Genomic DNA, 222,781 nt, shown 5'->3' with positions numbered 1-222,781 from the left:
GTGCGTCGCCGCAATCCGGCGGGCGGGTCGAACAGGCTCGACGGCACCTCATCGAATGTGACCTCGGTAACCCGCAGGCCGCGTTCGGTACGCTGGTTGCCGGTGCGTCCGCGGTAACCCAGCAGCAGGCCCGTGCGGGTATCGATCCACAACGTGCCGGAGGTGGTGCCATCAGGGCCCTGCGCATTGTCATAGCGCCAGCCGGCAGCGAGGCGACCCAGGATGAACTCGCCGGGTGCGGGAGAGCAGCGCCCTCCGATCGTGTGGCATGGGGCGGCAGGATCGTACCAGTAGGGACCACTGGCGTCGGCGACCGGCAGCGTGTAGTTGCCGCGCTCGCTCACCAGCCATGCCCGGCCGCGCTGGCCCTGGGTGGTCAGCCATGCATCGGGCGCATTGTCGCCGCGGAAATCAATACGGATGGCAGGCCCGCGCAAACGGATCTCGACCTCGACCTCACCACCAGGCGAGCTTGGACCGAGTGGGCCCAGGCCATAAGCGCGTGCCAGCAATCGCGCCTGTGGAGGTTCGTTGTCAGCAGCGTCCGTGGATTGTGCGGCGACGGCCCAGGTTGCTGCCATCAACAGGCTGGCCAGCAGCACCTGCATGTCAGCGCGCCAGGTTGTTGCTGTCATGCACAGGGCTCTGCATGCGGACGATCGCGTAGGACTCGATCGGCATGCGGCGATGGCCGGTGATCGGGTCCTCGATCAGCATCGAGGCCGGGCGGAAGCTGTCGCCTTCGCTGACCAGGTCTGAAAGACCGGCAATCACCCGGTCGGCAAAGGGAACGATCAGGGGCATCGGATAGGTGACCTTGATCTTGAGGATGTTGGCGTCCTGCACGCTGACGCGGCTGCTGCCGACACGTGCATCGCGGAAGGCAAGATTGTCGTTCGGCAGCGCATAGCGCCCATCGAACTGGCGCTCGCGGAACTCGTTGTACGCCGCGCGGCTGGGTGAAATGACCTCGATCTTCGGTGACAGCAACGGGTTCTTCCACAGCAGGGCGACCTTGGCGCGGGCGGCGACGGCACCGGCGGCATCCGGCGAGGTCGCGTACAGGGGAGCCATTGCCATTTCCAGTGCGCTGCGCATCTCGGAATGATTGACGCCACTGACCGCGCCGGCACGCGCGGCCTGCAGCGTGGCGAAATCCAGCAGCGACTTGGCGCGATAGATCAGGACGAACTGGAAGATGACCAGGATGAGGAAGACGAAGGCCGGAACCACGATGCAGAATTCAATCAGCGATTGCCCCCGCTGCTGGCGGATGGATGTGCGGATGTGCTTCATTGCAACGCCCTCGTGGATGGCGGTGCCGCAGGCGGAGAAGGGCACCATTGGAACGTCTCGCCCAGCACCGGAGCAATATGCCTGAGGCTGTCCACCGGCATTTCCAGCGTCGAGTAGGCGCCGCGGCACCAGGCGCCGCGCCATGGGCGCACGGCCTCGCGCCAGCCAACGGCGCGCTGATCGCGGTCCAGGAACAACAGGTCGAGTGGATACCCCATGGCCAGGGTGTGCACGCTCGAGCAGGGGGTTATCAGCAGGCCTTGCCCAGGCTGGAGTGGCGCGCGCAACAGCAGGCCGCGCAGCCGCTGGTGCCAGCGATCGGCATGCCAGACGCAGCTGAGCAACTGCTGGTGGTTGCGGATCAGGGCGCCGGTTCTCATGTGCGGGGACTCACAGGATGCCCTGCTGCTTCATCTGCAGGAAGATGAAGTAGGCCAGGACGACGAAGATCAGCGGGAAGAAGAACAGCACCAGCGGCAGCATCATTTTCACCGGCGCTTCCAGGGCCAGCTTCTCGGCGCGAAGGAAGCGCTCTTCGCGGCGCTGCATGGCCTGCGAGCGCAGTGTGTCACTCAGGCTGGCACCCACCCGGTCCGCCTGGATCAAAGCGCTGGTGAAGCTGGTCACCTGGGAAATGTCGGCGCGATCGGACATGCGCCGCAGCGCTTCGGCACGCGGAAGGCCGGCGCGCAGATCACGCAACATGCGCGAGAACTCCTGTGACAGCGGACCGGGTGGACCCTTGTCGACGGACTGTTCGATCGCACCGGTGATGTTCAGGCCCGCTTCGACGGCCATGGTGATGAAGTCGAGGAAGATAGGCAGGTCGCGGATCACATGCTTGGAGCGCGCTTTCCGCCGTTCGCCCAGCCACAGCGTGGGATACATCCACCCGAAGGGTGCGCCGAATGCCAGGGCCATCAGCACGGAGCCGACTCCGAACCGGCCCAGCAGGATGATGGTGAGCAACAGGAAGGTACTGGCCACGGCGGCGGAGACGATCCGTGCGCCATACAGTTCTTCCGGTGACAGCACGAAGTCCTGGCCGGCCGACTGCAGGCTGCGATGCGCGCGCTCCAGCTGTGCCGAGGACAGGCGCGGCCCGGCCAGGCGCGTAGCGACCGTAATCAGCGGCCACAGGATGCGCAGCAGCAGCGGCAGCGGATCCTGGTAGTTGCGCTGGTCCACCTCGACCGACTGCACCAGTCCGCGCAGCGCGAATGCAAGCAGCCCAACAGCGGCAGCGGCAAGCAGTGCGACCAGGATGAGCAGGGCGTTCATATATCGATCGTCATGATTTTGCGGCACATGCGGTAGCCGAGGTATTCCAGTACCCCGATCAGGGCCATGACGCACCAGCCGATGAAGGTGTGGAACATGGGGTTCATCGTTTCTGGATAGAACAGCACGAGGAAGCCGACAAGGCCGGCTGGCAGCATCGCCATGACGATGCCCTGCAGGCGCCCCTGCGCGGTAAGTGCCTTGACCTTGCCTTCCATGATGAGCTTGCGCCGCAGCGTTTCGGCGAGCGTGGAGAGGCTCTCGGCGAGATTGCCACCAACCTCGCGCGAAATGCTGACGGCGGCCACGAACAGCTTCACGTCGGCAATGGGCACGCGGGCGGCGAAGTTGTCCAGCGCCTCCTCCGTGCGCACGCCCATGTGCTGCTCGCGCAGTACCAGTGCCAGCTCCTGGGCCAGCGGAGGCAGGCCGTCATGGGCCAGTGCTTCCAGCGCAGGATTGAAGCCGACGCCGGCCTTGAGGCTGCCGGCCAGCATCAGCAGCCCGTCGGGCAACTGCTGCTGGATCTGGTCGAGGCGGCGCTGCTTCAGCCACAGGTAGATCTTGCGTGGCGCTATGGCCAGCAGGATCAGGGCCAGGATCGGCAGCAGCAGGTTGCCGCCGGTGACGATCCACAGCAGCACGGGAATCGCCAGCAGCATCAGGACATTGGTCCTGAACAGCACGCGCGGGTCGACGAACAGGAACATGTCGGCCAGATTGACCCGCGCCTGGTCCATGAAGTTGGCGCGGTAGCGGTCCATGAAGCCGGAGCTGGCACGCGCCAGCAACAGCACCGAGCCCGTCACGCAGGCAAAACACAGCAGGGCGATCAGCAGGATGTCACTCATTCCGCCGTCCCCCGGTACGGAAAATGTCCAGGTCAACGGCGACGCCGCGCTCGGCAAGCTCTTCATAGAACTCCGGCACTGCACCGGTCGCGACGAACTCGCCCACCACCTTGCCATCGCGTCCGGCAGTGGAGCGTGCCTTGAACAGGAACACATCCTGCAGCTGGATGGTTCCGCTTTCCATGCCCGTCAACTCAGTGATGTGGCTGACCTTGCGCGAACCGCAGGGGAAGCGCTTCTGGTGCACGATCAGGTCCACTGCCGACGAGATCTGTTCGCGCACCACCGTCATCGGCAGCTCCATGCCGGACATCATGACCATCACTTCCAGGCGCGACAGCGCCTCGCGCGGATTGTTGGCATGGGCGGTGGTCAGCGATCCTTCGTGGCCGGTGTTCATGGCCTGCAGCATGTCCAGTGCTTCGCCGCCGCGGCACTCGCCGACCACGATGCGGTCCGGGCGCATGCGCAGCGCGTTGCGCACCAGGTCGCGGATGGAAATGTGGCCCTTGCCTTCCATGTTGGGAGGACGCGCTTCCAGGGCAACCAGGTTGGGCTGGACGAGCTTCAGTTCGGCCGCGTCCTCGATGGTGACGATGCGATCGGTATCGGGAATGAAGTTGGAAAGGATGTTGAGCAGGGTGGTCTTGCCGGAGCCGGTGCCGCCGGTGACGACGATGTTGCGCCGTTCGCGCACCGCAACGATCAGGAATTTCAGCATCGGCTGGCTGAGCGAACCGAAGGTGAGCAGGTCCTTTCCTTCCAGCTTGCGCTTGGCGAACTTTCGGATGCTGATGCTCGGACCGCGCAGCGCCACCGGCGGAATGATGGCGTTGACGCGGGAGCCATCCTTCAGCCGCGCGTCGACCATCGGCGAGCTTTCGTCGATGCGGCGACCGAGGGGCGTCACGATGCGCTCGATGGCTGACAGCACCGCGCGGTCACTGGTGAAGACAATGGGGGACCGTTCGATCCGGCCCGCACGTTCAATGAAGATCTGGTCGTGCGCGTTGACCATGATTTCCGTCACCGTCGCATCGTCGATCAGGTCTTCCAGCGGGCCCAGGCCGATGGCCTCATCGAGCACCTCCTTGGCCAGCCTGCGTGGGTTGATCGTCTTGGGCAGCTCGGAGAACTCCCGTTGCATCACCTCATCGATCAGCTTGATCGTGGCGTTGCGCAGCGACTCATCGTCCATGCTGCGCACGTCAAGCCGGCGCAGGTCCATCTGCTTGACCAGCGAGGCATGCAGCTTTGCACGATAGACCGCCATGTCCGGCGGCAGCTGCTCCGGCCGCGCCAGCTGGCGTTCGCTGGATGGCTGCGCCGGTGCGGGTGCCGGTGCGGGCGTGGCGTCCACCGGTACATCGTTGGCCGCGCCCGCATTGAAACTTCCAGCATCGGCGAGGGGTTCGGCCGGCGGGTCGTCGTCCACCACCTGCAGCAGGTAGTCGCCGATCTGCACGCGGTCACGGCTGGTGAGCGGGCCACGGCTGCCTTTGACCTGTTCGCCATTCACCAGTACCGGCGAGCGGCCTCCCAGGCTCTCGATGAAGATGCCCTGGTCCTCGCGCTTCAGCGCCGCATGGCGTTGGGCGATGCTCCAGCCCTGCAGCACCACCAGGTTGCCGTCGCCACGGCCGATCCCGCATTCACGGTGCAGGCAGCGGACACGTCGCTGGTCGCGGTTGGGTGTGTCGATGAGGATGTTGAACATGCGACGGCTCCGGTCACTGCACGAAATCTTTGTTCCGGCGCGGCATGGCCTGCTGGCCGCGCTCCTGGATCTGTCGCGCACGCTCCAGGCCATCGAGGTTTTCCTGCGAGCCCGGCGTCACCACGCGCGGAGTAACGAACATCACCAGCTCGGTACGGTTGCCACGGAAGCCATCGGAGCGGAACAGCTTTCCGAGGATCGGGATATCGCCCAGCAGCGGCAGGCGCTTGGCATCCTGCTGCGCGCTGGAGTCGATCAGCCCGGAGATGACGATGGTTTCCCCTGCGTGGACGTTGATTTCCGACTCGGTGCGGCGGGTGGTGAAGCCAGGCACGCCCTGCACGGTCACCGTCGGATCGACGCGGCTGACCTCAGCCAGGATGCGGGTGGAGATGTCCTGGTTGAAGTTGACCAGGGGCTCGATGTCGAGCTTGATGCCGTATTCCTTGTAGTCGACGGTGACCTGGCCGAAGCCCTGCGGAACCGGGATCGGCACTTCGCCGCCGGCCAGGAACTTGGCCTGCCCGCCGCTGCGGGCGCTGAGTTGGGGCGAGGCCAGCAGGAACGCCTTGCCCTTGTTCATCATCAGGTTGATCGCCGAGCCGATCTGCGTGGCGATGCCAAAGAAGGCCTGGGTTCCCTGCAGCTTGTTCGGCAGCAGCACGCCGTTGGCCGGGCTCTGCTCGGGGTTGATGCGGTAGTAGTTGTTGTTGGTGAAATCCTTGACGATGCCCGCCACCGGGCCACGGATGACGTTGTCCCACTGGATGCCGAGTTCTTCCAGCGCATTGGTGTCGAATTCCATGATCTTCACGTCCATCTGCACCATCGGGCGCATGCCCACCGGGTCGGCAGTAGTGAAATTCAACACCGTCGGGTAGATCTTCTGGATCGCATCAATGCGGCTGCCGATGCCCGGGTTGATGTCCTGGCCGGTAATGACCACACGGTCGGCGACCGCATGCACATTGATCTTTTCCACGTCGGCCAGCAGGGTACGGATGGTCTCGGCCAGGCTGACGGCATCGTTCTCGGAGATGTCCACCTGCACCTGCAGCTGCTTGCCGTTCTGCAGCCACAGGTGAACCGTGGTGGAGCCGGGCTTCATGCCCATCATGATCAGGTCGCGCGGGCCGACGTTGGTGACCTCGAGCATCTCGCCACTACCGACGGCCACGCGCTTGAGCCCGCTGGGCAGCGTGTAGACGGCGGCCTGGCCGGCATAGATCCGGGCGCGGGTGGGCAGCGGCACCGCAGGCATGGCCGATGCGCTGGTGCGATAGGCGGGATCGGGAACCGGCGCCGGGAAGGCGCTCTGCCCACCGGGTACCGGTGCATGGTTGGTGTTGGGCTGCGGTTGCGCCTGGACAGCAGGGCGCGGTGCGGCCATGACCGGTACCGGGGTCAGCTGGGTGCCGGTGGTCTGTGCCACGGCCAGCAGTGGCGAGGTGACAACAGCGATGGCCGCAGTGGCGGCGATGAGGCTGCGGATTCCATTATTGCTGCGCATTCGTCGACCCTTTGCCCCCAATGATGAATTGCACGCCAGCACGACCCTGCGTGCCGTTGCCGAGCAGTTCCCTCTGCGTCATGCCACTGAGGCCGAACGCACCACGATCCTCCACCTGGCGAAGCATCACCCGCATCGAACCCGCCTTGGCGGCGACCGTGAGTCGCTGCGCCTGTGCCGGTGTCAGTTCCAGAGTGATGTTCGAATAGCCCTGCTGGTCTTCCGAGGCCGGCGTTTCGCCGACGCGGTTGCCGGTTGCCAGAACGTTGATGTCCTCAAGCAGCGGCAGCACCCGGGCACCGGTCTGTTCCTGCTCGACGGTGAGCAGGATGTCGACGTGATCTCCGGGAGCAATCATGCCGGAGATCGAGTTCGTCTCGTCCACCTGGAGGGTGTAGCCCACGTTGCCCTTGGCGATCACGCGCGAGAACTGGTCGTACAGCGGTACCAGTGCACTGGCACCCAGCGGTGCACCTTCGCGGATCGGCGCGCGCAGCATGCGGCCGCTGTACTCGGACACATTGTCCGGCGTGATCGCATCGGCAGGCGGCAGGTCGGCGGGGACTTCGCGCACTGCAAGGTCGGCAACGGTGACAATGCTGCCCGGCTCCATGTCGGTCTTGGGCACGGCTACCGGCACCATTTCCACCGGCGGAGCGGCACGCTCGTTCACTGCCTTCTGCACGTAGCGCACGGCGACCAGGGCCGCGAACAGGCCGAGCGCGAGGGCGATGATGATGAAGACGACGTTGCGGTTGGCTTTCAGCGGGAGCGCCTTCATACGACTCCCATCGACAGCATGTAGGTGAACCCCTGGTACGCCTTGCGCAGTGAATCGATCAGCTCGAGCACGATGTTCGGCTCGGCGACCAGGACCAGGACACCGACGGAAGCGACCACGGCGTACTCGATCAGTGCGGCCCCGCGCTGGCGGCGTAGGGACGGGGGAATGCGTTTTCTCATGGCGGTGGTCTCAGTGCTGCGACTGGTTGACGACAATCGAGGTTCCCTGCTCGTGCCGGTTGAAGGTCATGGTCATTTCCTGGCTGCCCTTGCTGTAGCGGACAACGCACTGCAGCGCGATCATCGAACACCCCGCAGGGCCGGAACTTCGGCTCCAGCCGTCCGCAGGGAGGCGGCTGGCATAGAAGGCATCGGTCTGGAACGGAGACAGCGTGCTTTCCATGGACAGGCTGCGCCCGGGCGTGTCCAGGTAGGTGATGTCATTGATCACCTGCGTCCCGGACGGTTTCGGGAAATCGGCGCCGGCCGCGGCATCGGGCTTGCGCTTGAGCAGGCGTGTAATGCCGATCTGTGACTGGCTGCCACTGCCCTTGGCCGATACCTCGATGGTCACGTAGTACTCGCCGTGTGCGTGGCCGATCACGGTCTTGCCGCCGACCTCGTTGATCACGGTCTGCCCGGGCCATTCGCGGTTGTAGTAGCTGACGATGGACGACACCGGCAATGCGGACGTGAAGCGCGAGATGCGCATGGGCAGGCCGTTGTAGAGCATGTCCTTGGCCACCCACTCGCTCTGCGCGCCCTCGGGCTCGGGAATGTCCGGCCAGGACGCGGCCAGCGCAGGCCAGGCGAACAGCAGCGCGGCCAGTGCCGCCAGCAGGTCAACGCGACGGCGCATAGGCAGGCAACTTGTCGACAGGCACCACGTCGGGCGCGATGTAACCGGGATCAAGCCTGCTCAGCGTCCCGATCATCGGGATGCCGGAGAGGCCGTCAAACGCCTTGGCGATGCCCGCCATGTGCTGGGATGGCACCAGTGGCTTGACCTGCGCGATCACCGAGCGTGACGAGTTGACCTTGAGCCCGGAACCGGCTGCATTCCAAGGGTCGGCCAGCACCACATGGGTGGCCTGCAGCTTCAGGCCCAGCGAATCGAAGGGTTCCAGATAGGCGGCAGCACTGCCGTTGGCACTTTTCAGATCCTGCACATCCAACCGCAGCTGGGCCTGGGTCAGGCCGTTGCGGTTGGGCGGGAACGAACCGAACATCGAGGTCACGTCGCCGATCTTCTTCATCATGCCGCCTGCCGACGTGCTGGTGTAGGAGACCAGGGCGAGGTCACCGCGCCGCACCAGCGGCTGGTTGGAGAAGGTATTCATCAGGACGTCGCCGACGGCGGCATCGCGTGCGCCGGTCTGCGCCTGGCTGACGATGGGATCGTTGGCACGCCCGAAATAGCGGTCGACGGCAAGATCGCGCTGGCGGCCGCTGGCCGGCAGCTTGTAGTCCGGCGATACGGTGGCTTCCCAGGCGATCGCGCGCGCGGCCTGCTGGGTGGCCTGGCGGGCGTGGATGTACTTGGCCAGGATCGGGATCAGCAGGAAGATCGGCACCAGCACGGCGCAGAGCACGGCGACTTCGGTGAGACTCTGGCCGCGCTGGCGACGCGCGCCGCGGAATGGGCGTTCCCTGTCCATGGCTACCTCAGCAGGTCATCGTTGGGAGGACGGTTCGCGCGGTACCTCGAGGTCGCCGCGTTCAAAGGGTTGGCCCACCGTCATGCGCTGCGTGGTCAGGCGGGTGCCATTGCCGTCGAGGGGTTCCTGCTCCAGGACAATGGCGTAGCGGCTCGGCCGGTAGTCGTTCAGTGCACCGGGGGTAAAGCCCCAGCTGGCACCAGCCGACCACACGCACTGGCTGAACCGTCCGTTCTCGTCCTTCCACACGTTGCACGGCTGGCCAGCGACCCTGCGGTTGCCCGCGCGCTGGAAGCCCGGCGAGGCGCTGCCTTCGTCGGCTTCGGCGGCAAAGCGGGTGAGCCCGTCGCTGTCGGCGGGGGACTGGCTACGCTCTCCCGTTGCCAGATCGACCTGCTCCACGCCGGAGGCGCTCTGGGTCTCCTGCAGGCCGGTAGCCTCCAGCCGGAACTGGCAGCTGGTCGCAGGGCCATCGTTGAGCAGGCGCCACTCGCGGGTACGGAACACTTCCTCTTTGCTGGAAAGCCAGGCTTCGTAACGAACGGTTCCCAGGCGGGCGACATCGGCGTCATCCAGTGCGCGGGTCGGCAATCCTGCCGCCTGGCAGTCGCTCAGTGCCTGCTGGTAGCTGGTGCGCGCCGCGTTGCGTCCATCCACCAGGGTTTCGGCAATCTGGTCAAGATGGATGCCCGGCATGTTCCTGGCAGCGGCGGGCTCGCCGTTGTCCGCCGCGCTGCCACAGCCGCTGATCAGCAGTGTGGCGATCGACAGGTGCAAGCGATTGAAAACAGCAAACGTCATGGCATCAAGGCTCCGGCTGCCGCCAGGGCAGCCTTGGTGGTGGCATCGGTCTTGACCAGTCGTGCCTGCCAGTAAGGGCTGAACAGGTTTCCGGTTTCACGCTTGCGGTCATCGCGGCTGAACATGCGCAGCTGCACCGGGCGGTCGAAGAACACCTGCGCGGAGGAAAGTGCGGCGATCTTGTTGTTGGCCATCCTGTCCGGCAGTTCCATCTGCGAGCCGGCCGGGGCGCCGATGCCGGCGCCGGACGTGGTGCGCGCGCTGGTGCCGGCGGTCTCGGCATAGATGGTGAAGACCGGGCCGACCTTGTCGCGGTCACGATCATTCTCGGCGTAGGGCTGCAGTGCCTGCCCGGCCTTGACGTCGTGATAGTCGCGCAGGCCGTTGTAGCCGGTGAAGAAGGCCTTGCGATGCTGGCCATTGGCGAAGCGCACGTTGGCATCCTGGCTGCGGTCGACAATCCACGCCGCGCCACGATTGCGGCGCACCGCTTCGCCATACGGGCGGTAGCGGCGGCGGTCCCAGTCCGAGTACCAGCCGTTGCCGTTGCCGAAGCCGTTGAGGAAGCGCTGGTTGCGATAGCTTTCCACGGCCTGCGCACCGCCCCAGCCGACCGGAATATCGATATCGGAAAGCGGCCATGGCAGCGGAAGCTCGACGGCCATGGTATCCAGCGCTGCCCATCGGTTGTAGTCGACCATGTCGGTGCCGCCGGACTGCACCAGGAAGCCGAGGAAATCATCGCTGCGGCTCTTGCTGAAGCCATCACGCGACTGCATCACCACATTGCGGAAGCGGTCGGCGCCCTGGCGCTGCGTGGCCGAGCCACCGTTGGCGGTACGGGGAATGCTGTAGCGCTGCAGCAGCCGGTTCTCGGCCGTGGCCAGTTGCGTGCCGAGCACCGCGGTTCCGATGGTGCCCAGTTGTGCCTGCGGTGAGTTCCGCTGCAGCACATCCTTGGCGATGGTGTAGCTGTCCAGCCGCGATACGCCCTCGATGACGAGCTGCACCGAGGCGGCGAACATCATGTTGAGCTTGTCGATGGCGATGATGGCCGCCTGCGCGACAGGCTGGAACGTCTGGCGGGTGACCTTGAGAATGCGTTCGGCGACCTTGAAGGCGGTTGCCAATGCCTTGAACACCACGCCGATGTAGGGAATGGCGGAGAGCACATCCAGCGTGGTGCGGATGACGATGGAGGTGGTGTGCATCTGGTTCAGCCACGAATAGAGGCTGATCGTCTGTGCCACGGCCACTTCGTTGGCAACGCGGGCACGGTTCATGTAGGCCGCGTAGTTCAGTGCGCGTGCCTGCTGGATCGCAACGCTGTAGGCGGCGGCGTCAGCCGCATTGACCAACTCCACCTTCTTGTTCACCACCTGCCCTGTGTTGAACAGCAGGACAATCCCGATGCATAGAACCAGAATGAGTGCCAGCCCGAGAACCATTGCTTGGCCGGCGACCGTTCGGTGGCTGGAAACGCCCCGGGCCGCACGGCTTCGTGCCAAAGCCAATGCGCTGCGCATAACGAATTCCTGGGCCGGAGGCCATGGCTGCCCGTCGCGCGCCGCGTGCGGTGCGCGCAGGGAGATTATGCTGGGAGGGCCCTGGCGGCTTCATGCCGCCAGGGCTGGGGTATTACTTGTTCTTGTACGCGTCCATGCCCTTGGTCTTGTCAGCTTCCTGCTGGGCGCTGTTGGCCTGGTTCTTGGCGCGGTTGATCGACTGCGTCGCGCTCTGGCCGGAAAGTTCCTTCGACATGCCTGCCACCTGGCTGCGAACCGTGCCTCCGAAGAAGGTGACGGCTCCGATCGCGGCGATGGCGATCAGCGCGGTGATGATGATGTACTCGGTCATGCCCTGACCGGCCTGCTTACGGGAAAAACGGATGTGACGACGGCTGCGTTCCATGTATTTCCTCCTTGATGGCAGGAATCCTCCCGGGTGTGCGGGATATTCGGCGTGTCCGCTGGGGGATCCTGATTAATGGCAGGGCGAGGTAAAGACAGGAAGCTCACACCCTGGTTCGTCGAAAATTTGTCGCTTGTTCGAGAACGGGGCCAAGCCTATCGACAGAAAATTGACGATACAAGTCAGGTTTTTCCGATATGCAATGAAATATTTGAAAATGTGATGCACATTGCAGATTAACAATTGTCTGCACATAATCACGTCAAATTTGAGCTAGATGCACCGCTTTTCGTTAAGGAAATTAACACTTAACTGACATATTTGTGTCACGCAGGCGGCTTGTGGTGCCGGAATATTGGCGCGCTACAGAGGGCGCGTGCACGGCCTGCTTCTTGTTCGAACGGGATGAGAGATCCGCGTGTTTTTATCTCGTTGCATCCGCGGCAAAACAAATGACCGTGCGGCGCGGAAAAGAAAAAAGCACATGCAGGGCATGTGCTTTTTCCGGAGTGCTTCAACGCAGTAACGTCGTGGTGATATCAGCGCTTGACCAGTTCCACGCGACGATTGGCGCGGCGCCCTTCTTCGGTTGCGTTGTCGGCGACCGGCTGGCTCTGCCCATAGCCTTTCGCGCTCAGGCGTTCGGCTGCGATTCCACCGCCGACAAGACGCGTGCGCACCGACTCCGCACGCGCCTGCGAGAGCGTCTGGTTGTGCGATTGGCTGCCGCTGTTGTCGGTGTGTCCTTCAACGGAAAGGCGAAGCTGTGGGTCGGCCTTCAACAGCTGGGTGACCTGTGCGATCTGCGGTTCCGAATCGGGCAGGATCTCGGCCGCGTCGGTTGCGAAGTTCACCTGGATGGATACCTTGCCACTGCTGTCCAGTGCCTGTTTCAGCGTGTCCGCTTCAATGACCTTGGCCGTGATCTGCACCGGTTTTGTCTCTGCGACGAGCAGGCCGCCGGAGTTTCCACCCGAGCCCAGGTGAATCCAGATATCGCGATCTTCGCGATGGATGACATAGGTTTCTGCGGGTTCGTTGTAGATGTCGCCGATGCCGCCGACATAGGTGGTCGCCGCCTTGCTGTTGCCGATGTCACGCGATGCATCGGCCGGTATGGTGCCGGAGAAAATGCGCTTGCCCCCCAGGGCTTCGACCAGGCTCTGTACATTGCGGCTGAGCTCCAGCTGCGAATAAGGGTGATCGCTGCTGCTCTGCAGGACCGAAGAATGAACCTTGCCTTCAATCCATTCCACGCGATCGCCGGTCCAGAACGGTACGCGATCGAATTCGCTGTCTACGACGTCCTGGCTGGTGTAGCCCTGCGGCAGTCCGAGATAAGGGAAGCTGCCGATCGTTGCCTGCGATACGGGCAGCTCGGCAACATTGAACGCTGCGGCCTTCTGGCTTCCATCCGTGGCCGCAGCCGCCTGCGGTGATGGTTCGGCTGCGGTGCTGGAAGGTGCGGCCGAGGAAGCGCCACCCTCTGCAGGCGCTTCGCCAGCGCGCTTGCAGGCACCCAGTGCCAGTACCAGGCTGGCGGCCAACAGGCTCGCGCGCACTGCGGACATCGTCGATCCGTGCTTCTGCGTCATGAACGCACCTGCTTCATCAGTTCGTTGCAGACTTCGCTGGTGGGCTTGTACTGGCCCTTCTTCCAGGCATCGGTGATCTTCTTCTGTGTCTGCGCTTCGGCCGTGTCATAGGCCTGGTCGAAGCCTGCTTCGGCGCCGAACACGGTTTTTGCCTGTGCCTTGTGGCTTGCGCGCAGCTTGGCGGCCTGTTCCGGGGTTGCGCCGCACGCCAGGGCATTGCCTGCATGCGTGCCTCCCAGTGCGCCGAACTGCGCCGCACCGCCGCCCTGTGCGACTGCGGTGCCGCTGCCGATCAGCAAGGCGGAGGTGATCACTAGCTTCGTCATGAAATACCGCATGTTGATGTTCCTCATCCGGCCCGATAGCGGGCATCAATCCCCTGTGGCCCGAGCATAGCAACAGGCAGTGAGTGCCAGCGTGTCGTTGCATCGCCACGGCACGGCCAGTGGTCAGGGCGTGGACAGGAAGCGCGGGGTGCCACGACGTGGGGCAGATCCTGTCGTTGGACGGCCATCGAACGTGGAAGCGGGACGGTCGACCAGGCATCCCCGCACGACGGAAACCCATTGATGGATCTGGAGCAACAAGCCCCTCTGTTGAGGGGCTGCCCCGACAGGGGCGGGGAGAGGCCGGCAAGGGGAGGGGCCCGAACGTTGCGCAGCAACGTCTGGGGTGAAGCGCGCGCAGCGCACTTCGCATCTCCCGCCAGCGGCTTCTGCGAGGTACAACCGACCAGGCATCCCCGCACGGCGGAAACCCATTGATGGATCTGGAGCAACAAGCCCCTCTGTTGAGGGGTGCCCCGACAGGGGCGGGGAGAGGCCGGCAAGGGGAGGGGCCCGAACGTTGCGCAGCAACGTTTGGGGCGAAGCGCGCGCAGCGCACTTCGCATCTCCCGCCAGTGGCTTCTGCGAGGTACAGCCGACCAGGCATCCCCGCACGGCGGAAACCCATTGATGGATCTGGAGCAACAAGCCCCTCTGTTGAGGGGCTGCCCCGACAGGGGCGGGGAGAGGCCGGCAAGGGGAGGGGCCCGAACGTTGCGCAGCAACGTTTGGGGCGAAGCGCGCGCAGCGCACTTCGCATCCCCCGCCAGATAACTGAAAAAGGCTGCCCGAAGGCAGCCTTTTTCAGTTATCTGGCGGAGAGAGGGGGATTGTCGGGTGCATCCATGCACCCGATCCCGGTGCGCGCTGCGCCCCGGGACCCGCCTTCGGCGGTCCGGTTCTGCTCCTGCAGAACCGTCGAACCCCGGCAGGGCTTCTCTCGCCCGATGCTCTCCGCCAGCCAAATAAAAAAGCCGCCCAGAGGGCGGCTTCTTCATTTGTCTGGCGGAGAGAGGGGGATTCGAACCCCCGAAGCGCGGTTTAGACGCTTACACACTTTCCAGGCGTGCTCCTTCAACCACTCGGACACCTCTCCGGATCCCTGCCATCGGCAAACGCCTCAGCAGGGGCGCAGATTCTAGCGGGCGGCGCGGCCGGACACAAGCACCCCGATCGACGGCGTATCCATGGCCATGGGTGGCGAGGGGGCTGGACAGGCATGGCACAATGGAACATCCGATGGAAAACGGTGGCCTGATGTCCTATCTCGTCCTTGCCCGCAAGTGGCGTCCGAAGCGTTTCGCCGAGCTGGTGGGCCAGGAACACGTGGTCCGTGCGCTCAGCAACGCGCTGGACAGCGGCCGGGTCCACCACGCGTTCCTGTTCACCGGCACCCGCGGCGTGGGCAAGACCACCATCGCGCGCATCTTCGCCAAGTCGCTGAACTGCGAGCAGGGTACCAGCGCCGACCCGTGCGGCCAGTGCGCGGCCTGCCTGGACATCGACGCCGGCCGCTACATCGACCTGCTGGAAATCGACGCCGCGTCCAACACCGGTGTGGATGACGTGCGCGAGGTGATCGAGAACGCGCAGTACATGCCCTCGCGCGGCAAGTACAAGGTCTACCTGATCGACGAAGTGCACATGCTGTCCAAGGCGGCGTTCAACGCGCTGCTGAAGACGCTGGAAGAACCGCCGGAGCACGTGAAGTTCCTGCTGGCCACCACCGATCCGCAGAAGCTGCCGGTCACCGTGCTCAGCCGCTGCCTGCAGTTCAACCTCAAGCGCCTGGATGAAGACCAGATCCAGGGCCAGATGACCCGCATCCTGGCGGCGGAAGCGATCGAGGCCGATGGCAGCGCCATCGTGCAGCTGGCCAAGGCCGCTGACGGCAGCCTGCGCGATGGCCTGTCACTGCTGGACCAGGCGATCGCCTATGCCGGCGGCGCGCTGCGTGAGGACGTGGTGCGCACCATGCTGGGTACCGTGGACCGCACCCAAGTGGCGGCGATGCTCGATGCGCTGGCCGACGGCGATGGCCCGCGCCTGCTGCAGGTGGTAGCCGCGCTGGCAGAGTTCTCGCCGGACTGGAGTGGTGTGCTGGAAGCGCTGGCCGAAGGGCTGCACCGCATCCAGGTGCAGCAGCTGGTGCCGGGCGCTGCCGCGGCGGAAGGCCTGGATGTCGCCGCATTCGCCGAGCGCCTGCGCCCGGAAGTGGTGCAGCTCTGGTACCAGATGGCCTTGAATGGCCGCCGCGACCTGCCGCTGGCACCCAGCCCGCGCGCGGGCTTTGAAATGGCCGTGCTGCGCATGCTGGCGTTCCGTCCGGCCGCAGCGGTACCGCCGGTGCCGAAGGCCGTCGACGGTGCGTTGGGCGGCACGCCGGGTGGCAACGCTGCCGGTGGTGGCGCCGGTACCGGTAGCCGCGATGCGACGCCGGCCGCTGCTGCCGCTTCGGGCAGCCCGGCGGTAGCGGCGCAGGCCGCCGCGCCGGTGCAGGCCGCGCCGCGCGAACCTGAACCCGAGCCCGAACCGGCCCCGCAACCGGAACCAGATCCGGCGCCGGAGCCCGAGCCGGTGCCGGTGGAAGAGCCCGTGTCGCCGCCGCCGGTGAAGGCTGAGCCACAGGCGCCGGCGCCTGCCGTCACTGCAGAGGCAGGCGACGACCTGCCGCCGTGGGCCACTGACGAAGCCGAGGCGCGTGACGAGGCATTGGCGGCCGAGATGTCCGGCCCGGACGCCGCCATGGCTGCGCCCTGGCACGAACCGCCGGCTCCCGTCGCGGCTCCCAGCGAGCCTGCGCCGCCCGAGCGCCCGTTCCGCGCCGAAGGCATTGCCATTGCGCCGGCCGAACATGCCAAGCCGGCCCCGGCGCATGCCGCCGCGCCGCAGGAAGGTGTCAGCGAGCTGGCCACGGCCGAAGACTGGCTGGACCTGGTCGCCAACAGCGGCCTGAGCGGCCCCTCGCGACAGCTGGCCGCCAACGCCGCCTTCATCAGCTGCCAGCATGGGACCTTGAAACTGGGCCTTTCGCCCGGATTTGAATACCTGCGCTCGGAGCGCGCGCTGGCTGCCCTGGGCGAAATGCTGCAGAAGGCCCTCGGCCAGGCGCCGAAGATCGTGGTCGAGACCGTGGAAACCGAACACGTTCCGGCCGAGACCCTGCATCAGCGGGCCGACCGCCAGCGTGGCGAGCGGCAGCAGGTGGCAGAGGCCGTTTTCATGGACGACCCGGAAGTGCAGGTGCTGATCCAGCAGCACGGTGCCCGGGTTGTTTCCGATTCCATCCGTTCTTTTGACGAGTAAGACACCATGCGCGGAAACATCGCCCAACTGATGCAGCAGGCCCAGAAGATGCAGGAAAACCTGCAGAAGGCCCAGGAAGAAATCGCCAAGATCGAAGTGACCGGCAGTGCCGGCGGCGGCATGGTCAGCGTGACCCTGACCGGTGCCAAGGAATGCCGCAAGGTGCGCATCGACCCGTCGCTGACCAGCGACCCGGAGATGCTGGAAGACCTGATCGCCGCCGCCTTCAACGACGCTTCGAACAAGATCGACGCCGAGTCGAAGTCGAAGATGGGTTCGGCCACCGCCGGCATGCAGCTGCCGCCGGGCATGAAGCTGCCGTTCTGATTGCCAGCGTGGCACCCGTGCAAGCGGGTGCCACAGAATCTGTAGCTGTCGAGCCTGCTCGACGCCATGAAAGCATGCCGCCGTGTCCGCACCCCTGCTTGAACAATTGATCGACGCACTGCGGGTGCTGCCTGGCGTGGGCCAGAAGACCGCACAGCGCATGGCGTACCACCTGCTCGAGCGCGAGCGCGAAGGTGGCCAGCGACTGGCCGAAGCCCTGGCGCTGGCGGTGGAGCGCATCGGCCACTGCGCGCAGTGCCGCGACTTCAGCGAAACCGAGCTGTGCCCGACCTGTGCCAACAGCAGCCGCGAGCGCAGCCAGCTGTGCGTGGTCGAATCGCCGGCCGACCGCCTGGCCATCGAAAACGCCACCGGCTTCCGCGGTGTCTACTTCGTGCTGCAGGGCCGGCTGTCGCCGCTCGATGGCATCGGCCCGCGCGAGCTGGGCCTGGAGCAGCTGGAGCAGCGTCTGGCCGAAGGTGAGGTGCAGGAGCTGATCATCGCCACCAGTGCCACCGTCGAAGGCGAAGCCACCGCGCACTACCTGGCGCAGCTGGCGCGCGCGCGCAAGGTGCAGCCCAGCCGCCTGGCGCAGGGCCTGCCGCTCGGCGGCGAACTCGAATACGTTGACCGCGGCACGCTGTCGCACGCGTTCGGCACGCGCAGCGAATTCCGCGACTGAGCGCTGTCCGGGCAGCGCCCGGCGTGTCCGGCCTACAATGCGGAAGACATCCCGCCGAGGCCGACCATGAGCAACGAAACCCTCTTCAGCAAGATCATCCGTCGCGAGATCCCGGCCACCATCGTCTACGAGGACGACGAGGTGCTGGGCTTCAAGGACATCGCACCGCAGGCGCCGGTGCACGTACTGTTCATTCCGAAGAACGAGATCATCCCGACCCTGGACGACCTGCAGCCGTCGCAGGCGCACCTGATCGGGAAGCTTGCCCTGGCTGCCGCCGAATATGCGCGCCGCGAAGGGTTCGCGCAGGACGGCTACCGCATCGTGATGAACTGCCGCGAGGATGCCGGGCAGACCGTGTTCCACATCCACATGCATCTGCTGGCCGGTGCGCCGCTGGGGCATTTCGGTACGCCGGGGCGCTGAGCGCCCGGCATCCACCATTGCCCGCAGTGGATCCATGCGATGCGTGGATGAAAAAAAGGCCGCCCGAAGGCGGCCTTTTTCGATCACGCATGGCCGGTGGCGATCACCACCAGCCCCAACGGCCGTAACCACCCCAGTACGGGCCATACGGGCCCGGGCCCCACGGGCCATAGGGGTAGGGCACCACATCGACCTGGCGCTGTTCCGGCCACAGGTAGATCACATCGGCCGACAGCTTCGGCAGGCGATAGTCGTACTCCCCGATGCGGGTGTTCTGGTAGCCGTCGATCTTGCCGATGAAGGTCACGTCGCGGCCGGCTTCAAACACGGCCGGGTCGTAGAAGCCGGCGCGGCAGGCAATGAAGCGGCCGTCGCTGGCGTCGGACGAGGTGGTGTTCGGGCGGCCACTGGCGTTGAGGGGGCGCGAGATCATCTGGAAGCAGGTCTCGCCCTGGCCGGGCTTGGTCTCGATGATGCGACCACCCCATCGGACCGGCGTGCCGACCTGCTGGGTGGCGACCGAGTCGCGCGGGGAGACCAGGCTGAACTGTCCCTGCAGCGGCTTGGGGGCCGTGGCGCAGGCCGACAGGGCCAGCGTGGCCACAGCGGTGAGGAGGAACTTGGTGTTCATGGGAAGGCTCCGGAAGTCGGGCGATGCCTGCGCAGGTCCCGCAATAATGAAGCGAGGTCGGTGCAAGTTCCAGCGTAACGCGCGTCGGCGAAACGCTGGCTGAGTGCCAGCAGGGCGGGGTCGGGGCGCACGGCGTGTACCCGTCGTGACCAGTCGCATGCCGTCTCGTGGGGGGCGCGGGCCAGGCCAAGGCGCGCATAGCGCCGCCCCAGCCGGTGCCAGGCGCGCAGCAGCGGGTCGCGCTCGCGCTCGCCGCGGGCCAGCAGCCAGGCCATCCATGCCAATGCCAGCAGTGCGGCGACCACGAAGCCGGCCACCAGCTGCGCCGGCCCGAGATCATCCAGCCCGAACGGCCTGAGCAGCTGCTGCTGACGGCGTGCGTCGAAGGAAAGCACCAGGTCGTTCCAGCCACGGCGCAGCCAGTCACCCATCTGCCCCAGCTGCAGCCAGCGCTGCTGCAGCGGGGTGTCCGTGCCGGCCTGCAAGCGGTCGTCCAGCGTGTCCAGGATGCGTTCCGGTGCCACGGCCGCAGTCGGGTCCACCCGGACCCAGCCGCGCTGGGGCAGCCAGACTTCGGCCCAGGCGTGGGCGTCCATGCGCCGCACTACCCAGTAGTCCCCGATGCGGTTGCGGGTGCCACCTGCGAAGCCGGTCACCACCCGGGCCGGAATGCCGGCGTTGCGCATCAGCACCACGAAGGCCGAGCTGAAGTGCTGGCAGAAGCCGGCCTTGTAGTTGAACAGGAAATCGTCGACCGGATCGCGCCCGGCCACCGGGGTATCGAGCGTGTAGGAGAAGTCGCGGGTGATCCACTGCAGCGCTCGGCGGACGATGGCTTCGTCATCGTTGCCGGCCTCCTGCCGCCATTGCCGTGCCAGCTGGGCGGTGCGCGGATTGAAGCCGGGGGGAAGCTGCAGCGCGGCACGGCGCAGGTAGGGCGACAGATCGGTGTCGAACCGTTGCGGAGGCGCCGAATGCAACCGCCAGCGGCTGAGCGCGGACAGCGTGCGGTCGCTGCGCAGGCTCATGTCCGCATCGAAACTGCTGCCTTCCGGTGCGCGGCTGGGCAGGTCCAGGGCCACCAGCAGGCGACGGTCGGTGGGTTCGTAGTCGATCTGGTAGTCCCATCCCTGTGCGGTGGCTTCGACCACGGGGGCGGGGCGCCGGGCCGTCGCGCGATCGCGGCTCCAGCGGTGGCCATCGAAGGAAGTCAGCACCGGGCCGCGCCAATAGCGCTGCGTGGGCTCGGGCACGGCGCCGAAGAACTGCACGCGCAGCGCCGGGGTGTCGTCGGCCATCAGGTCCAGCCATTGGTCCGGCGCCATGCTGTCAGCCAGGCCGGGCGTACCCACCGCTCGTTCGGGTACGCCCCACAACGGCGTGGACAAGCGCGGGAACAGCCAGAAGCAGGCCAGTGCCAGCGGCAGGCCGATGCCAAGCAGGCGGCCGACGCCGCGCAGTTGACCGTGCAGTGGCAGGCGTGGGCTGCGGCCCTCGTCCTGGGCCAGGCGTTGCAGGGCCAGCAGTGCGGCAACCGCGGCCAGCGCAGCCAGTCCCGTGGTCAGCGGGCCCTGGTCGAGCAGGAAGGCCGCGAACGGCGAGAACAGCGCGAAACCGAGCAGGCTGCGCGCATCACGCAGGTTGCGCAGTTCGCTGGATTTGATGGCCAGCATCGCCGCCAGCAGCGCACAGCCGGTATCACGCCCCGGCCGCACCATGCCCATCTGCCAGACGATGGTGGCGAGCATGGCCAGCACCAGCAGCAGGCGCACCGGCATCGGCAGCACCCGCCGCCAGGAAAGCGCAGCGGTCAGCACGGCGGTGATCGCGATCACGACGGCCAGCACCGGCGGCAGCTGCAGCAGCAGTGGCAGCAGCGCCAGCGCTGCGCTGGCCAGGGTCCAGCTGCGGGCGTTGCGATCGAGCAGGACGGCAGGCTCAGTCATGGGGCATCAGCGCCAGTGCGCGCAGGCACAGGTGGTGGTGGCTGGCGCCCTGGCCGGGCCCGAACGGGGGATGGGCTGGAAGCAGCAGCGTGTAGCGCCGGCCTTCGCGCTCGGCCATGTCGACCCAGCGTGCCAACCGCGCGATGCGTGCTTCATGGCCCAGCGGCGCCAGCGTGCGCCAGTCCAGCACCACTTCGATGCCGATCGGCTTCTCGTATTCGCGTACCAGCAGGCTGTCGCGGCGCGCCGAGTGTTTCCAGGCAATGCTGCGCGGGGCGTCGCCGGCACGATAGGGTCGCAGCTGGTGCAGCTCTTCGCCACTGGCATGGGCGCGGGTGTGCAGTGGATCGCTGCCACTTTCCGGAAGGGGTGGTGCCAGTACCTCGGCCAGTGGATAGACCAGCAGCGGCTGCTCCGGCCACACCCACGACCATGCCCGCACCAGCCCCAGCGGCTGCGTGCTGGACAGGCGGATGCGCGGCAGTTCCAGCCAGCCGCGGCGCTCGCTGGGGACATCCAGCTCCACTTCGCCGCGACCGTGTGCAGGCAGTGCGACCCACGCCTCGCTTGCGCCCAGCTGCAGGTGCAGCCCGTGGCGCGCGCGCGGGTCGCGCAACGACAGGTCCACGCGCAGGCGCAGGGGGTGCCCGGCCGGAACCGGCTCGGCGGAGATTGCATCGATCTGTATGCCGGACAGCTGCAGGTGCGCGGCAATGGCGCTGGCGATCGCTGCTGCGGCCAGCAACAGGGCCAGCAGCAGGGCCGGGTTGTTGTTGTAGTTCAATGCGCCCAGCAGCATCGCCGACAGCAGGGTGGCGACGAACAGGCCGAAGCGCGTCGGTAGTACATAGATGCGATGGCGATCCAGTCGCTGCGGCAGGGCTTCGGGCCTGCGTGGGCGTGCCAGCAGCTGCATGCGTGCCCAGCGTGTGGCCACCTTCAGTCCACCGCGACGGTCTGCAGGATCGCCCGCGCCAGTGCCGGCCCGGAGCTGGATTCGGCCTCCGCCACCAGGCGATGGCCGGCCACTGCCACGAACAGGGTCTGCACGTCTTCGGGCACCACATGCCCGCGGCCGAGCAGCAGTGCATGCGCCCTGGCGGCACGCAGCAGGGCCAGCCCGGCGCGCGGTGACAGGCCCACGCGTACGCCGGCATGCTGGCGGCTGCGGGTCAACAGTGCCTGCACGTAGTCGATCAGCGCGTCGCTGGCGTGTACCTGGCCAACGGCTTCACGCAGCGCACGCACCTGGGTGTCATCCAGCTTCGGCACCGCGCGGGCGATCAGGTCGCGGCGATCGCTGCCACGCAGCAGCTCGCGCTCGGCCTGCGCGCTCGGGTAGCCCATCGCCAGCCGCAGCAGGAAACGATCGAGCTGCGAATCCGGCAACGGGAAGGTGCCGGACAGGTCGACCGGGTTCTGCGTGGCGATCACGAAGAATGGATCGGGCAGTGGATGCGTCTGTCCATCCAGGGTGACCTGCTGCTCGGCCATTGCCTCCAGCAACGCACTCTGCGTGCGCGGCGGTGCGCGGTTGATCTCATCGGCCAGCAGCACGTGGGTGAACACCGGGCCGGGGTGGAACTGGAACTGGCGGCTGCCGGCCTCGTACACCGATACGCCCAGTACGTCCGCCGGCAACAGGTCGGAAGTGAACTGCACGCGCTGGAAGCTGAGGCCGAGGCTGCTGGCCAATGCATGCGCCAGCGTGGTCTTGCCCAGCCCAGGCAGATCTTCGATGAGCAGGTGGCCGCCGGAAAGCAGGGCGACAAAGGCCAGCCTGACTTCCGGCACCTTGCCCAGTACCAGTGCGTTCACCTGATCCTGTGCCTCCCGCAGGGCCTGGCGCAGTTGATCGGTTAGCATGCTGGGATTGGGGGACGAGGCTGGCATGATCGTCTCAGGTCTGGAATCCACTCGATTATCCATAGAGCAATGCAAGGCGAACAGCGCGCGCGGGCAATATTTCTCTGGTTATGGACGCTGATCACAGCGGCCAAGCTGGTGGTGGCTGCACGCCTGCCGCTGTTCGTCGATGAGGCGTTCTATTGGCAGGAAGGCCAGCACCTGGCTGCTGCCTATTCCGACCTGCCGGGGTTGACAGCATGGCTTGCACGCCTGGGCGTGGAAATCGGTGGCCATCACGTGCTCGCATTGCGCCTGCCGTTCCTGGCCATCGGTGCGTTGCTGCCGTTGCTGGTGGTGCGCATCGCCACGCGCTGGTTTGGCAACGTCGCAGGGTGGCAGGCGGGCAGCCTGACCCTGCTGATGCCGCTGTCGGCCACGCTGGGCCTGCTGGCCGTGCCGGATGTGCCGATGGCGCTTGCGGCGGTGATCTGCCTGCACGCCGGTGCGCGCCTGCTGCACAACGTGGATGCGTCGTCGGCGATGAAGCTGGCGCTGGGCCTGCTGATCGGTGCGCTCAGCCACTACCGTTTCATTGGCGTCATCGGTGTCGGCTTCATTGCGCTGCTGGCGCTGCCGCAGGGCCGCCGCATGCTGGCCGACCCGCGCGTATGGGTGGCGCTGGCGGTGGGTGTACTGGCCTGGCTGCCGTTGCTGGCGTGGAATGCGGACAACCATGATGCCGGCCTGAAGTTCCAGGTGGTCGAGCGCCACCCGTGGACGTTCGAGTGGGAAGGGCTGTGGTTCCTGGTGATCCAGCCGATGCTGGTGACGCCGATCCTGTGCATCGCGATGTGGAAGGTCGCCCTGGCGGGTACCCGCAGCGGTGGTGGTGTGCGGGTGCAATGGCGCTATTTCGGCCTGGTGGGCGGGGTGTCGACGCTGGGCATCTTCCTGCTGGGCTTCTTCACCGATGTCGAGCGGATCAGTTTCCATTGGCCGTTGCCGGGCTACCTGGCGCTGCTGGTGGCCGTGCCGGTGGTCCTCAACGGCTGGCCACGCTGGCTGCGCCGCACCGGCTGGTGGCTGGCAGCTGCAGGCACCGTACTGGCTTTCGGCTACTACCTGATGGCGTCCACGCCGGCGCTGCGCGAGCAGATGGCCGGCAGCAAGTACTACCCGCGCAACTTTGCCGGCTGGCAGCCGCTGGCCGTGGCGGTGCGCGACGAACTGCGGCAGATGCCGCCGGGCACGCGTGTGCTGGCGGGCAACTTCAAGGTCGGTGCCGAACTGGGCTTCCAGCTGGGCAACGGTGATATCGAGGTGCTGCCGCACCCGCTCAACGACAAGCATGGGCGGACCGCACAGCTGGCACAGTGGGGCCTGCTGCACGAAGGCCCGCGCAGTGCGCCGATGCTGCTGGTGCTGTCACCCAGCGACCAGCGCTACCGCGATCTGCTGGCGCGCTATCACGCGATCTGCGAGCAGGTGGGGCCGTTGCCGGCGCCGCGCGTGGTCAGCAGCGATCATGGTTTCCAGCGCTTCCTGCTGTTCCGGCTGCCGGTGCAGCGCGCGCAGGGGCCCTGCGTGACGCCGGCAATGGCCTGGCTGGATGCACCGTCCAACGGTGAGAAGGTCTCCGGAACGCTCGCCATCAAGGGCTGGGCATTCAAGGATGGGGTGGGGTTGGCGCGCATCGAAGTGCTGGTCGATGGCCATTCGATTGGCGATGCGCGCTACGGGCGCATGTTCGACATCCGCCACACCTGGCCGGACAGCACCGATCCGCAACATCCGGCGGTGGGCTTCGACGCATCGCTGGATACCACCACGCTGGCGCCGGGGCGGCATTGGCTTGGCCTGCGCCTGCACGGCCGCGACGGCAGCGTGGAGGCGTGGCAGGAGCAGCCGTTCGAAGTTCGTTGAGGTCCCCTGGTCCTGTAGAGCCGAGCCGATGCTCGGCTGCTTCTGCTACAGATGGCGGGCAGCCTAAAAAAAAGACGGCCGAGCAAGGGCTCGGCTCTACCGTTCACGGCACCGCGAATCCAGCCCTGCGCAGCAGGCCGCACACCGCGATCAGTGGCAGGCCGACCAGCGCGGTCGGGTCGCGGTTGTCGATTGCCTCGAACAGGCTGATGCCCAGGCCCTCGCACTTGAAGCTGCCGGCGCAGTCCAGCGGCTGCTCGGCGGCGACGTAGCGGATGATTTCCTGCGGGTCCAGCACGCGGAAGCGTACTTCGGTCAGATCCAGGGTGGCGAGGGATTCTCCATCCCGCCTGAGACTGATTGCCGTGTGAAAGCGCACCGTCTGTCCGGACATTGCCGCCAGCTGCGCACAGGCCGCCTCCGCCGTGCCCGGCTTGCCCAGCGGCTGGCCGTTCAGGTCGGCCACCTGGTCCGAGCCGATCACCCAGGCGCCCGGATGGCGGGCGGCCACGTCGGCGGCCTTGACGGCGGCCAGGCGCGTGGCCAGGGCCAGCGGGGTCTCGGCGCCCAGAGGGGTTTCATCCACGTCCGGGCGTGCGCAGTCGAAGGGCAGGCCCAGCCGTTCCAGCAGTTCGCGACGGTAGCGGGAGGTGGAGGCCAGGACCAGTGACATGTGACAATACCGGGGCAGGGCGCGGCAGTCTGGCCCCTCCACGGCGCCAGCGGCAAGTGCTGCAGGGCGGGCATTTGACAGCGGGCGGTGCGATCCTTAGTATTCAGCGGCTTATGTCCGCGAACGTGCCCGAAACGCTGGATGCCTGGCGGATGGTTGTAGCGCGAAGGCGCTTCGACGGTCAGGTCTCCCTGGCTGAATTGACCCGCCTGCAGGGGTTGGTCGCAGATACCGACGGCGAGTGTGTCTACTCGCTTGAATTCGGTCGCGACGACGTCTTGCGGGTATCCTATGTGGAACTGACCATCGACACCGCGCTGCCGCTGACCTGTCAGCGCAGCATGCAGCGATTCCTGTTGCCGGTGAAGGTGACCCAGAGGCTTGGCCTGATCCGCGACGAGGACGAGGAATCGTCCCTGCCGGAGGAGTACGAGGCGTTGCTGGTGCCGGAAGACGGCCAGCTGCGTCCGCTGGATCTGGTCGAGGACGAATTGGTGCTGGCGGTGCCCGTGGTGCCGCTGTCGCCCGACGGTGAAGCAGTCGACAAGGACTGGGCACCGAGCGAAGAAGAAACGAAGAAGGCCAACCCGTTTGCGGCGTTGGCAGCACTGAAGAAACAATAGCAGCCGGATTGTCGTCGGCGGCTGCGGCGAAAGCGAAAGTGTGCTGGGCGCTGGCGTCCTGCGCGACGATACGACGAAGCAAATCGAACCGAGTTTGGAGCAATCCCATGGCTGTGCAGAAATCCCGTGTCACCCCGTCCCGCCGCGGCATGCGTCGTGCCCACGACGCCCTGAGCGCCAAGCAGCTGTCGACCGACCCGACCACCGGCGAAGTGCACCTGCGTCACCACATCACTGCCGACGGTTTCTACCGCGGCAAGAAGGTCATCCAGACCAAGACCTCGGCTGTCGAAGAAGATTGATGTGCCGGGAAGGCCGCTGCCTCCGGGCAGCGGCCTTTGCCTTCTTTCCCGGGCGTGCCGGTGATCGGCGGCCCGCGCAACAGGAAACATGATGAGCAAGCGGATCTATTCGAGGATCGCGGGCACCGGTAGCTATTTGCCGGAAAAAGTCCTGACCAACGCCGACCTGGAAAAAATGGTCGAAACCTCGGATGAGTGGATCCAGTCGCGCACCGGTATTCGTGAACGGCACATCGCGGCCGAAGGCGAAACCACCAGCGACCTTGGCTACAACGCCGCCCTGCGCGCGCTTGAAGCCGCAGGCATCGATGCCTCGCAGCTCGACATGATCGTGGTCGGCACGACCACCCCTGATCTCATTTTCCCGTCCACCGCGTGCCTGATCCAGGCCAAGCTCGGTGTGGCCGGGTGCCCCGCCTTCGACGTCAACGCAGCCTGTTCCGGCTTCGTGTTCGCGCTGGGCGTGGCCGACAAGTTCATCCGCTCCGGCGACTGCAAGCACGTGCTGGTGATCGGCACCGAAACGCTGACCCGCATGGTCGACTGGAACGATCGCACCACCTGCGTGCTGTTCGGCGATGGCGCCGGCGCCGTCGTGCTCAAGGCCGACGAAGACACTGGCATCCTCAGCACCCACCTGCATGCCGATGGCAGCAAGAAGGAACTGCTGTGGAACCCGGTCGGCGTTTCGACCGGCTTCAAGGACGGCGCCAACGGTGGCGGCACCATCAACATGAAGGGCAACGACGTGTTCAAGTACGCCGTCAAGGCGCTGGACTCGGTCGTGGACGAGACCCTGGCCGCCAACGGCCTGGACAAGTCCGACCTGGACTGGCTGATCCCGCACCAGGCCAACCTGCGCATCATCGAAGCCACCGCCAAGCGGCTGGAGATGTCGATGGACCAGGTCGTGGTGACCGTCGACAAGCACGGCAACACCTCCTCCGGCTCGGTGCCGCTGGCGCTGGATGCCGCGGTGCGTTCGGGCAAGGTCGAGCGTGGCCAGTTGCTGCTGCTGGAGGCCTTCGGCGGCGGCTTCACCTGGGGTTCGGCCCTGCTGCGCTATTGATAGTGCAAGTTACGACAATGTGAAGTCTTGTCGTTACGGCCCCTTCGGGGCCGTAACGCGTTTAAGGAGGACCTGTCATGGTTGAGCCCATCGTCATCGAAGGGCAACGTGCCTGGCTGAAGCAGTACGGCAAGGGAAGCCGGGCAATGGCCCTGGGCCTGCTCAATTTTGTTGCGCGCCGTTTCCATCTGGATGCGCTGCGCCCGCCGCCGCACCGCGGTGGCGACGCCGCACGCGAAACCGAGGCCCGCCGCCTCGCGGAACTGCAGGCGCAGGGTGTGAACGTGCCGGACGTACTGGGCACCGGCCATGCCGCGCTGGTGATCGGCGACAACGGCAGCTCGTTCAATACCTGCCTGCGCGAAGCCGACGAAGCCGGTCGCGATCGGCTGGTGATGGCGGCGATGCTGGCCATTGCTGAAGCTCATGCCCGCGGCGCCTATTTCGGCCAGCCGTTGCCGCGCAACCTCACATGGGATGGCGAGAAGGTCGGCTTCATCGATTTCGAGGAAGATCCGCTGGAAGTGATGGATCTGTCCGAAGCGCAGGCCCGCGACTGGCTGATGTTCGGTTACGGCGTGGCCAAGTACTACGCCGACCGCCCCGGGCACCTGCAGGCGATGATGGCCGAGGCGATGGGTGACGTTCAGGCGCCGGTGCGCGAGCACGTGCATGCGGTCAGCGGCCGCCTGCGCAGCCTGGCCCGGGTCTGCATGAAGCTGGGCCGTTCGGCGCGCGCGCTGGCCCATTCCATCTTCATCGCCCACGGCGCCAGCACCGCCGGCGTGTTGATGCTGGTGGGCCTGTGCGTGGATTTCCTCGCCGACGGCGACCTGGACGTCCTGCAGCTGTTCTGCTGAGGCTGATAGGGGTCAGATCCCTTTTCCGCAGGAAAAGGGATCTGACCCCGTTGCGCTTGCCCGGCCGCGCTCCATACGCCTGCATACGCGCACGTACAGACGACACAGCGGATTCGCCCTTATCATGGCCCGCTTCGATTGCAACAAGCGGATGACCGCGTGACCGTATCCACCCTCGCTTTTGTCTTCCCCGGCCAGGGCTCGCAGTCTGTGGGCATGGTGGCCGAGCTGGCCGAACTGCACCCACAGGTGCGTGAAGCCTTCACCGAGGCATCCGATGGTGCCGGCGTCGACCTGTGGGCGCTGTCCCAGGGCGGCCCGGAGGAAATGCTCAACCGTACCGAATACACCCAGCCGGCCCTGCTGGCCGCGAGCATCGGCGTGTGGCGCGCCTGGAACGCCGTGGGCGGTCCGCGCCCGTCGGTATTGGCCGGCCACAGCCTGGGCGAGTACACCGCCCTGGTTGCCGCAGGCGCACTGAGCCTGCATGACGGTGCGCACCTGGTGCGCCTGCGCGGCCAGCTGATGCAGGAAGCCGCACCGGCCGGTGTCGGCGCCATGGCCGCCGTGCTCGGCGCCGAAGACCAGCTGGTGCTGGACGTCTGCGCCGAAGCGGCAGGCAGCCAGGTGGTGGTGCCGGCCAACTTCAATTCGCCGGGCCAGATCGTGATCGGTGGCGACGCCGACGCGGTCGACCGTGCGCTGGCGCTGCTGGCCGAGAAGGGCGTGCGCAAGGCGGTCAAGCTGGCCGTCAGCGTGCCCTCGCACACCCCGCTCATGCGCGAAGCCGCCAACCGCCTGGCCGAAGTGATGGCCGGCCTGTCCTGGCACGCGCCGCAGCTGCCAGTGGTGCAGAACGTCGACGCCCAGGTGCACAGCGGCATCGACGCGATCCGCACCGCGCTGGTCCAGCAGCTGTACCAGCCGGTACAGTGGACCGGGTGCGTGCAGGCGCTGGCTGCCCGTGGCGTCACCCGGATCGCCGAGTGCGGCCCGGGCAAGGTGCTGACCGGCCTGGTCAAGCGCATCGACAAGGCCATCGACGGCCGTTCGCTGGCCACGCCGGGCGACTTCGAAGCCGCCCGCGAGGCATGGTCGGCCTGATCCCCCCTGTTCCTGCCGACCGTACCGGTGGCCGCGGCAAGCGGCACGGGTGCGGCGGTCGCCCCAGCCTGAGGAAAACATCATGAGCAAGCCCCTGCAGGGTGAAATCGCACTGGTCACCGGCGCCAGCCGTGGCATCGGTGCCGCCATCGCCGATCTGCTGGCCGCCCAGGGCGCCACCGTCATCGGTACCGCCACCACTGAATCCGGCGCTGCCGCGATCGGCGAACGCCTGGCCGCCCACGGTGGTCACGGCCGCGCGCTGAACGTCACCGATGCCGCCGCGCTGGACAGCGTGCTCGATGGCATCGCCAAGGAATTCGGCCCGATCTCGATCCTGGTCAACAATGCCGGCATCACCCGCGACAACCTGCTCATGCGCATGAAGGACGAGGACTGGGCGTCGATCATCGACACCAACCTGACCAGCGTGTTCCGCACCAGCAAGGCGGTGATGCGCGGCATGATGAAGGCGCGCAAGGGCCGCATCATCAACATCGCATCGGTGGTGGGCGTGACCGGCAATGCCGGCCAGGCCAACTACGCCGCGGCCAAGGCGGGCATCATCGGCTTCAGCAAGTCGCTGGCCAAGGAAATCGGTTCGCGCGGCGTCACCGTCAATGTTGTCGCACCTGGCTTCATCGACACCGACATGACCAAGGCGTTGCCGGAAGAAGCGCGCACCGCGCTGATCAACGACATCGCCCTCGAACGCCTGGGGTCGCCGGAAGACATCGCCCATGCGGTGGCCTTCCTGGCCAGCCCGGCTGCCGGTTACATCACCGGCGAAACCCTCCATGTGAACGGCGGCATGTACATGCCGTAAGCAAGGGGCGCAGGGATTGCGCCGCAAGTGGTTGATCTGCGGAGGTTTTTGCTGCAATGCATGGCCGCGCCGGTTTCCACTACACTATCCCACGGCCATCGCCTTTGATGGCGACCACTTTTGAACCACAACTCCATCTGGAGCGAGATCCCATGAGCACCATCGAAGAACGCGTCAAGAAAATCGTCGTCGAACAGCTTGGCGTCAAGGAAGAAGAAGTCACCAACAGCGCATCGTTCGTCGATGACCTGGGCGCTGACTCGCTGGACACCGTCGAGCTGGTGATGGCCCTGGAAGAAGAATTCGAGTGCGAGATCCCGGACGAAGAAGCCGAGAAGATCAGCACCGTGCAGGCCGCCATCGACTACATCAAGGCCCACGTCAAGGCCTGATGTCAGACGGCAGTGCGCGCGCGGGCCCACGCTCGCCGCGCACCGCACCCCATGGGGCCGCAGTTGCGGCCCCGTGTGTTTGAGCATCACACCGAAGCAAACCGAGTTGCCCGTTGAAATCAGCCGGGTCAGGAGAATCAGCAATGAAGCGTCGCGTCGTCGTAACCGGCCTGGGTATCGTCTCGCCGTTGGGCAATGATCTGGCCAGCAGCTGGGAAGGCATCACCCACGGTCGTTCGGGCATCGGTCCGCTGACCAACGTTGCGGATGCCTATCTGGATCGGTTCACCACCAAGATTGCAGGTGAGGTCAAGGGATTCGACATCACCGCCGACAATGAATTGTTCGGCAAGTTCCGGGTCAGCGGCAAGGATGCCAAGAAGATGGACCCGTTCATCCATTACGGCCTCGGTGCCTCGTTCATGGCCCTGCACGACTCGGGCCTGGAGATCACCGACGCCAATGCCGATCGCATCGGCGCCATCGTCGGCGCCGGCATCGGCGGCCTGCTCGGTATCGAAGAGCAGACCATCGAGTTCCACGAGGGCAAGAAGATCTCGCCCTTCTACGTGCCCAAGACCATCATCAACATGCTGCCGGGCCAGCTGAGCATCATCACCGGCCTGAAGGGCCCGTCGTTCTCGGCGGTGTCGGCCTGCGCGACCTCGAACCATTCGATCGGTACCGCGATGCGCATGATCCAGTACGGCGACGCCGACGTGATGGTGGTTGGCGGTGCCGAGCGTGGCTCGTCGCCGACCGCGCTGGGCGGCTTCTGCGCGATGAAGGCCATGAGCACCCGCAACGATGCCCCGGAACAGGCCTCGCGCCCGTGGGACAAGGACCGTGACGGCTTCGTGCTGGGCGACGGCGCCGGCATCCTGATCCTGGAAGAGTACGAGCACGCCAAGGCGCGTGGCGCGAAGATCTACTGTGAACTGGCCGGCTTCGGCGCCAGCTCCGACGCGTACCACATGACCGCACCGAGCGAGAACGGCGAAGGCGCCGCGCGCTGCATGGCCATGGCCATGAAGGACGCGGGCGTGACCCCGGAACAGGTGGGCTACCTCAACGCGCACGGCACCTCCACGCCGCTGGGCGACCTGGGCGAGACCATGGCGATGAAGACCGCCTTCGGCGACCACGCCTACAAGATGATGGTCAGCTCCACCAAGTCGATGACCGGCCACCTGCTGGGTGCTGCCGGCGGCGTGGAAGCGATCTTCTCGGTGATGGCACTGCAGGACAACGTCATCCCGCCGACCATCAACCTGCAGCAGCCGGGCGAAGGCTGCGACCTGGACTACGTGCCCAACGAAGCACGCCAGGCCAAGGTCGACGTGGTGATGTCCAATGGCTTCGGCTTCGGCGGCACCAACGGCACGCTGGTCTTCAAGCGCGTCTGACCGAGTTGTAGCGTCGGGCCATGCTCGACGCCGCGTTCTACGGAGCCGCCGCAAGGCGGCTTCCGTGCATCTGAACCCCAGAACTGGCTGCCATGACCCACGCACCGCTGATCCACCCGCTGCCGCACCCGATCGATCTGCTGGCCCTGCAGCAGCATGACCCGGCGCGCTTTCCGCTGCTGATGGAATCCACTGCCTCGGGCACCGCGCAGGGCCGCTGGAGCCTGCTGCTGGCCGCGCAGGGCGATGGCCTGCGACTGGATGCGGATGGCCAGGTGCGCGACCAGCACGACGCGGTGCACGCCGGCAGCTTCCTGCAGGTGCTGGACCGTGCCTGGCAGCGCGAACGCCTGCCGCATGACGGCAGCCACAGCCTGCCGTTCCGCGGCGGCTGGGCGTTGATGCTCGATTACGAAGTGGCCAGCCAGATCGAACCGGTGCTGCCGGCGCGTGCGCGCGAGGACGGCCGCCCGACCGCGCTGGCGCTGCGCTGCCCGGCCGCGGTGCTGCATGACCATCACAACGGCGCCAGCTTCGTCATCGCCGAGGCCGGCGAGCAGGCGTTGCTGGATGCGCTGGTGGCACTGGCCTCGGCCGCGCTGCCCGAGGCCGGGCAGGGCTGGCAGCCGCCGCAGGCGGTGGGCGAGGATGCGCCGCAGCGCTTCACCGACGGCGTGCGCCGGGTGATCGAGTACCTGCGTGCCGGCGACGTGTTCCAGGTGAACCTGTCGCGGCGCTGGAGCGCGCAGTTCGCTGCGCCGGTCAGCCCGCAGGCGCTGTACGCGCAGCTGCGCCGTGCCAATCCGGCACCGTTCGCCGGCCTGTTCAGCGCCCACGGCCGCCATGTGGTCAGTTCCTCGCCGGAGCGGCTGGTGTCGGTGCATGCCGGCCACGCGCAGACCCGTCCGATTGCCGGTACGCGTCCGCGCTTCGAGGGGGACGATGATGCCGCACGCATCCAGGAGCTGGTCGGCCACCCCAAGGAGCGCGCCGAGCACGTGATGCTGATCGACCTGGAGCGCAACGACCTGGGCCGCATCTGCATGCCCGGTACCGTGGTGGTCGACGAGCTGATGACCGTGGAGAGCTACGCGCATGTGCACCACATCGTCAGCAACGTCAGCGGCCACCTGCGCCCCGATGTGACCCCGGGCGAGGTGATCGCCGCGACCTTCCCGGGCGGCACCATCACCGGCTGCCCCAAGGTGCGCTGCATGCAGATCATCAGCGAGCTGGAGCAGGTGCCGCGTGGTGCCTACACCGGCGCGTTCGGCTGGCTGAACCGCGATGGCGACCTGGACCTGAACATCCTGATCCGCACCGCCGAAGTGGATGGCCACCAGGTCAGCTTCCGCACCGGCGCCGGCATCGTGGCCGATTCGGACCCGGACAAGGAACTGGACGAGACCCGCGCCAAGGCCCGCGGCCTGCTGCGCGCACTGGGCCAGCAGGGCTGATCCGGTCGGGGTCGGATCCCTTGCGCACCGCGCGAGGGCTCTGACCCCCGCAGTCATGCCGCCGGGCGTTCATCCACGCATGGCGTGGATCTACTGATCGACCGTTGGCCGGCACGCAGGCGCCACCCCGGTCATGACCCCAATCCACCGGCACGGTATCCTGCACGACGGAATCGAGTTCAGAGGTAGTCCATGGCGGGAGCCAAGCGCGGGTGTCTGTTCGTGGTAACGCTGGTGGTGGTGCTGGCCGCCGTCGTGGCGGGCGCGGGCGCGTGGTTCTTCTACCAGCAGACCCGGTTCGCCGATGCCCCGATCACCCCGACCGCCGAGAGCGTGGTCATCGCCAGCGGCGATGGCATGAACAGCGTGCTGCGCAAGCTGCGCGACGCCGGCGTGGACGAGGGCCAGGACACCCAGTGGCAGCTGTTGGCGCGCCAGCTCGATGCGGCCGGCAAGCTGAAGGTGGGCGAGTACGCGCTCGGTGGCGAGCTGACCCCGCGCGAGCTGCTGCTGCGCATGCGCGCCGGCAAGGTGCTGCAGCACCGCGTCACCATTGTCGAGGGCTGGAACATCCGCCAGCTGCGTGCCGCACTCAAGCGCGCCGAGCCGCTGCTGCACACCACCGACAACCTGGATGACGCCGCGTTGATGCAGCGCCTTGGCTTCGGTGGCCAGCACCCGGAAGGCCGCTTCCTGCCGGAGACCTACGTTTACCAGCGCGGCGACAGTGATCTGGACGTGCTCAAGCGCGCCCACGCCGCAATGGAAAAGGCGCTGGACGAAGCCTGGGAAAGCCGCGCGCCGGACCTGCCGATCAACACGCCCTACGAACTGCTGACGCTGGCGTCGATCATCGAGAAGGAAACCGCGCTGGCCAGCGAGCGCCCGCAGATCGCCGGCGTGTTCATGCGCCGCCTGAAGATCGGCATGCGCCTGCAGACCGACCCGACCGTGATCTACGGCATCGGTGCCGCGTATGACGGCAACATCCGCCGCCGCGACCTGACCACCGATACGCCGTACAACACCTATACCCGTGCGGGCCTGACCCCGACCCCGATCGCCATGCCCAGTCGCGACGCGCTGATGGCCGCGGCGCAGCCGGCCGCCGGTGATGCGCTGTACTTCGTCGCCGTGGGCGACGGCAGCGGCGCGCACGTGTTCTCGCCCAGCCTGGACCAGCACAACGCCGCCGTAGCCCGCTACCTGCAGCAGCTGCGCCAGCAACGTACCCAGGAGACCCCGGCGCAATGAGTCCCGCGCTGCTTCGCCACCCGCGTTTCGTCAGCCTGGAAGGCGGCGAGGGCGCAGGCAAGACCACCGCCATCAATGCCATCCGTGACTGCCTGCGCCGCCACGGCCACGAGGTGGTGCTGACCCGCGAGCCGGGCGGTACGCCACTGGCCGAGCGCATCCGCGGCCTGCTGCTGAAGCCCGATGCCGAGATCGCTGCCGAACCGCTCAGCGCCGAAGCCGAGCTGCTGCTGGTGTTCGCCGCACGCGCCCAGCATGTGCGTCAGGTGATCCGGCCGGCGCTGCAGCGCGGTGCCTACGTGCTGAGCGACCGCTTCACCGATTCCAGCTACGCCTACCAGGGCGGTGGCCGCGGGCTTGACCCGCAGTGGATTGCCGACCTGGAGCGCCGCGCGGTCGGCCTGCTGCCAGGGCTGACCCTTCTGCTGGATGTGGACGTGGCCGTCGGCCGCGCGCGCGCCAACGGTCGCGACCTGTGGCCGGACCGCATCGAGAGCGAGCAGGACGATTTCTTCCAGCGCGTGCGCGCCGTGTTCCGCAGCCGCGCACAGCAGGACCCGCAGCGCTTCGCGCTGATCGACGCCGGCCAGGTGCAGGAACGCGTGGCCGCCGATGTGGTCGCACATGTCGAGCGTTGGCTGCAGGAAGGGGAGGGCGCATGAGCACGTTTTCGCCGTGGCAGCAGCGTGCGTTCGACCAGACCGTGGCCGCGCTCGATGCGGGTCGCCTCGGTCATGGCCTGCTGATCTGCGGCCCGGCCGGGCTGGGTAAGCGCGAGGTAGCGCTGGCGCTGGCCGACCACGTGCTGGCGCAGGGTGATGCAACGCACGCCACGCGTACGCGCCAGCTGATCGCCGCCAGCACCCATCCGGACCTGCAGCTGGTCAGCTTCATTCCGAACAAGAGCGGCGACAAGCTGCGTACCGAGATCGTCATCGAGCAGGTGCGCGAGATCACCGACAAGCTGGCGCTGACCCCGCAGTACGGCGTGGCGCAGGTGGTGATCGTCGATCCGGCCGATGCGATCAACCGCTCGGCGGCCAATGCGCTGCTGAAGACCCTGGAAGAGCCGCAGCCCGGCCGCTACCTTTGGCTGATCAGCAGCGACCCGGCACGCCTGCCGCAGACCATCCGCAGCCGTTGCCAGCGACTGGAATTCAAGCTGCCGCCGCAGCACGAAGCACTGGCCTGGCTGCAGCAGCTGGGCCACAGTGAAGCATCGGCGCGCGAAGCGCTGGAGGCCGCCCGCGGCCATCCCGGCCAGGCCGACAACTGGCTGCGCGAAGACGGCCTGAGCCTGCGCCGCGAAGTCGGTCGAGATCTGGAACAGCTGGCCGCCGGCAAGACCGGCGCGGTGGAGCTGGCGCAGAAGTGGTGTGGTGATGACAACGCGGCGCTGCGCCTGCGCTTCGCTGCCGACCTGGCGCTGGCCCAGGCCAGCACCGATGCCTTGACCACGCCGGAGCGATTGCACAAGCTTGCAGCCTGGTTCGATGCGGCCAACCGCACCCGCGACCTGCTGCGCACCACGGTGCGTGCAGACCTTGCGGTGGTCGAGTTGCTGCTGGCCTGGAACAAGGTGAACGAGCGGCCTGCCGCAAGGGGAAATCGATGAGTGCCAGCAACGCCCGCCAGGGCATCCTGTCCCTGGCTGTGAAGGACAAAGCCGCGCTGTACAGCGCGTACATGCCGTTCGTGAAGAATGGCGGCATCTTCGTGCCCACGCCCAAGCGCTATTTCCTGGGCGACGAGGTGTTCCTGCTGCTGACGCTGCCCGATTCCAGCGAGCGCCTGCCGGTGGCCGGCAAGGTGATCTGGGTGACCCCGGCCGGCGCGCAGGGCAACCGCACCGCCGGCATCGGCGTGCAGCTGGCCGACGGTGCCGAAGGCGAGGGCGTGCGCCACAAGATCGAGACCCTGCTGGCCGGGCTGACCGGTTCGGACAAACCGACCCATACGATGTGATTCCGGTAGCGTCGGGTCATGCCCGGCTGCGTGCCCCGAAATGCCCGTGAACACGACTGTGAAAAACTGTTGACGGCCTCTGAAAAGCCCCTATAATGAGCGGCTCAGCAACACACCGGGCGGTTAGCTCAGCGGTAGAGCATTGCCTTCACACGGCAAGGGTCACAGGTTCGATCCCTGTACCGCCCACCATGTTGCAGAACGAAAAAAGCCTCCAGCAATGGGGGCTTTTTTGTTGCCTGCGATCCAGCAGGATCAGCCGGAAGCGCACACCCTTTCAGCCGTGCCGCTCCAGCAGCTCGCGCGCGATCATCGCCGTAGCATCCAGCAGGTCGTGGCCGCTGCCGGCCTGCACCACCACCGCCAGCAGAGTCCGGCCCACCTCGGCATTGCCGCTGGTCAGCTCCATCTCTGCTTCAAAGCACAGATCGGCCAACCATTCGTTGGCCTGTTGCAGCCCGCGCTTGCGGACGCGGCGGAACTCCGCGAGCAGCTTCGCCTGGCCGGCCTCCTGCTCGCCATCGGCCAGCAGGCCGATGGCACCGCCGTGCGCCGCGCGCCAGATGGCCGGTAGCGGGCGACCGTTCGCGTCCACCACGTCCGCCGAGAACTGCGCGCAGTACATTTCGTAGCGCTTGCCCGCTGTGCTGCGGGGCACGATGCCGGCTTCGGCGAGCAGGCGTTCGGCTTCATCCAGTGTGCTGAACTTCAAGCGCAGCAGTGCAGGGCGGCTCAGCTGTTGCGCCAGCGCGTGTTGGTTGGCCGCGAACCAGACGTTCCAGCCCACGGTTGCGCGGCCTTCCAGTGCGGCCTTGAAGTACTCCAGGTGTTCGGCGTCCATTGCGGTCTCCTGCGCTCCCTGCGCGATTGTAGCGGCAGCACATCCGGGCCGGTCAGGCATCGCCGCTGAAGAGGCAATGATGCGCCTCGCGCACCAGCTGTCGTGCGGCCACGATCAGTCCGTCGATATGGAAGGCGCCCAACTGTTCGTCCGGGCCGCCTTCGTTGCGCGCATGATCGGCGGCCTGCAGCAGATCGAGCAATGCGCCGAGCCCGGATAGCGAGCGGCGCAACGAAGCGTGATTGCTGGCGCCGAGGGTGAGGCTGATGCATGGCTGTCCGTCATCGCCGTCAGCATGGTTGATCGCATTGAGACGGGCGAAGAAAGTGGGCAGCTGCGCGGGCAAATTCTGTGCGTTCAGGGCGCACTCGATCTCGCGTGCGAGGTCTTCCGGCACATCGGTTGCGACGTCGCCGATCAGGGTGTGCAGGCGGGGATGGACGGCGGTGCGGTTGGTCATGGCGAAACCCTCACTGGCGTAGGGCCACCTTCAGGAGTGAAGGTGGCGGACGGTGCGGGTTGGCGTACCAAGGCAAACAAGCTTCAGGGGAGAAGAATGCCTGGCGGATCTGGCGATCCCCACGCACCGGCCGCCATTGAAGGCAGTCGGTGCATTCTCTCTGCTGCGATTGTTCCTGCAGCCCCTAAATCTTGTTTGATTATTCGAGACGCCAATCCCGGCCAAGGCGTCTTGCCTCGGCGCGGCGATCTTCAAGCCGGGCAATCACATCGGTCTGTAAGGAAAATTCTCAACTGTCCCTAGGCAGGCCAGATGTTTCCCAATGTGTGCAGTCCAGCACCCGCGAGTAGTGCGGCCCATCACTGATGGCGCACATCGCCGCACCTGCCGACCGTGCACGAGACGACTCCACAGCGGAGCCACCACGGCAATCGCGTCACCCCGCGCGGCGGAGGCGGGACCATGCCACGCATGGAGCCAGAGGGTTCCATCCCTGTGCTGTCCCACCGCCTTGGGCAGGCGTAGTCTCAGCCCATTGCCGTGCCCATCCACCCCGGAGTACCACCATGCCGCTCGCCCGCATCGATCTTCGCAAAGGTAAATCCGCCGACTACCTGCAACGCGTCGGCGAAACCATCTACCAGGCCATGCGCGCGGTGGGCGTGCCGGAAAACGACCGTTTCCAGATCTTCCAGGAACACGCGCCCGGCACGCTGATCTACGACCCCGGCTACCTGGGCGTGGACCGTACCGATGACTTCATCTGCATCCAGATCACCTGGAACGAAGGGCGCACGCTGGAGCAGAAGAAGGCGTTGTACCTGGGCATCGCCGACGGCCTGCATGCGGCGGTGGGCATCCGCCGCGAAGACGTGTTCATCAATCTGGTGGAAGTGAAGAAGGAGAACTGGTCGTTCGGGAACGGTCAGGCGCAGTACGTGAGTTGATGCGGGTGCGCTGCGCTGTTTCTTTAGGGCGTGCCAAGGCGCTGTGCTACTTGGCGAGCGGACGGGATTCGTGAATCAGCATCCTGGCGCTTGCGCCACGAAGCGGTGCGATGTCTTCAACCGTGCTGATCTGGACGCGGTAGCGACGTCGCGCCTGCAACGGCAGCAGCGCGACATGGAGTCGATAGGCCCCGTCGCTGCCTCGTTGGGTCTGAGCGTAGTTCAGTCCCGCATCGCGGTGCCAGTCTGGCAGTGGCTGGCCAGATTGCGACTGTGCGATCTGGTAGGCGTCGGGGCTTGCCAGCGACTGCCACGTGCCGCCGGACCATTGCTGAAGTCCGACGCGTAAAGGAATGTGCAGGTCGCGCGGAGAAGCAGCATCTGGCGATGGGGAGAGGTGCTGCAGATCCAGCTCCACCGCATATGTAAGGTAGCTGGCAAAATTGCGCGCCGTGGTTTCGAACTCGAACTGCACCTGCTGGCCGGGCGTGTCCACGGCGATGGGCTGTGAGAGTTCCAGCGGCTCTGGCGGTGGGGGCGGCCCCTTGTCGGCGCAGGCGGCAAGCAGCGCGGTCAGGCCGAGCAGGCTGATGCGCAGCCGGTGTGTGATTCGGGTGGTCATGCCGATCCCTCTGGCTCCTTGCCGTGGCCATCTGAACCCTAAACTTGGCGAGGCGGGGCCTGCAAGCGTAGGGACCGCGGTGCGGTGCATTCACATGTCGCCGCTGGAGGCGAGCCCCTGCGTCACCGTGTCGCAGGGGCCAAACCCTGAACGGGGTCCAAGGTTGGCTATGGCCCCGTAGAATGGCGGCGTGCGCCATTCTGTTCTCCACCGCCGGTTCCAGGCCCTGGCATGGCTTGCCATGCTGCTGGTGCTGCTCGCCCCGCTGGTGAGCCGCTGGCTGGCGCATGGTCACGTGGCTGCCGCTGCGCCGGTGGCGGCCATGGACCACGCAATGCACGCAGAGCACGCGCTGCACGCGATGGAAGGGCACCACGACCATCACGCAATGGCCATGCCGCACGGCGGGGCCACGAAGAAGCCGCCCGCCGATCCACATGCCGATCATGAGATGGGTGTGGACTGCGATTACTGCCTGATCGCTGCACGGCTGATCACCCTGCTGGTGGCGGCCGTGCTGCTGTTGGCGCCGATGGCACCGGTGTGCCGCGCACTGCGCGGCGCGGTGCGGGCGTTGCCGCAACGGATCAGCGGCACATTGGGCGCGCGTGGGCCGCCGGCACTGATGGCCGCCTGAGCCGCACGCGCGCTGCATTGAACGTTCTTCCATGAGGTTGCCGGCCACGGCCGGTGCCCGCACGCGCGTGTCTGTCCCTTTCTGATTGCTGCCCTGCCATTGCGGGGTGGCCTTGCATGCCGTGAAAAAATGAAAACGAACCCCAACTCCGCGCGCCTGCGCCGGGCGACGCTGCCTGTCCTGTGCGCGTTGCTCCTGCACACCGCCCCCGTACTTGCCGCTGACGCGGCCCCACCGACCACGCTGGATACCGTGCGGGTGGTCGATACCCGCAGCGGTGAACTGTCGTCCACCGCCAGCGCGGGCTCTGCGTTGGGCCTGAGCGTGCTGCAGACACCGGCCAGCCTGACGGTGATTTCGCGCGAGCAGCTGGAGCAACGCGGCGACAGCAACCTCAACGATGCGATCAGCCGGGCGGGTGCGATCAGTGCCATGCCGCACCCGGGCAATGGCCTGAGTGCGCTGTCCAGCCGCGGCTTCACCGACGGTGCCTCGGTGATGCGGCTGTACGATGGGCTGCGCCAGTACGGCGGCGTGGGCATCACGTTCCCGTTCGATACCTGGTCGATCGAGCGCATCGAAGTGCTGCGCGGCCCGGCCTCGGTCATCCATGGCGACGGTGCGATCGGCGGTGTCATCAACATCGTGCCGAAGAAGCCCACGCGTGGGGCGATCGAGAACGAGATCAGCGTGACCGTGGGCAGCGAGGACACCGCGCGGCTGGGCTTCGGCAGTGGTGGCGCCCCGACGCCCGAGCTGGCCTACCGGCTGGATGTGAGCGGCAACTACAGCGGTGGCTGGGTTGATCGTGGACGCAACAGCGACGCGACATTCTCCGGTGCGTTGCTGTGGCAGCCACGTGCGGACCTGCAGCTGATGCTCACCCATGCGCAGGGCTACCAGAAACCCATGCGCTACTTCGGCACGCCGCTGGTCGAGGGCCGCCAGCTGGAGGCGCTGCGCCACCGCAACTACAACGTGGACGACAGCGAGATCCGCTTCCGCGACCGCTGGACCCAGCTCGACGCGCTGTGGACACCGAACGCGAACGTGGAATGGCGAACCCGCGTCTACCAGATCGACAGCCAGCGTGATTGGCGCAATGCCGAGGCCTATGTCTACAACCGCGCTACCGGCTTGATCGATCGCTCGGGCAATACCGAGATCACCCACAACCAGGACCAGACCGGACTGACCTCGACGCTGCGTGTGCAGGGAACGGCGGGTGGCCTGCAGAACAACTTCGCGGTGGGCCTGGACGCCAACCGTGCGCACTTCAAGCACACCAACAACACCTATGCCGGCAGCTCGGGCCCGGTCGATCCGTTCGATCCGGTGCCGGGGCAGTTCGCCAGCGACGCGCCGAACCTGCCGCGCTATCGCAACCGTGCCGAGCAGTACGCGCTGTTCGTGGAAGACCGGCTGGCACTGAGCGAGCGCTGGTCGGTGCTGGGTGGCCTGCGCCATGACCGCGCGCGCATCGATCGCACCGATCTGATCAGCGGCCAGAACGCGTTCTCGAAGACCTACAGCAGCACAGGCTGGCGTGCGGGTACGGTACTCGCGCTGCGGCCGACGCTGAGCCTGTATGCGCAGTATTCGCAGGCGGCGGACCCGGTCAGTGGCCTGCTGATGATCAGCCCGGCCAACGGCGCCTTTGACCTGGCCAAGGGCCGGCAGATCGAGGTTGGCCTGAAGCAGGCCTTCGACGGTGGCGAGTGGACGCTGGCGGCGTATCGCATCCGCAAGACCGGGCTGCTCAGCCGCGATCCGCTGGTGCCGGATCGCCGCGTGCAGGTGGGCGCGCAGACCTCGCGCGGTATTGAAGCGTCCTTGAACTGGAACTTCGCGCCGCGCTGGTCGCTCGATGCCAACGCGACGGTGCTGAAGGCCGAGTTCGAGGACTTCCTGGAAACCACGGGTTCGCCGGCGGTGTTGGTGTCGCGCGACGGCAACGTGCCGCCGAACGTGGCCGAGCGCCTGGCCAGTATGTGGTTGAGCTGGCAGTTCGCACCGGATTGGAGTGCGGCGGGGGGCGTGCGTTATGTCGGCAAGCGCTACGCCGACAACGCCAATACGCTGGAACTGCCCGGCTACAGCACCACCGACCTTGCACTGACCTGGCAGGCGGCACCGCGCACTCAGCTGTCCGCGCGGTTGTTCAACGTGTTCGACAGGGCGTACTACGCCACCGCGTACTACACCAGCACGCAGTGGCTGCTGGGGGCGGACCGGCGCGTCGAATTCACCGTCGACCATCGCTTCTGAGGGCGCGGGCAATGACGTTGCGTTCCACCGCCAAGCGCTGGACCTACCTGGTGCATCGCTGGCTGGGCATCGGCGGATGCCTGCTGATGCTGCTGTGGTTCGTCAGCGGCATGGTGATGCTGTTCATTGGTTACCCGAAGCTGACACCCGGCGAGCGGCTGGCGGCGTTGCCGGTGCTGGGTGAGGCCCGCGACCTGCAGGGGCTGTCGGTACTGCCTGCCGCCGTGCAGGCCGAGCCGGAGGCTGTGGCGTTGACCACGCTGCGTGGAGCGCCTGCCTATGTGGTGCGAAGTGGCAGCAACGTGGGCGCCTGGTCTGCCGTGACCGGCCAGGCCCTGCTGCCGGTGTCGGCACAGCGCGCCGAAGCATCCGCCGCGCAGTTCGCGGGCGGCCAGGCCTTCGTGGGTGCGATGCGCGTGAATGAGGATCGTTGGACGCATTCGCGTGCACTGGACGCGCATCGGCCGCTGTATCGGGTGGAGGTGGGCGGTGCGCAGCCGGGCGACCTGTATGTGTCCTCGCATACCGGTGAGGTGGTGCTGGACGCCCCGCATGTGCAGCAGCGCTGGAACTATGTGGGCGCCTGGCTGCACTGGCTGTACTTCCTGCGCATGCAGTCGGTCGACCCGGTGTGGACGTGGGTGGTGATCGTGCTGTCCGCACTGTGTACGGTGGCGGCGATCAGCGGCATCGTGGTGGGCGTATGGCGCTGGCGTTTCCGTGGGCACTATCGTTCCGGTGCGAAGACGCCGTACGTGGAGTCGTGGATGCGCTGGCACCATCTGATCGGATTGTGTGCTGCGGCCTTCGTGTTCACCTGGATTTTCAGCGGCCTGATGTCGATGAACCCAATGGGTGTCTTCAGCAGTACGGGTGAAGCGATCGATGTTGAGCACTACCGTGGCGGCGCGGTGGCGGTGGATGGTGCGCTGGGTGATCCTGCGAAGCTTCTGGCGATGGCCGAAGCTGCGCGCTTCCAGCCGGTGGAGATCCAGTGGCGACGGATCGGTGGTGAGCTGTTCGCGGTGTTGCTGGACGGGCAGGGTGATACGCGCATCGTGTCCGGCGGCAATGGGCACCTGCATGTCGCACGGTGGCTGCCGACCGCGTGGTTGCAGCAGAGGGCACGTGCGCTGTCCGCTACACCCATCCAGGGTTTCGTGGTGCAGCATGCAGCGGATGCGTACTTCTACCCGCGTGCGCCCGAGGCCATGAATGGTGCAGCGGTACGTCGCTTCCCGGTGGCAGTGGTGGATTTCGGTGATGCCGAGGCGACACGCGTCCATCTCGATCTGGCGACCGGCGATCCGTTGCTGACGATGGGGCATCGTGAGCGGGTGGGGCGCTGGCTGTTCTACTTCCTGCATAGCTGGGACCTGCCGGCGATGCTGCGCCAGGAAGGTGCCCGGTTGGCGGTGTTGCTGCTGCTGAGCGCTGCCGGCACCGCGTTGTGTGCCACGGCGACGGTGATCGGCTATCGGCGATTGCGGATGAAGCTGCGGCGCAGGCGGCGCTGATGCCCTGGGCTACACCCGCAGCCAACGCGTGGACATCGCCACCAGCAACAAGGCCGTGGCCACGCCGATGAATGCAGCGATCAGGCCGAAGTGGTTGGCGGCAAAACCGATCAGTGCCGGGCCAGCAAGGATGCCGGCAAAGCCCAGCGTGGAAACGGCGGTGATGGCCAGCGCGCCGGGCATGCGGGTCTGGTGGCCAGCCAGCGAGAACAGCGCCGGTGCGATGTTGGCGCAGCCGAGGCCGACCAGCACATAGCCGATCAGCGACGCCTGCCACGGCGTGACCAGGGTCAGCACCAGCACGCCCGCGGCGGCAAGCAACGCGCCGAACACGATCGCGCGCTGGCGGCCCACGCGTGCCACCAGTGCATCACCGAACAGGCGTGCGACGGTCATGGTCAGGGTGAAGGTCACATAGCCAATGCCGGCGAGGCCGGCATCGACGCGGCGCACGTCGCTGAGAAACACCGCGCTCCAGTCGAGCATCGCACCTTCGCCGAGGAACGCGACGAACGCCAGCACGCCGATGAACAGCACGATGCCGTGTGGCAGGGCCAGCATCGGTGTGTCGTGCGGCATGCGTTCGCTGTGCCAGTACGACGCCGACAGCAGCATCACCAGCAGCATGGCGCCAACGCCGATCAGCACGGACGCCGAGGGAGGCAGGTGAGCAGACAGCAGCACGGTCATGGTGGCCGCGCCGAGGAAGCCGCCGATGCTGAAGAACGCATGGAAGCCGGACATCATCACGCGCCGTGCTTCGCGCTCGACGATGACGGCCTGTACGTTCATCGTGCAGTCCATTGCCCCCACGGCGGCGCCGAACACGAACAGGACCAGCCCGAGTGTCCAGGCCGAACCGGCCAGCGCCAGGCCGGGCACGGTCAGGCAGATCAGCAGGCTGCTGGCCACCATCACCCGCCGGCAACCGAGGCGCGCGGCCAGCACGCCGGACAACGGCATCGCCAGCAGCGAACCGGCACCGAGGCAGAGCAGCACCAGCCCCAGCGTGGCGTCGTTGATCCCGGTGCGTGCCTTTGCGAACGGCACCAGGGTGGCCCACAGCGCGGTGGCGAAGCCGGGAATGAAGAACGCAGCGCGGGTCGCGTGCTGTTCGGCACGCGCGCGGTTGGCAACGGACATGAGCGGTACGGTCAGGGGGGAGTGGGGTGTACCGCGATGCCTGCGGCGCGGAAGCGTGCCGCCAATGCGGGCGGTGCGGTGGTGGTCAGCACCAGGTCGTCGATCTCGTCGAGGCTGGCAATCTGCCAGTTGCCGCGTGCACCCAGCTTTTCAGTCGTGGCGGCGACGATGACACGGCTGCTGCAGGCCACCATCGCGCGCTTCAGCGTGGCTTCTTCCGCATCCATTGCCCACACGCCGGTGTCGCCGTCCACCGCGCAGGGGCCGGGCAGGTACACATCGGCGCGCAGGCGCTGCACCTGGGCCAGTGCTTCGGCGCCGACCGCGCCGCCACCGCTGGCCAGGCGCCCGCCGATCAGCTGCACCGAGGTGCCTTCAAGCAGGCTGGCGGCCGTGGCGATCTGTGGCGCGTTGGTGATCACCGTCAAGCCGAGGGCGGCCGGCAACTGCTGGGCGATCGCCAGGTTGGTTGAACCGGCGTCGAGCAGTACGACCTGGCCGGGTTGCAGCAACGCGCAGACGCGGGCGGCCAGCTCGGCCTTGTCGCCGCGGTCGCGGGTCAGCCGCTCGCGCAGCGGGCGTTCCTTGGGCGGTGGCAGCACGGCGCCACCGTAGACGCGCTGGCACAGGCCCTGCGCGGCCAGCTCGCGCAGGTCGCGGCGGATCGAATCTTCGGACACGGCATAGCGGCGCGCCAGCTCGGCGGCAACCACGCGGCCCTGCTGGCGCAGTTCCTCCAGAATCTGCCGGGTGCGCTGGGCGGGGAGGGGGCTGGGATCGGAGCTCATGCTGCAAGTCTGCACGTTCGTGCATTAACGTGCAACAACGTGTATGCTGCGTTTGGGCGGGGCACAGGGCGGCTGGACTGCCGGTGAATCCGCCCGCGCCCACGTCTATGGATCGCCCTCGCGGCCCGGCATGATGGCGGGGCACCTGGCATGGAATCCCTGATGTCCCCCACCGTTCACCGCAAGCTGCGCATCGGCGCGGACCAGTACACCGGCCAGAAAGTGGTCGACCAGCAGTTCCATGAGTGCGATTTTTCCGGTGCCGACCTGACCGCCACCGAGTTCATCAACTGCAGCTTCTACGATGCCGACAGCCGCAGCGGCTGCCGCTTCAATGGCGCCACATTGAAGGAGGCCAGCTTCCGCAGCTGCGACATCAGCATGTGCCACTTCAACTTCATCAAGGCGCTGGGCCTGGAGATCAGCGAGTGCCGCGCGCAGGGTGCGGATTTCAGCAACGCCAGCTTCATGAACCAGATCACCACGCGCAGCTGGTTCTGCAGCGCCTTCATCAAGAAGTCGAACCTGCGCTATGCCAATTTCTCGCGGGTCACGCTGGAGAAATGCGAACTGTGGGAGAACCGCTGGGACGGTGCAAACGTCAGCGGCGCCAGCTTTGCCGGCTCGGACCTGTCCGGTGGCCAGTTCGAGGGAATCGACTGGAACAGCGCCAACTTCACCGACTGCGACCTGACCAATTCCGATCTGGGCGAGCTGGACCTGCGCAGCACCAACCTGCGTGGCGCCACGCTGGATGTCCAGCAGGTGGCGCTGTTGATGCAGCGCATCGGCATCACGGTGGTGCCGTAGGCATCAGCCGGCGTACGCCACCCAGCCCTTGAAGCTGAAGCCCGCATAGAACAGCTCCACATCGTCGAAGCCGGCCTCCTGCAGCAGCGTCACTTCCTGTTCGGGGGCCAGCAGCGGCAGCCGCTCGGCAATGGCGTCGATCGCGCGCTGTGCATCGGCGTGGGCAACGCCGGAGGCTTCGGCGAACGCGGCGTAGCGCTGCAACCAGCGCAGCTTGCCGGCCGGATCCTGCGGCACGCTGTGGTGGGCCACCACCAGCGGCGCACCGGGCTGCAGGCGCCTGTGCAGCTCCCGCAGCGTGTGCAGGCGCTGCGCGCCGTCGAGGAAGTGCAGGGTCAGCAGGCAGCTGGCACCATCGAAGCGCACGTCGGGGGCATCGTCGATGTAGCCTTCCAGCAACTGCACGCGCGACATCAGCGGGCCCAGTGTCTGTTCGGCCAGGGCCAGCATCGGTGCAGCCGGGTCCACGCCCAGCAGCTGCCAGCCCGGCTGCGCCTCGGCAAATGCCTTCAGCTCCAGCCCGCCACCGGCGCCCAGCACCAGCACGCGGCCCTGCGCAGGAACGTGTTCGGCCAGCAACAGGCGACTCATCTGCTGCAACGCGAGGAAGCCCGGCACCTGGCGCAGCGGGCCCTCGGCATAGCGGGCAACGGCCTGCGGATCGGAGAACGAAGACATGCGTGCATTCCTGCAACAGGGACATACCACTGTACCGTGGCATGCAAGTGCCTTTGCCGCGGGTCGCTCCTGCCTGCGCTGACCGGCTTGCATCCAGCTCAGCGCAACGCCCGCGCCAGCACCTGCCAGATCCTCGGGTCCTGGCACTGCGAGACGTTGAAGCGCAGATAGTCGGCCGCGCGCTGCGACTGGCTGAACGCGTTGCCCGGCGCCAGCACGATGCCCTCGCGCAGGCATTGCCGCGCCAGTGCGGCGGCGTCGCGGCCGTCGGGCAGCTGGCACCACAGGAACAGGCCGGCTTCCGGCTGCAGCCATGGCGTGATGCCCAGCGCCTGCAGTTTCCGCAGTGTGTGCCGGCGTGCATCGGCCAGGCGCGAACGTATCGACTGCATGTGGCGGCGGTAACCGCTATCGGTCAGCGCGATGTGCATCAACTGCGCGGCCAGATGGCCGCCGCCAAAGCTGGTCGCCAGCTTCAGGTCGGTCAGTGCTTCTATCCAGTCGTGGCGCGCAGCGATGTAGCCGCAGCGCGACGCTGCCGACAGCGTCTTGGAGAAACTGCCGACGTGGATCACCCGTGACAGTCCATCGAGCGCGGCCAGCCGCGGTGCCGGCTGCAGTTCGAAGTCGGCGAAGATGTCGTCCTCGACGATGATCAACTCGCTGCGTTCGGCCAGGCCCAGCAGGCGGTGCGCGGTGTTGGCCGAAAGCACCGCGCCGGTCGGGTTGTGCAGGCCGGAATTGGTGATGTACAGCCGCGGCGAATGCGCCTGCAGGGCTTGCGCGAACGCCTCCAGGTCCGGGCCGCTGTGCGTGTACGGCACGCCGATGGCCTGCACCTGGTGCGCCTTGAGCAGCGCGTGGTAATTGAAGTAGCTCGGGTCATCGACCAGCACGCAGTCGCCGGGCTTGAGCAGGAAACGGCAGAGCAGATCGACCGCGTGCGTACCGGATTCGGTCAGCAGGATCTGCTCCATCGGTGCATCGATGCCAAGCGTGGCGCTGCGCCTTTGCAGCAGCTGGCGCAACGCGGGCAGCCCGAGCGGACCGGCGTAGTCCACCAGTTGCATGGCATCGGCACGCGACAGCCGGCGCAGGCCGCGGCGCACGCCATCGTGATACAGCCAGTCACTGGGCATCCAGCCGCACCCTGGCTTGAGATCGCCCGCGGGCGTTTCCAGCGATTGCCGTGACACCCACAGCGGATCCACCGCGCGATCCAGCCGCGGCTCCATTTCGGCCAGCGCCAGCGGTGCGGCCGGGCCACTGACGTAGAAGCCCGAGCCTGCGCGCGCACTGATCAGGCCTTCGGCCGCCAGGCGCTCGTAGGCCTCGACCACGGTGGAGACTGAAACCCCCATGGTCGCCGCCTGCGCACGTACCGAAGGCAGGCGGGAGCCGGGGCCATCCACCCGTGCACTGATGCGGGTGCGGACGGTCTGGATGACCGATTCGATGCGGGTGAGCGGGCGCGGCATGGTGGAACCGTAGTGGAAGTGTGGGCAGTACAGTTACTTGCGGCTGTACTGGATTGTAGCTGGGGTCGTTCCGCGCCGGATGCTTCCATACAGGTGCAGCCGGGCATCGTCCGGCACCTTCAGGAGTACAGGCGTGGAACGGTCGGCGAGTGGTTGGATCAATGGCTTCATCGGTGTGGTGATCTTCGCCGGCTCATTGCCGGCCACCCGCCTGGCGGTGCTGCAGCTGGATGCCGGGTTCGTCACCGCCGCACGCGCCACCATCGCCGCGGTGCTCGGTCTGGGGCTGCTGCTTCTGCTGCGCCAGCCATGGCCGCGGCGCGGCGACCTGCCGGGGCTGGTGGTGGTCAGCCTCGGCGTTGTGGTCGGCTTCCCGCTGCTGACCGCGCTCGCGCTGCGTCACGCGTCGTCGGCGCACACCATCGTGTTCCTTGGCCTGCTGCCGTTGAGTACAGCGGTGTTCGGCGTGCTGCGCGGTGGCGATCGGCCGCGCCCGGCGTTCTGGCTGTTCTCGTTGCTGGGCAGTGCCTGCGTGGTCGGCTATGCCGCGCGCAACGGAATCGAAGCCTCGTTGCAGGCCGACCTGCTGATGCTGGCGGCGATCGTGGTGTGCGGGCTGGGCTACGCGGAGGGTGGTCGGCTCGCCCGTCATCTGGGCGGCTGGCAGGTGATCAGCTGGGCACTGCTGCTGGCGTTGCCGGTGATGCTGCCGCTGACGGTGCTGATGCGCCCGGCCTCGTTCACCGCGGTCGGTGCCTCGGCGTGGTGGGCACTGGGCTACGTGGCAGTGTTCAGCATGCTGATCGGCTTCCTGTTCTGGTACCGCGGGCTGGCCCAGGGCGGCATCGCTGCCGTCGGTCAGCTGCAGCTGCTGCAGCCGTTCTTCGGCCTGGCCCTGGCCGCGCTGCTGCTGCACGAGTCGGTCAGCCTCAGCATGGTGCTGGTGACTCTGGTCGCGGTGATCTGCGTCGCCGGCGCGCGCCGCTTCAGCCGCTAGGAAAAAGGGGACGGAGGGGATTAAGTCGTTTCAGGCACAGCAGGACCAATTACGACTTAATCCCCTCCGTCCCCTTTTCCGGGGTGCTGCGGAAAAGGTGCGCAACGGCGTAGTCGATGAACACCCGCAAGCGTGCACTGGGATGGCGCCCGCCGGGCCACAGCAGCGAGAACTGCCCCTGGTGCGTGGGCAGTGTGGGCAGCACCTGTTGCAGGCGGCCATCGGCCAGCGCGTCAGCTGCGAGGAAGTCAGGCATCCAGGCCAGGCCCATGCATCCGATCGCAGCGGCCAGCACGGCTTCCATGTTGTTGCAGGTCATCGCCGTGGGAAGGCGCGCCCCGGCGTCGCCTTCGATGCCCGGCAGCTGCCACGGATGCAGCTTTCCCGTGGTGGGGTAACGGAAGCGCAGCGCGGTATGCATGCGCAGGTCGCCCACATCGCCGGGCGTTCCATGCATCTGCAGATAGCCCGGCGCCGCACAGAGGATGAAACGAAAACCCCCCAGTCGCCGTGCGGTCAGGCTGGAATCAGCCAGTTCGCCACTGCGTATCACCGCATCCAGGCCTTCGCTGACCACATCGACGATGCGGTCGTTGAAGTCCAGTTCCAGCTGCACCTGCGGATAGCGTTGCTGGAAGCCGGGCAGCACCGGCAGCAGGAAGCGGTAGCCGATGGTGGGCAGGCCGATGCGCAGCAGCCCGCTGGGGGCGTGCTGTCGCTGCGCCAGGTCCGCCTGTGCTTCGGAAAGCTCGTCCAGTGCACGCCGGCAGCGCTGCAGCAGCAGTTCGCCTTCGTCGGTGAGATGCACGCGGCGGGTGGTGCGCTGGAACAGGCGCGTGCCGAGTTTCTGTTCAAGCCGGGCGATGCGCTTGCCGACGGCCGAGGCTGACAGGCCGAGTACGCGGGCGGCACCGACAATGCTGCCTGACTCCGCGGTGCGGACGAAGGCGAGCAGGGCGGAGATGGAGTCCATGCTTGGATGATTGCGGAACATCTGGCCGCAATCAACATCCACCGAGCCTGTTTTTCTGGAATAGCGGCCTGTCCATCATCAATGCCCCTGATGGATGGAGGCCCGCATGGCCCCGGATTCGATGCTCCCTGTACCTGTCCGCGCGCAGCAGCGCTGGGCGCTGCTTGCGGTCTGCCTGGCCGCGCTGGCGTTGCCGTTGTCCTTCTCTGCCGGTGCAGTCGCGGTGCCGGCGCTGGCCCGTTCCGCGGCGGCATCGCCCACCGCGCTGGCCTGGGTGACCAACGCCTTCATGCTCACCTTCGGCAGTCTGTTGCTCGCTGCGGGCGGCTTGGCCGATCGATATGGCCGTCGGCGGCTGTTCCTGCTGGGCACGGCGGGCTTCACCACCGCCACCGCCGCCGTCTGCCTTGCTCGCACGCTGCTATGGCTGGATCTGGCGCGCGGGTTGCAGGGCGTTGCCGCGGCGGCGGCGCTGGCATCCGGCACGGCGCTGCTGGCACAGGCCTGGCAGGGGCCGGCGCGTGCCCGTGTCTTCGCCCTGCTGGGCACCACGTTCGGCATGGGGCTGGCGTTGGGGCCCCTGCTCGCGGGCCTGCTGCTGCAGACATTGGGATGGCGCAGCGTGTTCGCCGCGGGCGGTGTGCTCACGTTGGTGGCCTTCGGCCTGGGGGCACGCGCGTTGCCTGAAAGTCATGGCGAGCGCCGACCACTGGATATCGGCGGCATGCTGATTTTCAGCCTGACGCTGGCGGCGTTGACCCTGGCGCTGCTGTGGCTGGGCGAGTTCGGCCTGCATGCCGCGCGCGTGCGGCTGGCGCTGCTGGTGACGCTGCTGTTGGGCGGGGTGTTCGTCTTCATCGAACGGCGGCACCCCTCACCGTTGCTGGACCTCTCACTGTTCTCGCAACCGGCGTTCCTCGGTGTCCAGCTGCTGCCGGTGGCGACCTGCTTCGGCTACGTGGTGCTGCTGGTCGTGTTACCTGTGCAACTGCTGGGCGTGCATGGCCAGAGCGCGACGCTGGTGGGACTGCAGATGCTGGCGCTGTCCGCGCCGATGCTGGTCCTGCCGATGCTGGCCGCGCGTTGGGCGGAGCGCGTGGGAAGTGCGCGGCTGTGCACGCTGGGTCTGCTGGTGTGTGCCGCCGGCCTGTACCTGTTGTCGCGGCAGGCGTCGCACCCGTCGCCCTTGCAGTGGGTGCCGCTGCTGATGCTGGTCGGCGCAGGCACGGCTTTGCCGTGGGGGCTGATGGATGGACTGTCGGTGAGCGTGGTACCGGTGCAACGTGCCGGCATGGCCGCAGGCATATTCGGAACCGTGCGGGTGGCCGGCGAAGGCATCGCGTTGGCCGCAGTCACTGCCTTGCTTGCGCTGCTGATCGGCCGTCAGCTGCAGGGCGCGTCGCCGGCATCGCTGGTGCGTGCCGGTGCCTATCTGGCCACGGGGGCGCGGGAACAGGCGCAGGCACTGCTACCGACGATGAGCCGCATGCAGCTGCAGCACGCCAGTAGTGATGCGCTGGCGACACTGCTGCGCGTACTGGCGCTGCTGACCGCCGCCTGTGCCGCCGTGTTGCGCCTGTTGCTGCGGAAAAGGACAGGTGCCTTGGTCGGGAACATGGTGTAGCTGGCTCATCGCCGCCTCCGCCGTCATCCCGTTGTCGTGTCCCGCTCACGCCGCCTATGCCCACCCGGGCCTAGTGTTGATCGTCCCCGTCCCCCACGGAGACCCGCCATGTGGCTGCTCGACCATCTCTGGCCCAGCCGTCGACCCCTTCCTCCCCCGGTCGAGGACGCGCCACAGGCACCGTCACGCCGGCCCTGGCTGAAACGCCCGGCGCGGGCCGGGCGCAGCGGCATGGCGCCCTGGCAGAAGGTGGCCACGCCACCGCGGCGCACGCGCCACTAGCCGGTGCGGTCTGATGGGTGGTTGACCCCATCGCTGACCGGGATCACCCCCAGCGCGAACGGGTCGATGCCCTCCAGGCAGGCCACGTTGTAGCCGTACTGGTCGGGGTTGGAGCGGCGCCGGTGATGGGTGTAGATGCCGCACACCCCGCAGAAGTAGTGCTCGGCCACATGGGTGTTGAACTGGTATTTCTGCAGGTGATGCTGCCCGCGCACCACCTGCAGGCCCTGGCGGGGGACGCTGGCGGCGATGGCACCCCGGCGCCGGCACATCGAGCAGTCGCAGCGGCGCGGGTCGACGACGCCGTCCGGGAGGTCCAGCAACAGCTCGACCGTGCCGCAGTGGCAGGTGGCGCGGTGCTGGGGTTGGACCGGAACGCCGGCCACGGAAGTGATGCCCATCGTTGCTCCTGTGAGGTGAACCTGGCCGCATGGACCGCCGCAGACGGTGCGCCGCGGTCCCTGAACGGGCCGTAGATGCCACGGTGAACCCGCTTGTGGCTAACTATGCGGCTTCGGGACCGCGACAGGATGCCAGTGAGAGCCGCAGGACGTTGGATGACAGGAAGTGCCATGGCGCTGGCAGCGTTGTGGGTGACCGGGCTGCTGGCCTATCAGATGCCGGGGCCGGGCTGGCTGGCCAATGGCATTGCGGTGCTGTGGCTGCTGGTTGCGCTGTGGGCGTCGTGGCAGGTCGCGCGTGGCCGTGGCCATCGTCGCCTGGGCATGGCGTTCGGCGCGTCGCTGGCGCTAGCCGGCCTGTGGTGGCTGCTGCTCACCCCGCGCCAGGACCGCGTCTGGGCCGATGACGTGGCCCAGCGCCTGCACGTGGTGTCCTTCGACGGGCGCCACGTGGTGCTCGACAACGTGCGTGATTTCACCTGGCGCAGCGAGACCGACTACGACGCGCACTGGGTGCGCCGCGCGTACGACCTGGACCAACTCCGCTCGGCCGATCTGGTGCTGTCGTACTGGATGGGCCCGGCGATCGCCCACACCCTGATCTCGTTCGGTTTCGAGGATGGGCGCCACGTGGTGTTCTCGCTGGAGATCCGCAAGGAACGCGGCGAATCGTTCTCGGCGCTGGGCGGCTTCTTCCGCAAATTCGAGATGACCCTGGTGGCCGCGGAGGAGACCGACATCATCCGCACCCGCACCAACGCGCGTGGCGAGGATGTCTACCTGTACCGCCTGCACGGCATGGACCAGGCGCAGCTGAAGCAACTGTTCGCCGCGTACATCGCGCAGGCGCGCGAACTGGATGCGAAGCCGGGCTTCTACAACACGCTCACCAGCAACTGCACCACCATCGTCTTCGATCTGGCCCGCCACATCGCGCCGCGCCTGCCGCTGGACTACCGCCTGCTGCTGTCCGGCTACCTGGCCGAATACGCACAGGAGGTCGGCGCGCTCACGCCGGGCGTGCCTTATGCCGAACTGCATGACAAGGGCCGCATCACCCAGCGTGCGCTGGACCTGGGCAGCGGCGACCACTTCTCCACCGTGATCCGCCAGGGCGTGCCCGGCACCGAGCAGGACCCGCAGTAATGACCCGACTCTTCCTGATCCGCTGGCAGCGCGCGCTGCCGGTGTTGTTCGCCGCCTTCCTGCTGCTGGGCAGCAGCGGCTGCGCGATGGTGACTGTCAAGCAGGTGAAGTCCAGCGATTCGCTGGTGAACAAGCGCGCCGATGTGCTCAACACCGGCAAGCTCAGCCCGGCCGCGCGCGAGACGCTCAGCGCGGCGGGCCTGGATGAGTCGCAGTGCGAGAAGGACTTCCTGGTCTGCCGCAGCACGTTGTTGATGACCGATGACCTCAACGTCGAGCAGCGGCTGTCGGCGCTGTCCGAACTGTGGGTGAAGGCCGCACTGGCGCTGACGCCGAAGAAGACCGCCGCCGGCGATCCGCCGATGAGCGATGCGGCGCTGGATGCCTGGCTGGAAGCCGCGCGCTATGCCTATGCCTACCTGTTCTACAGCGGCCGCTCGCCGTCCGACCGCGCCTTCGAGGACCGGCAGACGCAGGTGCGCGACTACTACAACTACGCCGCCGAGAAGGCGGCGGTGGTGCTGTTCGTGCGCGCGCGTGCAGCGGCACTGGCCGGCGAGGACTATACGAAGCCGATCTCGGTCGGCAGCTGGTCGCTGGCCTCCAACTATCAGCAGTTGAACCTGAAGAGCATTCCGGCGCAGCTGGTGCCGGCCGGCACGGTCAGCTTCGTCGGCCTGCGCAGCACCTATCGCCGCGATGGCTTCGGTGCCGAGCTGGTGATGGTGATGGACCCGCCCAAGCTGGTCGCGCCGGTGATCGCGGGCGATGGGCCGAAGGCGGAAACAGCGGCGGATGATGCTGACGACGAGCGCCGTGGCCGCCGCCATCGGCATGACGATTCGGTGCCGGAATTCAGCGAGATGTCCTCGATCAACGTCACCGCGCTGCTGCGTTTCGAAGGCAGCAGCCTGGAAGACGTGATGCGCACGCGCCGGGTTGAACTGGACGCCTATTCGCCGGAGGCCACTGAACGCATCACCCTGCACGGCGAACAGGTGCCGCTGGCCGGCAATTTCACCGCTGCCTACGGCCTGTGGCTGGCGCAGAGTGGCTTCGCCCGGCAGTCACTGCGCACCCTGTTCGGCATGAGTGAGGGCATCGGCGAACCGCACATCTACCTGATGCAGCCGTGGGACCCGAACCGCCGCATCATCTTCATGCTGCACGGCCTGGCCAGCAGCCCGGAAGCCTGGGTGAACCTGGCCAACGAGATCATGGGCGACCCCGAGCTGCGCCAGCAGTTCCAGGTGTGGCAGGTCTACTACCCGACCAATGCACCGATCGCGCTGAACCGCTACGAGATCGCCAACGCGTTCAATGACACGCTCAAGCACTTCGACCCCAACGGCAGCACACGCGCATCGAAGGACATGGTCTATATCGGCCACAGCATGGGCGGCGTGCTCGCGCGGCTGTTGGTGAGCGACTCGGGTGATGTGCTGTGGGATGACCTGCTGGCCAACTATGACCTGAAGGGCGAGCGGCTGAAGCGGGTGCAGGCCAAGCTGGGGCCACTGCTGCATTTCAAGGCGCAGCCGAACGTGGAACGCGCGATCTTCATCGCCGCGCCGCACCAGGGCACGGATATCGCAGGCAACAAGGTCGGGCGGCTGATCGGGCGCCTGGTACGCCTGCCGCTGACCATTCTCGGCAAGTTCGAGGACGTGTTCATGGCACTGGCACAGGCCGAGCAGCAGGTCGACGGCACCGCCAAGCCGAAGATTCCCAACAGCATCGACAACCTCAAGGCCAGCGATCCGTTCGTGAAGGCCGCCGCACAGCTGCCGATCGAAGCGGGCCTGAAGTACCACTCGATCATCGCCCAGCGCAAGCCGGAGCTGCCGGTGGAGAAGTCCGATGACGGGCTGGTGCCGTACTGGAGCGCGCATCTGCCGGGCGCGCTGTCGGAGAAGGTGATCATTTCCGGCCACAGCGTGCAGGAGACCCCGCAGGCCGTACTGGAAGTGCGCCGCATCCTGCATCGGGATATCGATGATGTGGGAGCCGGTACACGGTAATGCCGGCCTCTGGCCGTCGCCATCATGGGATTCCCGCGTGCGCGGAGGTTGCCGGCCAGCGGCCGGCACTACCGGAATCCGGCGGCGCTACACCCGCCGCGCGATCACTGCGGCCAGCACCGCCAGACCGAAGGTGATGGCCAGGCACAGCAGGTAGCCGGTGTGCGGCGCGCTTTCCACGAACATGGCGAACAACGCGCCGGACACCGCCAGCGCGGTGGTCACCGACAACGCCTCGCTCAGCTGCAGCGCCGAGGTATTGGCACCCTGCTCATGCGGTGCTGACAGCGACAGGGTCAGCACCGACAGGCTGGCGTAGATCATGCCCATGCCGAAGCCGGTCACGGCCCAGCCGACCAGCGCGACCGGCAGCGGCATCGGGTTGAACAGCACCGACAGCGTTGCGGCGATGCCGAACGTCATCATCACCGTGCCAACGCGCAGCAGCTGCTGGCGTGACCAGCCACGCTGCTGGTGGCCCTGCAGCCATGAACCGGCGAACCAGCCCAGCGCACCGAGGCTGAGCACGGCGCCTGCCCAGCTGGGCGAGAGCCCGCGTTCGCGCTGCAGCAGCAGGGGCAGATAGGCCTCGCAGGCGAAGAACGCCGCTGCAGCAATGCCGCGCAACGCGATCACGCTGGGCAGGCCGCGGCGCAGGATCAGGGTTCCGGCCGGCAGCAGCCGATGCACGCAGAACAGCAGCGCCAGCATCGCCACGCCGATGCAGAGCAGGGCGGCCATGCCCTGTTGCTGGCCGCCGACGTAGAGCAGTAGTGCGGCCAGTGAGGCGCCAGAGGCCCAGCGCACCACGTTGCTGCGTTCGCCATCGTTGCAGACCGCAACGGGAAGTTGCATGCGCGCCAGTGCCGGGCGCAGCAGCAGTGCGGCCGGTATCGCCAGCAGTGGCACTGCCAGGAATACCCAGCGCCAGCCCAGGTGCTGCACCATCAGGCCACTCAACGCCGGGCCGACCATCGAGGGCACCACCCAGCCTGCGGAGAACGCCGCGAACACCTTCGGTCGCAGGTGCTCGGGGTAGCTGCGGCCGACCATCACGTAGAGCGAGACCGAAATCGCGCCCGCGCCCAGGCCCTGCATCAGGCGCCCGGCCACCAGCATGCCCATGCGCGTCGCAAAGCCGGCCAGCAGCAGGCCCAGCACGAAGCAGCCCAGGCCGTACCAGAGTGGCCGCGCGGGGCCGTGGCGATCGGCCCAGCGCCCGGCCAGGGTCATGCCGATCACACTGGTGGCCAGGGTGCCGCCAAAGGCCAGCGCGTACAGGCGCAGGCCATCGAGTGCTTCGGCCACGGTGGGCATCGCGGCCGCGACGGCCAGTGCTTCGAAGGCGTGCAGCGCGACCAGCGCAACCATGCCGATGGTCGTGGCGCGGTAGCGCGCGGACAGGATCGAGCTGTCAGCCGGCAGGTGGGTGTCGGCGGGAGAGAGGGTCGGGGTCATACGGGTCAGGTGCAGGCCGCGCTTGTCAACGGGCGGCGAAGGTAGCAGCATGCCACCTCAACTGTAGTTGAGGTCAAGCAATGGCATCCCAGGAACTCAGCGTTGGCGAGGTCTCCCAGCGCAGTGGCGTGGCCGTTTCCGCACTGCATTTCTACGAGCGCAAGGGGCTGATCAGCAGCCTGCGCACCTCGGGCAACCAACGGCGTTACAGCCGGGACGTGCTGCGCCGGTTGGCGGTGATCCGCGTGGCGCAGCGGGTGGGCATGCCGCTGGAAGCAGTCGGCCGTGCCTTCGAAAGCCTGCCTGACGGCCGCGCACCGACCAAAGCGGATTGGGCCAGGCTGTCCGCGCGCTGGCGCACCGAGCTGGAAGAGCGCATCCACATGCTGCAGCTGCTGCGCGACGAACTGACCGGCTGCATCGGTTGTGGCTGCCTGTCGCTGCAGCATTGCCGCCTGGCCAATCCCGGCGACGTCCTCGGCGAACGCGGCGACGGCCCGATGCGCTGGGAGTGAGCGACAAAAAGGGGACGGAGGGGATTATGTCGTTTGTGCACTTGCGACTTAATCCCCTCCGTCCCCTTTTTCTTACCAGACCGTGATCGTCTCGCCGCTCTGGATGCCTTCCACCGCGCGCTGGAAGGCCAGTGCCGCGCGCTGTGCGCTTACCGCCTCGAAGCCCGGGAAGTAGGGGCCGTAGGCGGCCATCGATTCGATCAGTACGTTCGGGCTGACCACGTTGATGCGCAGGCCGCGCGGCAGCAGCTCCAGTGCGGCTGCGCGCACGAAGCCTTCCAGTGCGGCATTCACCGAGGTGGCGTTGACGCCGTCGCGGATCGGTTGTGCGCTGACGATGCCGCTGGTCAGGGTGATCGAGCCGCCGCTGTTGAGATGATGCTGCGCGGCCAGTGCCAGCCTCACCTGGCCCAGCAGTTTGTCCTGCAGGCCGAGGTTGAACTGCGCCGGCGTCATCTGCTGCAGCGGGCCGAAGTGCAGCTTGCCGGCGGTGGAAATCACCGCATCGACCGGGCCGGTACGTGCGAACAGTTCGGCGACGCTGGCGTCATCGGTCAGGTCCACGCGCAGTTCGCCGCTGCTGCGGCCGGCGGCGAGAATCTGATGCTGTTGGCCGAGCTGGCGGGCGACTGCCTGGCCGAGGGTGCCGCTGGCACCAACGAGGAGGATCTTCATGGCCGTTCCTTGCGTAAGGGAGTGAGCGCAGTCTGCGCCCTCACAATGGTGTTAGGTAAGCGGCGTATGATTCGCAGATTCCTAACTAGGGATTAGTAATGGATACCCTTCGATGCATGCAGGCCTTCGTTGCCGTGGCCGAGCGTGGCAGCTTCGCCGGCGCCGCCGAACAGCTGCAGGTCTCGGCGGTGATGGTGGGCAAGTACATCCAGCAGCTGGAGGCGCATCTGGGCACCGCGCTGCTGCAACGGAACACCCGCCGCCAGCGCCTGACCGAAGCCGGCAGCGCCTATCTGGCCGGCTGCCGGCAAGTGCTGGAGCAGGTGCAGCAGGCCGAGGCCGATGTGGCCGGTCTGCAGGTACAGCCGCGTGGCCTGCTGCGGGTCAGTGCGCCGACCACCTGGGGCAGCTGCGTGCTGGCGCCGCAGCTGGCCGGCCTGCTGCGCGCGCAGCCGCAGTTGAACATCGAACTGGATCTGAGCAACCGCCGTGTGGACCTGATCGAGGACGGCTTCGACGTGGCGATCCGGGTCGGGCCGTTGCCATCGCAGGAGGTGGTGGCGCGGCCGCTGCCGCCGTATGCGATGAGCCTGTGCGCGGCGCCGTCTTACCTGCGCAGGCGCGGCACGCCACGCACGCCGGCGGACCTGCAGGGGCATGATTGCCTGAGCCATCTTGCCTGGCGTGGTGGCCATGGCTGGCAGTTGGCCAACGGTGAACAGGTGGATTGGGAGGCGCGGCTGACCTGCAACGACGGGTTCGCGCTGCGCGAAGCCGCCGTGGCCGGGGCCGGGTTGGTGTTGCAGCCCACCGCGCTGTTGGCGGGGGAGATCGCAGCAGGGCGCCTGAAGCCGCTGCTGCGCGACTACCTGCCCGAACCGCGACCGATGCATCTGATCTACCTGCCGGATCGACGGCCGCGCCCGCGGCTGCAGTGCTTCGTGGATTTCGTCATGGCCACATTTGGGCAATGAGCATCCACGCCATGCGTGGATGATGGTAGGTGCCGACCGTTGGTCGGCACACATCGGGATCAATCATTCGCCGCAGACAATTCCTGCCCGCGCACCTGCGCAGCACGCAGCGCGTTGTCCACCAGCACTTCGAAACCACCGGCCTGGAAGCTCTCGATCGCGGCCTGGGTGGTGCCGTTCGGCGAGGTCACACGGCGGCGAAGCTCGGCCGGGCTTTCGCCGGCTTCATCCAGCATGCGCGAGGCGCCCAGCAGGGTCTGCACCACCAGCGTGCGCGCGGCGTCGGCCGGCAGGCCCTGGGCAATGCCCGCCGCTTCCATCGCTTCGGCCAGCAGGAACACGTAGGCCGGCCCGCTGCCGGACACGGCAGTGACCGAATCCATCAGCGCCTCGCGCTCGATCCACACGGTACGGCCGGCACTGGCCAATACCTGTTCGGCCTGCGAGCGCTGCTGTGCATCCACCGACGGCGTGGCATACAGGCCGGTCACGCCGGCGCCGAGCAGGGCCGGCGTGTTGGGCATTGCACGCACCACCGGCAGGTTGCCGCCCAGCCAGCGTTCCAGCTGCGCGCTGGTGATGCCGGCGGCGATCGACACCACCAGTGGCCGGCTTGCCTGGGCCAGTGCCTGCAGCGACTGGCAGACCTCGCGCAGCACCTGTGGCTTCACCGCCAGCAGCCAGGTGCGGCCCTGTGCGGCGGCATCGGCGGCATTGTCGTGCACCTGCACGCCGAAATCGGTGGCCAGCGACTCGCGCAGTGCTGCAACCGGTTCGGCCACGTGGATGTGTGCGGCGGGCACGCCCTGGCGGATCAGGCCAGCGATCAGGCTGCGCGCCATGTTGCCGCCGCCGATGAAGGTGATGGAATCAGCTGTCATGAAACTCTCCTTGCAAGATCAGGCCGGGCGAGGACGCGCGCCGAACAGGGCGGTGCCGATGCGCACCAAAGTGGCGCCCTCGGTGATGGCGTCGGCGTAGTCGCTGCTCATGCCCATCGACAGCGTGTCGACCTGCGCGTGCTGGGCGGCCAGCGACTGGAAAAGTGTGCGCATGCGCACGAACGCATCCCGACGGCGTTCCGCCTCGGGCCATGGCGCGGGAATCGCCATCAGGCCACGCAGGCGCAGGGTGGGCTCGGCGGCAATCGAAGCGGCCAGCACCTCGACATCCTCCGGCGCACAGCCGTGCTTGCTGGATTCATCGTCGATGTTGACCTGGATCAGCACATTCAGCGGACCACGCGCTGCCGGGCGATGGCGCGCCAGCGCCGTCACCAGCTTGGGCCGGTCCACGCTCTGCACCCAATCGAAGTGGGTGGCCACGGCCTCGGCCTTGTTCGACTGCAGGTGGCCGATCAGGTGCCACTCCAGCGCCAGGTGCTGCAGCGCCTGCATCTTGGCCAGCGCTTCCTGCACATAGTTCTCGCCGAAGGCCTGCTGGCCCTGCGCGGCCAGCGCGGCCACGGCCTCGGCCGGTTGGGTCTTGGAAACGGCCAGCAGGCGCGGATCGGGCAGGCCGGCCGCCTCGGCGGCGGCATGCAGGTTGCTCAGGATCTGGGGCAGGGGAGTGGCCACGTAACGCGTTCCGTTGAATCAGGAGGCTATACTGCCGCCCGGGGAAAGATCCTTCCAGTCGAAGCCGTTATTGGGGAGTAGCCGCTCATGGATATCGCCGAACTGCTGGCGTTTTCCGTAAAGAACAAAGCGTCCGACCTGCACCTGTCCGCAGGCCTGCCGCCGATGATCCGCGTGGACGGCGACGTTCGCCGGATCAACATCCCGGCCCTGGACCACAAGCAGGTCCATGCGCTGGTGTACGACATCATGTCCGACAAGCAGCGCCGCGATTACGAGGAATTCCTCGAAGTGGACTTCTCCTTCGAGATCCCGTCGCTGGCGCGCTTCCGTGTGAACGCGTTCAACCAGAACCGTGGCGCCGGTGCGGTGTTCCGTACCATTCCGTCCGAGGTGCTCACCCTCGAGGACCTGGCCTGCCCGCCGCTGTTCCGCGAGGTGATCCAGCAGCCGCAGGGCCTGATCCTGGTGACCGGTCCCACCGGTTCGGGCAAGTCGACCACGCTGGCGGCGATGATCGACTACATCAACAAGAACGAATACGGCCACATCCTCACCGTCGAGGATCCGATCGAATTCGTGCACACCTCGCAGAAGTGCCTGATCAACCAGCGCGAAGTGCACCGCGATACGCATGGCTTCAACGAAGCGCTGCGCTCGGCACTGCGTGAGGACCCGGACATCATCCTGGTGGGCGAACTTCGCGACCTGGAAACCATCCGCCTGGCACTGACCGCCGCGGAAACCGGCCACCTGGTGTTCGGAACCCTGCACACCAGCTCGGCGGCCAAGACCATCGACCGCATCATCGACGTGTTCCCGGCCGGCGAAAAGCCGATGGTGCGTTCGATGCTGTCCGAGTCGCTGCGTGCGGTGATCTCGCAGGCGCTGCTGAAGAAGGTTGGCGGCGGTCGTACCGCAGCGTGGGAAATCATGGTCGGCACCCCGGCCATCCGCAACCTGATCCGCGAAGACAAGGTGGCGCAGATGTACTCGGCCATCCAGACCGGCCAGCAGTACGGCATGATGACCCTGGACCAGCACCTGCAGGACCTGGTCAAGCGCAGCCTGATCACCCGCAACCAGGCCCGCGAGTACGCCAAGGACAAGCGCCTGTTCGAGTAAGGCGGGACAACCACGGGCGGCGTGCACCAGTGCGGCGCCGTCTCCGTGCCGTTTCCTCCACCGACCGTTTCCTGGTACATGCCCTCTTGGGAGCCCGCCGTGAACAGCACCGCGACCACCATCGATTTCACTTCGTTCCTCAAGCTGATGGCGCACCAGCGCGCCTCGGACCTGTTCATCACGGCCGGCATGCCGCCGGCGATGAAGGTCAACGGCAAGATCTCGCCGATCACCCAGACCCCGCTCACGCCGCAGCAGAGCCGCGACCTGGTCCTCAACGTGATGACCCCGGCGCAGCGCGAGGAATTCGAGAAGACGCACGAATGCAACTTCGCCATCGGCCTGTCCGGCGTCGGCCGCTTCCGCGTCAGCTGCTTCTACCAGCGCAACCAGGTCGGCATGGTGCTGCGTCGCATCGAGACGCGCATTCCGACCGTGGAAGAACTGAGCCTGCCGCCGATCATCAAGACGCTGGCGATGACCAAGCGCGGCATCATCCTGTTCGTCGGCGCCACCGGTACCGGTAAATCGACCTCGCTGGCAGCGATGATCGGTTACCGCAACCAGAACTCGACCGGCCACATCATCACCATCGAAGACCCGATCGAGTTCGTGCACAAGCACGAGGGCTGCATCATCACCCAGCGCGAAGTCGGCATCGATACCGACAGCTGGGAAGCCGCGCTGAAGAACACCCTGCGCCAGGCGCCGGACGTGATCATGATCGGCGAGGTGCGTACCCGCGAAGGCATGGATCACGCCATCGCGTTCGCCGAAACCGGCCACCTGGTGCTGTGCACCCTGCATGCGAACAACGCCAACCAGGCGATGGACCGCATCGTCAACTTCTTCCCGGAAGACCGCCGCAACCAGCTGCTGATGGACCTGTCGCTGAATCTCAAGGGCGTGGTCGCGCAACAGCTGGTGCCATCGCCCGATGGCCGCTCGCGCAAGGTGGCGATGGAGATCCTGCTGGGCACGCCGCTGGTGCAGGACTACATCCGCGACGGCGAGATCCACAAGCTGAAGGAAGTGATGAAGGACTCGGTCCAGCTTGGCATGAAGACCTTCGACCAGAGCCTGTTCGAGCTGTACCAGGCCGGCGAGATCAGCTACGAGGACGCGCTGCGCTACGCCGATTCGCAGAACGAGGTGCGCCTGCGCATCAAGCTCAGCCAGGGCGGCGACGCACGTACCCTGTCGCAGGGGCTGGACGGCGTGGAGATCTCGGAGATCCGTTGACCTGGCCGGTATCGGTCGTGGCTGGATTGATGAATTCCGGTCATGACCGACTGCGGCCGGGCTGGCTCAATCCAGCGCCACGACAGGCGTATCGTCATCACTCCCCCTCTGGAGCACGACGATGCAGACACGCGAACTGGGCCGCAGTGGCCTGAAGGTTTCCGCCCTCGGCCTGGGCTGCATGGGCCTGACCCATGCCTACGGTCAGCCGGTGGAGCAGGGCCAGGGCATCGCCCTGCTGCAGGCCGCCGTCGAGCGCGGCGTGACCTTCTTCGACACCGCCGAGGTGTATGGTCCGTACACCAACGAAGACCTGCTCGGCCGGGCGCTGGCGCCCTACCGCGACAGGCTGGTGATTGCCACCAAGTTCGGATTCAAGGGCGCGCGCACCGATGACGGCCTGGACAGCCGCCCCGAGAATATCCGTGCCGTTGCCGAAGCCAGCCTCAAGCGCCTGCGCACCGACCATATCGACCTGTTCTACCAGCACCGCGTCGACCCGAACGTGCCGATCGAGGATGTGGCTGGCACCGTGCGCGACCTGATCGCCGAAGGCAAGGTCGGCCACTTCGGGCTGTCCGAGGCGAGCGCTGCCACCGTGCGCCGCGCGCATGCGGTGCAGCCGGTTGCCGCCGTGCAGAGTGAGTACTCGCTGTGGTGGCGCGAACCGGAGCGCGAGTTGTTGCCGACGCTGCAGGAGCTGGGCATCGGCTTCGTGCCATTCAGCCCGCTTGGCCGCGGCTTCCTCACCGGCACGATCAACGCCGACACCACCTTCGATGCCAACGATTTCCGCAACAGCGTTCCGCGTTTCGAAGTGGAGGCGCGCCGCGCCAACCAGGCGCTGGTGGATCGCATCAGTACGATTGCCGCAGCACGGGGCGCGACGCCGGCGCAGGTGGCGCTGGCCTGGCTGCTGGCACAGGCGCCGTGGATCGTGCCGATCCCAGGCACCACCAAGATCCATCGCCTGGAAGAAAACCTCGGCGCGGCCGACCTGCAGCTGGCACCGGAGGAGCTGCAACGCATCGCACAGGCGCTGGACGAAGTGTCGATCGTCGGCGAGCGCTACAACGCGCAGCGTGCCGCCCAGGCCAAGGGCTGATCACCAGCTGGGTGCGGACCGTTGGTGGTGGGTGCGGACCGTTGGTCCGCACGCCTTGCCCCTCACCCCAGCGGCCCGCGCAGCGCATCAAGCACCGTGCGCATCGCCACGGTGACGTGGCGGCGCGACGGGTAGTACGCGTAGTAGCCATCGAAGTGCGGGCACCAGTCGTCCAGCACCGACTGCAGGCGGCCATCGTCCAGCATCGGCTGCACCTGGTCTTCCGGCAGCCAGGCCAGTCCGCTGCCGGCCAGCGCAGCGGCGCGGGTCATGCCCATGGTGTTGAACGTCCATTGCCCGCCAACGCGCACACTCAGTTCGTTGCCATCCTGGCCGAAATCCCACGGCATCAGTCCCCCATGCGTAGGCAGGCGCAGGGTCACGCAGTTGTGCTTGGCCAGGTCGTCCGGATGCTGCGGCACCACGTGCTGGCGGAAGTAGCTGGGTGCACCGACCACGCGCATGCGCAGCGGCGGGCTGATCGGCACCGCGACCATGTCGCGCGCCAGGCGCTCGCCGAGGCGGATGCCGATGTCGTAGCGCTCGGCGGCGATGTCGGCCAGGCCGTAGTCGGTGGTCAGTTCCACCTTCAGGTCCGGATAACGCTGCAACAACGGCGCCAGCCGCGGCCAAGCGATGTACTCGGCGGCATGGCCGGTGGCATTGATGCGGATGGTGCCGGCCGGGCGTTCGCGGTACTCGGCCAGTGCGGCCAGCCCGTCCTCGATCTCGGCCAGGCGTGGGCCCAGGGTGTCGAGCAGGCGGGCACCGGCTTCGGTGGTCGATACGCTGCGGGTGGTACGGGTCAGCAGGCGCACGCCCAGGCGCTGTTCCAGGCCGCGCATGGCATGGCTGAGCGCGGACTGGGACACGCCCAGCTGGGCGGCGGCCCGGGTGAAGCTGCCCTCGCGGGCAACGTGGACGAAGGCCTGCAGGTCGTTGAGGTTTTCGCGGGGCATGCTGGAATGATACGGCCGGGCTGCGCCCGGCACCTGCCGAAGCAACGTCAACGGCCACGTCAACTTCAAAAACTGGCTATCCGTGAGATGGCGGGGTGGGCCCGATTGAGGGGGACGCCGTAAACCCATCCATGGGGGCTTGGTCGCGGCATCCATGCCGCTCACACCCCCTCAACCGGACCCACCCCGCCTTCGACAGTTGGCTGCGGCCTGTCGGGCGAGGCGGGGTCGGACGTTTGGGTGTGTCGATTTCTGCGTCTGTGGTTCGTCGAATGAATGACTTCAACGGGAGCTGCACATGAGCACTGACACCAAGCCGAAAGGCCCGGCCTCGTATTTCCCCTCCATCGAGAAGACCTACGGGCAGCCGGTGGCGCACTGGTTCGGGTTGCTGGCCGGGAAGAAGGGCCTGAAACACATGGAACTGGTCAGCTTCCTGAAGAGTGAACATGGCTTGGGCCATGGCCATGCCAACGCACTGGTGGCTCACCATCTGGCCGGCAAGGGCTGAGCAGCGCCGAGCCCGGGGCAGTGCGAGGCGCATTCAGCTGAACGATTTCATCTGCAACTGTCATGCAGATCGTGTCTAATACCGCTCCCCACCTGCTGTTCCCCCACCGCATGTCCCTTCCTTCCCATGGCCCCGCGCCGTGCGACGACGCTGACGGCCACCTGGTCACCGCCGGTCCGCTGACCCCGCCGCCCGACAGTGCTGGCACCACCGCCGACGAAAAAGCGCTGCGTCACTCGATCGCCGAGGACGTGCAGGGCATGGTGCTGGCCACGATGGTGGCCTCGCTGGGCCTGGCCATCTTCGCCAAGGGCGGGCTGATGATCGGCGGCATGGCGGGCATGGCCTTCCTGCTGCACTACGCGATGGGCTGGAACTTCGGCCTGGTGTTCGTGCTGGTCAACCTGCCGTTCTATTGGGTGGCGCTGCGGCGCATGGGCTGGGAATTCACCCTGAAGACCTTCGCTGCGGTCACCGCCTGTGGCGTGCTGACCGACCTGCTGCCGCGCTGGATCGACTTCTCGCACATCAACCCGCTGTATTCGGCGATCGTCGGTGGTGCGCTGTCAGGCCTGGGCATCCTGTTCTTCATCCGCCACCGCGCCAGCCTGGGCGGCATCGGCATCCTGGCGGTATACCTGCAGCGCACCCGAGGCTGGAGCGCCGGCAAGGTGCAGATGTCCTACGACGCCTGCCTGATGGTGGCCGCGTTCTTCGTGCTGTCGCCATCGAAGGTGCTGTACTCGGCCATCGGCGCGGTGGTGCTCAGCCTGGTGCTGATGTTCAACCACCGCCCCGGCCGTTACATGGGCGTGTGACCGTTCAACGGGGTTGCCGGCCAGCGGCCGGCACTACCGGCATCCACGCGCGGAGATCCCTCAGCGGACGGCGGCCTGCAACCACGGCGGCGACAGCGTCAGCAGCCGCGCATGCACCGGGCAATCCTCGGCGTGCGCGCCGGGCAGGTAGCCCAGGCTCATCAGGAACTCGCCGGTGATCTCGCCACCGGTGAAGCGGAAGGTCTTCTTGAACAGCTTCACCCAGTCGGCCTTGCTGCGCGGGTGATGCGCATCCAGCCACGCCGCGAAGCTGCCATGACTGGCCCGCAGCTGCTGGATCACCTGCGCGTTGTGGATGGCGGCCAGTACCTTCAGCCGGTTGCGGATGATGCCCGCGTCCGATAGCAGGCGCTCGATGTCCTGCTCGGCATAGGCCGCCACGCGGTCGACATCGAAGCCGTCATAGGCCGCGCGGAAGCCCTCGCGCTTTTTCAGGATCGTTTCCCAGCTCAGCCCGGCCTGGTTGATTTCCAGCACCAGCCGCTCGAACAGTTCGCCCTCGTCACGCTGCGGGAAGCCGTACTCGTTGGCGTGGTAGTAGTCGTGCACCGGATGGCCCGGGGCGATGAGGCAGTAGCCGCTCATGGGGAAGACTCGCTGGATTCGGGTTCGGGATCGATGGCCACTGCGGGGCGCCCACCGATGGACAGCATCGGCCAGCGCGGCGGTTCGAGAGTGAGTTTGCCATCACGCAGCGCCTGGTTGATCGCCTCGGCCTGGCCGCTGGCGGTGCCGAACAGCGAACCGGCCCGGCGCCAGTGGGTATCCCTGCCACGTGCGTACAGCACGCAGTCCGGCCCACGGATGGTGTACAGCTCGCACAGCAGCACTTCGCCGGTACCATCGCCGTCGAGGTCGCGATGCACGATCAGGCAGTCGCGCTCGCTCTGGGCGCAGGATTCGCCATCGATCGCGCGCGTGGCCAGTGCCTGCCACCAGTCGTCCGGTGGCGAGCTGGATCCCTTGGCCAGCTTCAGCGCGCGCTGCAGGGCGACGACGTCCTGCGTCCCCTTGTCGAGGCGCTGGCCGTCATCCCAGCACGAGGTACGTGCCAGCGCGGCAGCGATCACCTGTGGCGCGTTGGCATCGGCGGTGATGGCTGGATCACGCTGCAGCTCGCGCAGCGCCCGCACGCCGCGGTGGCCAAGATCGAAGCGCAGCACGTTGACGTCACTGCTGGTGATCGCGGGCGGGTCCGCACGCAGGCGCGCCAGCTGGCTGGACAGGGTCAGCCGCACCGGGTCCAGCAGCGGCGAGTTGCCCAGCAATGCCAGTGCCAGCACCGCCCAGCACATCCAGCGGTTGACCGGCTCCAGCATCTGCAACCAGCGGCGCTGCCGGCGCAGCACCGCCAGCGCGTAGCCCACGGCATAGCCGGCCACGGCCACTGCGACGAGTACCGCCCAGAACCGGTCCACGGTCCAGCCGTACTGCACCACGCGCAGCCCCAGTGCGTACAGCGCCAGTGCGGCGTAGACCGGCAGCGCCAGCAGGCTGGCTTCAACCAGACGGCGCAGCACGACGGGGTAGGGCGCGGTGTCGTCCCCCTGCTGGTAGACCGCATTGGTGAACGTCACCAGCAACAGCGACAGCACCAGCAGCAGGCTGGCGGCCGAGCGGGTCTTCCACAGCGGTTCCAGCCCGGTAAGCGGCAGGCTCAGCACGAACAATACGGCGATGAACGAGAGCAGCGGCAGCAGTCCGCGGCAGATCGCGAACAGCACCTGGCGGGTGATCTGGATCGCGCGGTGCTGGGTGCGCCCGATCAGCACGCCGAACCCGGCCAGGCTGCCGGTAGCCAGCGCAATGAAGGCATCCTGGCGGAACAGGTCGCGGAAGACGGTGACCTCCAGCAGCTGGAACAGCGCCGCCCACAGCCACAGCAGCAGCCAGGTCAGCCCGGTGAACAGTGCCGCCAGGGCGAGGGTCAAACCGTTCTGCCAGGCGCGCTCGAACAGCTCGGGGTAGCTGGCGCGCCAATGCCCGTGCTGCAGCTGGAACTGCCACCAGGGCAGGGCCACGAACACCGCCACGGCGATGCCCAGGGTCAGTGGAAACTGCAGCGCGCTCGACTCCAGCGCGGTCTCGCCAGTGAGGTTCCAGCCGATCCAGGCGGCCAGCGCCAGCACCACCGCCGAGCCGAGCACGGCCTGCAGCCACAGGCGGCGCTGGCCCAGGTCGACCAGGCTCAGCGCCACCGCGCTGGGAATGGCCAGCACCCAGGCGTACCAGCAGTAGCGCCAGCCGATATCGCGGAACGGCCACGCATCGGACAGTTCCTGCGCGGCATACAGCATCAGACCCTGCAGCAGGGCAATCAGGACGATGGCGCCGCGTGCCGGCAGGGTCAGGGGCGATGAAGACTGCATCGATGACCTTCCATGGCAAAGCACCATCCTAGCCCATCGCGGTTCGCCGCCTTTGCGCGACCATCCCGCCCCCAGCAGGTAGAATGGGACCATGCCTGTAACGCCGACCTCCCTCGCCGATCACCTCCTCGTCGCGCTGCCGTCGCTGCTCGACGCGACCTTTGCCCGCAGCGTCGCGCTGATCTGCCAGCACGACGAGAACGGGGCGATGGGCGTGCTGGTCAACCAGCCTTCCGAGTACACGCTGGGTGAAGTGCTTGCACAGATGGACATCACCACCGGTGACGGCGACCTGCAGGCGCGCATGGTGCTCAACGGCGGCCCGGTGCATCCCGAGCGCGGCTTCGTCATCCATGACGACGCGCGCGCGTGGGATTCCAGCCTGATCGTGGGTGACGGCCTGTACCTGACCACTTCGCGCGACATCCTTGAAGCGATGGCGCGTGGCGAAGGCCCGGCCAATGCCGTGGTCACCCTCGGCTGTGCCGGTTGGGGCGCAGGGCAGCTGGAAAGCGAGCTGTCCGAGAACAGCTGGCTGACCGTGCCGGCCGATGCCGAGCTGGTGTTCCAGCTGCCACTGGAGCAGCGCTGGCAGGGTGCGGCCTCGCGCATCGGCGTGGACCTGTTCCGGCTGACCGACTACAGCGGCCATGTCTGAGCCGGCCACGCCCGTACCGGCTCCTGCTGTCCCGGCGATCCGCCGTGACGGCACCGTTCTGGGTTTCGACGTCGGCTCGCGGCGGATCGGCGTGGCCATCGGCAGTGCCTTCGCTGCGCATGCGCGCGCGGTTGCGGTGGTCGATGTGCACGGCAATGGCCCGGACTGGACCGCGATCGAACGCCTGCTCAAGGAATGGAAGCCCGACGGCCTGGTGGTCGGCGACCCGCTGACCCTGGACGGCCAGGACCAACCCAACCGCAAGCGCGCGCAGGGCTTCGCCCGCCAGCTGCGGGAACGTTTCAAGCTGCCGGTGGTGATGATCGACGAGCGTTCCAGCTCGGTCGAGGCCGCCCGCCGCTTCGCCGTCGAGCGCGCCGAAGGGCGCAAGCGCCGCCGTGATGCGGCCGCGCTCGATGCCGTGGCCGCGGCGGTGATCATCGACCGCTGGCTGTCGTCCCCCGACGACGCCACCCCCATTCCCTGACTGCCCGACACCGCCATGACCGCCCAGCAAATCGATGCCTCCGGACGCCTGCGCCACCTGCTGACCCTGGAGGGCCTGCCGCGCGGGACCCTGCTGCAGCTGCTTGACCGGGCAGGTCAGATCCGCGATGCCGCAGTCGGCCGCGTCGGCAACAAGCGCCACGTGCTGGCCGGTTCGGCGGTGTGCACGCTGTTCTTCGAGCCGTCCACGCGCACCCGCAGCTCATTCCAGCTGGCCGCGCAGCGCCTGGGCGCCGATGTGCTCAACTTCGATGCCTCGACCTCGTCCACCCGCAAGGGCGAAACCGCCTGCGATACGCTGCGCAACCTGGAAGCGATGGGCGTGCGCGGCTTCGTGGTGCGCCACCCGGAGGATGGCGCGGTAGCCGCACTGGCAGAAGCGGCGGGCGAGGGCACCGCACTGATCAACGCCGGTGACGGCCGCAGCGCGCACCCGACCCAGGGCCTGCTGGACATACTGACCCTGCGCCAGGCCAAGGGCCCGGATTTCTCGAAGATGAAAGTGGTGATCGTCGGCGACGTGAAGCACTCGCGCGTGGCCCGCACCGACCTGCATGCGCTGCGCACGCTGGGCGTGGGTGAGATCCGCGTGTGCGGCCCGCAGTCGCTGCTGCCGGACGATGAGACCCTGAAGGGCTGCGTGGTCGGCGATGATTTCGACGCGATGCTGGAAGGCGTCGACGCGCTGATGATGCTGCGCCTGCAGCGCGAGCGCATGGAAGAAGGCCTGGTGCCGTCGCTGGAGCAGTACCACGCCCAGTACGGCCTGACCCGCGAGCGCCTGGCGCGCGCCGGCAAGGATGCCGCGGTGCTGCACCCGGGCCCGATCAACCGCGGCGTGGAAGTGACCGACGACGTGGCCGACGGCCCGCAGTCGTGGGTGCTGCGCCAGGTCGCCAACGGCGTCGCCGTGCGCATGGCCGTGCTGGAAACCCTGCTGGGCTGACCACCCGCTCTGGTAGGTGTCAACCTTGGTTGACACACTTGCCGCGCGGCTTGTCCGCGCACCGCTCTGGTAGATGCCAACCTTGGTTGGCACTATCCATCCGCGCCCAAGTTGTCGAGCGGATCACACGAAGCCCCAAGCTCCCATTCGCACCATGCATGGGGATATTGCCCAAGCCGCGTCGCCAGTCCGGCCCTGATCGGATTTCCCATCAGGTACATCGCACGCCGGTGCAACGATTCGTCAGAGCGGATCGCATGATCGTGATAGCAGGCCTGCCAGAAGCGCCCGACTCGCCCCAGCAACCGGTTTGCCTGCTGGGCTGTGCGCGACTTGAAACGCTTCATGACGGTTTCCAGCGTTCCCGCACGTAGTTCGACCAGCCAGTGGATGTGGTCGGGCATGACCACGTACGCAATCGAGCGGGTGAAGCCTTCCTGATCCAGTCGCTGGAATTCGCGGACTGCCAAGGCGGCCGCTGCGGCGTTGGTGAAGAGCGGCGCGCGGTCATGGACGACGGCGGTGAGGATATAGCTGAGGCCGATGCTGGAGCGACGACCGAGCAGGAGACGTGTGTTCTGCATGGAGCAAGCATGGACGGGCCTGCTTCCAGTGAACATCGGGGAATGGGTTGGTTTCAGGTAGGCCAGTGCCAACCAAGGTTGGCAACTGCCAGGGCAGTCAATGCCAACCAAGGTTGGCAACTACTGAAGCTGCGGCTCAGCGCTTCTGCGCGAACAGCCATGCCCACATCGCCGGGTCGGCGTAGGTGGCGTCCCAGGCATTGTGGTTGCCGTCCGGGTACTCGGTGTAGCGCACGTCGCGTGCAGCGGCGCTCCGGAATGCGGCGTGCAGTCTGCGATCGTCGTCCGGTGGCACTACATCATCCAGCGCACCGTGGAAGATCCAGATCGGCGTGCCTCTCAGGCGCTGGGCGATGGCCGCATACGGATCGGTTTCCTGGGCGACCTGCTCGACGAACAGGGTCGGGCGCACCGCGCGTGGCGCCAGCACCGCGCCGCACACGGGCACGATCGCGGCGAAGCGCCCGGGGTCATCCAGCGCGATGTTCCAGCTCCCATAGCCGCCCATCGACATCCCGGTCAGGTACTGCCGTGAGGGATCGGCACCGAACTCGGCGATGGTGGCGTCCAGGGCGGCCAGCGCAACGCGGTTGTTGCGCCCGCTCCATTCCTGGTGGCCCGGCACCTGGGGGAATACGGCCAATGCGGGGAAGTCGGCCGCGTGCCTGCGCAGGTGCGGCCCCAGCCCCGCATGGGTCTGCTTGACACCGTCGCCGCCACGCTCGCCGGAGCCGTGCAGGAACAGGATGACCGGGAGTCTGGTGGGAGCGGTGGCCTGAACGCCGGCCGGAATGAACACCTGGTAGTAGGCGGTCTCGCCGTCCACCTTCACTGCGCGGCCCTCGAAGCGGCCGCGCGCGCTGTCCGGCAGCGAAGTGCAACCGCTCATCATCAGAAAGGCCAGCAGCGGCAGCCAGCGCGACATCGATCGGACCATGGGATTTCCCGGGGCGGCAGGGTCAGCTGCATCCTAGCCCGCCGCAGGTCAACGCGGCATCGTGCGGCGCGTCACTCCGGTCGCGGGAAACTGGCAATGATGTCCAGCTGCTCCTGCGCTTCGGCATTGCCCTCGGCGGCGGCCGCCTGCACCTGCGCGATGTCCGGATGCAGCACCACCAGCAGCGGGTTCTCGCAGACCGGGCAGGCGTACTCGGTGGCGTCCTCGTCCAGCTCCATCTCCATGGCACGCGAGCTGCCCTTCCATTCGCAGGCCGGGCAGGTGTGCTGCTGGTCGCGCCAGCCGGGCTGGAAATAGTTTTCGATCGTGGTGGCCATGGGTGTCCAGTTGGAAACGGGTCAGAGCCCCGCGCAGCGGAGATCCGACCCTGGGTTTTGGCGTGGGTCGGAACTCCGCGCGGCGGGGATCGGACCCTGCAGGGTTCAGTGCAGCAGCACCAGCGTGGCCAGGCCGAGGAAGGTGAAGAAGCCCATCGAGTCGGTCACGGCGGTCAGGAAGATGCCGCTGGCCAGCGCCGGGTCGAAGCCGAAGCGTTTCAGGGTCAGTGGCACCAGCACGCCGGCCAGTGCGGCGAACAGCAGGTTGCAGGTCAGCGCGATGGCGATCACTGCCGACAGCCCGGGCGAGTGGAACCAGGCCAGCACGATCAGCCCCAGCACGGAACCCAGCATCACGCCGTTCAACAAGGCGACCCGCACCTCCTTCCACAGCAGCGTGCGCGCGTTGGACGCGCCTACCTGGCCCAGTGCCAGGCCGCGCACCATCAGCGCCAGCACCTGGGTACCGGCATTGCCGCCCAGGCCCGCCACGATCGGCATCAGCACGGCCAGCGCCACCAGCTTGTCGATGGTGCCTTCGAAGTGGCCGACCACGCTGGAGGCCAGGAAGGCGGTGCACAGGTTCACCGACAGCCACATCAAGCGCCGGCGCATGGCGCGCCAGACCGGGCTGAACAGGTCTTCGTCCTCGTCCAGGCCGGCGGCGCCCAGTGCCTGGTGCTCGGCCTGGCCACGGATGATGTCGACCACGTCATCGATGGTGATGCGGCCGATCAGGATGTTGTTGTCGTCCACCACCGGCGCGGAGATCCAGTCATGGTCGGAGAACTGGCGGGCGACCTCCTGGTCGCTCTCGCCGACGTCAATGGCCGGCTGCTCGTCGTCGATCAGGCGGTTGATCGGGGTGGTGTCCTCGTGGGTCACCAGTGCCGCCAGCGACACCCGGCCGAGGTACTGATGGCGCCGGCTGACCACGAACAGGTGATCGGTATGGTCCGGCAGTTCGCCGCGCAGGCGCAGGTAGCGCAGCACCACGTCGACATTGACGTCGGCGCGCACGGTCACCACGTCCGGGTTCATCAGGCGGCCGGCGCTGTCCTCGGGATAGGACAGCACCTGCTCCAGGCGCTCGCGGTTCTCGCGGTCCATCGACTTGAGGACCTCGTCGATGACCGTATCGGGCAGGTCTTCGACCAGGTCGGCCAGGTCGTCGATGTCCAGGTCTTCGACCGCGGCGATGATCTCGTCCGGGTCCATGTCCGCGAGCAGGCTCTCGCGCACGTCTTCGCCGACGTGGACCAGCACCTCGCCGTCATCTTCCGGATCAACCAGGCCCCACACCACCTCGCGCTTGCCCGGCGGCAGCGATTCAAGCAGGTTGCCGATCTCGGCCGGGGCCAGGGTGTTGACCAGCCGACGTACCGGGCCCAGCCGGCCGCTGTCCAGTGCATCGGACAACATCCGCAGTTGGCGCGCAGTCTTGTCGTGGCGTACAGCTTCAGCCATCGCAGCTCCCGCGGGATAAGAAAAGCCGCGATCCCGGCAAGGATGCGGCAACAGGGGTGTTCAGCGCGTCATTATCGCAAGGGGATGTTTCAGCGCATAGCCGCCGGGTGGCGGTAGTGCCGGCCGCTGGCCGGCAACCTCTTGGCCTTCAACGAGACGGGGTCAGATCCCTTTTCCCGCGGAAAAGGGATCTGACCCCAGGCGTGCATGCCCGGCGAGCGGGTGGTGTCAGGGCGTATCGGCCACCAGCGCCAGCCAGCGTTCGATGGCGCGGCGGTCGCGCGCGGCCAGCAGCTTCGGGGCACGGGCGCGCAGCGCACCCAGATCGGCTTCGCGGATGGCACGGCGCACCTCCAGCAACGTACCGGGATGCAGGCTGAACTCGCTCAGGCCCAGCGCCAGCAGCAACGGGGTCATCCGCGCATCACCGGCCATCTCGCCGCAGACCGCCACCGGGATGCGGTGGCGTGCGCCGGTCTCGATCACCATCTGCAACAGCCGCAGCACCGCCGGGTGCAACGGTGAATACAACTCACCCAGCGCCTCGTTGTTGCGGTCGGCGGCCAGCAGGTACTGCACCAGGTCGTTGGTGCCGATCGACAGGAAATCGACCAGATCGATGAAACTCTCCAGCGCCAATGCCGCCGCCGGGACTTCGATCATCGCGCCCAGCGGCACGTGCTCGGACACCATATGGCCTTCGCTGCGCAGCTGTTCGCTCAGCTTGAGCATGCGCCGGCGCACCGCCAGCAGTTCCTCGCGGGTGCTGACCATCGGCACCAGCACGCGCAGCTTGCCGTAGGCCGAGGCGCGCAGGATCGCGCGCAGCTGGGTGTCGGCCACCTTGGGCCGTGCCAGCGACAGGCGCACGCCGCGCAGGCCCAGTGCCGGGTTCTCTTCGTTGCTCAGGGTCAGACCGGTACGATCGGCCTTGTCCGCACCCAGGTCGAGCGTGCGGATGGTCACCGGCCGGCCGCTCATGCCCAGTGCGGCATCACGGTAGGTCTGGAACTGTTCTTCTTCGTCCGGCAGCTCGTTGCGCTGCAGGAACAGGAATTCGGTGCGGTACAGGCCCAGCCCCTGCGCGCCCAGCGCATGCGCCTGGGTGACGTCCTCCAGCGATTCGGCATTGGCCAGGAGGGCAATGTCGACCTGGTCGCGGGTACGGCTGGGCTTGCTGCGCAGGCGGCCAAGCTCGCGCTGCTCGCGCGCGTGTTCCTTCAGGCGTGCGCGGTAGTCACGCAGGTTGTCGGCCAGCGGGTTGACGGTGATGCTGCCGTCGGCACCGTCGATGATCAGCACGTCGCCGTCGGCGACGCGGCTGAGCAGTTGCGGCACATTGACGATCAGGGGCAGGTGCAGGCTGCGCGCCAGGATCGCGCTGTGCGACAGCGCGCTGCCGGCGGCGGTGACGATGCCGACCACGCCCTGCGCCTGCAGCTGCGCCAGTTCGGATGGGGCGATGTTGTCGCAGACCAGGATCTCGCCGGCCAGGCCCTTCATCACCGGCGGGCGTTCGGGTTGCAGGAAGGCGTGGATGCGGCCGATCACATGGTCGAGATCGTCCATGCGGCTCTTCAGGTAGGCATCGTCCATGCCATCGAAGACCTTGGCCAGGCGGTCACGCTGCAGGCGCAGCGCGTAGCCGGCACTGTACGGGCCGCTGCGGATCAGTTCGTCCAGGCCATACAGCAGCTCGGGGTCGTCCAGCAGCAACGCGTGCAGGTCGAGGAACTCGCCCACTTCCTGGTTCAGTGCGCCATGCAGGCGCTGACGCAGTTCGTGCATTTCCGTACGCGCGGCATCCAGCGCACGGTGCAGGCGGGCCAGTTCGGCCTCGACCTGGTGGGCGGCCACGCGTTGCTCGGCCACTTCCAGTGCATGCGGCAGCCGCACGCGCGCCCGGCCCATCGCCGTTCCGCGCGCCGCGCCATGGCCGGCCAACAGCTGTACCGGCCGTTGGCCGGAAGGGAGCTGGCCGGCGCGTGCGCGTGGCACGCTCAGCTGTCCTCGTCGAAGCGGCGTTCGAACAGGCCCACCACCGCCTCCATCGCGGCGGCTTCATCTTCGCCGTTGATGCGCACGGTGACCGGAGTGCCCTGGCCGGCGGCCAGCAGCATCACGCCCATGATGCTCTTGGCGTTGATCTCACGGCCCTTGGCGGCCATGGTCACGTTGCAGCGGAACGGCGCCAGGGTCTGCACCAGCTTGGCGGTGGCCCGGGCATGCAGGCCCAGGCGGTTGCTGACGGTGAGTTCTCGTTCAAGCATCGTCGACTATCGCTCCATTACGGGTACCCGCCGCGGCTGTGGCGGGCAGTTGATCCAGTCCCTGTTCCGGATAATTCATCACCCGCAGCAACATCGGCAGGCTCAGTGCCGACACCCGGCGAACCGGGGTCCCCAGCCGGGCCAGCTGCCCTGCAAGGTTGGCGGGGCTGGCGCCGTACAGGTCGGTCAGGATCAGCACGCCCTCACCACTGTCGACCCGCCGCAGGGCGGCCGAGGCGAGCGGGAGCAGGGCGTCCATGTCTGCGTCGAACGGTACTTCGAAAGCTTCGGTTTTCAGCGGCAATTGCCGCAGGAGCCGGGTCGCCACGTCAAGCAGGGCGGTCCCGACCCCGGGATGTGTTACGAGGAGAATGCCACAGGTCATTACTGCACGTTAACAGGTCAAGGTGAATCGGCGATAGCAGCAGATGAGGGGCACTGTGTCCCGTATTCAGCGTTATCGGGGTCAGAGCCCTTTTCCCCTGGAAAAGGGATCCGACCCCATGCGTTTTTCGATGCCTGACAGCGAATCATCCACGCATGGTGTGGATCCATCGTGTCGACCAAGGTCGACACCTACCAACAGCGCACGGAATCTGTCAGAGGCGGGGCGGTGTGGGTAGGCAGGACCGTTGGCGCCATGGATGGCGCCATCGAGCCCCCATGGGTGAGGGCGCTTTGCTTGCGAAGCACTGCTTCGCAAGCGCCCGAACGCCCAGCCGCCAGCGGCTGGGCCGGACCCCGGAGGGGGGTTCACGGCGTGTCCTGCCTACCCACACCGCCCCGCCATCCCACGGAATGCCGCTTTTGCTGTTGCTGTTGCTGTTGCCGGCCAGCGGCCGGCACTACCGACGGGTGCCGGGCGCAGCCCGGCCGGCCCCCCTCAATCCTGTTCGCGGTGGTACGTCGCCACGTCCTGCCAGCCCATCTCGCGGGCATGCCGGGCCATGCGCTCGGCCAGGAACACCGAGCGGTGCTTGCCGCCGGTGCAGCCGAACGCCACGGTCACGTAGCTGCGGGTGCCATCACCCAGTTTCGGCAGCCAGGTATCGAGGAAATCCATCAGCTGGGCCAGGTAGCGCTGCACGTCCGGTTGCGCTTCCAGGTAGTCGCGCACACCCGGTTCGCGGCCGCTGAGCGCACGCAGGTCCGGGTCCCAGTGTGGATTGGGCAGCACCCGCGCATCGAACACGAAGTCTGCCTCGGCGGGTACACCGCGCTTGTAGGCGAATGATTCGAACAGCAGCGACAGGCCGGTGGCATGGTCCATCGCGAACTCGGTGATGATCCGCCGCCGCAGTTGGTGCACGTTGAGGTTGCTGGTATCGATCACCGCATCGGCCTCGCGGCGCAATGGCGCGGTCAGCTCGCGCTCGCGGGCGATCGCCTCGGGCAATGACAGGCCCAGCTGGCTCAGCGGATGGCGGCGGCGGGTGTCGGCATAGCGCTTGAGCAGCGTTTCGTCGCTGGCCTCGAAGAACAGCACCTTCACTTCCACGCCGGCGTCGGTGGCCAGCTGCCGCCAGTCGCCCAGCTGGCTCAGGTCGGCCTGGCCGCGCACGTCGATGCCCACCGCCAGCCGGCGCGGCGCGCTGCCATCGTGGTTGGCCAGCAGGCTGCGCACGAAGTCCGGCAGCAGGTGGATCGGCAGGTTGTCCGAGCAGTAGTAGTCCTGATCCTCGAAGGTCTTCAGGGCGACGGATTTACCCGAGCCGGACAGGCCGCTGACGATGATCAGGGTCGGGGCGGAGGGGGTGGCGGTGCTCATGAACAGGCTCTTCGAGGGGCAGGGGAATCAGGGTGTTCGCCGTTCCAGCAGATTGCTGTGGCGGGCGATGAACATCGCTGCCGGATCAATGCCCTTGGTGCGCAGGATGTGCAGGCGGGTGGCGGCTTCGGTCAGCACGGCCAGGTTGCGGCCGGGCATCACCGGCAGGGTGATCAGCGGAACGTCGAGGTCCAGCACATGGCGGGTGCCCGAGTCGCCGGTCAGGCGCTCGTAGCCATGCGGGGTGGGTTCGGTCATCGGCTTGGTCAGATGGACGATCAGCCGAAGGTACTTGTTCTTCTTTACAGCCGTGTCGCCGAACATCTCGCGCACATTCAGCACGCCCAGGCCGCGCACTTCCAGCAGGTCCTGCAGCAGTTCGGGGCAGGTGCCGTCGAGCACGTCCGGGGCGATCTGGGTGAATTCGGGCGCATCGTCGGCTACCAGCCGATGGCCGCGGCTTAGCAGCTCCAGCGCCAGCTCGCTCTTGCCCGACCCGGCCTCACCGGTGATCAGCACGCCGATGGAATAGATCTCCATGAACACGCCATGCAGGATCACCCGCGGCGCCAGCGTGCGCGCCAGGTGGTAGGACAGGTGGTTGAGCAGTTCGTGGCCGCGCTTGGGCGACAGCCACAGCGGTGTGCCGGATTCATCGGCGGCCGCGCGCAGGTCTTCCGGGCACGCCTGGTTGCGGGTCAGCACCAGCGCCAGCGGATGCGACTGCATGATCTTCTCGATGGTCTCCCAACGCTGGCGGGGTTCCAGCGCGTCCAGCCAGGACAGTTCCTCGGTGCCCAGGATCTGCACCTTGTTGGGATAGATCGCATTGAGGTAGCCGGCCAGCGACGGACGCCGCGAGACCGTGTTGCCGGCCTCCAGCTCGCGTTTCTCACCGGATTTGCCAGCGGCCCAGCGCAGCCCCAGCCGCTCGCGCTGCTGTTCGAACAGTTCACGGGCGGTGATGCTGGTATTCATGCGGCACTCGCAGGTGGGGTCATGTCCAGCGCCTCGCGCAGCGCCCGGGCATCGCCGGCTTCGCGCAGGGCCTGGCGGATGTCCGGTGCGGAAAACAGCTCGGCCAGCTCGGACAGCAGCATCAGGTGCTGGTGGGTGTAGTGGGCGGGGACGGCCATCGCGAACACCAGGTCCACCGGTTCGTCGCCGCCGAAATCGACCGGGGTCGCCAGTCGCAGCAGGGCGCCACGGGGGCGGTCCAGGGTCGGCGCGCGGCCGTGGGGGATGGCGATGCCGTGGCCGATCGCGGTGCTGCCCAGGGCTTCGCGCTGGCACAGGTTCAGATAGATCTGTTCGGCGTTGGCCTGGCGGCAGGCCAGCAACCCGGCGGCGGCCTGCAGGACGCTGTCACGGTCGGTGGCCGTGCAGAGCTGGGTCTGCACGGCCGCCAGGAGGTCAGTCAGGGGCATGTCTGCGGGGAACGGTGGCGATCAGCCACCATTGTCGCCCACCGGCAGCGGTGCGTGCTGCTGTTTTTTCTCCTTGTGCTTGATGACCAGGCGGTCAAGCTTGTCCGCAAGCAGGTCGATCGCGGCATACATGGTCTGGCCGCCGGCCTCGGCGTGCAGGGTCTGCCCCGGAATGTTGAGGCTGGCGTCGACGTGGTGTTCGGTCTTCTGCAGCTTGAGGGTCACCCGCGCTTCGCAGTGCTGGTCGAAGTGTTTTCCGATCCGGGCCAGCTTCTCCTCTACATAGGACTGCAGGGCCGGGGTGACTTCGACGTCTTTGCCAAACGTTTCGATGCGCATCGGGTTTCTCCTGTGTTCGGATGTGCCAATGAACCTCTCCGCCGGGCGCGGCGGCGCGTCAAGCGATTCTGACCCTTTCGTGCGAGGCGGAAATGTTCATGGCTTCACGATACTTCGCCACGGTGCGTCGCGCTACTGGAATTCCCGACGATTTGAGCAGGTCAGCCAGCTTGGCGTCAGAAAGCGGCTTGCGCGGGTTCTCGTCGTCGATCAGGCGGCGGATCATCGCCTGGATGGCCGTGCTGGACGCCTCGCCACCGCCTTCGGTATCGATACCCGAGGCGAAGAAGGCGCGCAGCGGCAGGGTGCCGCGCGGCGTGCGCACGTGCTTGCGGGCGATCGCGCGCGACACCGTGGATTCGTGCAGGCCCAGCTCGGCGGCGATCTCGCGCAGGGTCAGCGGGCGCAGCGCCTGCTCGCCGAATTCGAGGAAGCCGGCCTGTTGCAGGATCAGGCTGCGCACCACCCGCAGCAGGGTTTCGCCGCGCTGCTGCAGGCCCTTCAGCAGCCAGCGCGCCTCCTGCAGCTGGCCGCGCAGGTAGCCGGCGTCGGCCTCGCCACAGCGGCGGATCAGCTGTTCGTAGCCACGGTGGATCACCACCTTCGGCCCGGCATGGGCCGCCAGCGCTGCGCGCCAGATGCCGTTCTGCCGCCACACCACCACGTCGGGCACCACATAGGTGTCCTGCGACAGCGGCGCGATCTGCGTGCCCGGACGCGGGTCCAGCGAGCGCAGCAGCGCGACCGCCGTCTCGACCTCGTCCAGCGGCTGTTTCAGTTCATGCGCCAGCCCGGAGACGCCACTGCGCGGCAGCCGTTCCAGCGGGCCTGCGGCAATCTGTCGCGCCAGCGCCAGCCCCGGGGTGTCGGCAGGCAACACGTCCAGCTGCAGCTGCAGGCACTCGCCGAGCGTGCGCGCGGCAACGCCGACCGGGTCGAAACGCTGGATGCGATGCAGCACCGCGAGGATTTCATCCTCACCGGCATGGACCGCCGGCAGCAGGGTTTCGGCGATGGTGGCCAGCGGTTCGCGCAGGTAACCATCGTCGTCCAGGGCATCGATCAGTGCAGCGCCGATGCTGCGGTCATGCGTGGAAAGATGCGACAGGTGCAGCTGCCACAGCAGGTGGTCGGCCAGCGTTTCGGTTTCCGCCACGCGCTCGGCGGCACTGCCGGTGTCATCGTCATCGTCGAAGCTGCCACCACTGCCGGCGGCACTCCAGTCGAGTTCGGCCGGCGCCCAGTCGTCGCCGTTGTCGGTGCGTTCGGCGGGCGCGTCGGCATCGGTGCTGTCGCTGGCCTCATTGGCGGCACTGCTGTCGTTGCTGTCGGCCCAGTCCAGCAGCGGATTGCTCTCCACGGCCTGGGCGATTTCAAGCTCCAGCTCGGTCGTGGACATCTGCAGCAGCTTGATCGCCTGCTGCAGCTGGGGCGTGAGCACCAGCTGTTGTCCCAACGATGTCTGCAGCCGAGTCTTCATGCCTGTGCCGAACGGAAGGAAAGGGACCCGGCGCCTGCGGTCACAGCTTGAAGGAATCCCCAAGGTAGACGCGACGTACGTCGGCGTTGTCCAGGATCGCCTCCGGCGAGCCCTGGGCCAGCACGGTGCCCTCGGCGAGGATATACGCGCGGTCGCAGATTCCCAAGGTCTCGCGCACGTTGTGGTCGGTGATCAGCACGCCGATGCCACGCTGCTTGAGATGGGTGACGATGCGCTGGATTTCACCCACCGAGATCGGGTCGACACCGGCAAACGGTTCGTCGAGCAGGATCAGGCGCGGCTGCGCGGCCAGTGCGCGGGCGATCTCGCAGCGACGACGTTCGCCACCGGACAGGCTGGCGCCGAGCTGGTCGGCCACATGGCCCAGCTGCAATTCGTCGAGCAGGCTGTTCAATTCGCGTTCGCGGCCGGCCGAATCCAGGTCTTCGCGAAGCTCCAGTACCAGGCGGAGGTTGTCGGCCACCGTCAGCTTGCGGAACACCGACGGCTCCTGCGGCAGGTAGCCCACGCCCTGCTTGGCACGGGTGTACATCGGATCGCTGGTGATGTCCTTGCCGTCGAGCACGATGCTGCCGGCATCGGCGGCGACCAGGCCGACGATCATGTAGAAGCAGGTGGTCTTGCCGGCACCGTTGGGGCCGAGCAGGCCCACCACTTCACCGGCGTCGAGGGTCAGCCCGAAGTCCTTCACGACTTCGCGCTGCTTGTAGCGCTTGCGCAGGCCCTTGGCGACGAGCATTACTTCTTGCTCCCGGCCGGCTTGGCCGACGTGCTGGCCGGCGCCGCCGCCTTGGGCGTGGCCGCCGGCTGTGCCGCCGCGTTCTTGTTCTTCGGCGGAATGACGGTGCGCACGCGGCTGCCATCGCCACCGGAATTCATTTCGCCGCTACGGGTGTTGTAGACCATGCGCTGGCCGGCATTGGTGCCGCGCGCGCTGGTGACCTTGTAGTTGCCGGTCAGGGTGATGATCTCGGTCTTGATGTCGTAGTCGATGCGATCAGCCACCGCGTCCATCCAGGTGCCATCGTCGAGCTGCTGCTTCATCGTGGCCTGCTTGCCGGTGAACACCGCACGCACGGCCTCGCCGTCCTTCAGGTAGATCTCGGCTTCGGACGAGCGGATGTCCAGCGAGCCCTGGGTGACGGTCACGCCCTGCGAGAGCACGGTCTTGCCATCGCCGGTGAGCACGCCCGACTGCGCGCCGGAGTCGATGTTCATGTTCTCGTTGCGGTCGGTGGACTTGGCAAAGGCAGCGCTGGGAACAAGGAGACCGAGCGCGAGTACGGCTGCAAAGGGAATCTTCATCGGGGTCCGTTCTACCGGTGGGGCCGCCCGGGAAACCGGGGGCGGATGGGTGGGCTGCCTGCCTTGCGCCTGTCCGGGGACGTCGCAGGAGGGCGGCGGAATCAGCGTCGGGGCGTGTAACGGCCCTTGGACTGGCTGAGGAAATGATACGTGTTGTTCTTCGAATCCACCTCGAAGCCAACGCCGGACTGTTCCATGCCGGGGCGGGTCATGGTGACCAGCGCATCGGTGCGGGCACGGTTCTCCTTCGGGAACACGTCCAGGTGGTCGGTGCGGAAGGTGGTCGGCACCACGCCCGGATCGGCCGGGCTGTCGCCGGCGACATTGCCGCGCAGCTTCATCTGGTCGCCCTTGGCGCTGAGCCAGCCCGTCTCGGCACGCAGGGTCCAGTGCTTGCCATCCTTGTCCGGCATCTCGAACAGCGGCGTGGCGATGTTGATGGTCTGGTCGCCACGCTGGCGCTCCAGCAACGGTGCGCGCAGGGTGGTCGATTCCTTGCCGTGCTCATCCAGGGCGACGACCTGGAAGTCGTGCAGGACGTAGTCCACGCCGACATCCTGGCCGGCAGTGGCCGGACCCTTGTCGCGGTTGCGCAGGGCCGCCCAGCTGCTGAGCAGGGCCGCCAGCAGCAGGCCGATGCCGAGCAGGGTGCGCCAGTTCAGGCTCGGCAGGTTCATGCGCCGAACCTCGCCAGGACCGCGTCCACATGTCCCTGCGCGGCCAGCAGGATGTCACACAGCTCACGGGCTGCACCACGTCCGCCATCGGCGCGGGTCTGCCAATGCACGCGCTCGGCGATCCACGGGTGCGCGTTGGCCGGCGCCACCGCCAGGCCGACCGCGCCCAGCGGTGCCAGGTCAGGCAGGTCGTCGCCCATGAAGGCCACCTGCTCCAGGCCGATGCCGTGCTGCGCACACAGCGCCTGCACGCTGGCCAGCTTGTCGCCCACGGCGATCTGGGTATCGATGCCGAGGTCGGCGCCGCGCCTGAGCGCGGACTGGCTGTTGCGCGCGGTGATCAGCACGGGGTGGATGCCGTGCTGCTGCAGCAGTTTCAGGCCCAGGCCATCCTGCACGAAGTACGCCTTGCTCTCGTTGCCGTCCTTGTCGTAGTACAGCCGACCGTCGGTGAGGGTGCCGTCCACGTCGAAGCAGGCCAGGCGGACGCGGGCCGCGGCGGCATGCAGGTGGGCGGGGAAGGCGGGCAGGGGGGACCAGGGCATCAGGGTGGCAGGCTCGGTGGATTCGGGTTGGGACGGTACAGACTGAATGGGGTCTACGGACTGTCGGTTAAACCACCCGGGCCCGCAACAGGTCATGAATGTTCAGGGCACCGACCGCCCGGCCCTGGTCGTCGACCACGATCAGGCCCGTGATCTTGTGGGTCTCCATCAGCCGGGCAGCCTCCACCGCCAGCTGGTCGGCGCCGATGGTACGTGGGTTGCGGGTCATCACATCGGCGATCTTCGCGGCGCGCACGTCCAGCGCGCTGTCCAGCGCCCGGCGCAGGTCACCGTCGGTGAACAGACCGATCAGCACACCGTCGGCATCGACCACGGCGGTCATGCCCAGCCGCTTGCGGCTCATTTCGACCAGCGCCTCGCTGAGGCTGGCGTCGGCCCCCACGCTGGGCAGGTCCTCCCCGGTGTGCATGACGTCGGTGATATGCAGCAGCAGGCGGCGGCCGAGGCTGCCGGCCGGGTGCGAGCGGGCGAAATCGTCGGCGGTGAAGCCGCGTGCGTCGAGCAGGGCCACGGCCAGCGCATCGCCCATCGCCAGCGAGGCGGTGGTGCTGGAGGTCGGCGCCAGCGCCAGCGGGCAGGCCTCGGCCGGCACGCTGACGTCCAGGTGGATATCGGCGGCGGTGGCCAGGCTGGACTGCGGGCGGCCGGTCATGGAAATCAGCACGTTGCCCTGGCGCTTGAGCACCGGCAGCAGCATCAGCACTTCGTCCGATTCGCCCGAATAGGACAGGGCCAGCACCACGTCGGCCTCGGTGATCATGCCCAGGTCACCATGGCCGGCTTCGCCCGGATGCACGTAGAACGCGGGAGTGCCGGTGGAGGCCAGCGTAGCGGCGATCTTGCGGGCGATGTGCCCGGACTTGCCCATGCCGGTGGCGACCACCCGGCCGCGGCTGGCCAGGATCGCCTGGCAAGCCTGCTGGAAGGCCTCGCCGAGGCGGTCGGCCACGGCATCCAGCGCCTGCCGCTCGATCTCGAAGACGCGGCGGCCGCTGGCGACCAGGCCGGCAGGGTCGACGGAACGGGGGGGCAACAGGGATTCGGCCATGCGGACGCCACGCAGCGGAAGTAGAATGGAGGCACATTTTATTAGGAAAGCCCGTTGGACGCCGACACCATCCGCAACCTGATCGAAACCGGCCTGCCCGGCGCCCGCGCCGACGTGCAGGGCGACGATGGCGTGCATTTCGAAGCGACCGTGGTCTGCGAGGCCTTTGCCGGCAAGATGCCGCTGGCCCGCCACCGGATGGTCTATGCCACCCTGGGCGACCTGATGGGCGGCGCGATCCACGCGCTGGCGCTGAAAACCGTGACCCCGGCCGAAGCCGGCTGAACCGCAGAAGATCCCGAATACATGGCCAAGATCGTTGTGACCGGCGGCGCTGCGCTGCACGGTGAAGTGAGCATCTCCGGCGCCAAGAACGCCGTCCTCCCCATTCTCTGCGCGACCCTGCTGGCCGATGCGCCGGTGGAGATCACCAACGTGCCGCACCTGCACGATGTGGTCACCACGGTGAAGCTGCTGGGTGAACTGGGTGCCAAGGTCACCATCGACCAGGGCACGCTGTCGCGCGGCAGTGCGATCGTGGTCGACCCGCGTCCGGTGAACCAGCATGTTGCCCCGTACGAGCTGGTCAAGACCATGCGCGCCTCGATCCTGGTGCTGGGCCCGCTGCTGGCCCGCTTCGGCGCGGCGGAAGTGTCGCTGCCCGGCGGCTGCGCGATCGGCTCGCGTCCGGTCGACCAGCACATCAAGGGCCTGCAGGCGCTGGGCGCCGAGATCGTGGTCGAGAACGGCTTCATCAAGGCCACGGCCAAGCGCCTGAAGGGCGGCCATTTCACCTTCGACATGGTCAGCGTTACCGGCACCGAGAACGTGCTGATGGGCGCGGTGCTGGCCGAAGGCACCACCATCCTCGACAACTGTGCGATGGAACCGGAAGTGACCGATCTGGCGCATTGCCTGATCGCGCTGGGCGCGAAGATCGAAGGCCTGGGCACTGCCCGCCTGGTCATCGAAGGCGTCGAGCGCCTGTCCGGCGGCCGCCATGAAGTGCTGCCCGACCGCATCGAGACCGGTACCTTCTTGGTGGCTGCGGCGATGACCGGCGGCAAGGTCACGGTCAACCGTGCGCGCCCGAACACCATGGACGCGGTGCTGTCCAAGCTGGTCGAAGCCGGTGCGAAGATCGAGACCACCGACGACACCATCACCCTGGACATGCAGGGCAAGCGGCCGAAGGCGGTCAACCTGACCACTGCGCCGTACCCGGCGTTCCCGACCGACATGCAGGCGCAGTTCATGGCGCTCAACTGCGTGGCCGACGGCGTCGGCGTGATCAACGAAACGATCTTCGAAAACCGTTTCATGCACGTCAACGAGTTGCTGCGCCTGGGCGCGGACATCCAGGTCGAAGGCCACACCGCCATCGTGCGGGGCAGCGAGCACCTGAGTGGCGCACCGGTGATGGCCACCGACCTGCGTGCCTCGGCCTCGCTGATCCTGGCCGGCCTGATGGCCAGCGGCGAGACCACCATCGACCGCATCTACCACCTTGACCGTGGCTACGAGAACATCGAAGAGAAGCTGTCTTCGCTCGGTGCCACCATCCGGCGCGTGCCATGATCCTGCGCGGCAAGTTCAGCCCGCGTCGCAAGGCGCTGCTGGCGCTGGTGCTGATCGTGCTGGCGTGGCTGGGCTACGCCTGGTACGCCAACATCGCCATCACCCAGGGCATCGAGCAGAAGGACATGGACTGGAATGGCGATGGCACGGTCTCGCGCGACGAGATCATCGAGTCGTTCTATGCGGTTGCGGTGAATGACAGCCAGGACGGCAACCGCCATTGCCGCACCTTCGTCTGGCGCAGCACCGGCGAGCAGATCCGCGTGGACTGCCGTACCGAGTTCAAGCCGGCGGCGGCCGAAGAAAAGAAGTAAGAAAAACGCCCGCGAAAGCGGGCGTTTTCTTTTCGCGGGGCCTGGGGTCGGAGCCCATCCCCGAGGGAATGGGATCCGACCCCGGCACTCAGTTCATCGCCTTGATGGTCAGGTCCAGTGCATCGCGGTCGTTCTCCCGCTGCAGCATGCGCGCCGGCACCGGGAACTCCGGCACGATCCAGGCGATCAGCTCCTTGTTGCCGTCGGCACGCGAGACCTTGGTCGCTTCGTAGCTCTTGCCGCCCACGGTGATCGACTCCTTGCCGATCACGCGGTAGGTCATGTTCTTGATGCGGCCTTCGTCGACCATGCGATAGGTCAGCGGCTTGCCGGCGGCGAGGTCACGGGCGATCGCCAGGTTGATCAGCAGCGCGTCCATGTCACCGGATTTCAGTGCGATAGGTCCAGCGCGGTCCGGCTTGATGTCGCCGGTCCAGGTGGCCTGGTTGCTGGTCCAGTTGTAGTTGGCCTGCACGTTGCGCTTCTTCACCAGCAGCGCCGAACGGTCTTGGCTGCTGAGCGGGCGCAGCTGGCCGCGCACTTCTTCGAACACGGTGCTCTGGCTCAGGTCGGCCAGCTGGTTCTTCACCTGCAGCGTGTAGCGCCACTTGTTGGCACCCTCGCTGCTCAGCGTCATGCTGCCATTGGCCTGCATGCCCATGTAGCTGGCCAGGTAATCGGCCTTGAACGGCTGCAGGGCCATGGCCGGCAGGCTGGCCACCGACAGCGCGGCTGCAGCGATCCAGGTGAGGGGGCGGGTCAGGGTGCTCATGCTCAGACTCCTTGGTATTCGATCAGGCGCAGATCGACGCGGTCTTCGCCGTCTTCGCGTTGCAGGATGCGCACCGGGGTGGGGACACCGTTGGCGATCCAGAGGATGGTTTCGTTGTTGCCGCCGTTGGTCCGGTAGACCCGCAGCGCGTTGTAGGACAGGTCGCCGACCTCGACGTTCTCGGTCTGCGGCGCGGCCTGGTAGTCGTGCTGGCGGACCTTGCCCATGTCCACGTAGCGGTAGTGCATGGTGGCACCCGGACGGGCATCCCGCATGATCGCCAGGTTGATCAGCAGGGCGCTCTGGTCGCCCGGCTGCAGCGGAATCGGCTGCGCACGCTTCTTCTCGACGTCGCCGGTCCACTGCGCGGTACCGGCCTGCCAGTTGTACGTGCCGACCGCCTTCTTGCCCAGGAACAGGCCCTTGCGCACCGTGCTCTGGCTCAGCGGTGCATAGGCGCCGGCGCGCTCCTCGAACACCGTGCTCTGCTCGATGTTCAGGCCCAGCACGCTGGCAAAGCCGCGGCGGCCGACCACCTGCATGTCGACCCGCCACTGGTTGCCGCCGGTATGGGTGACCTGCATGCTGGCGTCGCCGGCCTCCTTGCCTTTGTAGAAGGCCTGGTAGGTGGCGCTGAACGGCTGCAGCGGCGGCGGTTCCCACGCCAAGGCCGGCAGGGCCGGGGCCGCCGCTTCGGCCGGCGGTTGCACCGCTGGCAGCGGCGCCGGAGCCGGAGCCGGCGAGGCGGCAGGCGCCTGCGCCTGGCCCCAACCCACGCCGGGAAGCACGACAAGCGACAGCAGCAGCGAAGTGGACAGCAGGGTCGTGGTCTTCATGGAAGAGAGGAGCCGCAGGAGGTGGGCAGGATGCCAGCCCCGCAGTCAGCGGGGCGTGTGCGTGGGCGTTACCGGTTCAGGTTCCCGGCGGAATCTAGGGCCAGCGGGCTAAACAGGGGGTGACCGTCCAGTTGCGGCTGGCCCTCCCGTTCAGTCAGGCGGCCGGCGCACAGCAGCTGCAGCGTGGCGATCAGCAGGGGATGCTCCACCGCCAGCACACGCGCGGCCAGGGTGTCGGCGTCATCGCCGGGCAGCACCGGTACCCGCACCTGGGCCAGCACGGCGCCGGCGTCCAGCTCGGGTACGACCAGGTGCACGCTGGCACCGTGCTCGGCATCGCCTGCATCCAGTGCCCGCGCATGCGTGTCCAGCCCCTTGTGCAGCGGCAGCAGTGACGGGTGGATGTTGACCAGGCGGCCATTGAAGCGCTGCACGAAGGCGGCGCCGAGTATGCGCATGTAGCCGGCGCAGACGATCCAGTCCGGTGCGACCGCGGCCAGTGCGTCGCCCAGTGCCTGCTCGTAGGCGGCGCGGTCCTGGAATTCCTTCGGCGCATGCGCCCAGCGCAGGTTGGCGCTGACCCGCTGCAGCGCGGCGGCGGCCGGGCGGTCGGAAAATACGCCGACGACCTCGGCGCGCAGGCGTCCCGCAGCGATGGCATCGAGGATGGCCTGCAGGTTGCTGCCGCGGCCGGAGGCAAGCACGGCAATGCGGGTGGGCGCGGTCATTGCGGGGTACTCCGGCGGATCAGCGGCCAGGTCAGCAGGCTGCCCACGGTGGCCATCAGCATGTCGGCATGGGCGTCCCACATGTCGCCCTGCTGCCCGTTGTAGGCCTCGGCGGCGTCCGGCGACAGGGCGAGCGCGATGGCCCATTCGAACCACTCGTAGACCAGGCTGGCGCACATCACCGTCATCACCGCCAGGGCGAAGGCCTGGCCGCGGCGCAGCGCCGGCCAGGCGTGACGTGCCAGCTGCAGCAGTGCCGGCGTGAAACAGACGCCGAACAGGAAGTGGATGAGGCGGTCGAAATGATTGCGCTGCCAGCCGAACGCCGCATTCGGCGACCAGCCGATCAGCGCCTGCGTCCACGCGTCGTAGGGAACGTTCGAGTACAGCCAGCGGGCGGCCACACAGTGCAGCGCGATGAAGCCGCAGATCGCGATGAAGGCACCGTTGCCCAGCCAGCCACCCCGGCGGTCGACCCACAGCAGGGCGCCCAGGCCGATCACGGTCAGCGTGCTGTGCAGCGCCTGCTCGGTGGGCCACAGCGGCTGGATCCAGCTGACCGCGAATACCGCCAGCACGGCAGCGAAGGCCAGCTTCTTGGGGCGCGAGACACGGAAGGCGCTGGGCGAAGCGGTCGTGGGGAGGGCAGGCGCGGACATGGGAAGTCGATCAGGAAAGGGCGGGGCGTCTGCCGGCAAGTTCAGACGCGGAGATGGTCGCCGCGGTCGAACAGGGCGGCCATGTCAGGCTTGGACAGGAACACCCAGGCATAGGCGGTCAGGGCCATGCCCAGCGGGCCGGCCAGCACCGCCAGCCAGGCCGCGCGCTGGCACCAGGCCAGCCCGGTGCGGCGCGACAGCAGGCGCGCGGTGTGCAGCTGCACGAAGCCCAGCGCGGCAGCCAGCGCTGAAACGACGCCGTACACGGTGGCCAGTACCGCGCCATCGTCCAGCCCGCGCGAGCTGGCAACCAGGCCGATGAAACCGAGGAAGGCCAGCGCGGCCATCCAGTGGAAAACCGCCAGCGCGTAGAACAGCACCTTCAGCGTCTGCAGGTGGCTGCCCAGCTGAAGGTGCGCCAGGGTCTGCTGCGGCAGCGGCGGCGGTGCGCCCGGGCTCGTCATGCCGCCGTGCCCGCTGTGTCGAACGCGGCCTTGACCTGCGGACGCAGCAGCGTGATCAGGCTGAGTACTCCCAGCACGGTACCGATCGGCGTGAACAGACAGGCCAGCCCGGCCACGATCAGGCACAGCAGGTAGCGGCGGCGGCGGGCCAGGCAACGGCCGGCGTAGGCCACGAACGCGCCCAGGGTGACGCCACCGAACACGATGGCACAGCCGATCACGACGAACATCCAGCCGAACACGCGCTGTTCGGCCGGCGACGAGGGCTGGCCGCCGGAGTTCATCGGCAGGTTGCCGGTGAGCGCGGTGACGCCGAGCACGATGTGGACGATGAAGATCAGCGAGAACAGCGCGATCAGGCCGCCGACCACGTAGTGCGCGATTGACAGCATGCGCAGGTGGTCGGCGTCCTGGGGGCTGAACGCCGGTACCGCCGTCGTTGGCGGCGGCACGGGGGTAGGGGGCAGCGGGGGCATTGCGTCCATGCGGGCTCCTCGGGGCCGGGTTCAGCCGATGTGGACGCGCTCGGCGCCTTCAGCAGTGACCACCTGGCCGATGGTCCAGTGGTCCAGGCCCTGCGCCTTGACCGCCTCGGACACGGCGGCGACCTGGTCGGCTGCCACGATCAGCACGAAGCCGATGCCGCAGTTGAAGGTGCGCCACATCTCGCTGTCGGCCACGGCGCCTTCCTTCTGCAGCCACTGGAACACCGGCGGCAGGGTCCAGGACGATGCCTGGATGTCCAGGCCGAGGCCGTCGGGCACCACGCGGATGATGTTCTCGGTCAGGCCGCCACCGGTGATGTGGGCCATGCCGTGGATGGCCTCGCCGTGCGACTTCAGCAGTGCCAGGATCGGCTTCACGTACAGGCGGGTCGGTGCCATCAGCGCGTCGACCAGCTTCACGCCGCCCTCCAGCTCCAGGTCGGCCGGGCGGCCGGCGCGGTCGTAGATGCGGCGCACCAGCGAGTAGCCGTTGGAGTGCGGGCCGGACGAGGCGATGCCGATCAGCACGTCGCCGGCGGCCACGCTGGCGCCGTCCTTCAGCTCGCTCTTCTCGACCGCGGCGACCGTGAAGCCGGCCAGGTCGTACTCGCCCGGGGCATACATGTCGGGCATCTCAGCGGTTTCGCCGCCGATCAGCGCGCAGCCGGCCTCGGTGCAGCCGTTGGCGATGCCGCCCACGACCGCTGCGGCGGTGTCGATGTCCAGCTTGCCGGTGGCGAAGTAGTCCAGGAAGAAAAGCGGCTCGGCACCCTGCACCAGCACGTCGTTCACGCACATGGCGACCAGGTCGATGCCGATCGTATCGTGGCGGTTCAGCTGGTGGGCCAGCTTCAGCTTGGTGCCCACACCATCGGTACCCGACACCAGCACCGGCTCGCGGTACTTGTTGGACAGGTCGAACAGGGCGCCGAAGCCGCCCAGGCCGCCCATCACTTCCGGGCGGAAGCTGCGCTTGACCAGGGGCTTGATCCGCTCGACCAGCGCGTTGCCGGCGTCGATGTCGACACCCGCGTCACGGTAGGTGAGGGGGGAAGGGGCGGAAGACGGGGTGTTGGTCACGGGCGTCGGCGCTGGCAGGGGTTGAATGAGCGATTTTAACAGGCCGCATTGGCGCAAAGGCCGTATTCGGGCAACAATTCCCCCGGATTCGTCGAGCCAATGGATGTCCTGATGCGCCGCAGCCTGATTCTGACCCTGCTCCTTGCACTGAGCCTGCCGGTGGCCACGATGGCCCAGAGCGGCCTGCGCACCGAGGGAGATGTCGCCACCGCTTCGGGGGCCTACGAGGCCGAAGTGCCCGTCAACAGCCAGGCCGAGGCCGATCGCAACGGTGCCCTGGCCCGTGCCCTGAGCGTGGTGCTGGGCAAGCTGTCCGGCGACCGCAACGTGATGTCACGCCCCGGCGTGGTGCAGGCGCTGCGCAATGCCAAGGACTACGTGGCCAGCTACGACTACAAGCAGGACCAGAGCGTGGGTGCCAGCGGCGCACCGAGCTTCCGGACCCTGCTGGTGGCCCGCTTCCGCGAGGATGACGTCGATTCGCTGGTCTCGGCGCTGGGCCTGCCGCTGTGGCCGCAGCCGCGACCGAAGCCGGTGCTGTGGCTGGCCGTCGACGACGGCAGTGGCCCGCGCCTGGTCAGCGTGCAGCAGGCCAATGCCGCCCGCCCGCTGCTGAACCGCGCCATCGAGCGGGGTTACAAGCTGGGCCTGCCCAGCGGCGGTGCTGCCGAACAGGCCCTGGCCGGTGCCATCTGGCGCCAGGACAGCGCCGCCGTGGCCCGTGCCTCCTCGCGCTACTCGCCGCCGATGCAGCTGATCGGCAAGCTTTACCGCGCCAACGGTGGCTGGCAGGCGGACTGGGTGTTCGTCGACAACGGCCGCGAACTGAACAAGTGGACCAGCAAGGACGCCAACGCCATGCGCGCGATGGCCGCCGGTGCCGACGGTGCCGCCGATGCGCTGGTCAAGCGCTATGCCAAGGCCGGCGTGGCCGTCGGCCAGGCCGGCACCTACCGCCTGGTGGTGACCGGCATCAACAGCGCCGATGACTACCTGCGGCTGGCCGCTGGCCTGCGCGAGGTGCCGGTGGTGCGCAGCGTCACCCCGCTGCACGCCTCGGCCGGCCAACTGGAGCTGAGCGTGGAGATGACCACCGGCCTGGCCGGCTTCAACCGCATGCTTGGCGACAATGGCGTGCTGGTGCCAAGCGCGCCGCTGCCGGCCCTGCCGACCCCGATCGATGACACCACCGGTGCCCCGGTGGCCGCGCCGGTCAGCAACGAGTACCGCCTGCGATGATCCTGAGCCCGGAAGCTGAAATCGCGCAGTTCCTGCGCCGGCTGAAGTACATCCTGTTCGCCGGCCTGATCGGCTGGGTGGTGTGGCTGCTGGCGCCGATCCTGACCCCGTTCGTGCTTGCACTGGCGCTGGCCTGGCTGGGTGACCCCCTGGTGGACCGCATCGAGGCCACCGGCCGCTCGCGCATGACCGGCGTGGTGCTGGTGTTCGCAGCGATGGTGCTGGTGATCGTGGCACTGCTGCTGGTGCTGGTGCCGATGATCGAGCGCCAGATCACCACCCTGATCGCGGCCGCGCCGCAGGCGCAGGCGTGGCTGATGCAGACCGGCATCCCCTGGTTCGAGCACAAGACCGGCCTGGAAGTGATGCAGTGGCTGGATCCGGACCGCCTGATCGAATGGGTGCGCAGCCATTGGCAGCAGGCCGGCGGCTTCGCCACCACGTTCATGGGCTACGTCTCGCGTTCGGGCTTTGCGATGGTGACCTGGGTGGTCAACATCCTGCTGCTGCCGATCCTGGCGTTCTACTTCCTGCGCGACTGGGACAAGCTGGTCGAGCGGGTGGCCTCGGTGATTCCGCGCAACCAGATCGGCACCATCAGCGCGCTGGCGCGTGAATCCAACGAGGTGCTGGGTGCGTTCATCCGTGGCCAGTTCCTGGTGATGCTGGCGCTGGGCGTGATCTACGCCGGTGGCCTGTCGCTGGTCGGCCTCAAGCTGGGCCTGCTGATCGGCCTGATTGCCGGCCTGATCAGCTTCATCCCGTACCTGGGCGCGACCACCGGCGTGCTGATGGCGGTGATCGCCGCGCTGGTGCAGGCGCAGGGCTTCGACCTGAAGCTGCTGATCCTGGTCGGCGTGGTGTTCACCGTGGGCCAGCTGCTGGAAAGCTACGTGCTGACCCCGCGCATCGTCGGCGACAAGATCGGCCTGCACCCGGTGGCGGTGATCTTCGCGGTGATGGCCGGCGGCCAGCTGTTCGGCTTCCTCGGCATGCTGCTGGCGCTGCCGGTAGCGGCGGTGACCAACGTGCTGCTGCGCTATGCCCACCAGCGCTATCGGCAGAGCGAACTGTACGTGGGCGAGAAGCCGGCGATCGTGCTTGATGGCGTGGTCGACGCGCCCCATATCATCGTTCCGGACGACAAGGGCCCCGACCTGAAGTGATGGGTGTGCCGCAACTGCCGCTGGCCCTGCATTACCCGCGGGACCAGCGCCTGGAGACCTTCATCGGCGCGCCGGATGGCGCGCTGGCGCAGCTGCGCGCGATCGCGGTTGGCGCCAGCCACGACTGGGTCTACCTGGAAGGTGCGGCGGGAACCGGCAAGACCCACCAGGCGCTGGCGATGTGCTCCAGCGCCGAGCAGGCCGGACGGTTGCCGACGTACGTGCCGCTGGCCAGCGCCGCCGGCCGTGTCCGTGCGGCGCTTGATGGGCTGGAAGCGCGCGAACTGGTGGCGCTGGACGGCCTGGACGAGGTTGCCGGCAACCGCGAGGATGAGATCGCGCTGTTCGATTTCCACAACCGTGCGCGCGCTGCGGGCGTGACCGTGCTGTACACGGCACAGAAGGCGCCGGGCGAACTGGGCCTGGTGCTGCCGGACCTGCGCTCGCGGCTGGGCCAGTGCGTGCGCGTGCTGCTGCAGCCGCTGGATGAGGAAGGGCGGGCGGCCGTGCTGCGCGAGCGTGCACTGCGACGCGGCCTGGCCATCGACGAAGCGGCCATCGAGTGGCTGCTGTCGCACACCGGCCGTGAGCTGGGTGGATTGATCACCCTGCTGGACTGGCTGGACCGCGAATCGCTGGCGGCGAAGCGGCGGATCACCGTGCCGTTCCTGCGCCAGGTGCTGGAAGAAGGCCGGCCTCGTTACTGAGGGATGTTGTTCGGCAGGGCTGCGCCCTGCACCCGCGGTAGTGCCGGCCGCTGGCCGGCAACGTCAACGTCAACGGCAGAAGTGGCTTCCTGAGGGGGGCGGGGTGGCTCAGGTTGCGGGGGACGGCGCAAGTACGTCCCTGTAGCCTCGGTCGCGCCATCCATGGCGCTCACGCCCCCGCAACCTGAGCCACCCCGCCTTCGACAGGTTCCCGCGGCTGTTGGTGGGTGTCGACCTTGGTCGACACCCGAGCAAGCGCAGCGAAGCGACCCGCTTTTGCTTTTCTTTCTTTCTTCCGTGGCTGGACGCGCACGGAAACTGTCAGAGGCCGGGCGGGTGGGCCATGCAGGGGCGTTGGCGCCATGGATGGCGCCATCGAGCTTACAGGGGTGAGGGCGCTTTGCTTGCGAAGCACTGCTTCGCAAGCGCCTGAACGTACAGCCGCCAGCGGCTGGGCCGGGCCCCGGAGGGGTACTTGCAGCGTCCCCTGCATGGCCCACCCGCCCGGCCAAGCACGCGATCCGCTCTACGCGACCAACCACGAGGGGCTCAGCCGTTCGCCGCCAACTCCGCATCCAGCGCGCGCAGGCGATCCACCGTGCCGACGTCGGTCCAGCGCCCGCGATGGTGCTGCCCGGTCATCAACCCCTGCCCCATGAAGTGCTTCTGCAGCGGCACCACCGAGAACTTCGGTGGCAGCCGCTCGCTGCCCGGCGCATCGCCGATCACCGCGCGCCAGTCGGCCACGATCGAAGGACGGTACACGCCGATGCCGGCATAGGTCAGGCATGGTCCTTCGCGGTCGTGGTGCAGGAACCCCTGTGCATCCAGGCGGTAGTCACCATTCGGGTGCTGAACCGGATTGTCGACCAGCACCAGGTGCGCCTGGCCCTGCGGCTCGCGCGGCAGCGTGGCGAAATCGAAATCGGTCCAGATGTCGCCGTTCACTACCAGGAACGGGGCATCGCCCAGCACCGGCAGGGCGTTGAGGATGCCGCCGCCGGTTTCCAGCGGGGTCTGCCCTTCGTACAGGAAATGCAGGCGCAGGCCCCACTGGCTGCCATCGCCAAGCGTCGCCGGGAACTGTTCGGCCAACCATGCGGTGTTGACCACCACCTCGCGCACGCCGAGTGCGGCCAGGCGTTCCAGGTGCCAGACGATCAACGGCTTGCCAGCTACTTCCAGCAGCGGCTTGGGCGTGTGCAGGGTCAAAGGGCGCATGCGCTCGCCGAGGCCGGCGGCAAAGACCAGTGCCTTCATCGGGCCACGCGCATCGGTGCACCCAGCTCGGCCAGCGCCGGCTTGATGCGGTCGTCCAGCAGCTGCTGCAGCGGTGCCAGCTCGCGGTAGCGCGGCAGCACTTCATCCAGATAGGTGATGAAGCGCGGTGCGTCGTCGAGGTAATGGCCCTTGTTGTCGCGGTAACGCAGCCGGCAGAACAGGCCCAGGATCTTCACGTGGCGCTGGATGCCCATCCAGTCGGCATCGCGCAGGAAGGTGGCGCGGTCGGGCACCGGCAGGCCGGTGTCGCGGGCGCGCTCGTGATACTGCGCCAGCCATTCGTCCACGCGTTGCAGTGGCCAGCTCAGGAAGGCGTCCTTGAACAGGCTCACCGCATCGTAGGCGATCGGGCCGCGCACCAGGTCCTGGAAATCCAGCACTGCGGGGCCATCGTCGACCGGCATCAGGTTGCGCGGCATGTAGTCGCGATGGGTCATCAGCTGGGCCTGGCCCAGCGCGTTGTCCATCAGGCGGCGATGCACCAGCTGCAGGCCTTCGATCTCGCCGCAGTCGAGTTCAAGGTTCAGGTGGCGCTGCAGGAACCATTCGTCGAACAGGCCGGCATCGCGCTGCAGCAGTGCTTCGCCGAACTGGCCGAAGTCGGCCGGCACCGGGATCGCCTGCAGGCGCAGCAGCTGCTCGATCGAACGACCGAACCATTCGTCAGCGTTGCGCTCGTCGAGGATCCTGGCCAAGGTCGGGCCGCCGAGATCTTCCAGCAGCAGGAAGCCGGCATCCAGGTCCTGCGCGAGCAGCATGGGCACGCGCAGACCGTTGTCGTGCAGCAGGCCGCGCATGCGCAGCCACGGCCGCGGATCTTCCAGCCCCGGCGGGGCGTCCATCACGATGTGGCTGCCGCGCGTGCTGGTGGCGCGCCAGTAGCTGCGCATGCCGGCGTCAACCGAAGCGCGTTCGACCACCGCGTTGGCATCATCGAGCTGGGTACGGGCCCACTGCAGGCGCTGCGCGCTGCGCTGGGGATCGGAGGCGGGTTCGGTCATGCGGGCATATCCGGGCGCGCCGGGCGCGCCAACGTCGGCAACAGGAAGGGAAGGGGGAGCGGCGTCAGCGGCGACCGCTGAACAGGCGCAGGACGGCCAGCACGGCCACCGCGCCCACCACCGCGCCGAGGAAACCGGCCGGTTCGCCGGGGGCGTACCAGCCCATGTACTGGCCGAACCAACCGGCCAGCAGGGCACCAAGGATGCCCAGCACGATGGTCAGCAGGCAGCCCATGCGGTTGTTGCCGGGCATGAAGAAACGCCCGAGCAGGCCGACGAAGAAGCCGACCAGCAGGATGTACAGCCAGCTGCTGCTGCCGAACAGACCATTCATGCGCGCGGATTCCGCTTGAGTGTGGACGCAGCCTAGCAAGGCCAGGCTGCGTCCGTCACGAGTGCCGGATCAGCAGCAGCCGTGGTCGCCGTGGCGGGTGCCGCTGTCGGCAGCCACCGGCGAGCCGCTGGTCTCGCCGCGCAGGCTGGCGGCGTAGTGCTCGCTGATCACCTTGGACACGCAGGCGGTGACCTTCTTGCCCATCGGGATGTGCAGGAACTCGTTCGGGCCATGCGCATTGGAGTGCGGGCCGAGCACGCCGGTGATCATGAACTGCGCGCCCGGGAACTTCTCGCCCAGCATGCCCATGAACGGGATCGAGCCGCCTTCGCCCATGTACATCGCCGGCTTGCCGAAGAAGGCCTGGCTGGCGTCGTCGATGGCCTGGGTCAGCCACGGCGCCATCGCCGGGGCATTCCAGCCGGTGGAGGCCTTTTCCAGGTCCAGGGTGACCTGCGCGCCGTTCGGCGGGTCGCGCAGCAGTGCTTCCTTCAGCAGCTCGCCGCAGGTCTTGCCATCGGCGGTCGGCGGCAGGCGCAGCGACAGCTTCACCGAGGTCTGCGGACGCAGCACGTTGCCGGCCGATTCCAGCGGCGGCATGCCACCGACGCCGGTGACCGACAGCGCCGGGCGCCAGGTGCGGTTGAGCACCAGCTCGGTCAGGTCCTCGTTCATGGGGCGCAGGCCGTCGACCATCGGGAACTTCTCGAAGATCTCGGTATCCACCACTTCGGCGGCACGCTTGGCCTGTTCCAGGCGCTCGGCCGGGATCTCCACGTTCATGCCGTCGATCAGGATGCGGCCGGTGTCCTGGTCCTCGATGCGCGAAAGGATCTGGCGCAGCAGGCGGAAGCTGGACGGGATCACGCCGGAGGCATCGCCGGAATGCACGCCTTCGTTGAGCACCTTCACGGTGAAATTGCCGCCGGTCAGGCCGCGCAGCGAGGTGGTGCACCACAGCTGGTCGTAGTTGGCGCAGCCCGAATCCAGGCAGACCACCAGCGACGGCTTGCCGATGCGGTCGGCCAGGTGGTCGACGTAGGCCGGCAGGTCATAGCTGCCGGACTCTTCACACGCTTCGATCAGCACCACGCAGCGGGCGTGCGGCAGGCCCTGGGCCTGCAGTGCCAGTACCGCAGCCAGCGAGCCGAAGATCGCGTAGCCGTCGTCCGCACCGCCGCGGCCATACAGCTTGTCGCCGCGCAGGACCGGGGTCCACGGGCCGAGGTCGTCGTCCCAGCCGGTCATTTCCGGCTGCTTGTCCAGGTGGCCATAGAGCAGGATGGTGTCGTCGCCGGTTTCGGCGCCGGTAGCCGGAATTTCCAGGAAGATCAGCGGGGTACGGCCTTCCAGGCGCACCACCTCAACCTTCAGGCCGGGCAGCTGCTGGGCCTTGGCCCAGTTCTCCATCAGGGTGACCGCCTGTTCCATGTAGCCGTTCTGCACCCAATTGGCGTCGAACATCGGCGACTTGTTGGGAATGCGGATGTAGTCGACCAACTGCGGGACGATTTCGCTGTCCCACTTGTCATTGACGAATTGGCCGAGCTTGGCGCTGTCCATCTGAAACTCCGGTTGCATGGGCTGATCCGGCCATTCTACGCCTGTGCCGCGGGTAGGGTTTTTCCTACATCACGTCGGGTATTTGGCTGGCTTACGGAAATCCGGGAAACCGATAGGCTGTGCACATGTGGTGACGGACACTGTTCCTGCCGACGGGATTGCCGGTCGGGGCGGCCAGAATCACAGGGAGATACACGTCGTGCCTTGGTTTGTCGTGTTGAGGGCGCTGGTGCTGGTAGTGGGGATCGCTGGGGCGCATGCCGCCGAACCGATCGACATCAACCGCGCCGATGCCCAGGCGCTGCAGCAGGGATTGACGATGGTCGGAGCCGCCAAGGCCGAGGCGATCGTCGAGCACCGGCGCAGACACGGCCCGTTTCATCGCGTCGAGGACCTGACGCAGGTGAAGGGAATAGGGAAAGCGATCGTCGAACGGAATCGACAGCGGATCACCGTAGGCAACAGGTTGTTGCCGGCGGATCCGGTACCCGGATCGGTACCGGTGCGGACCGTACCCAGGCGCTGACAGCAGGAATCGTCGGAACCGGCAGGAGGCTGGTTCACCGGTCACGGACAGGAAGGCCGTGACCACCGACCGCCGCAGGACGCGGCACCAATCACCAGGATGGTGGCATCACAGACCTGTGGAAGGGGCTGAGATACAAACAGGACAGACGCGGCCGCGTGCAGGATGCAACGCTACCCCCACAGCGCAGGATGCGAGGGGGCGGCAGCAGGCCGACAAGGACGTAACGATTGCCCGGTACGACACATGGCTGTGTCGCCGGGCAATTTCATTTCCGGCGCCTGGTTTTGCCGTGGCCACCACGGGCCGATGGTGTACGGTGGCCGCTCCGCATGGAAAGGACCCCGCTGGATGCTTGTGCACCGCCCCACGACCCTGATGCTCGCCCTGGCACTGACCCTGCCACTGCTGGCCCATGCCGCTGCGCCGACGCCGACAGTCAAGCCTGCGGCCGAAGCCAGCACCGCCGACGTGCGCGGGCCGACCGACCTGAAACCGGGCGAGTACCTGTGGCATCCGGAAATCTCGCCGACCGGCCCGATCGTGCTGGTGGTCAGCCTCGATGAGCAGCGTGCCTACGTTTACCGCAACGGCATCGCCATCGGCCTGACCACGATCAGCTCGGGCAAGGCCGGGCACGAGACGCCGACCGGCGTATTCACCATCCTGCAGAAGGACAAGGACCATAAGTCCAACCTCTACAACAGCGCGCCGATGCCCTACATGCAGCGGCTGACCTGGGACGGCATCGCCCTGCATGGCGGCAGCCTGCCCGGGCACCCGGCCTCGCACGGCTGCGTGCGCCTGCCGCAGGCGTTCGCGCAGAAGCTGTTCAGCGAAACCCAGCGCGGCGATACGGTGGTGGTGGCCGACGCCAAGAGTTCGCCGATGACCCTGGCCTATCCTTCGGTGCTGGCCCCGGTCAACGCGCGCGGCCAGGCTTTGCCGGAAACCGAGGGCGGGGCCCCGGCGCAGGCTTGGTGGGACGACAGCGCAGCCCCGGCCGGGCAGGTCGGCATCCTGGTCAGCCTGCATGACCAGCGCCTGTACGTGCTGCGCGATGGCGTGATGATCGGCGAGTCGCCGCTGAAGGCCGACGCCCTGCCCGCATTCCAGGGCACCACGCTGTTCGTGATGGGGCAGGGCTACAGCGATACGCCCAGCCCGCTGGACGTGAACCAGCGCCTGCACCAGTGGACGGCCTATCCGCTGCTGGGCCAGGATCGTGCCCAGGCCACCCCGGACCTGCTGGCCACGCCCTCGTTGCCAATGGCGCTGCCGGCCGATTTTGCCCGCCAGCTGTACCAGGTGCTGGTGCCGGGCACGACCCTGCTGGTGACCTCGTTGCCGGCGGTCCGCCCAAGCCCGGCTGAATCCGGAATGCAGCCGGTCTTGGAATCCGAGCCGCCAGGGTCCACCCTCAAGGGCAACTGAGTCCCCTCGTTGTGCCCATGACTGCATCCCGCCTGTGCCGGCTGGCCGCGTTCGGCCTGCTGGCGACCTCGGCCAGCGCCCCGGCGCTGGCACAGACGCCCGCCCTTGCCACCAGCGCTGATGATCTGGCTGCCTTGCTGTCGCGCAGTGCGCCCAAGGCTGACCGCCACGTGTTGCAGCTGGCGGCGCACGCCATGCGCTGTGCGTTGCAGCGTCCGGAGCTGGGCATCAACGGTGATCGTCTCAGCGTGATCGATTATTCGCGGCCGTCCACCGAGCCGCGCCTGTGGGTGTTCGACCTGGCCCACCAGCGCCTGCTGTTCGAGGAATGGGTGGCGCATGGCCGCAACAGCGGCGAGAACCGCACCCAGCACTTCTCCAACCGCGATGGGAGTTTCATGTCCAGCCTCGGCGCGTTCACCGCGCAGGAGACCTACATGGGCGGTAATGGATATTCGCTGCGCCTGGCCGGGCTGGAGCCGGGCTTCAACGACCGTGCGCGCGAACGCGCGATCGTCATCCACGGTGCGCCGTACGTGAACCCGGCCACCGCGCAGCTGCAGGGGCGCTTGGGTCGCAGCCTGGGTTGCCCGGCGGTGCGCCTTTCGGTGGCCAAGCCGCTGATCGATGCGTTGCGTGGCGGCACGATGGTGTTTGCTTACTACCCTGACCAGGATTGGCTGAAGCACTCGCAGCTGCTGGCCGGCGGATGCGGTGGCCAGGGCACGCTCGCTACGCGGTGATGCATGATGGCGCGTGGCGTGATGCAATGCGCCGATGAACGTCGACTCCCTGTTGCACACTCCGAGCCAGGTCATTTCCAGCCTGGACTATCGTCGCGAACGCTGGCGGAATGGACTTGGCTGGACCCGCGAGATCCTGCGCCTGCCCGCACAGGGTGATGACTGGGCGCTGCGCCTGTCGGTGGCCGAGATCGAGCAGGACGCTGCGTTCTCCACCTTCCCCGGCGTGGAGCGAGAACTGGTGCTGCTGCAGGGCAATGGCGTGCGCCTGCGTTTCGAGGATGGCCGCGTGGCCCAGGTGCTGCCGCCGCACGGGCGGGTGCGCTTTGCCGGTGAAGAAGCGCTGCACGGTGAACTGGTCGATGGCACCACCCACGACTTCAACCTGATGTGGAAGCGCGAGCTGCTGCAGGCCGAACTGCTGCACCGGCCGCTGGTGGGATCGATGTTCTTCTTCTGCGAACCGGGCGTTGCGTGGGCGCTGCATCTGCTGGCCGGACAGGCGCAGTTCGGTGCCGATAGTGGCCTGCCGGCGCTGCAGGCGGGAGACACCGCGTGGTTGGCGGCGGGCGAGAGGCAACGGCATGCGCTCAGCGGTGGTGGCGAGTTGTTGGCGATACGGGTGAGCGCGGCGGGGGCATGATTCCTGGGCGCCGGTGGGCGCCATCCACGCATGGCGTGGATCTACTGCTGTGCGGTTGCCACCATGCCTGGGCACGCCGTCATGGTGCGGCTGTGGTTGGGGTCAGAGCCCTTTCCTGCGGAAAGGGAACCGACCCCGACGGTTCGTTCAATACACATCGCGGCGGTAACGACCGGCCAGCAGCATCGCTTCCTTGCCTGCGGTACCCAGCACCCGCTCGATCACTGCATCCACGCCCGGGGCCATGCCCTGCAGGCTGCCGCAGACCAGGATCGTCGCGCCTTCATCGACCCACTGCCGCAGCGTCGCCGCTTCGGCCTGCAGCCGGTCCTGCACATAGCGATGCGCGCCGCCGTCGCGGCTGAACACTGCATCCAGCCGTGCCAGCGTGCCGCTGGCCAGCATCGCCTGCAGTTCTTCGCCGAAATGGAAGTCGTGCGCGGCGGTGCGCTCGCCGAACAGCAGCCAGGTGCGGCGCGCGCCGCGCTGGGCACGTTCGTGCAGGTGCGCGCGCAGGCCGGCGATGCCGGTGCCGTTGCCGATCAGCAGCAGCGGTACATCGGCGGGCACGCCATGGAAATTGTCGTTGCGGCGCAGCCGCAGTTGCACCGGTTCGCCGATGGGCGCGTGGTCGCACAGCCAGCCGCTGCCGATGCCGGGTGTACCGTCGGCGCGCAGTTGGCGGCGCACCAGCAGCTCCACCGCGCCGTCGGCCATCACCGAGGCGATCGAGTACTCGCGATGCGGCAGCGGTTGCAGGGTTGCCAGCAGTGCGGGCAGATCACCCGGGGGAACCAGCGAGGGCAGATGCGAGCGCTCGATACGGGCCAGCAACGCCTGCCCGTCATCCAGCATGGTGTCTGCATTGAAGCCCTGTGCATCGAGCCAGGCGCGCGCGCTGTGGCGTGGGTGCTGCGGGCCGATCTCGGCGATGTCGCCGGCCTGCCACTGCACATCGACGCCAGGCGGTGGCTGCAGGCGCACCCAGTACACCGGGCCGCCGGGGCTGCCCGGATTCAGATGCTGGCGTTGCAGCAACGTCCACGGCTGATACTCGGCCGGGCTCCAGTCGGGCAGTTCAGTGGCGCCTCCGCCAAGTTGTCCCAGCAACTGCTGCCAATGTCGCAGCGCCGCCGGATCGGCATTGTCGACCTCGATCGCATCGAACAGCGGGTGCGCGCCATGCTGGCGCAGCCACTGGTCCAGCTGGTGGCCGAATCCGCAGAAGTGGCCATAGCTGCGGTCGCCCAGCGCGAGCACGCCGTACTGCAGATGCTGCAACGGAGGCGGCGTGGCCATCACCCCGCGCAGGAACGGCAGGGCGTGGTCGGGCGGATCGCCTTCGCCGGTGGTGCTGGCAATGAACAGCGCGCGCTGGCTGTCGGCCAGCAATGCGGCGTCGACCTCATGCAGCCCGCGCACACGCACCGGCACGCCGGCACCACGCAGGGCCTCGGCACTGCGTCCGGCCAGTTCGCGGGCAAAGCCGGTCTGGCTGGACCAGACCAGCAGGAGCGGTGCGGTATCGGCGGACGCCGCGTCATCGCGCGGACGAGTGCGCCACCACAGGGCTGCGCAGGCCAGCGCGTACAGCGCGGTGGCGATGATGGCGATCTGCGATTGCCGTGCCGGCGGTGCGCCCTGCCACCAGGCTTCGCCGAGGTGCAGGCGCAGCAGCGCCCAGGCGATCAGCGCCAGTACGATCAGTACAAGTGTGTTGCCGAGCCACGCACGCGATGGCCGAGTGCTCATGCGTCCTGCCCGTCGAGCAGGCGCTGGAAGGCGCTGCTGAGAAATTCCTGCGGGGCGTCTGCGGTGCGTTGCAGGTAGCGCGCGGCCAGTCCTTCGCGCTCGGCCAGCGCCATGCCCTGTTCGCGACCCAGCACGGTCAGTGCGGTAGCCCAGGCATCGGCGTGCATGGCGTCGTCGGCCACGACGGTGACCGCTGCGGCGACCTGCTGCACCGGCCTGCCCGTACGCGGGTCGAGGCTGTGGCTGTAGGCCTCGCCATCGGCCTGGTACTGGTGCCAGCGATCGCCCGAAGTGGCCACCGCCTTGCCGTCCAGCGCCAGCACCCGTGGCGGGGTTTCGGTGTGCACATCCTCTTCCGGTGCGGATTCCACCAGCACGCGCCACGGTTGGCCGTCCGGTTTGCGGCCGTAGCCGGCCAGTTCGCCGCCGACTTCGATCAGCGCCGCCCCAATCCCTTGCCTACGCAACCAGGCGGCTACGTGATCGACGCCGAAGCCCTTGGCGATCGCAGAGAGATCCAGTTCCAGCCGGCCCGGTTGCAGCAGCGCATCATCCTGCCACTGCAGGCGCTGCCAACCGCAACGCTCACGGGTGGCCTGCAGGGTAGCGGCGTCGGGCTGGCGGCGTTCACCGGCATGTGCACCGAAGCCCCACAGTGCAACCAGCGGACCGATGGTGGGATCGAAGGCGCCGTCACTGGCGGCAGCGATGGCCTGTGCGCAGGTCACAACGTGGCGGGTCTCCGCCGGCAGCACGCACCATTGGCCAGCGTCGGCGCGGTTGTAGCGGCTCAGATCCGAGCCGGGCTCCCAGGTGCTCATCTGCGCGACCACGTCGTCCAACCGCGCCTGGATGCCGGCGTGCAGCGGGTGCAGGTCGCGCTGGCGCGACGCGACCAGCGACACGCTCCAGGTGGTGCCCATGGTGGTGCCACCGAGGCGGGCGATGTCGAGATGGGAATCGGTCATGGTGATGCGTTGCGGTGGCGATGCCGGGGAATGCCCGGCATCGCGGTCCACATTACTGCGGCAGCACTTCCAGCGTGGCGACGTAGCTCAGGCGGCGCTTGGCGGCCTGCTTCACCGACGTCTTGTTGTCCTCGGTGCCGGTCTCCAGCCAGTACATGCCGGCTTCCGGCCAGGTCACCTTGATCTCGCCCTTGGCATCGCTGGTCAGCTTCAGCTCGTCCTGCGCGTTGCGGTAGCGGGTGGCGCCACGCACGATCTCGAACTGCAGGCCGGCGGTCGGCTTGCCATCGACCAGCACGCGGAAGGTGGCTTCCTCGCCGGCGAACAGGTCGTTCGGGTGGCCGACGGCGACCAGCTCGATGCCACGGTTGGTCGGCTTCAGCGCGGTGTCGTTCGGCGCACCGTTGGTGACAAAGGTCTCCACGCGGCCGATCGACTGGCTCACTTCCAGCTTCTTCGCGTCCTTCGGCAGTTCACCGAAGGTAGCCGCGCTGCCGCGCCAGCGCTTGCGCTCGCCGTTCTGCTCGTACGTGGCGAACAGGCCGTCATTGACCGACGCGATGCGGTAAGTGCCCGACTGCTTCAGTTCGATGTCGAACACGCTGCGGTACTTGCCGGTCGACGCGTTCTGCGGCTGCACGGTGCTGCCGTCCGGCGCGGTGATCACCAGCGATTCCAGGCGCAGCGGCACGTGGTTGAAGTAGAACAGATCGTTGGAGACCGCACCGTCGACGGTGATCCACGGCGCGTTGCCGGCGATCACGGTCTGCGAGGGCAGCAGCCAGGCCTTGTGGGCCAGGGCGGAGAAGGGAAGGGCAGCGGCCAGGGCGGCGGCGAGGACGAGCGTGCGCTTCATGCGGAAGACTCCAGTTGGAAGGGGTCGGATCCCTTTCCAGCGGAAAGGGCTCTGACCCCGAGGGATAGGGCGATGGGGTCAGAGCCCTTCCTGCGGAAGGGATCCGACCCCGGCTCAGGCAGTTATGGTTTGACGGCGAGGGTGACCTGGCCCAGTTCGGTGGCGCCCTGCGCCTTGCCGTTCTGCGCGGCGGTGGCCGGCCAGGTGAAGGGGATCTTCAGCAGTTCGCGGCCACCGACTTCGCGCACCGCTTCCACCACCAGGGTGTAGTTGCCCGGGGCCAGTTGCTTCAGTGCCGGCTGCCTGTCGTTGAACGACAGCGCGTGCTTGCCGGCCGGGCGGGTCGGGCCGGTCACGCCGTCCACCGGCACCTGCAGGGTGCGGCCGCTCTTGCGCCACCACTGGCGCAGGTCCGGCAGCCATTTGGTGCCGTGGCCTTCGCTGTTGCTGGTCTGCTGGTACCAGACCGACAGGTTGGCCGCGACCTTCTGGTCGGCGCCTTCCAGCCACACCGCCACGTACGGGCGGTGGTACTCGGCCACGTTGAGCTTGGGCACTTCGACGTTGATGTCGAGGGTGGTGGCGTACGCCGGCGAGGTGGCCAGCAGGCCGCTGAGGGCGATGGTCAGGGTGACGCGCATGGGGCGGCTCCGGAAACGAAGGAAAGTCAGTGGATCAGCAGCAGGGCGATCAGCAGCGGAATCATCAGGCCGAGGCCGACCAGCGGCCAGGTCATGCGCCGCTGGCGTGCATGCAGGTGCAGCAGGAACAGGCCGGTGATGCAGAACACCAGGCAGGCCACGGCGAACAGGTCCAGGAACCAGCCCCACGCCGGGCCCGCGTTGCGGCCCTTGTGCAGGTCGTTGAGGTAGGACACCGCGCCGCGCGAGGTTGATTCGTACTCTACCGCGCCGGTCCCGCGATCGATGCTCAGCCAGGCGTCGCCGCCGGGGCGCGGCAGCGACAGGTAGATCTCCTCGGCCGACCACTCTGCCGGGCGCCCGCCGATGGCGATGCCCAGCTGCGTGTCCAGCCAGTGCCGGGCCGGGCGCGGAATCGGTGCATTGCCGTTTTCGCGCGTGCCGAGCTGGCCGAGCAGATCGGCCGGCAGTTCCAGATGCTGGTTCTGCACCTGGGGTTTGGCTTCGATCTTCGCGGCGTGGTTGAGGGTCAGGCCGGTCACCGCGAACAGCAGCATGCCGATCAGGCACACCGCCGAGCTGATCCAGTGCCACTGGTGCAGCGTCCGCAGCCAGAAGCCACGGTTCTGTTGCTGCGCCACGGTGGAAGAGGCAGGACGGCTCACGGCACGGTTCGAGGCGGACGGGGACTGCCCATTACATCATTGATGAGAATAGCTCGCAATTGCGTGTCGTTCTGTATCGCTGGAGGGCGATTGCCGGCCAGCGGCCGGCACTACCGATCGGTAGATCCACGCCACGCGTGGATGAAGCGGTGCCGACCAAGGTCGGCACCCACCGGGGCCGGGCGCGGCGATCAGAACTTCGCGTTCAACGAGATCCAGTAGCTGCGGCGCTGGTCCTTGGTCGCGTAGTTGTCCACGCAGTTGAACTCGCTCTGGCTGATCAGCAGGCACGACTGCGAAACGAAGTCCTTGTCGAACAGGTTGTTGACCCGTGCGTTCACCGTCAGCCATGGCGTGGCCTTCCAGCTGCCACCGAGATGGAAGATGGTGTAGTCCTGGTAGTAGCGGGTGTGGCTGGCGCCGTTGGCGTCCAGCAGCGTGTCGCGGTAGCGGTCGTAGCGGCCTTCGCCGATCAGCGACAGGCTGATCGCTTCGTTGACCTGCCAGTTGAGGCTGGCATTGGCCATGTGCCTGGCCGGCATCGTGCCGCTGATCGGCAGGCCCTTCTGCGCGCCGCTGGTCTGCTCGCTCCTGGTCCAGGTGTAGTTGCCGCGCAGCTGCAGGGTGTCGAGCAGGTCGACATGCGCGGCCAGTTCGGCACCGCGGGTCTCGGCCTTGTCGATGTTCACGCTCTGGGTGAACGTGCTGTAGCCCAGTGCCGCCCAGCCCGGGCCGATGTCCACGCAGTAGCCGCTGCCGGCGCGGGCCACTTCGCAGTTCGCAAAGGTGCCGCCGCTGGCGATCTTGTCTTCGAACGTGTTGAAGAAGCCGGTGACGTTGAAGCCCCAGCGCTGGCCTTCATAGTAGGCGGCCAGTTCGTAGTTGGTGCTGGTTTCAGGCTTGAGGTTCGGCGAACCGACCAGTGGCAGCACGCCTTGGCCACCGAAGCCGGTGATGCCCGGGAACAGCTGGTCCGGACGCGGGGTCTTGTAGCCGGTGCTGACGCCGCCCTTGAAGGTCCACGCATCGCTGGCATTCCACACCAGGTAGCCACGCGGACTGACATGGCTGCCGAATACGTTGTGGTCGTCGTAGCGCAGGCCGAAGGTGGCGGTGAGGGTGTCGGTCAGCGCCCAGTTGTCCTCGGCGAACAGCGCCCACATGCGGTGCGTCTGCTTGACGTTGCTGCGGTAGCCGGCGCCATCCATGCCGAACACACCGTCGACCATGTCAGTGTCGTTGTACTGGCCGCCCACGGTCAGCGTGTGCGCGCCGAAGTCCAGGTCGAGCATCGTGTCGAGCACGTAGCCTTCCAGTTCCATGGTGCGCAGCGGGCGCGGCAGGAACGCCTGCAGGCGCGCCATCTCGCTCGGGTTGAGGGCAACCAGGGCGTTGCCGCGGCCGGCCGCACAGTTGTTGGCAGCACCGGTGCGGCGGCAGACGTCATTCCAAAGCGTCTGCAGGTTGGCGCGCTCTTCCAGGGTCAGCGGCAGCGAACGGCCCAGGTTGCTGCTCTTGCTGTGGGTCAGCGAGGTCTGCCAGGTACCGAAGCTGTAGCGGCCCTGATGGGTCAGCGACAACTGGTCGCGTTCGTAGCGCTGGTAGGCGGTGTAGCCCACGCGCGGCTGCACCACGCGACGGGTGACGGTACCGCTGCCGTTCGGGTTGGGAATGACGGCATTGCCGACGCGCCACAGGCTGGCCAGGCTGTCGAGGGTGCCGGTCTGGCCTTCGCTGTTGTCGAACTTCTGCCGCGACACGTCGTAGTCCAGCCACAGTTCGTGATCGTCGTTGATGCGGACGTCCAACCGCACGCCGCTGTTCCAGTTGGTGTTGGCCACCGACTTGCCACCACCGCCGAAGCCGATGCTGCGCTCCCACAGGGTGCCGTCGGGCAGGGACAACGCATCCCATTCCGGGTTGGAAGCCTTCGCGTCGTAGTAGCTGCCGCGTACTGCCAGGCTGAGGCGCTCCTTCAGCAAAGGGCCGCTGAGGTAGAGGTCGGTGGTGCGTGCATCGCCGAACTGGTCGTCCTGCTGCACGGTGAAGCCCTGGCTGACCGAACCGTGCCAGCTGTCCTGGTTGCGGCGGGTGATGATGTTGATGACACCGCCCATCGCGTCCGAACCGTACAGCGTGGACATCGGCCCGCGCACGACTTCGATGCGTTCGATCGCGTCCAGCGGGGGCAGGTAGGCGAACTGGCCGCCACCGAAGTTGTTCGGATAGATCTGGCCGACATTGCTCTGGCGGCGGCCGTCGATCAGCACCAGGGTGTACTCGGACGGCAGGCCGCGCAGCGACACGGTGGCGCGGCCGTTCTTGTCGGTCGCTTCCAGGCCGACGTCGATGCCTTCGACGTCGCGCAGCGCATCGACCAGGCTGGTGTACGGGCGCTTGCTCAGTTCCTCGCGGCTGACCACGCTGATGCTGGCCGGGGCATCGATCACCTTCTGCTCGAAGCCGGCGGCGGTGACCACCACCTTGTCCAGCGTCTGCGGCGCGCCTGCGGCGTCACCGTGGGCGAAGGCGGGGCTGGCGAAAGCCGCCAGCACGGCGCTGGTCAGCAGGGTACGGGACAGGGACGAACGGACACGATGGCGCTGGGCCATGGCAGTTACCTCGAAGGATGCAGGGTGGCGCGGTGCCGTGCGCGAAGGGCGCGGCAGGCACGGAAGGGCCGGTCAGGGGCGGCAGGGATGAAGCAGGCAGCGGCGTGCAGGCGCGACCGCGCAGGCGGTCACGTCGGGCCGTGGATCAGGCGAGCGGCGGCGCCTGGCCGCGTTGCTGACGGCGCCCGGGCGCATCGGCCCAGGGCGTGTCCGGAGCGGCCAGCGGCCAGTCCGGGCGCACGCCGGGCATGGCCGGCATGGCGGGTACGAGGTCGAGCTCAGTGCGCAGCCAGTGGCTGGCCAGCAGCAACGGCGGGCGTGCCTTCTCGGCCGCCTTCACCGGAGCGGAGGCGCAGCGGCGCAGCTTGGCCGGCGCCTCTTCCTGCAGGGGTGTTTCGCCGCCACGTTCTTCCAGTGGCATCTGCACGGCCATTCCGGCCTGGGCCTGTGGCAGCAGCGGCAGGGTGCCCAGCAGCAACGCCAGCATTGCCACCCACGCCAGCAGGCTGGCCAGCGCAGGACGCTGGCCGCGCATGGCGGTGCCCATCTTGCGATGGATGAGTGGGCGAGGGCGAAGCGGGCGCAGCAAGCGGGGGTTCCCTGTGGCTGCCGGCAGCGGCCGGCATCAACGGGGCGTGATTGTAATGAGAGCTGTTAGCTGTTGCAAATGAGAATGATTGCCAAAATGTCGCAGGCCGGCCCGGCAAGGCTCAGACTTCGCTCCAGCGCCGCAACAGGTTGTGGTACACGCCGGTCAGCTGCAGGACCGCCTCGGCGTCGCCGCCGGTCTGCCGCAGGCGCTCGATCGCGCCATCCATTTCCCACAGCAGGCGGCGCTGCACATCGTCGCGGATCATGCTCTGCACCCAGAAGAACGAGGCCACGCGCGCGCCGCGGGTGACCGGCCGCACCTGGTGCAGGCTGCTGGACGGATACACGACCAGGTCGCCGGCCGGCAGCTTCACTTCGTGCTCGCCGTAGGTATCGCTGATGATCAGCTCGCCGCCTTCGTATTCGTCCGGCGCCGACAGGAACAGGGTGCAGGAGATGTCCGAACGCAGCTGTTCGCCATTGGCCAGGTTCATCACCGCGCCATCGACGTGGTAGCCATAGGTGCCGCCACCGCTGTAGCGGTTGAAGCGTGGTGGCAGGTACTTCAGCGGCAGCGCGGCACTGAAGAACAGCGGGTGCCGGGCCAGCGCGACGAGGATGATCTCGCCCAGTTCGCGGCGCAGCGGCGAAGCCTCGGGCAGCTGCTGGTTGTGCTTGGCCTGTGCGCCCAGATGCCCCACGGTTTCGCGGCCATCGGTCCAGTCGGCGGCGTCGAGGCGGCGGCGGAAGTCGGCGACCTGGTCGGCGCTGAGAATGTCGGGGATGTGCAGCAGCATGCGGGACTCCTCAGAGGGACGGCGGTGCGACCAGGGCGCGCACCTGTGGATGCGGTGACGCGGCCAGCTCCGGCACGATGTGCGCCATGAATGCCGGGCTGCCGTGCGCCAGTGCGAGCCGCAGCCAGTGCACGGCCTGCTCGACCTGGCCGGCCTGCAGCAGGATCGAGGCGTAGTTGGCCTGGCCGCGGAAATCACCGGCCTCGGCCGCGCGCTGGTACCAGGCCAGCGCCGCCTGCGGATCGGGTGCGGTATCCAGCCCGTCTTCGAGGTGGCGGGCCAGCAGGTTCATCGATTTGGCGTGGCCCAGGTGCGCGGCACGGGTGTACAGGGCCAGTGCCTGCGCGCGGTCCTGCGCAATGCCGCGGCCGGTGGCCAGCAGGTTGGCCAGGTTGTACAGGCCCCAGTCCAGGCCGGTGTCGGCCGCGCGCCGGTACCACACCGCCGCCAGCGCCAGGTTGACCGCCGTGCCGTGGCCCAGCTCATGGCAGCGGCCGAGCATGTTCATCGCCATCGGCGCGCCGTTGTTGGCGGCGGTTTCGTACCAGAGCAGCGCCGCCGAGGCGTCCTGTGCGGTGCCTTTGCCTTCCATGTGCATCTGCGCGAGCAGCAGCTGTGCATCGACCTGCCCAGCCTGCGCAGCGTCGCGCACGCGTGCGAACGCGGCCTGCGGATCGTGCTGCAGCAGCTCGGCCAGGGCGTCGCTGTCGATGGGGGTACGGGTTGCCATGGGGTGAGTATCGCCGGAAACAAAAACGGCGGCAGGAGAGCCTGCCGCCGTGGTGGAGCGAAGCTACATCAGAACTTCACGTTCAGTGCCAGGGTGGTCGAGCGACCCGGGGCGATGCTCGCGTAGTGCGAGGCATAGGCCTTGGTGAAGTAGGTCTTGTCGGTCAGGTTCTGCACGTTGAGCTGCAGGCTGATGTTGTCCTGGATCGCGTAGCTGGCCATCGCGTCGAAGCGGGTGTAGCTGGCGATCCACTTGGTGTTGGCGACGTCACCGTACTGCTTGTCCGAGTAGAACGCACCGGCACCGACGGTCAGGCCGATGGGGAAGCGGTAGGTGGTCCACAGGTTGGCGCTGTGCTTGGCGGTGTTCGGGAATACGTTGCCGTTGTACGGCGAGGGCACGTAGACGTTGGACGGGCAGGTGCGGCCGACCGGTGCACCACAGACGAAGCCGTTGTCCTTCAGTTCCGAGTCCAGGTAGGTGTAGCCGCCGTACAGGCTCCAGGCGTCGGTCAGCTGGCCGGTGAAGCCCAGCTCGAAGCCGTTGATTTCCTTCTTGCCGGCATTCTGGCTGGTGCCGTTGTCGACCGTCACGCGCGCGTTGTTCATCACCGTGTGGAAGATCGCCGCGGTGAGGTTCAGGCGCTGGTCGAACAGGTCCCACTTGGTGCCCAGCTCGAGGTTCTTCGTATCCTGCGGCTTGAGGTCGGCCACGGCGGCGCTCAGGCCGTCCGAACCATCACCACCGTCCATGCCCGGCGGAGTCGAGGAGGTGCCCCACGACAGGTAGATGCTGCCGTTGGCGGCCGGCTTGAACACCACGCCGGCCTGGTAGTTCAGGAAGTCGTTGCTGTTGCGCACGCGGGTCGGTGCCTTGCCGGCCACCGGGGTGGTCAGGGTGGTGCGGAAGTCGTCGTAGCGCAGGCCGAGGTTGATCATCCACTGCTCATTGAGCTCGATGGTGTCGAACACGTAGGCCGAGGTGGTCCTGGTGCGCTGCTCTACGTCCAGTGCCTTGTCGCTGCGGTACACCGAATGGGTGGCCGCCCACGGATCGCGCGGGTTCGGATTGGCGAAATCGGTGCAGTTGTAGCCGGTGGCCGCGCCGGTGGTCGGGCACTTGCTGTTGCCGGTGAGCGGGTTGCTGGTGCCCGGGGTCATCAGATAGCTGCCGCGGGTCATCTTCTCGTCGCTGTATTCCACGCCCGCGCTGTAGCTGTGCTTGAGCGCACCGGTCTGGAAGGCACCGGTCAGGCCCAGCTGGTCGGCGAAGCTCTTGACGTCGACGGCACGGCTGTTGGTCCGGCGCCACAGGGTGCCGTAGTTGTTCGGGTTGCCCTGGCTGTCGTCCGGCTGGGTCCACAGGTAGTCGTTGCTGGTGTTGCCCAGGCGCGCGATGTTGCGCAGCTTGTGGCCGCCGAAGTCGTAGCTGGCATCCAGGGTGCTGATGTCGGCGCGGGTACGCTGGAAGTCACGGTCGACCAGGCCGTAGTAGTTGTTGCGGTCCGGCACCATCGGGCGGCCGTCGACCCACTTCGAGGCCGGCGCACCGTTCGGGTTGCCATACGGGAAGCCACCCGCGTCCGGCAGGTCATCGCTCTGCATGTGGTAGTGGCTGGCGATCAGCTGGGCCGGGCCTTTCAGGCCGAACGCGATCGACGGCGCGATACCCCAGCGGCTGACATTGGCGGCGTCACGGCCAGCGATGTCCGATTCGTGCTTCATCAGGTTCAGGCGCGCGGCGATGCCATCGCCCAGCACGTAGTTGGCGTCCACGGTGCCGCGCGCGTAGCTGTCGGTGCCGATGCCCATGCTGGCGCTGGTCTCGTTCTTCAGCTTCGGCGTCTTGCTCACAAGGTTCAGGCTGCCACCGCCGGAATCACGGCCGCCGTAGGCCGAGCTCGGGCCCTTGACTACTTCCACCTGCTCCAGGTCGAAGATCTCGCGGGTCTGCGAGCCGACGTCGCGCAGGCCATCGACGAAGACGTTGCTCTGCGAATCGAAGCCACGGATGAAGGGGCGATCACCGGTCGGATTGCCGCCTTCGCCGGCACCGAAGGTGATGCCCGGCACCATGCGCAGCGCATCCTGCAGGTTGGTCGCACCGGTTTCGGCGATCAGCTTTTCCGAGACGATCGACACCGACTTCGGGGTGTCCAGCAGCTCGGCGGTGAACTTCGGTGAGGACGGATTGAACCAGCTGCCGCGCACCTGCACCTTGTCCAGGTCGGTGGCCTTGCGGGAGGAGGCTGCGTCAGCGCTGTCGGCCGCCTGTGCAGCCAACGGCGCGAAGCCGGCGGCCAGGGTGGCGGTGGCGAGCAGGGAAACGCGCGGGGCGCGCTTGCGGGACGTGATGTGGGTCATGGCTTGGGTGGTAGTGGCTGGGATCGGAAAGGGGCGAGAGCCGAAGCGCAGACAGCGCGACGGCATGTAGAGGGCGTCTTCTGTAGAGCCGAGCCGATGCTCGGCTGGGCGGCGGACGACTCCAGGCGCACGGCAATGGCCGCAGGGCGCCTCAGCTGGCGTGCGGTGCGGGCGGTGCGTGGCCGGGGTTCAACCGCAGTGCGGGATCGTGCAGCTGCCAGTGCAGGGCATCGGAGCGCCACAGCGGAACATGCCCGACCAGGGCGGCGCGCGGGGGAGCCAGTCCGGTACAGGGCGTTGTGCCCTCGCCATCCAGCGGCGGCTCCGGTGCTGGCACCGCATGGCGCGGGCACTCGTCCGCCGGCGGGGCCGGCATCGGCATAGCCTGCTGAAGATCTTCAGCGTGTGCCTGCCAGCCGTAGGTGGCGGGTCCATCGCGCCCTTCGTGCAGGGCCGACCAGCCCAGCAGCAGCGTCAGCAGCAGGGCCACAGCCAACGGCCACCCATGGCGGGCAAGCTGGCACAGCGTGGCGGCGGGCGCGGGCAAAGCCATGGCGCAGGGGACGGAGTCGTTACGAAGATGTTACGTAGGATAACATCAACGATAATGATTCGCATATGCGCGGGCGAACGAGCAGTCTGGAGGCCCGGGGAGGCCCCTGAACGCCTCTCAGCGCGCTCCGCTGGCTTCCACCCCTGGGCGGAGTCGCCGGCGGCCAGGGACGCTTCAATCGCGGTCGTCGCGGGTCCAGACGGCGTCGTGTTCGCGCTTCACCGGGAACTTGGGTACCGGCGTATAGGCCGGGGCGCACAGGGCGCGGCCATCGCGCACGTCGAAGCGCGCGCCGTGCAGCACGCATTCCACGCTGCCTTCGTCGGTGTTGAACTCGCCCGAGGACAGCTCGAACTCCTCATGCGTGCACTGGTCTTCCAGCGCGTACAGCTCGCCGTCGAGGTTGAACACCACGATCGGCGTGCCGGTCACTTCGTCGAACACGCTCTTCATTTCACCGGGCAGCAGCTCGTTGCCGGCACACACGAAGGTCCAGGTATCGCTCACGCGGCGGCTCCGGCCAGTGGCTTTTCCAGGACCTCGAAGCGCAGGTCGTCGCGCTTGGGGATTCCGAAGCGTTCGTCGCCATACGGGAACGGCTTCTTGATGCCGGTACGCTGGTAGCCGCGGCGCTCGTAGAAGGCGATCAGTTCGTCGCGTACGTCGATCACCGTCATCTGCATCACCGGCACCTTCCATTCGCGTGCGGCGTGCGCTTCGGCGGCGTCCATCAGCTGCTTGCCGACCCCGCCGCCCTGCTGGGCCGGATCGACCGAGAACATGCCGAAGTAGCCGTTGCCGTCGACGTCGGCAACGTGGGCGCAGGCCACAAGAACGCCTTCGCGCTCGGCCAGCAGGATGGTCGAGCGCGGGCGGTCGAGGTCGGCCTGGATGCCTTCGGCGTCGATGCGGGCGCCATCCAGCAGGTCGGCTTCGGTGGTCCAGCCAACGCGGCTGGCGTCGCCACGGTAGGCCGAGGTGACGAGGGCGATCAGGGCGGGGATGTCGGCCGGCGTGGCGGCGCGGAAGGTCAGGGTGCTCATGGCCCCATTCTAGGTGGGGCGTGGGCGGGCGCAAATGGGGGAGTGGGGTCAGATCCCTTTCGCAACGCGAAAGGGATCTGACCCCGGCATCTACTGACTCAACGGCAGGCCATGGACCGACTGGCACGGGCCCGGAATCGGCAGATGCTCGGGGTCAGATCCCTTTGCGCAGCGAAGGGCCCTGACCCCCTGCTACCAGGAGCAGCCCATGCCAAGGCCACGGCGCATCGATGCGCCCGGATATCCGCAACATGTCGTCCAGCGCGGCAACAATCGTCAGCGCGTGTTCTTTGCGGATGGCGACCGCGTCGCCTACCTGCGCCTGCTGTGTCATCACGCAGACCAGCAGCACTGCCGGGTCCACGCTTATGTGCTGATGGACAATCACGTCCATCTTCTGGCAACGCCTGATCTCTGCGGCGGGCTGTCGCGGATGATGCAGGCCGTGAACCGGACCTACGTACGTCGGGTGAATGATCGGCAGGGCCGCACCGGCACGTTATGGGAAGGGCGCTTCCACTCCACGGTGGTGGATACGGATCGCTATCTGCTGGCCTGCCAGCGCTACATCGAGCTCAACCCGGTTCGGGCGGGGAAGGTGGCGCATCCCGGTGACTATCGCTGGTCGAGCTATCGTGCCAATGCGCGTGGCAGGCCCAATGCGCTGCTCGAGCCGCATTCGGCATTTGAGCTGATGGGTTCTGATGCGGATGAACGGTGCAGGCGCTATGTGGAGTTCATCGAGGCGGGTATTCCGGCGGGGGATCTGCTGGCGATCCGGCGGGCATTGCAGTCGCAACGGCGGCTGTCGGGAATGCTGGTGGGGTCAGATCCCTTTCGCGTGGCGAAAGGGATCTGACCCCGGTGTGCTGCGGGCGGTATGCCACGTTCATCTGGTCGCGATCCGGCGGGCATTGCGGTCGCAACGGCGGTTGTCGGGAATGCTGGTGGGGTCAGATCCCTTTCGCGTGGCGAAAGGGATCTGACCCCGGTGTGCTACGGGCAGTATGCCGCGTTCATCTGGTCGCGATCCGGCGGACATTGCAGTTGCAACGGCGGCTGTTGGGAATGCTGGTGGGGTCAGAGCCCTTTCGCGTGGCGAAAGGAATCTGACCCCGGTGTGCTGCGGGCGGTATGCCGCGTTCATCTGGTCGCGATCCGGCGGGCATTGCGGTCGCAGCGGCGGCTGTCTGGAATACTGGTGGGGTCAGATCCCTTTCGCGTCGCGAAAGGGATCTGACCCCGGTGTGCCGGCTCAGCCCAGCAGCTTGCGTACCTTGGTCAGCGCGGTCATGAAGCGCTCGATCTCGGCGTGCGTGTTGTAGAACGCCAGCGAGGCACGGCAGGTGGCGGCGACGCCGAAGTACTGCAGCAGCGGGTGTGCGCAGTGCTGCCCCGAGCGCACGGCCACCCCTTCCAGGTCGAGCAGGGTGGCCAGATCGTGCGCATGCGCGCCATCGATCAGGAACGAGACCACGGCGGCCTTCTCCGGCGCTTCGCCGATGATGCGCAGGCCGTCGACGCGGCGCAGCTCCTCGGTGAAGTGCGCCAGCAGTTCGGCTTCGCGGGCTTCCACGTTCTCCTGGCCGAGCTGCTGCAGGTAGTCGGCGGCCACGCCCAGGCCGATGAAACCGGCGATGTTCGGGGTGCCGGCTTCGAACTTGTGCGGGGCATCGTTGAACACGGTGCCGTCGAAGCTGACTTCCTTGATCATCTCGCCGCCGCCGAGGAACGGCGGCATCGCGTCCAGGTGCTCGCGGCGCGCCCACAGCGCACCAGTGCCGGTCGGACCGCACATCTTGTGGCCGGTGATGGCGTAGAAGTCGCAGCCGATCGCGGCGACGTCGACCTTGCGGTGCGGCACCGCCTGCGAGCCATCGACCACGGTGATGATGCCGCGCTTGCGCGCTTCACGGCAGATCTCGCGCACCGGATTGACCGTGCCCAGCACGTTGGAGACATGGGTGACCGCCAGCAGCCTGACCTCCGGGGTCATCGCCGCGCGCAGCGCATCCAGGTCCAGCGCGCCATCGGGCGTGATCTCGGCCACGCGGATGGTGGCGCCGGTACGTTGCGCGACCAGCTGCCACGGCACGATGTTGGCATGGTGTTCCATGCGCGTGATCAGGATCACGTCGCCGGCCTTCAATCGCGGCAGCGCCCACGAGTAGGCCACCAGGTTGATGGCGAAGGTGGTGCCGCTGCACAGCACCAGGTCGCTGGCGCGCACGTTGAGGAAGCGTGCCAGCTTGTTGCGTGCGCCTTCGTAGGCGTCGGTCGCTTCGCTGCCCAGTGCATGCACCGCGCGGCTGACGTTGGCGTTGTAGCGGCGGTAGAACTCATCCACCGCGCCGATCACCTGTACCGGCTTCTGGCCGGTGTTGGCGTTGTCGAAATAGACCAGCGGCTTGCCGTGCACTTCACGCATCAGCAGCGGGAAGTCGAGGCGGACGCGATCCCAGTCCGGGGCGCCGGTGCGTTCTTCGATCGGGCGTGGCGTGGACAGGTTCATGCCACACCCGCCTCGGCCAGGGCCTTGTCCAGGCGGCGTGCCAGCTGCTCGCGCAACGCGTCCGGCAGGATCTTCAGCGGTTCATGGCAGAACGCAGCGCTCAGCAGTGCCTGCGCCTGGACCTGGGGCAGGCCACGCGAGCGCAGGTAGAACAGCGCATTGGCATCGAGCTGGCCGACGGTCGCGCCGTGCGCGGCCTTCACTTCATCGGCGTCGATCACCAGCGTCGGCTGGGTGTCGATCTCGGCATCGGCCGACAGCAGCAGGTTCTTGTTGGACAGGTTCGCGTCGGTGCCGTCGGCGCCTTCGCGGATCTGGATGCCGCCATGGAACACCACACGGCTGCGGTTGGCGGCAACGCCGCGCCACAGCAGCTCGCAGGCGGTATCGCGCGCGATGTGGTCGATGCCCAGGCGGGTCTCGACGTGGCGGCGGCCATTGCCGAGCAGCACGCCGTTGGCGGTCAGCCGGGCGTTGTCGCCTTCCAGGCGCACGTTCAGTTCGTGGCGGCTGAGCGCGGCGCCCAGTTCCAGGTCCACGCGGTGGTACTGCGCGTCGCGGGCCAGCACCGCGTCGGTACGCAGGAAGCTGGTCTGGCGGGCGCTGCCGGCCTGCACGCGGGCGTGCTTGAGTACGCCATCGCGGGCGACGTGGGCATGCAGCACGGTGTTGTCCAGGTGGGCGGAGTCACCCACGCTGAAGCGGTGCTCGACCACGCCGAGGCTGGCGCCGGCGCGCAGTTCGATCAGGTGGCGATGGTGCCAGGCCAGGTCGGCTTCCCCGGCGACGCTGGCGAATACCAGCTGCAGCGGCGTTTCGACCTGCACGCCTTCATCCACGCGCAGCACCACGCCTTCATCGGCCAGCGCGGCGTTGAGCCGGGCGAAGATCTCTTCGCTGCGCTCGTAGCGACGGCCAAGGAATCGCACGGCGTCTTCGCCAGCGGCCAGCGCGGACGACAGCGGCTGCAGCTGCACGCCGGACGGCAGGGCCTGCACATCGCTCAGCGCGGCATCCAGGCGGCCGTTGACGAACACCAGGCGCGGCGCCGGGATGTCGTCCAGCAGCGCGGCGTCCAGCGCCGGCGCCTGCAGCGGTGCCGCAGCGAACGCGCGGCGCTCCAGCTGGCGCAGCGAGGTGTACTTCCAGGCTTCGTTGCGGGCGGCGGGAAGACCGTCGCGCAGGGCCGCATCCAGCACTTCGCGGCGCGCATCGCTGCCGCAGAAGGCCTGGGCCATGGAGTCAAGCAGGGCGCTCATCAGACCGCCGCCTCGGGCACGACCCGGTCCTTCAGGAAATCATAGCCGTGCGCTTCCAGCTCCAGCGCCAGCTCGGGGCCGCCGCTCTTGACGATGCGACCATCGGCCAGCACGTGCACGACGTCCGGCTTGATGTAGTCCAGCAGGCGCTGGTAGTGGGTGATGACCAGGAACGAACGGTCGGCGCCGCGCAGTGCGTTGACGCCGTCGGCCACGCTCTTCAGCGCGTCGATGTCCAGGCCCGAGTCGGTCTCGTCCAAGATCGCCAGCTTCGGTTCCAGCACGGCCAGCTGGAAGATCTCGTTGCGCTTCTTCTCGCCGCCGGAGAAGCCTTCGTTGACGCCACGGTGCAGCAGTTCGTCCTTCAGGTGCAGCACGGCCAGCTTCTGCCGCACCAGCTTGAGGAACTGCATGGAATCGAGTTCTTCTTCGCCGCGCGCCTTGCGCTGGGCGTTCAGTGCCGCGCGCAGGAAGTAGGTGTTGTTCACGCCCGGGATTTCCACCGGGTACTGGAACGCCAGGAACAGGCCCGCGGCGGCACGTGCTTCCGGGTCCTGCTCCAGCAGGTCGACGCCGTCGAACTGCACGCTGCCTTCGGTCACTTCGTAGCCGTCGCGGCCGGCCAGGACGTTGCCCAGGGTGGACTTGCCGGCGCCGTTCGGGCCCATGATGGCGTGCACCTGGCCGGGCTTCACATCCAGCGACAGGCCCTTGAGGATTTCCTTGTCGCCGATGCGGGCGTGGAGGTTTTCGATCTTCAGCATGGTGGGGGTTTCCGTGGGGCGGGCCAGGGCCCGCCGGTAAAGAGAATGCGTTTGCGAGGGGCAGGGGCGGGCGGTCAGCCCACCGAACCTTCCAGCGAGACTTCCAGCAGCTTCTTGGCTTCCACCGCGAACTCCATCGGCAGTTCGCGGAACACCTGCTTGCAGAAGCCGTCGACGATCATCGACACCGCGTCTTCCTGGCTGATGCCACGGGCGCGGCAGTAGAACAGCTGGTCATCGGAGATCTTGGAAGTGGTCGCCTCGTGCTCGACGGTGGCGCCCGGGTTCTTCACCTCGATGTAGGGGAAGGTGTGCGCGCCGCACTGCTTGCCGATCAGCAGCGAGTCGCACTGGGTGTAGTTGCGCGCGCCCTCGGCGTTGCGGTCCACCCGCACCAGGCCGCGGTAGGTGTTCTGGCCACGGCCGGCGCTGATGCCCTTGCTGACGATCTTGCTCTTGGTGCGCTTGCCGACATGGATCATCTTGGTGCCGGTGTCGGCCTGCTGGCGGTGATGGGTCAGCGCGACCGAGTGGAACTCACCGACCGAATCGTCGCCCAGCAGCACGCAGGACGGGTACTTCCAGGTGATCGCCGAGCCGGTCTCGACCTGGGTCCAGGTGACCTTGCTGCGCGCGCCACGGCATTCGGCACGCTTGGTCACGAAGTTGTAGATGCCACCGACGCCGTTCTCGTCGCCCGGGTACCAGTTCTGCACCGTGGAGTACTTGATCTCCGCATCTTCCAGCGCGACCAGCTCGACCACCGCGGCGTGCAGCTGGTTCTCATCGCGCATCGGCGCGGTGCAGCCTTCCAGGTAGGAGACGTAGGCCTTGTCCTCGCACACGATCAGGGTGCGCTCGAACTGGCCGGTGTGGCCGGCGTTGATGCGGAAATAGGTGCTCAGTTCCATCGGGCAGCGCACGCCCTTGGGAATGAACACGAAGCTGCCATCGGAGAACACCGCCGAGTTGAGCGCGGCGAAGTAGTTGTCACCGACCGGCACCACGGTGCCCAGGTACTGGCGCACCAGCGCCGGGTGTTCCTTGATGGCCTCGGACATCGAGCAGAAGATCACGCCCTTCTCGGCCAGTTCCTTGCGGAAGGTGGTGCCCACGGATACCGAGTCGAACACCGCATCCACCGCCACGCCGGCCAGCTTGGCGCGCTCGTGCAGCGGCACGCCCAGCTTGTCGTAGGTGTCGAGCAGTTCCTTCGGCACATCATCCAGCGAGGCGTACTTCGGGCCCTTCGGCGCGGAGTAGTAGCTGAGCGCCTGCAGGTCGATCGGCGCGATCTCCAGCTTGGCCCAGTCCGGCATCGGCAGGGTCAGGAAGTGGCGGTAGGCATCCAGGCGCCACTGCGTCATCCACTCCGGCTCGTCCTTCTTGGCCGACAGGGCACGGATGGTGTCCTCGTCCAGGCCCGGCGGCAGGGAGTCCGACTCGATCTCGGTGATGAAGCCGGCCGAATACTTGCGGCCGAGCTGCTCGTGGATCTCGCGGTTGGGGGTGTCGCCGTGGGCGACGTTTTCGATGGTTTCGGTGGCCATGGGGGGGCTGCCTACGGATCAGGAGACGACGTCGACAGCGATGGTGCGGCGCTGTTCGTCATCGGCAAGGGGGAGAGGGGGCAGGATCTGCGCGAGGGTGACATCGCGCAGGGCCTCGGAGACCACGTCGTTGATCAGCCGCCAGCTGCTGCGCGCGCCGCACTTGGGCGCCATGCCGCACTGGTGGTGGTCGTGGCTGCATTCGGTCAGGGCCAGTGGCCCTTCCATCGCTTCGACCACTTCGAACAGCGAGATCTCGATGGCCGGGCGGGTCAGGCGGTAGCCGCCACGGACGCCACGCAGGCCTTCGACCAGGCCGGCCTGGGCCAGTGGCTTGAGCACCTTGCTGACGGTGGGCGGCTCCAGACCGGTGAATTCGGCCAGCTCGGTGGCACTGAGCACTTCGCCCGGACGGGCGGCCAGCACGGTCAGCACGACGGTGGCGTAATCGGTGAGTTTGGTGACGCGCAACATGGGGATGCGAGTGGTTCTTAAAGCGGACTGAAATTGTACGCTTTTATTCGCCACCATCCAAGCCGGGCATTCAGCCGGCGCTTGGGCCAGGCCGGGAGCACACACCGCGGCCGTTGCCGGGGCGCAATGCTGCGCCAACGGGGTGATTTTCGCAATCACCCGGAATGGGCGAGAATCCCCATTCCATTCGCTGCAAACAGCCCGCGCCGATGCCGAAGAAGATCCAAGCCCGCAAGTCCGCCATCCATGGCAACGGCGTGTTCGCCGTGGCCCCGATCAAGCAGGGCGAGCGCGTGATCCAGTACAAGGGCCTGCTGCGCAGCCACGGTGATGTCGATGCCGATGACAGCGGCGACGTCGAAAGTGGCCATACCTTCCTGTTCACCCTCAACGATGACTGGGTGATCGACGCCAACTACAAGGGCAACGACGCGCGCTGGATAAACCACAGCTGCGACCCGAACTGCGAGGCGGTGATCGAGGAGGACGAGGACGGCGACAGCCGGGGCGACAAGGTGTTCATCGAGGCACTGCGTGATATCAAGGCCGGCGAGGAGCTGACCTACAACTACGGCATCACCCTGGCCGAGCGCCACACCGCCAAGCTGAAGGAGATCTGGGAGTGCCGTTGCGGCTCGCCCAAGTGCACCGGCACGATGCTGCAGCCCAAGCGCTGATCGGTACCGGGTAGTGCCGGCCGCTGGCCGGCAAGGCGCAATCCAGGTGCCGGCCAGCGGCCGGCACCACCCGGCGGCTCTCCACCTGCCGTGCACGACAGGGTCACCGCCGCGCAAGGGCCGTTCTTCCATTCTGTGGGCTCCCCCAACCGGAGTGCCTCCATGGCAGAGCGATTGAAGGGCAAGCAGATTGCCATCCTTGCCACCCACGGCTTCGAACAGTCTGAACTGATCGAACCCAAGCGTTTGCTGGAAGCGGAAGGGGCGCGCGTCAGCGTGGTCTCGCCCGCAAAGGAAGCGACGATCAAGGGCTGGAAGGAGAAGAACTGGGGCGACGCCGTCGCGGTGGATATCCCGTTGGATGAGGCCGATCCTGCACGCTTCGATGCGGTGGTTCTGCCCGGCGGGGTCATCAATCCGGACACACTGCGCACCGATGATGCCGTACTGGCCTTCATCCGTTCAGTGGATGAAGCCGGCAAGCCCGTGGCGGCGATCTGCCATGGCCCGTGGCTGCTGATCAACAGCGGCCTGGCCGATGGCCGCGAGCTGACCTCCTGGCCTTCCCTGCAGCAGGATCTGGCGAACGCGGGCGCGACATGGCGCGATGCCGAGGTGGTGGTCGACGGCAACGTCATCACCAGCCGCAAGCCGGATGACATTCCGGCTTTCAGCGAGGCGGTGGTAAAAGCGCTTGCCGCCTGATGCGCTACCGGTAGTGCCGGCCGCTGGCCGGCAGATGCAGTGACGTGCTGCCGGCCAGCGGTCGGCACCACCTCATTTGCCCAGCAGGCCTGCCGGTACCAGGTTGCCCAGGTTCTGGTTGAAAGTGACCACCAGCTTGCCGTTCTTCACCTGTGCCGACTGCACCTGCAGGGCGCCGAGCACCCCGGCCACGGCCGGGTCCAGCTTGTAGATCGGTTCGCGCTGGGCGTAGTCGCTCAGCCACGCATTGAGCAGGCCACGGGTGCGCGAGTCGAGGCGGCCGCCCTGGTTGGCCGGGGTGAAGTCATCCACGCTCGGCTGCTGCAGGTGAAAGCCCTGTGTCTGCGCGTCGTAGCGCAGGCCGCTGCTGAGCTTCACCGTGCCCAGTCGGGCCGGGTTGCCGCCGGCGGTGGCCAGCGCGACGTCCATGCCCAGGTTCAACCGTTCGCCGGCCGGAAGGCTCAGCTGCGGATGGCTCATGGTCAGGGCGATCAGGCCGCCGAGGGCGTCCTGGGTGCGCGGGAAGCTGCCATCGAGGTACTGCTGCACGTCGCTGGCGCCCACCGACAGTTCGCGGCCGGAAATGGAGGGAGCCGCCTGCGCACCGATCGCAGCGGCGATCAGCACGGTGGAGGCCGCGAGGCGGGTCATCAGGGAACGCAGGCGCATGTCGGTGACCGGTGGGAAGCAGATGGATGGATCAAAGAGTAGCCGCGCAGGCTGAATCGCGCGTGCATGCCGCTGCAACGGTTCAGTCCAGCGTTGGACGCAGCTGTGCCGACTGGATCTGCCAGGCGCTGCCGTCACTGCTGGGCTGCACGCGGTACCAGCCGCCGAAGCGGAACGTGCCATTGGCGGTGACCGCACGGATCTGCACAGGGACTTCAAGCAGCCGCGGTGGCTGCCGGTCATCTCGGGCGATCGGGGTATCGCTGTGCAGGCGCAGCGTGCGCAGGTCCTGCAGCTGCCGCAGCGCGGCGTCGTCTGCATGCCGCGGGTCGCCGGGTGGGATCGTCCAGGCAGCATCGCTGGCGGCGCGGTCGCGGTTGAGCAGTGCGGCGACGTAGCGGTTGAGCATCGTCGACGGCGGCTCTGCGCCGTCGTCGACGGCGGACAGCAGCGTCATATCGCTCGCCTGCAATGCTGCGGGACCGGGGCCGGTACCGGTGTCCGCTGCTGCGGCGACGGGAGCGGACGCTGCCGTGATGTGATCATTCGTCTGTGCCGCCGGGCGTGAACAACCCAGCAGCACCAGTGGTGCGATCAGGAACAGGATCCTGCGCATGCCCGCCTCCTCCCCGAGGCAACCTGGAGGGCGGCAGTGTATCGGTTGCGCCGCTATCAGCGGGAGGAGGGCAGCTGCTCCAGCGCGTCCAGCGCCGGCAGGACCTGGCCGGCGATGGCGGCCAGTGCGTGGCCGTCGGTCTCGGCGTGGCGCTGTACGATGTCGCGCAGCAGCTGGGTGGCGATCACCAGGGTCGCGCGCTCGTCGCCACTGATGCCGGCGGTACGCGGGGCCGCTTCCAGCAGGCGCATCAGGTCGCGTCCGGCGCGGTGTTCCAGTTCGATGGTGCAGCGCCCGGTGCACTGCAGCCCGTCCTTTTCGATCGGGGTTACCGAGATCCGGTAGCGGGTGGAGGGGCTGGCCATGAGGGTGTGCTCGCCGTAGCTGTGGAGGATGTGCCCACCATAGGCAAGGCCACGGCTGGCGGCGACGGCCGGCGCTGCACGCAGTGTTCCACCCGGTACGTTCCGCGCCCTTTGCGGAGCACCGGCAGCCAATGCTGGCGGGCCTGTACGGGGATTGCCGGGGCCGCGGCAACGCTGTGTTGCGGGGTGTGGTGCGGACAAAAAAAACGGGACGGCCAGAGCCGTCCCGTCGGAATCCGCGTTGGGGCGCGCGCTTACAGCGCGGCGTCCTTCAGCTTCTTCAGCGGACGCACCTTCAGCTTGGTGGTGGCCGGCTTGGCAGCGAACCACTGCTCTTCCTTGGTGAACGGGTTGATGCCCTTGCGCTTCGGCTTGGCCGGCACATTGACGGTGGTGATCTTCAGCAGGCCCGGCAGGGTGAACGAGCCAGCGCCCTTCTTGTGCACCGAGGAGGCGACGGCGCTTTCCAGCGAGGCCAGCACAGCGCGGACGTCCTTGGCGATGACGCCGGAGGCTTCAGCGATGTGTGCAACCAGGCCGGACTTGGTCAGCACTTCCTTGATCGGCTTCGGAGCGGCCGGCTTGGCGGCTGCCTTCGTCGCGACTTTCTTCACTGCCTTCTTCGGGGCAGCCTTCTTAGCGGTCTTTGCCATGGTTTCCTGTTCCGTGAACGGTTGGTTGTGTGGTCGGCGCCGAACCCCGTCGGCAAGCGCAATGTAGGGCAACTCTCGGGCGCCGCCAATAGCCCGAAGCGCGGAAAGTGCATGTTTTTTCATATCCAGGCCGATTCAGTACATGGCCGGCGGTGGGGGACGGGGGCGCTGCAGCGTGCGCGATGGCTGCTGCCTGCCCGTTGCTGGAATGTGCGAAACCACTGAAAACAAGGGAAAAGTCCACGTCGGTCTGGCGAAGAAGTGACCAGCTGTCCGATGTCCGGCGGACGTGCGGCATGCGGCGGAGCGACGCAGGGCTAACGCGTCCCGTGCGAGAGTGGCCGTTCATCACCGCCACGCAGGAGCAGCACATGGGAATCTCGCGACACGCCACCGCGCACTGGGAAGGCGATCTGAAGTCGGGCAAGGGACAGCTGAGCACGCCGCAGAGCGGGCTGCTGGACAAGACCCGCTACGGTTTCAACAGCCGCTTCGGCGACGAGAAGGGCACCAATCCGGAGGAGCTGATCGCCGCCGCGCACGCCGGCTGTTTCACCATGGCGCTGTCGGCCAAGCTTGGTGAGGCCGGCTTCACCCCGACCTCGCTGGACACCGAGGCCAAGGTCGATCTGTCCCTGGAGGGCGGGCCGCAGCTGTCGCAGATCCGGCTGAAGGTGAAGGCCGTGGTGCCGGGTATCGACGCCGCACAGTTCCGTGCCATTGCCGATGACGCCAAGCAGAACTGCCCGGTGTCCAAGGCGCTGAGCGCGGTGCCGATCAGCCTGGAAGCCGAACTGGGCTGAGCCACGGTAGTGCCGGCGGCGGGCCGGCAACCGCATGATGCCGGGGTCCATGTAGCAGCCGGCCAGCGTTATGGCGGCCTTCCTGGTCCCCACCCTCCGGGCCGTCGCGTCCGACGTTGGCAGCGGCTCCTGCCGCTGCCTTCGGCTCTACCACCCGCCAGCGCGATCACCAATCAAGGGTGCCGGTAATCACCGTCTGCACCTGCCCGCCCGACCAGACCTCGCCGTCTTCATCGACGCGCAGGGTCAGGCGCGCGTCGTGGCCGACTTCGCGGCCCTGGCTGACTTCGAACGATTCACGGCCCCGCGGCAGCGCATCGCGCAGGTCCAGCCATGCGGCCAGCACCGCATTGGCAGCACCGGAGGCGGCGTCCTCGAAGCGGCGGCCATTGCCGACAAAGGCGCGCACCGCCAGATCGAAGCCTTCGCCGCCATCGCTGAAGGCGTAGGCAAACACGCCCATGCTGTCGGTGGATTCGGCCAGAGCCGCGACCGCGTCCCAGTCCGGGCGCAGTGCGCGCAGTGCCGCTTCATCGGCCACCTGCACCACCCACCAGCTGCGCCCGCCCTGCATGCGCGCCGGCGGCAGCGAGCCCAGCGGCCAATCCTTCAGCGCCGCCTGCAGGCGCGGGTCGGTGGCCTCGGCGATCTCCGCCAGCTGCGCGCGCGGGGTGCGGATGGCAATGCGCTGCTGCGCGCCCTCGCCGCTCACGCGCAGCGGCAGCGCACCGGCGATGCCGTCCTGCACGAGCACGCCGTCGACTGGCGCGGCCAGGCCCGCCTGCAGCACCGCATGCGCGGTGCCGACGCTGGGGTGGCCGGCGAACGGAACCTCCTTCTGCGGGCTGAACATGCGCAGCCGGTAGCTGGCGCCTGCGACCTGCGGCGGGAACACGAAGGTGGTCTCTGGCAGGCGCGTCCAGCGCGCAATGGCCTGCATGCTGGCATCGTCCAGGCCTTCGGCATCAAGCACCACGGCCAGCGGATTGCCGGCACCGGCGCGCGGGGAGAACACATCCAGCTGCAGGAAACGGCGGGTGGACATCGGGCAGGACTCCAGTAAACAGGCGGCATAGCGTAGCGCGGGGCACAAAAAAGGGGACGGAGGGAATTAAGTCGCTTATGGCACTTGGGGCACAAGCGACTTAATTCCCTCCGTCCCCTTTTTTCGTGCGCTACCAGCGAAGGTGGCCGTCGATGACCGGCTGCACCTGGCCGCCGATCCAGACCGTGCCCTGCGCGTCGACCTGCACCTGCACGTGGCCATCGCGGCCGACTTCGCGGCCCTGGCTGGCCACGTAGTGGCCCTCGCGGCCGGGCAGGGCGTTGCGCTGCCGCAGCCAGGCAGCGATCAGGGCATTGGCGCTGCCGGTGACCGGATCTTCCGGCACGCTGGCCGCATCGGCGGGGCAGAATGCGCGCACCACACGGGTGTGGTCGGTACCGGCTTCGTCGGCGAATACGGCCACGCCGGTGGCCTCGGTGGCAAGGCTCCAGTCGCGCAGGGCGGCCATGTCCGGCGCCAGGCCGCGCACAGCGGCGGCATCGCGCAGCGGCAGCAGCCACCAGCGCGCGCCGTTGTCCCAGAGTTCGGGCACGTGCCCGTTGGCGGCGAGGGCCAGCAGTGCTTCGGGTGCCGCATCTGCGCCAGTCGCCAGTTGCCGCGCCGGTGGGCTGGCCAGCTGGATCTGGAGTGCCTCGGCCGGGCCGCTCACCCGCACGGGCAGCACCCCCGCCGCGCACTGCTGCAGCAGGGCGCCGTCGCGAGGCTGGGCCAGGCCGCAGCTCACCGCCGCCCAGGCCGCGCCGACGCTCGGGTGGCCGGCGAAGGCCAGCTCACGGGTCGGGGTGAAGATGCGGATGTGGTAGTCGGCGCCGGGCGCGCTGGGGCGCAGGAAGAACACCGTCTCGGACAGGTTCAGCCAGGCGGCCAGGGCCTGCATCTGCTCGCCGGAGAGCGCATCGGCGTCCAGCAGGGCACCCAGTGGATTCCCGGTTCCGGGGCGGGAGGCGAAGACATCGAGCTGCAGGTAACGGAGGAGGGCCATCTACGGGGATATTGCGCTTAGAATCAAAGGTTCCGCCCCCGAGGGCGGCTTCCCCACATTCTACATAGCCAATCCATGTCAGCTTCCCCCCTTGTCGATCGTTGGATCGTACTGAAGTTCGGCGGCACCTCGGTGTCGCGTCGTCACCGCTGGGACACGATCGGGAAGCTGGCGAAAAAACGCGCGGAAGAGACCGGCTCGCGCGTGCTGGTGGTGGTGTCGGCGCTGTCCGGGGTCACCAACGAGCTGACCGCGATCGCCGATGGCGCGCCGGACAGCCGTGATCGCGTGGCCGCGCTGGTCGAACGCCATGAAGGCTTCCTGGCCGAACTGGGCCTGGGCCGCGAAGTACTGGCCGAGCGCCTGGCGGCACTGCAGGGCCTGCTCGACGACCAGCGTGCGGCCACCCGTCCGCTGCAGTGGCAGGCCGAAGTGCTGGGCCAGGGCGAACTGTTGTCGTCCACGCTGGGCGCGGCCTACCTGCACGCCTCGGGCCTGGACATGGGCTGGATGGATGCCCGCCAGTGGCTGGACGCGATGCCGCCGCAGCCGAACCAGAGCGACTGGTCACAGCGCCTGTCGGTGAACTGCCAGTGGCGTGCCGACGCGGAGTGGATGCAGCGCTTCCGCGCGCAGCCGACCCGCCTGCTGATCACCCAGGGTTTCATCTCGCGGCATGCCGATGGCGGTACCGCCATCCTCGGCCGTGGTGGCTCGGATACCTCGGCGGCGTACTTCGGCGCGCTGCTCGGCGCCAGCCGCGTGGAAATCTGGACCGATGTGCCGGGCATGTTCAGTGCCAACCCGAAGGATGTGCCGGACGCGCGCCTGCTGACCCGCCTGGACTACTACGAGGCGCAGGAAATTGCCACCACTGGTGCCAAGGTGCTGCATCCGCGCTCGATCAAGCCGTGCCGCGATGCAGGCGTGCCGATGGCCATCCTCGATACCGAGCGTCCGGAACTGCCGGGCACCAGCATTGACGGCAGTGCTGCACCGGTACCAGGCGTCAAGGCGATCAGCCGCCGCAACGGCATCGTGCTGGTGTCGATGGAAGGCATCGGCATGTGGCAGCAGGTCGGCTTCCTGGCCGATGTGTTCAACCTGTTCAAGAAGCATGGCCTGTCGGTGGACCTGATCGGTTCGGCCGAGACCAACGTCACCGTGTCGCTGGACCCGTCCGAGAACCTGGTCAACACCGATGTGCTGGCCGCGCTGTCGGCCGACCTGTCGCAGATCTGCAAGGTAAAGGTGATCGTGCCGTGCGCGGCGATCACCCTGGTCGGCCGCGGCATGCGTTCTCTGCTGCACAAGCTGTCGGACGTGTGGGCCACCTTCGGCCGCGAGCGCGTGCACATGATTTCGCAGTCGTCCAACGACCTGAACCTGACCTTCGTCATCGACGAGGCCGATGCCGATGGCCTGCTGCCGATCCTGCATGCCGAGCTGATCGACAGCGGTGCGATGCCGGTGGAAGAAACCGAAGTGTTCGGCCCGCGCTGGCGCGAGATTGCCGGCACCGTGCGCCCGCGCGGCACGCCGTGGTGGCGCGGCCAGCGTGCGCACCTGCTGCAGCTGGCCGATGCCGGTACGCCGCGCTATGTCTACCACCTGCCGACGGTGCGCGCCCGCGCCCGCGCGCTGGCCGCGATCAAGCCGATCGACCAGCGTTACTACGCGATCAAGGCCAACAGCCACCCGGCCATCCTGCAGCTGCTGGAAGCCGAGGGCTTCGGGCTGGAGTGCGTCTCGTACGGCGAGCTGAAGCATGTGTTCCAGCACCTGCCGGAGCTGTCGCCGCGGCGCGTGCTGTTCACTCCCAGCTTCTGCCCGCGCAGCGAGTACGAGGCGGCGTTCGCCCTTGGCGTGACCGTCACCGTCGACAACGTCGAAGCGCTGCAGCGCTGGCCGGACCTGTTCCGCAACCGCGAGCTGTGGCTGCGCGTCGACCTGGGGCGTGGCGAAGGCCACCATGCCAAGGTCCGCACCGGCGGCAAGGAGTCCAAGTTCGGCCTGCCGATCGCCCGCGTGGACGAGTTCGTGCGCGCGGCCACCGAGCTGGGCAGCCGCGTGGTCGGCCTGCATGCGCACCTGGGCAGTGGCGTGGAAACCGCGCAGCACTGGCGCCTGATGTGCGATGAGCTGGCCGGCTTCGCCCGCCGCATCGGCAGCGTGCACACCATCGACATCGGTGGCGGCCTGCCGATTCCGTACAGCGACGAAGACGAGCCGTTCGACCTGGACGCCTGGGCCGAGGGCCTGGCCGAGGTCAAGGCGCTGCACCCGGCATTCCGCCTGGCGATCGAGCCGGGCCGCTACCTGGTGGCCGAATCGGGCGTGCTGCTGACCCATGCCACCCAGGTGGTGGAAAAGGACGGCGTGCGCCGCGTGGGCCTGGATGCCGGCATGAACACGCTGATGCGCCCGGCGCTGTACGACGCCTGGCACGACATCGAGAACCTCAGCCGCCAGGGTGGTTATGCCGAAGCGGCGTTCGATGTGGTCGGCCCGATCTGCGAATCCAGCGATGTGTTCGGCAAGCGCCGCAAGCTGCCGGTGTCGACCGCGCCGGACGACGTGATGCTGATCGCCGACGCCGGCGCGTACGGCTATGTGATGGCCAACACCTACAACCAGCGGATGCTGCCGCGCGAAGACGTGATCGAATGACCACCGCGCGCGCCCTGCACCCGCCCACCGACACGCCCCGCGCCATCGCGCGGGCCCGTGCCTGACCGGATACACCATGACTGCTTTCGACAAACACCAGGTTTCCCGCTTCCGCTTCGTCCGCTGCGAATTCGCCGCGGATACCGGCGTGGCCAGGCTGGTCTACGCCTTTGATGACGGCCCGGAGATGGTGGAAACCATCACCGTGCCCGGCGCCCCGTTCGTGCTGGACGAAGCGCGTAGCGCCGCCGTGCAGCGCGCGCTGCAGCTGCTGCACCTGATCGCCGGTGTCAGCTACTACAAGGCCGGCGTACCGGATACGGTCAGCATCGACAGCTACAGCATCGATGCCGATACCGCCGCGCTGGTGGAGACCATTTACCTCAACGGCCTGGGCGAATTCGCCTACCGCAACGGCCTGAACCTGCGCGGCCGCTTCCGGTTGCCGGTGCAGGGCGTAGCTGCGCAGGCGCCGGCGCTGGGCCTGCAGCCGCACGCGCTGGTGGCCATCGGCGGCGGCAAGGATTCGCTGGTCAGCATCGAAGCGCTGCGCCGTGCCGGCGTGGACGAGACCGTGACCTGGATCGGTGGCTCGCAGCTGATCCGTGCGTGCGCCGAGCGCACTGGCCTGCCGACCTTGAACCTGGGCCGCACGCTGGCACCGGAACTGTTCGAGTTGAACCGCCAGGGCGCCTGGAACGGCCATATCCCGGTGACGGTGGTGAACTCGGCGATCATGGTGCTGGCCGCGTTGCTGCACGGCGTGGACCAGGTTGTGTTCTCCAACGAGCGCTCGGCCAGCTACGGCAGCCAGATTCCAGGCACCGGCGAAGTGAACCACCAGTGGTCCAAGGGGTGGGCCTGCGAGCAGGCCTTCGGTAGCCATGTGCAGAAGTACGTGGCGGCGGACCTGCAGTACTACTCGCTGCTGCGCCCGATGTCCGAGCTGGCGGTGGCCCGCCAGTTCGCCAAGAGTGACTTCTACGACGCGCATTTCTCCAGTTGCAACCGCAACTTCCACATCCTCGGCGAGCGCCCGGTGAACCGCTGGTGCGGCGTCTGCCCGAAATGCCATTTCGTGTTCCTGGCGCTGGCCCCGTTCATGCCCAAGACGCGCCTGGTGCGCATCTTCGGCCGCAACCTGCTGGACGATGCCGAGCAGGCCGGTGGCTTCGATGCGCTGCTGGAATTCCAGGACCACAAGCCGTTCGAGTGCGTGGGCGAAGGCCGCGAATCGCGTGCGGCGATGGCGACCCTGGCACAGCGCCCGGAGTGGAAGGAAGACGTGCTGGTGAAGCGCTTCTGCAACGAGATCCAGCCGCAGCTGGATGCCGCCGAATTGGAACTGGCACCGCTGCTGCAGCTGCAGGGCGAGCACCGTGTTCCAGCTGCGCTGTGGGAACGGATGCGTGAAGATTTCGAAGCTTGAAGGAAAGCGCGTCGCGCTGTGGGGCTGGGGCCGTGAGGGCCGCGCCGCGTTTGCGGTGCTGCGCGCGCGCCTGCCCACGCTGGCATTGAGCCTGTTCTGCCCGGTGTCCGAGGTCGAGGCGGCGCGTGCGGAAACGGAGGGCGCGCTGGACGTGCGTGGCGAGCCTTCCGCTGAAGCGCTGGCCGCGTTCGACGTGGTGATCAAATCGCCCGGCATCAGCCCCTACCAGCCGATCGCGATGGCGGCTGCAGGGCAGGGCACCAGCTTCATCGGTGGCACCGCGCTGTGGTTCGCCGAACACGCGGCCGACGATGGCATCGTGCACGACACCGTGTGCGTGACCGGTACCAAGGGCAAGAGCACCACCACCGCCTTGGTCGCGCATCTATTGCGCGCGGCCGGCCACCGCACCGGCCTGGTCGGCAACATCGGCCTGCCACTGCTGGAAGTGCTGGATCCCCAGCCCGCGCCCGAGTACTGGGCGGTGGAACTGTCCAGCTACCAGACTGGTGAGGTGGCACGCAGTGGCGCCCGCCCGCAGGTGGCGGTGGTGCTGAACCTGTTCCCCGAACACCTGGACTGGCACGGCAGCGAACAGCGCTACATCGAAGACAAGCTGCGGCTGGTGACTGAAGCCGCACCGCGCATCGCTGTGCTTAACGCCGCCGATCCGCACCTGGCCGCGCTGTCGCTGCCCGACAGCGAAGTGGTCTGGTTCAACCAGCCGCAGGGCTGGCACATGCGCGGCGACATCGTGCATCGCGGTGAGCAGGCCGTGTTTGATACCCGCAACACGCCGCTGCCAGGCCGCCACAACCGCGGCAACCTGTGCGCGGTGCTGGCCGCGCTGGAAGGGCTGGGGCTGGATGCCGCGGCGCTTGCGCCGGCGGTGCAGGACTTCCGTCCGCTGCCGAACCGCCTGCAGCGCATCGGCGTGGCCGATGGCCTGACCTACGTCAACGATTCGATCAGCACCACGCCGCATGCCAGCCTGGCCGCGCTGGAGTGCTTCGCCGGCCAGCGCATCGCGCTGCTGGTGGGGGGGCATGACCGTGGCCTGGACTGGACCGATTTCATGCAGCACATGGCGCACGATGTGCCGCCGGTGGAGATCGTGACCATGGGCAGCAACGGCCCGCGCATCCACGCGATGCTGCAGCCGTTGGCCGACGCCGGTCGCTTCGGCCTGCATGCGGCGGGCGATCTCGCCGAGGCGATGGCCTTGGCGCGCGCCGCGCTGGGCGAACAGGGCGGGGTAGTGCTGCTGTCGCCGGGTGCACCGAGCTTTGGTGCGTACCGCGACTACGTGGCGCGTGGCCGTCATTTCGCCGCGCTGGCCGGGTTCGATCCGGACAGCATCAGCGCGATTCCCGGGCTGGGTATCGGGTAAGGGGTCGGATCCTTTTCCGCAGGAAAGGGCTCTGACCCCATCGTGCATTTATCATGCAGGCATCCCCGGACGGACCCGGATGCCCGCATGTGCACCTTCATCACCGTGTTCCTGCCCACGTCATTGCCGCACGACGCGGCCGCCGCGGTCTTCACCCGTAGCGGCCGGCGCCTGTTCGCGCAGGCATCACCGAACCTGCAGGCGGCGGTGGGCCCGGATTGGCAGCCGTGGCTGAGTGCCGCGCACTGCGATTGCGGCACCGCGCTGGCCTCGACGAGTGTGCAGCCGGAATGGAAGGGCGATGCCGAACGTTGGCGGAAGAAGGGCTGGAGTGAGGCCAGGATCGCTCGCGCGCTGTCCGAGCAGTTGACGCGGCATGAACAGGATCAGCAGGTGTGCCGCGATAGAGCTCTTGCCGACGCCGGCCAATGGCTGCAGCGCATTGATGCCCTGCTGGGTGTGGGTGCGGCGCGTATCGGACTTCTGGTGCGTGTTTACGACGGCTCTGTGGGGGCCCGGCAGCCGAAGCCGCCGGAACATCATTGGTCGCGGGATCAGCTCGCCGCGGCGGATCTGTTGGCGTTCGCGCCCGGCACGTTGCACTGGATCGAACGCGGGTGAGAGCGCCATCCACGCATGGCGTGGATCTACTGTAGAGTCGAGCCCATGCTCGGCTGGGTTTCAATCCTCGTCCTGGTCGATGAATGCGTAATCGCGATCAATCATTTGTTGCAGGTAGGCGTCGAAGCTGGGCGCGATCACCGCGTAGCTGTCCGGATCGTGCAGGTAGCGCACCACCTGGCCGACCGTGCCGCCCGACCCCGGGTCGAAATCCAGGTACAGCATCGACGTGCCGCCGTTGTTCATGCAGTGCGAGAAGCACAGGCGGCGGTTCATCGGCAGATCGGCGTCGATGCCCTCACCCAGGATCTCCGGTTCGTCATCCAGCCACTCTTCGTAGATCGAACGGATGCTGTCGTCCCACTGCTGCTGGTCTTCGAAGATCTGTGCGACCGAGCGCAGGTAGTACGGATAGTCGCCGACATCGGAGCCGAGCATCAGCACGCACACCTCGCCGCCTGGATACTCGCGGAAATGGGTGCCATCCACGCGCGACAACAGTTCCATCAGGCTGTCAGGGACCTGTGGCCACTGCGCCCGCAGGCGCTGTAGGTCTTCGACAGTGGCACCCTGTACCCACGCCCATTGCGGAGCATCCTCGGCGGGCAAGCGCGGAATCAGGCCAGACAGAAAGCGATCAACAAGGGTCATCGGAAGATGCCAAGAGCAGGGCAGGCACAGCCGGCTTCGCGCATCGAGGCCGGCCGTGCGGCGCGGCGTGTCAGCGTACCACCTGGAAATCGATGATGTCGTAGACCGATGAGTCGTACTTGCCATGCGATTCCAGGGAGATCGCGATGCCGAGGTCCTCGATGAAGGCACGAACACTGCGATCGCCGTCGACCTTGCACTCCAGCCGGATCGCATCGCCAGAAAGCGAGGCTGATACATCGCGTGCCGGGAAGCGTTCTCCGATCACGCAGGACAGCGTGGTGGTGAGTGGCTTGGAAGTGCTGCGTTCCGGATAGAAGACCATCGTCGTCTCTGCGCGGAACCGGCTGCCGGGTGTCCACGCTGCGGGAAGATCCTGCTTCAGCGACCGGGTCTGCAGGGTCATCGCAGCGTCGCGCATGGATGCCAGCTGGAAGAGATTTGCCTTTGACAGCCGATGCATGGTGAACGAGGTGTAGTCCTCGGTGATCTTCAACAGGCCGTTGTCGGCCACCATCGTAATGGTGGTCGGAGTAGTGGAGGGGGCCCTTCCCTTGATCCGGTAGCGGTAGGTCAGCGATGTGAACCGGGGGGCCAGCAACGGGTTGTCCACGCCATCAACAACAGCCTTGATAACCGGCACATCTTCCAGTCGCCGGCCGGCCGCCTGCGGCTGCGGGCGATCGGCAGCGGGTACGTCGGGGCGGAGCTGGGCCATGACATCTGCATCTACCGCCCCTTGCAGCGAACATCCCACCATGGTCCTGCCGCCGCTGGATTCCACCATCAGCACCCGTTCCAGAAGCATGCGTCCGGAGGCAATGCCGCCGCGATTGGAAGTGGGCAGCCACTGATCGCCTGCGCGGACCTCGCTACGGGCATGCATTCCGCGATCGCCCTGCAGGCGCTCGGCATGTTCGATCAAGGGCGACAGCTGCTTGACAACCGTGTCCAGTGGCGCATCGAAGGTGAACCCCCAGCTCATATAACGACCCAGGACGCCCAGGTCCGACGTGTTGTCGAAGTAGGTGGCGACCGGCAGGCCGCCGATGCGAGGTCCGCCACGGAGCTGGACCTCGTTGGTGGTCTCGGAACGATCCTTGGTCTCGATCCAGTTGATCGTGCCTGTCCCACCCAACGATGCGTGCGCGGCCCATGCATCTGCGTGCGTGTGCAGGCTGGAGAAGAAGCTGGCGTCGCAGCGGCTGAACGCGGTGAAAGTCTCGTCCAGCGGACTGGCGCTCAGCTGGGCAGCAGGCAGGAGAAGGGCAAGCGAGGCAAGCGAAGTGGAACCCAGGTTTTTCACGAAACGGGACATCCTTGTTGGGGAAGGGGGGGGGGCACACAGCTGGACACTAGCTATCGGCCTGTTCGTCTGGATCTGAAGTGGGGGCTGCATTGCGTGCTTCGGCTTCACGCCGGCCCCGTACACTCCGGGTTCCCTCTCGGTGGAGCAGGCGCATGAATCGTTGGCGATGCGGTGTGGCGGTGATCCTGGGGCTGGCGGCGATGCCGGCGTGGGCGGCGATGAAGACCCAGCCGGTGGAATGGAAACACCAGGGCACGACCTTCAGTGGCGTGCTGGTCTATGACGACGGCGACAACGACAAGCGCCCGGGTCTGGTGATGGTGCCGAACTGGAAGGGCGTGAACGAATCGGCGGTCGAAAAGGCCAAGCAGTTGGCCGGCGATGACTACGTGGTGCTGGTGGCCGATGTCTACGGAAAGGGCGTGCGGCCGAAGACCGATGCCGAGGCCGGGCCGGTGGCAACCAAGCTGCGCAATGACAGGCCGCTGCTGCGCGCACGTGCGCTGGAGGCGGTGAACGTGCTCAGGGCGCAGGCGGGCAAGGTGCCGCTCGATGCCGGCCGGATTGGCGCGGTGGGCTTCTGTTTCGGCGGCACCACGGTGCTGGAACTGGCCCGTGCCGGTGCGCCGCTGGCCGGTGTGGTCAGCCTGCACGGTGGGTTGGGTTCACCGCTGCCGGCGCAGGCCGGTGGCAGCCATCCGTCGGTGCTGGTGCTCAACGGCGCAGACGACAGGAGCGTGACTGCCGAGGACATCGCTGGCTTCCAGAAGGAAATGGACGCGGCCAAGGTCGATTGGGAGTTCACCAACTACAGCGGTGCGGTGCACTGCTTCGCCGAGCGCGATGCCAACAGTCCGCCGGGGTGCCAGTACAACGAGCGGGCGGCGAAGCGCGCATGGAAGGCGCTGGATGAGTTCTTCGAGGAACGCTTCGAGAAACGTTGATTCGTGCAGTGGTAGTGCCGGCCGCTGGCCGGCAACCTCATGATGCTGCGGATGTCATCGGGAATGCCGGCCAGCGGCCGGCACTACCGATGCTTCAGTGCCGACCAACGGTCGGCACCCACCGGAATGCCGGTTTGGTGGGTGCCGACCGTTGGTCGGCACACCTCAGCCGGTCAATGCGAGCGCTGCACCGCGTAGCGGGCCAGGCCGCGCAGGGCGGCCACGGCATCGTTGTCGCCCAGGCCGTCGAGCGCGCGCTCGGCGGCTGCGGCATATTCCTCGGCACGCGCGCGGCTGTACTCCAGGCCGCCGGTGGCACGGATCGCGGCCAGCACTTCCGGCATCGCCGAGGCGTCACCGTCCTGCACGATGGTGCGCAGGCGCTCGCGGGTGATGTCGTCGGAGTGGGCCATCGCGTGGATCAGCGGCAGCGTGGCCTTGCCCTCGGCGAGGTCGTCGCCCAGGTTCTTGCCCAGCTCCTCGGCGTTGGCCGAGTAGTCCAGCACGTCGTCGGCGATCTGGAACGCGTAGCCCAGGTGCATGCCGTAGTCGAACAGGGCCTGCTGGGTCGCTTCATCCACGCCGCTGGCCAGCGCGCCCAGGCGGGTGCCGGCGGCGAACAGCACCGCGGTCTTGCGCTCGATCACGCGCAGGTAGGCGGCTTCGTCGGTATCCGGGTTGTGCACGTGCAGCAGCTGCAGCACTTCACCCTCGGCGATGCGGTTGGTGGCGTCGGCCAGGATCTGCATCACCGGCATGCGCTCCAGCTCGACCATCAGCTGGAAGCTGCGCGAGTACAGGAAGTCGCCGACCAGCACGCTGGGCGCGTTGCCCCACAGTGCGTTGGCGGTGCTGCGGCCACGGCGCAGGCTGGATTCGTCCACCACGTCGTCGTGCAGCAGGGTGGAGGTGTGGATGAACTCGATGATCGCCGCCAGCTGGTGGTGCTCCGGGCCGGCCTGGCCGACCGCATGGCCGGCCAGCATCACCAGCATCGGGCGCAGGCGTTTGCCGCCGGCGGAAATGATGTGGTCAGCGATCTGGTTGATCAGCACGACGTCCGAGGACAGCCGGCGCCGGATCAGGGCGTCGACGGCGGCCATGTCGGCCGCGGCAAGCGACTGGATCTGGGGCAGGCCCAGGGCGGGACGGGTGTCTTCGGTGATGGTCATGCGATCAGGCTTTCAGGCTCACCACCGATTATAGGCGCTGGCCGTGAATTCGGGCGCAAACCGGCCCGAGCGGCAATTCCAGCCCGGCCTGCGCGGCCCTCCGCGTGAATACGTATGCAGGTTGCGCCATGCCTGGGAGCCCGCCGCTAAGCTTGCCGGATCAGGATTTCGGCCCGCTGCCGGCGGGTCCCGCATGCCCGGAGGGGGGCTGTCGATGTCGCACTATCCATGGTGGCGCGGAGCCGTCATCTACCAGATCTACCCGCGCAGTTACCTTGATGCCAACGGCGATGGCGTGGGCGATCTGCCCGGCATCATCCAGCGCCTGGACCACATTGCCGCGCTGGGCGTGGATGCGATCTGGATCTCGCCGTTCTTCAGGTCGCCGATGGCCGACTTCGGCTACGACATCGCCGATTACCGCGATGTCGACCCGCTGTTCGGCAGCCTGGACGACTTTGACCGCCTGCTGGCCAAGGCCCACGGCCTGGGCCTGAAGGTGATGATCGACCAGGTGCTGAGCCACACTTCGATCGAGCATGCGTGGTTCCGCGAGAGCCGCCAGGACCGCAGCAATCCGAAGGCCGACTGGTACGTCTGGGCCGACCCGCGCGAGGATGGCACCCCGCCCAACAACTGGCTGTCGCTGTTCGGCGGCTGCGCCTGGCAGTGGGAGCCGCGCCGTGAGCAGTACTACCTGCACAACTTCTTGGTCGACCAGCCGGACCTGAATTTCCATCACCCGGACGTGCAGCAGGCGACCCTGGACAACGTGCGCTTCTGGCTCGACCGCGGCGTGGATGGCTTCCGCCTGGATGCGATCAACTTCTGCTTCCACGACGCACAGTTGCGCGACAACCCGGCCAAGCCCGCCGACAAGCGGGTGGGGCGCGGCTTCAGCCCGGACAACCCGTACGCCTACCAGTACCACTACTACAACAACACGCAGCCGGAGAACCTGCCGTTCCTGGAGCGCCTGCGCGCGCTGCTGGACGAATACCCGGGGGCGGTCAGCCTGGGCGAGATCTCTTCGGAAGACTCGCTGGCCACCACGGCCGAGTACACCCGCGATGGCCGCCTGCACATGGGCTACAGCTTCGAGCTGCTGGTGGACGACTACAGTGCGGCCTACATCCGCGATACGGTCTCGCGCCTGGAAGCAGCGATGACCGAAGGCTGGCCGTGCTGGGCGGTGTCCAACCACGATGTGGAGCGCGCGGTCAGCCGCTGGGGCGGCCACCCCGCCGACCCGCGCCTGGCGCGGATGCTGGTGGCGATGCTGTGCTCGCTGCGCGGTTCGGTCTGCCTGTACCAGGGCGAGGAGCTGGGCCTGGCCGAGGCCGAGGTGCCGTTCGAGGCCCTGCAGGACCCCTATGGCATCACCTTCTGGCCGAATTTCAAGGGCCGTGACGGCTGCCGTACCCCGCTGCCGTGGACCGATGCACCGCTGGCCGGCTTCACCACTGGCCAGCCCTGGCTGCCGATCCCGGCCGAACACCGGGCCGCGGCGGTCGCCGTGCAGGAGCGCGACCCGCATTCGGTGCTGGCGGCGTTCCGCGCGTTTCTGGCCTGGCGGCATACCCAGCCGGCCCTACTGCATGGCAGCATCAGATTTCTTGAAAGCGCCGAGCCCGTGCTGCTGTTCGAGCGTATGCTTGCAGATGAAACCCTCCTGCTGGCCTTCAACCTGTCGGCCGAAGCGGTGAGCCATCCGCTGCCGCCGGGCAACTGGCAGCAGGTGGTGGTACCGGGCCCGGATGCGGGCACGGTGCAGGGCAATGAACTCCAGCTGCCGCCACGCGCGGTGTATTGCGCCCGACGCAGCTGACCGTTTTCTCCGGTGGCGGTACTTGCGGGGACGGGGCCGAAGCGCCCCGTCCCTTTTTTGTGGGTGGGCCTTGCCGACCAGCGGCCGGCATCCGCGCAAAGGAAAACCCGCTGCCTGCGCAGCGGGTTTCCGGTCCTGCTCCCTGTTTTCTGTTGCCGGCCAGCGGCCGGCACTACCGGGTCGGGGCTGCCGGGCAGGGCCCGGCGCTGCCTCAGAACTTGTAGTTCACGCCCAGCATGTAGGTGCGGCCCCATTCGATGTACTCCAGCGGGCGGTCCTTGCTGCCGGCGTAGGTGCGGTACGGCTCGTTGGTCAGGTTGCTGCCCTGCAGCAGCAGGGTCAGGCCACGCAGGGCGCTGCTGTCGCTGAAGGTGTAGCTGACCTGCGCATCGGTCACGTTTTCGCCGACGACATAGCGCAGGCTGCGGTTGCCGTTGAAGTTGCCGATCTCACCGATGAAGTCCGACCGGCGGCGCTGGCTGACGCGTGCTTCAAAACCGCTGCGCTCGTAATAGGCAGTGAAGTTGTACACGCGCTTGGACAGACCCGGCAGGCTGATCGGGTCACTGCCCACGCTGGAGGCGCTCTCCGGATCCAGGATGGTGATGTCGCTCTTGTTGAAGGTCGCGCTGGCCTGCAGGCCGAAGCCACGCAGGCTGTCGGTCAGCATGTCCAGCGGGAACGATGCGGTCAGTTCCAGGCCCTTCAACGTGCCGCCCTTGCCGTTCTGCGGCGCGGAGAAGGTGCCGGTGGTCAGCACCGGCGCGGTCATGCCCGGCGGCGGCACGTAGCTGCCCAGCAGCGCGGTGAAGTCGTAGTTGTCCACCGATTGGGTATAGACGTAGCTCTTCAGGTCCTTGTAGAAGATCGCGGCAGCCACGTAGGCCTTCTCGCCGAAGTACTTCTCATAGGACAGGTCCAGCGCGGTGGCGCGCCACGGATCCAGCAGCGGATTGCCACCACTGCCGCCCGGCCGGCCGGTGCCGGTATCCACGCCGAACTCCAGGCCGGCGCGCATCTGGTCCACGCGCGGGCGCGCGACCTGCTTGGCGGCGGCGAAGCGCAGCGTCTGCTGGTGGGGGAACATGAAGGCCAGGTTCAAGCTCGGCAGCCAGTCGTTGTAAGTGCGGCCGTTCGAATACGGCTGCACGTTGTTGCCGGCTGACTGCGAGCTGTCCCAGTAGCGCGAATCCGAGCTCTGGTCGGTGTGCTGCATCTGCACGCCGATGTTGCCGCGCACGCCCACTTCACCGATGTCGGTGTTGATGTTCAGGCGCGCCCAGGCGGTGGTGATCTTCTCTTCGACCGTCCACGACTTGGGGATCAGGTAGTCCAGGTTGTCGACCGGGTTGAAGGTCATGTAACGACCCACAGCGGCCGGTACGTTCCAGGCCGGGATGGTGCCGAGGCCGGCGAAGCCCAGGTCCACCGGACGGTACTGCAGGTCCGAGGCGATGTTGGCATCGCCCTGTGCGCCGAGCAGGATGTTGCCTTCGGACTGGGTCTTCACCTTGCGGCGGTCGGCATAGTTCACGCCGATGTCGATATCCGGTGCCCACGAGGCGATGGCATCAGGAAGGGCGATGGTGGCAGCCAGCTTGCCGCCCTTCAGGCGGTCTTCCACCTGCGGCACCTTGCCGTAGCCGGAGCCGTAGATCGTGTTGGTCAGGAACAGCGCATCGGGGTTGGAGTAGTTCAGGCCCGGTGTGATCTGCGAGAAGCCGTCCTGGCGGATCGACACGCCGACCGTATCCAGTTGCGGCATCGGGGTCAGCTGCAGGTTGTTTTCCAGGTTCAGCTCGTCGCGCGTGGCCTTGGAGTAGTTCAGGTCGGCGACCAGCTTGACGCCGCCGAAGTTGAACTCGTTGTTCCAGCCGAACGCATCGATCTTGTCCTTGCGCTTGTTGTACATGCCGCGCACCAGCGGATACACGCCGCTGGCGGTGCCGCCGGTGAACGAGCCGTTGGCGTTGACCTGCGGGTTGCTGACCAGCAGGCCCGGGGTGTAGTTGCCGTTGTAGTTGCTGAGGTTCAGCTCGAACTGGTTGGCGGTGTCGATCTGCTCGGCTTCGGTGTGGAAGGCATCGAAGGTGCTGGTCCAGCTGTTGTTCGGGCGGAACTGGATCGTGGCCATCACGCCGTCGCGCTTGTTGTTGCCGGTGCGGCGCAGCGCCTTGATGCCATCGGAGAAGTAGGTGCCGGCACCCACGCCCGGGCGGTCGCCCTTGTCGGTGTGCTCGGTGGTCCACGGCTCGTACAGGCCGACCTGGTTCTCCTGGATCGGCATGTCGCTGTGCGCATAGCCGATGGCGATGCCCAGGGTCTTGTCCAGGAACTGGTCGATGTAGCTGGCGCTGAAGCGGTTGCCGTACGGATCGGTGTTGGCGGCGCGGCCCAGCGAGCTCTTCTGGTAGCGGCCACTGACCGCGATCACGCGCTCGCCGAAGCTGAGCGGGCGCGCGGTCTGCATGTCGATGGTGCCTGACAGGCCCTGGCCGACCAGCGCCGCGTCCGGGGTCTTGTACACCGTCACGCCGTTGACCAGCTCGGACGGGTACTGGTCGAACTCGACGCCGCGGTTGTCGCCGGTGCTGACCACTTCGCGACCATTGAGCAGGGTGGTCGCGAAGTCCGGCGACAGGCCGCGCACGCTGATCACCTGCGCACGGCCGGCCACGCGCTGGGCGGCCAGGCCGGGCAGGCGCGAGATGGATTCGGCGATGCTGACGTCGGGCAGCTTGCCGATGTCTTCAGCGGAGATTGCCTCGACCACCGAGGTGGCGTCCTGCTTGACCGCGATCGCGCTCTCGATGCCGCGGCGGATGCCGGTGACCTGCACCGTATCCAGGTTGGTGGCGGCGGTGCCGGCCGGCGTGGTGGTGTTCTGCGTGGACTGTGCCGACGCCAGCGTCGGCGCCAGGACAACGGCCAGCGCGATGCTCAGCGCGCTGCGCTTGTGGTTCAACATTTTCCCCTCCCAGGCAATGTTGCAGATCGATTTGTGAGCGTTCCGGCGGGGCCGTGAACGTGCGACGCGGTGGCCGCTGTCGTCGCCGCTATGGTAGGCAGCGCGTTCTTCGCGGGAATCACCCTGCATACGTATTCAATGGCGTCTGCAGGGTTGTAATCGCTTTCAGGTGCCTTGTTCGGTAGAGCCGAGCCCATGCTCGGCTGCGTTTCGGTGCTACGCACCGCCGCCCGAGCATGGGCTCGGGCGCTACGGGAGCGCAGGTAGGAAAACGTTCAGTGGATGGGCGTGAAGCGAATGGCCTGCCCACCGCCCGGTGCCAGCACCAGCGTCAGTGCATCGGCACTGGTCACCTCGCGGGTTTCGCGTGCGAACGCGAACGGGTTGCTGCGGAAATCAGCGCCTTCACCATCGCGGTAGATCTCGGCGCGATAGCGCACGCCTGGCTCCAGGAAGCCCAGCGGTACCGGCAGCACGCGGCCGTGTTCGTCGGTGATGCTGCCGAGGAACCAGTCGCGGCTGTTGCGGTCGCGGCGCACGATCGTCACGTAGTCACCCACTTCGCCATCGAGCACGCGGCTCTGCTCCCAGTCCACCGCCACGTCCTCGATGAAACGGAACGCCTCGCGATGCTGCAGGTAGTGTTCGGGCAGGTCCGCGGCCATCTGGATCGGGCTGTACAGCACCACGTACAGGGCAAGCTGGCGGGCCAGCGTGCTGGGAATGGCCTGGCCGTGGCGGCCCTTCAGGCTGAGGATGCCGGGGGTGTAATCCATTGGCCCGGCCAGCATGCGGGTGAACACCAGGTTGACCTCATGCTCCGGCGGGTTCGGCGGCTGGCCCCAGGCGTTGTATTCCATGCCGCGCGCGCCTTCGCGTGAGATCCAGTTGGGATAGGTGCGGCGCAGGCCGGTATCCTTTATCGGCTCATGCGGGTTGACCGACAGGTGCCGGCGCGCGGCTTCCTGCACCACCTTCAGGTGGTGGCGGGCCATGAACTGCCCGTCGTGCCACTCGCGCCACAGTGGGCCCCCGGCCGGATTGCGGCGGTCGACCTGGCCGTCGTCGCAGACGTAGCCGGTCTTGAACTGGTCCACGCCCAGTCGTGCGTACAGGTCCAGCGCGGCGCCCAACTGGTCCTCGTAGTGCTCGATGGCGCAGCCGGTTTCATGGTGGCCGATCAGGTGCACACCCTTTTTCAGGCCGTACGCCGACAGCGCTTCAATGTCGAAATCGGGCGTGGCACGGGTGAAATCGAAGTCGTAGCCATTGCCCACCCAGTTGCCGTCCCAGCCCGGGTTCCAGCCTTCCACCAGCACGCCACGGAAGCCATGCGCGGCGGCGAAGTCGATCACCTTCCTGGTCTTGGCGGTGGTGGCCGCGTGCTTCGGTCCGGTTGCCCAGCTCTCGCTGTCCAGGTGCATCGACCACCACACGCCCAGGTACTTGGCCGGCTTCACCCAGCTCACATCGCCCAGCGCGTTGGGTTCATTGAGGTTGAGGATCAGGTCCGATTCGACCAGGCCACCGGCACGATCGGCGATCTGCAGCGTGCGCCACGGCGTGGCGAAGGGCAGGGTGCGGCGTACCTTCCAGCCTTCGGCCGAGGGCGACAGCTGCGCGCGCAGGCGCTGCCCCTCGGTGCGCCGCAGCCACATGCCGGCATAGTCCACCAGCGCGGCCTCGTGGATCGCCACGTGCAGGCCATCGCGGCTGCGCAGGGTCATCGGCGTATGCACCAGCGGCACTTCGCGCAGCGGCGTGTGCTGATACAGGTATTCGTAGTGGATCGGTTCGCCGGCGGGAATCCACCAGGCGGTTGATTCGGGCGCGATGGCGAATTCGGTCAGTTCGTCATCAATGATGGCTTCGCGCAGGTTCGGTTGCTCAGGGAACACATAGCGGAAGCCAAGGCCATCATCGTAGACGCGGAACACCACATCCAGCCGCCGCTTGCGGCCGGTGGTTTCAGTCAGCTGCACGGTCAGCTCGTTGAAGTGGTCGCGGGTGAGCCGGCGCTCGCCCCACGGCTGCTCCCAGGTGTCGTCGACGCTGCGCCGCTGCTGGCCCAGCAGGGCGAAATCGCGGTCCAGGCGACCGTCGCGCAGGGCAAAGCCAAGCTTCGAATCCTCCACCACGGTGTCGCCCAGGCGCTCGACACGGTAGCGGGCGGTGCCGCCGTCCAGCAGCAGACTGACCTTCAATACCTTGCCCGGCGATTCGACGCTGGCCACCTGCGGCGTGGCCTGTACCAGCGTGGACCACCCGATCAGGGCCAGCCCGAGCATGTGCGCGAACACCGCGCGTACAGCAGTGGATGACATCGGCAATTCCCCTCCCAAGGCGCCGTTGGCAGACCCGGACCATAAGCCAGCGCGGCGGGCGCGCCACCGCGCGATGCCATGAATACGTATGCAACTGGACGCAGCCGACAGCCCCGCGTCTACCATGGGGCCCAGGCACCTTGAGGGAGGGGCCGCGCCCGCCCGCCGGCAACGACGGTGCGGACCTACAACGCGTGCAGAGAGGGAGGGAGGCCGACGGGCGCAAGCCGGTCCGCCGCTTCGATGCTGAAGATCATTTGCCTGACCGCTGCCCTGGGGGCAGCGCTGGGATCGACCGCGCAGGCGGCCGACCTGCAATTCGACGGTCGCCATGCGCGCGCCGAAGCCGCTGCCAAGGGCAGCTTCGTGCTGCATGCGCCGAAGGGCGCAGTGCAGATCGCAGCCGCACCGATGCGCAGCCAGACCGGCAGCGTGATGTTCGATGCCCTGTTCGCGCTCGCCCAGCAGGAGATGTCCCAGGACCGCGTGGACGCGATCCGTGATCCGGCGTTCGACGAGGGCCGGCCGGTCCCGTGCGAGTGCTTCCAGACCGGTGCACGCTGGCCCTATGTGTGGACCCGTGATGTCAGCTTCGCCGCCGACCTGGCGCTGGCGCGGCTGGACCCGCAGCGCACCCGGCAGTCGCTGCAGTTCAAGCTGTCGGCAGCCCGTGACGGGCGTACGCCCGGCCTGTTCGTGGCGCAGGACACCGGTTCCGGCGGCAGCTGGCCGATCAGCAGTGATCGCGTGGTGTGGTTCCTGGCGGCACGCCATCTGCTGGAGGACCGAGCGTTTGCCGATCAGGTCTGGCAGGCGCTGCAGGGCACGCTGGCGCAGGACCGCGCGATGGTGTTCGACGCGCAGATGGGTCTGTACCGCGGCGAGACCTCCTTCCTGGACTGGCGCGAGCAGACCTATCCAGACTGGACCCGCGAGGACGTGCGTTTCATCGGTGATTCCTACGCACTGTCCACCAACGTGCTGCACTACCAGGCACTGCGCCTGGCCGAACGCCTGGCCGGGCAGCACGGCGATGCCCGCGCGACCGACTACAGGGCCTGGGCCGATGCGTTGGCGCAGCAGATCAATGCGCGCTTCTGGCGCGAGGATATCGGCCAGTACATGAGCTACATCGGCGAGGCCGCGCACCCGGTGCCGTACGCCAAGGTCGATCTGCTCGGCCTGTCGCTGGGCATCCTGGCCGAGGTGCTGCCGCCCGAGCGCGCGCGGCGTGCGCTGGCGGCGTATCCGATGGGCCCGGCCGGCAGCCCGGTGGTGTGGCCGCAGGAGGCGCAGCAGCCGATCTACCACAACCGCGCGATCTGGCCGTTCGTCAGTGCCTATTCGCTGCGCGCGGCGCGCCAGCTGGACGATGCACCGCGCATCGCCGCCGAGATCCGCTCGCTGATGCAGGGCGCCGCGCTGGCCGGTTCCAACATGGAGAACTACGAGCTGGTCAGCCAGGCGGTGCATGTTGACGAGGGCGTGCTGAGCGGCCCGGTGGTCAACTCCGAACGCCAGCTGTGGTCGGTGGCCGGCTATCTGTCGATGGTGGTCGAGGGCGTATTCGGCGTGCAGGACGATGGCCGCGTGCAGCCCAAGCTGCCGGCCGTGCTGGTGCCCGAACTGTTCGGCAATCAGCGCCGCATCTCCCTGGAGGCCGATGGCAGGCGTTATGTGCTGGAGCGACCGAAGCAGGTGGGTGATGGCCTGCTGGTGGCGGGCAAGGTGAAGACCCGTGGCGCCACCACCACCGTGCAGCTGGTGCCCGCCGCAGCGGCGCCACGCAGCGCGGCGACGACGGCCGGCGCAGATGCGCGCGCACCGGCCACGCCGGCCGCACCGCAGGTGCAACGCAAGGGCAGGGGCTGGAATGTCGTGGTCGCTGCCGGCCAGGTGCTGTGGCAGGACGGCCGGGCGCTCGCCGCCAGCAATGGCCTGGCACGCATCGGTGACGATGGCCTGCAGCATTGCCTCAGCCTGACCCGGCGCGACGGTGCAATTGAATCGCTGCACAGCCCGATGGTCTGCGTCGGTCCGCAGCAGCGACTGAAGGGTACGCAGCGCTGGCAGTTCACCTCCGCCAGGGCCGGGCAGGTGCGCCTGCGCCTGCAGTACCGGAATCCGAACGGGCCGATCAACACCGGCGTCACCGCTGCGGTGAAGCAGCTGGTGCTGCAGTGCCCGGGCCAGCCGTTGCAGCGGCACACCGTCACCCTGCCGCACAGCGTGGCCGTGCAGGACTCGACCTCGGCGACATTCACGGTGCCCAAGGGCCGATGCACGGTCACGCTTGAAGAAGGCTTCAACATGAGCGCGCTGCAGCACTTCGCGCACTACACCGGGGGCAAGGGCGGACGCGATGGCGTGCTCAACCAGGCCCAGGTGCAGGCGCTGATGGTGGCGCCGGTGGCCGCGGCAGAGGGCGCACGATGAATCGTACCGCCAAGCCGCAGCTGTCGTTCTGGCAGATCTGGAACATGTGTTTCGGCTTCCTGGGCATCCAGTTCGGCTTCGCCCTGCAGAACGCCAATGCCAGCCGCATCTTCGAGACGCTGGGCGCGGACATCGACGCGGTGCCCGGGCTGTGGATCGCCGCGCCGCTGACCGGCCTGCTGGTGCAGCCGGTGATCGGTTACCTGTCCGACCGCACCTGGACGCGCTGGGGGCGCCGCCGTCCTTATTTCATGATCGGAGCGGTGCTGACCACGCTGGCGCTGCTGGTGATGCCGAACTCGCCGACGTTGTGGATCGCCGCCGGCACGCTGTGGGTACTCGATGCTTCGATCAACGTGTCGATGGAGCCGTTCCGCGCCTTCGTCGGCGACCAGCTGGCGCCGCGCCAGCGTCCGGCCGGTTATGCCATGCAGAGCTTCTTCATCGGCGTGGGCGCCATCGTCGCCAGCTTCCTGCCGTTCATCCTGGCCCACTTCGGGGTCGCCAATACGGCCGCCGCAGGTGAGGTGCCTGATACCGTGCGCTATGCGTTCTACTTCGGCGCGGTGGTGCTGTTGGCGGCAATCACCTGGACGGTGGTCAGCACCCGCGAATACTCACCGGCGGAGCTGGCCGGTTTCGATGACGCCGAACCTCCGGCACGTCACGCAGCAGCGCCGATCAGCGGCCCGGCGCCCTGGGTGCAGGTGGCCGGATGGCTGGGGCTGGGCGTACTGCTGGCGCTGCTGATCACCTGGCGGCAGGGCGACCGGATGCTGTACGTGCTGGCCGGCCTGTGTGCCGGCTATGGCCTGCTGCTGGCGCTCGCGCGTACGCTGCCGGCCACGCACATGCTGGCCGCCATCGTCGGCGACCTGCGCGCGATGCCGGTCACCATGCGTCGCCTGGCGTGGGTACAGTTCTTCTCGTGGTTCGCGCTGTTTGCGATGTGGATCTACACCACCGCCGCGGTGGCTGGCGCCCACTTCGGTTCGACTGAACCAGAGTCGGCGGCCTACAACGAGGGCGCCAACTGGGTGGGCGTGCTGTTTGGCGCCTACAACGGGTTCGCCGCGTTGGCGGCGGTGCTGATTCCACTCATGGTGCGTGCGATCGGCCTGCGCTGGAGCCACCTGGTCAACCTGTGGCTGGGCGGTGCCGGCCTGGTCTCGCTGATGTTCATCCGCGACCCGCACTGGCTGCTGCTGTCGATGGTCGGCGTCGGTTTCGCCTGGGCGTCCATCCTCTCGCTGCCGTATGCACTGCTGTCCGACAGCGTGCCGGCATCGAAGATGGGCGTGTACATGGGCATCTTCAATTTCTTCATCGTGATCCCGCAGCTGGTGGCGGCCAGTGCACTCGGCTTCGCCCTGCGCACGTTGCTGGGCGGCCAGCCGATGCATGTGCTGGTGCTGGGCGGCTGCAGCCTGTTCATTGCCGGCCTGTGCGTGTTGTGGGTTCCGTCCCGTCCGGAGGTGGTGTGATGCGTGCTGCGTTGTCTGTTGCTGTTTCCTTGATGCTGCTGGCCGGCCATGCGGCGGCCGCGCCGCGCCCGGACTATGTGGGCACCACCGAACCGTTCGCCAGCGATGCGGTGTACTTCGTGGTCACCGACCGCTTCGTCAACGGTGATCCGTCCAACGATCACCGTGACCAGGGCGGCGTGCACCGCACCTTCGATATTCCGGTGCCATGCCCGGACAAGGTGGACGGCAACATCGGCTATCTCGGCGGCGACTTCCGCGGCGTGCTCGACAATGCGCAGTACATCCGCAACCTCGGCTTCGGCGCGGTGTGGATCACGCCCATCGTCGACAACCCGGACGAGGCCTTTACCGGCAGCAAGCCGATCAGCTGCACCAGCACGCTGACCGACCGCGGCAAGACCGGCTACCACGGGTACTGGGGCATCAACTTCTACAAGCTCGATGAGCACCTGCCCAGCAAAGACCTGGATTTCGCCGGGCTGACCAAGGGCCTGCACGGTGCCGGCTTGAAGGTGGTGCTGGACATCGTAGGCAACCACGGTTCGCCGGCCTGGACCATGCCGACACGGCAGCCGCAGTTCGGGCAGATCTTCGACAAGGACGGAAAACTGATCGCCGACCACCAGAACCTGCCGCCGCAGGAACTGGATCCGAAGCACAACCCGCTGCACGCGTTCTACAACAGCATTGGACCGGTCGACAGCAAGGACGGCTCGATCTTCGATGGCAACCTTGCCGAGCTGTCCGACTTCAACCAGGACAATCCGGCGGTGATGGACTACCTGGTCGGTGCTTACCTGCAATGGGCCGCTCAGGGCGTGGATGCGCTGCGCATCGACACCATCGGCTGGTTGCCGCACCCGTGGTGGCATGCCTTCGTCAAGCGTATCCGCGCCGAGCACCCGGGCATGTTCATGTTCGGCGAAGCGTTCGATTACGATGCCGCGCGCATTGCAGAGCACACCTGGCCGGCCAACGCCAACGTCAGCGTGCTCGACTTCCCGTTGCGCGGTGCGCTGGAGCAGGCGTTCGGCACCGCCGGCAAGGGCTTTGAAACCCTGGCCGAGCCGCTGCACCTGAGGGGGGGGCCGTATGCCAACCCGTACGAGCTGATGAGCTTCTACGACAACCACGACATGCCGCGCCTGCAGGCCAGTGACAACGGCTTCATCGATGCGCACAACTGGCTGTTCACCGCGCGCGGCATTCCGGTGGTCTATTACGGCTCGGAGACGGGCTTCATGCGTGGCCGTGCCGAGCATGCCGGCAATCGCGCTTACTTCGGCCAGCCGCGTGTGGATGCTGCGCCGAAGAGTCCGATCTTCGCGCCGCTGCAGCGTATCGCCCGGCTGCGCGCAGCCACTCCGGCGCTGCAGCGCGGCCTGCAGGTGAACGAGCGCCTGCAGGGTGATGAGGCGGTGTTCTTCCGCGTGCTGCAGCATGGCGAGGTGGCGCAGACCGCGCTGGTGCTGCTGAACAAGGGCGACAGTGCGAAGACCTTCACCGTGGCGCGGTACGTCCAGGCGGGCCGCTGGCGTGATGCGCTGGACGGCGGTTCGTTGCAGGTGGATGCTTCCCTGAAGGCCGAAGCGCCGGCGCACGGGGTGAAGGTGTACGTGCTCGATGCCGCCGTGCAGCAGCCGGCGCTGCAGGCCGAGCTGGACAAGGCGATGGCCGACCAGCGGGCGCGGGACGTGCGTCTGGGGCGGTAGTGCCGGCCGCTGGCCGGCAACCCATGAATCCATGGCACCTTCAGGTGCCGGCCAGCGGCCGGCACTACCGGGGTGACCATATCCGGCACAATAGGCCCCCCCTCACGCCCCGCCGTATCGCCATGACCGACCTCGCCCCGCAGACCCCGATCGAAACCCTGCTGAAGGCGGCGATGGACGGGTCGGTGCCGATCCGCGCCTTCATGGAGGCCTTCGTCGCCTCCGAGGTGGTACTGCTGACCGGCAGCCTGGTGACCCCCGATGGCAGCGGCTTCGACCCGCTGCTGTTCGACAAGCAGGGCACCCTGCACGTGGCCGTGTTCACCGATCCGTCGCGGGTGGGCATCTACAGCCAGCAGGCCGAACACCAGATCCGCTGGCGGATGCTGGACGTGCTGCGCCGCGTGCCGGGTGGCTACGGCGTGGTGATCAACCCGGGCACTTCGCTGGGCTTCGAGATCTCGCCCAGCGGCGTCGGCGAGATCCTGAAGGACTTCGCCCAGGGTTGATTGTCATGTAGAGCCAAGCCCATGCTCGGCTGCCGTTCGCGCAATGCCGGATCAGTCGAGCACGGCTCGATACTACAGAGAGCTTCCCTTCGGGCACCGTACGTGATCCCCTTTGGACTACATCGGGATCGAGGCACTCTCCATGGAATTCAGCGAATCACCCGCCGACGCACCGGCACGATCACGCCATTCCCGCTCCGCACTGGTCTTCCTGTTCGCGGCCATCGTCGCCGCACTGGTGTTCATGCCTGTTCTGCGTGCGGTGGGCATGGTGCTGTGGCCGGTGTTCGCCATTGCCTGGCTGATCAACCTGGGGGCGGCCTGGCATCTGGGCCAGTGGGCGCGCCAGCAGGGCCGTCCGGCGTGGGCATTCGGGTTGCCGGCGGTGCTTGGCACCGTCGCCTCGATCGTGGTCTTCGTGCTGCTGGCGTTGCTGGGGCCGAAGGCCCCGGTGCGCTGAACCTTCGCGGTTGTCGTGGACGGTGTGCGGGGCATGGCTCGGCACTACAGCAAGGCCAAGCCAAGCCCGCACGCGTCGCGCGGAGCACCGGCACATCGGCCGGCGCCCCGTTGCTTCACATCGTCACTTTGCGCCGGTTGTCATCGCTCACCCGGTCGATCAGCTTGTTGTAGGGATCGAAGCCTGCTTCGTCCGGCTTTTCATCCACCGTCACCGTGATCTTCGGCGCGGCGCTGGTGATGTGGTGGCGCTGCAGGTACAGCACCTTCTGGTCGCGTTCCTTGCCCGACGGGCCGGTGGCGAACACGCCGATCTCGACCCAGTCATCCATCTTCGCGTCGCTCTCCCTGCCCTTGCCATCGGCGTACTGCTTGGCGGCATGCAGGTCCAGGGTCACGTCGTAGCGGCCGTCAGCACGTTTGCGGGCGCTGGCGGCCATCACCCGGTTGTCGTAGAAGCTGATCTTCTCGAACAGGTCGGTGACCAGCTGCTGGCGGTCGGCCGGGGTCTCGGCGCGGATGTAGCCCAGCAGCTCGCGTGAGGTGGTGTACGGCGGCTGCTGGTAGCCCTTGTCCTGCAGGAAGCGCTTCAACGCACGGTTCAGCGCCTGCTCGCCGATTTCCTCGCGCAGGCGGTAGAACACCAGCGAACCCTTCTGGTAGTGGATGTACTGCTGGTTTTCCACGCGTTCCAGCGGCTGTTCCTCGATGGCTTCGCCACCGCGGCCGGACAGGTAGCCGTCCAGTTCGCGCTTGAGGAACTGGCGCATGTGCTGGCGGCCGTATTCCTGCTCCATCACCATCAAGGCCGAGTACTGCGACAGCGATTCGGACAGCACGGTCGCGCCCTGCACGTTGGCGCCGATCACCTGGTGCGCCCACCACTGGTGCGCGATCTCGTGCGCGGTCACGTAGAACACGTAGTCCACCTTGTCCGGGTCGCGCAGGTCGGCGATGAAACCGATGGCCTCGGAATAGGGGATGGTGTTGGCGAAGGACTGCGCGAAGCGGGCATAGCCCGGGAACTCGATGATGCGTACCTGGCGGTGCTGGTACGGGGTGAAGTTCGCCTCGTAATAGGCCAGCGACTTCTGCACCGCCTCGATCATCCGGTCCACGTTGTAGCCGTGCGCCGGATCGAAGTAGACCTCGATCGGGATGTCCTTGTACTTCGCCTTGCGCACCTCCCAGCGTGCCGATAGATAGGCATAGAAGTTCAGCATCGGCCGGTCCATGGCGTAGCTGAAGCAGCGCCGGCCGTTGACCGTGGTCTCGCGCTGCAGGTAGCCCGGGGCCAGCGCCACCTGGTCTGGTGCGGTGCAGACCGTGGTGCGGAAGTCGAGCCAGTCGGCATCGTTGGCAATGTACGTGTTGGCGCGCGCCGCTTCGTCCTCCAGCCTGGGCATGCGCCGCGGCTCACCCAGGCCGCGCTTGCGCCGCTCGTTGCGGTCGCTGATCTCGGCGCCCTCGTTGTAGCCGAACGAGGGCAGCACGCGGCTGTTGAAGAAGGTGCCGTTGTCCACGATGTTGCTCGGCGCCAGCCCGGCGGTGATGCCGTTGGGTTTCTGCACCACCCGGAAATGCACGCTGCGGGTTTCGCCCGGCTGCAGCGGCTTCTGCAGGCGGTAGATGCGGTAGCCGAGATCGGCATCGTGCAACGACAGCGTCTGCCCACCCAGGTCGACGTCGACCAGCTGCTTGTCATCGCCCATCGAGACATGCACGTCCTGGATCGGCGAGGCATGGGTATTGCGCACCGTCCAGTTCGCATCGATCACCATCGACTGCGATTCCGGGAACAGGTCCACGCGGTTGTCCACCGCCACGATGCGCGGCTGCGGCTGGGTGCGGTACTTCGACAGCTCGCGCTCGTAGCGGGCCTGCAGGTCCAGCTGCTGGTCGGGCGAGATGAACTCGTTGCGGATATTGGTGCTCCAGTACAGCCAGCTGCCCACGCCGGCGAAGGCCAATGCCGCAAGTCCGGCGAAGACGCCGGTCGGGCCGCGCAGGCGGCGGCCGGCCAGGGCCAGGCGCTGGCGCAGGCCCTGGCTGACACCGCGCACCCAGAGCGCCGATGCCAGGCACATCAGGGTCAGCAGGAACAGCGCCCAGTAGCCCTGGAATGCCAGCTGCCCCGGCAGGAAGTGGCCGTAGCCGTTCATGTCCGAATAGGGAGCGTTGGGCCAGCCACCGAAGGTGTACAGGTTCTGCGTGTAGTCCAGCATGCCGAGCACGCCCTGGCCGATCATCACCACGATCAGCAGCGCGTAACCGACGAACTTGTTGTTGGTGAGCACCTGCAGCACCATTGCCAGGCCCCCCATCAGGATGTAGATCACCGAATCCAGCGCCAGGCTGCGCAGGTACAGCAGCGGCTCCAGGTGGGTGTAGCCCTTGACCAGCTGCACGCCCATCGCCGCCAGTGCACCGGCGGCCTGGAAGCAGATGATCACTGCCAGCAGTGCGGTGAACTTGGCCAGCAGCGGTACCCAGTTCGGCACCGGCATGGCATCGGTCACTTCGTTGATGCGCGCGCTGCGTTCCTTCCACACCAGCTCACCGGCGAAGAACAGCACGATGATCACCAGCAGCCAGCTGAAGGCCCCCTGCAGGCCCATGATCATCTGCGAGGTGACCGGCCAGATCGAGGTGCCGTACAGGGTCTGCCGGAACAGCGCGTTGGGCAGGAAATTGGCCAGGCCCAGCACCAGCAGCACGATGAACGGCACGCTGCGCAGGACGCCGCGCGTGTCGAAGCGCACCTGGCGCAGGAACTGTTGCCACGCGGTGGTCGCGCTGAATGCCGGTACCACGCGCGGCAACGGGTTGCGGTTGGGCCGGAGGGCGGCGGCGTCGGCAACCGGCTGCGCCTGCCGGCGGCCCCAGCGACGACGGCCGCTGCCGCTGCGCTCGGTGCGGAACAGGGCGAACGTGGCGGCGAACAGCAGCGCCGTCACACCCAGCCACAGGGCACGGTTGGCCAGCAGGTAGCCCGCCAGGCCGGGAACGCCGCTGTTGTGCTCGGCGGTGGACCAGTAGCGGATGGTGCGTGACAGGGCGCGCATGCCCAAAGGCTCGCTGAGCACCGCCAGCCAGGTGTTGTCGATGTCGCGCAGCACCGCCGCGCTGGCGCCGAACAGGACCAGGTAGGCCACCAGCCCGATGTAGACCCACAGGATTGAACGCGTGACCGCTGCCAGCAATGACAGCAGCGCGGTGGTGAACAACAGGTTGGGAATGACGATGACCGCAAAACTCCAGGCATAGCCCTGCCAGCTGATCGGCCCCATGCGCTCGGCGTCCACCCAGGGCATGAACGGTGCCAGCCAGAGCCCGAAAGCGACCAGCAGGTAGAACAGCAGGCCGGTAGCCAGGGCGGCGGCGATGCGGCCGGCCAGGTAATCGCGGCGTTGCACCGGGCTGGCGAAGATCAGCTCGGCGGTGCCCAGTTCGAAGTCACGCAGCAGCGCATTGCTGACGAACAGGGCGGTGACCAGCATGCCGAGCAGGGTGAAGATGCCCAGCATCTGCGCGATCACGGTGGGCGCGTTGCTGTGCACGTTGCCGCTGCCACCACCGATCTGTACGGCGTCGCTGGACGCAGCGGCGAAGGCGAGCAGGGCGAACAGCCCGGCCAGCAGCCACAGCAGCGGGGAACGCAGCTGCTCGCGCAGCTCGAAACGGAAGAAATCGAGGATCATGGCGTGCTCCGCTCAGGCTGCCGCGCGAGCACGGGCCTGCAGGCGCAGGCGCTGGAAGTACACGTCTTCGAGGTCGGGAGCCACGGCCGCAAAGCCGTCGCCGGGGTCGTTGGCGCTGTGCACATGGATCACCGGGCGGCCACCGACCAGACGGGTCGACAGCACCACGTAGCGCGCTTCATGGTCGGCCAGCTCCGAAGGATCGACCTGCTTGCGCCAGACCTGGTGCTGCAGGGCGTTGATCGCTTCGCTGGGGCGGCCGGTCAGCAGCACCTGGCCCTTGTTCATGATCGCCATCGTCGGGCACAGGTCGGTCACGTCCTCGACGATGTGGGTGGACAGGATCACCGCCACGTTCTCGCCGATCGCCGCCAGCAGGTTGAGGAAGCGGTTGCGTTCCTCCGGGTCGAGGCCGGCGGTGGGCTCGTCGACGATCACCAGCCGCGGGTCGCCCAGCAGCGCCTGGGCAATGCCGAAGCGCTGGCGCATGCCGCCGGAGTAGGTGCCCAGCTTGCGCTTGCGGGCATCCCACAGGTTCACCTGCTGCAGCAGCCCATCGACCACCTCGCGGCGCTGCGCGCGTTGGGTCAGGCCCTTGAGCACTGCGAAATGCTCCAGCAGGTCCAGCGCGCTGACTTTCGGGTACACGCCAAAATCCTGCGGCAGATAGCCCAGCCGACGGCGCACGGCGTCCTTGTCGCGCAGCACGTCGATCGACGCCTCACCCGGAATGCTGAGCGTCGCCGTGCCGCTGTCGGCCTCCTGCAGGGTCGACAGCGTGCGCATCAGCGAGGACTTGCCGGCGCCGTTCGGGCCGAGCAGGCCGAACATGCCGCGCGGGATGTCCAGGGTGACGTTGTTGAGGGCATGCACGCCGTTGGCGTACGTCTTGGACAGCGAATCGATCTTCAGCATGCGACGTACACCTTTCCCTGGGCGATGTCTGCGCGTTATCCGCGCATCGGCGTCCGTGCGCATCCGCCGTTGGTCATGGGGGGAGAATCCCGCCGTCGTGCGTTGGCCAGCGCGCCGGCCCAGCGGCGCCTTACCCGCGCAGGGATGATTCGCGCACCACCAGCTTCACCGGGATGCTCTGGCTGTCCACCGGCTGCCGGCCGATCAGCGCCAGCAGGCGTTCCACCAGCAGCTGGCCGGCCTGCTTGGTGTCCTGCTGCACCGTGGTCAGCGCGGGGGATACCGAAGCGGCCAGCGGGATGTCGTCGAAGCCGGTCACCGCCACGTCCTGCGGCACCCGCAGCCCGGCCTCGCGCAGGGCGCGCATCGCACCGATGGCGATCAGGTCGCTGGCCGCGCAGATCGCATCGATCGGCTCGCTGCGCGCCAACAGGGCCTGGCAGGCTTCCTGGCCGGAGGCTTCAGTGGTGATCGCATCGTGCTGCAGCGCCGGTTCGGCGGCCAGGCCGTGGTCCTGCAGGGCCGCGACGTGGCCGCGGTAGCGCTCCTGGAATTCGGGGTAGTGGCTGGAGGCATGGCCGAGGAAGGCGATGCGGCGGCAGCCCTGCTGCAGCAGGTGGGTGGTGATGTCATGCCCGCCCTGGAAGTTGTCGCTGCCGATCGAGACACCGGGCTGGCCGGGCAGGGCGGCGCCCCAGCGCACGAAGTGCGTGCCCTGTTCGACCAGCCGCTGCAGGCGGTCGCGCGATTCGTGATAGTCGCCGTAGCCGAGCAGGATGATGCCGTCGGCCTTGTTGCTGTCCTCGTAATCGGCCTGCCAGTCGGTGGACAGCTGCTGGAACGAGACCAGCAGGTCCTGCCCGTGCAGGGCGCAGGCGCGGGTGATCGAGCCCAGCATCGAATGGAAGAACGGGTTGATCAGCGAGTCGTCGTTGGTCGGGTCCTCGAAGAACAGCAGGGCCAGCGTGCCGGCATTGCGCAGGCGCAGGCTGGAGGCATTCTTGTCGACCTTGTAGTTCAGCTCGCGGGCAATGCGCAGGATGCGCTCACGGGTCTCGGCGTTGACCATCGGGCTGCCACGCAGGGCCCGCGACACGGTCGGCTGGGAGACCCCGGCCAGGTGGGCGATGTCCAGGGAGGTGGCTTTGCCTTTGATCGTCATGTGTGGGCGGAGCGGGCATGTGGGAGGTGCCCGGGCATGATGCCATGCGCAGACGCGAATGCCCCTCCGGGCGTCGGCCTGGGCGCAGGTAAGTTATTGCCGGACAAGGAAATCAGCCTGATCCTTCGGTGCGGTCGGGGTCTCCTGACCGGGCGGAAGGCGGCGGCAATGGTAAGATGCGTCGTTCTCGCATTCCCCCAAATTTCACCAGGGGCGGCTCAGCGTACTGCACCCCGCCCGGGGCTGTGCTATCACTGGCGGTCTGCCCCTGGACAACGGACGAAGGTACCTATGGCGCGCGGCATCAACAAAGTCATCCTGGTCGGCAATCTCGGCAACGACCCGGACGTGAAGTACACCCAGGGCGGCATGGCGATCACCCGCATCAGCCTGGCCACCACCAGCGTCCGCAAGGACAAGGATGGCAACCAGCAGGAGCGCACCGAATGGCACCGCGTGGTGTTCTTCGGCAAGCTCGGCGAGATCGCCGGCGAGTACCTGCGCAAGGGCAGCTCGGTCTACGTCGAAGGCAGCCTGCGCTACGACAAGTACACCGGCCAGGACGGCGTGGAGAAGTACTCCACCGACATCATCGCCGATGAAATGCAGATGCTGGGCGGTCGCGGTGAAGGCGGTGGCGGTGGTGGTGGCAACTACGGCGGCGATCGTCCGCAGCGCCAGCAGGCGCCGCGCCAGGAGTATGGCGGTGGCGGCGGTGGCCAGCGTGGCGGCCAGGGCGGTGGCTATGGCAACCAGGGCGGCAACCAGGGCGGGGGTTACGGCAACCAGGGCGGCAACCAGCGCCCGCAGCCGCAGCAGGCGCCGCCGATGGACGACTTCGCTGACGACGATATTCCGTTCTAGACCACACTTTGTCGAAAGAGTAGATATAAACCGAGGAGGAGCCCTTTTTAGGGGGCTCCTCCTTTTTTTTTACCTCCTCGACCCGGTAAGAAAACCGGGTATAGTCATGCATACGTGAAATCAGGCGAGCAAGGGGTTATGCCCAAGCTGTCGGTCCATGTAATGCAAAGCGGTGAGCGAGTTCCCATGCTCCAAGACGAGCTGGGGCTGCCGCTGTTCTATCCCACACTGTTCGCGACCTCGCAGCTACGAAATGCCGGGGTCGCTGTGAACACCATTCGCAACAAGCTTGCCGATCTCATGGTGTTGCTGCGTTGGGAGGCCACGAGTCGTCGGGATCTGGTTTCGGAGTTCCGGGACGGGCTCTTTCTGACCATCGCGGATGTGGTTTCGCTACGGGATTTCGCCAAGCTTGATATGCGGAACTGGAAGCTCGATGAAGCGGGCATGGAAAGGCCAAGCGGTCGAGTCTTGGAATTTTTGGAGGCAAGGCTTGCTTCGAGCCAAGCGCGACCCGCAATTGGACCGCAACAGCATTTCAATCGTCTAACCACGTTTGCCGACTATCTGGAATTCACGGCCAGCATCGTTACCCAGCCCAAGGCCTCCCCCCAGATAGCGCAAGAAATTGCGAGGATGGCTTCCGCCATGCGAATGCACGGGCCGCGTGGTCTGGCAAAGCATCGTGAGGAAGAGCCAGAACGTCGCTCGCCACCTACCGATCTCGTGAATCGGTTTATGGCAGTGGGGTCTGAGCATGATCCAAGAAATCCGTTCAAGCATCCAGAAATCAGGTTGCGCAATGCAATCATCTTCGGCCTACTGAGGCATACCGGTATGCGGCGCGGAGAGCTGTTAAGCCTTCGTCTCGACCAAATTGACCTGGGACACGAGCCTCTTGTTTGGATCAGGCGCAATCAAGATGACAAGCATGATACTCGACGTCATCAGCCCGTCGCCAAGAGCAAGGAACGGCCACTTCCGCTGCCGGATGAGCTCGCCGAGCAGCTCGGCCGATACATGCTGCAGGTACGTGCGCCCATCACTCCTTCAAGGCGGCACCCATATCTTCTAATCTCGCACCGGAAGGGAAGTACTTGGGGTCAGCCTCTCTCCATCTCTGCCCTAAATAGCCAGATTTTCGGTCAAATGCGTGCAGTGGACGCGGACTTCGAAGGGATACATCCCCATGCATTCCGCCACCATTTCAATTATGAGCTGTCCGGAAGTATCGACGAGCACAATGCAAAGGTTCGATCGGGTGCCGCAAGTGAAGGTGCCGTGCCGATCAGTGAGCATCGAGAGTTGGATGTAAGAGCGTTCCTAAACGGGCATCGCCATAGAGCCTCCGGTGCGGCGTACAACCGCCGTCATGTTCGCGAAGCAAGCCACAAGGCGGCTCGAAATCTGCAATACGAGATCATACGCAAGGCGGCGACCAGCGAGGACGGCGATGAAACCAGTTGAGTCTAGGTCTCTCGGAAATAACGGACGGGCCGTTCTCGAAGCGGTATCTAAAGATGGGTACTCCTTCAATCCTTCGCACAGCCACTGGCGTTTGAACAAGGATGTGCAGCTGTCACTAGTTCTTCCGGCAACGATAATGCCAGCTGTTGAGGCTGGCTTTCGAGCTGCGCTGATGCGCTATGCCGAAGAGGCGTCAGCAAGGCACTGCGAGAACATGGCCACGCGATTCAAGCGATACCTTCGGGACACCGGCGCGTTGCAGGTTTCGGTGGCTGACCTCATGAACTGGCGCGCCATCCTGGGCGCGCACGAAGAATGGCAGCTGGGAGGATTGAAGGGTTTCTTGCTGGCATGGTACGACTATGGCTTTGGCGGCATCTCCAAGGACGTTGTCGACCTCTTGCAGGGTTGGCGAATTCAAGGAAATGAAAAGGGGGCTGGGGTCGCCAGCGGTTGCCCCGATAGTGGGCCTTACACTGACCTGGAGATGGCAGCTCTTTTCGACTGGGCAAATCTGGCAGTTGCGCGTAGGAGCATCTCTCTAGACGACTATGCATACTTGCTGGCGCTGGTAATGACGGCGCGCAGGCCGGTGCAGCTTGCTGCACTTCGAGGACGCGACCTGATCCGTGACGAAAGCAACGGTACTGAGAGCTTCAGCCTTCGAGTTCCTCGCGCTAAGCAACGCGGACTCCGATTTCGGGGCGAGTTTCGCACCCTTGCCATCATCGAAGATCTCTACCTGGTACTTCAGCAGAGCCATCGTCGCTCCCTTGGTTTGGCCGGCAAGGCGGTTGGGCAGGCGATACATCCAGAATTAGCGGGCGAAATCCCGATCTTTGCCAATCAGGAGCGTTTGGCCAAGGTGACCAGTGTTCGCGAGCTTGAGCGGCTTCTGATGGGAAACGCGCCGGATCAGCTACACGCCACGACGTCCTCCCTTTCATCGGCCCTGCAGCGTTGCGCGAGGGCGTCGACAGCTCGCTCGGAACGGACCGGTGAGTTCATCCGTCTATCCGCAAATCGCTTCCGGCATACGCGAGGAACAAAGCTCCGTCGAGACGGATTCGGTGCTTTCGTGATCGCAGAGCTTCTCGATCATTCGGACGTCCAGAATGTAGGGATCTACACCCAGAACACAGCGCAGGAAGCAGTAGTAATCAACGAACTTGTTGGGGCTCAGCTAGCGCCGTTCGCCCAGGCCTGCCTTGGTACGCTGGTCACCACTGAGAGGAACGCGATCCGGGGGGACGATCCCAGGAGTCGGGTGCCGAATGACCGCCAGAATGCGGTTGGCACCTGCGGTAGCTATGGCTTCTGCGCAAGTGGCTACCGCGCTTGTTACACGTGTAGCCACTTTCAACCTTGGCTTGAAGGTCCTCATGAGGAGGTCCTGGTGGATCTTTACGCTGAGAAAGATCGCGCTCGATCTGCTGGGTGTGCCGAAGTTGTGGTGAACGCGAACGACCAGCTTATCTTGGCCGTTGAACACTGTGTCTTGCTCTGCAGGGATGCAAGGCTGCGTTCTCAAACAGTGCTGACGCAGGAGTAGCCATTCATGGGGAACGTCGTGCACTTTGTGCCTCGCGCCAATCTGAGCGCTGCTGCGAACCTCGCTGAGTTCATTCGTATGGCGAGAGAAGATCTGACAGCTTTCGAAGATGAAGGTGCTTGGGATGGCGATAAATGGGGTCAAAGGCGACGCGGCATTGTCTTTTCAACCAAGACCGAGGTCACAGATTCCTGCCGCTTCACACCTATGACCGAGCCCTTCAAACAATTCGCTAAAGCCTACGTCCGCTATGGATGGAGCCACAAGCCCGTTAAGTACGTGGGCACCGTGCTTCAAGGACTACGTTGCGTGGAGGCTGCATTACTTGCCACCAGCGGCCGATCGGATGTTGGAGATCTGACCGGCGCTGCTATGGACGTTTGCGCAAGCAAATGCAGGGAGTTCTATAACGCCAAACAGGTGCAATACGCGGCGGGCCGTCAGATTGAAGCAATCTTTGACTTCCTTCGGGAAAAGTCGCTCGTTCCGTTGGTGCTGCCCTGGAAGTCTCCATTCAGAAAGCCGGCGATTCTGACCGAGGACGTCGGAGAGGCGGGGCAACAGTATCGTGAGTCAAAGCTCCCGTCGAGCAGGGCCATGCTCAAAGTGGCCGACTATTTCGCGGAGGCTGACAACGCCGATAGCCGCTACTTCAGCTCAGTGCTCGTCCTGCTAATGGCAACACCAAGCAGGATCTCGGAGGTGCTCCGACTTCCAGTTGATTGTATTCACTGGGAGCCGGATGACGCGGGTCAGCCTCAGATGTACCTGCGCTGGCAAGCGGCGAAGGGGAGGGGGGCAATGAAGAAGTGGGTCATCCCCGCAATGCATGAGGTTGTCAACGAAGCAGTGCGTCGACTGACAGAGGTTGGCCAACCAGCTCGAGTTGCGGCCAAGTTCGCCTTGGATCACCCAGGGCAGTTCATGCACCATTCCGGGTGCTTGCGAGCACAGGAGGGCATCGATGAAAGGCCTCTGACGCCAGAGCAGTTCTGCGCCGCTATAGACATCAGGTACCCCCTGGGTAAGCCGCGAGCAGGCAAGCGACTCTGGCATGAGGTCTTCTTGGACAAGAAGATCAAGGTACTCGTTGAGCAGGGAAGGACAAGCTACAAAGACCTTGCAGGCCATGTGTTACGCGAATACGGAGGGCCTTACTGGCCGTATGTGGATGTAGATCGAACGGTTCTGGCGTGGGACGCGCTATGTCTTCATCGGGTAAATGAGTTCCATAAGGACTTCTCTCCTAAACAGTTCTCTTGGCGAATCCCGACTACGGGTGAAGTGAATCGGCGTCTCGGCATTCAGACCTCGAGTAGTCCCGACTATGGTGGCGAGATAGAATGGGATGGTGGCAATTCACTCAAGCTGACCACCCATCAGCTACGCCATTGGATCAGCACAATGGCAGAGCGAGCGGGCATGGATGACTACACCTTGGCCCAGTGGGCGGGCCGCGCGAGGGTCGCAGATAACATGCACTACGACCACCGCACGCCACTGGAGCGCCTGCAGGGTGCAAGAGAGTTACTGGCCGTACCGAACAAGCCGATGCTAGAGCGGATCAGGCAGCGAGAGCCAGTAACCTATCGGCAGCTTGGGGTTGACCGGTTAGGCACTGCAAAGGCGACTCTCTACGGAATGTGTGTTCATGACTTCGCCATGGCACCTTGCCAGAAACAACGGGAGTGCATGACCTGCAAGGAGCATGTCTGTATCAAGGGGGACCACGGGAAGTTGGAACGCATTCGACTGCTGGAGGCGCAGACGAAGATGCTGCTCGAGCGTGCTCAGGTCGCGCACCAGGAGGGTGACTTCGGTGCCGATCGCTGGGTGGATAGCCACAAGTGGAAGCTTGCTCATGTCCAGGCCATGCGTATAGCTCTGGAGCACGCTGATGTCCCGACGGGATCGATCCTTCGGATACCTGACGGTCACGATCCGTCGCCGGTTCGCAGAGCGCTGATGGATATTGATTTGATGGAGAGGCCACCGGTGGAGGCCGTTTCCGGCATTGGTATTGCCACCACTAGAGGCCTAGAAAAATGCCAAAAATCGTAATCACCAAGACTGCTCTGCCAAAGATCCTGCGTGAACTGGATCGCTGGGAGGGAAAGCTGACCTGGCCGCTCTTCTGTGCGCGGGTAGCTTCCGTGCTCCGGGTTGGATCGATTTCGAAGCACACCATGTACCTGTATCCCACAATCAAGGAGCGGTTCCAGCATCGTCAAAGGGATCTTCGGGATGCAAGGGAGGCGCTTCCAAGAGATTTCACTCTGGCTGCTGCGACGCGGCGGATAGCAGAACTTGAAGCCCAAGTGCGCCGCCTCGAAGAGACCAATACCCTGCTGCTCGATCAGTTCCGTCGTTGGCAATACAACGCGTATGCTAACAACGTTCGAATGGACCTAGCCAGGCTGGACGCACCACTGCCTTCGGTGGACCGCGCAAATCCATCACGTGGGGACCATCGCCGAAGCAGATAGCTGTTCCAACCGAGGGCACTCCCGATAGGCAAGTTCGGCTGCAAGCCGCGTAGTCGGGCGGTGCGCGAGATCTGACAGGCTCTGGAGCAAATGTGTCGAATCGAGATCCAATCTAATCAGTGCTATGAAATTGCTCGTGCTTGGCGAGTTCATAGCATCGGAAGCAGCGCCCGCTAGATCTCTTTCCACTGAAGCTCGCTCCGATTTCGCTCGCTAAAGCGTGGGGGAAATGTCTCATATCCGTGGGGAAAACGTCGAATCTGTAGTTTTCCAAGGAAAGCGCTTGCCCAGAACGGTGATAGTGGATAAGTATCGCGATGTGCACTGTTTGGAGGAGCTGTGGAGTCTGTCGTCGCCGGGGTGCTGTGCGGGCTGTGGTTGGCCTTGTATCTTGTAACCGTGCGCCTCTGGCGTTGGCTGTTCCGTCGCGTCTGCCCAAGGTGAGGACTTTTGTGTCGTTTTTCGAATGCCTGGTTGTATGGCGAAGGTTGGAAATACTGGAAGGTGCCTTGTAGAGGCTACCGGCCATCGGAGAATTCAATGAGCGTGGAACGGGATATCCTAGATTCCCGAGCGAGAGAAGCGTTTCTTTCGCAGGTTGGCAGTCATGTGTGGGCAGCGGCGTTCGTTGCTAATCTGGATGGCGGGCACGAGGCAGCGGCGACTGCTGCAGACGCGGCGGTAGCTGCGCTGGAGCAGGTCAGGCGCGCGGCTCCAGAGCCATTGGAGGGAATTCTAGCCAGCTCCGGACTCGCTGTTTCCGAGGAGGAATTCTACGCGTGGTATCGCGTCTGTTCCGGGCTCCGTAGAGGCATCGAAGTGCAGCCGACTGCACAGGAGTTGAGAGACGCGTACATCTCGTATTCGCGTTGCCGAACTGACTTCTATTAGAAAGTGCCTCGTGTATGTGCACGCATTGGACACCCAGCTTGGGCGCAGCGTTGAGGCCGCAAGCGAGCAGATGGCGGCCATCCTAGTAGTGGTGGCCAAGGACAACGAGCCGGGGTGGGTCGACCGCGTGCCAATGAGCAACGCCGTTGAAGGCAGGTCGGTTGGACATACGCAGTCCGTGGTGCAGGGAGAAGCCAACGACCAGGCTCACCTGCTGGTAGCGGTGTCGACGGAACAAGCCGCGCAGACCCTGGTGAAGAGTCGGTCCAGTTGATGTGGTGAGTCAGGAAGCCCAGCACGGGCCCTGGCCCAGCATGCTTGCATGCCTGCAGGTATTGCATCACCGTCATATTCCGGCGAGCGTCCGGGTCCAGCAGGGCTTCAAACGTGGCTGCATCTATTCGGCCTGCCGCCGCATCTTCCGTGGCCGACCAGACTCGTTCGTTTCCATTGGGCAAGTTCCAGCCCGTAAAGCACGTGCTGCATGGGCGACGGTCCCTGGGGATGTCACGGTGTGAGAGTCGGGCATCCTATGGGGAAAATGTCCCATGCACGAAGTCGGCAGGTAACTCTGCCATGGCCCCCTTTGCTGTCGACTGCCGGACCGCTAGGCCTGGACACTCATGCAGGTCTAGGGCCAGGCGGGGGCGCTAGGTCAGGTGACTGGGCCAGGGTGACCGTAGCGCCACTTGTCTCATCCACATGCCCTCCCACGCAGCGGGTAGTCGCAGGGTGAGGCGGCGCTAGACGCTGCCCGCACTGATTGTTGAGGGCTCTCGCCCCTTGGGCCGAGGGTGTACCGGAGGCCCTGTTCAGTTACCATCTCTTCAAATCACCCAAGCGTCCCTCATGCGCCAAGTCTCAGCCCCGTCCAGTGGTCGAAAGCTGCATGGCCAGTACTACACCAAGACCGAGGTGTGCCGGCTGCTGGTCGCGTCAGTGCGGCAGCATGAGATAGGAACGGCTCTGGAGCTGGGGGCCGGGGAAGGTGCGCTCATCGCTGCGGCGCACCAGCGCTGGCCCAGCGCTCATTTTATCTCCGTTGATATCGATCCGCGGAATGCGCCCGCTCCCCCCGTATCCCAGCGATCCCATTTTGTGGCCGATGCATTGCGCCATGACCTTCCTGCGCGGATCGGGGTTAGTGAAGCAAGCGCGGACCTAGCACTATGCAATCCCCCGTTTGCGCTTCCGCGCTGGGAACGCCGCTATCAGCGCATCCTCGCCCGAGCCGGACTGCCTACGGCGGGTGCGGCAAGCTTTGGCGCGGACGCTTTCTTTATCGCTCAGAACCTATGGATGCTAAGAGAACGGGGCGAGCTGGGGGTCATTGTTCCTGCCGGGCTAGTGGCCGGCAGCCGTAGCCAAGCTATCCGTGAGGCGTTGCTGGCGCAACACGAGATTCACCAGATCGTGGAGCTACCTGCTGGTGCGTTCAGCAACACTGAAGTACGAACCTACCTGCTGTGTCTGCAGAAGGGCGGCGGGTCGCGGCGGCCGATTCTGCTGAAGCGATTTGAGTCCGATGGCGTCGAGCGCATGCCGGTCAGCATCTCCGCCGATCAGGCTGCTCAGCGAATGGACTACTCTCACTACCAATCGCGACACATCGGTACAACTAAGAATGCCGCGGCGCCCCTGCTCCAGGTCTATCGCGGCAATGTTGAAGTAGGCCGCGCGCAGGCGCTAGGCGCTGATGTGCTTCACACCACCGATCTTCAAGCCAGCACCCTGAACTGGCGCAGGAGCCGCAGCAACGCGCTCCTTACAAGCGCAGTGCGTGCCAAGCGCGGTGATATCCTGTTAGCGCGTGTAGGTCGACGCTTCTTTTCCAAAATATCGAGGCTTACCGGGGACAATGTCCCGATCAGCGATTGCGTCTTTGCGATTCGCTCCCAGGTGTATAGCCCCGCTGAAGTGTTCGCTGCGCTCACTAGTGACGGCGGCCAGCGCTGGTTGGAGGCCCGGGCGCGGGGTGCGTGTGCGCGCTACATCACAAAGGAAGATCTCCAGATGTTCCCGATCGCGGAGTTTTTATCGTGAAGTTTGCAGCTGCCGGTGCGGGTGTAGTCTTCATAGAGCGGGCCGATGAACTGGATGAGGCATCGCTGGTCAGCAAGACAGTCGACAACGCCTTCTATTCGGACATCCGTCGCCGGCTCTTATCGCAGGGTGCCAAGTTATTGGTAGGGCCGCGTGGTACCGGAAAAACGCATCAGATGCGCTTTGTGTATCAGGAGTGCGTGCGCGACCGGACGAGACCTGCTGCCATCTTCTCGAGCTTCTCCCGCTACGTTCGCTTGGAGCCGCTTCTGAAAACCTCGCGCTCGGCAGCGATGGTGTTCCAAGCATGGGTGATTGCAAAAATCGCGCTGTCGGGCAGGGCTTTGCTGCACGATCTCGAGCTGCCCGATGCACAAAGCGAGTTGGATTTTGTTGCGTGCTTCGGTCTGGCCAGTGACGCGGCCGAACACTTCGTTTCGCTGATCGAGAGTAGAGGCGGCAAAGACATCGCGCCGCCGGACGGGCTTACACTCGGTGCTTTGCATGAATGGTTTGATCAAGTGCTTGTGCGCGCGCAGCGGGCTCGACTGATTGTGCTGCTGGACGATGCCGCGCTATCGATGACCCCTGAGTATTTGGTTGAATTCTTCAACATCTTCCAGGATCTAAAGTCCCAGACCGTCTCACCCAAGGCGTCGGTCTATCCGGGTACCTCTCAGTACGGTCCGCGCCTGCATCTTCGTCATGATGTGCAGCCAATCAATGCGTGGCTAAGTGTCGAAGACCCAGCTTACGACGAGACAATGGGTAGGCTGGTTGAAGCTTGGTCGGTTCAGTTGGCCGCCCTGCCGGATGGCGTTGTAGACCTGTTCAAGTACGCAGCATTCGGAGTTCCGCGGGTTCTGATGTCGCTCTTGCGAACGTTCATCGAAGGCTCCTGGGGGACCGTGCAGCAAGGCGTAAACACCGTCATTGAGCAGCAGGTTGAGCTCATGTTGGTTGAGTACGCATCGTTGGCGCAAAAGGTTCCGCAGTTTGGGACTGTGATCCAGGCCGGCGCGACCCTGTTCAACACGCTGGCTGATCAGGTAGCAGACACGAACCGGAAAAGCGCGGATGTGCGCCAAGTAATCATTGGTATCGCGGCCAAAGACATCCACACTTTGGAGGCGCGTATGCTTCGCTTTCTGGTTGAGGTTGGCTTCCTGTATCCGATGACCTCAGTCAAGCACGGCGACGAACGCACCTATCTGCGTTTCATTCCACACTTGGCTCCCTTGATCTATAGGCGCGCGTTCCAGCATTCGAGCGGCTTTTCCGCAAAGGATCAGGTAGCCTTCCTCAAGGGTGAGAACAAACGACAGCCGTTGAGGTTTTCCCTCTCGAAACTGCTGCCGGATGTGCAGCTGCACTTGGATCTATCCCGTTGCAGCCGCTGTACCACACCGCGGTTATCAGAGACTCAAAAGTTCTGCCATCACTGTGGCGCCGAGTTGATCAATCAGTCAGCGTATGAGGCCTGCATGGCGTTGTCCATTGATGTGCTGCCGATCACGCAGCGGCAGAAGCTGGCCTTGCGTGAGCAATTTTCCACAATTGGGGACATCATCGCCGCTCAGGATCCGGCCACCGAGCTGCGCAGCTTTGGATTGATTGGCCAGCGCCGGGCAGCCACCATTGCCGAAAAGGCACAGAAGTACGTCGATGAGTATTTCTCATGAGTACTCCCGATCCTACCTCCTCCAATGCGCGGCGGACAGAACTGGTCCTCCAAGCGACCATGACCCAGCCAATGGCAGCGTTTTCCAGTGCCGACGCCATCGACCCGGAGCTAGAAATCGACGAACGCTCGGCGATTGATCAGTTCGTGGCGACCATCGAGGCGCTGAATGTGGTGCTTGCGCGGCATTCGCCCGCGGCTACTGGCGCATCGCCGCGATCGGTGCCACGCGGGCCTTCGGACGACGCGCTGGAATCGCTGTTCGCCATAGAGGCATCCGAGGAGCTGGAGCAAATCTCGGAGCCGATTGCAGATCCTCACGCCCTAGCCGGCGCAGCTGCCGCGACGCCGGCCGAGCGCGAGGATGAGGTAACGCTGCAACTCAACAACCTGGTTTTTCTGGGTTACATGTCAGCGGTGGAGAGCTATTTGCGCTGCCTGACACGGCAGCTGATCTGGGCCGACGAGTTCACCGCTGAGTCGATGCATGACGTCAAAATCACCTTCGGCGCTGCTCGTCACGCCACGCCTGGATTGCTGCCGGAGGTGTTGATGGAGGACATGACGTTCATTACCTTGGACTCTGTGAAAGACCTGCTGGTTAAGATGATCGGGGTAGGGGTGGGGTCAATACATGAATTGATCAAGGAGTACGACCGGATCTGCCAACTGCGGCATTGCATCGTTCACAGGTTTGGTCGACTCGGTTCAAAAAACGCCGCTAAACTTGGCTTTGCCACCCATGGCACGTTGATCGAGCGCAAAATTAAGATCCGTACCTCGCAGCTGGAGGCATTGGCCTTCAACCTGCTGAATTTCGTCAAGGAAATAAATAATCACATCTATGCTGGCGTCATGAAGCGGAGTGCCTCGCGAAGTCTCGTCTGGCAGTGGGATGAGCAGTCGGATATTGCAGCGTTTGAGCGGCTCTATACGGTCTTTCGGCAGACAAGCGCGCCGGGTGCTTCCGAGGCATCCTCTCAAGCGTATGCGGTATTCAAGGCCCAGTGTGAAAAGGGCAGCGCTACGCAGATCGAGCGGGCGAAGCAAGCCAATCCACGCTGAGCGGTACCCTTCCTAGCTTGAGCAGACGCAGTCGCTTCCGGACGTAAATTCCATCCTAGGATGGGCTCGCGACATGTGCCATTTTCCCCAAGGGTGCCACGGTCCGTTGCTCAGGCAACGTGTGGGAGAATGTCAAAGGATGTTGGACTGACTGCGTAGTGTCACCGAAAGGCGTGCTGGGCGCTTGAAATTCCTGCCGCGCCTGGTCGCCCATCTGCGGAGTCTAAGCCTGTTGGCCACTCTTACCGCGCCGCTCGGCCGCAATGCTTGGATCAACCAACCTCACTAACGCCGGATGCAACTGAGACCGATCACCCCGCAAATCTATAGGTACATATCTTGGTTCTTTAACGCCTCGCGGACCGTGCCGGGTCCCAGCACGAGCGAGGCCAGTAGGTGCCCAGTACGGACAGAAGTTCTCAAAAGAGCGTATGGTTCATAGCTATGGTAGTGCGGCAAGCGCTTTGTCCGCAAAATCTTCGTAAGCTTGCAGATAGACGAAGAAGTATCTGTTTGTGGCGCTGACGCCAGTGGGGTAATCTCGGATATAGCGTCCCACACTCATGCCTTGCCGTTGAGCAGTTGGAATTCCCTCCGCGGTAAGGTGCTTTACGAACTTAGCCTGAGCCTGCCCGCCAGAATGGGCTATCCTATTTCTGACCATATGCGCCGCAACTAGGTGGTTGTACGTCAATGCTCCTAAAGTTGCGTGGATGTTCGCAAAAAAAGACGAAGACCCAAGAATATTGTCACCACGTTCCTTCAGCCTCTGGGGGCTGCCCCAGCCAAGCTTGTTGTTGAGGCCCTGATCCGGATCCCCCATGACGAAAGGGCTTTGCTTGACCGTGATCTTCAAGCGAGAGCGAACCTCAACCTGGAACATTGTCTTTGCGAATTCTTCAAATTTGGCGGCAACCTCAAAGAAGATGAACTGCGCAGCGTCTCTTGTGTCTGGGTTGGTAAGGCGGACTGAAGTCGCTGCAGATGCTCCTGTGTAGCCATGTAGGACGATCTTCTTGTAAAGATCGCGCGCACGGTCGAGGTTCAATTTGAAGTCACTGACTTTGGTTGTGACGAACGCCTTTGTTACACGGGGTGGTGGCATGGGAGCTCCAAGTGCTGAACAAACGGATTTAGGGTTCGCCTAGTTCACGTATTGACACGCCGCAGGCCGGGCTGGTCCCTTTAACGCCATCCGATCTTAAGACGGACTTGTCCCGCTAACAAGCAGGCGCGTAGAGCAGTTCAACGGGTTTCGGTGTCACGCCACGCGCCGGGTACCATGGGTCCGCCGAGGCATCTGAATCAGCGTCCTGCTTTGCGTGTGATCCATCGGGTCATTACCTGGGCCGGGTTCTGTGGCCGACAAGCGAGGGCACGCCAGGAAAAGGATGCTCCGATATACCGGAAGAGGCTCGCAGCCTGTCCGTAGACCACCAAGTTACGCAAGGACGTGACCTATGACTCAGCAGCTCACGCTGCGCTGGCGGCAAATGGCCAGTTGCGACCGCCCTGTGGAGTGCGGTTAACTGTCGAAACGCGGGCACTACCCCTGCGGCGCTGGGCAAGGGCTCGGTGCAGGGGCGTCGTATTCGAATTGACGCGTTTCGGCTAAATGCTTCTACAACGCAAGAGAACATTTGACACGAATTTTACCATCCACAGCGCAGGGGGAAGGCACGTGATCCTAGTTTCCGCAGACATTGGGCCGTTTCGCTCGATGAACACTACTCAGACGATTAAGGTCGATCCTGAAGTGACTGTGTTCGTAGGCATGAACGAAGCAGGAAAGACTGTTGTTCTTAAAGCTCTTCAAAAGTGCCGCGACGCTCTTGGTGAAGACAAGTTCCAAGTTATCGAAGACTATCCACGTAAGGATCTTGCGTCCTACACGAAGAGGCATGCGGTGACTCCAGCAACGGCCGCTGTGCTCACCTATCGCCTCGATGATTCTGAGGTCGCGGCAGCTAACGCGGAGCTCCACACGTCGTTGCCAAATGGCTTCGAATTCTCAGTGAAGCACCGTTATGACAACAAGTCTGAGGTCATTCTTAAGGTCGATGAGGGTCCCGTCCTCCAGTTCATACGACAGCAAATTAGCACCGATGCTTCAGAGGCGCTCGAGGGCGCTACCCAGTTCAGTGAGGTTCCGGAGATGCTAGCGGAAACTGCGCTGACCGCCGCCGATTCTGCCATCCTTCAGGATGTGAACAGGCGAATAGCTGCTGCCGGGTCAGACTGGTCGAGTGTTGTGAGTATGGAGGTTTACCAGCAAATTGCATCGAGCATTCCGAAGTTTCTCTACTTCAGCGAGTACGACCTGCTGCCAGGCAAGATTAATCTTGCAGATCTGACTGATCGTGTCGTTAAGGCAAAGAGCGATCCGAAGCAGCTCCAACCAAAGCATCGCGCCGTTTTGGCGCTTCTTCGCATGGCGGACGTGGCTGTTGCAGATCTTTCGACGCCGTCCGGCTATGAGGAGTTGAAGGCGAAGATCGAAGGTGTGTCAATCAATCTAACCGACCAAGTCATGGAGTTCTGGAGGCAGAACGAAGATCTCGAGGTCGAAGTCGACATCAAGACTGACCAAAGCGACGAGGCTCCATTCAATAACGGTCCGAATCTGTACCTGCGCATCAAGAATCGGCGACACCGCGGCGTGAGTACCCCGTTCGATCAGCGCAGCCGAGGATTCATCTGGTTCTTCAGCTTTTTGGTTTGGTTTGACAGCGTACAACAGCAATTGGAACCGATCGAAAGTGGCGAAGATAAGCGACTTATTTTGTTGCTGGACGAGCCGGGGCTTGCTCTTCATGCATTGGCGCAGGCGGACTTTCTAAGATATATCGATAGCCTGTCTGGAGAGCATCAAGTGTTGTACACAACACATTCGCCATTCATGGTTCATTCGGACCGCCTGCACCAGGTGCGGCTTGTGGAAGATAGAAAAGTTGAAGGTTCGGTTATCTCCGAGAATTTGATGGGAGCGGATTCCCGAACCATTTTTCCGCTCCAAGCGGCGCTGGGATGGACGATCGCCCAAAACCTTTTCATTTCTAAACGCAACCTGCTCGTAGAGGGTCCCAGCGAGCTTAACTATCTACAAGCCGTATCCGCGCTTCTAGAGGCAAGCGGTGGCGGGGGGCTTCGGGAGGACATCACGATCGTTCCGACCGGCGGTTTGGATAATCTTGCTACATTCGTAAGCCTATTGAATGCCAGCGGCTTGCAATTGGCTATCTTGCATGACTACAAGGGATCTCCCGAGCAGAAGCTGACTGGCCTAGTACGTGACAAATTGCTGTCTAGCAAAGCCATCTTCAATGCCTCGCAGTTCCGGGATCTGTCGGCTATTGGTACGGACGGGCGCCCCAGCGACATTGAGGATCTGTTGCCCGCCGAGCTCTACCTGGAATACTTTAACTCTGCATTCGCAAAGGTGCTCGGCGGCAGGAGGTTGACCGTTGGTGACCTCGGGCCCGGCGACAGAGTGATTCTCCGGATTGAGGCGTACCTCAAGGCCCAATCGATTTCACTTCGCCCAACTGGAGGTTACAACCACTATCTGCCTTCAACGAAATTCGCATCGACACCACCCGATGCCCTCGATGCTGATACTGCCGCGCGTTTCCGGGCGATGTTTTCCAGGATTAACGCGATCTATGATTGATCGAGAATGAAATGCAGTAGTACGCAAATGCACCCCCCAGCTATATCGAAGGTGTCTAATTAGTTCGCGTCATCAGTAGTTTGGTCGACCCGCTAGGGCCGATGACGTTGTCGGGATTGCCTAGAAAATTCCCCGATTTCCGATTGGCGCCCTGCCAGTACCTGACTGCGAGCACCAAGAACTATTGTGGTTCTGAACTAGGCGTATCGGGCTAGTTCCGGTCGCCAAGATGCACCATGCCGGAGGTCAAGTCGCGAAGAGCGGCCATTGGACATAGATTTATTCTCTCCATTTCGAGAGCGAGGTGGAGAGATTGGTTTCTTTAGGTGCTTCTAACCTCTTGTAAATTAAGGAAATTTTGTTGATATCGTGAGAACTGGTTGTCAGTTTGGTGTACACAACCGTTCTAGAGGATACCTTTTAGTATCTGTTAACAAGGGCTCTTGGCGCATTTGCCAAGGGCCTTTTTTTGTTGTTAACGTTTTCCGGCGGCTGCCGATTTCCCGGCTTACCGACTACCTTTCGGAAACGTCAACATGGCCGCTGGCTACAGGGTGAAAACCGTTCGGTTCGAGTCTGGAGAGCGACTTCCGATGCTTCTCTGCAGGGAATCGGGATCCCCCCTCTGGCATCCAAACCTATTTCTGGTTACCGAGCTTCGAGCAGTTGGCCTGGCCACCAACACGCTCGAGCACGCGGCCAGGGCTGTGATGATTGGCCATCAAGTGTTTCGTCATCTCGGTATAGACATTCACGATCGAATCAATGACGGTCGGCTCTTTACCCTAGGAGAGGTGGAGTTGCTCACCAAGCTGGTTGGATTGCGGCAAGAGGAACTCGACGCTCTGAGCCAGATGGATGAGTCACCCCGAGCGGTGGTGTCTAGGGTCGTAACGCTGGAGCAGGCCCGAATGCGCCCCACGGTGAAAGCGCCGGCTCAGGTGGGTGCCGACACGAAGGCAACCCGTATGGCATACATTCGCGACTACATCTCCTGGCTAACAGCCGGTCGGCGCCTGAAGCTAGAGGTAGGACATCCTCACAATCACAGCTTGCTCGAGGCCACTCAAACTTTCGTCAGCCTTATCAATGCCAGAATGCCCAGCCGCCATTCCGCGCAGGCTAGCCGTCAGGGGGTAGACGCGGAGGTCCGTGCACGCATTCTCGAGGTGATTGATCCCGACAGTGCGGACAACCCCTGGAAGAACAGGCACGTCCGGGTTCGCAACCAACTTATCTTCCTCTGGCTACTCCTTCTGGGCGTTCGTAACGGCGAGCTGCTTGCTACCTACGCTAGTGACGTCAACATTCGGACCGGGGAGGTCACGATCGTTCGGCGGCCTGGTAACCCCGAAGAGCCGCGAAAAAGCGCGCCGCTTGTCAAAACGCGAGGTCGCCTACTTGCACTGAGTCCTGATCTGGCGAAGTTGATCCAGAGTTACATAATGGGGGAACGAGCAAAGATCAAAGGTGCGCGCCGCCATCCCTATCTTTTCGTGGCGACGGGAACAGGCCAGCCGCTGTCAAAGCCGGCGCTCAACAAGCTTTTCAGGGAGCTGCGTAGCAAGGTCCCCGGTCTTCCTGATGACCTCTCACCACATGTCTTGAGGCACACCTGGAACGACGACTTCTCTGATCTCATGGATAGCCAAGGTGTGTCTGCAGAAGACGAAGAAAGGATGCGGACCCAGACGATGGGCTGGTCACCTAGGTCGAAGATGGCTTCGCACTACACGAAAAGGCACGTGCAGCGAAAAAGCAATGATGCGTCGCTGGAGATGCAAGCCAAGTCCTTTAGCCGCCCAGTGAGGAAGAGCAGGTGACACATGACCCCTTGTATCAGCAAGAAGCTAGCGAGGCGCGTGCACTCACTGTATGGGTAGGCAGTCGCACTAAGTCGGGCATCGAGTTCGATCCAAGCGCCGATATCTGGGCATACCGCGATGGTGTCAATAACATTCATTTGGACTTCGATCAGCTGCCAAACGCTTCGCCAGCGCTGCGTAATGGTGCCAAGTCCGTACTGATGTGGTATGCAGAGAATCGTTCTCCCGACCATCTAAAGAATATGTTTCAAAGGCTGCAGCACTTCCTACGTGCTACGCCTATGCAGGTTTCCAGCATCACAGCCGTAGATTTGCTGAACTACCGTGCGGGCCTCCATCAGTCGAAGGAATGGTACTTGGGGTCCTTCGCGGGGTTCCTCCGCAAATGGGTCCAGCTGGGCTACCCAGGGGTCGGTGAAGACGTCGAGCTGCTTCTCAAACAATTGCGGCTCAAGGGCAATGACAAGGGTGTGTCAGTACTTACATGGGATCCACATGATGGTCCTTTCACCCATCTCGAAGAAGAAGCGCTGCAATCAGCGCTCAATCAAGCATATGCAAAAGGTGATGTGTCTACAGCGGATTTCACCTTGGCGTGGCTTTTTATCCTATTGGGTCAGCGCAGCAAGCAGTACGCGTCCTTAAAGGTCTGCGATGTTAGGGTGGAAACAGATGCTGATGGGATGCTGAAGTATTCCATCCAGATGCCAAGCGCTAAGAAGGGTGCCAATTTTTCGCGTGCTCAGTTCGTAGAACGCCCGCTTGTCGAGCAGTTTGGTGAGCATGTCAGTTCGTACGCTGAGAGCGTTCGCGCACGCTTCTGTTCGATCCTAGACGATGCAGGGCAAGCCCCTCTCTTTCCCTCTGTGCGCTCGAAGGGGGGTGCCCAAGGATTTGAATTCCATCGGACTTCCGTCATGATTGGCCGGACGATTACGGCCGTTCTCGAAAGCCTGTCAGTCGTCTCCGAGCGCACGGGTAAGGCGATGAGCATAAGCGGTGTCCGATTCAGGAGAACGATCGGAACGCGAGCTGGAGAAGAGGGGTACAGTCCTTTGGTCATCGCCCGACTTCTCGATCACACAGACACCCAGAATGTTGGCGTTTACTCGGCCAGTTCGCCTGCAATCATCGAGCGCATTGATCGTGCCATTGCCATGGAGATGGCTCCCTTGGCCCAGGCGTTCGCGGGAACGCTTGTGGAGGGATTGGGCGAGAATACGTCGAAGCGCGTAATCGATCTGCGTATTGATCGAAGCGGTTCCCCTATGGGCGATTGTGGAACACACGGATTCTGCGGATTCAATGCTCCGATCGCCTGTTACACCTGCACCAGCTTCGAGGCGTGGATGGATGGGCCACATGAGGCGGTACTACAGCACCTGCTTGACCAGCGTGAAAAGCAGCTCAGGCATTCTGATAAGCGCATCGCTTCCATCAATGACCGAACCATATTCGCAGTTGCGGCCGTGATAGAGGAATGCCGCCAGGCTAAGGTGCGTCGTTGCTCACTCGGTGGAGCTAAAGCCTGTGGCTAAAGTAGTTCTCTTCCAGCCGCGTAGTGAGCGAAATGCCGAGCAAAATGTCTCTGCGTTTATCGCTCTGTGCCGGAATGAGTTGACCATCTTTGGTGCCGAGCTTGCCTTCGATGAAATGGCATGGGAGATCGCGGATTCTGTCAGAATCAAAGCTAAGCGAGGCGCGTTTCGCGCTATTTTTAGCTCATGGGAATCAGTTAACGAGCGCGTACCACGCCCGATGCCCGAGCCCTTCGGTTCGTTCGCCAAGTCCTACCTTCGATATCAGCATGGGATGCGGCCAACGAAGTGTATAGGGTTTCGGCTCGCCTCCCTGCGAGCATTGGCGGCTGTACTGGAAGATCAGGGGGCTTGTAACGTCGCATCTGTCACTGCGGCGACCTTTAATAGAGCGGCTCTACTCATCCGGGCCAAGTTCAGCCCATCTGCGGGCTATCGAGTCGGTTCACAATTGGAGATGCTTGCGTCGTTCATTGATGACAATCGCTTAGCGGCTGTCCCATTGCGGTGGTCCAATTCCATACCTCGCCCGACGGACGCGAACGGTAGGGTAGGAGAGGAGTTCGAGGCTGCACGACAGGCTAAGCTTCCCAGCCCCCGCTCGTTGGAATGCCTAGCGCTGGCCTTTCGCGCGGCGAGCGAACCTGCCGATCTGTTTGTAACGTCGGCGGCGGGGATCATGTGCTCGGCCCCGGATCGGGTGAATGAGGTTTTGCTGCTTAGGGCGGAGCCTGAGGTCACAACAGCTCGTCCCGATGCGTCGCCGGCATATGGGCTGCGGTTCTGGCCTTCCAAGGGTGCAGACCCCATGGTCAAGTGGGTTGTGCCATCTATGAGTTCGGTCGTGCGCGAGGCCGTGAGAAGACTCAATGAACTATCTGCAGAGGCGCGTCGCGTGGCGCGCTGGTACGAACGCAATCCCAAGTCGATGTTCCTCCCATCACATCTCGAGCATTTGCGCGGCGGTGACTTGTCAATTGCAGAGCTCGGCGAAGTCCTTTTTGCAGAATCGGCGTCGCCCGCGAGCACTAGGGCGTGGTGTTTGGGTAATGGCGTGCCTCTCGAGAAGCGTCGCGGCAGAACTGTGATCAAGTTCTCGGATGTTGAGGCTTCTGTCATCAGCTTCCTGCCCAGAGGATTCCCATGGTTGGATGTCGATTCTGATCTGCGGTACAGCGAAGCGCTTTGCGTGGTTCGGCGTAATGAGTTGCATCGGACCAGGCGTACGTTCCGTTGCGTCATCGAGGCGCCAGATCAGGACTTTATTTCTACTGGTCTTGGTGGTCGTACAGAGCACGGAGTCAAGTCCGTCTTCGATCATCTGGGCTACTTCGATTTGGACGGATCTCCAATCGTCATTCGTACTCACCAATTCAGACACTATCTGAATACCTTGGCTCAGGCCGGTGGCATGAGTGAACTCGACATCGCAAAGTGGTCGGGTCGGAATGATGTTCGTCAGAATGACTCATACAACCACGTCTCTGATCGCGATGTTCAGGCGCGGCTTGTGGGGCTGCGGCAGGAAAGGCAGCGCGAGTCGGTGACTGAACTGGCGGTCGAGCCGCTGCCGCAGGTCCGCGTTAGCCTAATTCCTCGAGAGAAGTTCGCGGAAATGGGCATCCAAGCCGCCCACACGACCGATTTCGGATTCTGCGTCCACGACTTCGTCATGTCTCCTTGTTCCTTGCATCGGGACTGTGCGAATTGCAACGAGCAAGTCTGCATTAAGGGGGATGAGGTGGGCGAAGCAAACGCGCGATCTAAGCTGGCTGAAACTGCAGCTCTTCTGGGTGAAGCGGAAGTCGCCGAGGCTGGTGGAACCTACGGCGCATCACGGTGGGTTGAACACCAGAGATTGACGCACTCCAGACTTCTAGAGCTGATCAAGATCTTGGACGATCCCGCGGTGGCACGCGGCGCGTTGATTCGATTGAATCATGTAAGGCCTGCATCACGGTTGCAGCAAGCGAAAGAGGCACGCCGGTCACTAACGCATCGAGACGAGGGCTCAGTGCTTATGGAGTGGAAGGTTGAAGTGGAGGGGTCTGCATCATGAGTAGAGCAAAGAACCTCAGTGATTCGGATGTTGCGAAGATTGTCGGGATCCTTGACGGCTGGTCTGGCCGTTTGACCTGGGAGGGACTGCTGGATGCCGTCGAAAAGCATCTCTACGCAAGGTATACGCGGCAAGCCTTGCATAAGCACACTCGAATTCAGGCTGCTTTTGAGCAGCGCAAGCTTGCACTAGCTAACGGTGATCGTCGCCAGCGATCCTTTGAGAACTTGCCAGAGATGCAGGTGGCGATGGATCGTATTGCCCGGTTGGAGGGCGAGCTCGCACGGCTCGAAGCGGAGAACGCTCGCTTACTTGAACAGTTTGTCAGATGGGCATACAACGCCAGTGTCCGAGGCCTAGACGACGTGTACCTTAATTCGCCGTTGCCAGTGGTCTAGCATGCGGGTGCGGGTGCGGGTGTCGTTAGCAAAGCAGAGCGCTCCGTCACTAAGAAGGGTTGATTTTTCCCCATAGGTGAGCGGTGCGAATTTCTGGGGGGGCATGTCTTCCCTTTATGTGTGTAGAAGCAATGATTTTTTTTAGGTCTACGAGGTGCAAGTCGATTCGTGTTTCGGAAGTAAATTTGCACTTGCCCACAACCGATAAGATTTAGGTCATGAAGAGAGAATGGATCCTCCAGACCCGGGAGACGCGTCGGCGTTTCGACAACTCCACGTGGGTTCCCTTGCGCGCATTGGAGACGCTGGAGGACCGCGGAGCCGACCCGCAGACTGTTGGGTACGTCAGCGAGTTCTTTGGCTGCGGATCTGTCGCATTTCCTCCGGAGCACCGTGAGAGAGCAGAGCGCTTGAGTTGGGGGCAGATAGGGATATCGCACAGCGTTCGGCCGTATGCCTACGATGATGGGCACTATTCTCCTGTCGATGAGTTCGAGTACAACGACAGGGAGCCCCTCGGGGTTGAGCTTGTGTACGAACATGACCAGCCAGTGGTTGGCGGTAGGAAATGGATACTTAGCCCTGATCTGGTGATCGCACTTCGCCTAGTGAAGGATGGAAACAGCTGGGTTCGTCCTGAGGAAGACTTCGTTGAGGTGGTTCGTGAGAAGTTGGAGGAGGATGGAAGTCATACGTCCATCGAGATTAAGCGTGAGTTCCTGCTCGACTACTTGGCCGCGAGGGGCTTGGCGCTGCGGCTGTCGTACTACCGCAGGCGCATTGAGAACGTTCCATCGTTGATCGGGACCGAGTACGAAGAACTCGTAGATGTCGATGAGGAAAGGGACGGAGGGAGGTTCGAGCTCAGGCTTCGCGAGCTGGACCGCGTCTTTGGAGGGAGCTGGGCTTCATTTCGCGTCTGGAGGACGGATGTGGACCCAGAAGAAGATGCGCCTGTGATGGGGCCGGAGCGCGACGACAATACCGAGTCTGAGCAGAGGCAGGGGCAGAGAGGTGGATATGTGGGGGTCAGGGTCGAGGGAGAGTTCTGGCGAGACGAATGGATCGATCACAAGGGACTTAGCGTGCGTGTCAGAGGTGACGCTGACTCTGCGCTCCCGCACTTCGTGACGGAAACGGACGGTACTCGCGTAGCTTCCCAGGACCTGAAGGACGAGGATATCGGCCGATGGCTCTGGTTCCGTCCAGGTGTGGTAAATGAGCTACTAGCCCACAGAGGATTCTCCTTAAAGTGGTACACCCGGGAAACTGGGGCGATCATATCCACATCGGGGTATCAGACGCATTTTGGGATCAACTCAGCGGATTTGTTGACCATCTATGCGTACGACATTGCAAAATTGCCAACTTGGGAGCAGCACGTATGGGCGTCTAACAACGTTGCTCCGGAAGGGAAGGTATCTCCAGAGCTCTTGATGTCCCAGGTCGAGGCGCGTCCTGCCTCGACAGATGCATTCGAGGAGCTGCTGTTCCAGACTATGCGGCTGCTTGAGAGAAGCTTTAAGGAGCGCTATGGGATATCTCTTTTCACTCATGAAATAGATGATCAAGCCGCGATGCAGGTCGTGACGAGGTTTGTTAGCGCGGATAGGTCAACACTTCTTCGGCTTGCAAAAGAATTAGTGCGAGTTTTTTCCGACCGACTCAACGTGCGTGAGCTGCGTAAAATCGCTGCACGCTCAGACAAAGACAAGCTGGGATCCAACAAGCTGCTTGAAGATGTGCTTGCTCAGAAGGTCGGCGTTGACAAGGCACGAGGCGTGTTTAGCGTGGTAGCCGGGGTATACGACATGCGCCTAGCCGACGCGCACCCAGCCAGCGACAAGGTGGCCGATGCTCTGAAGCTAGCAGGGATTGATACAAGCCAGTCGTTCCTGAAACAAGGGGAGCAACTCATCTACAACTTTGGGAGCACGATCTACATGGTCGGCAAGCTGATCTTTGGGGAGGATGAACAATAGAGGCTCCGCAGAGCCCGATGCTCCAGCTGGGAGGCGAGGATCAGTCAAAGCGTTAACAACCATCCGCTAATTGGGTAGTCTGTTGACAGTATTTCGCCGCCTCGGGACGGAATGTTCATCTGCACAGGGTTTTTTGCTCTCGTTGTCAAAAAAAGGTAGCCACTTCCGTTCTAAGCGTACCTTCCGTTTATCCCGACAAGGGCTCCTGGCACGCGTGCCCGGGGCCCTTCTCGTTACAGGCGACGTGGCAGGATCCCATTGCCCGGCGGCAGGATGCGGACGTTCGTCGACCTCGTCACCGATTGCCGAACATTCCCTGGTCCAGCAGGCAGTCAATGAACGCGCCCAGCAGGGCGGGGCGATGCCGCCTGTTCGGGTAGTAGAGAAAAAGCCCGGGCCGCGAGACCGACCAATCCGCCAGTACCCGCACCAGCAGTCCCTGTGTCAACAGTTCGCCCACACCATCCTGTTCGAAGTGATAGGCGATTCCAAGGCCGGCCAGGGCCGACGCAATCCCGATGTCAGCGTGATTGGTGACGACAGGACCGTCCACGGCGACCTCGAGGTGGCGACCTCGCTTCTTGAACTCCCATCGGTACTGCCTGCCATCGCTCTGCAGCCGCCAGTTGATGCAGGCGTGATCCTGCAGTTCCGCCGGAGTTCGCGGTGTTCCGCGGCGTGCCAGGTAATCCGGTGACGCCACGGCCACCATGTTCAGGTCCGGGGTGAGGCGGATGGCCACCATGTCCTTCTCGAGCTGACCACCCACGCGGATGCCCGCATCAAACCGGCCACTGACGATGTCGCTGAGCGCGTCGTCGACCACGATGTCGACAACGACATCAGGGTAGGCCTGGTGGAAGCGGGCAAGCCGCGGGGCAATCAGTGTTCTCGCGGCGATGCCCAGCGTATTGATTCGCAGGGTCCCGTTGATCCGTCCGCTGGCTTCGCTGGTTTCAGCGACCGCGACGGCCAACTCCTGGAACAGCGGCGCGATGCGCGCGTACAGTCGCCCGCCGCTTGCCGAGGGCGCCACGCTTCGTGTCGTGCGATTGAGAAGGCGGGTGCCGAGACGGCCTTCCAGTTGGCGGATGGTCTGGCTCAGGGCCGAGGGCGATACCCCCAGATGTTCCGCCGCCCGCGCGAAGCTCTGACGTTCCACTACCGCCACGAAGGCCTTCAGTTCAGCGAACTCGGATCCGCGCATTATGTGAGATTCTTGACATAACCCATTCGGATTATAGGGCATTCACTTAACCGGCCTGCGTGCACATCCTGAGCGCCTGACCACTGCAGGAGCCAGGAATGAATGCGTTGACCCTCCCAGAACCCATTGCCGCGTACTTCGCGGCCGAACATGACCCTGAACTGCTGGCGCGTTGTTTTGCCGCCCAGGCTGTGCTGAAGGACGACGGGCACACCCTCGTCGGCGTCGACGCCATCAAAGCCTTCCTGGCCGAGGCATCGGCCAAATACAGCGCCACCAGCGTGCCGAGCGCCATCGAACGGCAGGAGAAACACCACGTTGTCCGTGCCATCGTGAGCGGTAACTTCCCCGGCAGTCCGATTCTGCTGAGCTACCGTTTCGAACTGGAACGGGGCCTGATCGCATCGCTGGAGATCACGGCATGAGCTTCGATCTTCAACTCGGTGGCCTGCGGGCCGTGGTGACCGGAGGCACGGCCGGTGTGGGGGCGGCCGTGGTCAGGACCCTCGCCGAGGCCGGGGCCAGGGTAATGACGTCGGCGCGCAGCCTGCCGGCACGCCCGGTGGAAGGAGTCGCCTACGTAGCCGCCGATCTGTCGACGGCCGAGGGCACCGGCATTTTCGCCCACGCCGTGCTGCAGGCATGGGGCGGCGCAGACATCCTGGTCAATGTGCTGGGGGGATCAAAGACACCTGCCGGTGGCTTCGCAGCGATCAGTGATGCGCACTGGCTTGCCGAGCTGAACCTGAATCTGATGCCCGCGGTCCGCCTGGATCGTGCCTTGCTGCCATCCATGCTCGCGCAGAGCGCTGGCGTGATCATCCACGTCAGTTCGATCCAGCGCATGCTGCCTCTGCCGGAGTCCACCACCGCCTACGCCGCCGCCAAAGCGGCACTCACGACCTACAGCAAGTCGCTTTCACGAGAGGTCACCCCCAAGGGCGTGCGGGTGCTGAGCGTAGCGCCGGGCTGGATCGAGACAGAAGCATCCAGGGAATTTGCAGAACGGATCGCTGCGGAAGCGGGAACCGACTATGAAGGAGGCAAGAAGGTGGTCATGGACTGGCTCGGCGGGATCCCGGTGGGACGGCCCGCGGCACCGCAGGAGGTGGCCGATCTGATTGTGTTCCTGGCGTCTCCCCGGTCGGCGTCGATTGCCGGAACGGAGTATCGGATCGACGGCGGCACGGTTTCGACCCTGTAGCCAACAGGCGTCGTCCTGCTCCCACCGCCAGAAGGAAAGCCCCGCTCACGCGGGGCTTTTGTTTTCCAGGTCGGTTGCGGAGTTGTGCCTCGCAGCATTGATTTTCGTGCACTGCGACTTGCAAACACACAAATTCCTCCCCTATGGTGCAATCGATTGCATTGCCGTGAATCCTCAGTGTTTGATGTCGGTTGGGAGGCCGGCAGGTGGATGTCCATCCATTCGATCAGACCGGCTCCGGCGACGGGCCTCACGCGGCGTGATGCGTTGCGCATGGCGGTTGCTGGAGGCGTAGCCCTGGGTACTGCGGGAGCGTTGCCTGCATTCGCCGCCACCGCAGCGCTCAAGGGCAACCTGAAGCACTCCGTCGCACGCTGGACCTTCCCGCAGCTGTCGGTCGCCCAGCTCTGCACGACGGTGAAGGACATCGGCTTCGCCGCCATCGACCTGGTCGGCCCGGAAGACTGGCCCACGCTGAAGGCGAACGGCGTCTACAGCTCGATGTGCAATGGCGCGGAGCTGGGCCTGACCAAGGGCTTTGCCGGCCGCGAATTCCACGACCCGCTGGTGGAGCGCTACACGCGGCACATCGACCTGGTCGCCGATGCCGGTTACCGCAACCTCATCTGCTTCTCCGGCAATCGCAACGGCATGGACCCGCAGGACGGCATGGCCAATGCCGAGGCGGGCCTCAAGCGCATCCTCGGGCATGCCGAGAAGCGCGGCGTGGTGCTGGTGATGGAGCTACTGAACTCCAGGGTCGATCACCACGACTACCTGTGCGATCACTCGGCCTGGGGCGTGGAGCTGTGCCAGCGGCTCGGCTCGGACAACTTCGGCCTGCTCTACGACATCTACCACATGCAGATCATGGAGGGCGACATCATCGCCACCATCGGCAAGCATCACGCCTGCTTCAAGCATTACCACACTGCAGGCGTGCCGGGCCGGAACGAGATTGGAGACCAGCAGGAGCTCCACTATCCGGCCATCTGTCGCGCGATCCGCGACACCGGTTTCAAGGGGTATCTGGCGCAGGAATTCACGCCTGCAGCGCCCGATCCCGTTGCCTCATTGCGCGAGGCGATCCGCCTCTGCGACGTCTGAAACGATATCCACCCAGGTGAGAGACCATGGCAGATAATCACTACGACGCCATTGTTGTTGGCTCGGGAATCAGTGGCGGTTGGGCAGCGAAGGAGCTGACCGAGAAGGGCCTGAAGGTCCTGATGCTGGAACGCGGGCGCAACATCGAGCACGTCAAGGACTACGTCAATGCGATGAAGGAAGCGTGGGACTTCCCGCATCGCAACCGGCCGACGCAGGCGATGAAGGCCGCCTTCCCGGTGCTGATGCGCGACTACGGCCTGGCCGAGAACCTGGAAGGAATGTGGGCCAACGAGCAGGACTCACCCTACATCGAAACCAAGCGCTTCGACTGGTTCCGTGGCTACCACGTAGGCGGGCGCTCGCTGATGTGGGGCCGGCAGAGCTATCGGTTTTCCGACCTGGACTTCGAAGCGAACCTCAAGGATGGCATCGCCACCGACTGGCCGATCCGCTATGCCGACATCGCGCCGTGGTACGACCATGTAGAGAGGTTCGCCGGCATCGCCGGCACGCGCGAAGGACTGGACGTGCTGCCGGACGGCGAGTTCCTGCCGCCGATCCCGTTGAACATCGTCGAGAAGGACGTGGCCGCGCGGATCAAGAAGGCCTTCGGCGGAACGCGGCACATGATCCACTCGCGCACCGCCAACATCACCCAGCCGATGCCCGAGCAGGGGCGCGTGAACTGCCAGTACCGCAACAAGTGCATCCTGGGCTGTCCCTTCGGTGCCTATTTCTCGACCCAGGCGGCGACGCTGCCAGCGGCGATGAAGACCGGCAACCTGACCTTGCGGCCGTTCTCGATCGTCAAGGAAGTGCTCTACGACAAGGATCGCAAGCGTGCGCGCGGCGTGGAGGTGATCGATGCCGAGACCGGGCAGACCTACCAGTACACCGCCAAGGTCATCTTCCTCAATGCATCGTCGTTCAATTCGACCTGGCTGCTGATGAACTCGGCGACCGATGTGTGGGAGGGGGGACTGGGTTCTTCGTCGGGCGAGCTGGGGCACAACGTGATGGACCATCATTTCGGTGCGGGCGCCTCGGGCCGGGTCGAGGGCTACGAAGACAAGTACTACTTCGGCCGCCGTCCGTGCGGTTTCTACATTCCGCGCTTCCGCAACGTCGCGGCCGACAAGCGCGGCTACCTGCGCGGGTTCGGTTACCAGGGCGGTGCCAGCCGCACCGGCTGGTCGCGCGAGATCGCCGAGCTCAACATCGGTGCCGACCTGAAGGAGGCGCTGACCGTACCGGGCGACTGGCGCATCGGCATGACCGGGTTCGGTGAAATGCTGCCGCACCACGACAATACGATCCGCCTGGACCACGACCGCAAGGACAAATGGGGGCTGCCGGTGCTGGCGATGGACGTGTCCATGCGCGCCAACGAACTGGCGATGCGCAAGGACATGGCCGCCGATGCTGCCGAGATGCTGGAGGCGGCTGGCGTCAAGGACGTGAAGATGCACGACCACGACTATGCCCCGGGCAAGGGCATCCACGAGATGGGGACCGCACGCATGGGACGTGACCGGAAGAGCTCGGTATTGAACGCGCACAACCAGGTCTGGGATGCGCCCAACGTCTATGTGACCGACGGTGCCTGCATGACCTCCAGCGCCTGCGTGAATCCTTCGCTGACCTATATGGCGCTGACCGCGCGCGCGGCCGACCACGCGGTACGCGAACTGAAAGCGGGGAACCTCTGATGGATCGCCGCGAACTGTTGAAGATGATCGTTGCCGCCACCGGCGCGGCCATGGTCGGCCTGCCTGCGCTCGCGCAGGGAAACGCCGCTGCGGCACCGGTGAAGACCCTGTTCTCCGATGCCGACATCGGCACGCTGGACGAGATCGCCGAGACCATCCTGCCGCGGACCCGGACGCCAGGGGCGAAGGATGCCGGCGCTGGCCTGTTCATGGCGACCTTCGTCAGCGATTGCTACACCGCCCGGCAGCAGGCAACGTTCCGGGCAGGCCTGGTCGATATCGACAAGCGCGCCGGCGGCCGGTTTGTGGCGCTTGCGCCGGAAGCCCGCACCCAGTTGCTGCGAACGCTGGACGCCGAAGCCAAGGCGCGCTCTGCCGACGTGACCGAGACCGGTACGCCTGAAGAGGGCGAGGCGATGCCGCATTACTTCACGATGATCAAGCAGCTGGCCATCTTCGGCTTCTTCACCTCCAAGGTCGGGGCGACCGGCGTGCTGCAGTACGTCGCGGTGCCCGGCCGCTACGACGGCGACCTCGCCTATGTCCCCGGTACGCCCGCGTGGGGGACCAGCTGATGGACACCACCCTGATGATCCGCCCTGCGTTGATCACTGTTGGCCTGCTGGCCGCTGCATCTGCATTCGCGCAGGACAGTGCCGACGCTGCGCGCGACCCGAAGAAGACCGAAGTGTGGACCCCCGTGCCCGCTGTCGTGGCCACGCCGCCAGGCAAGGCCCCCTCCGACGCGATCGTGCTGTTCGATGGCAAGGATGTCTCCGCGTGGGAATCGGAGCAGGGCGGACGCGTGCCCTGGAAGGTTGCCGGGGGCGCCATGACCGTCGTTCCGGGCAGCAAGGGCATCCGCACCCGGCAACGCTTCTGCGATGTCCAGCTGCATGTGGAGTGGCGCACGCCCACTGACACGAAGGGCTTCGACGGCCAGAACCGGGGCAACAGCGGGATCTTCCTGCAGGAACTGTATGAACTGCAGGTGCTCGACAGCTACAACAACCCGACCTATGCCAATGGCCAGGCGGGCTCCATCTACAAGCAGGCCATGCCGCGGGTGAATGCCTCGCGCGCGCCGGGCCAGTGGCAGGCCTACGACATCATCTGGAAGGCACCGCGCTTCTCGGTGGGCGGTGGGCTTGTGTCGCCCGCGCGCATCACGGTGCTGCACAACGGCGTGCTGGTGCAGGATGACACCGTGCTGGCAGGCAAGACCGAGTACATCGGGGCGCCCTCGTATTCGCCCCATGCGTGTGCGCCGCTCTATCTGCAGGAGCATGACTCCAGGGTCAGTTACCGCAACATCTGGGTGCGCGAGCTGTAGTGGCATGCGGCTGGCGTGGCCGCCGGCCGCTTACTTCGCCAGGTAGCTGGCGATATCGTCTATCTCCTGCTGTGACAGCTGGGAGAAGGGCGGCATCAGGCCGCCGCCCTTGCTGATCTTTTCCTTGATCTGTGCAGGTGCCATGCGCTTGCCGATGTCGGTGAGTGCCGGGAACGCGCCCGGCATGCCCGCGCGATCGGCGCCGTGGCAGGCCACGCAGTTCGCGGTGTAGAGCTTTGCTCCCGCAGCCGGGTCGCCCTTGCACCAGGCGGCTGTCGCAACACTCATGCCGCCCAGGGCCACCGCCATTGCCAGGATCATTTTCATGTGGGGCTCCTTGATGCGTCAGCGCCGCGCACGGGCAGGCGTATTGGTGGTCAGGTGTTCACGCAGATAGTCGGCGCCGGCCTGGACGACCTTGGCCGGCTCGCGTGGCTGGTCGTGCTCGATGATGTACCAATGCACGCCGGCGCCCCTCGCAGCAGGCAGGATCGTGTTCCAGTCCAGTACGCCCTGGCCGACCGCAGCGAATCCGCCTTCGTCTTCGGCCTGGCCCTTGAGCGCATTGTCCTTGGCGTGTACCGCGAATACGTGGCCGCGGAACTTTCCCAGCATCACCGCCGGGTCCAGGCCCGCACGCGCGACCCAGGCCAGGTCCAGCTCGGTCTGCAGGTCGGGGCCGGCGGCGGCAAACAGCAGTTCCAGCCCGGTCCTGCCATCGAAGTCGACCAGCTCGAAGTCGTGGTTGTGATAGGCCAGGCGCATGCCCTTGCCGCGCACCTGTTTCGCGATCCGGCCCAGCTCCTGTCCCAGGGCGGTCCAGCCGGCGGCATCGCTCGGGCGTTCCTTCCTGTCCAGGTACGGCACCACCAGCGTGGTGTTGCCGATCGACCGGTTGAAGGTCACCACCCCATCCAGGTTGCTGCGCAGCTCGGCCAGCGGCACATGCGATGAAATGGCCTTGATCGAATACCGGTCCAGCAGCTGCTTCAGTTCCGCGGCACTGACGTTCTGCGTGCCGACGGTTTCCACCGCGTGCACACCGGCATCGTGGACGATCTTCAACTGTTGCTCGAGCGAGCCGGCATCGCGCAGGGTGTACATCTGCACCGCTATCGGCTTCTGCGCGCTGGCGGCTTCGACTGCGAAGGCGGGCAGCGCCGCGAGCAGCAGGACGAGGCTTGCACTTCGACGGACAAGGGCTTTCATCAACAGATCCTCCCAGGATTCAACCGATGGTGGTCCAGGCGCGTGACCTGGCCGATGCAATGACACGATCAACGATCCGCGCCGAACGCATGCCGTCCTCGAAGGTGGGCAGGCCGTCCGGTTGCTCGCCGTCGATGGCGCGATAGGTGTCGGCGACAAACGCCTCGAAGCACTGGGCGTAGCCCTGCGCGTGCCCGGCCGGCAGCACCGACAGCCGGCGCTGTTCGGCAGTGCCCGCGCCGGGCCCGCGCACGAAGATTTCCTCGCGCTGGTCGGGCAGGCCGATCCACAGCCGCTCGGCGTCCTCCTGGTCGAAGGCGATGCTGGCGTTGGCGCCGTCGATCTCGAACCAGAGGCGGTTGCGGCGTCCGGCCGAAACCTGGCTCACCGTCAACGACGCCAGCGTACCGGCGCCGGTCCTGAACATCGCCGTTGCCACGTCCTCGCTCGCGACCGCCTGCGTCGCGCCGTTCGCTGCCGGTGTGCTGAAGCTCTGGCCGGTGACGGCGCTGCGTTCGGCGACCACCGTGGCAAACGCCGCGTTCACTTCGGTGAAGCGCTCGCCACTGACCCATTCGACCAGGTCGCACCAGTGCGAACCAATGTCGGCGAACACGCGCGAGGTGCCGCCCAGCGCCGGATCCACGCGCCAGTTGTTGCTGGCCGGGTCCAGCAGCCAATCCTGCAGGTAACTGCCATGGATCAGGTGCAGCGGCCCCAGGTCACCCTGGGCGATGCGTGCACGCGCCTCGCGCACCACCGGGTGGTAGCGGTAGACGAAGGGGACGGTGGCAACCAATCCGGTCGAGGCGGCCAGTACCGCCAGCGCCTGCGCATCGTCCAGCGTCGTCGCCAGCGGCTTCTCGCAGATCACGTGCTTGCCGGCTTCCAGCGCAGCCTGTGCCATGGCGCGGTGCAGATGGTTGGGCGTGCACACGTGCACCACCTGTACCTGCGGATCGGCGATCACCTCCTCGATATCCCGGTAGGCGCGTGGGACATTCCAGGAGTGCGCTGCCTCATGCGCGCGCTGCGGTGACGAGGCGGCCACGCCGCGTACCTCGGCGCCGGCGAGCAAGGCCGCGCGGCGGTGCACGGCGCCGATCATGCCGGTGCCGACGATGGCGATTCCAAGCTTGGGCATCGACGGGGATCCTCAGGGTGTGGAGGGCGCGGCCGCAGCCGCCGGCCGGTCGCGGAACAGCAGCAGGAAGGCGACCAGCACCACCAGCGCAACAGCGGCCGGGAACAGCCAGATCTGCTGCCAGTCGGGACCGGCCTCGGTGGTGAACTGCTCCACCACCGCGCCGGACAGGAAGGTGCCGATCAACATGCCCACGCCATAGGTGGCCAGGGTGATGAACCCCTGTGCGCTGCTGCGCGCGGCAGGGCCGGCATGTGCATCGGTGTAGATCTGGCCGGTGACGAAGAAGAAGTCGTAGCAGATGCCGTGCAGCACGATGCCGATCACCAGCAGCGGGAAACCGCCACCTGCATCGCCGAAGGCGAACAGCGCGTAGCGCACCACCCAGGCGGCCATGCCGACCGCCAGCATGGTTTTCACCCCCAGCCGAACGAACAGGAACGGCATGGCCAGCATCAGCAGCACTTCGGAAACCTGGCCCAGCGACTGCAGGCCCGCCGCGCCGCGCACGCCGAGGTCGTTGAGATAGGGATTGGTGAAGTTGTAGTAGAACGACAGCGGGATGCAGATGGCGATGGAGGCCAGGAAGAACACCAGGTAGGCGCGCGACTTCAGCAGCCGCAGCGAATCCAGCCCCAGGATCTGCCCCAGCCCGGCATCGCGCTGCTGCGCCAGTGGCGGTGTGTGCGGCAGGGTGAACGCATACAGCCCGAGCACCAGTGACGCCGCCGCCGCCATCCGGAACGTCAGCTCAAGCCGATGCGCCTGTTCCCAGCCCAGCCAGCCGATCAGCACGCCCGCCACGATCCAGCCGATGCTGCCGGCCACGCGGACCAGCGGGAACTGCTTCTCGGGTGATTGCATGTGCCGCATGGCCACGCTGTTGGCCAGTGCCAGGGTCGGCATGAACAGCAACATGTAGCCCATGACGCACGCAGAGAACATGCTGAAGCTGGTTGCCGTGGACGCCAGCCACATCAGCGCGGCACCGGCCAGATGCAGTACCGCAAGAATGCGCTGCGCCGCGAAGTAGCGATCCGCGATCAGCCCGACCAGGAACGGCGCCACGATGGCACCGATCGACTGGCTGAGGAACGCGGTCGCCACCTGGCTCGCGCTGGCCTGCAGCGGGCCCTGCACCAGGTAGGTGCCCAGGGTGACGAACCACGCCCCCCAGATGAAGAACTGCAGAAACATCATCGCGCCCAGGCGCGACATGGCGTGCGTCATGGCTTGCCCTCCCAGGGCGGTCTTGGCTCAGATTCCCAGCATGCGGTGCAGTGATGCGGCGTCGGTGCCACTGTCGGCGAAGTCATCGAAGGCGCGTTCGGTCACGCGGATGAGGTGGTCGCGGATGAAGGCGGCACCCTCGCGCGCGCCGTCTTCCGGGTGCTTCAGGCAGCACTCCCATTCCAGTACCGCCCAGCCGGGGAAGTCGTACTGCGCGAACTTCGAGAAGATCGCCTTGAAGTCGATCTGGCCGTCACCGGGTGAACGGAACCGGCCCGGACGGTCGATCCAGTCCTGGTAGCCGCCGTACACGCCGCTGCTTGCGCTGGGGCGATGTTCCGCGTCCTTGACGTGGAAGATGCCGATGCGCGCGTGGTAGCGGTCGATGAAACCGAGGTAATCCATCTGCTGCAGCAGCAGGTGGCTGGGGTCGTACAGGATCTTCGCGCGGGGATGGTGGTCGACCTCATCGAGGAAGCGCTCGAAGGTTGCACCATCGTGCAGGTCCTCGCCCGGGTGGATCTCGAAGCACAGGTCAACGCCGCAGGCATCGAACGCATCCAGGATCGGGCGCCAGCGACGGCCGAGTTCGGCGAAGGCTTCTTCCACCAGTCCCGGCGGGCGCTGCGGCCAGGGGTAGAAGTAGGGCCAGGCCAATGCACCGGAGAACGTGGCATGCGCGGTCAGCCCCAGGCGCTGGCTGGCCTGCGCCGCCAGCCGCAGCTGCTCCACCGCCCAGGCCTGGCGGGCGGCCGGGTTGCCGCGCTTGTCCGGTGGCGCGAATCCGTCGAACAGGCTGTCGTAGGCAGGATGGACGGCAACCAACTGCCCCTGCAGGTGGGTCGACAGTTCGGTGATCTGCAGGCCGTGCCCGGCCAGCATGCCGGCAATGTCGTCGCAGTACGCCTGGCTGCGCGCCGCCTCCGCCAGGTCGAACAGGTGGGGCGCGGAGGTGGGGACTTGTACGCCAGAATAGCCCAGACCCGCGGCCCATCCGGCCAGCGTGTCCAGCCGATCAAAAGGAGCTGTGTCGCCGATGAACTGCGCCAGGAACAGCGCTGGACCCTTGAGCGTCTTCAACGTGATTCGCCCTCGATGCAATCGATTGCATTATCCTAGCAGGGGCTTACGCAGGACCTGTTGTGCAGTGCACAGCGGGCAGGAGGACTAACGCCATGGCCACCATCTACGACATCGCAAAACACGTCGGCGTGTCCGCCGGTACGGTGTCGCGCGCGCTTTCCCGGCCGGACAAGGTGCTGCCGGCCACCCGCGCGCGCATCGAGCAGGCCGCCGCCGCACTGGGCTATGTGCCCAACACGGTGGCGCGCACGCTCAAGACCCAGCGCAGCGGCAAGATCCTCGTCACCGTCCCGGACATCGCCAATCCGTTCTTCGCGCAGATCCTGCAGGGGGCGGAGGAGGCCGCGCAGGCGGTGCGCTATGCGGTCCTGCTGGGCGATACCCAGCATCAACCCGATCGTGAGGAGCGCTACGCGCAGATGCTCCGGCGCAACGAGGCCGACGGCATGATCGTGCTGGGCCATCGCCTGCCACCGACCGCGCGCGAGATCGTCGAGCAGCGCGGCGCCGCCGCACCGGTGGTCAACGGCTGCGAGTTCGACCCCGCGCTGGGCATCCCCAGCGTCCACATCGACAACGCCGCCGCCGCACGCGCGGTGATGGAGCATCTGTACGGGCTGGGACACGAACGGATTGCGGTGGTCGGCGGGCCGCCTGACAATCCCCTGCACCAGCAACGGCTGGAAGGGGTCCGCGCGGCCGGCAAGGCGCGTGGCCGCCTGCGCCAGCTGAGCATCGTGCCGGGTGACTTTTCCGTGGAATCCGGCCATGCAGCGGCGATGGCGCTGCTGGATGGCACGGCCGCGCCGACCGCGGTGTTCTGCTTCAGTGACCAGATGGCACTGGGTACCCTGGCCGCTTGCCGGGACCTGGGCATCCGCGTGCCGGACGAGCTGTCCGTGGTCGGCTTCGATGATCTGGCGTCCTCCCGCTACCTCACGCCCCCGCTGACGACCATCCGGCAGCCGATGCGGGAGATTGGCGAGCGTGCGGTCAACCTGCTGCTCGCCATCATCGAGCACGTCGATGTGCCGCTTCAGCAGACGCTGGAGTTCAGCTTCAAGCTGCGTGGCTCGACGGCTGCGCCCCGCCCCGGGTAACCACGGGGAGCGGGAGGGGCAGCGGCAGCGGCCCGCGCGATATCGCGCAACCTTGATCCCGAATTGACGCAAAGCTGTCAGACTCATCGCAGGCAGCCCGGCAAGGGCCGTAGCACCAGGGGCGATCGCGCAAGGGGGTCGGCAATGCCATTCTTCACCGATTCGGCGGAAGGCGCGGTCGAAGGCATTGGCGCGGCACGTCGCATCGGCTGGATGCGTTTCGTCGGCAATGGGCTGGGGGCGATCCCCATCGCTTCGATCATGCTTGAACGCCATGACGGCGGGCTGGCCTGGGTCCTGCTGCTGCTCAACGCGCTGGCGTGGCCGGCACTGGCACTGCGGCTGACCCAGCGCTCCCGCCAGCCGGCGGTCGTCCAGTTCCGTTGCATGGTGGCCGACTCCTTCTTCGGCGGTGGCTGGATCGCCTTCATGGCGTTGAGCGCGGTGCCCAGCGCACTGTTCGCCGCGCTGCTGGTGGCCGACAAGATCGCCGCCGGTGGCGTGCGCCTGGCGATGCGCGCCACGCTGGCCCTGCTGCTGGGCTTCGCACTCACCTGGTGGTTGCTCGGCTTCCCTTACCAGCCGGTCACCTCGCAGCGCACGATCGTGCTGAGTGTCCCGTTCCTGTTCGTGTATGGCATCGGCCTCAGCATTCTCAGCTGGCAGCTGGCGCGCCGGGTCAAATCGCAGAACCGTCAGCTGCAGCGGCTCAGCCGGATGGACCCGCTGGTCGAGCTGGCCAACCGTGGCTTCCTGATCCTGCGTGCGCAGCAGGCGCTGGACCGGGCACAGGGCCAGGGCGGTTCTGCCTGCCTGCTGATGCTCGATGTGGATGATTTCAAGCGCATCAATGACTCGCATGGCCACCGCGCCGGTGACGAGGTACTGCGGCATATCGCGGCGACATTGCGCACCTTTGCCCGGCCCGGTGATACGCCCGCGCGGCTGGGGGGCGATGAGTTCGTGGTGCTGCTGCGCGACTGCGCACCCGTCGATGCGATGCACGTGGCCGAGCGGGTGCGCCTGCACCTGCTGGAGGCCGCGCAGCAGGCCACGCCGGGCGTGGAGTTCAGCGTCAGTATCGGCATTGCCGCCACACCGCGTGGCGGCAGTGTCGAGGACTGGTTGGCACTGGCCGACCGCGCGCTGTACCACGCCAAGCGGCAGGGCAAGAACACGGCCAGCTACGGCGAGTGAGTGCGGCACCGCCGCCGCCGAACGAGGGTGAAATGCCCGTTCATCCTGCACGCGGAATCGGCATGCCAATCCTCTACCATGGGCCACCCCGCCCGGACGCGCTCCCATGCAAGACGCTCTCGTTGCCCAGCCCAAACCCCCCATTCCAAGGATCGCGGCGTGGCTGATGATGCTGCTTGGCATGTGGCTGGCGCTGAAGCTCGGCCTGGTAGTGACCCTGCTGTCCGGCCTGCTGGTGTTCCAGCTGACGCACGTGCTGGCCTCCACCGTGGAGGGCAAGCTGCCGCCGGGGCGGGCACGGGCGATCGCAGTGATCGTGCTGTCGGCGATCATCATCAGCGGGCTGGTACTGGCCGGCATCGGCGTGGCCTCGTTCTTCCGCAACGAGACCGGCGGCCCGGACGCATTGCTGGCGCGCCTGATGGAGATCCTCAACACTTCGCGGCACCAGGTGCCGGCGCTGCTGCAACCCTACATTCCCGAAGACATGCCGGCGTTGCGCGCGGCGCTGAACGACTGGGCCGCCGAGCACCAGCGGCAGCTGGGCGTGGCCGGTACCTCGGTGGTACAGGTCGGTGTGCGCGTACTGATCGGTATGGTGCTGGGCGCGATGATCGCGCTGTATGACGAACTGCCGCTGCCGAAGATGGGCCCGCTGGCGCAGGAGCTGGTCGGGCGCACCAGCCGCCTGGCCACCGCGTTCCGCCAGGTGGTGTTCGCGCAGGTGAAGATCTCGCTGCTCAACACCGTGTTCACCGCCATCTTCCTGCTGGGCGTGCTGCCGTTGTTCGGCGTGCACCTGCCGCTGTCCAAGACCTTGGTGCTGATCACCTTCCTGGCCGGCCTGCTGCCGGTGGTGGGCAACATCATTTCCAACACGATCATCGCCATCGTCGCGCTGTCGGTCTCGTTCTATGTGGCGGTGGCGGCGCTGCTGTACCTGATCGTGATCCACAAGCTGGAGTACTTCCTCAACGCGCGCATCGTCGGTGGCGAGATCCAGGCGCGTGCCTGGGAGCTGCTGCTGGCCATGCTGGTGATGGAGGCGGCCTTCGGCCTGCCGGGCCTGGTCGCCGCACCGGTGTTCTATGCCTACGTGAAGCGCGAACTGGTCGACCAGCGCTGGATCTGACGCGGCGGGGCATGACGTAATTTGCCCCGATTCGACAACCCGTGCGGCCTTTGTCGGTGCGTTCGCGGCGGGCGCGGTATACCCATGGCAACGATTGATCCGGTAGCGGCTTGGCGCCTGTGCAGGCGGCCGCTACAGTGTTGTGCACTACAGGGGAAATGTGCATGGCCCGCAAGGCGTCGCCCATCGGATTGCGGACCTGGGTCTGGATCCTGGCCGGGCTGTTCGTAGTCTGTACGCTGCCATTGATGGCCATCGCGCTGGTGCAGGGCACGCTGCGCTTCACTGCCGCCGAGGACAACCTGGTCAGCCTGCGCCAGTTGCGGCAGACCTTCGACCTGGCCAACCTGGTGTCGGCCGAGCGCGGCCCCGCCAACAGCCTGCTCGGGGCCAACACGGCCGATGCGGGCGAACAGGCCCGGCTGGCGGCGGAGCTGGCAGTCGCGCGCAAGCGGGTCGATACCGCCCTGCAACGCCTGGACACCGTGTTCAACGCTGACCCGGGCGTGGTCGACGAACACGGGCTGCTGGCCGATGCGCAACGTCGCCTGCAATCGGCGCGGGCCGCGGTGGACCGGGTGGCGGCACAGCCGCATGGCGCGCGCCAGGTGGAGGACGTGGAGCGCGCGATCAGCAGCATGTTCGCCGTGGTTGATCGCCTGCACGTGCTGAGCTCGGCGCAGATCAACGTGCTGGTCAGCGCCGACCGCGAAGCAGCGATTCCGGCGATGCAGGGCCAGGTGCTGATCGACCTGCGCGAGCATGGCGGCCGCCTGGCCTCGAACGTGATGGCGCCGGTGGCGGTACCGGGGGCCTGGCGTGACGAACAGGTGCGGGCGGCATTGCAGACCGAAGGCCGCCTGCTGGAGCTGTGGCGGCTGGCAGGCAGCCATGAAGCGGTGTTCCGCAGTGATCCGGCGCTGTCCTGGCATTGGGACATGGCGCGCCGGCAGTTCTTCGGCGAATCGCTGCCGATGATCGAACAGTTGATCGAGGATGGCCGGCGCGGCGTGCCGCCGCCGTGGACCTCCGCCGAATTCACCACCCGCTACGTGCCGACCCTGCGGTCGCTGGAAGCGCTGCGGGACGGCTACCTGAGCGTGTCCATCGCCCGTTTCGAGCGCACCCGCAATCGCGAAGCGACGCGCCTGGTGGTGCTGGTGGCGACGGTGCTGGGCACGCTGGTGGTGCTGGGCGTGGCGCTGCGCATCGCGCATCTTCAGATCCTGCGGCCGCTGCTGCAGGCGCAGAAGCAGGTCATCCAGATCGCCTCGGAAGCGCCCGGCCCGGAGCAGCATGTGACCCACCCGCTGGCCGAGATGCAGCGCCTGTTCGATGCCATCGAAGTGCTGCGCGAGAAGTCGCGCGAGCGCTCGGCATTGACCAGCGAGCTGCGCCAGCTGGCCGGCACCGATGAGCTGACCGGGCTGTTGAACCGGCGCGCGCTGGACGAGTTGGTGCAGCAGCGTCATGCCGACGGTGGCAACAGCGCGGTGGTGATCCTGCTGGACGTGGACCGCTTCAAGGCGATCAACGATGGCCACGGGCATGATGCCGGTGACGAAGTGCTGGTGCAGGTGGCGCAGCTGCTGCAGCGCCACCTGCGCCGCAGCGACAGCATTGCCCGCTATGGTGGCGAGGAGTTTCTCGTGTTGCTGGCCGACGGTGATCTGGCCGGTGGCCGCCAGCTGGCCGAGTCGCTGCGGGTGGCGCTGCAGCGGCTGGACATCGCCCTGGTCGGTGGCAAGGTGCTGCGCGTCACCGCCAGCTTCGGTGTGGCCGAGGGCGGCACCGATGCGCTGGGCTGGCGCACCCTGCTGCGTGCCGCCGACGCGGCCATGTACCAGGCCAAGGCGCAGGGCCGCGACCGCGTGCGCGTGGCCGGCGGCGGCCGCAACGCACGTTGACGGCACCCATCAGCCGATCTGCGCATGCACGCGCCGCAGCGTGCGCGCAATCATCCGGCGCGCGATGGGACGCGGCACCGAGAGTCCACGCCAGCGCAGCGCACACACGCGGAAGGTGGCGCTGGCAGTGGCCAGCACCTTGCCGGCCGGGTCGGTCAGCCAGCCGCGGGTGAAGGCGATGCTGCCCTTGCTGTGCTCGACTTCGCCCCAGCCGATGATCCGCCCGGGCCGTGCGGGGCTGACGAAACTGGTCTTGGATTCGACCGTGACCGCGATGCGGTTGGCAGGCAGGGTGGCGTAGATCGCTGGCCCCATGCAGTCGTCCAGCATCGCTGACAGGAAACCGCCCTGCACGTTGCCCATCGGGTTGGTGAGCACCGGCCCGGCCTCGAACTCGACCTGGATGCGGCGCAGTGCATCGTCGTAACCGACGAAGCGCCAGCCGAGCAGGGTGCCGGCCTGGGAGCGTGGAAGATCACCGTTGACCACGCTGTAGAAGATCGATTCGGGATTCATCGTGGAGCCTCGCGGGGGAGAGGGGAGAAAAAGAACTCACTGCGGTAGCGACAACAGGGCCAGCACGAATCCGATGACCGACAGCAGCACCACCGCGGCGCCGGCGGGCACCGGTGTACGCGCACCGGTGCGTCGCCGCACGCCGGAAGCGACCAGGACCGGCGGCAGGGTGGCGACCAGGCAGAACAGCTGGAACGCCAGCAGCTGCGGCAGTGCGAAGTGACCTCCGAAGAAGATCAACCAGGCCAGCATCACGCCGGCACCGGCCAGTGCGATCCAGGCAGCGCCGACCACGCGGATGAGTGCCATCAGCAGCACCTGCATGCGGGGGTCGATCTGTGCCCACGGCCTGTCCACGGCCTGGCCGTGGTAGGGCATGAAGTCGGAGCGTTTCAGATAGGCCGCAGCAAACAGGCAGACAATGAAGAACGCCAACAGGTAGCAGCCGAACGCGAGCCAGGCGGACAGGTCCATGTGGAGGCCATGCGGTTGCGGAGGAGAGGCCGCGTTTGTACCGGCAGCCATGCCGGTCGCGCCACGGGGTTGCGCGATTCTGGGGCAGCACGCCGTTAGGGGCGTGTCGCGGCTTGCAGGGCCGTTCCTCCATCTGCCGTTAACGCCAGTGTGGTGGTGAGGAATGCGTCACGTACGCGCCATGCGCTCTATCTCGTTTCCTGTGAAGAGGCCGCAACTACCCGTCCACGCCCAGGTCACCGCGCTGCGCAGACGCTGGGATTCCATTCCATGAAGGACGACGCCATGACCCAGCTCACCCTGCCCGAACTGGCCAGGAAAATGGCCGGCATTGATTTCAGCCTGCTGCAGACCCACGCCGGTGGAGAGATTGCCGGCCGTCCGATGAGCAACAATGGCGACGTGGACTATGACGGTGACAGCTGGTTCTTCACCACCGAAGACACCGACATGGTGCGCGAGATTGAAGCTGACCCCGCCGTTGCGCTGGGTTTCTCCGGCAGCAAGTCGCTGCTGGGCAAGCCGCCGCTGTTCGTGCACGTGCAGGGCAGGGCTGTGCTGGTGCGCGACCGGGCCACGATGAGCCAGCACTGGGTGAAGGACCTGGAGCGCTGGTTCGAACAGGGCGTGGATACACCGGGACTGGTGCTGATTCACGTGCGCGCCAGCCGCATCCACTACTGGGATGGCGAGGACGAGGGCGAAATCGTGATCTGACCGGAACCGCGCAGCGCCCGGCGCATCGCGTTCCAGGGTCAGCAGTGCGCAGGGTGTGCTGCCGGATCCTCAAGGTTGGCCAGTTCCGGTGCCAAGGCGTGCTCCACCGCACGCCGCAGCAGTGCCGGTGCGACATAGTGCCGGTGCCCGGCGTCGATCAGGGCCATGTACATGCCGCCGAACGCATTGAGGGTCTGCACGCGTGAGCCCAGGCTGATCTCGACATGTCCATCGCGATGCCGCTGCACGCGCACGCTGCTGCGGAAACGCAGGTGCCGATCGTCGGCGCCGAGCAGGACTTCGGCGTCGTTGTCCTGCGTATCGATGTGCGAATCCAGCACCGGGAATCGACCAGCGAACAACCGGCTGCGATCGGTCGACAGCAATGACGACACCGGGCATCCCAGCGGCGACGTGCGCAACCGCAACGGTGCCACCAGTCGGTTTCGCAGCGCCATCAGCTGGCCTACGCCGCTGGGTGGATTGCGCAGGAAGCCCTCCAGTACGTCGGCCAGCAGCGCCGACGCGGAACGGTGGACCACCTGCGAGGGTTCCAGGCACAGGGTGGTCAGGTCCTGGTAGTGGCTGTGCGGCAGCGCTGTGGTCAGCAGGCCATCGGTGGGCGCGGGCCGCGAATGGATGGGATAGGCCGGTGTGGCACGTTCGACGAACCCGCGCAGCGGCCGCATGGGGATGCGGCGCAGCGGGCCGAGCAGGGCACGGGTACGCGCGCACAGGTGCGCGCACACGCTGGGAGGTGCCGCCTGCAGCGACAGCTGCAACAGCGGTGCCGCCGCAAGCGAGGTGCACGAAGGCCAGTACGATTCCGGAAGCACCTCGGTCAGGCTGGGGATATCGGCGGCATTGCGCTCCACCTGCGCACGGGTCTGCTCGCTCATTCGGCCTGCCAGTTCATCGCTGTGGCAGGACAGCGCAAACAGCGCCGGATGTGCAGGATGGTTCGACGCGAACTGGTGCCAGGTGCCGCCGCCGAAGCGCACGGTAAACAGGCAGTCCGGTGGGATGCGGACGCGCCGGAGCGTGCGCGCGAAGGCACCAGGACCTGCTGCCAGCTGCGCGTCGGAGGCGGTAGCGAAACGCAGCTCGGCTCCCGCGCTGCCGGCGATGGCGGTGAACATGCGCGGGCCTGCATGGCGATGAAACGGGTGGCCACCGGCACCGACGGTGAAGCTGTACAGCGAGGAGGCATCCCCGTGCTGCAGGTGCATGCCACCCAGTCGCGCCGAAGGTTCATCCAACGCATCGATGAAGGCCGGGTGGTGGCGCTGACGCTGGCCGGCGTCACTCACCAGCGCGTCGCCGGCACCGATGCCGAGCTGCGCGATCAGGGTGACTTCGGTCGGACTGCCGCCGTCCTGTGCCGGAAGCTGCACTGCTGGAAACGAACGGCGATCGCGGGTCGAACCAGGCATCGTCATGCTCCTTGGCGGGGCGGATCAGCGGGCGGGGGACTTGCGGCGGGCGCGGGCTTCACGCTTGAGCGGGCCGCCGACCGGGCAGACTTCGGCCGCCCACGAGAACAACGTGTTGGCCAAACGGTCGGGTACCTGCCTGAAGTACACGAACTGGCCGCGTTTCTCGCGTTCGATCAGTCCGGCTTCCTCGAGGATGCGCAGGTGGCTGGACAACGCCGGCTTGCTGAAGTCGAAGCGCTCGGCCAGCTCGCCCGCGCTGAGCTCGCCGGCGCTGAGATAGGCCAGGATCTGCCGGCGGGCGGTGGAGGCAAGGGCTTCGAAGATGCGGTCCATGGAGAGCTAGTTAACTAATTCGTTAATTCATGTTGCTCCCGCAGCTTAGGACTGTCAAGCCATGACCCATTGCGCGGCGCGCCCGGGCTTTGCCATCCTCCCTGCTGTTTTCCGTAGCGTGGAATCCCGATGCGTCCTGCGTTCTGGCTGGCTTTGGCCCTGCTGCCCACCCTGGCGGTGGCGCAACCCGCGCGTACTCCCAAGGCCAAGGCCCCGGCGCAGGATCCCTTCAGCGAGTTGTTCGATACCGCCTGCATGCAGCACATCGGCGCGCCGGCGCGGTTGCAGTCGCTGATGGAATCCAACGGGCTGTCACCGCTGCAGCCTGCCGAAGCGGCAACGTTGCTGCAGGGGCAGTCGGGCGTGGCCTGGATGGTGCCGCTGGCCAGCGGCCGTTATGCGGTCAGCTGGGCCGACGATGGCACCTGCTCGGTGTATGCGGAAAAGGCCGAAGCGGCGGTGGTGCAGAAGGGCTTCGCACGGCTGGTGCAGGCGGCACCGAAGCCATTGCAGGCGCGCTCGCTGCCGGGCCGTGGTCCGCTGTCGGCCGACCAGGTGGCGATCCAATACGGCTGGGCCACGCCGGGGCAGGCCAAGCTGCAGGTGCGCTTCCGGCTGGTGACGCGGCAGGCGGCCGAGGCCGGCGTACAGGCGATGGCCTCGGTGACGCCGGGGGACGCGATGCTCGAACCCGCGGCTCCCACCCGATAACGCCTGCCGGGGCCCGCGCCCAGCCGGTGGACCATGCTCGCGATTCAGCCTTTCACGCAGGATGTGGTATATCGTTTATCGATAAATCCACCCTGGGGCGGCGAGGCCACCCCAATGCCGGAGGCCGCTTGACCGCTCGTCCCGCCCGCGCCAGACCCGCGCGAGGCTTGTTCACCCTGGCCCAGGCCGCCGTACAGGCCGTCCGGGCGATGTGCTGGCTGGGCATCCTGGCCGCACTGCTGGCGGTGCCCCTGGTCGCCCATGACCGCCGCTGGCTGCTCGACAGCGTGCATGACGCCGAGGCCGCCGCCGCGCATGGCAACGACCTGTTCCTGCACTTCTGCCTGGGCCTGGGCGCGATCGTCGCGCTGCTGGTGCTGTGCCTGCTGTTCCTGCGCCATCTGCTGAGGCTGCTGAAGTCGGCGGCGCGCGAGCGGCCGTTCACCCATGCCAATGCACAGCGCCTGCAGCGCATGGCCTGGCTGATGCTGGCAATGGAACTGCTGTCGATCCTGATCGGTGCCTACGCGGCCTGGATGGGCCCGGATTTCACCTGGATGGAGGTGGGCGGCGGCATGTCGATCACTGGGCTGGTGGCGGTGCTGATGCTGTTCGTGCTCGCACGCGTGTTCGCCGTGGGCGCGGCGATGCGCGATGACCTTGATGGTGTCATCTGATGGCGATCGTCATCACCCTGGACCGCATGCTGCAGGCACGGGGCATGACCCTGTCCGAGCTGGCCGGGCGCATCGACATCACCCTGGCGAACCTGTCGATCCTGAAGACCGGCAAGGCGCGAGCCATCCGCTTTTCCACGCTGGATGCGATCTGCCGCGAGCTGCAGTGCACGCCCGGCGACCTGCTTGGGCATGACCCGGCGCAGGCGCAGGATGCCGACTGAGTGGACGCCCTTTTCCCTTACCCACTGACGAAACGGACCTGAAATGGAATGGTTGGCTGACCCCTCGATATGGATGGGCCTTGCAACCCTGGTCGTGCTGGAGATCGTTCTCGGCATCGACAACCTGGTGTTCATTGCGATCCTTGCCGACAAGCTGCCGCCGCACCAGCGCGACCGCGCGCGGGTGATCGGCCTGGCGCTGGCACTGCTGATGCGGCTGGTGCTGCTGGCGGCGCTGGCCTGGATCATGAAGTTGACCGAGCCGCTGGTGACCTTGTTCGACCACAGCTTCTCCGGGCGCGACCTGATCCTGCTGGGCGGTGGCCTGTTCCTGCTGTTCAAGGGCACCATGGAACTGCACGAACGGCTGGAAGGCCGCGAGCATCACGAGGATGGCAAGAAGGTCTATGCCAGCTTCGCGATGGTGGTGGCACAGATCGTGGTGCTCGACGCGGTGTTCTCGCTGGACTCGGTGATCACCGCCGTCGGCATGGTCGACAACCTGGGCGTGATGTATGCGGCCGTGACCATCGCCATGGCGCTGATGCTGCTGGCCAGCAAGCCGCTGACCCGCTTCGTCAACAAGCATCCCACCGTGGTGGTGCTGTGCCTGGGCTTCCTGCTGATGATCGGCTTCAGCCTGGTGGCTGAAGGCCTGGGCTACAAGATCCCGAAGGGCTACCTGTACGCAGCGATCGCTTTCTCGATCCTGGTCGAGGCGTTCAACCAGTGGGTGCGTTTCAACCGTGAGCGCAACGAGCGCCGCCAGCCGTTCCGCCAGCGCACCGCCGATGCCGTGCTGAGGATGCTGGGCGCGCGTCCAGCGAACGGCCACGAGGACGAAGGCGTGGACGAGCAGGTGGACGCCGACGAGCGCCTGCAGCCGGCGGAGCACGAAATGATCCGCAGCGTGCTGGGCCTGGCCGATCGTCCGGTGTCCAGCGTGATGACTGTGCGTGCCGACGTGCAATGGATCGACCTGGCGCGTGGTCAGGAGGATGTGGTGGCGCGCCTGGTGGCCTCGCCGCATACGCGCCTGCTGGTCGGCGACGGTGACCTGGACAGCCTGCGTGGCGTGGTGCAGAGCCGGGACGTGCTGGCCGACCTGCTGCAGGGCAAGCCACTGCAGCTGGAGGGCAACCTGCGCGAACCGCAGTACGTTCTGTCCACTGCCAGTGCGCTGCAGGCGCTGGAACTGATCCGCCAGCATCCGGTGCCGCTGGCGGTGGCGGTGGACGAGTACGGCAGCGTGGAGGGCCTGGTGACCGCCAACGACCTGCTGGCGGCGATTGCCGGTGACCTGGTCGATACCCAGGACGAGCGCTATGGCGTGGTGGCGCAGGGCGAGGATCAATGGGAGGCCGATGGTGCGCTGACCCTGGACGACCTGCAGCGTTTGGCGGGCGTGTCGCTGCCCCGCAGTGCCGACTACATGACCATCTCGGGTCTGGTGCTGGAGCAGCTGGGCCGCCTGCCGGACGTCGGCGACGCGGTGGAGGTGGCCGGCGTGCGCATCACCGTGCTGGCAATGGAGAAGCGCCGTATCGCCCGCCTGCGGGTGGAGCGCCTCGACGGAATGGCCTGACCGCCTGTTGTTGTAGAGCCGGGCCCATGCCCGGCTGCGTGTCGAGAAGCCGAGCATGGGCGCGGCTCTACACAACACGACCCGCAGCCGTCACCATGGCGGGCCCGCTTTCTGTCATGGATGGTTGCAGTGCTGAGTACGATCGGTTTGTTGATGGGCCTGTATGTGGCCTGCCGCCTGTTCTGGCCGCTGCGCATGCCCATCGGGTTGAAGGTCGTGCTGTCGCTGCTGGTGGTGGCCATGGCCGTGCAGCTGCGCATCGTGGCCACCTTCTGGGGCACGATGGCATCGCCGGAAATCCCGAAGATGGCCATCGCCGTCCTGGCCACCGGCTCCACGGCGGTGCTGCTGCTGGCGTTGCTGATGCTGGTGCTGGATGTGGGCCTGCTGCTGTCGCGCCTGCTGCGTTGGCCGCGCATCTTATCGGCCCTGCGCGCCTCGAAGCTGCGGCCGTTGGCCGGCCTGCTGGCGCTGCTTGTGAGTGGCTATGGCATCAGCCAGGGCATGGCCGTGCCCCAGCCCAGGCAGATCGACGTGGCGATCAAGGATCTGCCTGCTGCGTTCGACGGCTATCGCGTGCTGCAGCTGACCGACATCCACGCCAGCCGCCTGCTGACCGGCGACTGGGTGCGCAGGGTGGTGGACGAGAGCAACGCGCTGAAGCCGGACCTGATCGTGATCACTGGCGACCTGATCGACGGCAGCGTCGAGGCCCGCCGTGACGACGCGCGCCCGTTGGCCGATCTGCAGGCGCCGGACGGCGTCATTGCCATCACCGGCAACCATGAGTACTACGCGCAGTATCAGCAATGGATGCAGGCGTTCCGCGCGCTGCGCATGCAGGTGCTTGAGAACAGCCACCTGCAGGTGCGGCGCGGCGACGCGGCGCTGACCATCGCCGGTGTCACCGATCCGGTGGCCGCACGCTACGGCCTGCCGCTGCCGGATCTGGACGCTGCACTGGCCGGTGCCGATCCCTCTGCACCGGTGATCCTGCTTGACCACCGCCCGCGCAACGCGCGCGAGGCGGCGGCGCGCGGGGTGAAGCTGCAATTGTCCGGGCATACCCATGGCGGGCAGATCATTGGCATGGACCAGCTGGTGAAGCGGGCCAATGGCGGTTTCGTGTCCGGCCGCTACGACGTGGAGGGGATGACGCTGTACGTGGGCAACGGCGCGGGCCTCTGGGCCGGTTTCCCGGCGCGCATCGGCGTGCCTTCGGAGATCACCCTGATCACGCTGCGCCGCGCGCCTTGACCTGATGTGGGGTCAGATCCCTTTGCCTTTGGCAAAGGGATCTGACCCCGGCCCGTCAGGCCGCCCGCAGCGGCGGCCGCGCATGCGCACTTCGACGCAGGGCCTGCGCCCGCTTGGCGATCCAGCGCACCACGAAGGCGGTGAACAGCAGCGCCGACGGCACCGCATACCAGAAGTTGCCGGGCACGCGCTTGAAGTACGAGTAGGTGAACACCGCCGCGATGATCCACATGCCGGTGACGTGCAGGCGACGCCAGGCGGTGGGTCCCATGCGCCGGGCGAGCCCCCGGTGCGAGGTGATGGCCAGCGCCAGGATGGCGATGTAGCCCACCGTGCCCGGGAGGTTGGCCAGCGCGGAGCGTGCTGGCCAGAACGCCGGGTTGAGGATGCCGAAACTGGTGATGGCGACTGCGTGCAGCAGGTGCGAGAACGCGAAGGACAGACCGATGATGCGCCGTTCACGCAGCAGGAACCGGGTGAACGGGCCGGGCAGCAGGGTGGCGAAGGAGGATGCCGTGAATGCCGCCAGGAACAGCAGGAACGATGTGCGGGCGGTGAGCCGGATCGCCGCGCGGCTCCCTTCGGCTGCATCGGGATACAGGGCGAAGGCGGTCAGTGCGAACGCGATCAGGACCACGGCGATGGCTACGAACAGGCGCCAGCCGTGCAGGAAGGAAATGTTGGAAGCAGCCATGATGAGACCTCGAAGTAGGGGGCGGGTAGTGCCGGCCGCTTGCCGGTCAATGAACGGGTAGTGCCGGCCGCTGGCCGGCAACCTCAGAAAGCAGGCAATGCAACCAGCACCCCCGCCGTGCACAGCTCGCCAAGAACGGGCACGCAGGCAGCACGCAATGCGTCCGTTGCCACGTCATGTGTTTCGGACAGCGCCTGCAGTGCCTCATCCACACGCGCGCCGTCGTCACCGAAGACCGAAAGCAGCGCGTAGGCCAGCGGTGACGGTTGCTCGACCTTCAGGCTGAAATCGGCGCGGCGCTGGATCACCAGCAGCGTGGGAGCTGCGCCCAGCACCGGTTCCAGCCCCTCGTCTTCATGCACCGGCCACCGGTACCCAAGCACCCGCACCAGCGGCGAAACCGCCAGCACATCACTGTCCTCGGGTACGCGCTGCAGCAGACACCCAGCGCCACGCGCTTCAATGTGCAGCGACTGCTGCGTGCTCTCGTAGTGCGCCAGTTCCGCCGCCCAGCCCGGCAGTGCCAGCGTGTCCTGTACTGCCAGCCAGGCCGCGAACTCGCCGGCGATCCGCGGGAACAACGGGGTCTGGCAGGCGTGGTGGGCGTAGTAGTGCGCCACGGTGTCGCGCCAGCGCGACGTGCCCAACTGCTGTTGCAGTCGCGGCAGGCTGCCGGCCAGCAGGGTGTCCAGGCTGTCGATGCACAGGCGGCGGTATACCGCCAGCCTGCGCGCCTCCACGCCATCGGGTGCGGTCTTTGCAGGGTCCCGCACATGATCGGCCCAGCGCCGTTGCAGGGTAGCCAGCGGCTCAGCCATGGGCCACCTCCGGCCAACGTGCCTCAGCCTGTGCCTGGCGGATCTGCGCGACCTCGGCCAGCAACCCGGCCAGCGGCGGGAAGTTGAAGTCGCGCTCGAGCAGCGTGGGACGCACGCCCACCCGCATGTAGGCCTCGCGCAACAGCGCCCAGACCACGCCTTTCACCGGCGCACCATGGGTATCGATCTTGAAGCCGTCGTCTTCATCGAAGTGGCCCGCTACGTGCAGCGAGGCGACACGGTGGGACGGCACGTGGGCCAGGAATTCGAAGGCGTCGTAACCGTTGTTGCAGGCATTGACGAAGACGTTGTTGACGTCCAGCAGCAGGTCGCAGTCGGCTTCGGCGAGCACGGCGTTGATGAAGTCGATCTCGCTCATGTCCGCGCCGGCAACGGCGTAGTAGGAAATGTTCTCCACGGCGATGCGCCGGCCCAGCATGTCCTGCACCTGGGCGATACGGCCGGCGACATGGTGAACGGCCTCGGCGGTGAACGGCAGTGGCAGCAGGTCGTAGACATGGCCACCGGCGGCGCAGTAGCTCAGGTGTTCGCTGTACAGCTGCACCTGGTGCAGGTCGAGGAAGGCACGGGTCTGTGCCAGCAGGGTGCGGTCCAGCGGATCAGGACCGCCAAGCGACAGCGACAGGCCGTGGCAGGTCAAGGGGTGGCGCTCGCTGAGTTGGCGCAGCGCGTTGCCGTGTGCACCGCCGACGCCGATCCAGTTGTCGGGGGAGACTTCGAGGAAGTCGATGGCACCGGCCGGCATGGCCAGCAGTTCGTCGATCAGGCCACGGCGCAGGCCAAGACCGGCGGCATGGGTGGGCAGGGGCAGGGACATGGCGGATGCTCCACAGAGAGCGCCGCCTTGAAGGCGGCGCCGGGTGAACGTCGATCAATCGGCAACGCGGGAGAACAGGCCCTTCGGCATCGGCTTGCCGTTGGCGGTGTAGACGCTGCGCAGGTAGTCGTGCGCTTCCTGCTCGCTGATGTAACCGTCGTGGTCGGTGTCGATGCGGTCGAACTCGGCGGCACGCTTGGCGGCCACAGCGTTGAATTCGGCACGCGAGACCTTGCCGTCGTGGTCGCGATCAGTGCGGGCAAACGAGGCGTCGCCGCACTTGCCTTCGCCACACTGGCCCTCGGCCACCTTGGCCTTGCCGGCGGGCTTGCCGGTGGTGGCCTTGTTGGCCCCGCACTTGCCTTCACCGCACTTGCCTTCGGCGGCGGCGCTCATGGCCACCGCGCTGATCGCCAGCGGCTGGATCGCCGCGGCCTGGCCGGCCAGCAGCAGGCCACCGGCCAGGGCGATGCCGATGGCACCGATGCGCGGCAGGCGGGAGGAAGAGGTGTTCTTGGTCGAGATGGACATGGTGGTGACTCCTTGGGAAAGCACGCGGGGCGTGCGGGATGGACGCCGCCGAAGAGGCGACGGAAAGCGAAACGCGCGGGAACAGGGGAGTCGGCTCAGGCGGCGCGGCGACAGCGCAGCAGATGGCCCAGCAGCAGCACACCGCCGAGCAGGGCACCGCCGAAGCCGATGCCGGGCAACAGCGCGGCAACCGGCAGCAGCAGGGCGATCAGGCTGACGCCCCAACCCAGGCCGTCATTGCGTGCCGTGGCACGGCCGGACCCGGCCAGCAGCCGGTCCACGCTGAGTGCGCCACCGCCGTTGAGGATCAGTGGCAGCAGCATGGCCAGGAACAGCAACGGCAGCTTGAAGTTGCCGTAGCCCTGGTCGGTGATCGCATAGCCCTGCCAGAGTTCACCCAGGCCGTTCCATTGGTCGGGCCAGTGCACGGCGGCGATGGCAACGATGGTGAGTACCCAGAACACGTAGGCCACCGAGCGCGTGGCCAGGCCGAGCAGCAGCATCACCGCACCCACCAGTTCCAGCCACGTGGCCAGCTGCCAGTTCAGCGACGCGGGCAGTGTGGAGAACGGGAACGGGAAGCGGCCTTCCAGGTCGGCGAACCAGTTCTGGCCGCCCAGCTTCTCGCGGCCGGATTCAAAGAACTCCCAGGCCAGCAGGGTGCGCAGCGCCAACGGCGAGAGCCAGCGGCCGACGGCGTCCAGGCGGGGCGTATACACGGAAGAAGCGGTGCTGATCATGGTGGTGTCCTGCGGGCCAGTGGTCGATGGAAGCCATTCCAGGCGGCGCAGGTATCGGCAACGTGTGCCGTTGCCCGGGGTTTTGTCAGCGACTGTGGCCGCGGCCGGGGTTTCGTACAGTCAGATACAAAGACGATGCGCTGATGCGCATCGGGGCGTTGCGCGCCCGCGTGCGGGCAGCGATATCCACCCGAAAGCGCCCGGCCAGGACCGGCGCGCGAATGTATCCCACTGTAGAAACCCGCCTGCGCCCTACAGTCCGGTACAACTCCGCGCTGCGGAGAAACAGCGCCGATACACCGGCAGGCGGAAATGGCCACTCCCAACTCCGGAGTGCCCCCCATGATCCGTACCTGCTTGCTGGCCGCCGCTCTCGCCCTTGCCGCCGCCGCCCCTGCCTTCGCTGCCCGGGCCGATACCGCTGCACCGCCCACCGTCATCCTGGTGCACGGCGCGTTCGCTGATGGCTCCAGCTGGAGCAAGGTCATCAGCACCCTGCATGACTGGAAGCTGCCGGCGGTGGCCGTGCAGAATCCGCTCACCTCGTTGGCCGACGACGTCGCCGCCACCCGTCGTGCGATTGCCGCTGCGCCTGGCAAGGTGGTGCTGGTCGGCCACAGCTGGGGTGGCACGGTCATCACCGAAGCGGGCAATGACCCGAAGGTGCAGGCGCTGGTGTATGTGGCGGCGTTCGCACCGGATGCAGGGCAATCATCGGCGCAACAGGGCGAAGGCTTCCCGGTCGGTCCGGGCCTGGCCCGCCTGCAGGAAAGGGACGGCTACCTGACGTTGCCGGCTGACGCTGTCGCCCAGGACTTCGCGCCGGACGTGATGAAGAAGTCGGCCGCACTGCTGTACAGCACGCAGGTCCCGTTGAAGGCCAGCGCGCTGGGCGAAGTAGTGAACGTTGCGGCGTGGCGCAGCAAGCCGAGCTGGTACGTGCTCAGCCGTGACGATCGCATGCTGTCGCCGCAGCTGCAGGCCGCCACCGCAAAGCGCATTGGCGCGCAGCTGCAATCGATCGGCAGCAGCCATGTGTCGCTGCTTTCGCATCCGGCGCAGGTGGCCGACAGTATCCTCGAAGCGGCGGGGGTGAAGCCGGCGGAACTGCCACTGGCCGAGCAGGGGGGCTGAGCGATGGCCGGCCTGCGTGCGTACGTGCTGCCGTTGCTGATGGGCGTGCTGGGTGGGGCTGCGCTGTTGATGGCCTGGCCCAGCCCGGAGGCCGATGCGCAGCCGGCACAGGCCGTTCCCGCCGCCGGGTTCGACGGTGGCGGGCCCTGGCACAACAGCCCGCCGCTCACACTGGAGCAGTTGCGGGGGAAGGTGGTGCTGGTCGAGTTCTGGACCTACACCTGCAGCAACTGCCTCAACGTGGCGCCGTATGTCCACCAGTGGCATGCGCGCTACGCGTCGCAGGGCCTGAGGGTGATCGGCGTGCATACGCCGGAGTTCGCCTATGAAGGGCTGCCTGGCAACGTGCGCAAGGCCATCGCACGGTTGGACATCGCCTGGCCGGTGGTGCAGGACAACCAGTACCGGATCTGGAACGCCTGGGGCAACCGCTTCTGGCCCGCACTGTACCTGCTCGACCGGCAGGGGCGGGTGGTCTACCGCCATTACGGCGAGGGCGACTACGCACGTACCGAAAGCGAGATCCAGCGCCTGCTGGCCAACCCCTGAGCCGCGCTACCATGGCCGCACCGCGCGGCCTTGACCTTCGTCCTCATCGAGAACGCAATGAACCACGTACCGCACATCCTGGTCGTCGACGATGACAGCGAGATCCGCCAGATGCTGGCCGATTACCTGCAACGCAACGGCCTGCGCGTGAGCCAGGCCGACGGTGGCCGGGCCATGCGCGCGCTGATGGATACCCATGCCGTGGATCTGGTCGTGCTGGACGTGATGATGCCGGGCGAGGACGGACTGAGCCTGTGCCGCAACCTGCGCGCCGGCAAGCATCGTGCGGTGCCGGTGGTGCTGCTGACCGCCCGCGACGACGAAACCGACCGCATCATCGGCCTGGAAATGGGCGCTGATGACTACGTGACCAAGCCCTTCTCTTCGCGCGAACTGCTGGCACGCATCAATGCGGTGATCCGCCGTACCCGGATGTTGCCGCCGAATCTGCAGGTGAGCGAAGCCGGTCGCCAGCTGGCCTTCGGCGAGTGGCGCCTGGACACCACCGCACGCCATCTGCTGGATGCACACGACACCGCGTATCCACTCAGTGGCGCCGAATTCCGCCTGTTGCGCGTATTCCTCGATCACGCCAATCGGGTGCTCAGCCGCGACCAGCTGCTCAGCCTCACGCAGGGCCGCGATGCCGAACTGTTTGACCGCTCGATCGACCTGCTGGTCAGCCGCGTGCGGCAGCGCTTGGGTGACGACGCACGCGAGCCGACCTACATCAAGACCGTGCGCAGCGAAGGCTATGTGTTCAGCGTGCCGGTGCAGTTGCTGGGGCCGGACGAATGAACGCCACCGCACGCCGCCCACGCTGGCCGCGCACGCTGTCGGCGCGGCTGCTGCTGGTGCTGCTGGGCGGACTGGCGCTGGCCCACGCACTGTCCTTCGGCCTGCTGTTCTTCGAACGCTACCAGTCCACCCGCAGCATGATGCTGCGCAACCTGGACGAAGACGTGGCCGTGAGTGTCGCGCTGCTGGAGCACCTGCCCGCGGACCAGCGCGATGCCTGGGTGCCGCGGCTGGAGCGGCGCACCTACCGTTACCTGCTGCGCCCGGCCGCGGCCGGACCGGGGCTGCAGACCGATCGTGCACGCCAGGTCACGGCGATCATCGATGACAGCCTGCAGCACCGCTATCCGTTGCAGGCGCGCCAGGTGGCTCGCCTGCCGGAGCGGTTCGAGGTGGAACTGCGCCTGCACGACGGCACTCCCTTGACCATTGAAGTCACCCCGTCGGGCCTGCCGCTGGCGCGCTGGCTGCCCGCCGTGCTGCTGGTGCAGCTGGCGCTGCTGCTGGTGTGCGCGTGGCTGGCGGTGCGCCTGGCCATGCGCCCGCTGCAGCAGTTGTCGCATGCGGTGGAGCATCTGCAGCCGGGCAAGGACGGGCCTGCACTGCCTGAAGATGGCCCGGCCGAAGTGGGCGGCGCAGCAGCCGCTCTCAACGCACTGCAGGCACGCATTCGTGGCCATGTCAGTGAACGCCTGCAGATCCTGGCCGCGATCTCGCATGACCTGCAGACCCCCATCACGCGCATGAAGCTCCGGGTGGAGACCCTGCCTGAAGACAGCACCCAGCAGCGGCTGCTGGCCGACCTCGACCACCTTGGGCAACTGGTGCGCGAGGGTGTGGCCTATGCGCGCAGCAGCCACGTCGCCAGTGGCGCGCCGGTGTCGATGGACCTGGGCGCGTTCCTGGCCAGTGTGGTCGGCGATTACGAGGACATGGGCAAGCCGGTCAGTGGCGGAGCACCCGCTGGACTGGTCGTGCAGACCTGGCCGCAGCCGCTGCGCCGGGTGGTCGGCAATCTGGTCGACAACGCGTTGCGTTACGCCGGTGCCGCCGAGATCGAGGCGGGCCGCGATGAGGCCGGAAGAGTGTGGATCGGAATTTCCGACCGTGGCCCCGGCATTCCCGAAGACCAGTTGCAGGCAGTGCTGGCACCGTTCCACCGGCTGGAAAGCTCGCGCAATCGCGATACCGGCGGCACTGGCTTGGGCCTGGCCATCGCGGTGCAGCTGGCGCAGTCGCTGGGCGGCTCGCTGCGGTTGCGCAACCGCGAGGGTGGCGGGCTGAGGGCTGAGCTGCAGCTGCCGGGGTAACGGGCGGGGTCGGATCCCTTTGCGGGAGCGGAGGGCTCTGACCCCGATGTGGGATCTGTGACGTTCCTGCACGGCCTTGGGATCGGCGATCATCTGCAGGGAGTGTCGAAACCAGGAAACACGCAATGCAGGGAACGCAGCATTCAATCCAGCGCCCGCGCCACGTCGCGCTGCTGGTCGGTCTGCTCGCGCTGGCGGCCTGCCAGCGCACACCGGACGCGCCGACCGTGGCACCCGCAGCGGGCACACCGCCTGCCGCCCCGGCCACCGCAACAGACCTCTCTCCGCTGCTCGACGCCTTGCCGACCTGCGCGCTGGACGGCTGGTACATCGATCAGCAGACCGGGCGCCCGGCCCATCCCTGGTTGGCGGCGAACGCGCCGAAGCCCTGCAAGGAGGACGGGGAGAACGAGATCGCCACGTTCTGCGTGCAGGGGCAGTGGAAGGGGCTGCCGGTGGAAGAGGTGATCCTGCCGACGATGACATTCGTTTCGTTCCGTGGGGCCAGGATCGGCCTGCCGCTGGAGAAGGCACGTCCCATCGTCCGCCAGCGTTTCGGCCAGGACTTCCCGGGTGGTGCGGCTTACGAGGCGGGCCGCGAGCCGAAGCTGATGGCCGATCCCGAAGATGCGCAGGGTTCGTGGCTGCTGTGCAGCACCCCGGAACTGGGCCACGACGTGGACAGCGAGGGAAGCATCAGCTATTCCGGCATGAACCTGCCCTACGACCACGACGGTTGCAGTTACCGCTACAGCCCGGTCGACTTCTGCGATGCGCGGCACCGCGCAGCCATCGAAGATGCCCTCCAGCATCAGAAACCCAATTTCAACCGGCACTACCTGCTGGTACAGGTCGATGATCGTCCGGAGTATTTCCAGCGCACGCTGGTGCTGGTCGATACCCGCACGGGCAGGGCGACGCCACTGCCGTTCGATGCCTTCACCGGGCCGGCGGGAAAGGGCGGTGATGCTACCGGCTACGGGACACTGGAGACGGGCGTGGACCGGCAGCAGTTCTGCCTCGATGGCGCGTTGCTGGTCTACCGCGTGTTCGAGGAAGGGCGCTTCTGCTTCGGTTTTGACGGTGAGCGCTTCACCGGCCATGAAACCCAGTACATGCAGGCAGCGGATGGCCGATGACCGGTATTTCACCCGGGCCATGACATCCTGCCCCGAACCTGCGCAACCGGGACCGAGGCTGTTGAAGGCGAACACGCAATGACCGCGGCGCGGCAGCGCTCGATGTGGGTGGCGGGCCTGTCCACGGTAGTGGAGTGGTACGACTTCACCCTGTACCTGTATTTCGCCACGGTGCTGTCGCGGGTGTTCTTCGGCGGCGGCGAACAGGCGCTGCTGGTCACCCTGGCAGGCTTCGCGGTGTCCTACCTGATGCGCCCGCTGGGCGCGCTGTGCTTCGGCCACCTGGGCGACCGCCTGGGCCGGCGCTGGATGCTGCTGGCTTCGATGGCGTTGATGGCGGCGGCGATGCTGGCCACTGCGTTGCTGCCAACCGCGGCCACCGCAGGTACCACGGCGGGCGTGCTACTGCTGGTATTGCGCTGCGTGATGGCGTTTTCGGTGGGCGGTGAGTACACCGGCGTGGTGGCGTACCTGCTGGAAAGCGCACCGGCGCGGCGGCGTGGCCTGGTGACCTCGCTGGCCTCGGCCGCCAGTGAAGTAGGCGCACTGCTGGCGGTAGCGATCTCGGCGGTCACCGTGGCGCTGCTCGCGCCCGCGCAGCTGGACAGCTGGGGCTGGCGTATTCCGTTCTTCGTCGGCGCTGCGCTGGCACTGGTGATCCTGGTCGCGCGCTCGGGCATGCACGAATCGCCTGAGTTCGAACGCCAGCGCCGCGAAGGCAGCATTCCTGCCACGCCGCTGCGGCATGTGCTGCAGCACCACCCGCTGGCGGTGGCGCGCACCTTCGCGATCTCGGCCTTGGGATCGATCACCTACTACGTGGGCATCACCTATGTGCCTGCGTTCCTGCACGCGCAGGGCCACGATGAGGGCGATGCACTGTGGCTTTCGACAATTGCGGCGGTGGCAGTGATTGCGATCACGCCGCTGTGTGGCGCATTGTCCGACCGCGTCGGGCGGCGGCCGATGCTGCTGGGCCTGACCCTGCTGGCAGCGTTGTTGCCGCTGTCCCTGTTCGCCTGGATGGCACAGGCGCCGCCGTTGGGCATTGCGCTGGCGGCGGTGCTGCTGGCCTGCGTGGCCGGCGGCGTGAGCGCGGTCGCGGCCCCGGCCACGGCCGAGCAGTTCCCCGGCGAAGGGCGGGTGAGTGGGCTGGCACTGGGGGTGACCATGGCCACGGCCTTCTTCGGCGGGGCAACGCCATGGCTGGCGCAATGGTGGGTGGAGCGCAGCGGCTGGGCAGCAGCGCCAGGCGCGATGATCGCGCTGGTGGCGGTGCTGGTGCTGCCGGTGCTGTGGACCCTGCCCGAGACGGTCCCGGGCAGGGCCAAGCGCTAGCGGGTCAGACCTTGAGGGTCTGCTCGATGTCGGCCAGTACCGCGGCCGCATCCACGCCGATGGCGATCGACTGCACCACGTGGCCGTCCCACACGCTGGGACCGAATGCCATGCCTTCCGGCTTGGGAATGGTCATGCCGCGGGCAACGCCGTCGGTGGCCACGCGCACGCTGGCGCGCTCGAACTGGAACAGTTCCGGACGGGTCAGCGCGATGCACGCGCAGCAGTCATGCACGACCATGCCCTTGTGGCCGGCCTGCAGGTAGAAGTCCACGTAATCCTGCGACAGCGCACGCACCAGTTCGGCATCGGCACCGCCGATGGCGGCCAGCTTGTCCAGACCGTCACGGTCCATTTCCACGCGGGTGGTCACGTCCAGGCCGATGGCGGTGACCGGCCAGCTGGCAGTGAACACCACGTCGGCCGCTTCGGCATCGCCCCAGATGTTGGCCTCGGCGGCCGGGGTGATGTTGCCGTTGACGTGGAACGCGCCGCCCATGATCACCACGCCGCGCACCAGGCCGGCGATGTCCGGGGCCTGCTGCAGGGCCAGCGCGAGGTTGGTCATGCGGCCGACCGCGACCAGGGTCACTTCGCCCGGATGGGCGCGGACCAGGTCGATGATCAGCTGGTGAGCGGGGCGCGCGTCGGCGGCCACGTCCAGTTCGGCCGGCACCGGGTGGTTGCCCAGGCCGTTGTGGCCATGGATGTGCACCGGCCAGGCTTCGGGGGTGGCTTCCGGCTGCAGCGGGCCACCGGCGCCGCGCGCGACCGGGGCGGCAAAGCCCCAGGCCTGCTTCAGGTACAGCGCATTGTGCGTGGTCGACTCCACCGAGGCATTGCCGAAGGTGGTGGTGACGCCGATCAGGTCAATCTGGGCGTGCTTGTGCAGGTACAGCAGGGCCAGGGCGTCGTCGACGCCCGGGTCGGTATCGAAAATGACTTTCAGCATGTTGTTGTTCTTCTTCTTCCGTGTGGTGCGGGGGGCGCCGGCGGCCCGGAAGCAGGCCGGCGCGCCCTGCATTGTCCCATCTTCATGACGGGCAGGGCCATTGCCGGGCTGGCAGGCCCATAATGCCCTCCAGTCCAGGCATGGAGCCGCCGAATGTTGATCGTTGCCCTTCTGCTGGTCCTGCTGGTGCTGGGCCTGAACGTGGCGGCTACCGTGGTGATCGTCAGGCGTGATGGCCTGTCGGCGGGTGGCCGCGCGGTGCAGCTGCTGCTGGTCTGGCTGCTGCCGCTGGTCGGCGCCATCCTGTGCCTGGCAGTGGCCACGGCCGATGGCTCAGGCAGCCGGGGGGATGGCGGTGCAAGCCATGACACCTCCGTTGACTATTCCGGTGACAGCCACAGCCATCACAGCTACAGCAGCTCCGACTGCAGCAGTGATGGTGGTGGGGGGGACGGCGGCAGCTGCGGTGGCGATTGATCAGACGTTTCGGGATGCCGGCCAGCGGCCGGCACTAACCCGCCGAGGTCACGTCCCGGTAGTGCCGGCCACTGGCCGGCAACCTCTTCCCCTCAGCCGCCGCCTTCGGCGGGCAAGTGGCCACGGCACGTTCAGCAGCCCAACCAAGGTCACGTCCCGGTAGTGCTGGCCGCTGGCCGGCAACCAAATCCGCTCAGCCGCCGCCTTCGGCGGGCAAGCGCCCACGGCACGTTCAACAGTCCAACCAAGGGCACGTCCCGGTAGTGCCGGCCGCTGGCCGGCAACCACATCCGCTCAGCCGCCGCCTTCGGTCGGCAAGGGCGCCGGCACGTTCAACAGCCCGCCTGCCGCCACATAGGCGGCCAGGGCCTGGCCCTGGCTGAGCAGATGGCGTTCCATGGTGCGTTCGGCGGCCTGCGCGTCGCGGCGGCGGAAGCACTCCATCAGCTCGCGGTGCTCGGCCAGCGATTGCGCGGTGCGCCCTGGGGTCAGCAGCTGGCGGCCGCGATGCATCTTCAGGATGCGGTGCAGGTCGTGGGTGATGCGGATCAGCCACGGGTTGCCGGCGTAATGCTGCACGGTTTCGTGGATCAGGTAGTTGTTGCGGTAGTACTCGGCGATGTTGCCCTCGGCCGCCGCCGCTTCCATCGCCGCATGCAGGGCCTCCAGCTGTTGCACGCCGGCATCGTCGATGTGCCTCACCGCCTCGTGTGCGCAACGGCCTTCCAGCATGGCCATCACCGGGAACAGCTGGTTGAGGTCTTCCAGCGTCAGCCGGGTGACCCGGCTGCCACGACCGGCATCGATCTGCACCAGGCCTTCGGCTGCCAGCAGCTTCAACGCCTCGCGCAGGGGCGTACGGCTGATACCCAGTTCCTCGCACAGCGCGGGCTCGTCGATCCACTCGCCCGGCGGCAACCGGTAGTCATAGATGCGCTCGCGCACGTGTTCGGCCACCTCTTCGTACAGAGGCGCGCGCTTCTTCGGTGACCGCGGGGCAGGGGCAATGGCCATGCGCAGAGTGTAACGCCAGGTCGCGCCGGCCAGCGGCCGGCACGACCCGATGGCGGTTACATCCAGCCCGGCACCACGAACACCAGCCAGGCCAGCAACGGCCCCAGCGCCACCACCAGACCGCTGTACACCAGGAAGCGACGGAACAGGCTCTCGCGCTCTTCCTTGGCTGCCGAAGCCACCACCAGTGCGCCATTGGTGGAGAACGGGCTGACATCGACGATGGTGGACGACACCGCCAGCGCGCAGATCACGCCAGCGGCGCTGAGGTGACCCTGCATCAGGAACGGCACGGCCAATGGAATCGTTGCGCCGAGCACCGCGGCCGACGAGGCGAATGCGGAGACGATGCCGCCGACGTAGCAGACCAAAAGCGCGCCGAGCAGCGGGATGCCGATTTCGGAGACGCTGTTGCCGATGAAGTCCACCGCGCCGGCATGTTCCAGCACGCCGATGTGGGTCACCACGCCGCAGATCAGCAGCACGGTCGACCAGCTGATGCCGTCAACCGCGCCCTTCTGGCTCTGCGGCGACAGCAGCGCCAGCGCCACCGCCACGGTGATCGAGACCAGGCCGACGTTGAGGTTGTAGATCAGCGCGGCCACGCCCAGGCCGAGCAGGCCGATCAGGGTGAACAACCGCTCGCGGGTCAGGCTGACCTCATCCAGTGCCGCCGGATCGTTGGACAGGGTGCCGCCGCCCGCCGCGACCAGCGCGCCATGGCCTTCGATCGCGAACTGGCGCGAGGATGCCTGCGGGCCACCGGCCATCGCCAGCTCGGCATTGCCGATCGTTCCCGCTGCCGTGATCGAACCGCGACGCAGCAGGGCGATGCCACCGAAGGCGAAGAAGCAGATCGTCGCCATCATGAAGTTGAAGCCCAGGCTGGTCAGGAACACCGCCATCTCGGTCACTTCCAGCCCGGCTTTCTGCACCACGCCATTGGTGATGCTGCCGTACACGCTGATGGGCGAGAAGCCGCCGGCCTGCGCACCATGGATGACCAGCAGGCCCATCATCAGTGGATTGATGTTGTACTGCTTGGCAAAGCGCAGGGCGACCGGGCCGATGATCGCGACCGCGGCCGGGCCCAGAGCGCCGAACGCGGTGAGGACCGCGGTGATCACGAACATCACCCACGGAATGGCCACGATATGGCCGCGCACCGCTTTCACTGCCCAGTGCACCAGCAGGTCGATGGTGCCGTTCTTCTGCGCGATGGCGAACAGGTAGGTGATGCCGACCAGGGTCAGGAACAGATCGCCGGGAAAGCCGGCCAGGACCTCCTTGCCGCCCATGTCGACCCACAGCCCGCCGATGATGAAGGCCAGCGCGAAAGCGACGGCACCCATGTTGATTGGCATCGCGGTGGCGACGATGAACATGATCACCAGACCGATGATCGTTGCGATTTGTGGACTCATGCGCCCTCCCAGACACGTGACTCACGTACAGCGCGGATGGAGACCCGCCATCCCGGGGTAAGGCGACGTACGGCGTGTTGCGTGATACGTACTGCTCGAACCCGTTACTGCAGCCGTTCCAGCGCGCTGCGGACCCATGCCGCCGCGCCTTCGAGGCTCTGGAACTCTTCCACCGCGCGCACCTCGCAGCACGGATAGGCCGGCGCGACCATGCGCGCCAGCGCGTTGCCCGGGCCCAGCTGCAGGAATACCCGCGCGCCGCGCTCGAAGGCCTGGCGCATCACCTGCGCCCATTCGATGGTCTGCGCCAGTTGCAACGAAAGCGTGTTGACTGCCGTTGCGCGGTCCCGCACCGGTCGCGCATCGATGCCGGCCAGCAGCGGCAGGCGTGGGGCCTGCAGTGGCGAGGCATCGAGTGCGGCAGCGAACGGTGCGACCGCCGCCGCCAGCAATGGTGTGTGTGCGGGCACGCGCACCGGCAGCAGACGGATGTCCGCGCCCTGCGCCCGCGCTGCATCGGCCAGCCGCTGCAACGAGGCGTGCGTGCCGCCCACGATGAAATGGTCCTGCCCGTTGGCGATGGCCACGTGCGCACCGTGCAGATCGCACAGCGGCTGCAGTACATGGCGTTCCAGGCCAAGCACCGCCTGCAGGCCTGCATCGGCGGGGCTGGCGCTGTCCATCAATCGCGCGCGCTGCGCCGCAAGGGCAAGGCAGGTGGCCGCATCGAAGCTGCCGGCAATGGCGTGCGCGGCGAGCTCGCCGATGCTGTAGCCAGCGATCAGCGTCGGCGCTGGCACGCAGTCGCGCAGTCCTTGCCACTGCGCCAGGCTGGCCGCGCACAGCAGCGGTTGTGCCTGCGCATTGTCGAAGCGGTCTTCGGCCCCAGCGGCGGAAAATACATCGCGTCCGAGCACCGTGCTGGCCAGATCAAGGATGTGGCGTGCGGCCGGAAGATCGCGCACGCGTTCGAACATCTCCGCGTGCTGGACGCCTTGGCCGGGGCAGAGCAGGGCAAGGCTCATGCGACCTC

The 222,781-nt window shown here is 66.2% G+C and carries 217 protein-coding genes and 2 tRNA genes (2 of these 219 running past the window's edge); 100 read left to right on the top strand and 119 right to left on the bottom strand.

What is annotated here, in order from left to right:
• The 17 genes from E5790_RS05175 to E5790_RS05095 form a co-directional block, all read right to left on the bottom strand.
• Window positions 1–608, bottom strand: the 5' portion of a protein-coding gene (locus E5790_RS05175) for a hypothetical protein (RefSeq protein ID WP_032958203.1). It extends 19 nt beyond the left edge of the window; 608 of the gene's 627 nt are visible here — the first part of the coding sequence; its start codon is at window positions 606–608; the stop codon falls past the left edge of the window.
• Between the two features lies 1 nt (window position 609).
• Window positions 610–1,296: a TadE family protein gene (locus E5790_RS05170; protein ID WP_032958205.1), complete on the bottom strand. Its 687-nt coding sequence runs from the start codon at window positions 1,294–1,296 to the stop codon at window positions 610–612.
• On the bottom strand, window positions 1,293–1,676 hold the full coding sequence (locus E5790_RS05165) for a DUF192 domain-containing protein (RefSeq protein ID WP_041863110.1): 384 nt from the start codon (window positions 1,674–1,676) through the stop codon (window positions 1,293–1,295). The genes E5790_RS05170 and E5790_RS05165 overlap by 4 nt, the downstream gene beginning before the upstream one ends.
• Before the next feature lie 10 nt (window positions 1,677–1,686).
• The gene (locus tag E5790_RS05160; RefSeq protein WP_014646167.1) at window positions 1,687–2,577 is read right to left on the bottom strand and encodes a type II secretion system F family protein; all 891 of its coding nucleotides are present in this window, start codon (window positions 2,575–2,577) and stop codon (window positions 1,687–1,689) included.
• Window positions 2,574–3,428 carry a type II secretion system F family protein gene (locus tag E5790_RS05155; protein ID WP_014646168.1) on the bottom strand — a complete coding sequence of 285 codons (855 nt, stop codon included), beginning with the start codon at window positions 3,426–3,428 and terminating at the stop codon, window positions 2,574–2,576. The genes E5790_RS05160 and E5790_RS05155 overlap by 4 nt, the downstream gene beginning before the upstream one ends.
• Window positions 3,421–5,145 (bottom strand): ATPase, T2SS/T4P/T4SS family, encoded by a 1,725-nt coding sequence (locus E5790_RS05150; RefSeq protein WP_136191707.1) that lies wholly within the window; start codon window positions 5,143–5,145, stop codon window positions 3,421–3,423. Before E5790_RS05150 ends, E5790_RS05155 begins: the two co-directional genes overlap by 8 nt.
• A gap of 13 nt (window positions 5,146–5,158) precedes the next feature.
• The gene (locus tag E5790_RS05145; RefSeq protein WP_014646170.1) at window positions 5,159–6,655 is read right to left on the bottom strand and encodes a pilus assembly protein N-terminal domain-containing protein; all 1,497 of its coding nucleotides are present in this window, start codon (window positions 6,653–6,655) and stop codon (window positions 5,159–5,161) included.
• Entirely contained in the window at window positions 6,642–7,436 is a 795-nt protein-coding gene (cpaB, locus tag E5790_RS05140) for a Flp pilus assembly protein CpaB (protein ID WP_014036170.1), read from the bottom strand. Before cpaB ends, E5790_RS05145 begins: the two co-directional genes overlap by 14 nt.
• Complete coding sequence (locus E5790_RS05135) at window positions 7,433–7,618, bottom strand: hypothetical protein (protein ID WP_014646171.1); 186 nt, start codon at window positions 7,616–7,618, stop codon at window positions 7,433–7,435. Before E5790_RS05135 ends, cpaB begins: the two co-directional genes overlap by 4 nt.
• A 10-nt stretch (window positions 7,619–7,628) precedes the next feature.
• Window positions 7,629–8,297 (bottom strand): hypothetical protein, encoded by a 669-nt coding sequence (locus E5790_RS05130; RefSeq protein WP_014646172.1) that lies wholly within the window; start codon window positions 8,295–8,297, stop codon window positions 7,629–7,631.
• On the bottom strand, window positions 8,281–9,096 hold the full coding sequence (locus E5790_RS05125) for a hypothetical protein (RefSeq protein WP_014036173.1): 816 nt from the start codon (window positions 9,094–9,096) through the stop codon (window positions 8,281–8,283). Before E5790_RS05125 ends, E5790_RS05130 begins: the two co-directional genes overlap by 17 nt.
• Window positions 9,097–9,111: 15 nt before the next feature.
• A complete protein-coding gene (locus tag E5790_RS05120) occupies window positions 9,112–9,897 on the bottom strand; it encodes a hypothetical protein (RefSeq protein WP_014646173.1) in 786 nt (261 codons plus the stop codon).
• On the bottom strand, window positions 9,894–11,273 hold the full coding sequence (locus E5790_RS05115; RefSeq protein WP_229653740.1) for a hypothetical protein: 1,380 nt from the start codon (window positions 11,271–11,273) through the stop codon (window positions 9,894–9,896). Before E5790_RS05115 ends, E5790_RS05120 begins: the two co-directional genes overlap by 4 nt.
• A 262-nt stretch (window positions 11,274–11,535) precedes the next feature.
• A complete protein-coding gene (locus E5790_RS05110; protein WP_014036176.1) occupies window positions 11,536–11,808 on the bottom strand; it encodes a hypothetical protein in 273 nt (90 codons plus the stop codon).
• Window positions 11,809–12,347: 539 nt separating this feature from the next.
• Window positions 12,348–13,379 carry an OmpA family protein gene (locus tag E5790_RS05105; RefSeq protein WP_032958215.1) on the bottom strand — a complete coding sequence of 344 codons (1,032 nt, stop codon included), beginning with the start codon at window positions 13,377–13,379 and terminating at the stop codon, window positions 12,348–12,350.
• A 20-nt stretch (window positions 13,380–13,399) separates the two neighbouring features.
• Complete coding sequence (locus E5790_RS05100) at window positions 13,400–13,729, bottom strand: hypothetical protein (RefSeq protein ID WP_126411778.1); 330 nt, start codon at window positions 13,727–13,729, stop codon at window positions 13,400–13,402.
• Between the two features lie 1,003 nt (window positions 13,730–14,732).
• Window positions 14,733–14,825 (bottom strand) — tRNA-Ser (locus E5790_RS05095).
• Between the two features lie 143 nt (window positions 14,826–14,968).
• Here E5790_RS05095 and dnaX point away from each other — a divergent pair.
• The 4 genes from dnaX (at window position 14,969) to E5790_RS05075 (ending at window position 18,470) form a co-directional block, all read left to right on the top strand.
• Window positions 14,969–17,035, top strand: a complete 2,067-nt coding sequence (gene dnaX / locus E5790_RS05090) for a DNA polymerase III subunit gamma/tau (RefSeq protein ID WP_111205518.1) — start codon at window positions 14,969–14,971, stop codon at window positions 17,033–17,035.
• Between the two features lie 6 nt (window positions 17,036–17,041).
• Entirely contained in the window at window positions 17,042–17,362 is a 321-nt protein-coding gene (locus E5790_RS05085) for a YbaB/EbfC family nucleoid-associated protein (protein ID WP_005408298.1), read from the top strand.
• Between the two features lie 82 nt (window positions 17,363–17,444).
• A complete protein-coding gene (gene recR / locus E5790_RS05080) occupies window positions 17,445–18,044 on the top strand; it encodes a recombination mediator RecR (RefSeq protein ID WP_049441038.1) in 600 nt (199 codons plus the stop codon).
• A gap of 66 nt (window positions 18,045–18,110) precedes the next feature.
• On the top strand, window positions 18,111–18,470 hold the full coding sequence (locus tag E5790_RS05075) for a histidine triad nucleotide-binding protein (protein ID WP_014646179.1): 360 nt from the start codon (window positions 18,111–18,113) through the stop codon (window positions 18,468–18,470).
• Between the two features lie 103 nt (window positions 18,471–18,573).
• Here E5790_RS05075 and E5790_RS05070 read toward each other — a convergent pair whose 3' ends face one another.
• From E5790_RS05070 to E5790_RS05055, 4 genes are read right to left on the bottom strand one after another with little or no spacing between them, the layout of a single operon-like run.
• Window positions 18,574–19,101, bottom strand: coding sequence for a Slp family lipoprotein (locus E5790_RS05070; protein WP_014036182.1), 528 nt, complete (start codon window positions 19,099–19,101; stop codon window positions 18,574–18,576).
• Complete coding sequence (locus tag E5790_RS05065) at window positions 19,098–21,047, bottom strand: DUF3488 and transglutaminase-like domain-containing protein (RefSeq protein WP_049441036.1); 1,950 nt, start codon at window positions 21,045–21,047, stop codon at window positions 19,098–19,100. The genes E5790_RS05070 and E5790_RS05065 overlap by 4 nt, the downstream gene beginning before the upstream one ends.
• Window positions 21,040–21,963, bottom strand: coding sequence for a DUF58 domain-containing protein (locus tag E5790_RS05060; RefSeq protein ID WP_014646181.1), 924 nt, complete (start codon window positions 21,961–21,963; stop codon window positions 21,040–21,042). Before E5790_RS05060 ends, E5790_RS05065 begins: the two co-directional genes overlap by 8 nt.
• A 23-nt stretch (window positions 21,964–21,986) precedes the next feature.
• Window positions 21,987–22,940 (bottom strand): AAA family ATPase, encoded by a 954-nt coding sequence (locus E5790_RS05055; RefSeq protein WP_053496073.1) that lies wholly within the window; start codon window positions 22,938–22,940, stop codon window positions 21,987–21,989.
• 42 nt (window positions 22,941–22,982) lie between these two features.
• Here E5790_RS05055 and E5790_RS05050 point away from each other — a divergent pair, with 42 nt between their 5' ends.
• A complete protein-coding gene (locus E5790_RS05050) occupies window positions 22,983–24,818 on the top strand; it encodes a glycosyltransferase family 39 protein (RefSeq protein ID WP_049441029.1) in 1,836 nt (611 codons plus the stop codon).
• A gap of 103 nt (window positions 24,819–24,921) precedes the next feature.
• Here the strand turns inward: E5790_RS05050 and E5790_RS05045 are convergent, their stop codons facing one another.
• The gene (locus tag E5790_RS05045; protein ID WP_111205519.1) at window positions 24,922–25,491 is read right to left on the bottom strand and encodes a Maf family nucleotide pyrophosphatase; all 570 of its coding nucleotides are present in this window, start codon (window positions 25,489–25,491) and stop codon (window positions 24,922–24,924) included.
• Between the two features lie 113 nt (window positions 25,492–25,604).
• Here E5790_RS05045 and E5790_RS05040 point away from each other — a divergent pair, with 113 nt between their 5' ends.
• The 14 genes from E5790_RS05040 (at window position 25,605) to E5790_RS04975 (ending at window position 36,941) form a co-directional block, all read left to right on the top strand.
• A complete protein-coding gene (locus tag E5790_RS05040) occupies window positions 25,605–26,114 on the top strand; it encodes a YceD family protein (RefSeq protein WP_049404889.1) in 510 nt (169 codons plus the stop codon).
• A gap of 107 nt (window positions 26,115–26,221) precedes the next feature.
• Window positions 26,222–26,416 carry a 50S ribosomal protein L32 gene (gene rpmF / locus E5790_RS05035; protein ID WP_004154640.1) on the top strand — a complete coding sequence of 65 codons (195 nt, stop codon included), beginning with the start codon at window positions 26,222–26,224 and terminating at the stop codon, window positions 26,414–26,416.
• A 91-nt stretch (window positions 26,417–26,507) separates the two neighbouring features.
• Window positions 26,508–27,485, top strand: a complete 978-nt coding sequence (locus E5790_RS05030) for a beta-ketoacyl-ACP synthase III (RefSeq protein ID WP_014646186.1) — start codon at window positions 26,508–26,510, stop codon at window positions 27,483–27,485.
• Between the two features lie 77 nt (window positions 27,486–27,562).
• Entirely contained in the window at window positions 27,563–28,345 is a 783-nt protein-coding gene (locus E5790_RS05025; protein ID WP_014646187.1) for a serine/threonine protein kinase, read from the top strand.
• A gap of 159 nt (window positions 28,346–28,504) precedes the next feature.
• Window positions 28,505–29,449, top strand: a complete 945-nt coding sequence (gene fabD / locus E5790_RS05020; RefSeq protein WP_032958546.1) for an ACP S-malonyltransferase — start codon at window positions 28,505–28,507, stop codon at window positions 29,447–29,449.
• Between the two features lie 82 nt (window positions 29,450–29,531).
• Complete coding sequence (gene fabG, locus E5790_RS05015) at window positions 29,532–30,275, top strand: 3-oxoacyl-ACP reductase FabG (RefSeq protein WP_005408312.1); 744 nt, start codon at window positions 29,532–29,534, stop codon at window positions 30,273–30,275.
• A 152-nt stretch (window positions 30,276–30,427) separates the two neighbouring features.
• Window positions 30,428–30,667, top strand: coding sequence for an acyl carrier protein (gene acpP / locus E5790_RS05010; protein WP_005415509.1), 240 nt, complete (start codon window positions 30,428–30,430; stop codon window positions 30,665–30,667).
• 143 nt (window positions 30,668–30,810) lie between these two features.
• Window positions 30,811–32,073 carry a beta-ketoacyl-ACP synthase II gene (gene fabF, locus E5790_RS05005; RefSeq protein ID WP_111205520.1) on the top strand — a complete coding sequence of 421 codons (1,263 nt, stop codon included), beginning with the start codon at window positions 30,811–30,813 and terminating at the stop codon, window positions 32,071–32,073.
• A 92-nt stretch (window positions 32,074–32,165) separates the two neighbouring features.
• Window positions 32,166–33,530, top strand: a complete 1,365-nt coding sequence (locus E5790_RS05000) for an aminodeoxychorismate synthase component I (RefSeq protein WP_111205521.1) — start codon at window positions 32,166–32,168, stop codon at window positions 33,528–33,530.
• Window positions 33,531–33,722: 192 nt separating this feature from the next.
• Window positions 33,723–34,784 (top strand): endolytic transglycosylase MltG, encoded by a 1,062-nt coding sequence (gene mltG, locus E5790_RS04995; protein WP_014646191.1) that lies wholly within the window; start codon window positions 33,723–33,725, stop codon window positions 34,782–34,784.
• A complete protein-coding gene (gene tmk, locus E5790_RS04990) occupies window positions 34,781–35,446 on the top strand; it encodes a dTMP kinase (protein WP_111205522.1) in 666 nt (221 codons plus the stop codon). The genes mltG and tmk overlap by 4 nt, the downstream gene beginning before the upstream one ends.
• A complete protein-coding gene (locus tag E5790_RS04985; protein ID WP_032958537.1) occupies window positions 35,443–36,399 on the top strand; it encodes a DNA polymerase III subunit delta' in 957 nt (318 codons plus the stop codon). The genes tmk and E5790_RS04985 overlap by 4 nt, the downstream gene beginning before the upstream one ends.
• On the top strand, window positions 36,396–36,749 hold the full coding sequence (locus E5790_RS04980; RefSeq protein WP_005412452.1) for a PilZ domain-containing protein: 354 nt from the start codon (window positions 36,396–36,398) through the stop codon (window positions 36,747–36,749). Before E5790_RS04985 ends, E5790_RS04980 begins: the two co-directional genes overlap by 4 nt.
• Window positions 36,750–36,866: 117 nt before the next feature.
• Window positions 36,867–36,941 (top strand) — tRNA-Val (locus E5790_RS04975).
• Between the two features lie 85 nt (window positions 36,942–37,026).
• Here the strand turns inward: E5790_RS04975 and E5790_RS04970 are convergent.
• The gene (locus tag E5790_RS04970; RefSeq protein WP_111205523.1) at window positions 37,027–37,590 is read right to left on the bottom strand and encodes a hypothetical protein; all 564 of its coding nucleotides are present in this window, start codon (window positions 37,588–37,590) and stop codon (window positions 37,027–37,029) included.
• Window positions 37,591–37,642: 52 nt separating this feature from the next.
• Entirely contained in the window at window positions 37,643–38,050 is a 408-nt protein-coding gene (locus E5790_RS04965) for a hypothetical protein (RefSeq protein ID WP_111205524.1), read from the bottom strand.
• A gap of 566 nt (window positions 38,051–38,616) precedes the next feature.
• Between E5790_RS04965 and E5790_RS04960 the strand changes: the two genes are divergently transcribed.
• Window positions 38,617–38,997 (top strand): tautomerase family protein, encoded by a 381-nt coding sequence (locus E5790_RS04960; RefSeq protein ID WP_074726395.1) that lies wholly within the window; start codon window positions 38,617–38,619, stop codon window positions 38,995–38,997.
• Window positions 38,998–39,043: 46 nt separating this feature from the next.
• Here E5790_RS04960 and E5790_RS04955 read toward each other — a convergent pair whose 3' ends face one another.
• Window positions 39,044–39,619, bottom strand: coding sequence for a hypothetical protein (locus tag E5790_RS04955; protein WP_111205525.1), 576 nt, complete (start codon window positions 39,617–39,619; stop codon window positions 39,044–39,046).
• 241 nt (window positions 39,620–39,860) lie between these two features.
• On the opposite strand from E5790_RS04955, the gene E5790_RS04950 reads away from it, so the two are divergent.
• From E5790_RS04950 to E5790_RS04940, 3 genes are all read left to right on the top strand, one after another.
• Window positions 39,861–40,256 (top strand): DUF2946 family protein, encoded by a 396-nt coding sequence (locus E5790_RS04950; protein ID WP_014646198.1) that lies wholly within the window; start codon window positions 39,861–39,863, stop codon window positions 40,254–40,256.
• 129 nt (window positions 40,257–40,385) lie between these two features.
• On the top strand, window positions 40,386–42,524 hold the full coding sequence (locus E5790_RS04945) for a TonB-dependent receptor (protein WP_168708229.1): 2,139 nt from the start codon (window positions 40,386–40,388) through the stop codon (window positions 42,522–42,524).
• An 11-nt stretch (window positions 42,525–42,535) separates the two neighbouring features.
• Window positions 42,536–44,041, top strand: coding sequence for a PepSY domain-containing protein (locus E5790_RS04940; protein WP_111205526.1), 1,506 nt, complete (start codon window positions 42,536–42,538; stop codon window positions 44,039–44,041).
• A 9-nt stretch (window positions 44,042–44,050) separates the two neighbouring features.
• Here E5790_RS04940 and E5790_RS04935 read toward each other — a convergent pair whose 3' ends face one another.
• Together E5790_RS04935 and E5790_RS04930 are read right to left on the bottom strand one after the other, a co-directional pair.
• Window positions 44,051–45,184, bottom strand: a complete 1,134-nt coding sequence (locus E5790_RS04935; protein ID WP_111205527.1) for an MFS transporter — start codon at window positions 45,182–45,184, stop codon at window positions 44,051–44,053.
• An 11-nt stretch (window positions 45,185–45,195) separates the two neighbouring features.
• Window positions 45,196–45,972 (bottom strand): DeoR/GlpR family DNA-binding transcription regulator, encoded by a 777-nt coding sequence (locus tag E5790_RS04930; RefSeq protein WP_014646202.1) that lies wholly within the window; start codon window positions 45,970–45,972, stop codon window positions 45,196–45,198.
• 162 nt (window positions 45,973–46,134) lie between these two features.
• Between E5790_RS04930 and smqnr the strand changes: the two genes are divergently transcribed.
• Window positions 46,135–46,782, top strand: coding sequence for a SmQnr family pentapeptide repeat protein (smqnr, locus tag E5790_RS04925; protein WP_014646203.1), 648 nt, complete (start codon window positions 46,135–46,137; stop codon window positions 46,780–46,782).
• Window positions 46,783–46,785: 3 nt separating this feature from the next.
• On the opposite strand, the gene E5790_RS04920 is transcribed toward smqnr, so the two are convergent.
• Both E5790_RS04920 and E5790_RS04915 read right to left on the bottom strand, forming a co-directional pair.
• Window positions 46,786–47,460, bottom strand: coding sequence for a class I SAM-dependent methyltransferase (locus tag E5790_RS04920; RefSeq protein WP_049441007.1), 675 nt, complete (start codon window positions 47,458–47,460; stop codon window positions 46,786–46,788).
• 98 nt (window positions 47,461–47,558) lie between these two features.
• Window positions 47,559–48,938, bottom strand: coding sequence for a PLP-dependent aminotransferase family protein (locus E5790_RS04915; protein ID WP_041863130.1), 1,380 nt, complete (start codon window positions 48,936–48,938; stop codon window positions 47,559–47,561).
• 133 nt (window positions 48,939–49,071) lie between these two features.
• Here E5790_RS04915 and E5790_RS04910 point away from each other — a divergent pair, with 133 nt between their 5' ends.
• Window positions 49,072–49,935, top strand: a complete 864-nt coding sequence (locus E5790_RS04910; protein WP_032958514.1) for a DMT family transporter — start codon at window positions 49,072–49,074, stop codon at window positions 49,933–49,935.
• 49 nt (window positions 49,936–49,984) lie between these two features.
• Here E5790_RS04910 and E5790_RS04905 read toward each other — a convergent pair whose 3' ends face one another.
• Window positions 49,985–50,908 (bottom strand): LysR substrate-binding domain-containing protein, encoded by a 924-nt coding sequence (locus tag E5790_RS04905; RefSeq protein ID WP_111205529.1) that lies wholly within the window; start codon window positions 50,906–50,908, stop codon window positions 49,985–49,987.
• Window positions 50,909–51,014: 106 nt separating this feature from the next.
• Here E5790_RS04905 and E5790_RS04900 point away from each other — a divergent pair, with 106 nt between their 5' ends.
• Entirely contained in the window at window positions 51,015–52,532 is a 1,518-nt protein-coding gene (locus E5790_RS04900; protein WP_111205538.1) for an MFS transporter, read from the top strand.
• 278 nt (window positions 52,533–52,810) lie between these two features.
• Here E5790_RS04900 and E5790_RS04895 read toward each other — a convergent pair whose 3' ends face one another.
• Window positions 52,811–53,215 (bottom strand): GFA family protein, encoded by a 405-nt coding sequence (locus E5790_RS04895; RefSeq protein WP_111205530.1) that lies wholly within the window; start codon window positions 53,213–53,215, stop codon window positions 52,811–52,813.
• A 171-nt stretch (window positions 53,216–53,386) separates the two neighbouring features.
• Between E5790_RS04895 and E5790_RS04890 the strand changes: the two genes are divergently transcribed.
• The gene (locus tag E5790_RS04890; protein WP_014646210.1) at window positions 53,387–54,361 is read left to right on the top strand and encodes a DUF4105 domain-containing protein; all 975 of its coding nucleotides are present in this window, start codon (window positions 53,387–53,389) and stop codon (window positions 54,359–54,361) included.
• Window positions 54,361–56,382 carry an alpha/beta hydrolase gene (locus tag E5790_RS04885; RefSeq protein WP_014646211.1) on the top strand — a complete coding sequence of 674 codons (2,022 nt, stop codon included), beginning with the start codon at window positions 54,361–54,363 and terminating at the stop codon, window positions 56,380–56,382. The genes E5790_RS04890 and E5790_RS04885 overlap by 1 nt, the downstream gene beginning before the upstream one ends.
• An 87-nt stretch (window positions 56,383–56,469) precedes the next feature.
• On the opposite strand, the gene E5790_RS04880 is transcribed toward E5790_RS04885, so the two are convergent.
• The gene (locus E5790_RS04880; protein WP_111205531.1) at window positions 56,470–57,891 is read right to left on the bottom strand and encodes an MFS transporter; all 1,422 of its coding nucleotides are present in this window, start codon (window positions 57,889–57,891) and stop codon (window positions 56,470–56,472) included.
• Window positions 57,892–57,920: 29 nt separating this feature from the next.
• Here E5790_RS04880 and soxR point away from each other — a divergent pair, with 29 nt between their 5' ends.
• On the top strand, window positions 57,921–58,355 hold the full coding sequence (gene soxR / locus E5790_RS04875; protein ID WP_021202603.1) for a redox-sensitive transcriptional activator SoxR: 435 nt from the start codon (window positions 57,921–57,923) through the stop codon (window positions 58,353–58,355).
• A gap of 72 nt (window positions 58,356–58,427) precedes the next feature.
• Here soxR and E5790_RS04870 read toward each other — a convergent pair whose 3' ends face one another.
• Window positions 58,428–59,030, bottom strand: a complete 603-nt coding sequence (locus tag E5790_RS04870; RefSeq protein ID WP_014646214.1) for a short chain dehydrogenase — start codon at window positions 59,028–59,030, stop codon at window positions 58,428–58,430.
• A 98-nt stretch (window positions 59,031–59,128) separates the two neighbouring features.
• Between E5790_RS04870 and E5790_RS04865 the strand changes: the two genes are divergently transcribed.
• A complete protein-coding gene (locus E5790_RS04865) occupies window positions 59,129–60,004 on the top strand; it encodes a LysR family transcriptional regulator (RefSeq protein WP_014646215.1) in 876 nt (291 codons plus the stop codon).
• Window positions 60,005–60,063: 59 nt separating this feature from the next.
• On the opposite strand, the gene proC is transcribed toward E5790_RS04865, so the two are convergent.
• Window positions 60,064–60,885 carry a pyrroline-5-carboxylate reductase gene (proC, locus tag E5790_RS04860; protein ID WP_014646216.1) on the bottom strand — a complete coding sequence of 274 codons (822 nt, stop codon included), beginning with the start codon at window positions 60,883–60,885 and terminating at the stop codon, window positions 60,064–60,066.
• Window positions 60,886–60,903: 18 nt separating this feature from the next.
• Window positions 60,904–61,581, bottom strand: a complete 678-nt coding sequence (locus E5790_RS04855; protein WP_111205532.1) for a YggS family pyridoxal phosphate-dependent enzyme — start codon at window positions 61,579–61,581, stop codon at window positions 60,904–60,906.
• 87 nt (window positions 61,582–61,668) lie between these two features.
• Here E5790_RS04855 and E5790_RS04850 point away from each other — a divergent pair, with 87 nt between their 5' ends.
• The 3 genes from E5790_RS04850 to E5790_RS04840 all read left to right on the top strand — a co-directional run bounded on the left by E5790_RS04850 (window position 61,669) and on the right by E5790_RS04840 (window position 65,053).
• On the top strand, window positions 61,669–62,706 hold the full coding sequence (locus tag E5790_RS04850) for a type IV pilus twitching motility protein PilT (protein ID WP_004147099.1): 1,038 nt from the start codon (window positions 61,669–61,671) through the stop codon (window positions 62,704–62,706).
• A 147-nt stretch (window positions 62,707–62,853) separates the two neighbouring features.
• Window positions 62,854–63,948, top strand: coding sequence for a PilT/PilU family type 4a pilus ATPase (locus E5790_RS04845; RefSeq protein ID WP_043033789.1), 1,095 nt, complete (start codon window positions 62,854–62,856; stop codon window positions 63,946–63,948).
• A gap of 121 nt (window positions 63,949–64,069) precedes the next feature.
• Window positions 64,070–65,053 (top strand): aldo/keto reductase, encoded by a 984-nt coding sequence (locus tag E5790_RS04840; RefSeq protein ID WP_049405029.1) that lies wholly within the window; start codon window positions 64,070–64,072, stop codon window positions 65,051–65,053.
• 62 nt (window positions 65,054–65,115) lie between these two features.
• Here E5790_RS04840 and E5790_RS04835 read toward each other — a convergent pair whose 3' ends face one another.
• Window positions 65,116–66,012: a LysR family transcriptional regulator gene (locus tag E5790_RS04835; RefSeq protein ID WP_111205533.1), complete on the bottom strand. Its 897-nt coding sequence runs from the start codon at window positions 66,010–66,012 to the stop codon at window positions 65,116–65,118.
• A 298-nt stretch (window positions 66,013–66,310) separates the two neighbouring features.
• Between E5790_RS04835 and E5790_RS04830 the strand changes: the two genes are divergently transcribed.
• Window positions 66,311–66,523 (top strand): DUF4287 domain-containing protein, encoded by a 213-nt coding sequence (locus E5790_RS04830; RefSeq protein WP_014646220.1) that lies wholly within the window; start codon window positions 66,311–66,313, stop codon window positions 66,521–66,523.
• A 110-nt stretch (window positions 66,524–66,633) separates the two neighbouring features.
• On the top strand, window positions 66,634–67,341 hold the full coding sequence (locus E5790_RS04825) for a YitT family protein (protein WP_014036228.1): 708 nt from the start codon (window positions 66,634–66,636) through the stop codon (window positions 67,339–67,341).
• A gap of 60 nt (window positions 67,342–67,401) precedes the next feature.
• Here the strand turns inward: E5790_RS04825 and E5790_RS04820 are convergent, their stop codons facing one another.
• Both E5790_RS04820 and E5790_RS04815 read right to left on the bottom strand, forming a co-directional pair.
• Window positions 67,402–67,947: a DNA-3-methyladenine glycosylase I gene (locus tag E5790_RS04820; RefSeq protein WP_111205534.1), complete on the bottom strand. Its 546-nt coding sequence runs from the start codon at window positions 67,945–67,947 to the stop codon at window positions 67,402–67,404.
• Window positions 67,944–69,731 (bottom strand): DUF4153 domain-containing protein, encoded by a 1,788-nt coding sequence (locus tag E5790_RS04815; RefSeq protein WP_111205535.1) that lies wholly within the window; start codon window positions 69,729–69,731, stop codon window positions 67,944–67,946. The genes E5790_RS04820 and E5790_RS04815 overlap by 4 nt, the downstream gene beginning before the upstream one ends.
• A 91-nt stretch (window positions 69,732–69,822) precedes the next feature.
• On the opposite strand from E5790_RS04815, the gene E5790_RS04810 reads away from it, so the two are divergent.
• The 3 genes from E5790_RS04810 to E5790_RS04800 are packed head-to-tail and all read left to right on the top strand — an operon-like array spanning window position 69,823 to window position 71,842.
• On the top strand, window positions 69,823–70,389 hold the full coding sequence (locus tag E5790_RS04810) for a YqgE/AlgH family protein (protein WP_014646224.1): 567 nt from the start codon (window positions 69,823–69,825) through the stop codon (window positions 70,387–70,389).
• Window positions 70,382–70,876: a Holliday junction resolvase RuvX gene (gene ruvX / locus E5790_RS04805; RefSeq protein WP_046429259.1), complete on the top strand. Its 495-nt coding sequence runs from the start codon at window positions 70,382–70,384 to the stop codon at window positions 70,874–70,876. The genes E5790_RS04810 and ruvX overlap by 8 nt, the downstream gene beginning before the upstream one ends.
• A gap of 15 nt (window positions 70,877–70,891) precedes the next feature.
• Entirely contained in the window at window positions 70,892–71,842 is a 951-nt protein-coding gene (locus E5790_RS04800; RefSeq protein ID WP_111205536.1) for an aspartate carbamoyltransferase catalytic subunit, read from the top strand.
• Between the two features lie 92 nt (window positions 71,843–71,934).
• Here the strand turns inward: E5790_RS04800 and E5790_RS04795 are convergent, their stop codons facing one another.
• From E5790_RS04795 to E5790_RS04715, 17 genes are all read right to left on the bottom strand, one after another.
• Window positions 71,935–72,426 carry a transposase gene (locus E5790_RS04795; RefSeq protein WP_014646227.1) on the bottom strand — a complete coding sequence of 164 codons (492 nt, stop codon included), beginning with the start codon at window positions 72,424–72,426 and terminating at the stop codon, window positions 71,935–71,937.
• Window positions 72,427–72,562: 136 nt separating this feature from the next.
• Window positions 72,563–73,363: a prolyl oligopeptidase family serine peptidase gene (locus E5790_RS04790; RefSeq protein ID WP_080354503.1), complete on the bottom strand. Its 801-nt coding sequence runs from the start codon at window positions 73,361–73,363 to the stop codon at window positions 72,563–72,565.
• Window positions 73,364–73,434: 71 nt separating this feature from the next.
• Window positions 73,435–73,701, bottom strand: coding sequence for a hypothetical protein (locus E5790_RS04785; protein WP_032958486.1), 267 nt, complete (start codon window positions 73,699–73,701; stop codon window positions 73,435–73,437).
• 105 nt (window positions 73,702–73,806) lie between these two features.
• Window positions 73,807–75,168 carry a magnesium transporter gene (gene mgtE, locus E5790_RS04780; protein ID WP_008266103.1) on the bottom strand — a complete coding sequence of 454 codons (1,362 nt, stop codon included), beginning with the start codon at window positions 75,166–75,168 and terminating at the stop codon, window positions 73,807–73,809.
• Window positions 75,169–75,396: 228 nt separating this feature from the next.
• Window positions 75,397–77,166, bottom strand: coding sequence for a phosphoenolpyruvate--protein phosphotransferase (ptsP, locus tag E5790_RS04775; protein WP_032958484.1), 1,770 nt, complete (start codon window positions 77,164–77,166; stop codon window positions 75,397–75,399).
• Between the two features lie 2 nt (window positions 77,167–77,168).
• On the bottom strand, window positions 77,169–77,438 hold the full coding sequence (locus tag E5790_RS04770; RefSeq protein ID WP_005408385.1) for an HPr family phosphocarrier protein: 270 nt from the start codon (window positions 77,436–77,438) through the stop codon (window positions 77,169–77,171).
• The gene (locus E5790_RS04765; RefSeq protein WP_032958481.1) at window positions 77,431–77,823 is read right to left on the bottom strand and encodes a PTS fructose IIA component family protein; all 393 of its coding nucleotides are present in this window, start codon (window positions 77,821–77,823) and stop codon (window positions 77,431–77,433) included. Before E5790_RS04765 ends, E5790_RS04770 begins: the two co-directional genes overlap by 8 nt.
• 498 nt (window positions 77,824–78,321) lie before the next feature.
• Complete coding sequence (gene rapZ, locus E5790_RS04760; RefSeq protein WP_136191706.1) at window positions 78,322–79,206, bottom strand: RNase adapter RapZ; 885 nt, start codon at window positions 79,204–79,206, stop codon at window positions 78,322–78,324.
• Window positions 79,207–79,233: 27 nt separating this feature from the next.
• Window positions 79,234–80,184 (bottom strand): HPr(Ser) kinase/phosphatase, encoded by a 951-nt coding sequence (gene hprK / locus E5790_RS04755; protein ID WP_005408388.1) that lies wholly within the window; start codon window positions 80,182–80,184, stop codon window positions 79,234–79,236.
• Window positions 80,181–80,633: a PTS sugar transporter subunit IIA gene (locus E5790_RS04750; RefSeq protein WP_032130191.1), complete on the bottom strand. Its 453-nt coding sequence runs from the start codon at window positions 80,631–80,633 to the stop codon at window positions 80,181–80,183. The genes hprK and E5790_RS04750 overlap by 4 nt, the downstream gene beginning before the upstream one ends.
• Before the next feature lie 21 nt (window positions 80,634–80,654).
• The gene (gene raiA, locus E5790_RS04745) at window positions 80,655–80,972 is read right to left on the bottom strand and encodes a ribosome-associated translation inhibitor RaiA (protein WP_005415556.1); all 318 of its coding nucleotides are present in this window, start codon (window positions 80,970–80,972) and stop codon (window positions 80,655–80,657) included.
• 58 nt (window positions 80,973–81,030) lie between these two features.
• Window positions 81,031–82,452, bottom strand: coding sequence for an RNA polymerase factor sigma-54 (locus tag E5790_RS04740; protein ID WP_014646233.1), 1,422 nt, complete (start codon window positions 82,450–82,452; stop codon window positions 81,031–81,033).
• A 40-nt stretch (window positions 82,453–82,492) separates the two neighbouring features.
• Entirely contained in the window at window positions 82,493–83,212 is a 720-nt protein-coding gene (gene lptB / locus E5790_RS04735) for an LPS export ABC transporter ATP-binding protein (RefSeq protein WP_005415558.1), read from the bottom strand.
• Window positions 83,212–83,778 (bottom strand): lipopolysaccharide transport periplasmic protein LptA, encoded by a 567-nt coding sequence (lptA, locus tag E5790_RS04730; RefSeq protein WP_032959333.1) that lies wholly within the window; start codon window positions 83,776–83,778, stop codon window positions 83,212–83,214. The genes lptB and lptA overlap by 1 nt, the downstream gene beginning before the upstream one ends.
• A 101-nt stretch (window positions 83,779–83,879) precedes the next feature.
• Window positions 83,880–84,455 carry an LPS export ABC transporter periplasmic protein LptC gene (gene lptC, locus E5790_RS04725; protein ID WP_014646235.1) on the bottom strand — a complete coding sequence of 192 codons (576 nt, stop codon included), beginning with the start codon at window positions 84,453–84,455 and terminating at the stop codon, window positions 83,880–83,882.
• Complete coding sequence (locus E5790_RS04720) at window positions 84,452–85,000, bottom strand: HAD hydrolase family protein (RefSeq protein ID WP_014036245.1); 549 nt, start codon at window positions 84,998–85,000, stop codon at window positions 84,452–84,454. The genes lptC and E5790_RS04720 overlap by 4 nt, the downstream gene beginning before the upstream one ends.
• A gap of 67 nt (window positions 85,001–85,067) precedes the next feature.
• On the bottom strand, window positions 85,068–86,069 hold the full coding sequence (locus E5790_RS04715; RefSeq protein WP_136191705.1) for a KpsF/GutQ family sugar-phosphate isomerase: 1,002 nt from the start codon (window positions 86,067–86,069) through the stop codon (window positions 85,068–85,070).
• A gap of 54 nt (window positions 86,070–86,123) precedes the next feature.
• Here E5790_RS04715 and E5790_RS04710 point away from each other — a divergent pair, with 54 nt between their 5' ends.
• The 3 genes from E5790_RS04710 to E5790_RS04700 are packed head-to-tail and all read left to right on the top strand — an operon-like array spanning window position 86,124 to window position 87,961.
• Window positions 86,124–86,354 (top strand): BolA family protein, encoded by a 231-nt coding sequence (locus E5790_RS04710; RefSeq protein WP_005408396.1) that lies wholly within the window; start codon window positions 86,124–86,126, stop codon window positions 86,352–86,354.
• 21 nt (window positions 86,355–86,375) lie between these two features.
• Entirely contained in the window at window positions 86,376–87,647 is a 1,272-nt protein-coding gene (murA, locus tag E5790_RS04705) for a UDP-N-acetylglucosamine 1-carboxyvinyltransferase (protein WP_014646237.1), read from the top strand.
• Window positions 87,644–87,961, top strand: coding sequence for a hypothetical protein (locus E5790_RS04700; protein WP_032957609.1), 318 nt, complete (start codon window positions 87,644–87,646; stop codon window positions 87,959–87,961). The genes murA and E5790_RS04700 overlap by 4 nt, the downstream gene beginning before the upstream one ends.
• Before the next feature lie 88 nt (window positions 87,962–88,049).
• Here the strand turns inward: E5790_RS04700 and E5790_RS04695 are convergent, their stop codons facing one another.
• From E5790_RS04695 to purM, 7 genes are all read right to left on the bottom strand, one after another.
• Window positions 88,050–88,733 (bottom strand): DUF3108 domain-containing protein, encoded by a 684-nt coding sequence (locus E5790_RS04695; RefSeq protein WP_014036249.1) that lies wholly within the window; start codon window positions 88,731–88,733, stop codon window positions 88,050–88,052.
• 2 nt (window positions 88,734–88,735) lie between these two features.
• Window positions 88,736–89,569: a DUF3108 domain-containing protein gene (locus E5790_RS04690; RefSeq protein WP_049441054.1), complete on the bottom strand. Its 834-nt coding sequence runs from the start codon at window positions 89,567–89,569 to the stop codon at window positions 88,736–88,738.
• A 68-nt stretch (window positions 89,570–89,637) separates the two neighbouring features.
• Window positions 89,638–90,297: a phosphoribosylglycinamide formyltransferase gene (gene purN, locus E5790_RS04685; RefSeq protein WP_014646240.1), complete on the bottom strand. Its 660-nt coding sequence runs from the start codon at window positions 90,295–90,297 to the stop codon at window positions 89,638–89,640.
• Window positions 90,294–90,956: a DUF2238 domain-containing protein gene (locus E5790_RS04680; protein ID WP_136191704.1), complete on the bottom strand. Its 663-nt coding sequence runs from the start codon at window positions 90,954–90,956 to the stop codon at window positions 90,294–90,296. The genes purN and E5790_RS04680 overlap by 4 nt, the downstream gene beginning before the upstream one ends.
• A 41-nt stretch (window positions 90,957–90,997) precedes the next feature.
• Window positions 90,998–91,420 carry a hypothetical protein gene (locus tag E5790_RS04675; RefSeq protein ID WP_014646242.1) on the bottom strand — a complete coding sequence of 141 codons (423 nt, stop codon included), beginning with the start codon at window positions 91,418–91,420 and terminating at the stop codon, window positions 90,998–91,000.
• Window positions 91,417–91,905: a hypothetical protein gene (locus tag E5790_RS04670; protein WP_136191703.1), complete on the bottom strand. Its 489-nt coding sequence runs from the start codon at window positions 91,903–91,905 to the stop codon at window positions 91,417–91,419. Before E5790_RS04670 ends, E5790_RS04675 begins: the two co-directional genes overlap by 4 nt.
• A 21-nt stretch (window positions 91,906–91,926) precedes the next feature.
• Entirely contained in the window at window positions 91,927–92,985 is a 1,059-nt protein-coding gene (purM, locus tag E5790_RS04665; RefSeq protein WP_014646244.1) for a phosphoribosylformylglycinamidine cyclo-ligase, read from the bottom strand.
• 99 nt (window positions 92,986–93,084) lie between these two features.
• Here purM and E5790_RS04660 point away from each other — a divergent pair, with 99 nt between their 5' ends.
• The 3 genes from E5790_RS04660 to hda are packed head-to-tail and all read left to right on the top strand — an operon-like array spanning window position 93,085 to window position 96,097.
• Window positions 93,085–94,224 (top strand): DUF2066 domain-containing protein, encoded by a 1,140-nt coding sequence (locus E5790_RS04660; RefSeq protein WP_014646245.1) that lies wholly within the window; start codon window positions 93,085–93,087, stop codon window positions 94,222–94,224.
• Complete coding sequence (locus tag E5790_RS04655; RefSeq protein ID WP_014646246.1) at window positions 94,221–95,390, top strand: AI-2E family transporter; 1,170 nt, start codon at window positions 94,221–94,223, stop codon at window positions 95,388–95,390. The genes E5790_RS04660 and E5790_RS04655 overlap by 4 nt, the downstream gene beginning before the upstream one ends.
• The gene (gene hda, locus E5790_RS04650) at window positions 95,390–96,097 is read left to right on the top strand and encodes a DnaA regulatory inactivator Hda (RefSeq protein ID WP_014646247.1); all 708 of its coding nucleotides are present in this window, start codon (window positions 95,390–95,392) and stop codon (window positions 96,095–96,097) included. Before E5790_RS04655 ends, hda begins: the two co-directional genes overlap by 1 nt.
• A gap of 549 nt (window positions 96,098–96,646) precedes the next feature.
• On the opposite strand, the gene murU is transcribed toward hda, so the two are convergent.
• The 4 genes from murU to E5790_RS04630 all read right to left on the bottom strand — a co-directional run bounded on the left by murU (window position 96,647) and on the right by E5790_RS04630 (window position 100,276).
• The gene (murU, locus tag E5790_RS04645; protein ID WP_111205813.1) at window positions 96,647–97,357 is read right to left on the bottom strand and encodes an N-acetylmuramate alpha-1-phosphate uridylyltransferase MurU; all 711 of its coding nucleotides are present in this window, start codon (window positions 97,355–97,357) and stop codon (window positions 96,647–96,649) included.
• Complete coding sequence (locus tag E5790_RS04640) at window positions 97,354–98,379, bottom strand: phosphotransferase (RefSeq protein ID WP_111205814.1); 1,026 nt, start codon at window positions 98,377–98,379, stop codon at window positions 97,354–97,356. The genes murU and E5790_RS04640 overlap by 4 nt, the downstream gene beginning before the upstream one ends.
• A gap of 64 nt (window positions 98,380–98,443) precedes the next feature.
• Complete coding sequence (locus E5790_RS04635; protein WP_005415577.1) at window positions 98,444–98,713, bottom strand: GlsB/YeaQ/YmgE family stress response membrane protein; 270 nt, start codon at window positions 98,711–98,713, stop codon at window positions 98,444–98,446.
• 69 nt (window positions 98,714–98,782) lie between these two features.
• Window positions 98,783–100,276, bottom strand: a complete 1,494-nt coding sequence (locus E5790_RS04630) for a M20 family metallopeptidase (RefSeq protein ID WP_032957377.1) — start codon at window positions 100,274–100,276, stop codon at window positions 98,783–98,785.
• 199 nt (window positions 100,277–100,475) lie between these two features.
• On the opposite strand from E5790_RS04630, the gene E5790_RS04625 reads away from it, so the two are divergent.
• The 4 genes from E5790_RS04625 (at window position 100,476) to E5790_RS04610 (ending at window position 103,622) form a co-directional block, all read left to right on the top strand.
• Window positions 100,476–100,802 (top strand): helix-hairpin-helix domain-containing protein, encoded by a 327-nt coding sequence (locus E5790_RS04625; protein ID WP_014036262.1) that lies wholly within the window; start codon window positions 100,476–100,478, stop codon window positions 100,800–100,802.
• A 351-nt stretch (window positions 100,803–101,153) separates the two neighbouring features.
• A complete protein-coding gene (locus E5790_RS04620; protein WP_111205815.1) occupies window positions 101,154–102,236 on the top strand; it encodes a L,D-transpeptidase in 1,083 nt (360 codons plus the stop codon).
• Between the two features lie 17 nt (window positions 102,237–102,253).
• Complete coding sequence (locus E5790_RS04615) at window positions 102,254–102,979, top strand: murein L,D-transpeptidase catalytic domain family protein (RefSeq protein WP_032957373.1); 726 nt, start codon at window positions 102,254–102,256, stop codon at window positions 102,977–102,979.
• Between the two features lie 34 nt (window positions 102,980–103,013).
• Window positions 103,014–103,622, top strand: coding sequence for a HutD family protein (locus tag E5790_RS04610; protein WP_049441065.1), 609 nt, complete (start codon window positions 103,014–103,016; stop codon window positions 103,620–103,622).
• A 147-nt stretch (window positions 103,623–103,769) separates the two neighbouring features.
• Here the strand turns inward: E5790_RS04610 and E5790_RS04605 are convergent, their stop codons facing one another.
• The 13 genes from E5790_RS04605 to E5790_RS04545 form a co-directional block, all read right to left on the bottom strand.
• Window positions 103,770–105,374 carry a sulfite reductase subunit alpha gene (locus E5790_RS04605; RefSeq protein ID WP_049441067.1) on the bottom strand — a complete coding sequence of 535 codons (1,605 nt, stop codon included), beginning with the start codon at window positions 105,372–105,374 and terminating at the stop codon, window positions 103,770–103,772.
• Window positions 105,371–106,342 (bottom strand): FAD:protein FMN transferase, encoded by a 972-nt coding sequence (locus E5790_RS04600; RefSeq protein ID WP_041864081.1) that lies wholly within the window; start codon window positions 106,340–106,342, stop codon window positions 105,371–105,373. The genes E5790_RS04605 and E5790_RS04600 overlap by 4 nt, the downstream gene beginning before the upstream one ends.
• Before the next feature lie 52 nt (window positions 106,343–106,394).
• A complete protein-coding gene (locus tag E5790_RS04595) occupies window positions 106,395–107,198 on the bottom strand; it encodes a DUF4198 domain-containing protein (protein WP_014646257.1) in 804 nt (267 codons plus the stop codon).
• A 122-nt stretch (window positions 107,199–107,320) separates the two neighbouring features.
• Entirely contained in the window at window positions 107,321–107,839 is a 519-nt protein-coding gene (locus tag E5790_RS04590) for a DUF2271 domain-containing protein (RefSeq protein ID WP_005408420.1), read from the bottom strand.
• Window positions 107,840–107,865: 26 nt separating this feature from the next.
• Entirely contained in the window at window positions 107,866–108,504 is a 639-nt protein-coding gene (locus tag E5790_RS04585) for a PepSY-associated TM helix domain-containing protein (protein WP_014646258.1), read from the bottom strand.
• Between the two features lie 191 nt (window positions 108,505–108,695).
• On the bottom strand, window positions 108,696–111,116 hold the full coding sequence (locus tag E5790_RS04580) for a TonB-dependent receptor (protein WP_111205816.1): 2,421 nt from the start codon (window positions 111,114–111,116) through the stop codon (window positions 108,696–108,698).
• A gap of 145 nt (window positions 111,117–111,261) precedes the next feature.
• On the bottom strand, window positions 111,262–111,663 hold the full coding sequence (locus E5790_RS04575; RefSeq protein ID WP_075077025.1) for a hypothetical protein: 402 nt from the start codon (window positions 111,661–111,663) through the stop codon (window positions 111,262–111,264).
• Window positions 111,664–111,826: 163 nt separating this feature from the next.
• Entirely contained in the window at window positions 111,827–112,504 is a 678-nt protein-coding gene (locus E5790_RS04570; protein ID WP_032957365.1) for a Fe2+-dependent dioxygenase, read from the bottom strand.
• A gap of 10 nt (window positions 112,505–112,514) precedes the next feature.
• Complete coding sequence (locus E5790_RS04565) at window positions 112,515–113,234, bottom strand: tetratricopeptide repeat protein (protein WP_014646262.1); 720 nt, start codon at window positions 113,232–113,234, stop codon at window positions 112,515–112,517.
• A 68-nt stretch (window positions 113,235–113,302) separates the two neighbouring features.
• Entirely contained in the window at window positions 113,303–115,597 is a 2,295-nt protein-coding gene (locus tag E5790_RS04560) for a TonB-dependent receptor (protein ID WP_111205817.1), read from the bottom strand.
• 151 nt (window positions 115,598–115,748) lie between these two features.
• Window positions 115,749–116,150 carry a hypothetical protein gene (locus tag E5790_RS04555; RefSeq protein WP_111205818.1) on the bottom strand — a complete coding sequence of 134 codons (402 nt, stop codon included), beginning with the start codon at window positions 116,148–116,150 and terminating at the stop codon, window positions 115,749–115,751.
• Between the two features lie 174 nt (window positions 116,151–116,324).
• The gene (locus tag E5790_RS04550; protein ID WP_014646265.1) at window positions 116,325–116,657 is read right to left on the bottom strand and encodes a non-heme iron oxygenase ferredoxin subunit; all 333 of its coding nucleotides are present in this window, start codon (window positions 116,655–116,657) and stop codon (window positions 116,325–116,327) included.
• Window positions 116,654–117,193: a GNAT family N-acetyltransferase gene (locus E5790_RS04545; RefSeq protein WP_069117492.1), complete on the bottom strand. Its 540-nt coding sequence runs from the start codon at window positions 117,191–117,193 to the stop codon at window positions 116,654–116,656. Before E5790_RS04545 ends, E5790_RS04550 begins: the two co-directional genes overlap by 4 nt.
• Window positions 117,194–117,401: 208 nt before the next feature.
• Here E5790_RS04545 and E5790_RS04540 point away from each other — a divergent pair, with 208 nt between their 5' ends.
• Window positions 117,402–118,052 carry a transposase gene (locus tag E5790_RS04540; protein WP_111205819.1) on the top strand — a complete coding sequence of 217 codons (651 nt, stop codon included), beginning with the start codon at window positions 117,402–117,404 and terminating at the stop codon, window positions 118,050–118,052.
• A 396-nt stretch (window positions 118,053–118,448) separates the two neighbouring features.
• On the opposite strand, the gene E5790_RS04520 is transcribed toward E5790_RS04540, so the two are convergent.
• The 5 genes from E5790_RS04520 to E5790_RS04500 form a co-directional block, all read right to left on the bottom strand.
• Window positions 118,449–119,705, bottom strand: coding sequence for a cysteine desulfurase (locus E5790_RS04520; RefSeq protein WP_046429365.1), 1,257 nt, complete (start codon window positions 119,703–119,705; stop codon window positions 118,449–118,451).
• A complete protein-coding gene (gene sufD / locus E5790_RS04515) occupies window positions 119,702–120,964 on the bottom strand; it encodes a Fe-S cluster assembly protein SufD (protein ID WP_111205820.1) in 1,263 nt (420 codons plus the stop codon). The genes E5790_RS04520 and sufD overlap by 4 nt, the downstream gene beginning before the upstream one ends.
• Window positions 120,964–121,728, bottom strand: coding sequence for a Fe-S cluster assembly ATPase SufC (gene sufC, locus E5790_RS04510; protein WP_032957818.1), 765 nt, complete (start codon window positions 121,726–121,728; stop codon window positions 120,964–120,966). The genes sufD and sufC overlap by 1 nt, the downstream gene beginning before the upstream one ends.
• Window positions 121,729–121,802: 74 nt before the next feature.
• Complete coding sequence (sufB, locus tag E5790_RS04505; protein ID WP_111205821.1) at window positions 121,803–123,278, bottom strand: Fe-S cluster assembly protein SufB; 1,476 nt, start codon at window positions 123,276–123,278, stop codon at window positions 121,803–121,805.
• A gap of 18 nt (window positions 123,279–123,296) precedes the next feature.
• Window positions 123,297–123,752: an SUF system Fe-S cluster assembly regulator gene (locus tag E5790_RS04500; RefSeq protein WP_005408436.1), complete on the bottom strand. Its 456-nt coding sequence runs from the start codon at window positions 123,750–123,752 to the stop codon at window positions 123,297–123,299.
• Between the two features lie 209 nt (window positions 123,753–123,961).
• On the opposite strand from E5790_RS04500, the gene E5790_RS04495 reads away from it, so the two are divergent.
• A complete protein-coding gene (locus E5790_RS04495) occupies window positions 123,962–124,429 on the top strand; it encodes an SET domain-containing protein-lysine N-methyltransferase (RefSeq protein ID WP_111205822.1) in 468 nt (155 codons plus the stop codon).
• A gap of 162 nt (window positions 124,430–124,591) precedes the next feature.
• Entirely contained in the window at window positions 124,592–125,134 is a 543-nt protein-coding gene (locus E5790_RS04490) for a type 1 glutamine amidotransferase domain-containing protein (RefSeq protein ID WP_032957815.1), read from the top strand.
• A gap of 72 nt (window positions 125,135–125,206) precedes the next feature.
• On the opposite strand, the gene E5790_RS04485 is transcribed toward E5790_RS04490, so the two are convergent.
• The 4 genes from E5790_RS04485 to E5790_RS04470 form a co-directional block, all read right to left on the bottom strand.
• Window positions 125,207–125,803, bottom strand: a complete 597-nt coding sequence (locus tag E5790_RS04485; RefSeq protein WP_014646273.1) for a DUF1439 domain-containing protein — start codon at window positions 125,801–125,803, stop codon at window positions 125,207–125,209.
• Window positions 125,804–125,885: 82 nt separating this feature from the next.
• The gene (locus E5790_RS04480) at window positions 125,886–126,419 is read right to left on the bottom strand and encodes a hypothetical protein (RefSeq protein WP_032957813.1); all 534 of its coding nucleotides are present in this window, start codon (window positions 126,417–126,419) and stop codon (window positions 125,886–125,888) included.
• 56 nt (window positions 126,420–126,475) lie between these two features.
• Window positions 126,476–126,784 carry a DUF3861 family protein gene (locus E5790_RS04475; RefSeq protein ID WP_014646275.1) on the bottom strand — a complete coding sequence of 103 codons (309 nt, stop codon included), beginning with the start codon at window positions 126,782–126,784 and terminating at the stop codon, window positions 126,476–126,478.
• A 254-nt stretch (window positions 126,785–127,038) separates the two neighbouring features.
• Entirely contained in the window at window positions 127,039–127,437 is a 399-nt protein-coding gene (locus tag E5790_RS04470) for an HU family DNA-binding protein (protein WP_010483539.1), read from the bottom strand.
• Between the two features lie 371 nt (window positions 127,438–127,808).
• Between E5790_RS04470 and E5790_RS04465 the strand changes: the two genes are divergently transcribed.
• Window positions 127,809–128,240 carry an OsmC family protein gene (locus E5790_RS04465; RefSeq protein ID WP_014646276.1) on the top strand — a complete coding sequence of 144 codons (432 nt, stop codon included), beginning with the start codon at window positions 127,809–127,811 and terminating at the stop codon, window positions 128,238–128,240.
• A 166-nt stretch (window positions 128,241–128,406) separates the two neighbouring features.
• Here the strand turns inward: E5790_RS04465 and E5790_RS04460 are convergent, their stop codons facing one another.
• The gene (locus E5790_RS04460; RefSeq protein WP_032957811.1) at window positions 128,407–129,285 is read right to left on the bottom strand and encodes a PhzF family phenazine biosynthesis protein; all 879 of its coding nucleotides are present in this window, start codon (window positions 129,283–129,285) and stop codon (window positions 128,407–128,409) included.
• A gap of 130 nt (window positions 129,286–129,415) precedes the next feature.
• Window positions 129,416–130,288 (bottom strand): PhzF family phenazine biosynthesis protein, encoded by an 873-nt coding sequence (locus E5790_RS04455; protein ID WP_032957809.1) that lies wholly within the window; start codon window positions 130,286–130,288, stop codon window positions 129,416–129,418.
• Between the two features lie 75 nt (window positions 130,289–130,363).
• Between E5790_RS04455 and E5790_RS04450 the strand changes: the two genes are divergently transcribed.
• From E5790_RS04450 to E5790_RS04435, 4 genes are all read left to right on the top strand, one after another.
• A complete protein-coding gene (locus E5790_RS04450) occupies window positions 130,364–132,958 on the top strand; it encodes a bifunctional aspartate kinase/diaminopimelate decarboxylase (protein ID WP_111205823.1) in 2,595 nt (864 codons plus the stop codon).
• A 76-nt stretch (window positions 132,959–133,034) separates the two neighbouring features.
• On the top strand, window positions 133,035–134,387 hold the full coding sequence (gene murL / locus E5790_RS04445) for a UDP-N-acetyl-alpha-D-muramoyl-L-alanyl-L-glutamate epimerase (RefSeq protein WP_136191702.1): 1,353 nt from the start codon (window positions 133,035–133,037) through the stop codon (window positions 134,385–134,387).
• Complete coding sequence (gene murD / locus E5790_RS04440; RefSeq protein ID WP_111205825.1) at window positions 134,368–135,777, top strand: UDP-N-acetylmuramoyl-L-alanine--D-glutamate ligase; 1,410 nt, start codon at window positions 134,368–134,370, stop codon at window positions 135,775–135,777. The genes murL and murD overlap by 20 nt, the downstream gene beginning before the upstream one ends.
• 87 nt (window positions 135,778–135,864) lie before the next feature.
• A complete protein-coding gene (locus tag E5790_RS04435; RefSeq protein ID WP_111205826.1) occupies window positions 135,865–136,398 on the top strand; it encodes a hypothetical protein in 534 nt (177 codons plus the stop codon).
• A 60-nt stretch (window positions 136,399–136,458) separates the two neighbouring features.
• Here the strand turns inward: E5790_RS04435 and E5790_RS04430 are convergent, their stop codons facing one another.
• Both E5790_RS04430 and E5790_RS04425 read right to left on the bottom strand, forming a co-directional pair.
• Window positions 136,459–137,049 (bottom strand): SMI1/KNR4 family protein, encoded by a 591-nt coding sequence (locus E5790_RS04430; protein ID WP_049441098.1) that lies wholly within the window; start codon window positions 137,047–137,049, stop codon window positions 136,459–136,461.
• A gap of 70 nt (window positions 137,050–137,119) precedes the next feature.
• Window positions 137,120–138,355: a hypothetical protein gene (locus E5790_RS04425; protein WP_227863608.1), complete on the bottom strand. Its 1,236-nt coding sequence runs from the start codon at window positions 138,353–138,355 to the stop codon at window positions 137,120–137,122.
• Window positions 138,356–138,510: 155 nt separating this feature from the next.
• Here E5790_RS04425 and E5790_RS04420 point away from each other — a divergent pair, with 155 nt between their 5' ends.
• Window positions 138,511–139,302, top strand: a complete 792-nt coding sequence (locus E5790_RS04420; RefSeq protein WP_100449586.1) for a dienelactone hydrolase family protein — start codon at window positions 138,511–138,513, stop codon at window positions 139,300–139,302.
• A 173-nt stretch (window positions 139,303–139,475) separates the two neighbouring features.
• Here E5790_RS04420 and E5790_RS04415 read toward each other — a convergent pair whose 3' ends face one another.
• The gene (locus E5790_RS04415) at window positions 139,476–140,474 is read right to left on the bottom strand and encodes a polyprenyl synthetase family protein (RefSeq protein WP_111205828.1); all 999 of its coding nucleotides are present in this window, start codon (window positions 140,472–140,474) and stop codon (window positions 139,476–139,478) included.
• 214 nt (window positions 140,475–140,688) lie between these two features.
• On the opposite strand from E5790_RS04415, the gene E5790_RS04410 reads away from it, so the two are divergent.
• A complete protein-coding gene (locus E5790_RS04410) occupies window positions 140,689–142,302 on the top strand; it encodes an alpha-glucosidase family protein (RefSeq protein WP_032957799.1) in 1,614 nt (537 codons plus the stop codon).
• 211 nt (window positions 142,303–142,513) lie between these two features.
• On the opposite strand, the gene E5790_RS04405 is transcribed toward E5790_RS04410, so the two are convergent.
• Both E5790_RS04405 and E5790_RS04400 read right to left on the bottom strand, forming a co-directional pair.
• Window positions 142,514–145,270, bottom strand: coding sequence for a TonB-dependent receptor (locus E5790_RS04405; RefSeq protein ID WP_053494617.1), 2,757 nt, complete (start codon window positions 145,268–145,270; stop codon window positions 142,514–142,516).
• Window positions 145,271–145,545: 275 nt separating this feature from the next.
• Entirely contained in the window at window positions 145,546–147,600 is a 2,055-nt protein-coding gene (locus E5790_RS04400; RefSeq protein ID WP_111205829.1) for a glycoside hydrolase family 97 protein, read from the bottom strand.
• Window positions 147,601–147,837: 237 nt separating this feature from the next.
• Here E5790_RS04400 and E5790_RS04395 point away from each other — a divergent pair, with 237 nt between their 5' ends.
• The 5 genes from E5790_RS04395 to E5790_RS04375 all read left to right on the top strand — a co-directional run bounded on the left by E5790_RS04395 (window position 147,838) and on the right by E5790_RS04375 (window position 154,198).
• Entirely contained in the window at window positions 147,838–150,030 is a 2,193-nt protein-coding gene (locus E5790_RS04395) for a Six-hairpin glycosidase-like protein (protein ID WP_111205830.1), read from the top strand.
• Window positions 150,027–151,514: an MFS transporter gene (locus E5790_RS04390; protein WP_111205831.1), complete on the top strand. Its 1,488-nt coding sequence runs from the start codon at window positions 150,027–150,029 to the stop codon at window positions 151,512–151,514. Before E5790_RS04395 ends, E5790_RS04390 begins: the two co-directional genes overlap by 4 nt.
• Window positions 151,514–153,229, top strand: coding sequence for an alpha-amylase family glycosyl hydrolase (locus tag E5790_RS04385; protein WP_111205832.1), 1,716 nt, complete (start codon window positions 151,514–151,516; stop codon window positions 153,227–153,229). Before E5790_RS04390 ends, E5790_RS04385 begins: the two co-directional genes overlap by 1 nt.
• Window positions 153,230–153,351: 122 nt before the next feature.
• Window positions 153,352–153,738, top strand: coding sequence for an SseB family protein (locus tag E5790_RS04380; protein ID WP_032960680.1), 387 nt, complete (start codon window positions 153,352–153,354; stop codon window positions 153,736–153,738).
• Between the two features lie 142 nt (window positions 153,739–153,880).
• Window positions 153,881–154,198: a hypothetical protein gene (locus tag E5790_RS04375; protein ID WP_111205859.1), complete on the top strand. Its 318-nt coding sequence runs from the start codon at window positions 153,881–153,883 to the stop codon at window positions 154,196–154,198.
• A gap of 115 nt (window positions 154,199–154,313) precedes the next feature.
• Here the strand turns inward: E5790_RS04375 and E5790_RS04370 are convergent, their stop codons facing one another.
• The 3 genes from E5790_RS04370 to E5790_RS04360 all read right to left on the bottom strand — a co-directional run bounded on the left by E5790_RS04370 (window position 154,314) and on the right by E5790_RS04360 (window position 159,975).
• A complete protein-coding gene (locus tag E5790_RS04370; protein ID WP_111205833.1) occupies window positions 154,314–157,898 on the bottom strand; it encodes a M1 family aminopeptidase in 3,585 nt (1,194 codons plus the stop codon).
• A 12-nt stretch (window positions 157,899–157,910) separates the two neighbouring features.
• Complete coding sequence (locus E5790_RS04365) at window positions 157,911–158,813, bottom strand: ABC transporter ATP-binding protein (RefSeq protein WP_111205834.1); 903 nt, start codon at window positions 158,811–158,813, stop codon at window positions 157,911–157,913.
• A gap of 130 nt (window positions 158,814–158,943) precedes the next feature.
• On the bottom strand, window positions 158,944–159,975 hold the full coding sequence (locus E5790_RS04360; protein WP_136191701.1) for a LacI family DNA-binding transcriptional regulator: 1,032 nt from the start codon (window positions 159,973–159,975) through the stop codon (window positions 158,944–158,946).
• A 291-nt stretch (window positions 159,976–160,266) separates the two neighbouring features.
• Between E5790_RS04360 and E5790_RS04355 the strand changes: the two genes are divergently transcribed.
• The 8 genes from E5790_RS04355 (at window position 160,267) to E5790_RS04315 (ending at window position 172,024) form a co-directional block, all read left to right on the top strand.
• Complete coding sequence (locus tag E5790_RS04355) at window positions 160,267–160,839, top strand: single-stranded DNA-binding protein (RefSeq protein WP_043034165.1); 573 nt, start codon at window positions 160,267–160,269, stop codon at window positions 160,837–160,839.
• A gap of 138 nt (window positions 160,840–160,977) precedes the next feature.
• On the top strand, window positions 160,978–162,306 hold the full coding sequence (locus tag E5790_RS04350; RefSeq protein WP_136191700.1) for a site-specific integrase: 1,329 nt from the start codon (window positions 160,978–160,980) through the stop codon (window positions 162,304–162,306).
• Entirely contained in the window at window positions 162,293–163,858 is a 1,566-nt protein-coding gene (locus E5790_RS04345) for a site-specific integrase (protein ID WP_136191699.1), read from the top strand. The genes E5790_RS04350 and E5790_RS04345 overlap by 14 nt, the downstream gene beginning before the upstream one ends.
• A gap of 6 nt (window positions 163,859–163,864) precedes the next feature.
• Window positions 163,865–165,919: a hypothetical protein gene (locus tag E5790_RS04340; protein ID WP_210730434.1), complete on the top strand. Its 2,055-nt coding sequence runs from the start codon at window positions 163,865–163,867 to the stop codon at window positions 165,917–165,919.
• A 1,326-nt stretch (window positions 165,920–167,245) separates the two neighbouring features.
• The gene (locus E5790_RS04330; RefSeq protein ID WP_136191697.1) at window positions 167,246–167,509 is read left to right on the top strand and encodes an XVIPCD domain-containing protein; all 264 of its coding nucleotides are present in this window, start codon (window positions 167,246–167,248) and stop codon (window positions 167,507–167,509) included.
• Between the two features lie 575 nt (window positions 167,510–168,084).
• On the top strand, window positions 168,085–169,278 hold the full coding sequence (locus E5790_RS04325) for an N-6 DNA methylase (protein ID WP_136191696.1): 1,194 nt from the start codon (window positions 168,085–168,087) through the stop codon (window positions 169,276–169,278).
• On the top strand, window positions 169,275–170,960 hold the full coding sequence (locus tag E5790_RS04320; RefSeq protein ID WP_136191695.1) for a zinc ribbon domain-containing protein: 1,686 nt from the start codon (window positions 169,275–169,277) through the stop codon (window positions 170,958–170,960). The genes E5790_RS04325 and E5790_RS04320 overlap by 4 nt, the downstream gene beginning before the upstream one ends.
• Window positions 170,957–172,024 carry a hypothetical protein gene (locus tag E5790_RS04315; protein WP_136191694.1) on the top strand — a complete coding sequence of 356 codons (1,068 nt, stop codon included), beginning with the start codon at window positions 170,957–170,959 and terminating at the stop codon, window positions 172,022–172,024. The genes E5790_RS04320 and E5790_RS04315 overlap by 4 nt, the downstream gene beginning before the upstream one ends.
• 442 nt (window positions 172,025–172,466) lie before the next feature.
• On the opposite strand, the gene E5790_RS04310 is transcribed toward E5790_RS04315, so the two are convergent.
• Window positions 172,467–173,129: a hypothetical protein gene (locus tag E5790_RS04310; RefSeq protein ID WP_136191693.1), complete on the bottom strand. Its 663-nt coding sequence runs from the start codon at window positions 173,127–173,129 to the stop codon at window positions 172,467–172,469.
• 615 nt (window positions 173,130–173,744) lie between these two features.
• Here E5790_RS04310 and E5790_RS04305 point away from each other — a divergent pair.
• The 6 genes from E5790_RS04305 (at window position 173,745) to E5790_RS04280 (ending at window position 183,497) form a co-directional block, all read left to right on the top strand.
• On the top strand, window positions 173,745–175,694 hold the full coding sequence (locus tag E5790_RS04305) for an AAA family ATPase (RefSeq protein WP_210730433.1): 1,950 nt from the start codon (window positions 173,745–173,747) through the stop codon (window positions 175,692–175,694).
• Between the two features lie 536 nt (window positions 175,695–176,230).
• Complete coding sequence (locus E5790_RS04300; protein WP_099596157.1) at window positions 176,231–177,517, top strand: tyrosine-type recombinase/integrase; 1,287 nt, start codon at window positions 176,231–176,233, stop codon at window positions 177,515–177,517.
• Window positions 177,514–179,058 (top strand): site-specific integrase, encoded by a 1,545-nt coding sequence (locus E5790_RS04295; RefSeq protein WP_111205835.1) that lies wholly within the window; start codon window positions 177,514–177,516, stop codon window positions 179,056–179,058. Before E5790_RS04300 ends, E5790_RS04295 begins: the two co-directional genes overlap by 4 nt.
• An 808-nt stretch (window positions 179,059–179,866) precedes the next feature.
• Window positions 179,867–181,117, top strand: coding sequence for a hypothetical protein (locus E5790_RS22050; protein WP_219630465.1), 1,251 nt, complete (start codon window positions 179,867–179,869; stop codon window positions 181,115–181,117).
• Window positions 181,114–181,515 carry a hypothetical protein gene (locus E5790_RS04285; protein WP_049418571.1) on the top strand — a complete coding sequence of 134 codons (402 nt, stop codon included), beginning with the start codon at window positions 181,114–181,116 and terminating at the stop codon, window positions 181,513–181,515. Before E5790_RS22050 ends, E5790_RS04285 begins: the two co-directional genes overlap by 4 nt.
• Before the next feature lie 218 nt (window positions 181,516–181,733).
• Window positions 181,734–183,497, top strand: a complete 1,764-nt coding sequence (locus E5790_RS04280; protein ID WP_111205837.1) for a hypothetical protein — start codon at window positions 181,734–181,736, stop codon at window positions 183,495–183,497.
• 295 nt (window positions 183,498–183,792) lie between these two features.
• On the opposite strand, the gene E5790_RS04275 is transcribed toward E5790_RS04280, so the two are convergent.
• Window positions 183,793–184,704, bottom strand: coding sequence for a LysR family transcriptional regulator (locus E5790_RS04275; protein ID WP_111205838.1), 912 nt, complete (start codon window positions 184,702–184,704; stop codon window positions 183,793–183,795).
• Between the two features lie 98 nt (window positions 184,705–184,802).
• On the opposite strand from E5790_RS04275, the gene E5790_RS04270 reads away from it, so the two are divergent.
• The 6 genes from E5790_RS04270 (at window position 184,803) to E5790_RS04245 (ending at window position 190,060) form a co-directional block, all read left to right on the top strand.
• Window positions 184,803–185,129 (top strand): nuclear transport factor 2 family protein, encoded by a 327-nt coding sequence (locus E5790_RS04270; RefSeq protein ID WP_069117468.1) that lies wholly within the window; start codon window positions 184,803–184,805, stop codon window positions 185,127–185,129.
• The gene (locus E5790_RS04265) at window positions 185,126–185,908 is read left to right on the top strand and encodes an SDR family oxidoreductase (protein WP_075076561.1); all 783 of its coding nucleotides are present in this window, start codon (window positions 185,126–185,128) and stop codon (window positions 185,906–185,908) included. The genes E5790_RS04270 and E5790_RS04265 overlap by 4 nt, the downstream gene beginning before the upstream one ends.
• A 210-nt stretch (window positions 185,909–186,118) precedes the next feature.
• Window positions 186,119–187,015, top strand: a complete 897-nt coding sequence (locus tag E5790_RS04260) for a TIM barrel protein (RefSeq protein ID WP_049404955.1) — start codon at window positions 186,119–186,121, stop codon at window positions 187,013–187,015.
• A gap of 26 nt (window positions 187,016–187,041) precedes the next feature.
• Window positions 187,042–188,727: a GMC family oxidoreductase gene (locus E5790_RS04255; protein ID WP_046429409.1), complete on the top strand. Its 1,686-nt coding sequence runs from the start codon at window positions 187,042–187,044 to the stop codon at window positions 188,725–188,727.
• Complete coding sequence (locus E5790_RS04250) at window positions 188,727–189,302, top strand: gluconate 2-dehydrogenase subunit 3 family protein (RefSeq protein WP_014646300.1); 576 nt, start codon at window positions 188,727–188,729, stop codon at window positions 189,300–189,302. Before E5790_RS04255 ends, E5790_RS04250 begins: the two co-directional genes overlap by 1 nt.
• Window positions 189,302–190,060 carry a DUF1080 domain-containing protein gene (locus E5790_RS04245; RefSeq protein WP_046429464.1) on the top strand — a complete coding sequence of 253 codons (759 nt, stop codon included), beginning with the start codon at window positions 189,302–189,304 and terminating at the stop codon, window positions 190,058–190,060. The genes E5790_RS04250 and E5790_RS04245 overlap by 1 nt, the downstream gene beginning before the upstream one ends.
• Before the next feature lie 30 nt (window positions 190,061–190,090).
• On the opposite strand, the gene E5790_RS04240 is transcribed toward E5790_RS04245, so the two are convergent.
• From E5790_RS04240 to E5790_RS04220, 5 genes are read right to left on the bottom strand one after another with little or no spacing between them, the layout of a single operon-like run.
• The gene (locus tag E5790_RS04240) at window positions 190,091–190,387 is read right to left on the bottom strand and encodes a cytochrome c (protein ID WP_032961525.1); all 297 of its coding nucleotides are present in this window, start codon (window positions 190,385–190,387) and stop codon (window positions 190,091–190,093) included.
• An 18-nt stretch (window positions 190,388–190,405) separates the two neighbouring features.
• Window positions 190,406–191,269: a sugar phosphate isomerase/epimerase gene (locus tag E5790_RS04235; protein ID WP_049441124.1), complete on the bottom strand. Its 864-nt coding sequence runs from the start codon at window positions 191,267–191,269 to the stop codon at window positions 190,406–190,408.
• Window positions 191,270–191,288: 19 nt separating this feature from the next.
• Window positions 191,289–192,413, bottom strand: a complete 1,125-nt coding sequence (locus tag E5790_RS04230; RefSeq protein ID WP_049441128.1) for a Gfo/Idh/MocA family oxidoreductase — start codon at window positions 192,411–192,413, stop codon at window positions 191,289–191,291.
• Window positions 192,414–192,425: 12 nt separating this feature from the next.
• Window positions 192,426–193,643 (bottom strand): nucleoside permease, encoded by a 1,218-nt coding sequence (locus E5790_RS04225; protein WP_049441130.1) that lies wholly within the window; start codon window positions 193,641–193,643, stop codon window positions 192,426–192,428.
• 27 nt (window positions 193,644–193,670) lie between these two features.
• Entirely contained in the window at window positions 193,671–194,723 is a 1,053-nt protein-coding gene (locus E5790_RS04220; protein ID WP_049441133.1) for a sugar phosphate isomerase/epimerase family protein, read from the bottom strand.
• Between the two features lie 95 nt (window positions 194,724–194,818).
• Between E5790_RS04220 and E5790_RS04215 the strand changes: the two genes are divergently transcribed.
• The 4 genes from E5790_RS04215 (at window position 194,819) to E5790_RS04200 (ending at window position 200,062) form a co-directional block, all read left to right on the top strand.
• Window positions 194,819–195,826: a LacI family DNA-binding transcriptional regulator gene (locus tag E5790_RS04215; RefSeq protein ID WP_111205839.1), complete on the top strand. Its 1,008-nt coding sequence runs from the start codon at window positions 194,819–194,821 to the stop codon at window positions 195,824–195,826.
• A 144-nt stretch (window positions 195,827–195,970) separates the two neighbouring features.
• Window positions 195,971–197,023, top strand: coding sequence for a sensor domain-containing diguanylate cyclase (locus E5790_RS04210; protein ID WP_049441135.1), 1,053 nt, complete (start codon window positions 195,971–195,973; stop codon window positions 197,021–197,023).
• Between the two features lie 106 nt (window positions 197,024–197,129).
• A complete protein-coding gene (locus tag E5790_RS04205; protein ID WP_032961540.1) occupies window positions 197,130–198,155 on the top strand; it encodes an AI-2E family transporter in 1,026 nt (341 codons plus the stop codon).
• A 164-nt stretch (window positions 198,156–198,319) separates the two neighbouring features.
• Complete coding sequence (locus tag E5790_RS04200; protein ID WP_111205860.1) at window positions 198,320–200,062, top strand: GGDEF domain-containing protein; 1,743 nt, start codon at window positions 198,320–198,322, stop codon at window positions 200,060–200,062.
• 9 nt (window positions 200,063–200,071) lie between these two features.
• Here E5790_RS04200 and E5790_RS04195 read toward each other — a convergent pair whose 3' ends face one another.
• Both E5790_RS04195 and E5790_RS04190 read right to left on the bottom strand, forming a co-directional pair.
• A complete protein-coding gene (locus tag E5790_RS04195; protein WP_111205840.1) occupies window positions 200,072–200,578 on the bottom strand; it encodes a PaaI family thioesterase in 507 nt (168 codons plus the stop codon).
• Window positions 200,579–200,614: 36 nt separating this feature from the next.
• Window positions 200,615–201,052, bottom strand: coding sequence for a hypothetical protein (locus E5790_RS04190; protein WP_046429425.1), 438 nt, complete (start codon window positions 201,050–201,052; stop codon window positions 200,615–200,617).
• 285 nt (window positions 201,053–201,337) lie between these two features.
• On the opposite strand from E5790_RS04190, the gene E5790_RS04185 reads away from it, so the two are divergent.
• A complete protein-coding gene (locus E5790_RS04185) occupies window positions 201,338–201,769 on the top strand; it encodes a pyridoxamine 5'-phosphate oxidase family protein (RefSeq protein ID WP_046429427.1) in 432 nt (143 codons plus the stop codon).
• 38 nt (window positions 201,770–201,807) lie between these two features.
• Here the strand turns inward: E5790_RS04185 and E5790_RS04180 are convergent, their stop codons facing one another.
• Complete coding sequence (locus E5790_RS04180; RefSeq protein WP_111205841.1) at window positions 201,808–203,202, bottom strand: DUF2867 domain-containing protein; 1,395 nt, start codon at window positions 203,200–203,202, stop codon at window positions 201,808–201,810.
• A gap of 24 nt (window positions 203,203–203,226) precedes the next feature.
• On the bottom strand, window positions 203,227–203,538 hold the full coding sequence (locus E5790_RS04175; RefSeq protein ID WP_004147836.1) for a metalloregulator ArsR/SmtB family transcription factor: 312 nt from the start codon (window positions 203,536–203,538) through the stop codon (window positions 203,227–203,229).
• 129 nt (window positions 203,539–203,667) lie between these two features.
• On the opposite strand from E5790_RS04175, the gene E5790_RS04170 reads away from it, so the two are divergent.
• From E5790_RS04170 to E5790_RS04150, 5 genes are all read left to right on the top strand, one after another.
• Window positions 203,668–204,249 carry a hypothetical protein gene (locus tag E5790_RS04170; protein WP_032960801.1) on the top strand — a complete coding sequence of 194 codons (582 nt, stop codon included), beginning with the start codon at window positions 203,668–203,670 and terminating at the stop codon, window positions 204,247–204,249.
• A 209-nt stretch (window positions 204,250–204,458) separates the two neighbouring features.
• Window positions 204,459–204,926, top strand: a complete 468-nt coding sequence (locus E5790_RS04165) for a DUF2975 domain-containing protein (RefSeq protein ID WP_041864087.1) — start codon at window positions 204,459–204,461, stop codon at window positions 204,924–204,926.
• Window positions 204,926–205,150 carry a helix-turn-helix transcriptional regulator gene (locus E5790_RS04160; protein WP_012479411.1) on the top strand — a complete coding sequence of 75 codons (225 nt, stop codon included), beginning with the start codon at window positions 204,926–204,928 and terminating at the stop codon, window positions 205,148–205,150. The genes E5790_RS04165 and E5790_RS04160 overlap by 1 nt, the downstream gene beginning before the upstream one ends.
• 43 nt (window positions 205,151–205,193) lie before the next feature.
• Window positions 205,194–206,735, top strand: a complete 1,542-nt coding sequence (locus tag E5790_RS04155) for a TerC family protein (RefSeq protein ID WP_053494605.1) — start codon at window positions 205,194–205,196, stop codon at window positions 206,733–206,735.
• 120 nt (window positions 206,736–206,855) lie between these two features.
• Window positions 206,856–207,992 (top strand): metallophosphoesterase, encoded by a 1,137-nt coding sequence (locus E5790_RS04150; protein WP_111205842.1) that lies wholly within the window; start codon window positions 206,856–206,858, stop codon window positions 207,990–207,992.
• A gap of 55 nt (window positions 207,993–208,047) precedes the next feature.
• Here E5790_RS04150 and E5790_RS04145 read toward each other — a convergent pair whose 3' ends face one another.
• The 5 genes from E5790_RS04145 to E5790_RS04125 all read right to left on the bottom strand — a co-directional run bounded on the left by E5790_RS04145 (window position 208,048) and on the right by E5790_RS04125 (window position 211,613).
• Complete coding sequence (locus E5790_RS04145) at window positions 208,048–208,686, bottom strand: ferric reductase-like transmembrane domain-containing protein (protein WP_014646319.1); 639 nt, start codon at window positions 208,684–208,686, stop codon at window positions 208,048–208,050.
• Window positions 208,687–208,769: 83 nt separating this feature from the next.
• Entirely contained in the window at window positions 208,770–209,504 is a 735-nt protein-coding gene (locus E5790_RS04140) for a putative DNA-binding domain-containing protein (protein ID WP_111205843.1), read from the bottom strand.
• Entirely contained in the window at window positions 209,497–210,342 is an 846-nt protein-coding gene (locus E5790_RS04135; RefSeq protein WP_046429440.1) for a DUF692 domain-containing protein, read from the bottom strand. The genes E5790_RS04140 and E5790_RS04135 overlap by 8 nt, the downstream gene beginning before the upstream one ends.
• A gap of 54 nt (window positions 210,343–210,396) precedes the next feature.
• Entirely contained in the window at window positions 210,397–210,873 is a 477-nt protein-coding gene (locus tag E5790_RS04130) for an EF-hand domain-containing protein (protein ID WP_014646322.1), read from the bottom strand.
• Window positions 210,874–210,968: 95 nt separating this feature from the next.
• The gene (locus E5790_RS04125; RefSeq protein WP_046429441.1) at window positions 210,969–211,613 is read right to left on the bottom strand and encodes a DoxX family protein; all 645 of its coding nucleotides are present in this window, start codon (window positions 211,611–211,613) and stop codon (window positions 210,969–210,971) included.
• A gap of 342 nt (window positions 211,614–211,955) precedes the next feature.
• Between E5790_RS04125 and E5790_RS04120 the strand changes: the two genes are divergently transcribed.
• The 6 genes from E5790_RS04120 to E5790_RS04095 all read left to right on the top strand — a co-directional run bounded on the left by E5790_RS04120 (window position 211,956) and on the right by E5790_RS04095 (window position 217,881).
• Window positions 211,956–212,747 carry an alpha/beta hydrolase gene (locus E5790_RS04120; protein ID WP_014646324.1) on the top strand — a complete coding sequence of 264 codons (792 nt, stop codon included), beginning with the start codon at window positions 211,956–211,958 and terminating at the stop codon, window positions 212,745–212,747.
• Window positions 212,748–212,750: 3 nt separating this feature from the next.
• On the top strand, window positions 212,751–213,296 hold the full coding sequence (locus tag E5790_RS04115; RefSeq protein ID WP_014646325.1) for a redoxin family protein: 546 nt from the start codon (window positions 212,751–212,753) through the stop codon (window positions 213,294–213,296).
• A gap of 57 nt (window positions 213,297–213,353) precedes the next feature.
• On the top strand, window positions 213,354–214,094 hold the full coding sequence (locus E5790_RS04110; protein ID WP_111205844.1) for a response regulator: 741 nt from the start codon (window positions 213,354–213,356) through the stop codon (window positions 214,092–214,094).
• On the top strand, window positions 214,091–215,404 hold the full coding sequence (locus E5790_RS04105; protein ID WP_111205845.1) for a HAMP domain-containing sensor histidine kinase: 1,314 nt from the start codon (window positions 214,091–214,093) through the stop codon (window positions 215,402–215,404). Before E5790_RS04110 ends, E5790_RS04105 begins: the two co-directional genes overlap by 4 nt.
• Window positions 215,405–215,529: 125 nt before the next feature.
• The gene (locus tag E5790_RS04100) at window positions 215,530–216,543 is read left to right on the top strand and encodes a hypothetical protein (RefSeq protein WP_111205846.1); all 1,014 of its coding nucleotides are present in this window, start codon (window positions 215,530–215,532) and stop codon (window positions 216,541–216,543) included.
• 78 nt (window positions 216,544–216,621) lie between these two features.
• Window positions 216,622–217,881: an MFS transporter gene (locus E5790_RS04095; protein WP_075076132.1), complete on the top strand. Its 1,260-nt coding sequence runs from the start codon at window positions 216,622–216,624 to the stop codon at window positions 217,879–217,881.
• A 4-nt stretch (window positions 217,882–217,885) separates the two neighbouring features.
• Here E5790_RS04095 and E5790_RS04090 read toward each other — a convergent pair whose 3' ends face one another.
• Window positions 217,886–218,833, bottom strand: coding sequence for a nucleoside hydrolase (locus tag E5790_RS04090; protein WP_111205861.1), 948 nt, complete (start codon window positions 218,831–218,833; stop codon window positions 217,886–217,888).
• A gap of 153 nt (window positions 218,834–218,986) precedes the next feature.
• Between E5790_RS04090 and E5790_RS04085 the strand changes: the two genes are divergently transcribed.
• Window positions 218,987–219,310, top strand: a complete 324-nt coding sequence (locus E5790_RS04085; RefSeq protein ID WP_111205847.1) for a hypothetical protein — start codon at window positions 218,987–218,989, stop codon at window positions 219,308–219,310.
• 294 nt (window positions 219,311–219,604) lie between these two features.
• Here E5790_RS04085 and E5790_RS04080 read toward each other — a convergent pair whose 3' ends face one another.
• The 4 genes from E5790_RS04080 to mdcB all read right to left on the bottom strand — a co-directional run.
• Window positions 219,605–220,324, bottom strand: a complete 720-nt coding sequence (locus E5790_RS04080; protein ID WP_049441166.1) for a GntR family transcriptional regulator — start codon at window positions 220,322–220,324, stop codon at window positions 219,605–219,607.
• 56 nt (window positions 220,325–220,380) lie between these two features.
• The gene (locus E5790_RS04075) at window positions 220,381–221,748 is read right to left on the bottom strand and encodes an SLC13 family permease (protein WP_111205848.1); all 1,368 of its coding nucleotides are present in this window, start codon (window positions 221,746–221,748) and stop codon (window positions 220,381–220,383) included.
• Between the two features lie 104 nt (window positions 221,749–221,852).
• Window positions 221,853–222,773, bottom strand: a complete 921-nt coding sequence (gene mdcH, locus E5790_RS04070) for a malonate decarboxylase subunit epsilon (protein WP_014646334.1) — start codon at window positions 222,771–222,773, stop codon at window positions 221,853–221,855.
• On the bottom strand, window positions 222,770–222,781 hold the end of the coding sequence (gene mdcB / locus E5790_RS04065; RefSeq protein WP_111205849.1) for a triphosphoribosyl-dephospho-CoA synthase MdcB. The gene runs 804 nt beyond the window's last position; 12 of the gene's 816 nt are visible here — the last part of the coding sequence; its start codon lies beyond the right edge, outside the window; the stop codon is at window positions 222,770–222,772. The genes mdcH and mdcB overlap by 4 nt, the downstream gene beginning before the upstream one ends.

The sequence above is a fragment of the Stenotrophomonas sp. PAMC25021 genome (assembly GCF_004795795.1).
Taxonomy (GTDB): Bacteria; Pseudomonadota; Gammaproteobacteria; order Xanthomonadales; family Xanthomonadaceae; genus Stenotrophomonas; species Stenotrophomonas muris.
The sequence above is the reverse complement of the archived record's forward strand: the minus strand, read 5'-3'. Positions and strand labels throughout refer to the sequence as shown.

What these genes read in the sequence shown, in the direction of transcription:
- E5790_RS05170 (WP_032958205.1), bottom strand. Translation starts at nt 1,296, where the DNA reads ATGAAGCACATCCGCACATCCATCCGCCAGCAGCGGGGGCAATCGCTG.
- E5790_RS05165 (WP_041863110.1), bottom strand. Translation starts at nt 1,676, where the DNA reads ATGAGAACCGGCGCCCTGATCCGCAACCACCAGCAGTTGCTCAGCTGC.
- E5790_RS05160 (WP_014646167.1), bottom strand. Translation starts at nt 2,577, where the DNA reads ATGAACGCCCTGCTCATCCTGGTCGCACTGCTTGCCGCTGCCGCTGTT.
- E5790_RS05155 (WP_014646168.1), bottom strand. Translation starts at nt 3,428, where the DNA reads ATGAGTGACATCCTGCTGATCGCCCTGCTGTGTTTTGCCTGCGTGACG.
- E5790_RS05150 (WP_136191707.1), bottom strand. Translation starts at nt 5,145, where the DNA reads ATGTTCAACATCCTCATCGACACACCCAACCGCGACCAGCGACGTGTC.
- E5790_RS05145 (WP_014646170.1), bottom strand. Translation starts at nt 6,655, where the DNA reads ATGCGCAGCAATAATGGAATCCGCAGCCTCATCGCCGCCACTGCGGCC.
- cpaB (WP_014036170.1), bottom strand. Translation starts at nt 7,436, where the DNA reads ATGAAGGCGCTCCCGCTGAAAGCCAACCGCAACGTCGTCTTCATCATC.
- E5790_RS05135 (WP_014646171.1), bottom strand. Translation starts at nt 7,618, where the DNA reads ATGAGAAAACGCATTCCCCCGTCCCTACGCCGCCAGCGCGGGGCCGCA.
- E5790_RS05130 (WP_014646172.1), bottom strand. Translation starts at nt 8,297, where the DNA reads ATGCGCCGTCGCGTTGACCTGCTGGCGGCACTGGCCGCGCTGCTGTTC.
- E5790_RS05125 (WP_014036173.1), bottom strand. Translation starts at nt 9,096, where the DNA reads ATGGACAGGGAACGCCCATTCCGCGGCGCGCGTCGCCAGCGCGGCCAG.
- E5790_RS05120 (WP_014646173.1), bottom strand. Translation starts at nt 9,897, where the DNA reads ATGACGTTTGCTGTTTTCAATCGCTTGCACCTGTCGATCGCCACACTG.
- E5790_RS05110 (WP_014036176.1), bottom strand. Translation starts at nt 11,808, where the DNA reads ATGGAACGCAGCCGTCGTCACATCCGTTTTTCCCGTAAGCAGGCCGGT.
- E5790_RS05105 (WP_032958215.1), bottom strand. Translation starts at nt 13,379, where the DNA reads ATGTCCGCAGTGCGCGCGAGCCTGTTGGCCGCCAGCCTGGTACTGGCA.
- E5790_RS05100 (WP_126411778.1), bottom strand. Translation starts at nt 13,729, where the DNA reads ATGACGAAGCTAGTGATCACCTCCGCCTTGCTGATCGGCAGCGGCACC.
- dnaX (WP_111205518.1), top strand. Translation starts at nt 14,969, where the DNA reads ATGGAAAACGGTGGCCTGATGTCCTATCTCGTCCTTGCCCGCAAGTGG.
- E5790_RS05085 (WP_005408298.1), top strand. Translation starts at nt 17,042, where the DNA reads ATGCGCGGAAACATCGCCCAACTGATGCAGCAGGCCCAGAAGATGCAG.
- E5790_RS05075 (WP_014646179.1), top strand. Translation starts at nt 18,111, where the DNA reads ATGAGCAACGAAACCCTCTTCAGCAAGATCATCCGTCGCGAGATCCCG.
- E5790_RS05070 (WP_014036182.1), bottom strand. Translation starts at nt 19,101, where the DNA reads ATGAACACCAAGTTCCTCCTCACCGCTGTGGCCACGCTGGCCCTGTCG.
- E5790_RS05065 (WP_049441036.1), bottom strand. Translation starts at nt 21,047, where the DNA reads ATGACTGAGCCTGCCGTCCTGCTCGATCGCAACGCCCGCAGCTGGACC.
- E5790_RS05060 (WP_014646181.1), bottom strand. Translation starts at nt 21,963, where the DNA reads ATGCAGCTGCTGGCACGCCCACGCAGGCCCGAAGCCCTGCCGCAGCGA.
- E5790_RS05055 (WP_053496073.1), bottom strand. Translation starts at nt 22,940, where the DNA reads ATGCCAGCCTCGTCCCCCAATCCCAGCATGCTAACCGATCAACTGCGC.
- E5790_RS05050 (WP_049441029.1), top strand. Translation starts at nt 22,983, where the DNA reads ATGCAAGGCGAACAGCGCGCGCGGGCAATATTTCTCTGGTTATGGACG.
- E5790_RS05045 (WP_111205519.1), bottom strand. Translation starts at nt 25,491, where the DNA reads ATGTCACTGGTCCTGGCCTCCACCTCCCGCTACCGTCGCGAACTGCTG.
- E5790_RS05040 (WP_049404889.1), top strand. Translation starts at nt 25,605, where the DNA reads ATGTCCGCGAACGTGCCCGAAACGCTGGATGCCTGGCGGATGGTTGTA.
- rpmF (WP_004154640.1), top strand. Translation starts at nt 26,222, where the DNA reads ATGGCTGTGCAGAAATCCCGTGTCACCCCGTCCCGCCGCGGCATGCGT.
- E5790_RS05030 (WP_014646186.1), top strand. Translation starts at nt 26,508, where the DNA reads ATGAGCAAGCGGATCTATTCGAGGATCGCGGGCACCGGTAGCTATTTG.
- E5790_RS05025 (WP_014646187.1), top strand. Translation starts at nt 27,563, where the DNA reads ATGGTTGAGCCCATCGTCATCGAAGGGCAACGTGCCTGGCTGAAGCAG.
- fabG (WP_005408312.1), top strand. Translation starts at nt 29,532, where the DNA reads ATGAGCAAGCCCCTGCAGGGTGAAATCGCACTGGTCACCGGCGCCAGC.
- acpP (WP_005415509.1), top strand. Translation starts at nt 30,428, where the DNA reads ATGAGCACCATCGAAGAACGCGTCAAGAAAATCGTCGTCGAACAGCTT.
- fabF (WP_111205520.1), top strand. Translation starts at nt 30,811, where the DNA reads ATGAAGCGTCGCGTCGTCGTAACCGGCCTGGGTATCGTCTCGCCGTTG.
- E5790_RS05000 (WP_111205521.1), top strand. Translation starts at nt 32,166, where the DNA reads ATGACCCACGCACCGCTGATCCACCCGCTGCCGCACCCGATCGATCTG.
- mltG (WP_014646191.1), top strand. Translation starts at nt 33,723, where the DNA reads ATGGCGGGAGCCAAGCGCGGGTGTCTGTTCGTGGTAACGCTGGTGGTG.
- tmk (WP_111205522.1), top strand. Translation starts at nt 34,781, where the DNA reads ATGAGTCCCGCGCTGCTTCGCCACCCGCGTTTCGTCAGCCTGGAAGGC.
- E5790_RS04985 (WP_032958537.1), top strand. Translation starts at nt 35,443, where the DNA reads ATGAGCACGTTTTCGCCGTGGCAGCAGCGTGCGTTCGACCAGACCGTG.
- E5790_RS04980 (WP_005412452.1), top strand. Translation starts at nt 36,396, where the DNA reads ATGAGTGCCAGCAACGCCCGCCAGGGCATCCTGTCCCTGGCTGTGAAG.
- E5790_RS04970 (WP_111205523.1), bottom strand. Translation starts at nt 37,590, where the DNA reads ATGGACGCCGAACACCTGGAGTACTTCAAGGCCGCACTGGAAGGCCGC.
- E5790_RS04965 (WP_111205524.1), bottom strand. Translation starts at nt 38,050, where the DNA reads ATGACCAACCGCACCGCCGTCCATCCCCGCCTGCACACCCTGATCGGC.
- E5790_RS04960 (WP_074726395.1), top strand. Translation starts at nt 38,617, where the DNA reads ATGCCGCTCGCCCGCATCGATCTTCGCAAAGGTAAATCCGCCGACTAC.
- E5790_RS04955 (WP_111205525.1), bottom strand. Translation starts at nt 39,619, where the DNA reads ATGACCACCCGAATCACACACCGGCTGCGCATCAGCCTGCTCGGCCTG.
- E5790_RS04950 (WP_014646198.1), top strand. Translation starts at nt 39,861, where the DNA reads ATGCTGCTGGTGCTGCTCGCCCCGCTGGTGAGCCGCTGGCTGGCGCAT.
- E5790_RS04945 (WP_168708229.1), top strand. Translation starts at nt 40,386, where the DNA reads ATGAAAACGAACCCCAACTCCGCGCGCCTGCGCCGGGCGACGCTGCCT.
- E5790_RS04940 (WP_111205526.1), top strand. Translation starts at nt 42,536, where the DNA reads ATGACGTTGCGTTCCACCGCCAAGCGCTGGACCTACCTGGTGCATCGC.
- E5790_RS04935 (WP_111205527.1), bottom strand. Translation starts at nt 45,184, where the DNA reads ATGTCCGTTGCCAACCGCGCGCGTGCCGAACAGCACGCGACCCGCGCT.
- E5790_RS04930 (WP_014646202.1), bottom strand. Translation starts at nt 45,972, where the DNA reads ATGAGCTCCGATCCCAGCCCCCTCCCCGCCCAGCGCACCCGGCAGATT.
- smqnr (WP_014646203.1), top strand. Translation starts at nt 46,135, where the DNA reads ATGTCCCCCACCGTTCACCGCAAGCTGCGCATCGGCGCGGACCAGTAC.
- E5790_RS04920 (WP_049441007.1), bottom strand. Translation starts at nt 47,460, where the DNA reads ATGTCTTCGTTCTCCGATCCGCAGGCCGTTGCCCGCTATGCCGAGGGC.
- E5790_RS04915 (WP_041863130.1), bottom strand. Translation starts at nt 48,938, where the DNA reads ATGCCGCGCCCGCTCACCCGCATCGAATCGGTCATCCAGACCGTCCGC.
- E5790_RS04905 (WP_111205529.1), bottom strand. Translation starts at nt 50,908, where the DNA reads ATGGACTCCATCTCCGCCCTGCTCGCCTTCGTCCGCACCGCGGAGTCA.
- E5790_RS04900 (WP_111205538.1), top strand. Translation starts at nt 51,015, where the DNA reads ATGGCCCCGGATTCGATGCTCCCTGTACCTGTCCGCGCGCAGCAGCGC.
- E5790_RS04895 (WP_111205530.1), bottom strand. Translation starts at nt 53,215, where the DNA reads ATGGGCATCACTTCCGTGGCCGGCGTTCCGGTCCAACCCCAGCACCGC.
- E5790_RS04890 (WP_014646210.1), top strand. Translation starts at nt 53,387, where the DNA reads ATGGCGCTGGCAGCGTTGTGGGTGACCGGGCTGCTGGCCTATCAGATG.
- E5790_RS04885 (WP_014646211.1), top strand. Translation starts at nt 54,361, where the DNA reads ATGACCCGACTCTTCCTGATCCGCTGGCAGCGCGCGCTGCCGGTGTTG.
- E5790_RS04880 (WP_111205531.1), bottom strand. Translation starts at nt 57,891, where the DNA reads ATGCTGCTACCTTCGCCGCCCGTTGACAAGCGCGGCCTGCACCTGACC.
- soxR (WP_021202603.1), top strand. Translation starts at nt 57,921, where the DNA reads ATGGCATCCCAGGAACTCAGCGTTGGCGAGGTCTCCCAGCGCAGTGGC.
- E5790_RS04870 (WP_014646214.1), bottom strand. Translation starts at nt 59,030, where the DNA reads ATGAAGATCCTCCTCGTTGGTGCCAGCGGCACCCTCGGCCAGGCAGTC.
- E5790_RS04865 (WP_014646215.1), top strand. Translation starts at nt 59,129, where the DNA reads ATGGATACCCTTCGATGCATGCAGGCCTTCGTTGCCGTGGCCGAGCGT.
- proC (WP_014646216.1), bottom strand. Translation starts at nt 60,885, where the DNA reads ATGACAGCTGATTCCATCACCTTCATCGGCGGCGGCAACATGGCGCGC.
- E5790_RS04850 (WP_004147099.1), top strand. Translation starts at nt 61,669, where the DNA reads ATGGATATCGCCGAACTGCTGGCGTTTTCCGTAAAGAACAAAGCGTCC.
- E5790_RS04845 (WP_043033789.1), top strand. Translation starts at nt 62,854, where the DNA reads ATGGCGCACCAGCGCGCCTCGGACCTGTTCATCACGGCCGGCATGCCG.
- E5790_RS04840 (WP_049405029.1), top strand. Translation starts at nt 64,070, where the DNA reads ATGCAGACACGCGAACTGGGCCGCAGTGGCCTGAAGGTTTCCGCCCTC.
- E5790_RS04835 (WP_111205533.1), bottom strand. Translation starts at nt 66,012, where the DNA reads ATGCCCCGCGAAAACCTCAACGACCTGCAGGCCTTCGTCCACGTTGCC.
- E5790_RS04830 (WP_014646220.1), top strand. Translation starts at nt 66,311, where the DNA reads ATGAGCACTGACACCAAGCCGAAAGGCCCGGCCTCGTATTTCCCCTCC.
- E5790_RS04825 (WP_014036228.1), top strand. Translation starts at nt 66,634, where the DNA reads ATGTCCCTTCCTTCCCATGGCCCCGCGCCGTGCGACGACGCTGACGGC.
- E5790_RS04820 (WP_111205534.1), bottom strand. Translation starts at nt 67,947, where the DNA reads ATGAGCGGCTACTGCCTCATCGCCCCGGGCCATCCGGTGCACGACTAC.
- E5790_RS04815 (WP_111205535.1), bottom strand. Translation starts at nt 69,731, where the DNA reads ATGCAGTCTTCATCGCCCCTGACCCTGCCGGCACGCGGCGCCATCGTC.
- E5790_RS04810 (WP_014646224.1), top strand. Translation starts at nt 69,823, where the DNA reads ATGCCTGTAACGCCGACCTCCCTCGCCGATCACCTCCTCGTCGCGCTG.
- ruvX (WP_046429259.1), top strand. Translation starts at nt 70,382, where the DNA reads ATGTCTGAGCCGGCCACGCCCGTACCGGCTCCTGCTGTCCCGGCGATC.
- E5790_RS04800 (WP_111205536.1), top strand. Translation starts at nt 70,892, where the DNA reads ATGACCGCCCAGCAAATCGATGCCTCCGGACGCCTGCGCCACCTGCTG.
- E5790_RS04795 (WP_014646227.1), bottom strand. Translation starts at nt 72,426, where the DNA reads ATGCAGAACACACGTCTCCTGCTCGGTCGTCGCTCCAGCATCGGCCTC.
- E5790_RS04790 (WP_080354503.1), bottom strand. Translation starts at nt 73,363, where the DNA reads ATGGTCCGATCGATGTCGCGCTGGCTGCCGCTGCTGGCCTTTCTGATG.
- E5790_RS04785 (WP_032958486.1), bottom strand. Translation starts at nt 73,701, where the DNA reads ATGGCCACCACGATCGAAAACTATTTCCAGCCCGGCTGGCGCGACCAG.
- mgtE (WP_008266103.1), bottom strand. Translation starts at nt 75,168, where the DNA reads ATGGCTGAAGCTGTACGCCACGACAAGACTGCGCGCCAACTGCGGATG.
- E5790_RS04770 (WP_005408385.1), bottom strand. Translation starts at nt 77,438, where the DNA reads ATGCTTGAACGAGAACTCACCGTCAGCAACCGCCTGGGCCTGCATGCC.
- E5790_RS04765 (WP_032958481.1), bottom strand. Translation starts at nt 77,823, where the DNA reads ATGACCTGTGGCATTCTCCTCGTAACACATCCCGGGGTCGGGACCGCC.
- rapZ (WP_136191706.1), bottom strand. Translation starts at nt 79,206, where the DNA reads ATGAGCACCGCCACCCCCTCCGCCCCGACCCTGATCATCGTCAGCGGC.
- hprK (WP_005408388.1), bottom strand. Translation starts at nt 80,184, where the DNA reads ATGAATACCAGCATCACCGCCCGTGAACTGTTCGAACAGCAGCGCGAG.
- E5790_RS04750 (WP_032130191.1), bottom strand. Translation starts at nt 80,633, where the DNA reads ATGCCCCTGACTGACCTCCTGGCGGCCGTGCAGACCCAGCTCTGCACG.
- raiA (WP_005415556.1), bottom strand. Translation starts at nt 80,972, where the DNA reads ATGCGCATCGAAACGTTTGGCAAAGACGTCGAAGTCACCCCGGCCCTG.
- E5790_RS04740 (WP_014646233.1), bottom strand. Translation starts at nt 82,452, where the DNA reads ATGAAGACTCGGCTGCAGACATCGTTGGGACAACAGCTGGTGCTCACG.
- lptB (WP_005415558.1), bottom strand. Translation starts at nt 83,212, where the DNA reads ATGCTCGTCGCCAAGGGCCTGCGCAAGCGCTACAAGCAGCGCGAAGTC.
- lptA (WP_032959333.1), bottom strand. Translation starts at nt 83,778, where the DNA reads ATGAAGATTCCCTTTGCAGCCGTACTCGCGCTCGGTCTCCTTGTTCCC.
- lptC (WP_014646235.1), bottom strand. Translation starts at nt 84,455, where the DNA reads ATGAACCTGCCGAGCCTGAACTGGCGCACCCTGCTCGGCATCGGCCTG.
- E5790_RS04720 (WP_014036245.1), bottom strand. Translation starts at nt 85,000, where the DNA reads ATGCCCTGGTCCCCCCTGCCCGCCTTCCCCGCCCACCTGCATGCCGCC.
- E5790_RS04715 (WP_136191705.1), bottom strand. Translation starts at nt 86,069, where the DNA reads ATGGCCGAATCCCTGTTGCCCCCCCGTTCCGTCGACCCTGCCGGCCTG.
- murA (WP_014646237.1), top strand. Translation starts at nt 86,376, where the DNA reads ATGGCCAAGATCGTTGTGACCGGCGGCGCTGCGCTGCACGGTGAAGTG.
- E5790_RS04700 (WP_032957609.1), top strand. Translation starts at nt 87,644, where the DNA reads ATGATCCTGCGCGGCAAGTTCAGCCCGCGTCGCAAGGCGCTGCTGGCG.
- E5790_RS04695 (WP_014036249.1), bottom strand. Translation starts at nt 88,733, where the DNA reads ATGAGCACCCTGACCCGCCCCCTCACCTGGATCGCTGCAGCCGCGCTG.
- E5790_RS04690 (WP_049441054.1), bottom strand. Translation starts at nt 89,569, where the DNA reads ATGAAGACCACGACCCTGCTGTCCACTTCGCTGCTGCTGTCGCTTGTC.
- purN (WP_014646240.1), bottom strand. Translation starts at nt 90,297, where the DNA reads ATGACCGCGCCCACCCGCATTGCCGTGCTTGCCTCCGGCCGCGGCAGC.
- E5790_RS04680 (WP_136191704.1), bottom strand. Translation starts at nt 90,956, where the DNA reads ATGTCCGCGCCTGCCCTCCCCACGACCGCTTCGCCCAGCGCCTTCCGT.
- E5790_RS04675 (WP_014646242.1), bottom strand. Translation starts at nt 91,420, where the DNA reads ATGACGAGCCCGGGCGCACCGCCGCCGCTGCCGCAGCAGACCCTGGCG.
- E5790_RS04670 (WP_136191703.1), bottom strand. Translation starts at nt 91,905, where the DNA reads ATGGACGCAATGCCCCCGCTGCCCCCTACCCCCGTGCCGCCGCCAACG.
- E5790_RS04660 (WP_014646245.1), top strand. Translation starts at nt 93,085, where the DNA reads ATGGATGTCCTGATGCGCCGCAGCCTGATTCTGACCCTGCTCCTTGCA.
- E5790_RS04655 (WP_014646246.1), top strand. Translation starts at nt 94,221, where the DNA reads ATGATCCTGAGCCCGGAAGCTGAAATCGCGCAGTTCCTGCGCCGGCTG.
- hda (WP_014646247.1), top strand. Translation starts at nt 95,390, where the DNA reads ATGGGTGTGCCGCAACTGCCGCTGGCCCTGCATTACCCGCGGGACCAG.
- murU (WP_111205813.1), bottom strand. Translation starts at nt 97,357, where the DNA reads ATGAAGGCACTGGTCTTTGCCGCCGGCCTCGGCGAGCGCATGCGCCCT.
- E5790_RS04640 (WP_111205814.1), bottom strand. Translation starts at nt 98,379, where the DNA reads ATGACCGAACCCGCCTCCGATCCCCAGCGCAGCGCGCAGCGCCTGCAG.
- E5790_RS04635 (WP_005415577.1), bottom strand. Translation starts at nt 98,713, where the DNA reads ATGAATGGTCTGTTCGGCAGCAGCAGCTGGCTGTACATCCTGCTGGTC.
- E5790_RS04630 (WP_032957377.1), bottom strand. Translation starts at nt 100,276, where the DNA reads ATGGACAGCGCCAAGCTCGGCCAATTCGTCAATGACAAGTGGGACAGC.
- E5790_RS04620 (WP_111205815.1), top strand. Translation starts at nt 101,154, where the DNA reads ATGCTTGTGCACCGCCCCACGACCCTGATGCTCGCCCTGGCACTGACC.
- E5790_RS04615 (WP_032957373.1), top strand. Translation starts at nt 102,254, where the DNA reads ATGACTGCATCCCGCCTGTGCCGGCTGGCCGCGTTCGGCCTGCTGGCG.
- E5790_RS04610 (WP_049441065.1), top strand. Translation starts at nt 103,014, where the DNA reads ATGAACGTCGACTCCCTGTTGCACACTCCGAGCCAGGTCATTTCCAGC.
- E5790_RS04605 (WP_049441067.1), bottom strand. Translation starts at nt 105,374, where the DNA reads ATGAGCACTCGGCCATCGCGTGCGTGGCTCGGCAACACACTTGTACTG.
- E5790_RS04600 (WP_041864081.1), bottom strand. Translation starts at nt 106,342, where the DNA reads ATGACCGATTCCCATCTCGACATCGCCCGCCTCGGTGGCACCACCATG.
- E5790_RS04595 (WP_014646257.1), bottom strand. Translation starts at nt 107,198, where the DNA reads ATGAAGCGCACGCTCGTCCTCGCCGCCGCCCTGGCCGCTGCCCTTCCC.
- E5790_RS04590 (WP_005408420.1), bottom strand. Translation starts at nt 107,839, where the DNA reads ATGCGCGTCACCCTGACCATCGCCCTCAGCGGCCTGCTGGCCACCTCG.
- E5790_RS04580 (WP_111205816.1), bottom strand. Translation starts at nt 111,116, where the DNA reads ATGGCCCAGCGCCATCGTGTCCGTTCGTCCCTGTCCCGTACCCTGCTG.
- E5790_RS04575 (WP_075077025.1), bottom strand. Translation starts at nt 111,663, where the DNA reads ATGGGCACCGCCATGCGCGGCCAGCGTCCTGCGCTGGCCAGCCTGCTG.
- E5790_RS04570 (WP_032957365.1), bottom strand. Translation starts at nt 112,504, where the DNA reads ATGCTGCTGCACATCCCCGACATTCTCAGCGCCGACCAGGTCGCCGAC.
- E5790_RS04565 (WP_014646262.1), bottom strand. Translation starts at nt 113,234, where the DNA reads ATGGCAACCCGTACCCCCATCGACAGCGACGCCCTGGCCGAGCTGCTG.
- E5790_RS04560 (WP_111205817.1), bottom strand. Translation starts at nt 115,597, where the DNA reads ATGACCCACATCACGTCCCGCAAGCGCGCCCCGCGCGTTTCCCTGCTC.
- E5790_RS04555 (WP_111205818.1), bottom strand. Translation starts at nt 116,150, where the DNA reads ATGGCTTTGCCCGCGCCCGCCGCCACGCTGTGCCAGCTTGCCCGCCAT.
- E5790_RS04545 (WP_069117492.1), bottom strand. Translation starts at nt 117,193, where the DNA reads ATGAGCACCCTGACCTTCCGCGCCGCCACGCCGGCCGACATCCCCGCC.
- E5790_RS04540 (WP_111205819.1), top strand. Translation starts at nt 117,402, where the DNA reads ATGCCAAGGCCACGGCGCATCGATGCGCCCGGATATCCGCAACATGTC.
- E5790_RS04520 (WP_046429365.1), bottom strand. Translation starts at nt 119,705, where the DNA reads ATGAACCTGTCCACGCCACGCCCGATCGAAGAACGCACCGGCGCCCCG.
- sufD (WP_111205820.1), bottom strand. Translation starts at nt 120,964, where the DNA reads ATGAGCGCCCTGCTTGACTCCATGGCCCAGGCCTTCTGCGGCAGCGAT.
- sufC (WP_032957818.1), bottom strand. Translation starts at nt 121,728, where the DNA reads ATGCTGAAGATCGAAAACCTCCACGCCCGCATCGGCGACAAGGAAATC.
- sufB (WP_111205821.1), bottom strand. Translation starts at nt 123,278, where the DNA reads ATGGCCACCGAAACCATCGAAAACGTCGCCCACGGCGACACCCCCAAC.
- E5790_RS04500 (WP_005408436.1), bottom strand. Translation starts at nt 123,752, where the DNA reads ATGTTGCGCGTCACCAAACTCACCGATTACGCCACCGTCGTGCTGACC.
- E5790_RS04495 (WP_111205822.1), top strand. Translation starts at nt 123,962, where the DNA reads ATGCCGAAGAAGATCCAAGCCCGCAAGTCCGCCATCCATGGCAACGGC.
- E5790_RS04490 (WP_032957815.1), top strand. Translation starts at nt 124,592, where the DNA reads ATGGCAGAGCGATTGAAGGGCAAGCAGATTGCCATCCTTGCCACCCAC.
- E5790_RS04485 (WP_014646273.1), bottom strand. Translation starts at nt 125,803, where the DNA reads ATGCGCCTGCGTTCCCTGATGACCCGCCTCGCGGCCTCCACCGTGCTG.
- E5790_RS04480 (WP_032957813.1), bottom strand. Translation starts at nt 126,419, where the DNA reads ATGCGCAGGATCCTGTTCCTGATCGCACCACTGGTGCTGCTGGGTTGT.
- E5790_RS04475 (WP_014646275.1), bottom strand. Translation starts at nt 126,784, where the DNA reads ATGGCCAGCCCCTCCACCCGCTACCGGATCTCGGTAACCCCGATCGAA.
- E5790_RS04470 (WP_010483539.1), bottom strand. Translation starts at nt 127,437, where the DNA reads ATGGCAAAGACCGCTAAGAAGGCTGCCCCGAAGAAGGCAGTGAAGAAA.
- E5790_RS04465 (WP_014646276.1), top strand. Translation starts at nt 127,809, where the DNA reads ATGGGAATCTCGCGACACGCCACCGCGCACTGGGAAGGCGATCTGAAG.
- E5790_RS04460 (WP_032957811.1), bottom strand. Translation starts at nt 129,285, where the DNA reads ATGTCCACCCGCCGTTTCCTGCAGCTGGATGTGTTCTCCCCGCGCGCC.
- E5790_RS04455 (WP_032957809.1), bottom strand. Translation starts at nt 130,288, where the DNA reads ATGGCCCTCCTCCGTTACCTGCAGCTCGATGTCTTCGCCTCCCGCCCC.
- E5790_RS04450 (WP_111205823.1), top strand. Translation starts at nt 130,364, where the DNA reads ATGTCAGCTTCCCCCCTTGTCGATCGTTGGATCGTACTGAAGTTCGGC.
- murL (WP_136191702.1), top strand. Translation starts at nt 133,035, where the DNA reads ATGACTGCTTTCGACAAACACCAGGTTTCCCGCTTCCGCTTCGTCCGC.
- E5790_RS04435 (WP_111205826.1), top strand. Translation starts at nt 135,865, where the DNA reads ATGTGCACCTTCATCACCGTGTTCCTGCCCACGTCATTGCCGCACGAC.
- E5790_RS04430 (WP_049441098.1), bottom strand. Translation starts at nt 137,049, where the DNA reads ATGACCCTTGTTGATCGCTTTCTGTCTGGCCTGATTCCGCGCTTGCCC.
- E5790_RS04420 (WP_100449586.1), top strand. Translation starts at nt 138,511, where the DNA reads ATGAATCGTTGGCGATGCGGTGTGGCGGTGATCCTGGGGCTGGCGGCG.
- E5790_RS04415 (WP_111205828.1), bottom strand. Translation starts at nt 140,474, where the DNA reads ATGACCATCACCGAAGACACCCGTCCCGCCCTGGGCCTGCCCCAGATC.
- E5790_RS04410 (WP_032957799.1), top strand. Translation starts at nt 140,689, where the DNA reads ATGTCGCACTATCCATGGTGGCGCGGAGCCGTCATCTACCAGATCTAC.
- E5790_RS04405 (WP_053494617.1), bottom strand. Translation starts at nt 145,270, where the DNA reads ATGTTGAACCACAAGCGCAGCGCGCTGAGCATCGCGCTGGCCGTTGTC.
- E5790_RS04395 (WP_111205830.1), top strand. Translation starts at nt 147,838, where the DNA reads ATGCTGAAGATCATTTGCCTGACCGCTGCCCTGGGGGCAGCGCTGGGA.
- E5790_RS04390 (WP_111205831.1), top strand. Translation starts at nt 150,027, where the DNA reads ATGAATCGTACCGCCAAGCCGCAGCTGTCGTTCTGGCAGATCTGGAAC.
- E5790_RS04385 (WP_111205832.1), top strand. Translation starts at nt 151,514, where the DNA reads ATGCGTGCTGCGTTGTCTGTTGCTGTTTCCTTGATGCTGCTGGCCGGC.
- E5790_RS04380 (WP_032960680.1), top strand. Translation starts at nt 153,352, where the DNA reads ATGACCGACCTCGCCCCGCAGACCCCGATCGAAACCCTGCTGAAGGCG.
- E5790_RS04375 (WP_111205859.1), top strand. Translation starts at nt 153,881, where the DNA reads ATGGAATTCAGCGAATCACCCGCCGACGCACCGGCACGATCACGCCAT.
- E5790_RS04370 (WP_111205833.1), bottom strand. Translation starts at nt 157,898, where the DNA reads ATGATCCTCGATTTCTTCCGTTTCGAGCTGCGCGAGCAGCTGCGTTCC.
- E5790_RS04365 (WP_111205834.1), bottom strand. Translation starts at nt 158,813, where the DNA reads ATGCTGAAGATCGATTCGCTGTCCAAGACGTACGCCAACGGCGTGCAT.
- E5790_RS04360 (WP_136191701.1), bottom strand. Translation starts at nt 159,975, where the DNA reads ATGACGATCAAAGGCAAAGCCACCTCCCTGGACATCGCCCACCTGGCC.
- E5790_RS04355 (WP_043034165.1), top strand. Translation starts at nt 160,267, where the DNA reads ATGGCGCGCGGCATCAACAAAGTCATCCTGGTCGGCAATCTCGGCAAC.
- E5790_RS04350 (WP_136191700.1), top strand. Translation starts at nt 160,978, where the DNA reads ATGCCCAAGCTGTCGGTCCATGTAATGCAAAGCGGTGAGCGAGTTCCC.
- E5790_RS04345 (WP_136191699.1), top strand. Translation starts at nt 162,293, where the DNA reads ATGAAACCAGTTGAGTCTAGGTCTCTCGGAAATAACGGACGGGCCGTT.
- E5790_RS04340 (WP_210730434.1), top strand. Translation starts at nt 163,865, where the DNA reads ATGGGGAACGTCGTGCACTTTGTGCCTCGCGCCAATCTGAGCGCTGCT.
- E5790_RS04325 (WP_136191696.1), top strand. Translation starts at nt 168,085, where the DNA reads ATGCGCCAAGTCTCAGCCCCGTCCAGTGGTCGAAAGCTGCATGGCCAG.
- E5790_RS04315 (WP_136191694.1), top strand. Translation starts at nt 170,957, where the DNA reads ATGAGTACTCCCGATCCTACCTCCTCCAATGCGCGGCGGACAGAACTG.
- E5790_RS04310 (WP_136191693.1), bottom strand. Translation starts at nt 173,129, where the DNA reads ATGCCACCACCCCGTGTAACAAAGGCGTTCGTCACAACCAAAGTCAGT.
- E5790_RS04305 (WP_210730433.1), top strand. Translation starts at nt 173,745, where the DNA reads ATGAACACTACTCAGACGATTAAGGTCGATCCTGAAGTGACTGTGTTC.
- E5790_RS04300 (WP_099596157.1), top strand. Translation starts at nt 176,231, where the DNA reads ATGGCCGCTGGCTACAGGGTGAAAACCGTTCGGTTCGAGTCTGGAGAG.
- E5790_RS22050 (WP_219630465.1), top strand. Translation starts at nt 179,867, where the DNA reads ATGGTCAAGTGGGTTGTGCCATCTATGAGTTCGGTCGTGCGCGAGGCC.
- E5790_RS04285 (WP_049418571.1), top strand. Translation starts at nt 181,114, where the DNA reads ATGAGTAGAGCAAAGAACCTCAGTGATTCGGATGTTGCGAAGATTGTC.
- E5790_RS04280 (WP_111205837.1), top strand. Translation starts at nt 181,734, where the DNA reads ATGAAGAGAGAATGGATCCTCCAGACCCGGGAGACGCGTCGGCGTTTC.
- E5790_RS04275 (WP_111205838.1), bottom strand. Translation starts at nt 184,704, where the DNA reads ATGCGCGGATCCGAGTTCGCTGAACTGAAGGCCTTCGTGGCGGTAGTG.
- E5790_RS04270 (WP_069117468.1), top strand. Translation starts at nt 184,803, where the DNA reads ATGAATGCGTTGACCCTCCCAGAACCCATTGCCGCGTACTTCGCGGCC.
- E5790_RS04265 (WP_075076561.1), top strand. Translation starts at nt 185,126, where the DNA reads ATGAGCTTCGATCTTCAACTCGGTGGCCTGCGGGCCGTGGTGACCGGA.
- E5790_RS04260 (WP_049404955.1), top strand. Translation starts at nt 186,119, where the DNA reads ATGTCCATCCATTCGATCAGACCGGCTCCGGCGACGGGCCTCACGCGG.
- E5790_RS04255 (WP_046429409.1), top strand. Translation starts at nt 187,042, where the DNA reads ATGGCAGATAATCACTACGACGCCATTGTTGTTGGCTCGGGAATCAGT.
- E5790_RS04250 (WP_014646300.1), top strand. Translation starts at nt 188,727, where the DNA reads ATGGATCGCCGCGAACTGTTGAAGATGATCGTTGCCGCCACCGGCGCG.
- E5790_RS04245 (WP_046429464.1), top strand. Translation starts at nt 189,302, where the DNA reads ATGGACACCACCCTGATGATCCGCCCTGCGTTGATCACTGTTGGCCTG.
- E5790_RS04240 (WP_032961525.1), bottom strand. Translation starts at nt 190,387, where the DNA reads ATGAAAATGATCCTGGCAATGGCGGTGGCCCTGGGCGGCATGAGTGTT.
- E5790_RS04235 (WP_049441124.1), bottom strand. Translation starts at nt 191,269, where the DNA reads ATGAAAGCCCTTGTCCGTCGAAGTGCAAGCCTCGTCCTGCTGCTCGCG.
- E5790_RS04230 (WP_049441128.1), bottom strand. Translation starts at nt 192,413, where the DNA reads ATGCCCAAGCTTGGAATCGCCATCGTCGGCACCGGCATGATCGGCGCC.
- E5790_RS04225 (WP_049441130.1), bottom strand. Translation starts at nt 193,643, where the DNA reads ATGACGCACGCCATGTCGCGCCTGGGCGCGATGATGTTTCTGCAGTTC.
- E5790_RS04215 (WP_111205839.1), top strand. Translation starts at nt 194,819, where the DNA reads ATGGCCACCATCTACGACATCGCAAAACACGTCGGCGTGTCCGCCGGT.
- E5790_RS04210 (WP_049441135.1), top strand. Translation starts at nt 195,971, where the DNA reads ATGCCATTCTTCACCGATTCGGCGGAAGGCGCGGTCGAAGGCATTGGC.
- E5790_RS04205 (WP_032961540.1), top strand. Translation starts at nt 197,130, where the DNA reads ATGCAAGACGCTCTCGTTGCCCAGCCCAAACCCCCCATTCCAAGGATC.
- E5790_RS04200 (WP_111205860.1), top strand. Translation starts at nt 198,320, where the DNA reads ATGGCCCGCAAGGCGTCGCCCATCGGATTGCGGACCTGGGTCTGGATC.
- E5790_RS04195 (WP_111205840.1), bottom strand. Translation starts at nt 200,578, where the DNA reads ATGAATCCCGAATCGATCTTCTACAGCGTGGTCAACGGTGATCTTCCA.
- E5790_RS04190 (WP_046429425.1), bottom strand. Translation starts at nt 201,052, where the DNA reads ATGGACCTGTCCGCCTGGCTCGCGTTCGGCTGCTACCTGTTGGCGTTC.
- E5790_RS04185 (WP_046429427.1), top strand. Translation starts at nt 201,338, where the DNA reads ATGACCCAGCTCACCCTGCCCGAACTGGCCAGGAAAATGGCCGGCATT.
- E5790_RS04180 (WP_111205841.1), bottom strand. Translation starts at nt 203,202, where the DNA reads ATGCCTGGTTCGACCCGCGATCGCCGTTCGTTTCCAGCAGTGCAGCTT.
- E5790_RS04175 (WP_004147836.1), bottom strand. Translation starts at nt 203,538, where the DNA reads ATGGACCGCATCTTCGAAGCCCTTGCCTCCACCGCCCGCCGGCAGATC.
- E5790_RS04170 (WP_032960801.1), top strand. Translation starts at nt 203,668, where the DNA reads ATGCGTCCTGCGTTCTGGCTGGCTTTGGCCCTGCTGCCCACCCTGGCG.
- E5790_RS04165 (WP_041864087.1), top strand. Translation starts at nt 204,459, where the DNA reads ATGTGCTGGCTGGGCATCCTGGCCGCACTGCTGGCGGTGCCCCTGGTC.
- E5790_RS04160 (WP_012479411.1), top strand. Translation starts at nt 204,926, where the DNA reads ATGGCGATCGTCATCACCCTGGACCGCATGCTGCAGGCACGGGGCATG.
- E5790_RS04155 (WP_053494605.1), top strand. Translation starts at nt 205,194, where the DNA reads ATGGAATGGTTGGCTGACCCCTCGATATGGATGGGCCTTGCAACCCTG.
- E5790_RS04150 (WP_111205842.1), top strand. Translation starts at nt 206,856, where the DNA reads ATGGTTGCAGTGCTGAGTACGATCGGTTTGTTGATGGGCCTGTATGTG.
- E5790_RS04145 (WP_014646319.1), bottom strand. Translation starts at nt 208,686, where the DNA reads ATGGCTGCTTCCAACATTTCCTTCCTGCACGGCTGGCGCCTGTTCGTA.
- E5790_RS04140 (WP_111205843.1), bottom strand. Translation starts at nt 209,504, where the DNA reads ATGGCTGAGCCGCTGGCTACCCTGCAACGGCGCTGGGCCGATCATGTG.
- E5790_RS04135 (WP_046429440.1), bottom strand. Translation starts at nt 210,342, where the DNA reads ATGTCCCTGCCCCTGCCCACCCATGCCGCCGGTCTTGGCCTGCGCCGT.
- E5790_RS04130 (WP_014646322.1), bottom strand. Translation starts at nt 210,873, where the DNA reads ATGTCCATCTCGACCAAGAACACCTCTTCCTCCCGCCTGCCGCGCATC.
- E5790_RS04125 (WP_046429441.1), bottom strand. Translation starts at nt 211,613, where the DNA reads ATGATCAGCACCGCTTCTTCCGTGTATACGCCCCGCCTGGACGCCGTC.
- E5790_RS04120 (WP_014646324.1), top strand. Translation starts at nt 211,956, where the DNA reads ATGATCCGTACCTGCTTGCTGGCCGCCGCTCTCGCCCTTGCCGCCGCC.
- E5790_RS04115 (WP_014646325.1), top strand. Translation starts at nt 212,751, where the DNA reads ATGGCCGGCCTGCGTGCGTACGTGCTGCCGTTGCTGATGGGCGTGCTG.
- E5790_RS04110 (WP_111205844.1), top strand. Translation starts at nt 213,354, where the DNA reads ATGAACCACGTACCGCACATCCTGGTCGTCGACGATGACAGCGAGATC.
- E5790_RS04105 (WP_111205845.1), top strand. Translation starts at nt 214,091, where the DNA reads ATGAACGCCACCGCACGCCGCCCACGCTGGCCGCGCACGCTGTCGGCG.
- E5790_RS04100 (WP_111205846.1), top strand. Translation starts at nt 215,530, where the DNA reads ATGCAGGGAACGCAGCATTCAATCCAGCGCCCGCGCCACGTCGCGCTG.
- E5790_RS04095 (WP_075076132.1), top strand. Translation starts at nt 216,622, where the DNA reads ATGACCGCGGCGCGGCAGCGCTCGATGTGGGTGGCGGGCCTGTCCACG.
- E5790_RS04090 (WP_111205861.1), bottom strand. Translation starts at nt 218,833, where the DNA reads ATGCTGAAAGTCATTTTCGATACCGACCCGGGCGTCGACGACGCCCTG.
- E5790_RS04085 (WP_111205847.1), top strand. Translation starts at nt 218,987, where the DNA reads ATGTTGATCGTTGCCCTTCTGCTGGTCCTGCTGGTGCTGGGCCTGAAC.
- E5790_RS04080 (WP_049441166.1), bottom strand. Translation starts at nt 220,324, where the DNA reads ATGGCCATTGCCCCTGCCCCGCGGTCACCGAAGAAGCGCGCGCCTCTG.
- E5790_RS04075 (WP_111205848.1), bottom strand. Translation starts at nt 221,748, where the DNA reads ATGAGTCCACAAATCGCAACGATCATCGGTCTGGTGATCATGTTCATC.
- mdcH (WP_014646334.1), bottom strand. Translation starts at nt 222,773, where the DNA reads ATGAGCCTTGCCCTGCTCTGCCCCGGCCAAGGCGTCCAGCACGCGGAG.